At 69.3% G+C, this 230,686-nt stretch carries 165 protein-coding genes, 3 tRNA genes, 2 pseudogenes and 1 CRISPR repeat array (2 of these 171 only partly in view); of the genes and pseudogenes, 95 read left to right on the forward strand and 75 right to left on the reverse strand.

Annotated features, from left to right (window positions below):
• The 3 genes in view from kdpB to TA3x_RS09790 are tightly spaced (at most 28 nt apart) and all read left to right on the forward strand, a layout consistent with a single transcriptional unit that may run on beyond the window.
• A protein-coding gene (gene kdpB, locus TA3x_RS09780; protein WP_435020668.1) for a potassium-transporting ATPase subunit KdpB crosses the window boundary here: on the forward strand, nt 1–1,073 show its 3' portion. Its footprint begins 1,063 nt before the window's first position; 1,073 of the gene's 2,136 nt are visible here — the last part of the coding sequence; its start codon lies off the left edge, out of view; it ends in the stop codon at nt 1,071–1,073.
• Between the two features lie 28 nt (nt 1,074–1,101).
• On the forward strand, nt 1,102–1,713 hold the full coding sequence (gene kdpC / locus TA3x_RS09785; protein WP_435020670.1) for a potassium-transporting ATPase subunit KdpC: 612 nt from the start codon (nt 1,102–1,104) through the stop codon (nt 1,711–1,713).
• Nucleotides 1,710–2,840 (forward strand): universal stress protein, encoded by a 1,131-nt coding sequence (locus TA3x_RS09790; protein ID WP_435020672.1) that lies wholly within the window; start codon nt 1,710–1,712, stop codon nt 2,838–2,840. The genes kdpC and TA3x_RS09790 overlap by 4 nt, the downstream gene beginning before the upstream one ends.
• Here the strand turns inward: TA3x_RS09790 and TA3x_RS09795 are convergent.
• The 3 genes from TA3x_RS09795 to TA3x_RS09805 are packed head-to-tail and all read right to left on the reverse strand — an operon-like array spanning nt 2,837 to nt 7,971.
• Nucleotides 2,837–4,243: an ankyrin repeat domain-containing protein gene (locus TA3x_RS09795; protein WP_435020674.1), complete on the reverse strand. Its 1,407-nt coding sequence runs from the start codon at nt 4,241–4,243 to the stop codon at nt 2,837–2,839. The two genes, TA3x_RS09790 and TA3x_RS09795, sit on opposite strands and share 4 nt — an antisense overlap.
• A gap of 18 nt (nt 4,244–4,261) precedes the next feature.
• Nucleotides 4,262–5,608: a DUF1552 domain-containing protein gene (locus TA3x_RS09800; protein ID WP_435020676.1), complete on the reverse strand. Its 1,347-nt coding sequence runs from the start codon at nt 5,606–5,608 to the stop codon at nt 4,262–4,264.
• A complete protein-coding gene (locus tag TA3x_RS09805; RefSeq protein WP_435020678.1) occupies nt 5,605–7,971 on the reverse strand; it encodes a DUF1592 domain-containing protein in 2,367 nt (788 codons plus the stop codon). The genes TA3x_RS09800 and TA3x_RS09805 overlap by 4 nt, the downstream gene beginning before the upstream one ends.
• Before the next feature lie 254 nt (nt 7,972–8,225).
• On the opposite strand from TA3x_RS09805, the gene TA3x_RS09810 reads away from it, so the two are divergent.
• Nucleotides 8,226–10,850: a protein kinase domain-containing protein gene (locus TA3x_RS09810; RefSeq protein WP_435020680.1), complete on the forward strand. Its 2,625-nt coding sequence runs from the start codon at nt 8,226–8,228 to the stop codon at nt 10,848–10,850.
• On the opposite strand, the gene TA3x_RS09815 is transcribed toward TA3x_RS09810, so the two are convergent.
• From TA3x_RS09815 to TA3x_RS09845, 7 genes are all read right to left on the reverse strand, one after another.
• On the reverse strand, nt 10,823–11,275 hold the full coding sequence (locus TA3x_RS09815) for a hypothetical protein (RefSeq protein WP_435020682.1): 453 nt from the start codon (nt 11,273–11,275) through the stop codon (nt 10,823–10,825). The genes TA3x_RS09810 and TA3x_RS09815 overlap by 28 nt on opposite strands.
• Before the next feature lie 4 nt (nt 11,276–11,279).
• Nucleotides 11,280–11,912 (reverse strand): RNA polymerase sigma factor, encoded by a 633-nt coding sequence (locus TA3x_RS09820; protein ID WP_435020684.1) that lies wholly within the window; start codon nt 11,910–11,912, stop codon nt 11,280–11,282.
• A 106-nt stretch (nt 11,913–12,018) separates the two neighbouring features.
• Nucleotides 12,019–12,456, reverse strand: coding sequence for a hypothetical protein (locus tag TA3x_RS09825; protein WP_435020686.1), 438 nt, complete (start codon nt 12,454–12,456; stop codon nt 12,019–12,021).
• Between the two features lie 25 nt (nt 12,457–12,481).
• Nucleotides 12,482–13,372, reverse strand: a complete 891-nt coding sequence (locus TA3x_RS09830; protein WP_435020688.1) for a hypothetical protein — start codon at nt 13,370–13,372, stop codon at nt 12,482–12,484.
• 114 nt (nt 13,373–13,486) lie between these two features.
• The gene (locus tag TA3x_RS09835) at nt 13,487–15,352 is read right to left on the reverse strand and encodes a serine/threonine-protein kinase (RefSeq protein WP_435020690.1); all 1,866 of its coding nucleotides are present in this window, start codon (nt 15,350–15,352) and stop codon (nt 13,487–13,489) included.
• Nucleotides 15,353–15,483: 131 nt separating this feature from the next.
• A complete protein-coding gene (locus TA3x_RS09840; RefSeq protein WP_435020692.1) occupies nt 15,484–16,959 on the reverse strand; it encodes an FHA domain-containing protein in 1,476 nt (491 codons plus the stop codon).
• 205 nt (nt 16,960–17,164) lie between these two features.
• On the reverse strand, nt 17,165–17,980 hold the full coding sequence (locus TA3x_RS09845) for a hypothetical protein (RefSeq protein WP_435020694.1): 816 nt from the start codon (nt 17,978–17,980) through the stop codon (nt 17,165–17,167).
• Between the two features lie 405 nt (nt 17,981–18,385).
• Between TA3x_RS09845 and TA3x_RS09850 the strand changes: the two genes are divergently transcribed.
• Both TA3x_RS09850 and TA3x_RS09855 read left to right on the forward strand, forming a co-directional pair.
• Nucleotides 18,386–18,787 (forward strand): hypothetical protein, encoded by a 402-nt coding sequence (locus TA3x_RS09850; RefSeq protein WP_435020696.1) that lies wholly within the window; start codon nt 18,386–18,388, stop codon nt 18,785–18,787.
• Between the two features lie 35 nt (nt 18,788–18,822).
• Entirely contained in the window at nt 18,823–20,067 is a 1,245-nt protein-coding gene (locus TA3x_RS09855) for a glutathionylspermidine synthase family protein (protein WP_435020698.1), read from the forward strand.
• Between the two features lie 22 nt (nt 20,068–20,089).
• Here the strand turns inward: TA3x_RS09855 and TA3x_RS09860 are convergent, their stop codons facing one another.
• Nucleotides 20,090–20,959, reverse strand: coding sequence for a sigma-70 family RNA polymerase sigma factor (locus TA3x_RS09860; RefSeq protein ID WP_435020700.1), 870 nt, complete (start codon nt 20,957–20,959; stop codon nt 20,090–20,092).
• A gap of 637 nt (nt 20,960–21,596) precedes the next feature.
• On the opposite strand from TA3x_RS09860, the gene TA3x_RS09865 reads away from it, so the two are divergent.
• The 4 genes from TA3x_RS09865 (at nt 21,597) to TA3x_RS09880 (ending at nt 25,756) form a co-directional block, all read left to right on the forward strand.
• Nucleotides 21,597–21,917: a hypothetical protein gene (locus TA3x_RS09865; RefSeq protein ID WP_435020702.1), complete on the forward strand. Its 321-nt coding sequence runs from the start codon at nt 21,597–21,599 to the stop codon at nt 21,915–21,917.
• 290 nt (nt 21,918–22,207) lie between these two features.
• A complete protein-coding gene (locus TA3x_RS09870) occupies nt 22,208–24,157 on the forward strand; it encodes a hypothetical protein (RefSeq protein ID WP_435020704.1) in 1,950 nt (649 codons plus the stop codon).
• Nucleotides 24,158–24,264: 107 nt separating this feature from the next.
• Nucleotides 24,265–24,335 (forward strand) — tRNA-Gln (locus tag TA3x_RS09875).
• Nucleotides 24,336–24,484: 149 nt separating this feature from the next.
• On the forward strand, nt 24,485–25,756 hold the full coding sequence (locus tag TA3x_RS09880) for a tyrosine-type recombinase/integrase (RefSeq protein ID WP_435020706.1): 1,272 nt from the start codon (nt 24,485–24,487) through the stop codon (nt 25,754–25,756).
• Here TA3x_RS09880 and TA3x_RS09885 read toward each other — a convergent pair.
• Nucleotides 25,736–26,020, reverse strand: a complete 285-nt coding sequence (locus TA3x_RS09885) for a hypothetical protein (RefSeq protein ID WP_435020710.1) — start codon at nt 26,018–26,020, stop codon at nt 25,736–25,738. The genes TA3x_RS09880 and TA3x_RS09885 overlap by 21 nt on opposite strands.
• A gap of 495 nt (nt 26,021–26,515) precedes the next feature.
• A complete protein-coding gene (locus TA3x_RS09890; RefSeq protein ID WP_435020712.1) occupies nt 26,516–27,439 on the reverse strand; it encodes a hypothetical protein in 924 nt (307 codons plus the stop codon).
• Nucleotides 27,440–27,874: 435 nt separating this feature from the next.
• On the opposite strand from TA3x_RS09890, the gene TA3x_RS09895 reads away from it, so the two are divergent.
• On the forward strand, nt 27,875–28,561 hold the full coding sequence (locus TA3x_RS09895; protein ID WP_435020714.1) for a hypothetical protein: 687 nt from the start codon (nt 27,875–27,877) through the stop codon (nt 28,559–28,561).
• Nucleotides 28,562–28,626: 65 nt separating this feature from the next.
• Here TA3x_RS09895 and TA3x_RS09900 read toward each other — a convergent pair whose 3' ends face one another.
• Entirely contained in the window at nt 28,627–29,157 is a 531-nt protein-coding gene (locus TA3x_RS09900) for a hypothetical protein (RefSeq protein WP_435020716.1), read from the reverse strand.
• Nucleotides 29,158–29,383: 226 nt separating this feature from the next.
• Here TA3x_RS09900 and TA3x_RS09905 point away from each other — a divergent pair, with 226 nt between their 5' ends.
• The 10 genes from TA3x_RS09905 to TA3x_RS09950 all read left to right on the forward strand — a co-directional run bounded on the left by TA3x_RS09905 (nt 29,384) and on the right by TA3x_RS09950 (nt 40,029).
• Nucleotides 29,384–30,424 carry a DUF4365 domain-containing protein gene (locus TA3x_RS09905; RefSeq protein WP_435020718.1) on the forward strand — a complete coding sequence of 347 codons (1,041 nt, stop codon included), beginning with the start codon at nt 29,384–29,386 and terminating at the stop codon, nt 30,422–30,424.
• A gap of 45 nt (nt 30,425–30,469) precedes the next feature.
• Nucleotides 30,470–31,606 carry a hypothetical protein gene (locus TA3x_RS09910; protein WP_435020720.1) on the forward strand — a complete coding sequence of 379 codons (1,137 nt, stop codon included), beginning with the start codon at nt 30,470–30,472 and terminating at the stop codon, nt 31,604–31,606.
• A 414-nt stretch (nt 31,607–32,020) separates the two neighbouring features.
• Nucleotides 32,021–33,403 (forward strand): DNA primase family protein, encoded by a 1,383-nt coding sequence (locus tag TA3x_RS09915; protein WP_435020722.1) that lies wholly within the window; start codon nt 32,021–32,023, stop codon nt 33,401–33,403.
• Nucleotides 33,404–33,620: 217 nt separating this feature from the next.
• Nucleotides 33,621–33,788, forward strand: a complete 168-nt coding sequence (locus TA3x_RS09920) for a MerR family transcriptional regulator (protein WP_435022333.1) — start codon at nt 33,621–33,623, stop codon at nt 33,786–33,788.
• Complete coding sequence (locus TA3x_RS09925) at nt 33,769–34,098, forward strand: hypothetical protein (RefSeq protein WP_435020724.1); 330 nt, start codon at nt 33,769–33,771, stop codon at nt 34,096–34,098. The genes TA3x_RS09920 and TA3x_RS09925 overlap by 20 nt, the downstream gene beginning before the upstream one ends.
• 716 nt (nt 34,099–34,814) lie before the next feature.
• Nucleotides 34,815–35,021: a sigma factor-like helix-turn-helix DNA-binding protein gene (locus tag TA3x_RS09930; RefSeq protein ID WP_435020726.1), complete on the forward strand. Its 207-nt coding sequence runs from the start codon at nt 34,815–34,817 to the stop codon at nt 35,019–35,021.
• Between the two features lie 335 nt (nt 35,022–35,356).
• On the forward strand, nt 35,357–36,058 hold the full coding sequence (locus tag TA3x_RS09935; RefSeq protein ID WP_435020727.1) for a hypothetical protein: 702 nt from the start codon (nt 35,357–35,359) through the stop codon (nt 36,056–36,058).
• A gap of 207 nt (nt 36,059–36,265) precedes the next feature.
• Nucleotides 36,266–36,574: a hypothetical protein gene (locus TA3x_RS09940; RefSeq protein ID WP_435020729.1), complete on the forward strand. Its 309-nt coding sequence runs from the start codon at nt 36,266–36,268 to the stop codon at nt 36,572–36,574.
• A gap of 2 nt (nt 36,575–36,576) precedes the next feature.
• Nucleotides 36,577–36,879: a hypothetical protein gene (locus TA3x_RS09945; protein ID WP_435020731.1), complete on the forward strand. Its 303-nt coding sequence runs from the start codon at nt 36,577–36,579 to the stop codon at nt 36,877–36,879.
• A 249-nt stretch (nt 36,880–37,128) separates the two neighbouring features.
• Nucleotides 37,129–40,029, forward strand: a complete 2,901-nt coding sequence (locus tag TA3x_RS09950; protein ID WP_435020732.1) for a class I SAM-dependent DNA methyltransferase — start codon at nt 37,129–37,131, stop codon at nt 40,027–40,029.
• Between the two features lie 41 nt (nt 40,030–40,070).
• Here TA3x_RS09950 and TA3x_RS09955 read toward each other — a convergent pair whose 3' ends face one another.
• Together TA3x_RS09955 and TA3x_RS09960 are read right to left on the reverse strand one after the other, a co-directional pair.
• Nucleotides 40,071–40,463: a hypothetical protein gene (locus TA3x_RS09955; protein WP_435020734.1), complete on the reverse strand. Its 393-nt coding sequence runs from the start codon at nt 40,461–40,463 to the stop codon at nt 40,071–40,073.
• A gap of 41 nt (nt 40,464–40,504) precedes the next feature.
• Complete coding sequence (locus tag TA3x_RS09960) at nt 40,505–41,353, reverse strand: IS5 family transposase (RefSeq protein ID WP_435022289.1); 849 nt, start codon at nt 41,351–41,353, stop codon at nt 40,505–40,507.
• A gap of 1,049 nt (nt 41,354–42,402) precedes the next feature.
• Between TA3x_RS09960 and TA3x_RS09965 the strand changes: the two genes are divergently transcribed.
• From TA3x_RS09965 to TA3x_RS09995, 7 genes and pseudogenes are all read left to right on the forward strand, one after another.
• Nucleotides 42,403–43,602 carry a hypothetical protein gene (locus tag TA3x_RS09965; RefSeq protein ID WP_435020736.1) on the forward strand — a complete coding sequence of 400 codons (1,200 nt, stop codon included), beginning with the start codon at nt 42,403–42,405 and terminating at the stop codon, nt 43,600–43,602.
• Nucleotides 43,603–44,782: 1,180 nt separating this feature from the next.
• Nucleotides 44,783–45,043 carry a hypothetical protein gene (locus TA3x_RS09970; protein ID WP_435020738.1) on the forward strand — a complete coding sequence of 87 codons (261 nt, stop codon included), beginning with the start codon at nt 44,783–44,785 and terminating at the stop codon, nt 45,041–45,043.
• Nucleotides 45,044–45,190: 147 nt separating this feature from the next.
• Nucleotides 45,191–45,415 (forward strand): hypothetical protein, encoded by a 225-nt coding sequence (locus TA3x_RS09975; RefSeq protein WP_435020740.1) that lies wholly within the window; start codon nt 45,191–45,193, stop codon nt 45,413–45,415.
• An 87-nt stretch (nt 45,416–45,502) separates the two neighbouring features.
• A complete protein-coding gene (locus TA3x_RS09980) occupies nt 45,503–46,711 on the forward strand; it encodes a hypothetical protein (protein ID WP_435020741.1) in 1,209 nt (402 codons plus the stop codon).
• 822 nt (nt 46,712–47,533) lie between these two features.
• Nucleotides 47,534–48,219, forward strand: a pseudogene (locus TA3x_RS09985) (IS256 family transposase); the annotation flags it as partial.
• Nucleotides 48,220–48,475: 256 nt separating this feature from the next.
• The gene (locus tag TA3x_RS09990; RefSeq protein WP_435020743.1) at nt 48,476–49,354 is read left to right on the forward strand and encodes a tetratricopeptide repeat protein; all 879 of its coding nucleotides are present in this window, start codon (nt 48,476–48,478) and stop codon (nt 49,352–49,354) included.
• 384 nt (nt 49,355–49,738) lie between these two features.
• Complete coding sequence (locus TA3x_RS09995; protein ID WP_435020745.1) at nt 49,739–55,936, forward strand: Ig-like domain repeat protein; 6,198 nt, start codon at nt 49,739–49,741, stop codon at nt 55,934–55,936.
• A gap of 83 nt (nt 55,937–56,019) precedes the next feature.
• Here the strand turns inward: TA3x_RS09995 and TA3x_RS10000 are convergent, their stop codons facing one another.
• The 3 genes from TA3x_RS10000 to TA3x_RS10010 form a co-directional block, all read right to left on the reverse strand.
• Nucleotides 56,020–56,454, reverse strand: a complete 435-nt coding sequence (locus TA3x_RS10000) for a hypothetical protein (protein WP_435020747.1) — start codon at nt 56,452–56,454, stop codon at nt 56,020–56,022.
• A 112-nt stretch (nt 56,455–56,566) separates the two neighbouring features.
• Complete coding sequence (locus tag TA3x_RS10005) at nt 56,567–56,719, reverse strand: hypothetical protein (protein WP_435020749.1); 153 nt, start codon at nt 56,717–56,719, stop codon at nt 56,567–56,569.
• A gap of 383 nt (nt 56,720–57,102) precedes the next feature.
• Nucleotides 57,103–57,330, reverse strand: coding sequence for a hypothetical protein (locus TA3x_RS10010; protein WP_435020751.1), 228 nt, complete (start codon nt 57,328–57,330; stop codon nt 57,103–57,105).
• Nucleotides 57,331–57,890: 560 nt separating this feature from the next.
• Here TA3x_RS10010 and TA3x_RS10015 point away from each other — a divergent pair.
• The 7 genes from TA3x_RS10015 to cas2 all read left to right on the forward strand — a co-directional run bounded on the left by TA3x_RS10015 (nt 57,891) and on the right by cas2 (nt 66,169).
• Complete coding sequence (locus TA3x_RS10015) at nt 57,891–60,131, forward strand: CRISPR-associated endonuclease Cas3'' (RefSeq protein WP_435020753.1); 2,241 nt, start codon at nt 57,891–57,893, stop codon at nt 60,129–60,131.
• A gap of 141 nt (nt 60,132–60,272) precedes the next feature.
• Entirely contained in the window at nt 60,273–60,929 is a 657-nt protein-coding gene (gene cas5c / locus TA3x_RS10020) for a type I-C CRISPR-associated protein Cas5c (protein WP_435020755.1), read from the forward strand.
• Nucleotides 60,926–63,148 carry a type I-C CRISPR-associated protein Cas8c/Csd1 gene (gene cas8c, locus TA3x_RS10025; protein ID WP_435020757.1) on the forward strand — a complete coding sequence of 741 codons (2,223 nt, stop codon included), beginning with the start codon at nt 60,926–60,928 and terminating at the stop codon, nt 63,146–63,148. Before cas5c ends, cas8c begins: the two co-directional genes overlap by 4 nt.
• A complete protein-coding gene (cas7c, locus tag TA3x_RS10030; protein WP_435020759.1) occupies nt 63,145–64,137 on the forward strand; it encodes a type I-C CRISPR-associated protein Cas7/Csd2 in 993 nt (330 codons plus the stop codon). Before cas8c ends, cas7c begins: the two co-directional genes overlap by 4 nt.
• A 4-nt stretch (nt 64,138–64,141) precedes the next feature.
• Entirely contained in the window at nt 64,142–64,882 is a 741-nt protein-coding gene (gene cas4 / locus TA3x_RS10035; RefSeq protein ID WP_435020761.1) for a CRISPR-associated protein Cas4, read from the forward strand.
• Nucleotides 64,800–65,843 (forward strand): type I-C CRISPR-associated endonuclease Cas1c, encoded by a 1,044-nt coding sequence (gene cas1c, locus TA3x_RS10040; protein WP_435020763.1) that lies wholly within the window; start codon nt 64,800–64,802, stop codon nt 65,841–65,843. Before cas4 ends, cas1c begins: the two co-directional genes overlap by 83 nt.
• Nucleotides 65,844–65,878: 35 nt before the next feature.
• Nucleotides 65,879–66,169, forward strand: coding sequence for a CRISPR-associated endonuclease Cas2 (gene cas2, locus TA3x_RS10045; RefSeq protein ID WP_435020765.1), 291 nt, complete (start codon nt 65,879–65,881; stop codon nt 66,167–66,169).
• 178 nt (nt 66,170–66,347) lie between these two features.
• Nucleotides 66,348–71,350: a CRISPR direct-repeat array (repeat unit 32 nt; unit sequence GTCGCCCCTCACGCAGGGGCGTGGGTTGAAAC).
• 327 nt (nt 71,351–71,677) lie between these two features.
• Here cas2 and TA3x_RS10050 read toward each other — a convergent pair.
• The 8 genes from TA3x_RS10050 to TA3x_RS10085 form a co-directional block, all read right to left on the reverse strand.
• Nucleotides 71,678–72,658, reverse strand: a complete 981-nt coding sequence (locus tag TA3x_RS10050; RefSeq protein WP_435020767.1) for an alpha/beta hydrolase — start codon at nt 72,656–72,658, stop codon at nt 71,678–71,680.
• Between the two features lie 175 nt (nt 72,659–72,833).
• Nucleotides 72,834–75,011, reverse strand: a complete 2,178-nt coding sequence (locus tag TA3x_RS10055) for a glycoside hydrolase family 32 protein (protein ID WP_435020769.1) — start codon at nt 75,009–75,011, stop codon at nt 72,834–72,836.
• A gap of 127 nt (nt 75,012–75,138) precedes the next feature.
• A complete protein-coding gene (locus TA3x_RS10060) occupies nt 75,139–75,885 on the reverse strand; it encodes a hypothetical protein (protein ID WP_435020770.1) in 747 nt (248 codons plus the stop codon).
• Nucleotides 75,886–76,021: 136 nt separating this feature from the next.
• Nucleotides 76,022–77,458, reverse strand: coding sequence for an MFS transporter (locus tag TA3x_RS10065; protein WP_435020772.1), 1,437 nt, complete (start codon nt 77,456–77,458; stop codon nt 76,022–76,024).
• Nucleotides 77,458–78,579 carry a mandelate racemase/muconate lactonizing enzyme family protein gene (locus TA3x_RS10070; RefSeq protein WP_435020774.1) on the reverse strand — a complete coding sequence of 374 codons (1,122 nt, stop codon included), beginning with the start codon at nt 78,577–78,579 and terminating at the stop codon, nt 77,458–77,460. Before TA3x_RS10070 ends, TA3x_RS10065 begins: the two co-directional genes overlap by 1 nt.
• A 46-nt stretch (nt 78,580–78,625) precedes the next feature.
• Nucleotides 78,626–79,657 carry a succinylglutamate desuccinylase/aspartoacylase family protein gene (locus TA3x_RS10075; RefSeq protein WP_435020776.1) on the reverse strand — a complete coding sequence of 344 codons (1,032 nt, stop codon included), beginning with the start codon at nt 79,655–79,657 and terminating at the stop codon, nt 78,626–78,628.
• Between the two features lie 34 nt (nt 79,658–79,691).
• The gene (locus TA3x_RS10080) at nt 79,692–81,116 is read right to left on the reverse strand and encodes a DUF1501 domain-containing protein (RefSeq protein ID WP_435020778.1); all 1,425 of its coding nucleotides are present in this window, start codon (nt 81,114–81,116) and stop codon (nt 79,692–79,694) included.
• 25 nt (nt 81,117–81,141) lie between these two features.
• Nucleotides 81,142–84,432: a PSD1 and planctomycete cytochrome C domain-containing protein gene (locus tag TA3x_RS10085; RefSeq protein WP_435020780.1), complete on the reverse strand. Its 3,291-nt coding sequence runs from the start codon at nt 84,430–84,432 to the stop codon at nt 81,142–81,144.
• A gap of 411 nt (nt 84,433–84,843) precedes the next feature.
• On the opposite strand from TA3x_RS10085, the gene TA3x_RS10090 reads away from it, so the two are divergent.
• The 4 genes from TA3x_RS10090 (at nt 84,844) to TA3x_RS10105 (ending at nt 88,579) form a co-directional block, all read left to right on the forward strand.
• On the forward strand, nt 84,844–85,473 hold the full coding sequence (locus TA3x_RS10090; protein WP_435020782.1) for a GntR family transcriptional regulator: 630 nt from the start codon (nt 84,844–84,846) through the stop codon (nt 85,471–85,473).
• 248 nt (nt 85,474–85,721) lie between these two features.
• Nucleotides 85,722–86,711 (forward strand): DUF1559 domain-containing protein, encoded by a 990-nt coding sequence (locus TA3x_RS10095; RefSeq protein ID WP_435020784.1) that lies wholly within the window; start codon nt 85,722–85,724, stop codon nt 86,709–86,711.
• A gap of 103 nt (nt 86,712–86,814) precedes the next feature.
• The gene (locus TA3x_RS10100) at nt 86,815–87,381 is read left to right on the forward strand and encodes a hypothetical protein (protein WP_435020786.1); all 567 of its coding nucleotides are present in this window, start codon (nt 86,815–86,817) and stop codon (nt 87,379–87,381) included.
• Between the two features lie 886 nt (nt 87,382–88,267).
• On the forward strand, nt 88,268–88,579 hold the full coding sequence (locus TA3x_RS10105) for a YegP family protein (protein WP_435020788.1): 312 nt from the start codon (nt 88,268–88,270) through the stop codon (nt 88,577–88,579).
• A 58-nt stretch (nt 88,580–88,637) separates the two neighbouring features.
• On the opposite strand, the gene TA3x_RS10110 is transcribed toward TA3x_RS10105, so the two are convergent.
• Nucleotides 88,638–89,558, reverse strand: a complete 921-nt coding sequence (locus tag TA3x_RS10110) for a hypothetical protein (RefSeq protein WP_435020790.1) — start codon at nt 89,556–89,558, stop codon at nt 88,638–88,640.
• A gap of 235 nt (nt 89,559–89,793) precedes the next feature.
• Here TA3x_RS10110 and TA3x_RS10115 point away from each other — a divergent pair, with 235 nt between their 5' ends.
• Together TA3x_RS10115 and TA3x_RS10120 are read left to right on the forward strand one after the other, a co-directional pair.
• Entirely contained in the window at nt 89,794–90,909 is a 1,116-nt protein-coding gene (locus tag TA3x_RS10115) for a Gfo/Idh/MocA family protein (protein ID WP_435020792.1), read from the forward strand.
• Between the two features lie 73 nt (nt 90,910–90,982).
• Nucleotides 90,983–91,747: a sugar phosphate isomerase/epimerase family protein gene (locus TA3x_RS10120; RefSeq protein WP_435020794.1), complete on the forward strand. Its 765-nt coding sequence runs from the start codon at nt 90,983–90,985 to the stop codon at nt 91,745–91,747.
• On the opposite strand, the gene TA3x_RS10125 is transcribed toward TA3x_RS10120, so the two are convergent.
• From TA3x_RS10125 to TA3x_RS10135, 3 genes are all read right to left on the reverse strand, one after another.
• Nucleotides 91,748–93,127 carry a neutral/alkaline non-lysosomal ceramidase N-terminal domain-containing protein gene (locus tag TA3x_RS10125; protein WP_435020796.1) on the reverse strand — a complete coding sequence of 460 codons (1,380 nt, stop codon included), beginning with the start codon at nt 93,125–93,127 and terminating at the stop codon, nt 91,748–91,750. It abuts the gene before it with no gap.
• A gap of 286 nt (nt 93,128–93,413) precedes the next feature.
• Nucleotides 93,414–95,402: an Ig-like domain-containing protein gene (locus TA3x_RS10130; RefSeq protein WP_435020798.1), complete on the reverse strand. Its 1,989-nt coding sequence runs from the start codon at nt 95,400–95,402 to the stop codon at nt 93,414–93,416.
• A 103-nt stretch (nt 95,403–95,505) separates the two neighbouring features.
• Nucleotides 95,506–96,147 carry a hypothetical protein gene (locus TA3x_RS10135; protein WP_435020800.1) on the reverse strand — a complete coding sequence of 214 codons (642 nt, stop codon included), beginning with the start codon at nt 96,145–96,147 and terminating at the stop codon, nt 95,506–95,508.
• 458 nt (nt 96,148–96,605) lie between these two features.
• Here TA3x_RS10135 and TA3x_RS10140 point away from each other — a divergent pair, with 458 nt between their 5' ends.
• Complete coding sequence (locus TA3x_RS10140) at nt 96,606–100,433, forward strand: hypothetical protein (RefSeq protein ID WP_435020802.1); 3,828 nt, start codon at nt 96,606–96,608, stop codon at nt 100,431–100,433.
• 78 nt (nt 100,434–100,511) lie between these two features.
• Here TA3x_RS10140 and TA3x_RS10145 read toward each other — a convergent pair whose 3' ends face one another.
• The 6 genes from TA3x_RS10145 to TA3x_RS10170 all read right to left on the reverse strand — a co-directional run bounded on the left by TA3x_RS10145 (nt 100,512) and on the right by TA3x_RS10170 (nt 108,853).
• Complete coding sequence (locus tag TA3x_RS10145) at nt 100,512–102,017, reverse strand: tetratricopeptide repeat protein (RefSeq protein ID WP_435020803.1); 1,506 nt, start codon at nt 102,015–102,017, stop codon at nt 100,512–100,514.
• A gap of 477 nt (nt 102,018–102,494) precedes the next feature.
• A complete protein-coding gene (locus TA3x_RS10150) occupies nt 102,495–102,638 on the reverse strand; it encodes a hypothetical protein (RefSeq protein WP_435020805.1) in 144 nt (47 codons plus the stop codon).
• A 63-nt stretch (nt 102,639–102,701) separates the two neighbouring features.
• Nucleotides 102,702–103,493 carry a hypothetical protein gene (locus tag TA3x_RS10155; protein WP_435020807.1) on the reverse strand — a complete coding sequence of 264 codons (792 nt, stop codon included), beginning with the start codon at nt 103,491–103,493 and terminating at the stop codon, nt 102,702–102,704.
• Nucleotides 103,490–105,838, reverse strand: a complete 2,349-nt coding sequence (locus tag TA3x_RS10160; RefSeq protein ID WP_435022335.1) for a cytochrome-c peroxidase — start codon at nt 105,836–105,838, stop codon at nt 103,490–103,492. The genes TA3x_RS10155 and TA3x_RS10160 overlap by 4 nt, the downstream gene beginning before the upstream one ends.
• 52 nt (nt 105,839–105,890) lie before the next feature.
• The gene (locus tag TA3x_RS10165; protein WP_435020809.1) at nt 105,891–106,529 is read right to left on the reverse strand and encodes an SCO family protein; all 639 of its coding nucleotides are present in this window, start codon (nt 106,527–106,529) and stop codon (nt 105,891–105,893) included.
• Nucleotides 106,526–108,853, reverse strand: a complete 2,328-nt coding sequence (locus TA3x_RS10170; protein ID WP_435020811.1) for a multicopper oxidase family protein — start codon at nt 108,851–108,853, stop codon at nt 106,526–106,528. Before TA3x_RS10170 ends, TA3x_RS10165 begins: the two co-directional genes overlap by 4 nt.
• Nucleotides 108,854–109,121: 268 nt before the next feature.
• On the opposite strand from TA3x_RS10170, the gene TA3x_RS10175 reads away from it, so the two are divergent.
• A complete protein-coding gene (locus TA3x_RS10175) occupies nt 109,122–109,280 on the forward strand; it encodes a hypothetical protein (protein ID WP_435020813.1) in 159 nt (52 codons plus the stop codon).
• Nucleotides 109,281–110,021: 741 nt separating this feature from the next.
• Here TA3x_RS10175 and TA3x_RS10180 read toward each other — a convergent pair.
• A tRNA-Ser gene (locus tag TA3x_RS10180) sits at nt 110,022–110,108 on the reverse strand.
• The gene (tadA, locus tag TA3x_RS10185; RefSeq protein WP_435020815.1) at nt 110,095–110,610 is read right to left on the reverse strand and encodes a tRNA adenosine(34) deaminase TadA; all 516 of its coding nucleotides are present in this window, start codon (nt 110,608–110,610) and stop codon (nt 110,095–110,097) included. Before tadA ends, TA3x_RS10180 begins: the two co-directional genes overlap by 14 nt.
• 167 nt (nt 110,611–110,777) lie before the next feature.
• On the opposite strand from tadA, the gene TA3x_RS10190 reads away from it, so the two are divergent.
• Nucleotides 110,778–111,212, forward strand: coding sequence for a hypothetical protein (locus tag TA3x_RS10190; RefSeq protein WP_435020817.1), 435 nt, complete (start codon nt 110,778–110,780; stop codon nt 111,210–111,212).
• A 1-nt stretch (nt 111,213) separates the two neighbouring features.
• Here TA3x_RS10190 and TA3x_RS10195 read toward each other — a convergent pair whose 3' ends face one another.
• The 3 genes from TA3x_RS10195 to TA3x_RS10205 form a co-directional block, all read right to left on the reverse strand.
• Nucleotides 111,214–114,657, reverse strand: a complete 3,444-nt coding sequence (locus tag TA3x_RS10195; RefSeq protein WP_435020819.1) for a ComEC/Rec2 family competence protein — start codon at nt 114,655–114,657, stop codon at nt 111,214–111,216.
• Nucleotides 114,658–114,687: 30 nt separating this feature from the next.
• Nucleotides 114,688–115,845, reverse strand: a complete 1,158-nt coding sequence (locus TA3x_RS10200; RefSeq protein WP_435020821.1) for a glycosyltransferase — start codon at nt 115,843–115,845, stop codon at nt 114,688–114,690.
• A gap of 108 nt (nt 115,846–115,953) precedes the next feature.
• Entirely contained in the window at nt 115,954–117,291 is a 1,338-nt protein-coding gene (locus tag TA3x_RS10205; RefSeq protein WP_435020823.1) for an ArnT family glycosyltransferase, read from the reverse strand.
• A gap of 466 nt (nt 117,292–117,757) precedes the next feature.
• On the opposite strand from TA3x_RS10205, the gene TA3x_RS10210 reads away from it, so the two are divergent.
• The 6 genes from TA3x_RS10210 (at nt 117,758) to TA3x_RS10235 (ending at nt 125,926) form a co-directional block, all read left to right on the forward strand.
• On the forward strand, nt 117,758–118,285 hold the full coding sequence (locus TA3x_RS10210; protein ID WP_435020825.1) for a hypothetical protein: 528 nt from the start codon (nt 117,758–117,760) through the stop codon (nt 118,283–118,285).
• A gap of 217 nt (nt 118,286–118,502) precedes the next feature.
• Entirely contained in the window at nt 118,503–120,062 is a 1,560-nt protein-coding gene (locus TA3x_RS10215) for an efflux RND transporter periplasmic adaptor subunit (RefSeq protein ID WP_435020827.1), read from the forward strand.
• A 28-nt stretch (nt 120,063–120,090) separates the two neighbouring features.
• Nucleotides 120,091–123,165 carry an efflux RND transporter permease subunit gene (locus TA3x_RS10220; protein ID WP_435020829.1) on the forward strand — a complete coding sequence of 1,025 codons (3,075 nt, stop codon included), beginning with the start codon at nt 120,091–120,093 and terminating at the stop codon, nt 123,163–123,165.
• Between the two features lie 107 nt (nt 123,166–123,272).
• The gene (locus TA3x_RS10225) at nt 123,273–124,709 is read left to right on the forward strand and encodes a hypothetical protein (RefSeq protein ID WP_435020831.1); all 1,437 of its coding nucleotides are present in this window, start codon (nt 123,273–123,275) and stop codon (nt 124,707–124,709) included.
• A gap of 65 nt (nt 124,710–124,774) precedes the next feature.
• On the forward strand, nt 124,775–125,212 hold the full coding sequence (locus tag TA3x_RS10230; protein WP_435020833.1) for a GNAT family N-acetyltransferase: 438 nt from the start codon (nt 124,775–124,777) through the stop codon (nt 125,210–125,212).
• 90 nt (nt 125,213–125,302) lie between these two features.
• Nucleotides 125,303–125,926 (forward strand): hypothetical protein, encoded by a 624-nt coding sequence (locus TA3x_RS10235; protein ID WP_435020835.1) that lies wholly within the window; start codon nt 125,303–125,305, stop codon nt 125,924–125,926.
• 13 nt (nt 125,927–125,939) lie between these two features.
• Here TA3x_RS10235 and TA3x_RS10240 read toward each other — a convergent pair whose 3' ends face one another.
• The 4 genes from TA3x_RS10240 to TA3x_RS10255 all read right to left on the reverse strand — a co-directional run bounded on the left by TA3x_RS10240 (nt 125,940) and on the right by TA3x_RS10255 (nt 132,344).
• The gene (locus tag TA3x_RS10240) at nt 125,940–126,713 is read right to left on the reverse strand and encodes a YqjF family protein (protein WP_435020837.1); all 774 of its coding nucleotides are present in this window, start codon (nt 126,711–126,713) and stop codon (nt 125,940–125,942) included.
• Between the two features lie 19 nt (nt 126,714–126,732).
• Nucleotides 126,733–127,524, reverse strand: a complete 792-nt coding sequence (locus TA3x_RS10245; RefSeq protein ID WP_435020839.1) for a sensor histidine kinase — start codon at nt 127,522–127,524, stop codon at nt 126,733–126,735.
• A gap of 195 nt (nt 127,525–127,719) precedes the next feature.
• On the reverse strand, nt 127,720–128,484 hold the full coding sequence (locus TA3x_RS10250) for a sugar phosphate isomerase/epimerase family protein (protein ID WP_435020841.1): 765 nt from the start codon (nt 128,482–128,484) through the stop codon (nt 127,720–127,722).
• 80 nt (nt 128,485–128,564) lie between these two features.
• On the reverse strand, nt 128,565–132,344 hold the full coding sequence (locus tag TA3x_RS10255; RefSeq protein ID WP_435020842.1) for a hypothetical protein: 3,780 nt from the start codon (nt 132,342–132,344) through the stop codon (nt 128,565–128,567).
• 451 nt (nt 132,345–132,795) lie between these two features.
• Here TA3x_RS10255 and TA3x_RS10260 point away from each other — a divergent pair, with 451 nt between their 5' ends.
• From TA3x_RS10260 to TA3x_RS10285, 6 genes are all read left to right on the forward strand, one after another.
• A complete protein-coding gene (locus TA3x_RS10260) occupies nt 132,796–133,683 on the forward strand; it encodes a YiiX/YebB-like N1pC/P60 family cysteine hydrolase (protein ID WP_435020844.1) in 888 nt (295 codons plus the stop codon).
• A gap of 52 nt (nt 133,684–133,735) precedes the next feature.
• Entirely contained in the window at nt 133,736–134,875 is a 1,140-nt protein-coding gene (locus TA3x_RS10265; RefSeq protein WP_435020846.1) for an alpha/beta hydrolase, read from the forward strand.
• Nucleotides 134,876–135,060: 185 nt separating this feature from the next.
• Nucleotides 135,061–135,237, forward strand: coding sequence for a 50S ribosomal protein L33 (gene rpmG / locus TA3x_RS10270; protein WP_435020848.1), 177 nt, complete (start codon nt 135,061–135,063; stop codon nt 135,235–135,237).
• 59 nt (nt 135,238–135,296) lie between these two features.
• Nucleotides 135,297–136,535: a zinc metallochaperone GTPase ZigA gene (gene zigA, locus TA3x_RS10275; RefSeq protein ID WP_435020850.1), complete on the forward strand. Its 1,239-nt coding sequence runs from the start codon at nt 135,297–135,299 to the stop codon at nt 136,533–136,535.
• Between the two features lie 118 nt (nt 136,536–136,653).
• Nucleotides 136,654–137,229, forward strand: coding sequence for a hypothetical protein (locus tag TA3x_RS10280; protein ID WP_435020852.1), 576 nt, complete (start codon nt 136,654–136,656; stop codon nt 137,227–137,229).
• Nucleotides 137,230–137,247: 18 nt separating this feature from the next.
• Nucleotides 137,248–138,696, forward strand: coding sequence for an MATE family efflux transporter (locus TA3x_RS10285; RefSeq protein WP_435020854.1), 1,449 nt, complete (start codon nt 137,248–137,250; stop codon nt 138,694–138,696).
• Nucleotides 138,697–138,819: 123 nt separating this feature from the next.
• On the opposite strand, the pseudogene TA3x_RS10290 reads toward TA3x_RS10285, so the two are convergent.
• From TA3x_RS10290 to TA3x_RS10300, 3 genes and pseudogenes are all read right to left on the reverse strand, one after another.
• Nucleotides 138,820–139,080 (reverse strand): annotated as a pseudogene (locus TA3x_RS10290) (MazF family transcriptional regulator); the annotation flags it as partial.
• Nucleotides 139,047–139,271, reverse strand: coding sequence for a hypothetical protein (locus tag TA3x_RS10295; protein ID WP_435020856.1), 225 nt, complete (start codon nt 139,269–139,271; stop codon nt 139,047–139,049). The gene TA3x_RS10295 and the pseudogene TA3x_RS10290, both read right to left, overlap by 34 nt.
• A 222-nt stretch (nt 139,272–139,493) precedes the next feature.
• Nucleotides 139,494–140,366: a DUF4349 domain-containing protein gene (locus tag TA3x_RS10300; RefSeq protein ID WP_435020858.1), complete on the reverse strand. Its 873-nt coding sequence runs from the start codon at nt 140,364–140,366 to the stop codon at nt 139,494–139,496.
• 260 nt (nt 140,367–140,626) lie between these two features.
• Between TA3x_RS10300 and TA3x_RS10305 the strand changes: the two genes are divergently transcribed.
• The 4 genes from TA3x_RS10305 (at nt 140,627) to TA3x_RS10320 (ending at nt 146,609) form a co-directional block, all read left to right on the forward strand.
• Nucleotides 140,627–141,133 carry a hypothetical protein gene (locus tag TA3x_RS10305; RefSeq protein WP_435020860.1) on the forward strand — a complete coding sequence of 169 codons (507 nt, stop codon included), beginning with the start codon at nt 140,627–140,629 and terminating at the stop codon, nt 141,131–141,133.
• A gap of 179 nt (nt 141,134–141,312) precedes the next feature.
• A complete protein-coding gene (locus tag TA3x_RS10310; protein WP_435020861.1) occupies nt 141,313–143,625 on the forward strand; it encodes a hypothetical protein in 2,313 nt (770 codons plus the stop codon).
• Nucleotides 143,625–144,230, forward strand: coding sequence for a hypothetical protein (locus TA3x_RS10315; protein WP_435020863.1), 606 nt, complete (start codon nt 143,625–143,627; stop codon nt 144,228–144,230). Before TA3x_RS10310 ends, TA3x_RS10315 begins: the two co-directional genes overlap by 1 nt.
• A 312-nt stretch (nt 144,231–144,542) precedes the next feature.
• The gene (locus TA3x_RS10320; RefSeq protein WP_435020865.1) at nt 144,543–146,609 is read left to right on the forward strand and encodes a hypothetical protein; all 2,067 of its coding nucleotides are present in this window, start codon (nt 144,543–144,545) and stop codon (nt 146,607–146,609) included.
• A 63-nt stretch (nt 146,610–146,672) separates the two neighbouring features.
• Here TA3x_RS10320 and TA3x_RS10325 read toward each other — a convergent pair whose 3' ends face one another.
• The 4 genes from TA3x_RS10325 to TA3x_RS10340 are packed head-to-tail and all read right to left on the reverse strand — an operon-like array spanning nt 146,673 to nt 159,519.
• Nucleotides 146,673–148,013 carry a reverse transcriptase family protein gene (locus tag TA3x_RS10325; RefSeq protein WP_435020867.1) on the reverse strand — a complete coding sequence of 447 codons (1,341 nt, stop codon included), beginning with the start codon at nt 148,011–148,013 and terminating at the stop codon, nt 146,673–146,675.
• A 27-nt stretch (nt 148,014–148,040) separates the two neighbouring features.
• Nucleotides 148,041–149,921: an SWIM zinc finger family protein gene (locus TA3x_RS10330; RefSeq protein WP_435020869.1), complete on the reverse strand. Its 1,881-nt coding sequence runs from the start codon at nt 149,919–149,921 to the stop codon at nt 148,041–148,043.
• A complete protein-coding gene (locus tag TA3x_RS10335; RefSeq protein WP_435020871.1) occupies nt 149,918–156,280 on the reverse strand; it encodes a HEAT repeat domain-containing protein in 6,363 nt (2,120 codons plus the stop codon). The genes TA3x_RS10330 and TA3x_RS10335 overlap by 4 nt, the downstream gene beginning before the upstream one ends.
• The gene (locus TA3x_RS10340) at nt 156,277–159,519 is read right to left on the reverse strand and encodes a BRCT domain-containing protein (RefSeq protein WP_435020873.1); all 3,243 of its coding nucleotides are present in this window, start codon (nt 159,517–159,519) and stop codon (nt 156,277–156,279) included. The genes TA3x_RS10335 and TA3x_RS10340 overlap by 4 nt, the downstream gene beginning before the upstream one ends.
• Nucleotides 159,520–160,101: 582 nt before the next feature.
• On the opposite strand from TA3x_RS10340, the gene TA3x_RS10345 reads away from it, so the two are divergent.
• A complete protein-coding gene (locus TA3x_RS10345) occupies nt 160,102–161,022 on the forward strand; it encodes an FHA domain-containing protein (protein ID WP_435020875.1) in 921 nt (306 codons plus the stop codon).
• Between the two features lie 10 nt (nt 161,023–161,032).
• Here the strand turns inward: TA3x_RS10345 and TA3x_RS10350 are convergent, their stop codons facing one another.
• On the reverse strand, nt 161,033–163,153 hold the full coding sequence (locus TA3x_RS10350) for a protein kinase domain-containing protein (RefSeq protein WP_435020877.1): 2,121 nt from the start codon (nt 163,151–163,153) through the stop codon (nt 161,033–161,035).
• A 255-nt stretch (nt 163,154–163,408) separates the two neighbouring features.
• Here TA3x_RS10350 and TA3x_RS10355 point away from each other — a divergent pair, with 255 nt between their 5' ends.
• Entirely contained in the window at nt 163,409–164,965 is a 1,557-nt protein-coding gene (locus TA3x_RS10355; RefSeq protein WP_435020879.1) for an FHA domain-containing protein, read from the forward strand.
• Here TA3x_RS10355 and TA3x_RS10360 read toward each other — a convergent pair.
• The 9 genes from TA3x_RS10360 to TA3x_RS10400 all read right to left on the reverse strand — a co-directional run bounded on the left by TA3x_RS10360 (nt 164,907) and on the right by TA3x_RS10400 (nt 180,958).
• Nucleotides 164,907–166,040 carry a M48 family metallopeptidase gene (locus TA3x_RS10360; RefSeq protein ID WP_435020881.1) on the reverse strand — a complete coding sequence of 378 codons (1,134 nt, stop codon included), beginning with the start codon at nt 166,038–166,040 and terminating at the stop codon, nt 164,907–164,909. The genes TA3x_RS10355 and TA3x_RS10360 overlap by 59 nt on opposite strands.
• The gene (locus TA3x_RS10365; protein WP_435020883.1) at nt 166,037–167,017 is read right to left on the reverse strand and encodes a hypothetical protein; all 981 of its coding nucleotides are present in this window, start codon (nt 167,015–167,017) and stop codon (nt 166,037–166,039) included. The genes TA3x_RS10360 and TA3x_RS10365 overlap by 4 nt, the downstream gene beginning before the upstream one ends.
• Before the next feature lie 50 nt (nt 167,018–167,067).
• Entirely contained in the window at nt 167,068–167,961 is an 894-nt protein-coding gene (locus TA3x_RS10370) for an FHA domain-containing protein (protein ID WP_435020885.1), read from the reverse strand.
• A 206-nt stretch (nt 167,962–168,167) separates the two neighbouring features.
• Nucleotides 168,168–170,390 carry a protein kinase domain-containing protein gene (locus TA3x_RS10375; protein WP_435020887.1) on the reverse strand — a complete coding sequence of 741 codons (2,223 nt, stop codon included), beginning with the start codon at nt 170,388–170,390 and terminating at the stop codon, nt 168,168–168,170.
• A 130-nt stretch (nt 170,391–170,520) separates the two neighbouring features.
• Nucleotides 170,521–174,381, reverse strand: coding sequence for a family 16 glycoside hydrolase (locus TA3x_RS10380; RefSeq protein WP_435020889.1), 3,861 nt, complete (start codon nt 174,379–174,381; stop codon nt 170,521–170,523).
• A gap of 96 nt (nt 174,382–174,477) precedes the next feature.
• Nucleotides 174,478–175,062: an RNA polymerase sigma factor gene (locus tag TA3x_RS10385; RefSeq protein ID WP_435020891.1), complete on the reverse strand. Its 585-nt coding sequence runs from the start codon at nt 175,060–175,062 to the stop codon at nt 174,478–174,480.
• A 169-nt stretch (nt 175,063–175,231) separates the two neighbouring features.
• Complete coding sequence (locus TA3x_RS10390) at nt 175,232–179,386, reverse strand: M56 family metallopeptidase (RefSeq protein ID WP_435020893.1); 4,155 nt, start codon at nt 179,384–179,386, stop codon at nt 175,232–175,234.
• Nucleotides 179,383–179,778: a BlaI/MecI/CopY family transcriptional regulator gene (locus tag TA3x_RS10395; RefSeq protein WP_435020895.1), complete on the reverse strand. Its 396-nt coding sequence runs from the start codon at nt 179,776–179,778 to the stop codon at nt 179,383–179,385. Before TA3x_RS10395 ends, TA3x_RS10390 begins: the two co-directional genes overlap by 4 nt.
• Nucleotides 179,779–179,920: 142 nt before the next feature.
• Nucleotides 179,921–180,958 (reverse strand): alpha/beta hydrolase fold domain-containing protein, encoded by a 1,038-nt coding sequence (locus TA3x_RS10400; protein WP_435020897.1) that lies wholly within the window; start codon nt 180,956–180,958, stop codon nt 179,921–179,923.
• A 189-nt stretch (nt 180,959–181,147) separates the two neighbouring features.
• On the opposite strand from TA3x_RS10400, the gene TA3x_RS10405 reads away from it, so the two are divergent.
• The 11 genes from TA3x_RS10405 (at nt 181,148) to TA3x_RS10455 (ending at nt 189,920) form a co-directional block, all read left to right on the forward strand.
• On the forward strand, nt 181,148–182,473 hold the full coding sequence (locus TA3x_RS10405; RefSeq protein WP_435020899.1) for a 3-keto-disaccharide hydrolase: 1,326 nt from the start codon (nt 181,148–181,150) through the stop codon (nt 182,471–182,473).
• A gap of 9 nt (nt 182,474–182,482) precedes the next feature.
• On the forward strand, nt 182,483–184,543 hold the full coding sequence (locus tag TA3x_RS10410) for an alpha/beta hydrolase (protein ID WP_435020901.1): 2,061 nt from the start codon (nt 182,483–182,485) through the stop codon (nt 184,541–184,543).
• A gap of 45 nt (nt 184,544–184,588) precedes the next feature.
• Nucleotides 184,589–185,446: an HAD family hydrolase gene (locus TA3x_RS10415; RefSeq protein ID WP_435020903.1), complete on the forward strand. Its 858-nt coding sequence runs from the start codon at nt 184,589–184,591 to the stop codon at nt 185,444–185,446.
• A gap of 12 nt (nt 185,447–185,458) precedes the next feature.
• On the forward strand, nt 185,459–185,743 hold the full coding sequence (locus TA3x_RS10420) for a hypothetical protein (RefSeq protein WP_435020905.1): 285 nt from the start codon (nt 185,459–185,461) through the stop codon (nt 185,741–185,743).
• Between the two features lie 97 nt (nt 185,744–185,840).
• Nucleotides 185,841–186,077 (forward strand): type II toxin-antitoxin system Phd/YefM family antitoxin, encoded by a 237-nt coding sequence (locus tag TA3x_RS10425; protein WP_435020907.1) that lies wholly within the window; start codon nt 185,841–185,843, stop codon nt 186,075–186,077.
• A 187-nt stretch (nt 186,078–186,264) separates the two neighbouring features.
• Nucleotides 186,265–186,453, forward strand: coding sequence for a PIN domain-containing protein (locus tag TA3x_RS10430; protein WP_435020909.1), 189 nt, complete (start codon nt 186,265–186,267; stop codon nt 186,451–186,453).
• Nucleotides 186,454–186,533: 80 nt separating this feature from the next.
• Nucleotides 186,534–186,827, forward strand: a complete 294-nt coding sequence (locus TA3x_RS10435) for a hypothetical protein (protein WP_435020911.1) — start codon at nt 186,534–186,536, stop codon at nt 186,825–186,827.
• 81 nt (nt 186,828–186,908) lie between these two features.
• Nucleotides 186,909–187,337 carry a hypothetical protein gene (locus TA3x_RS10440; protein WP_435020913.1) on the forward strand — a complete coding sequence of 143 codons (429 nt, stop codon included), beginning with the start codon at nt 186,909–186,911 and terminating at the stop codon, nt 187,335–187,337.
• A 102-nt stretch (nt 187,338–187,439) separates the two neighbouring features.
• Nucleotides 187,440–187,751, forward strand: a complete 312-nt coding sequence (locus tag TA3x_RS10445; RefSeq protein ID WP_435020915.1) for a hypothetical protein — start codon at nt 187,440–187,442, stop codon at nt 187,749–187,751.
• A 43-nt stretch (nt 187,752–187,794) separates the two neighbouring features.
• Nucleotides 187,795–188,901 carry a hypothetical protein gene (locus TA3x_RS10450; protein WP_435020917.1) on the forward strand — a complete coding sequence of 369 codons (1,107 nt, stop codon included), beginning with the start codon at nt 187,795–187,797 and terminating at the stop codon, nt 188,899–188,901.
• Entirely contained in the window at nt 188,898–189,920 is a 1,023-nt protein-coding gene (locus TA3x_RS10455; protein WP_435020919.1) for a bifunctional heptose 7-phosphate kinase/heptose 1-phosphate adenyltransferase, read from the forward strand. The genes TA3x_RS10450 and TA3x_RS10455 overlap by 4 nt, the downstream gene beginning before the upstream one ends.
• Before the next feature lie 129 nt (nt 189,921–190,049).
• Here the strand turns inward: TA3x_RS10455 and TA3x_RS10460 are convergent, their stop codons facing one another.
• The 6 genes from TA3x_RS10460 to TA3x_RS10485 all read right to left on the reverse strand — a co-directional run bounded on the left by TA3x_RS10460 (nt 190,050) and on the right by TA3x_RS10485 (nt 197,609).
• The gene (locus TA3x_RS10460; RefSeq protein WP_435020921.1) at nt 190,050–190,586 is read right to left on the reverse strand and encodes an SMI1/KNR4 family protein; all 537 of its coding nucleotides are present in this window, start codon (nt 190,584–190,586) and stop codon (nt 190,050–190,052) included.
• A gap of 88 nt (nt 190,587–190,674) precedes the next feature.
• Complete coding sequence (locus TA3x_RS10465) at nt 190,675–192,024, reverse strand: DUF1552 domain-containing protein (protein ID WP_435020923.1); 1,350 nt, start codon at nt 192,022–192,024, stop codon at nt 190,675–190,677.
• Between the two features lie 13 nt (nt 192,025–192,037).
• Complete coding sequence (locus tag TA3x_RS10470) at nt 192,038–194,608, reverse strand: DUF1592 domain-containing protein (RefSeq protein ID WP_435020925.1); 2,571 nt, start codon at nt 194,606–194,608, stop codon at nt 192,038–192,040.
• A gap of 431 nt (nt 194,609–195,039) precedes the next feature.
• The gene (locus tag TA3x_RS10475; protein WP_435020927.1) at nt 195,040–195,978 is read right to left on the reverse strand and encodes a hypothetical protein; all 939 of its coding nucleotides are present in this window, start codon (nt 195,976–195,978) and stop codon (nt 195,040–195,042) included.
• A 155-nt stretch (nt 195,979–196,133) separates the two neighbouring features.
• The gene (locus tag TA3x_RS10480; protein ID WP_435020929.1) at nt 196,134–196,517 is read right to left on the reverse strand and encodes a hypothetical protein; all 384 of its coding nucleotides are present in this window, start codon (nt 196,515–196,517) and stop codon (nt 196,134–196,136) included.
• Between the two features lie 63 nt (nt 196,518–196,580).
• The gene (locus tag TA3x_RS10485) at nt 196,581–197,609 is read right to left on the reverse strand and encodes an acyl-ACP desaturase (protein ID WP_435020931.1); all 1,029 of its coding nucleotides are present in this window, start codon (nt 197,607–197,609) and stop codon (nt 196,581–196,583) included.
• 262 nt (nt 197,610–197,871) lie between these two features.
• Here TA3x_RS10485 and TA3x_RS10490 point away from each other — a divergent pair, with 262 nt between their 5' ends.
• From TA3x_RS10490 to TA3x_RS10505, 4 genes are all read left to right on the forward strand, one after another.
• Nucleotides 197,872–202,785: a hypothetical protein gene (locus tag TA3x_RS10490; RefSeq protein WP_435020933.1), complete on the forward strand. Its 4,914-nt coding sequence runs from the start codon at nt 197,872–197,874 to the stop codon at nt 202,783–202,785.
• Nucleotides 202,786–202,852: 67 nt separating this feature from the next.
• Nucleotides 202,853–203,650: a DUF1559 domain-containing protein gene (locus TA3x_RS10495; protein WP_435020935.1), complete on the forward strand. Its 798-nt coding sequence runs from the start codon at nt 202,853–202,855 to the stop codon at nt 203,648–203,650.
• Between the two features lie 101 nt (nt 203,651–203,751).
• The gene (locus tag TA3x_RS10500; protein ID WP_435020937.1) at nt 203,752–204,516 is read left to right on the forward strand and encodes a DUF1559 domain-containing protein; all 765 of its coding nucleotides are present in this window, start codon (nt 203,752–203,754) and stop codon (nt 204,514–204,516) included.
• A 55-nt stretch (nt 204,517–204,571) separates the two neighbouring features.
• Complete coding sequence (locus TA3x_RS10505; RefSeq protein ID WP_435020938.1) at nt 204,572–205,336, forward strand: DUF1559 domain-containing protein; 765 nt, start codon at nt 204,572–204,574, stop codon at nt 205,334–205,336.
• Here the strand turns inward: TA3x_RS10505 and TA3x_RS10510 are convergent.
• A complete protein-coding gene (locus TA3x_RS10510; RefSeq protein ID WP_435020940.1) occupies nt 205,293–205,985 on the reverse strand; it encodes a DUF2306 domain-containing protein in 693 nt (230 codons plus the stop codon). The two genes, TA3x_RS10505 and TA3x_RS10510, sit on opposite strands and share 44 nt — an antisense overlap.
• Nucleotides 205,986–206,408: 423 nt before the next feature.
• Here TA3x_RS10510 and TA3x_RS10515 point away from each other — a divergent pair, with 423 nt between their 5' ends.
• Nucleotides 206,409–206,987 (forward strand): hypothetical protein, encoded by a 579-nt coding sequence (locus tag TA3x_RS10515; RefSeq protein ID WP_435020942.1) that lies wholly within the window; start codon nt 206,409–206,411, stop codon nt 206,985–206,987.
• A gap of 27 nt (nt 206,988–207,014) precedes the next feature.
• On the opposite strand, the gene TA3x_RS10520 is transcribed toward TA3x_RS10515, so the two are convergent.
• Both TA3x_RS10520 and TA3x_RS10525 read right to left on the reverse strand, forming a co-directional pair.
• The gene (locus TA3x_RS10520) at nt 207,015–209,891 is read right to left on the reverse strand and encodes a hypothetical protein (protein WP_435020944.1); all 2,877 of its coding nucleotides are present in this window, start codon (nt 209,889–209,891) and stop codon (nt 207,015–207,017) included.
• Between the two features lie 43 nt (nt 209,892–209,934).
• Entirely contained in the window at nt 209,935–210,492 is a 558-nt protein-coding gene (locus TA3x_RS10525; RefSeq protein ID WP_435020946.1) for a hypothetical protein, read from the reverse strand.
• 418 nt (nt 210,493–210,910) lie between these two features.
• Here TA3x_RS10525 and TA3x_RS10530 point away from each other — a divergent pair, with 418 nt between their 5' ends.
• Nucleotides 210,911–212,140 carry a PcfJ domain-containing protein gene (locus TA3x_RS10530; RefSeq protein ID WP_435020948.1) on the forward strand — a complete coding sequence of 410 codons (1,230 nt, stop codon included), beginning with the start codon at nt 210,911–210,913 and terminating at the stop codon, nt 212,138–212,140.
• Between the two features lie 54 nt (nt 212,141–212,194).
• On the opposite strand, the gene TA3x_RS10535 is transcribed toward TA3x_RS10530, so the two are convergent.
• Nucleotides 212,195–213,598: a tetratricopeptide repeat protein gene (locus TA3x_RS10535; protein ID WP_435020950.1), complete on the reverse strand. Its 1,404-nt coding sequence runs from the start codon at nt 213,596–213,598 to the stop codon at nt 212,195–212,197.
• Between the two features lie 364 nt (nt 213,599–213,962).
• Here TA3x_RS10535 and TA3x_RS10540 point away from each other — a divergent pair, with 364 nt between their 5' ends.
• The 13 genes from TA3x_RS10540 to lpxB all read left to right on the forward strand — a co-directional run bounded on the left by TA3x_RS10540 (nt 213,963) and on the right by lpxB (nt 225,309).
• Nucleotides 213,963–214,622: a helix-turn-helix transcriptional regulator gene (locus tag TA3x_RS10540; RefSeq protein ID WP_435020952.1), complete on the forward strand. Its 660-nt coding sequence runs from the start codon at nt 213,963–213,965 to the stop codon at nt 214,620–214,622.
• 103 nt (nt 214,623–214,725) lie between these two features.
• Nucleotides 214,726–215,547 carry a Fe-S cluster assembly ATPase SufC gene (gene sufC, locus TA3x_RS10545; protein ID WP_435020954.1) on the forward strand — a complete coding sequence of 274 codons (822 nt, stop codon included), beginning with the start codon at nt 214,726–214,728 and terminating at the stop codon, nt 215,545–215,547.
• A gap of 141 nt (nt 215,548–215,688) precedes the next feature.
• Nucleotides 215,689–217,104, forward strand: coding sequence for a Fe-S cluster assembly protein SufB (sufB, locus tag TA3x_RS10550; RefSeq protein WP_435020956.1), 1,416 nt, complete (start codon nt 215,689–215,691; stop codon nt 217,102–217,104).
• Nucleotides 217,105–217,258: 154 nt separating this feature from the next.
• A tRNA-Ile gene (locus tag TA3x_RS10555) sits at nt 217,259–217,331 on the forward strand.
• Nucleotides 217,332–217,374: 43 nt separating this feature from the next.
• Nucleotides 217,375–217,818: a hypothetical protein gene (locus tag TA3x_RS10560; RefSeq protein WP_435020958.1), complete on the forward strand. Its 444-nt coding sequence runs from the start codon at nt 217,375–217,377 to the stop codon at nt 217,816–217,818.
• A 10-nt stretch (nt 217,819–217,828) separates the two neighbouring features.
• Nucleotides 217,829–218,101: a hypothetical protein gene (locus TA3x_RS10565; protein WP_435020960.1), complete on the forward strand. Its 273-nt coding sequence runs from the start codon at nt 217,829–217,831 to the stop codon at nt 218,099–218,101.
• Nucleotides 218,102–218,175: 74 nt separating this feature from the next.
• A complete protein-coding gene (gene sufD, locus TA3x_RS10570) occupies nt 218,176–219,507 on the forward strand; it encodes a Fe-S cluster assembly protein SufD (protein WP_435020962.1) in 1,332 nt (443 codons plus the stop codon).
• 54 nt (nt 219,508–219,561) lie between these two features.
• Nucleotides 219,562–220,416: a sulfurtransferase gene (locus tag TA3x_RS10575; protein WP_435020964.1), complete on the forward strand. Its 855-nt coding sequence runs from the start codon at nt 219,562–219,564 to the stop codon at nt 220,414–220,416.
• A 50-nt stretch (nt 220,417–220,466) separates the two neighbouring features.
• On the forward strand, nt 220,467–220,922 hold the full coding sequence (locus TA3x_RS10580) for a SufE family protein (protein WP_435020966.1): 456 nt from the start codon (nt 220,467–220,469) through the stop codon (nt 220,920–220,922).
• Nucleotides 220,923–220,992: 70 nt separating this feature from the next.
• Nucleotides 220,993–221,292 (forward strand): metal-sulfur cluster assembly factor, encoded by a 300-nt coding sequence (locus tag TA3x_RS10585; RefSeq protein WP_435020968.1) that lies wholly within the window; start codon nt 220,993–220,995, stop codon nt 221,290–221,292.
• 362 nt (nt 221,293–221,654) lie between these two features.
• Entirely contained in the window at nt 221,655–222,437 is a 783-nt protein-coding gene (locus TA3x_RS10590; RefSeq protein WP_435020970.1) for a helix-turn-helix domain-containing protein, read from the forward strand.
• A gap of 144 nt (nt 222,438–222,581) precedes the next feature.
• On the forward strand, nt 222,582–223,988 hold the full coding sequence (locus TA3x_RS10595; RefSeq protein WP_435020972.1) for a sigma 54-interacting transcriptional regulator: 1,407 nt from the start codon (nt 222,582–222,584) through the stop codon (nt 223,986–223,988).
• A gap of 100 nt (nt 223,989–224,088) precedes the next feature.
• Complete coding sequence (lpxB, locus tag TA3x_RS10600; protein WP_435020974.1) at nt 224,089–225,309, forward strand: lipid-A-disaccharide synthase; 1,221 nt, start codon at nt 224,089–224,091, stop codon at nt 225,307–225,309.
• Nucleotides 225,310–225,312: 3 nt separating this feature from the next.
• Here the strand turns inward: lpxB and TA3x_RS10605 are convergent, their stop codons facing one another.
• On the reverse strand, nt 225,313–226,218 hold the full coding sequence (locus tag TA3x_RS10605; RefSeq protein ID WP_435020976.1) for a phosphotransferase: 906 nt from the start codon (nt 226,216–226,218) through the stop codon (nt 225,313–225,315).
• 183 nt (nt 226,219–226,401) lie between these two features.
• On the opposite strand from TA3x_RS10605, the gene TA3x_RS10610 reads away from it, so the two are divergent.
• The 3 genes from TA3x_RS10610 (at nt 226,402) to TA3x_RS10620 (ending at nt 230,397) form a co-directional block, all read left to right on the forward strand.
• Nucleotides 226,402–228,483, forward strand: coding sequence for a thioredoxin domain-containing protein (locus TA3x_RS10610; RefSeq protein WP_435020978.1), 2,082 nt, complete (start codon nt 226,402–226,404; stop codon nt 228,481–228,483).
• A gap of 13 nt (nt 228,484–228,496) precedes the next feature.
• Nucleotides 228,497–228,991, forward strand: coding sequence for a hypothetical protein (locus TA3x_RS10615; protein ID WP_435020980.1), 495 nt, complete (start codon nt 228,497–228,499; stop codon nt 228,989–228,991).
• A 395-nt stretch (nt 228,992–229,386) separates the two neighbouring features.
• Nucleotides 229,387–230,397, forward strand: coding sequence for a methyltransferase (locus tag TA3x_RS10620; RefSeq protein WP_435020982.1), 1,011 nt, complete (start codon nt 229,387–229,389; stop codon nt 230,395–230,397).
• Nucleotides 230,398–230,453: 56 nt separating this feature from the next.
• Here TA3x_RS10620 and TA3x_RS10625 read toward each other — a convergent pair whose 3' ends face one another.
• A protein-coding gene (locus tag TA3x_RS10625) for a hypothetical protein (RefSeq protein ID WP_435020984.1) crosses the window boundary here: on the reverse strand, nt 230,454–230,686 show its end. The gene runs 1,774 nt beyond the window's last position; 233 of the gene's 2,007 nt are visible here — the last part of the coding sequence; its start codon lies beyond the right edge, outside the window; its stop codon occupies nt 230,454–230,456.

The raw sequence follows: 230,686 nt of genomic DNA on the forward strand, positions 1-230,686 counted from the left end.
GCGACCTCGCCCGGGTGGCCGGGCTGGCCTCGATGGCCGACTCCACCCCCGAGGGCAAGAGCATCCTCGACCTCGCCCGCCAGCAGTCCGCCCTCGACGGCGGGGCGCCGGACGGATCGACCTTCATCGACTTCACCGCCCAGACGCGGATGAGCGGCGTCGACCTGCCCGGCGGCCCCCGGCTCCGCAAGGGGGCGCCCAACACCGTGGCGAAGTACGTGGAGGAGCAGGGGGGCCAACTCCCCGACGGCTTCCAGGCGACCGTCGACGCGATCGCCTCGCAGGGGGCCACGCCGCTGGCGGTGGCCGAGGACGACCGGATCGTCGGCGTGATCCAGCTGGACGACATCCTCAAGCCCGGCATCTCCGAGCGGTTCGCCCGGCTCCGCCGGATGGGGCTGCGGGTGGTGATGGTCACCGGCGACAACCCCCTGACCGCCGCCGCGATCGCCAGGGAGGCGGGGGTCGACGACTTCATCGCCCAGGCCACCCCGGAGGCCAAGCTCGCCTACATCCGCTCCGAGCAGGAGGGCGGCAAGCTCGTGGCCATGATGGGCGACGGCACCAACGACGCCCCCGCGCTGGCCCAGGCCGACATCGGCGTGGCGATGAACTCGGGCACCCAGGCCGCCAAGGAGGCCGGCAACATGGTCGACCTCGACAGCGACCCCACCAAGCTCATCGAGGTCGTGGAGATCGGCAAGCAACTGCTGATGACTCGCGGGGCCCTGACCACGTTCTCGATCGCCAACGACCTGGCCAAGTATTTCGCCGTGATCCCGGCCATGTTCATCGCGACCCTGCCGAGTCTCAAGGTGCTGGACCTCATGGGCCTAGCCACGCGGGGCGGGGCCGAGTCCGCGATCCTGGCGGCGGTGATCTTCAATGCGATCATCATCCCCCTGCTGATCCCGATCGCCCTGAAGGGGGTGAAGTACCGGCCGGTCGGGGCGGGGGCGCTGCTCCGCCGGAACCTCCTGATCTACGGCCTCGGCGGGGTGATCGCCCCGTTCGTCGGCATCAAGCTCATCGACGTGGCCATCGACCCGCTCCTGGGGCTGGTCGGGCTCTGATCTCGCACAACGGAAGGGAAGCAGTCCGATGATCCGCGAATCCGTCCATGCGTTCCTGGCCTGCCTGGTGACCTTCGCCCTGTGCGCCGTCGCCTACCCGGCTGCGGTCTACGGGGTCGGCCACACCCTGTTCCCATCCCAGGCCGAGGGGAGCCTGATCCGGCGCGACGGCAAGGTCGTCGGCTCGATGCACATCGCCCAGCCGTTCCGCTCGGACCGCTACTTCGCCCCGCGTCCCTCGGCGGCCGGGGCCGACGGCTATGCCACCGATGCCGCGAGCGGGTCGAACCTGGCCGCGACCAACCCCGCCCTCCGCGAACGGATCGCCGCCGACGCCGCCCGGCAGGTCGCCGCGCGGGCCGAGGCCGTCGGCCATGCGGAGGCCGACAATCCCGTGCCGGTCGACCTGGTCACGGCCTCCGGCTCCGGCCTGGACCCGGACCTCAGCCCCGAGGCGGCCCGCTACCAGGCCCCCCGCGTGGCGAAGGCCCGCAACCTGCCCGTCGAGCGGATCCTGGAGCGGATCGATGCCCGCGTCGACCGCTCGGGCGCGATCTTCGGCGCTCCGCCCCGGGTCAACGTCCTGCTCCTGAACCTCGACCTCGATGCCATGCCCTCCGGATCGGCGGCCCGCCGATGACCACCGAACCCGCCCGCCCGTCGCCCGAGCAGTTCCTCCACCTGATCCGCCGCCAGGAAAGGGGGCGGCTGAAGGTGTACCTCGGCTCCAACGCCGGGGTGGGCAAGACGTACGCGATGCTCCGCGAGGGGAACCGGCTCAAGAAGCAGGGGGTCGACGTGGTGGTCGGGATCGTCGAGACCCACGGCCGCGCCGAGACCGCCGAGCAGGTCGGCGACCTGGAGATCATCCCGCCCCGCGAGATCGAGTACCGGGGCGTGACCCTCCGGGAGATGGACCTGGACGCGATCCTGGCCCGCCGCCCGACCGTCTGCCTGGTCGACGAACTGGCCCACACCAACGCCCCGGGGAGCCGGAACAGCAAGCGGCACCAGGACGCCGCCGACCTGCTCCGCGCCGGGATCCACGTGATCACCACGGTCAACGTCCAGCACCTGGAGAGCCTCTACGATCAGGTCGAGCGGATCACCGGGGTGAAGGTCAGGGAACGCCTGCCCGACTCGGTGCTGGGGGAGGCCGACCAGATCGTCAACGTCGACCTGTCGGCCGAGGACCTGCTGGAGCGGATGCGGACCGGCAAGATCTACCCCCCGGACCGGGCCGAGCGGGCGCTGGAGAATTTCTTCACCCCCGGCAACCTGACCCGGCTCCGCGAGGTCACGCTCGCGGAGATGGCCCACCTGATCGACCGCCGGGGCCGCCGCGCCGAGGCGGATAAGGCCCCGTCCTCGGCCGCCGAGCGGGTGATGGTCGGGCTGTCCAGCCGCAGCCCCAACGCCCCGGCGCTCCTGCGCAAGGCGGCGCGGCTGGCCGACCGGCTCAACTCCCCCTGGTATGCCGTCTACATCCAGACCCCGGCCGAGGACCTGACCCGGACCGACGCCGCCACCCACCGCATCCTCAACAAGAACCTGGAGCTGGCCCAGCAGCTCGGCGGCATCCCCATGACCTTCAAGGGCCGCGACGTGCCCAGCACGATCACCGCGTTCGCCCGGGAGTACGACATCCGCGTGCTGGTCATGGGCAAGAGCCGCCAGCCCTGGCACCGCCGCCTGTTCGGGACGTCGATCCTGGAGGCGATCCTCCGGGGCCTGGACGGGGTCGACGTGCTGATCGCCGACGTCTAGGGGGCCCGGGGCGGGAGCACCGCGCGGAGGGCGGCGACGGTGTCGGGCGAGGGCTTGAAGTTGCCCGGCCGATACCCCTCGGCGATCCGCAGGGGCGTCCAGCCGTGCTTGTTCGCGTGGTCCCAGGCCTCGGGCTTCGCGCCGTGGTCGGCCAGGAACCGGACGACCCGGGGGAAGTTCTTGTAGGCCGCCCCGTGCATGGCGGTCTCGCCGTTGCGGTCGACCGCGTTGGGGTCGTTGCCCAGTTCCAGCGCGAGGGCCACGGCCTCCAGCGCCTCGGGCTCGGTGCCCGCCTCCTCGCCGGGGGCCAATGACCCCAGCCCGGCGGCGGCCATCAGCGGGGTCGACCCGTCGGCGTTGGCGAGGCGGGGGTCGGCCCCGCGTTTGTGGAGGGTGCGCATCAAAGGGACGTCGGCCGTCATGCTGGCCAGCAGGAACGGCGTGGCCCCGGTCCGGTTCAGGATCTTCCGGTCCGATGGGTCCCGCGTGAGCCGGGCGTTGACGTCCGCCCCGTGGTCGAGCAGGGCCTCGGCGAACTGGAGGCTGGTCATCGTCCCCGACCCGGCGGGCGGGGGTTCGCCGTCGTCGCCATCCCCCCGGTTCGGCTTGCGGACCCAGGTCAGGGTGTGCAGGGGGGTGAAGCCCGACCTCTGGTCGTTCGGGTCGGCCCCGGCGTCCAGCAGGACGACCGCGAGGTCGAAGTGGCCGTTCTCGATGGCCAGGATCAGCGGGGTGGACCCCTTCGCGGGGGCCTTGCCGTTGGCGGGCCTGGCCTCCGTCGCCTCGTTGACGTCGGCCCCGGCCCCGATCAAGGCCCGGGCCACGTCGATCCGCCCCTCGCGGGCGGCGAAGAGCAGGGGGGTGAACCCGGACGGCAGGGGCGTCCGGAAGTCGGCCCCGGCGCGGATCAGCTCCGAGACGACCTCCGCATGCCCCTCGGCGGCGGCCCACATCAGGGCGGTCTGGCCCCGGTGCTCGCGGGCGTCGACCGTGGCCCCCCGGCCGATCAGCGCCCGGACCGGCCCGATCCGGCCGGTGCGGGCGGCGGTCATCAGCGGCGTCTCGCCGCCCCGCAGCGGCCCGTTCGGGTCGGCCCCCGCGTCGAGCAAAAGCGTGACCATCGCCCCGCCGCCGTTGGTGCAGGCCAGGGCCAGGGGCGTCACGCCGAACCGGTTGGCCCGCTTCGCGTCGGCCCCGGCCGCCAGCAAAAGCTTGGCCATCTCCGGGTCGTCGTGGCGGGCGGCCCACATCAGGGCGGTCATCCCGTCGGGCTGGGCCTGGTCCGCGTCGAGCTTCCGATCAAGCCAGGCGCGGACGGCGGCGCGGTCGGCCCGCTCCGCCGCGTCGGCCAGCGGGGCATCGGCGACCAGCGAGGCGGCGAGCAGGACCAGCAGCGCACCCATCTTGGCGGCCTCCGGGGATCAGACGGGCAACGGCTCGAACAACTCCTCGACCTTGCCCCGGCTGTCGGCGAACGAGTCGATCGGGACGCCGACCTTGCGGAGCAGGGTCAGGTGGAGGTTGGCCAAAGGCGTCGGCGTGTCGAAGCGGATGTGCCGGCCGCCCCGCATCCGGCCGGCCGCCCCGCCCGCCACCAGGATCGGCAGGTTGGTGTGGTCGTGGACGTTAGGGTTGCCCATGCCCGAGCCGTAGAGGTAGAGCGAGTGGTCCAGCAGCGTCCCGTCCCCCTCGGGCGTGGCCTGGAGTTTGGCCAGGAACTCGGCGAACAGCGAGACGTGGAACTGGTTGATCTTCGCCATCCGGGCGACCTTCTCGGGGTCGTTGCCGTGGTGGGTGAGCGGGTGGTGCGGGTCCGGGACGCCGATCTCGGGGTAGGTCCGGCCGCTGGTCTCGCGGGCGAGCTGGAAGGTGATGACCCGGGTCACGTCCCCCCGGAGGGCCAGCACCTGCAGGTCGAACATCAAACGGGCATGGTCGGCATACAGGGCCGGCACGCCGACCGGGCGGTCGAGGTCGGGCAGGGCGTTGTCGCGGGCGTCGGCCTCCGCCTTCTGGATCCGCCGCTCGACCTCGCGCACCGTCTCCAGGTAGGAGTCGACCCGGCCGCGATCCGCCGGGCCGAGCTGGTTCCGGAGCCGGGCGATCTCGCCTGTGACGGAGTCGAGCAGGCTGGCCCGCTTCCGCAGGGCGGCCCGGCGGTCGTCGGCGGTCCCCCCCTCGCCGAACAGGCGCTCGAAGACGATCCGGGGATGGGCCTCGGAGGGGAGCGGGGTCGTCGGGGACGACCACGACAGGTTGTTCTGGTAGACGCAGGCGTAGCCGTTGTCGCACTGGCCGACCGTGGAGAGCAGGTCCATCGACAGTTCCAGCGACGGCAGCTGGGTCGCCTGGCCGATCTGCCGGGCGGCGATCTGGTCGGCGGTCGTGCCCAGGTAATAGTCGGTGCTCTCGGTCAGCTTGGCCCGCGCGGCGCTGAGGAAGGCGGCGTTGGACGTGGCGTGCGTGCCGGGGTAGGCGTTCTCCAGGACGAGGTTGGAGATCGCCGTCACATGCTGGCGGACCGGGGCCAGCGAGGAGAGGATCGGCGACAGCTCGTCCAGCGTCGCGCCCGGGGGCGTCCAGCGGGCGATGTCGCAGCCCATCGGCATGTAGACGTAGCCCAGCCGCCGGAGCTTCGCCGGCGCGGCGGCGGTGTCGGCCACGGCGGTCATCGCCGGGACCATCGCGTCCAGCAACGGCAGCGCCAGCGCCGTGCCCAGCCCCCGGAGGAACGTCCGACGCGGCAATGCCTTCTGCATGACGATCATTCGGAGGTCCTCATCTGGAATGGGGTGCTGGTCGCGATCCCCGCGACGACGGCCGAGAAGCGGTCGCCCTCGGCGTGGGCGTCGCGGACGATCTTCCGGATGGCCGGGGCGTCGGCCGTCTCGACGGGCCGGCCGAGGGCGAAGGTCAGGAGCTTTTCCGCCAGGGTCGCCGCGAACAGGTCGGGGCGTTTCAGGAGGCCCGCTTCGAGCCCGGCCACGCCTTCGAACGTGCGGCCGTCGGGGAGGCCGCCCGAGGCGTCCACCGGCCGGCCTTCTTCCAGGGTCCGCCATCGGCCCACGGCGTCGTAATTCTCCAATGCAAACCCCGCCGGGTCCATCAGCTTGTGGCACCCGGCGCAGGCTTCGTTGGCGCGGTGCTCGGCGAGGCGGTCGCGGACCGACGCCGACGCGTCCACCGTGTTGTCCCGCAGGGCGGGGATGTCGGCCGGCGGCGGCGGCGGGGGCGTGCCCAGGATGTTTTCCAGGACCCACTTCCCCCGGATCACCGGCGACGTCCGGGTCGCGTACGAGGTGACGGTCAGGATGCTCCCCTGGCGGAGCAGCCCGCCCCGCGTCGCGTCGCCGGGCAGGTCGACCGGCCGGAAGTGGCTGCCGTAGACGTGCGGGATGCCGTAGTGCTTGGCCAGCCGCTCGTTCAGGTCGGCGCGGCCCGAGCGTAGGAGGTCGGCCACGTCGCGATCCTCGCGCACCACCCGCTCGAACAGCCGCTCGGTCTCGGCGCGGAACGCCCGGCGGAGGTTGTCGTCGAAGTCGGGGAACAGCCGCAGGTCCGGCGTGATCGACGCGAGGTTGCGGAGGTGGAGCCACTGGCCGGCGAAGTTGGTCGCCAGGCTCCGGGATCGGGGATCGGCCAGCATCCGCCGCGCCTGCCCCTCGATCGCCCCGGGCCGGGACAGCTCGCCCCGCTCGGCCAGCCCGAGCAACTCGTCGTCCGGGATGCTGCTCCAGAGGAAGAACGAGAGGCGGGAGGCCAGTTCCAGGTCGGAGAGGCGATAGGGAGTTCCCGAGGCCAGGCCGGGCGGGTCGGCCTCGATCCGGAACAGGAACCGGGGGTTGACCAGGATCGCGCCCAGGGCCATCTCGATCCCCGCGTCGAAGCTCCCCCCGGCCCGGGCCTCGCGATAGAGGGCCATCGGCGCCTCCAGGTCGGCGTCGTCGGGCGGCCGGCGGTAGGCGCGGCGGATCAGGGCGGCGAGGATCCGGCGGGCGGTCGCCTCCTCGTCGTCGGGCCCAGCGGGCGCGGCGATGAAGATCCGCCTCCGGCTGGGGGTGTCGCCGGGCCCCCGGTCGTCATACGGGCCGGTGATCGAGACCTGGTACAGGGCCGGCGCGGTCCGGGGGTGCCGGTGGACGTTGTAGCGGGCCTGGTAGGGCTGGCGCTTCGTTTCCAGCAGCGAGGACGGATCCTTGAGGAACGCGACCCCGAGGTCGTGCGGCCCGGCCGTCACCCGGATCCTCGTCTTCAGGTGCTGGTCGGCGGCCTGGTGGTCGCGCTCGGCCCGGGGGGGCTGGATCGCGAATGCCTGCCGGGGCTCGCGATCGACCAGGACCACCACCTCGGCCGGCCGGCGCAGGCCCTCGACCTGCTCGTTGCGGTCGCGGGCCAGGCGGAGCTGGACCTCGTACTCGCCGTCGCGGGGGAACGTGTAGGGGATCAGGGCGCCGCCCCGGGTGCCGAGCGGCAGCCCCTCGACGTGCTCCTCCTGGGTGAGATCGGCCGGGACCCGGATCGTGGCCCCGTCGGGCGACCGCCCCGCGCCGCCCACGGCGAGCCGGGCGACCTTCTGCGCCGCCGCGATGGCCCGGTCCAGGTAGGCCGGCGACAGGTCGCCCACGGTGATGTTGTCGAAGCCCCGGCTCGACTCGTCGGGCGGCAGCAGGGCCGACGCGTCGACGTCCAGCGCCAGCAGGTCGCGGATCGCGTTCTGGTACTCGATCCGGGTCAGGCGGCGGAAGGTCCCGGGCCGGCCCGGACGGGGATGCGCGGCGGCCTCGCGGTCGAGCGTGCCGGCCAGCAGGGCGACGACGGCATCAGTCTCCTTCGCGGAGGGGCGGACCTCGCCGGCCGGCGGCATCTGGCGGGCGGCCAGCCGGCGGACGACCCTCTCCCAGGCGTCCGGATGCCGGCCGATCTCCCCCGGGGCGATGGCGGTGAGGTCCAGGCCCCCCGCCTTCTCCGCGCCATCGTGGCAGGACACGCAGAACCGATCGACGAACCGGCCGACCGCCGCGCGATCATCCGGGGCATCCGGCGGGCCTTGCCCCCGCGCCGCGCCCCCGAGGAGGCCCATCAGCGCGAGGATCGACGCACCGGCGAGGACTCGCCCCCGAGGTCGTTGCATGAGGCCCGGCTCCGGTCGTGGGTTCGCGAGGGAGGGGCCCGGGGAGAGCGGCGGCCCCCGCCCCATCCTAACCGAATCCGGCCGGAGCCGCCCCCATCAAAAAAACGCGACGTGAAAGCCCTTGACGATGCGTGATGAATCGATCCGCCCCGGCCCGTGAAGGGGCTTGCCCGCGGGCGATCGGCGTACTAGATTAGGGATAAGCGAGCGGCGCCCCTCCAGGGTGGGTTCGACGCCGGACTCCGGGACCCATCATGCTCGATCACAAGGCGTCGCGTTTCTATCGGTCCGCCCTGCTCACAGGCCTGATCGACGAGGCGAGCCTGGATGCCTGCTGGGACGCCATCCCCGACGAGAAGCGCGTCGAGGAGGCGATCGACCGCCGCCTGGCACGGCAGACCATCACCCGGGGGCACCTGACCCTCTGGCAGGCCCAGCAGATCCTGGCGGGCCGCACCACCGGCTACCGGATCGACAAGTATGTCCTGCTCGACTTGATCGGCCGGGGCGGGATGGGCCGCGTCTACCTGGCGAAGGACGTCCGGCTCGACCGGCGGGTGGCGTTGAAGATCCTCTCGCAGGAGCGGATGACCAACCCCCGCGCCATCACCCGGTTCCAGCGGGAGGCCAAGGTCGGCGCCCAGCTCCAGCACGAGAACCTCGTCCGGATCTACGACGAGGGGGAATCCAACGGGGTCCGATACCTCGTGATGGAGTACATCGAGGGGAAGAACATCGGCCAGATGATCGGCGAGTCCGGGGCGATCCCCTGGCCGACCGCCGCCCGGCTGGCCCGGCAGGTGGCCCTGGGCCTGGAGCATGCCCGGCTGAAGGGGCTGATCCATCGCGACGTCAACCCGTGCAACATCCTGGTGACGACCGAGGGCGCGGCCAAGCTGACCGACCTCGGGCTGGCCATCGACCTGACCGACCAGGACAACGTGACCCGCGACGGCGCCACGGTCGGGACGTTCGACTACGTGTCGCCGGAACAGGCGCGGCACTCGCGGTCGGTGGACACCCGGGCCGACCTCTACTCGCTCGGCTGCACGATGTTCCACATGATCTCCGGCCGGGTGCCGTTCCCCGTCACCAGCCTGCCGGAGAAGCTCTACGCCCACCAGCTGCACGACCCCGAGCCGCTCAACGAGCTGGTGCCGGGCGTGCCGGAGGGGCTGGCGGCCATCGTCGCCCGGCTGATGCGGAAGAACCCGGACGAGCGCCAGCCCACGCCGCAGGTCCTGGCCCAGGAGCTGGAGCCATACGCCCTGGAAGGCGGCTCGTCCCCGTCCGGGGTCATCCCGGCCCTGATGGCCGACCATCGTGCGGCGCCGGCCGCCGGGGGATCGGCGCAGACGTCGGTCTCGCCGGCCACCGAACCGTCCGCGATCCCCGACGTGCCGGCCTCATGGGCGGCGACGCTCGGCCTGAACACGGACGGGCAGATGGTCGTGTCCCCGGAGACCGCCGGGTCGGGCTCGGCCTCGGCGACCGCGCGGACCGACTCGTTCTTCCCGCTCGACCTCGGCCCCGAGGTCCCGCTCTCGCAGGGGCTCCGCGCGACCGCGAAGGCGGCCAAGCCCGCCAGGCCCCCGAAGCCCGCCAAGACCCGGCCGGCCCCGGCCGATCCCGATGGCCCGTCCGGCCCGCGCCCGCCCTGGCGTTCGCCGATGCGGATCGCCGTGGCCGCGGGACTGCTCGTGGCGGTCGTCGGCCTGGGCGTCCTGGCCTGGACGCGATTCGCCGGCCCCGGGCGACCGACGCCCCCCCCGGGTCAGCCCGAGGACACCGCGACGGGCCCGGCGCCGATCCCGCCCGGCGAGATCCTGGTCCGCGGCAAGGACGGCCGCATGATCGCGGCGAAGACGCTGGCCGAGGCCGTCGCGCGGGCCGCCCGATCCGGCGGCGAGGTCGTGCTGACCTCGGCGACCCCGATCCGGCTCACCAACAAGGCGACCATCATCGTCCCCAGCGGCGAGCCGCTCGTCATCCGCGCCGCCGAGGGGGTCCGCCCCGTCCTGGAGGTCCAGATGGCGGGGGCCTTGCCGATGTTCGCCGCCCGTTCCACGATCTCGATCAAGGGGCTGACCGTCGTCGACCGCCGCGACAAGCCCACCGATGCCCCTCTGATCGACGCCGAGCGCGACCTGGCCCTAGAGCGGTGCGCGATCCGGGCCGAGGGGGAGACGGCCGGATCGCGGGCCATCCTGCTCCGGGGGGGGCGGGCCAGCCTCGCCGGATGCCTCCTGGTCGGCTTCGACCGTCCCCTGGACATCGAGGCCTCGCCCAGGTCGATGGTCTCGCTCAAGCAATCCATCCTCCGGTTCGAGGCGACGGACGCCGCTGCCGGCGGGGCGATCCATGTCCTCAATGCCTTCGGCCCCCGCGGGGCCGTCGACGGCACCCCCGTCCCGGCCTGCCAGCTGACCGTCGAGTCTTGCTCGATCGCGGCGGGGTCCTTCCTCGACGTCAACCAGTTCGCCGAGGCGACCCCGCTGGAGGTGAAGGTATCCCGATCGGCCTTCCGGGTCCGCTCCCTCCTGGATCTCGGCGTCGAGAAGCCGAACCCCGGCGACCTGCCCAGGATGGTCCGCTGGGACGGGAAGGACAATCGGTTCCAGGTGGACGGCCCGGGCTGGGTGACGGTCCCCGGGGTCGGCCCCATGCCCGACGGCCCGGCCGACCTGGACGCCTGGGCGAAGCTGATGCGCGAGGCCGATGGCGAGGCCCGGGCCTGGAAGGCCGCGCCGGACCCGGCCGACCCGTCGAGCCCCGCCGACCAGGCGCTGATCGGGGAGGACGGCACGGCGTGGGGGGCCGACCCGGGGCAGGTCGGCCCGAACGCATCGGCTCAGGCGTTGCCCTCGCCCAGCAAGTGACGGCTCGACTGGAGGATCCGGTGTTGCCGCGACGGGTCGGTGGTCGCGGACAGCCCGGCCCGGCCCTCCAGGTCGGCGAGGTTGGCCTGGCAGTATGGGCACTCGACCACCTCGATGTGGAACCGGAGGTAATCGGCCAGGTCGGGGTCGAGGGCGTCCAGCAGGAGGCTGCCGAGCTGCTGGCGGCTCGGGCAGGTCAGGCGGGACCGGCGCCAGATCGCCCCCAGGCTGTGGAGCCCGGCGTCGACCCGGTCCTGGCGGACGTCTTCGAGCAGGGCCCGCAGCTCGGCCGAGTCGCGCAACGCCTTCTCGACCCGGGCCAGGGTGCCGGGGGGCAACTCGTCGGCCAGGTAGGCCCGGAGCATGTCGGGATCGACCGTGACCCGGCCGTCGGGGTCGTGGACGTGGTGGAACTCGTCGGTCATCGGATCAGTCCTCGCCGCCCAGGTGATCGAGGCTCATCCCGGCGCGCCGGGCCATCTCCTTGAGCCGGCCGATCGTCTGGAACTTGTAGCTGGCCACCGCCTGCTCGGTGATCCCGAGGTATTTGGCGACGTCCTTGTTCGCCCGGCCCTTGACCAGCAGCAGCTCCAGGCAGCGGATCCGGTCGTAGTCGGACCGGGCGAGCCACTCGCGGACGAGTTGGCCCATCGCGTCGGCCAGCAGGCGTTCCTCGGCCTCGCGACGCTCCCCGCTGCGGGCGATGCTCGACGCCGGCCGCTCGCCGCCGGGCACCTCGTCGAGCGGCCGGCCGTGGTCGTCCGACCCGAACTGGTCGATCGGCCGCCGGCCCTGCTTGCGGAGGTGGTCGGTCAGCTTGTGGGCGGCGATCGAGAAGAGGTACGCCTCCAGCTCGCGCTTCTCGTCGTAGTGCGGCAGGCTGGTCAGGAAGCCGATGAAGGTCTCCTGCACGGCGTCCTCGCTCGCGGCGCGGTCGCGGAGCCGGCTGTCGACGAACGCGATCAGGCGCCCCTCGTAGCGTTCGATCAGCTGTCGCCAGGCCCCGGCATCCCCCTCGCGGACCCGTCGGATCAGCAGGGCCTCGGTGTCCGTGATCGCCATCGAACGGCTCGCCCCTCGGCCTCGGTGGGGCGGGGCGAACGCCCGCCCGTCTGACCTCATCTTAACCCCGCCGGCCAACGCTTGCCTACGCCCGAATCCCTCCGCGTCAGACCTCGGCGGCCGGCCCTTCGGCCTTGCCCACGCCCCAATGGGCCTCGCGATAGGCCCCGAACAGCCAGGCCCCGACCGGCGGGATCAGGATCAGCAGCAGCCCCCAGATCAGCTTGTCATGCCGGCCCGGGAAGGCGCCATCGTCGAGCCGCATCAGGGTCAGGAACTCCCGGCCCCAGATCCGGGCCAGCTGGATCAGGCCCAGGATGAGGGCCAGGACCAGCACGAACGGGATCACGATCGGCAGGGTGGCCGCACCCATCAGGGCCAGGGTCAAGAAGGCGCCGAACACGACGATCGGCCCGACGTCGCCGCGCGAGATCCGGTCGCCGACCCGGCGGAGCCAATCCCCGAGCCGCCCCGGCGAGAGTCCCCGGTCCACCGCCGTTTCGACCCGCCGGAGCCCGGCATGCAAGGCTTCGAAGAATCCCATGACGTCGCCCCCTCCCCGGTCAGGATTACATCAGGACCCGATAGACCGCATAGCCCGAGGCGCCCAGCCCGGCCGCTGCGGCCAGGCGGAGCCGGTTGGTGTAGAAGCCCTTGGTCGCCTCGTCGGCCCGGATATACCCGGCCAGGGCGGCCAGGGCGGCCAGGGCCAGGACCACGCCCCCGCCCAGCTTCTGGAGCCGGCCGTCGACGACCTGCCGGCGGTAGATCTCGATCAGCTTCGCCTTGCGATTCGAGGAGAAGTCGAACCGCCCGCCGGCCCGGTACAGGGTGTAGACGTCGTCCAGTACCGAGGCTTTGGCCTCCGCCACGGGCGAGGGGGATCCGGCCGTCGGCGTGACGGAGGATGCCGCGGCCTCGGTTTCGCCCGGCAGGGGCTTGAACACCTGGGCGACCGGCTGGATGTAGGAGTCGAGCGTCATCGAGGCCAGTTCGCGGGCCGGAGGCGTCCACGTCGGGGAGACGTCGGCGGCCAGCCAGTCGCGCACCTCGCGGGCCAGCCTCTCATCCAGGTCGCGGCGGGCCCGGTCCTCGGAGGCGGACAACCGGCCGATGAGGACGCGTTCGCCGGCCGATTCGTCCCGGGTCGCATCCTCTTCGCGGCCGGAGGCCGGGAACCAGGCCGGGGCCTTCGCGGCCTCGGGCCGACGACCGCGAGACGGCATATCGTCGAGCAGGGCGACCGGGGCGGTCGGGGGCTCCGGGGGGGCGGGGGGCGCGGGACGATGACGCCCCCGCCTTCCCTTCGCCAGGTCGCGTCGGGCATTGTCCTGGTCGTGCCGGATCGAGCGATCCAGGTCGCGGAGGGAACGAGTCGCGGGGGTGTCGCGATCGGGCCGATCGGACAGCATCCAGGAGGCGGCGACGGCCAGGGCGATCACGAGGGCGAGCTTTTTCATCGGTTCCCAATCCTTGCCGGAGGTCCGGCCCCGGGGCGATCCGGCGGGTCAGGGCACAAGAGGCCGGTCTATCTGGGAGTTGGTTCGCGGCCTCGGGATGGATATTGATGCGGATCAGGCCACGCCCTGGAGCCGTCCGGGGCGGGTCGCGGCGGTGTAGCGCGCCGCGACCTCGTTCCAGGGGCTGACCATCTGGACCACGGCCGAGGTCAGGACGACGATCGGCACTACGATCTGGCTGCGCTCGGGCCCGAGCAGGACCAGGGCGGGCACCAGCGACAGGGCGGTGGCCCGGACCATGGGCCCGATCCGGAACCGCGCCTTGCGGTCGCGATCGGTCATCGACCACCAGTCGATGGCCCCGAAGGCGATGGCGAAGAAGACGGCCAGGCGGACCAGGTCGGGCAGGGCCAGGGCGATCGGGCCGGAGTCGAAGTAGTCGACCAGCTGGACCATCGGCCCGCCGTGCGACGGCCCCATCAGGGTCCACCCGGCCAGGACCTGCCCGGCCACCCCCAGGGCCATGCCCAGGGCGGCCGAGGCCAGCCGGCGCGAGGCCTGGCTCGCCGTCCCCCCCTCGGCGAACTTGGCCGGCACCATGGCCGCCCAGCTCCCCAGGAGGATGGTCGTGTAGACGAACGCGACGTCCTGCGGCCTCCGCCCCAGGTCGAACTCGCCGACGATCCCGAACAGGGCCGTGGCCAGCGCCGCCCAGAAGGCCGCGCCCAGCATCGACCCGGCCAATTCGGCCACGCGGCCCCGCCCGACCGGCAGCGGGGCGGGGGGCTCCGGCGGGGGCGGGGGGGCCAGCGGGGCGGTGGCGATCAGGCGGACCTGGCGGGCGCAGCGGTCGGGCGACCGCCGCGGGGCCTGGGCCGGGCGAACCGGGCGCGACGCCTGGCGGCGGGCGAACGGGTTCAGGCCGGATCGGCCCCGGGGCGGGACCGTGTCGGGCCCGATGTACAGGACCGGCTCCTCGTCGGTGATCCGGAAGATGCCGTCGTCGGCGGGCTTCGGCTCGGCCGGGGGCGGCGCGGCCGCGCCCCCGCCCTTCCGCTCGCCGATGAACCGGACGTCGCGGGGCCGGGGGGCGTCGTCGGGGGGCAGGAGGCCCACGACCCGCTGGGGTCGCTGGCCCGGCTCCTTGGCCATGGCCTGGGCGACGATGGACTTGTACGGCTCGGGCAGGGCCCGGAGGTCGGGGCGGGTGGTCAGGTGCTTGAGCAGGACCTCGCCCACCGTCTCCCCGCCGAATGGGACGTGGCCGGTGATCATCTCATAGAGGATCACGCCGATCGCGTAGACGTCGATCGGCTTGTGATACTTGCCCGAGGCGATCTCCGGCGCCATGTAGTGGCAGGTGCCGATGCTCTCCGAGTGGTGGCTGGCCGGCTGCGACGAGATCATCTTGGACAGGCCGTAGTCGCCGATCTTGACCACGCCCTCTTCCATGAAGAGGTTGGCCGGCTTGAGGTCGCGGTGGACGATCCCGTGGTCGTGGAGGTAGGCCACGCCGTCCACCAGCCCCTTGAGCCAGGCGCGGACCTCCCCGATCGGCATCCCGTGGGGGTGCTGGGCGATCACGTGCGCCAGGCTGGGCCCGGAGACGTACTCCATGATCACAAAGGTGTCGCCGGCGTCGCTGGTCTTGATGTCGTGGATGGCCAGCAGGTTCGGGCACTTGAGGTTCATGCACTGGACCACGCCGCGACGCTCGATTTCGAGGTTGCGGGTGATGAGCTTCAGGGCGACTTCCTTGCCCGAGTCGCTGGTGGCGTAGTAGACCTCGCCGAAGCCGCCCCGGCCGACCGCCCTCTTGATCGTGTAGCCTTCCAGGGGGCGCGATCCCGATCCGAACGTGTAGCGATTGCCGGCGTTGGCGGGACCGCCCGCGGGTCGGTCGAGCCCCGCGCCGTCGGCGGGCAGGACGGCCGTCTCGTTGCTGGTGTCGGGCGTCAGGTCTCGGTCCTTCGCGCTCATCGCTGCGTGCTCCACTCTCGTGCGGGACGTCGTCCGCCTCGGGGGGTCATGGCGGGCCGTCGTGTCGAGGGGGTATTCGTCCGGGTCGATGGTTTGTTGGGCGGCCGTAGCGGCAGGAGATCCGACCGGGATCAAACCGGCGATGTTCGCGTGCCGAGCGATTCGAGGCTGAAGGAGAACCCTTCGCCCAGGACGCTCGACTGGAGGGTGACGGGGGCGCGGGCCGCGCAGGAACGGCCGTCGACCTCGAAGGGGCCCGAGGCGCGGCACCACAGGGTCGGCCCCTGGCGGTACAGGACGACCGGGCGGGCCAGCCCGGGGGCCGCGATGTGCGACTGCGGGGCCGACCCGACGATGCAGGTCTCGGCCATCAGGATCACGCCGTCGACGGCCAGGGGGAGCCGGTGCCGGCTGATCACGTCGAGGCGGGCGGTGGCGCTGACCGGGCTGGGCTGGCGGAATTCCAGCTCGACGGTCGACCCCAGCCGGATCACGTCGCCGTCGCGGAGCGGGGCCGTCTCCACCGGCCGGCCGTTGACGAACGTCGGCTTGATGGCGCGGATGGCGTAGCCCTCGCCGTCGCGGGCCAGGGTCGCGTGCTGCCGCGACAGGTCGCCTAGCAGCGGGACGTCGGCCTCGGAGTCGGCCCCGGCCCGGCCCAGGACGACCTCGTCGTTCAGGCAGACCAGGAACCCGCCCACGGCGTCGGCCCAGAGCAGGAACCGGCCGCGGGGGCCGGCGGCCCCGGCCTGGGCCAGCGCCCGGGACGGGGGGATCGGGCCCCGCAGGGGCGCCGGGGCCTCGGCGGCGGCCGGGAGGATCAGGGTGGCCATCGGGTCGGGCCCCAGGCCCGCCGACGATGCCCGCGAGCCCCGGCCGGGCAGGCTCGCCGAGCCCGGGCCGATGGCGGCGATCTGCTGCCAGGCGCGGGAGCGGGCCTGCCGGGCCGGCGGATGCTCGGGGACGAACTCGATCACCGCGTCGGCGGCCACCAGGGTCTCGGCCCATCGCCCCTTGGCCAGGGCGGCGTAGAGGGCCTCCACCCGGGGGGCGGCGGCCTTCTGGCGGGCATCCAGGTCGCGCCGGGCCGCCTCCAGGGCCTTGCAAGCCCCGTCGCCGGCCAGGCGGTCGGCGCGGTCGAGCTGCTCGTGGGCGCGGCCGAATTCGCCGCGACGGGCCTCGTCCAGGGCGGTCCGCCAGGCGTCGGCGGCCTCGCGGGCCCTCCGCAGGGCCGGGCCCCCGATCTTGTGCCGGGCCAGCTCGTCGACCCGCTCGACCACGCGGGCCGGCTCGCCGGCGTCGAGGTCGATGCGGACCTCGGCGGCGATCCGGTCGGCGAGGCTGAGGCGGGCGGCGGCCAGGGCGTCCGGCGGGGCGCCCATGCCCTCGGCGACCCGGAGGTCATCGATGGCCCCGGCCAGGTCGTCGGCCTCGGAGCGGCGGACGGCCCGGGCGATCAGCTCGCGGGCCATCCGGTCCCGGAGCCGGGCCGCGTGGCGATGGTCGGCCACGTCGGCGCGGGACGCCAGGGCCAGGGCCTCCTCGTAGCGGCCCGCCTGCGCCGCCTCCTCCGCCTGTCTCAACGCGATCCGCCATTGTCCCAGCATGGTTCGCTTACCGTCCGATGTGACCATGGGGAAAGACACCACTCCCGCCTTCATCATATCAGGGGCCGATCCTCCGCCCGCCGTCGTCCCCGCGAGCACGGCGGGCGGAAGGCCGGCCGGAGAGTTGGGCGAGGTCGGATGCGGGCGATGCGGCGGCCCGGACGCATGGCCCGGGCCGTCGCATCGTGGGTTGGCAACCGGATCCTTACAGGCTCTTGTCCTCGCCGGGGGCCGGCGCGGGGGCCTGGGGGCCGAACTCGGCGTCCATCTCGCGGAGGACGTCGCGGCCGGGCTCGGTGCCGGCCGGCAGGAGGGTGCCGGCGTACTTGCCTTCCAGCTCGGCCCGGCGGCTCAGGACTTCGGTCCGCTTCTCCAGGTCGGCCACGGCCTCCTTGGCGCGGGCCAGGGCGCCCTCGTCGAAGTTGAAGTCATTGCCCTGCTTGGTGGTCTCGATCATCTTGAGCCGGGCCTCGATCCCGTCGATCTTGCTCATCAGGGCCCGCTTGGCCGTGCCGATCTGGTCGAGATGGCGGCGGTAGGCGGACAGCTCCTTGTACTTGGCCTTGAGCGTGGCCTCCTTGCTCTCCAGGATCTCGCCGGTGTTCCGGTAGCTGTCCAGGCGGTGGCCCAGCTCTTCCTTCATCTCGGCGGGGGAGTAGGAGACATTGCCGGTCAGGCGGAGGTCGCCGGTGTCCAGCTTCGACCGCATGGCCTTGAGAGCGACCTTCCCGTTCTCGTGGTTGGAGCGGATCGCGGCGATTTCCTTGTTCAGCGTGTCGACCTCGACCGAGGTCCTCGCCAGGTTCTCGATCGTATTATGGAAATCCGGCTCCAGCCGGCGGACCTCGTCGCGAGCCCGTTCGATCTGGAACTGGTCGGGCATCGCGTCCTTGACGCCGTGGCGGAACCGCTGGGCGGCGGTCCGGAGGTAGCTCGGGGCCGAGGTCCCGAACAGTCCGTAAAGGACCCCGGCGCCCAGCGTCGCCCCGATCACGCCCTTCTTCAGCATCGAGCAAGCCATGGTCGCACTCCTCGGGAAATCGGAATTTCTTGAATCGATCGGGCTGGCGTGCTTGATTCTGCTCGCCACTGGAGGGTAATTCGAGGGGTTTCCCGAATTATTGTCCGGCGACCGGGCGGAGTGCCGTGGAAATCCCCGGCCCGATCCCGGCGGGAGGGCCCGCCCGATCCGCCGCCGGCCGGGCCATCCCGGATCGAACCGGGGGCGGCCCAAGGGCCTTGCCCGCCCCATTCCTACGAGATTCGTCCTTGCAAGTTCCGTTCATGCCTGCGATCCTGGCAGGATCTCGCGCCAGTCATCGGCAAATGTTCGCCCCGTCCGGGCGAAGAGGATGGTGAGTCAGGGGTTCGCGACCCTCAGGAAATCCTCCCGATAGGCCGCCTCCTCGATCGAAAGGCATCCCCCATGGGCCGATCCTCGAAATCGATTTCCCTGGTCCTGATCGGGCCGGCCCTGCTCGGCTCGACGATCGCGGTCACCGGCTGCGCCCCGGCGGTGGAAGAGGAAGCGGTCCAGTGGGATTGGGTCGTTGCCGAAGGGGATGAGCGGGGTGATAACTGGGGCACGCCCGAGCAGATCGCCCAGGAATCCAGCCATGCCGGCAGCACGACACATTCGGGCCACCGGGGCAACGTCGGCGGGCTGATCGGCGGTTTCCTCGGGGCTCGCGCCGCCTCCTCGGCGTCGCGGGGCGGCGTCGCGCCGGCACCGTCGCGCGGCGGCACCTCGACCCCCTCGCACGTCGGGACCCCGTCGTCCCGGGGTGGGTTCGGATCGAGCGCCGGGCACTCCAGCGCCTCCTCCTGATCGAGACCGCCCGACCGAACCGACGAGGACCGCCGATGCTCCGCGTCCCGATCTCGCCCCGCGCCGACTGGCGGAAACGCGTCGAGGCCCAGGGCCTGCTGTTCCACACGATCGACGACGAGGCGTACTGGGACGAGTCGGCCTATTACCTGTTCGAGGCCGACGAGATCGACCAGATCGAGCGGGCCACCATCGCCCTCGACGCGATGTGCCTGGAGGCGGTCGACTCCATCATCGAGGATGGCCGGCTCGAAGACCTCGGCATCCCCGCCCCGTTCCACGACTTCGTCGCCCGGAGCTGGGAGCGCGACGAGCATACGATCTACGGCCGGTTCGACCTCGCGTTCGACGGCTCCGGGCCGCCCAGGCTGCTCGAATACAACGCGGATACCCCGACGGCCCTGCTCGAAGCGGCCGTGATCCAGTGGTTCTGGGCCAGGGACATCGTCGGCCCGGCCGGCCTGGGCGGATCCGGGCCGATCGACCAGTTTAACAGCCTCCACGAGCGGCTGATCGAGGCGTGGGGCCGGGTCCGCCGCGAGCTGGGCGGCCGGGCCGTGTTCGCGGCGGTCGGCGATGCCGTCGAGGACGTGATGACGGCCACCTACCTGCGCGACACCGCCATGCAGGGCGGGATGCAGACCGAGGCGCTCGACGTCTCCCAGATCGGCTGGCATGCCGGCCGCCGCTGCTTCACCGACCTCCGCGAGCGGCCGATCGAGGTCCTGTTCAAGCTCTACCCCTGGGAGTGGATGCTCCGCGAGGCGTTCGGGCGGCACCTCCCGTTCGCCGCGACGCGCTGGCTCGAACCGCCCTGGAAAATGATCCTGAGCAGCAAGGCGATCCTGCCGATCCTGTCGGACATGTTCCCGGACAGCCCCTTCCTGCTCCGCGCCGATTTCGAGCCGATCGGCCCGACTCAGGTCATCAAGCCGATTCACTCGCGCGAGGGGGCCAACGTGCGGATCGTGGAGCAGGGGAGGGTGGTCGCCGAGACCGGGGGCGACTACGACGACGGCCCGAAGGTCTACCAGGAATACTGCCCGCTCCCCGACTTCGATGGCCGGCGCCCGGTGATCGGGAGCTGGATGGTCAACGGGCACGCCTGCGGGATGGGGATCCGCGAGGACGACGGCCCGATCACCGGCAACGCCAGCCGGTTCCTGCCGCACCTGTCCCGACGGTCGCCGGGGATCAAGCCGCCGGGCGGCAGCCCGAAGGGGGCGTCCGCCGGCGGCCCGAATACCGACCCGCTCTACGATCGCTGGATCGACCCCTGACCGGCCGCCGGCCCGCTTCCGGTCAGTTGCCGAGCTTCCCGCCCTCGCCCCGATCCGAGGAGAGGTGCGACACCAGCTTGGAGAGGGCCAGGCTTTCCAGCTGGCGGACCCGCTCGCGGGTGAGGCCGAGGTTCTCGCCGATCTCCCGGAGCGTCATCGGCGAATAGGGTTCCAGGCCGAACCGCATCCGGATCACGGCGGCCTCGCGGTCGTCGAGCTGGTCGATCCGCGAGAAGATCCGCTCCAGGTCGTCGGCCTCGCCGAGCAGGTCGTCGGGGGGGCGGATCCGTTCATCGGTCAGGACGTCGTCGATCATGAATCCGCCGTCGTCGTCGCCCCCCTCCGGGCGCTGGATGAGGTTGTTGACGCGGATGGCCTTGGTGACGATCCCGACCTTCTTCTTGGAGAGCTTCAGGGCCTTGCCCACCTCCTCGGGCGTCGGCGCGCGGCCGAGCCGGTCGGTGAGCACGGTGGTGGCCCGGCGCCACTTCGAGAGCAGGCTGACCATGTAGGCCGGCAGGCGGATCGGCTTGCCGTTGTTCATCACCGAGCGGCGGATCGACTGCTTGATCCAGTAGCTCGCATAGGTGCTGAACCGGGTCTCCATCATGCCGTCGTAGCCTTCGACGGCCCGCATCAGCCCCAGGTTCCCCTCCTCGATCAGGTCTTCGAGCGACAGCCCCTTGCCGAGGTATCCCCGCGCGATGTTGACCACCAGCCTGAGGTTCGCCTTGACCATATGCTCGCGGGCATAGGGGTCGCCCAGGGCCACGCGTTCGGCCAAATCTTTCTCCTCGACGGCCGAGAGCAATGCCGTCGAGTTGATCTCGTGGAGGTAGATCTGCAGGGGTGAATAGGACGAGTGATCACGATGAAGCCCGCGGGGGGTCATCTCCGAATTCCTCCTGGTGTGTCGTCCCCCGCCCGGTCGACACTGCAAGGCCCGGGGTCCGATTCCAATGCTGATCCCGCTCCTCGGGGGCGAATTCGGCCCGGGTTACGGGCACGACGACCCCGACATCGGGAACCTAGGACGCGATTATTAAGCTGTCAACGCGCCCCGGCCGAATTGTTTCGGACGGCCGACGAGGGGTGCCAATGAGACCTGACATCGCGGCCGGCGGGCGTGACATCAATGATTCGATTCCATCTTTTATGTGGCTCCGCTCATCGATAATGTCCCGATTTGGGCCGTTTGCATGACATCGGCCCAGCCCGCGCGGAGACACCCGCGATCCGGTCAAAATCTGGCCTGATCGGAACTCGTCGATGACAAGATAGGGGTGACTTGTCTGGTTTCGGCGGCTTTGACGCATCCTGGCAGTTGGAGTGTTCTGGGTAATTCACGTCGATAACGTTCATTCCGGGGCCGGAACCTGGCCGATGATCGTGATGTCTCGGGCGGTGCGACTCGAAAGGTCGTGGACAGGGCGATGGGCGTGGTCCTGCGGGGACGACTTCCTCGGCCTGTCCGTCCTCGGGCCGGAACGGATTCCGGTACGGTCGAGCCTTCCAGGAAAGGATCTACGATGACCCGGATGAAATGGAATTTGGTGCTGGCCGCTGCGGTCGCCTCGGGCGTGGTTGGTTGTGCCCAGTGCGATACGTGCGACGACTTCCCCGCGCCTTGCACCGGGCCGAACTGCGGCCACGAACATGCCCCGATGGGCTACGCCGCGCCGACCATGGCCTATTCGGCCCCGGCCACGGGCATCCCGGCCGGGCAGCCGGGCCTGGCCCCGGCGGCCGACGACGATGCGGCCGGCCCCGCCCCGGCGGTCCCCTCGCCCACGACCCCGCCCGCCCCCGAGACGACCAGCCCTCCCGCCCCCATGGACCCGTCCGCATAATCCCGGTTCGATCCCAAGATTCCCTCCCTCGTGCCGAATCGCGTGGGAGGGAGTCTCGCGGCAACTCCTTGGGGCGGCCCGTTTCATCGTCTCGCCGCCCCCCGGGGAAGCCCGGGCCTCGTACCCCAAGCCAGGTAATCACCTTGATTTGCGATTGACGGCCGTTGAATCCCACCGGAGAATACCCTGGGATCGATCCCGACCGAGGTTCGACGACGGCCCCCTCGCAACGTCCCACCTCCGCGTCGCCCGATCGGCCCGCCGATCGTTAACCCGGGGCCCAACCACACATGAAGCGAACGCTCGCCGCCGTCATCTTGCTGGCCGCCCTCGGCGTGTTGTTCAAGCTCGCCCTGAAAGAAGGGGCCCCGAGCGGTCCCCGGGTGCCGGCGCCGGTCGGGAAGGTCTCGCCCCGGGCGATCGACCATGAGGCGGAGCTGCTGGCCCGCTACCCCAACGATCAGGCCCTGGTCCGCCGGGTCTACGAGGCGTATCGCCAGAACGCCCTGGCCGTCGAGGCGACCGATGGCCTCCGGGGGCTCACGATGCTCGACGCCCTGGGCGTCGAGGCGATCTACCTCTACGAGAGCCACCCCAACGATTTCCGACGCCTGCGCGACGCCCTCACCGACGCCTCTGCGGCGGACATCTTGCTCCACTGGCGCGATTACTTCGGGATGAAGCGGGCCGACGACACCGACCGGAAGACGGTGATCGCCGAGATCGCCCGGCTCTCGCCTTCGCAGCGTCGGGTCGCCGCCAAATACCCCAACGCCCTCGCCCTGTTCCTGTCCGATCCGGTGGGCGTGACCGAGCTGGTCGAGCGGTGGTCGGGCGACCCCGAAGACCTGGCGGATGCACTGGCCCTCCTGTCGTTCATCAGCCTGGAGACCGGCTCGGCCGACCTCCGTGCGGCGTTGCGGACGCTCGACGAGCACGGGCCGCTCGCCCTGGACGCCTATCGGACCCAGGGGCTCGATGGCGTGGCGCTGGTCAAGCTCTACGGTTCCATCCTGGACGCCGTCGGCGATGCCCTGCCGCTGGACCAGGCCCTGATCCTGCTCCGGGTGAATGCCGACTATGTGGACGAGCTGATGCTCAGCCACCCGGTCGAGACGATCGCCGGCCACCTGCGGCACATCGCGGCCGCCGGGTTGGTGGACGAGGTCGGCGGCAACCCCGACGCCCTGCGGCTGGTCGTCGAATTCGGCGAGCGGGGCGAGCGGGCCCTGACCCAGGCCGGCCCCGACGCGGCCGATGTCGTCTTCGAGGATTTCAGCGACGCCACGCTCCGCGTCCAGGCCGTCGAGGCCCTCGCCGAGCACGGGCCGATGGCCCTGGCGATGCTCGACAAGTACGCCGCCGACTCCGGCTTCCGCGAGATCCTTCGCGCCCACGGCGCCGCGGTGATCCCGCCGATCGCACGGGCCGACTCCGCCCCCGAGGCTCTCGCCCTGCTCAAGTCGAAGCCGCGCTGGACCTGGTCGGAGCGGCTGGCCAAGCATGTGCTCGCCCTGTCGGGCGACAATGGCCAGGCGACGATCCGGCTGATCCAGAAGGACGGGCTGGCGCGGGTCGCGGAGCTGGAGTCGACCGAGGTCCAGTTCCAGCAATTCCTCCCCCTCTACGACATGGTCCACCTGGCCAACGTGGCCGCCCGCGGCCAATCCCCCACCTCGGGCGAGATGGCCTGGGCCCTGATCGACGGCTGCTTCGTGGTCCTGGACGCCCTGAGCCTGGCGGCCGTGCAGCCCGAGGGGGTCGTGGCGGCCGAGGCGGCCCGCTCCGAACTCCGATCGGTGGTCAAGCAGGCGACCCGCGCCGCCGGCCGCGAGGCGGTCGAGGACGCCACCTCGGACATCGCCAAACTCGCCGCCCGGCGTGGGGTCGCCGAGGGGGCGGAGGCCACCTCCGCCCGGCTGGCCCGGTGGTGGGCCGTCCGCGCCGCCGGGGGGACCTACACCGTCCTCCGGCAATTCCCCGAGGCCTTGCCCAAGCTCTCCATCCCCGAGATCGCCGACCTGGGCCGTGCCTTGTGCGCCAAGGCCAACCTTCGCCTGAGCACCTGGGGCCCGCTCCGCATCCTGGAACAGGCCGGCCAACTCGCCTCCTCGGTCCCTCCGGGCCGGGGCCTCAAGTACGTCGCCGTCCAGTTCGGCCAGGCCACGGTCGGGGTGATCGGCATCCGCAAGATGGAAGAACACCTCTCCAGCCGACGTCCCCAGCCCCCTCCGGGCTGACTCGGATGGTGAGCCGAAATCGAGCTTGCACCCTTCGGCCTGGGTCGCTATGATCTCAATCCTGTGACGCGTCGCTCGCAACTTGCGAGCGGCCCGGCTCGATCGACTGGGGAATGGTGTAACGGTAGCACGACTGCCTCTGGAGCAGTTAGTCTAGGTTCGAATCCTAGTTCCCCAACTACGCTAAGTCGTTCAGTGACTTAGCTTTGCCTCCTGCCATGATCCTGGTGCCCTAGATTTCTGGGGCAAATCTAGGACAACGTCGGTTTTGCGTCCTAATTTGGGTTTGTGGGATCACTCCCACGCTCGATCAGGAGGCATGACCTAATGGCTTGGCACGAACTCGATAAGGCCAGCGGTTTCTACCGCATCGGGTTCTATTTCGGCGGCAAGAAGTTCTTGCGGTCGAAGACTCTCAAGATACGGGACATCAAGCAGGCGGAAGCTAAGTGTGGCGTCGTCGAACAGACGATCCGTTACTTGGATGATGGCATGCTGGCTGTGCCGGAGGGTGTTGACCCGGGTGAGTTCATTTTGAGCGGTGGCAAGTTGACGGCTAAGGCCGTCACCATCACCCCGGTCAAGGAACTCACTCTAAAAGAGATGTTCGATTTGTACGGGGCGAGCGTTCAATCCAAGGAACGGTCAACGCTCGACACCGAACGAATTCACAGGAAGCATCTACTGCGAATCCTCGGGCCGGAAACCATCGTTAATCGGATGGTTAAGAAGGATGTCCAAGCCTACATCGATAAACGGGCCGGGGAAACGTACGAGCGTACGGGCCAGAGAACCACGCGACAGACCATTCAGAAAGAAATCGGGACATTGAGCGTGATCTGGAATTGGGCCCGGGAGTCGAGGCAGGAGGGCGAAGTCAAGACGGCACCCCCAATCCAGAAGTTGGCATTCCCCAAAGGGAACAAAAAGGACCCTTTTCGGTCATGGGACGAATGCGAACGGGAAATCCTGTTGGCCGGGCTGGCGGGGAGATCAACTAGGACATTAACGAAGCTTGAAAAGTCCACATTCGGCAGGATTTGGGAATCCTTATTTCTGTCGGAGGCCGAAATCCTCGCCGTCATCGATCAGGTCCGCGAGATGAAAGCCTTCCCCATGTTCGCGTTCGCGGCCTACACGGGGGCCCGCCGAAGTGAGATGTGCCGTTCGGAGATCAGCGATGTCAACTTCGACAGCGGAAGGATCAAAATTCGCGAGAAGAAGCGGGATACATCAGTCACGGTAAGCTACCGATTTATCCCGCTTCACGATGATTTGCGTGCAATCATGATTGCCTGGATTGCCAAGCACCCCGGTGGGAGGTTCCTCTTCACTGGTCAAGATGATCGGCCACTCACCAAAATCATGGCGAGTAAGCGATTCCGGTCCAGTCTGAACGGGAGTCGATGGCATGTCCTTCACGGATGGCACGTCTTCCGCCACTCATTCGCGTCGAACTTGGCCAGGCAGGGCGTGCCTCAGACCCACATCGATGAACTGATGGGGCATGAAACCGAGGCGATGCGGGAACGGTATCGTCATCTGTTCCCGCAAGACCTGGAACAGTCGGTTGGCAGGTTATTTTCTCGCGGGAAGTAGACCTTCCCGATCATAACGATCGGCTTCGGCGTGCGGGATGGCCCATTTCTGGGATCGTCCTTGGCCATCTCGCCGCTTAATGCCCAGCAACCGTCCCGCATTCAAGTTATCGCGGACTGTCTTTGGCTTCATACCCTTCAACTTGGCGAACTCTTCAGTCGAGTAGAAATCCTTGACAGGCTGGCGGTTCACCAAATCTTCAACATGCCCACGGATCAATCGAACTTCATTGATAAGATTCAGGATCGCGGCTTCAACGTTCATAACAATCTTGGGTTCAAAGAGTACCAAGTTTCCTACACATTAGTATGGGTCAAGCGACCTAATCCTTGAACGCTCTCATTATAGTTCGCGTTCGAGTTGACGCCAACTTTGCGAACGAATTGCGTCCAGATGATCAATATGGAATCCCATGACTCGCGATGGTCTCGCTTAATAGCATTCATGCAGCCATTGCCTTCGTCATAGAGACGAAGAACGGAGGCAGGATGAGTTGTCCACGAATAAGGAACAACCAGTCAATCGCTTTGTGATTATACATGCTGCCGTAAGGCCATGAACGTGAGGTGTGTCGGCAAATACGACTCACGTTCCCCTGTAGCTACCGCCGCATCCCATCCGCCCCTTTCGCCCCATCTCAAGCGACGACGGCCCACGGAGGCCACTAGACGCCTTCGTGCGTGGGGGGTATTGGGACGATTCTTCGGTCTTGGCGAAACGCAACCTCGTCTGATTATAATCGTGCCATACAGAGATCACTCACCGCTTTGGAATGTTTTTAGCAACAGCCTCAATGAATGACTTGTAGATATCGTTTTTTTTGACTTCCAACTCCCGCCTTACATCGCTCTCGTGATTTCCTAAGATGAAGCTGTCGTCATTATACACATTCCGTAAAATTTCTTCGAAATGAACCAGAAATGCAGAGAACCCATTTGTATCCATGATTTGTTGGACGTGACGAAATTCTTGACGCTGGCTTTCTGTTTCGCTCAATTCATCCAAAGTGTTCATCAATCGCGAAGCGGAAAAGTTTCGGGCGAACTCTTGTCGAGTTGATGGGTCTCGGTGCAGACGATACTCAATCCATTCCTCGAAAGCCCGACTTCCGTGGCGTAGTGAATTCGCAAGGCGGACTGATTCCTCGTCTTTTTTGGTAAGTTCTTCGCGGCCAGCGATGGCATCACCGAGATTTCTTCGTAAAGAGTCGAGTGCAGCTTCAGTTAGTGGCTGGATTTTAAGGGCTTTCAATCGAGGCGGAACTCCACCCTCAAGTAACAATTTGAATTCATCGAAAACGATGATGCGTAAATATTTCAAAGCCTTCTCATTTGACATGGCGACTTGAACATATTCCAGCATAGGTTTAGCCGCAGAAAGTCGCGATGCAAATTTACTTGATACGTAGCTTTCGAGTAACCGTTGAGATACAGCAAAATTCCCCGATCGGGTTGCCTCAATCGCCATATCAAACTGTTTCTCTGCAAATTGTTTCGCTCTCACTTCGTTCGCTTGTTCAAGCAATCTATGCACCACTTCCAAGGCATTAGCGGCGGATGCATCTAACCGATTTTCCCCTGCGATATCTATAGCTTTTTCGCAGTATGTGCGGGTTTCATCCCAATTGCGATTTGTTGCGGATTCGGTTGCGAGTGCGGCGGTATTCACGATGGCCTGATTCATCTCTCTTTCTTTTCGTGCCGCATTACTCATTCCGATCGAGATATAGAATACCAATATAATTAAACATGAAATACCAAAAAACATTATTAGGGCAACGTTTCCACGTCGAATTTGCTTTGGCATGACTATTCATCTCAAAACTAGAGGGCTTTGATAAGGAATGTGCTGGTTGTAGAAATCCCCAAACCGTAGCGGCCCCGTGGCAATTTCCCGGCTTTGGTGCTTGGGATGTAGCATCCCAAGGCCCGTTGCAGATGGTATCGGATGCGGAACAGTAAGGCGAGAGGCGTGCGTCCGGTAGATGATGGGAAGGATAGGCAGAGGCGGCAAGTGGGGCAAGACACAATCAATGCCCTCTGCCATTCGGGAACTCGATGGACGGGACGTGTCCTGATACGATAGGCCGTCGCCCCCCACTCTCCCGAGGAACCTCTGATGCGAACCGCGACCTTTGCCGCGATGTTACTCGTCTTCGGCGTCTGTCCCACACAGGCCCAGTTCGGCGGCGGTGGCCTGCCCGCCACCCCCCTCATCGACCCGGCCGAAGCGAAGTTGCTTCAGATCGAACAGGACACGGACGAGACTTTGTTGCGTGAGGCGTTACTGGCCCTCGGCAAGAGGGAGTTGCGGCGACCTTCCGAGAGGGGAAGCAAGGCAGAGGAACAGGCCGCTACCGATGCCCTGAATGAGTTCATCCAGGCCAAGAAAGTCGCCATCATCGAACGGGCGGCGAAGATGAATCCGAAGCCCGCCGTCGCGAAGGTGGCCAACCGCCCCGCAAACCCGGCCGACCCGGCGAAGAGTGAAGAAATTGAGAGGTTGAAGGTCCAGGTCCAGCTACTCCAAGCCCAGGTTTCTTATTCCCAGCAAGGACTCGCCGAGGCCATCGACAACCTTGCCAAAGCCGAAGTCGCGACGGACGATGAGGAAGGTCATAAAGACAAGGTTGACACCGCACGCAAGAAGTTCGAGGCAATCCAAGCGAAACATGTCGAATTTAGCAAGCGACTAAAAGATGAGTTCGGGAAGTTGACCGAATTGAACCCGCAATCGGCCTATGGGTTCGGCGGGATGGGCGGAATCGGCGGAGGTGGTATGGGGGGCATTGGCGGAATGCAATGATGGTCGCCGTGAAAGAAGAGAGGCAGGGGCGGCTATGGTGCGGCCCCCACTCCATTATCTGAGACTTAGTGCGTCGATTGCGGCACCACTGGGGGGTCTTTGGGATACGGTGGTGGGCCGGAATCCTGTGGGCCCGGGTTGGAGGGTGTGGGTGATTGGCGAAACCCCTTCGTCGATGGCCGAGTAGGTGTGGACTGCGGCAATGACAGAAGCGGGTTCGACTCGATGGGGGCTAGTTCCGGTCCTTGAGGGTCGGTCAATTCGTCGGGACTCAACTGGCCAGGACGAACCGGCCGACGTTTCGCCTCGGGATCGGACTGTGGATTAAGTTGAACGACGAGGGCTTTGGCTTCCTCGCCGTTGAGGAAGAGAGGCGGAACCCCATGAACGAAATAGACTTCCGTCCGGCCATCTCTGCTTGAGATGTAGGCGATGTGGGCCTTGTTGATAAGATGACGGCCCGCCTTGATGAAGTCGCCGGAATCCATCAACGTCTCGCGGACGATGGTTCGACCGGCGTTCTGGCCAAGCGTCGGCAACATCATACCGCCCGATAGCAAGGCGACGGTCCCAATTGCGATGGTCAACTTCTTCATATCGGCGACTCCCTCCGGTAAGCTGGGGATCAAAAGCTAAGGGCATCGTAACGGCGGCAGGTGGCCCAGTCTATTGAGAGATTAGGTCATCAGGGTGTTGTCATTAGCTAGCAACTTATTGGAGATCGGACAAACCAGAGAATCACATCAAGAACATCTATAGTTTATTAAGTTTGCAATTCCTTGTTACATTCGATTAATAACATGCGAGGTTACAGAGAATGCAATGACACCAAAAATACCACCAAACCGATCGACTGGAAGGGCCGGCGTCAACGCCGCACGTAGCTTGTTCGAGGCTTGCAACTATGTCTTCCAAGAAATAGAACTTGGAAATGATTTCGGCAAAGATGCTTACGTCGATCTGGTCAATGGGAGGGAAGTCACGGGGTTGTGCGTTGCGTTGCAAATAAAATCGGGCGAATCCTTTCGACGATCCAAAGGGTATGCTATCCCCATTGAGGGGCATTATGAAATCTGGCGTAATTCCTCGCTGCCGATTGCCGGCATTGTGTTTGACCCATCGAATGACAAGCTGTTCTGGTGCAATATATCAGAGTTTCTACAGGCTACTGTTGGTGAAAAACCGACGTCAATTCCCGTTGACGAGATAAACGTACTCAATCGCGACTCATTGGAAACAGCCTTTAAACCTAACATGCGGGAGACAGCGGGACGCCGATCGGTCGGGGCTTCACTTTTGAGACTATTTAACACTACGGATAACGAAATTGTCTCGGCCATCTCAGAGTGTTTCGCAATAGGTCGTTATGAACCCAGGGTGCTTATAGTTCTTCGTTATCTATTAAACGCCTTGAATGGGGGGCCGTTAAACTACGCAATCCATATTTTATCCCATGTCACTCCCCACCCAGACATTTTCTGGGGAAAACACAATTGGATTCCCGAAAACGTATGCAATGCCGTCTTGCCTTGTTTCAATTGGTCACACTATGAACTTTGCAGGTTATTTTCGACGGCCGAAGATCATATTTGGCAAAGAGGTAGTTTCGTCGAAAGTCTATACATGATACTCGTCCAAGACCGAAAGATTTCAGAAAAGATGGAAAAGGTAGCGTTGGCTTTTCTTGATGCTGGCAACGAAGAGTTGTCATTCAGGGCACTCTACCTGGTTGTTTATTGGGCGGATGATTGCCGCTCGAAATATGTTGAGTTAGTAGCCAAGGAACCTAGGTTTGGCGAATCGTATATGGCAGCGGAGTTAGAAATGATTTTGGATGAATACGGGGAAATCGGCCTTTTTTGAATTGTCTTCTTGAATGGGTTTGGTCATTAGTTACGGAATCTCAAAATGATGAATTACTGGCTAAATCTCTTCACAGGTAAAACCTGGCGGGAGTTTCAAGAGGCAGGAGCGACCACCAGCGGATTCCGAGAGAACAATTGGGGTCGCACAAAAGGGATTCGGCAAGGCGATATTCTCCTATGCTATTTGGTAGGCGTCAAACGTTGGGTCGGGCTTCTGGAAGTTGCAAGCGAACGACGCCGCGACGAGTCGCCAATCTTCGCCGAGGAAGTCTTTCCTGTTAGGTTCACGGTGAAGCCGCTTGCGGTCCTGAAGCCCGAGTATGGCGTCTTGATGGACTCTCTAGCGGGCAGGTTGACCTTCTTCCCTCCTAACGGTACGTCAAGGCAATGGTCGGGCATGGTGAGAGGGTCACCCACCCGGTACAAGACCGAAGATGGGGAGGCCATCGTTGCGGCAATCCGGGATGCCGTGGAAAACCCAGTTTCTCGGCCTGTAGATTCCAAGAAGCTTGAACGCCCCGCAAACCTCTATAAGTTGAAGGCCAAGGCAGGGGATGAGGAAATCGAAACAATTGTCAGCATACCTTCCAAGGAAGACGAACAACCCCCTCAAGCTGCCGCCAAAGAACCCGAGGATGAGGGGCCTTCACATACGGAGATCCAGTGGAAACTACTGAATCTCGGGTCGCAGATGGGTCTCAACGTGTGGGCACCCCGAGCGGACAGGGGCCGGATGTGGGGCACTAAGAAAGTAGGCGACATCCCGAATATGCTGGCGAACTTGCCGACACAGTTCGATGAGGGTACGACAAGGACCATCGAGAACATTGACGTGCTGTGGATGGCGGGCCAGGCCATTGCGGCGGCATTTGAAGTAGAACACTCGACGACGGTCTACTCGGGGCTGTTGCGGATGTCCGACTTGCTGACCATGCAACCTAACCTCGACATCAATCTCTACTTGGTCGGGCCCGACGAGAGGTACGCCAAATTCGCCAGAGAAGTGGCACGGCCCACCTTCGCATCTCGCCGCAAGCCGCTCCATACACTCTGCGGCTTCCTGCCCTACTCGAAGTTGTGCGAGCGAATCGAAGAGACGAAGAATGTGATTCGTTTCTTGAAGCCCGAGTTCATAGACGAAATCGCCGAATTCTATGACCCGGCCGATGACATCGATTAATTTTGTGCCACATGATAATTGTTCGGACTGCTGATCAAGTCATCGTGATGAGTGAGAACCGTTTGTTGTTGGCGTTCAAATTTCCTTTGCGACGGATTCGTCTCGTATCCGGCAAAGGCGAGATGAGTTTCAACATGCCCTCACTGTGGTTCAGATGATTTATGAAAGTTCTGTCAAATATCCCATTTGCCCGTGCCATATCAGATTATCAAGAATAGGGCAATTTAGATAATATAGGGCGTCCTGGCTACCATATAATTTATGTTGGTTTGCATCCGCAACATTTTTACGGATACAGGATTGACTTTGGGTTTGATCGTCCTAAAGATTCATCCAACGGGCAGACACATGCATATTGTGATCCTCCCCCATATTTGATTTGGCATGATCGTTTCATCTATTTGAAGGGACACCATGAGTATTGGCGTCTATAACGAGTCCACGCCCTTCGCAGTTGGTAATCTTCACGATCCCAAGAACGCTTTGGGGTTGGCACGAAGTTTTAGTTCCACTCATCAGTGGATCATCCGCCACCATGACGGGCAGTGGTGGGCTTGGGAAGGCAGGAGGTTTGTGGTGATCACGCAAGACCGGATGGTGAGCGAGGTTTATAAGTGGGTTGAGTCGTTGGGGGCGTTCCCCCCTAATGATTCGGTCGTCAAGCGGGTTGTGAAGGCCCTAGCGGCAATCACCGAATCACCGCTCGGCACCACGATGCCTTGCTGGCTAGCCCCAGGGAACAATCCCGACCCCGAGTCCATCATCCCCTTCGCCAATGGCCTCTTCGACATCGACTCGGCTAAGGCTATCCCGCATACCCCGGCATGGTTCTCGGCGAACTGCCTGCCCCACCCTTTCGACCCGTGGGCCCAATGCCCCGCCTGGGAACGTTTCGTCGATGAAGTCTTTGAGGGGGATCTGGAGCGGATCCACGCCCTCTCCGAGTGGTTCGGCTACAACCTGACCCGAGACATCCGTCAACAAACATTCGCCTTGTTGGTGGGGCCTCCCGCCTCGGGGAAAAGCACGACGCTGCGGGTGCTGGGAGACATGCTGGGCCATGAGAACGTAGCGACCCCGACCCTCACGACGCTCTGGCGGTTCTACGGGATGGAGACGATCCATACGAAGATGGCCGCAATCATCGGGGATGCCCATCTTGAAAACAGAGGCAAGGGCATCGCGATCCTTGAGAAGTTGAAGTCGGTCGTCGGCGGGGACCGCCAGAACATCGATCTCAAGGGCCGGCAGGAGATCGCCAACGTCGTGGTGCGGGCCCGGTTCACGATCGCCGTCAACGAGTTGCCCCAATTCCCCGACTCGGCGAATGCGTTGCGGCGGCGGATGCTGGTGATCCCCTTCAACAGAAGCTTCAGGGGCAGCGAGGATCGCGACCTAGGCGACCGACTCGCCGCAGAGATGCCGGGCATCGTAGCATGGTCGATGAGGGGGCTAGAGCGGCTGCGCCACTCGGGAACCTTGACTCGGCCGAAGGCGGGCAATGCCATCCTGGATGATCTGGATCATCTCGGGTCGCCCATCAAGGAATACCTCGAAGATTGCTGCGAGATCGGGCCGAACCTGATCATCCGCAGCCAAACCCTTTGGGAATCCTGGGTCGAGTGGTGCCAGGCCCACGGTTATAAAGCCGGCAACAGCGGACAATTCGGGGCGATGCTAAAAGCGGCGGAACCTGGAATCGACCGGGTACGGCATGGCAGGGATGAGCGAGGCAACCAGATTCGATGCTACCAGGGGGTGACTTTGCGGCGGCTGGTGCGTCCGACATCCGTTTGAGTCCGTGAGTCCGGTGGGGCCGATAATTTCGGTGCAAGGATCCTCGATCCCGCGTCGATTTGCCCTGACTCACCGGACTCACTCGCTTGATATGCATGCCCACTCATTGTTTTGCGGTTAAAACACCCGCCCGGTGTATTCTATGGATAGAGAACGCTCAAATTGGAGGTTGAATATGGCCAGAGTTAGATTGTTGCCGAAAGATGGGATGATGGGTATGGCGGCGGCTAGCCGCTTGCTAACTGTCAACATCTCGACGCTGAAATTTTGGTGTGACCGGAAGGAACTGAAGCCGGATGCCATCGTCGGCGGAAAGAGACGATTCCGACGCGAGACCTTGGAGAAATTAAGGGAGAGAATCGAGTATGTCGAACGCGAGACTTAAAGAAACCATCGAGGTTCACCTACCAAGGCGACTGGCGATGGTATTAGAGGAAACGGCCGAGGCCGAGGGCACAAGCAAGGGTACTATCGCCGCCCTTGTCCTGGGGAAGTGGGCCGCGATGATCGAAGCGGTCGGCCAGGTCAGTGATTGGCGTCCTGTGCCCGTCGATGACGAGACGAGCGGGGTCATCGCTGACTATGCGGCAGAACTTGGGGATGATGAGACTCTCCATCTGGGGACCGCCCTCGTCTTGTACTTTCATGAAGCAGCCTTGACGAAGAAGGCGACGGGATCTTATGGCGGAAAGTGATTGCGGATCAGGCAGGGAGGATCACCAATGAGGCCAGAATGACAATTCATAATCAGCTTGAAAAGTTGGCAATTGAATGGAGCTGAACTATAATGACAATGGATTGGACATATTGGATCGTGGGAACCATTGCGGAAGACACTCGAAGCCTTGATGATTATTCATGTACGATCTACTGGGCATGTCTCAGACCGAACTATTCGCCGCAGCCGCCCAATTCACCGAGAAGATGAACACGGTTAATGGCGATTTCGATTTAAACGACGCGGAGAGACGATGGCTTCACACCCTCGATAGCGTTTACAAGCCGTTCCGCAGGAGGATCGGTCGCTCCGAGTCTCATGGCTTGAGTTGGGCGACGATCTTGCTGGCGGTGCAGGATGATGCCAGCCGAAGCGTTGACCTGAAAGCGGCTTGCATCAAGGCCCATCGGAAAGCTTTGCGACCGCCTCGGGCCTACGAACGAGGCCACGTATCGCTCGATGACCCCAACACATCGGATCAGCCCCTCGCATCAGGGGGCCCCCCGGACATCGACGTTGATGAGGCCCTGGCATCTCTCCCCCAATCTGATGAGATGTTACTTCGGAAGCTTTACTTCGAGGGTTGGACTGTAAAGGACTTGGCATTGGAAGCATGCGTCGAACCGGCCACGATGAGACAGAGGGTGTTGCGGGCGAGAATAAAATTCAGGCGGGCATACCAAGGGAACAATGATGACGACAACTTTCCTACCAATTCTTGTAGACCTTCTCCCTAGAACCGAGAGGATCTTCCTTAATCTCTGGGCTTTTCACGGAATGTCTCAAGAAGAAATCGCTGACATCTACGACTGCACAGAAACCCATGTTGAGAGGGTGATTGAACGTGCCATCCGTCATTATGAGGCACACGAATGCCTCTGCAAGCACAGGATCTCTTAAAGTGTTGACTTGGATCGATTTATGGCAAATCTATAAAATCTAAAATTTTCCATGTCACGTTTGGCCTTTGCCGTTGGCTATATATAGAGGATCCGCAAATTGCCCCCTATAAGGCAACCGCAAGAAGGCGATAAAATCGACATACTCACTCGGAGATCAGGGGGTAGAAGGACTCCAACGTCCACATAACGATGGGAAACTCGATTAGGACCATCTCCACCCCCTGCCTTCTATTTCAACATGTCCGTTCCTCTAAATTGTTCCTCTTGGACTGATACGACCATCCTATAATCTAAAAACCCTATAATGTTATCCTGATAAGGTGTGTGGCTTCGATGTTACTCAACAACTCGTTCAATCTTCGTTATGTAGACGCCCAAAATTTTTCCCAGAACGCGTCCAGGATGCTGTTGGATGGGGGAACGGGCAAATTTGTCTCATTCCTGGATTCGCTCTCCTATCCCGTGCGGCCCGACAAGAATGATACCGGGTTCTATGGCGTCTGCCCTGTCTGCCGTTCCGCGAATGTCTTCCTCGGCACCAATGGCAAGTCTCACCTGATCTATTGGAAGTGCCTGGACAAGTCGGGTGCCTGCGAAACGAACCGGACGACATTCAAGACGCCGAAGAACCTACTCTCTTTGACCCGATTCATCCTGGGTAGCCAGGGGGCCGCTTACAAGGCGATAGCGACCTTCCTCGGTCACGGCGACAGGCCCTTTAATATCACGAACGGTAAGACCGGGACTTTGGAAGGCTACCTCTTCGTGGTCGAAAATGAGGAACTGAAGGCCCGATTCGACCGTGCGGGCTTCTTCTCCATCGTTTACGACGGGGAGGAGGAAGACTCCAAGTTGAACCGCATGGTCGTCGTCATCGTGATGGACCAGGGCGGTGACGCCCTCGCGGACATCCTTCGGGCCCGGGGTAGCGTCGTCTCGGTCCAATCGCCCCGAATCTTCGATGGTATGACAGGCGAACGCCTCGCAGATAGGGCCAGGAGTGTCATGCGGGTCGCAATGGCCCCTTCCGCCTGAATCATCGACGGCACCGCTCGTTGCGTTGCTAGTCAGCCGCCTGGCCTAAAGGGGGCGGCATGAACCGAAGGGGGCCCCCGCTTTGCGGGGTCCTTCAACGGTCCCAATCAATCAGGGGCCCGCTTCAGCCTCTTGTTTGGGTAGGGCGGGTGTTCTTCTCCGGTGCCCGCCCTGCCTTTTTTTACTTCCTACGATAAAGAGAACAACATGGCCAAGAAACAAAAGCCGACCCAGCCTCTCCGTGGGGGCCTTGAGACTCGACACGACATCGCCTCAGCCCGCTTACCGGAGTCTTCCTACATCGCGAAAACCCAAGAACCCGCCTTGGCGAGTAACCGGGCCGAGTGGGTGAAGGCCGCGTTCAAGCGGGGTGTGCCATTCCGCGACCTTATCAAAGGGTCAGGACTCAAGACCCATACCGTGATGACGCTCTGCGGCCTGAATGTGGACGAGGAACGCCGCTTGTACGACGAACTCGAAGAATTTCGCTCCAACTTGATACTACATAGGGAATAACGATGAATTGCAGCGACCTTGTAAGCCAATATTTGAGTCCAGTAACCCGGAAAGCGTACGCTGAAAGCCAGAAGCCCGACGCTTCGGAACCTCGTCACGACTCCCCTCTTCTGGACGCCGAGACACGTCACAAGCTGTACGCAGAACACGGCCCTAGCTTGTTGGCAAAAGATATCCAAACCCGCATCCACGATTTGATCTTTGGGGGCAATCTGAAGACACTGGATGAGGCGAAACAATTCCACCAGCTTCTCATCGACTCGCTAGATGCCGACCGAGACGCGGCCAAAAAAAATTCCAGGTGAGGGCGATGTTCGATTCGATCGAGAACCAATACGAGTGCTAGCAAGGGTCGGGGGCCAGATGCCTTCCGACCCTTTTTCATTGGATGGTTCAAAGCCAGCCATGTTGAGCGGGCATCCCTCGGTTAATTGCTTGGCCGCATGCTAGCCGTCATGGGTCAACCTCCTGCCTTGTCTGGTGCAACGTCACGACCCAACCGATAAGATGAGGGCCTCAACAGTAGGGCCGGGCATTATGGGGGTCGATTCCAGATGGACGCCGCGACATTTGTCTCTAAATGGAGACTGAACGAACTGACTGAGCGATCGGCCTGCCAACAGCATTTCTTGGATTTATGCGATCTCGTTGGCCATCCAAAGCCGGCCCAGGCTGATCCGAAAGGCGAGTTCTTCACCTTTGAGAGAGGCGTCACAAAGCGGACGGGCGGTAGGGGCTGGGCGGATGTTTGGAAGAAGGACTTTTTCGCAATTGAGTACAAGGGCCGGCACAAGAATCTGGACGACGCCTACGACCAACTCTTGCTTTATCGGGCCAGTCTGGAAAACCCGCCTCTACTCTCCGTCTGCGACATGGACCGCATCGTCATCCGCACTAATTTCACGGGTTCGGTTGAGAAGGTATTCGATTTCTCGCTCGAAGAATTACCCAAGTCCAAGAACCTCGATGTTCTCACCCATCTGTTCTTCGATCCCGCGAAGCTGAAGCCCGCCCTTACGCGAGAAGCGGTCACGGTCCAGGTCGCCAAGCGACTTGGTAATATCGCCCAACAGATGCGAGAACGCGGACTTCATCCCCACGGAGTTGCCCGATTTCTCGACCGCGTGGTCTTCTGCCTGTTCGCGGAAGACGTGGGGCTGCTTCCGCCTGATGTCATCAAGCGACTCATCGAAGCATCTTCCAATGAACCTAAGACCTTCTTCAAGCTATTGACCGACTTGTTCAAGGCAATGGCGAAGGGCGGCAACTTCGGATTTGAAAAGGTTCGTCATTTCAACGGGAATCTTTTCGATTCGACAGCCGTTGTTGAACCCACCGTGGATGAGATGAACCTCATCAGGGATGCGGCTGAATTGGACTGGGACCAAGTTGATCCGTCCATCTTTGGGACGCTATTTGAACGGGGCATGGACCCGGGAAAGCGTTCTCAACTCGGGGCACACTATACAAGTCGAGAGGATATCGAGACGGTCATCGACCCTGTGGTCATTCAACCCCTGCGACGGGAGTGGGCGGTTGTAAGGGAGGATGTCGAATCAAAGCTTGCGGCTGGCCCTCCGAAGAAGAAGACCAAGAAGAACGACCCTGCGAATCCGATATCCAAGTTCTTGGTTCGACTCCAAACCACGTCAATCCTCGACCCCGCTTGCGGTTCGGGGAATTTCCTCTACGTCGCATTGCAGAAATTGAAGGATTTGGAGAAGGAAGTCATCGTCTTCGCGGCCGACAAGGGCCTCGGTAGCTACTTCCCGCTCGTAGGCCCCTGGCAACTTTTTGGCATCGAGAAAAATCAGTACGCCATCGAACTGGCCCAAGTTTCCGTCTGGATCGGGCATATTCAGTGGCAGAGAGCGAACGGTTATCGAAACATCGCGGAACCCATCCTACAGAAGATGACCAACTTCGAGCGGAAGGATGCCGTACTCGATCTGACCGATCCGACCCACCCAGTCGAACCAATTTGGCCAGATGCCGAATTCATCGTTGGCAACCCACCCTTCTTGGGCGGAAAGAAACTGCGGACGGAACTCGATTCGGCCGCGTTCAAGTACGTCGATTCCCTCTTTTCGGTCTGGGACGGCCGGGTCAAGCGGGAGGCCGATCTGTGCTGCTATTGGTTTGAAAAATCCAGGCAGATGATCCATCAGGGGAAGTGCAAGAGGGCGGGCCTCATCGCCACGCAGGGTATTCGTGGTGGGGCGAATCGCGAGACGTTGAAGCGGATCAAGGCGACGGGGGATATCTTCTTCGCGGTGAGCGACCGTGATTGGATTCTGGACGGGGCTAACGTCCACGTCGCGATGGCGGGCTTCGACAAAGGCGTGGAAACCGTCAAAAGCTTGGATGGAAGCCCAGTCGCCAAAATTAACAGCAATTTGACTTCCGAAAGTGATATTACGCAGGCAACTCGTCTGTCCGAAAACCTCAACATGGCTTTTATGGGAGATACAAAAGGTGGAAGCTTTGATGTTTGCAAAGAACTCTCCCTAAGTCTCATGCAATTGCCTAATCCCAGCGGGATGCCAAGTAGTGATGTCGTCCTGCCCTGGGTGAATGGACTCGACATTACACGAAGAAATCGAGATCAATGGATCATCGACTTCGGCACACGTCGGGAGGAAGATGCTTCTCTTTACGAAGCAGCATTCGAGACTGTTAGGGACCGAGTATATAAATTCCGGCAGACCAATAACCGCGAATCTTACAAAACGAAGTGGTGGATACACGTTGAACCAAGGCAATCGATGATGGCAGCATTAGGGAATCTGAACAGATTTATTGTAACACCTAGAGTGGCTAAACATCGTGTGTTTGCTTGGGTCAAGCCACCGACCGTCCCCGATTGTCAACTCATCGCGTTTGCGAGTCAAAGCGATTACTTCTTTGGGGTCTTACATTCTCGGCCTCACGAAGTCTGGTCCTTGGCCCAAGGCACGCAGGTACGCGAACGTGAAAGCGGTTTCCGCTACACTCCAACTTCTTGTTTCGAGACATTTCCATTCCCGAATCCCTCCGATTCTCAACGCGAGATTGTATCCGCCGCAGCGAAGCGTCTTGATGAATTGCGGTGCAACTGGTTGAACCCCAGAGACTATGTAAGGACCGAGACACTAGAATTCCCTGGGTCCGAAGATGGGCCATGGGCGAATTATATCAAGGATCGGGACGAAACAACTGGCATGTTTATAGTTAGGTTTCCTCGCACCGTACCCAGGGATGAATTGACCAAAAAATTATTGGCTAAGCGAACCCTCACTAATCTCTATAACGATCGACCTACGTGGCTTGATCTCGCCCACCGCGAACTCGACAAAGCTGTGTTTGCTTCATACGGCTGGGATGTTGATATGACAGACGAGGCCATCCTAGAGGCATTACTTGCATTGAACTTCGAACGCGGGATGGCCCCGCCCGCCAGTTCCGAGGACACCTGATTGAAAATAGTAAATTGATGCGGATTCGCCTCTCTTGAACTCTAATGCCGAATTCGGAACATTGTGTTTGGAAACCCAGCATCATTGGGAGTGGCCACTATATCACCGCCGCCATGCTTGTACATTAATGATTTCATGTTTGCGGAATGCAGAAATTGCATTTCTATGTCGGTGATTGAACCTGCTTTGATTCGCCTCGATAGCTGACCGGCAAGATAGATGGTCAAGGCATCGTTTCCAGCCCCCGCCCCTCCGATTGATCTGCCCATATGATCGAAGCTATCTTGGTAACGGCGAGCGAACTCGATGGCGATCTGAAATGTCGTCATGAAGAAGTGCCCCGTGTCATGATTGGGGTGAGTCGGGGCATCCTTCAAGATGTCCCGAACAGAGTCCTCCATCCGATACAGTTCCCAGTCCGACACGTTAGCCATGCAGGAGTCCTCCAGTTGGGTTGGATACCAGAGAAATTATCCTAGGGCGTGTCTGGCAATAGTGCCTTCAGCAACCGTTCAAGCATCGCCAGCTTGACCATCGCCTCGAAGTTCTCCGCCAGCTTCTCGAACCGCGTCGCAACCCGCCGCCGATCCTTCAGCCACCCGATGCAACGCTCCACCACGTTGCGACGGCGATACGACGCCTTGTCGAACCCCCGGACCCGCCTCTCATTGGACTTGGTCGGGATCACCGAGGCGATCCCCCGGCGACGGTTGGATCGGCGGATCTTCCGCGAGCTATAGCCCTTGTCGCCGGCCAACTTCCTGGGCCGGCTCCGGGGTCGGCCCCTCCGGCCGGGCACGCGTACCCGGCCCATTACCGCCTCGAACTGGGTCGCCTCGTGCCGCTGGCCGGCGGTCACCGTCACCGCCATCGGGAGGCCCTTGCCGTCGCAGATCAGGTGGATCTTCGAACCGAAGCCGCCGCGAGAGCGGCCCAACGCGTGGTCGGCCGGCTCGGCGGCCGTCCCGTGGGTCGGCGAGGCACCGGCGGCGTCGCGGCTCGCCCGGATCGAGGAGCCGTCGATGCAGAACAGGTCCCAGTCGATCTTGCCGGCGGCGTCGAGCCGCACATGCAGGGCCTCGAGCAGCCGGGCCCAGGTCCCGTCCTTGGCCCAGCGGTTGAACCGCTCGTAGACGGTCTGCCATGGGCCGTAGGTTGGCCTGGGCAGGTCACGCCAGGGGGAGCCGGTGTGGAGGATCCAGAGGATGCCGTCGATCACCCGGCGGTGCCCCTTCCAGGGGTGGCCGGGCCGGGCGTTGGTGGGCAGGAGCGGCTCGATGGCGGCGTAATGCTCGTCGGAGAGGGCGTGTCGGAGTTGAGCCAAGGTCGTGAGGGTGCTGGTGGGGTGATCCGTCCACTCCAATCGTATGGGCCGAGGCTATTGCCAGACACGCCCTAGCAGTCGGCCCGATAAACCAGTGTATCGTGACAAATCTTTCCGCCAAACTGGGTCATATTCTCACCCTCTTGACGAGCGATAACGGCCACGTTACGCTCGGGCCGACGCTCCGCGTTGAGAGAGCGAGGGCCGACGCTCCGCGTTGAGAGAGCGAGGGCCGACGCTCCGCGTTGAGAGAGCGAGGGCCGACGCTCCGCGTTGAGAGAGCGAGGGCCGACGCTCCGCGTTGAGAGAGCGAGGGCCGACGCTCCGCGTTGAGAGAGCGAGGGCCGACGCTCCGCGTTGAGAGAGCGAGGGCCGACGCTCCGCGTTGAGAGAGCGAGGGCCGACGCTCCGCGTTGAGAGAGCGAGGGCCGACGCTCCGCGTTGAGAGAGCGAGGGCCGACGCTCCGCGTTGAGAGAGCGAGGGCCGACGCTCCGCGTTGAGAGAGCGAGGGCCGACGCTCCGCGTTGAGAGAGCGAGGGCCGACGCTCCGCGTTGAGAGAGCGAGGGCCGACGCTCCGCGTTGAGAGAGCGAGGGCCGACGCTCCGCGTTGAGAGAGCGAGGGCCGACGCTCCGCGTTGAGAGAGCGAGGGCCGACGCTCCGCGTTGAGAGAGCGAGGGCCGACGCTCCGCGTTGAGAGAGCGAGGGCCGACGCTCCGCGTTGAGAGAGCGAGGGCCGACGCTCCGCGTTGAGAGAGCGAGGGCCGACGCTCCGCGTTGAGAGAGCGAGGGCCGACGCTCCGCGTTGAGAGAGCGAGGGCCGACGCTCCGCGTTGAGAGAGCGAGGGCCGACGCTCCGCGTTGAGAGAGCGAGGGCCGACGCTCCGCGTTGAGAGAGCGAGGGCCGACGCTCCGCGTCCTTCCCCGGCCCGAAGCGGACCCGGGAAGGTTAGCTATCAATGAACGAAACTTAATGCGATGTACATTCTGGCGTCCTTGATTCGAGCGAAATCGTAACCTCGCCAATCCATCACCGCTAGGGGGAACCGATGCCTGTCACTGTCTCATGCACCTGTGGTCGGACGCTCAAAGCAAAAGATGAGGCCGCAGGCAAAACCGCGAAGTGCCCGTCATGCGGCAATCCCGTAACCTTTCCCCCGATCGAAGACCCTTTCGCCAATCCAATATGGGATAAGCCTTCTGAACAAGACACACAGCCCACAAAGGCGGGTAATAGCGATGTCCGCTTCATCGTCATAGCAGCATCGGTCGGGTTGGTCATGTTGGCTGGCGGGATACTCTTCGCCAAATCGACCATCGACGCACGGAAGAGGGCAGAGGCCAATGCCAAACTCCACGACGCCTTGGCCGAAGCTATTCAGGCCGGGAATGCCGCCATCTTGAAGAACGATTTCAACGGGGCCGCTACCGCCCTTCGGCAAGCGGTTCAACCGAGGCCCGTCATCGATCCGGGGAATGAGAACGAAAAGTTACTCACCGAGGCCGAAGCGACCTTGAAAGCCTCGGAGGTAGCCGCGACCGAGGCCAACGCTTTCGAGTATCTCGGGCCGTTCGGAGATGCCTCCCTCGCGGCTATGAGGCAGGGGCAGTCAGAGTTGACATCGCCCATCACCGACGCTGCCGTGAAGAAGACTCTCGATCAAAGGGTTGGTCGCTTCGTCGCCCAGGTGCAGGCGAAGCGGGAACGGCTTGCCCAGATGAAGCGGGAACAGGAACTTGCGGTCGATCCAATCTTTCAAAAAGCACAGTTCAAACAGTGGGCGGACAAAGAAATGGGAGTCATCCTGGCACGCGATAGGGAAATCCGTGAGGAAGTCCGTTCGATGGAGATGGAGTATCGAACCCGTTTGATTCGCGATTCGCTCACGACGGTCGGGATCGATAGGATGCTGGATGAATGGGGCGGCAAGCGAGAGAAGATGTTAGAGGCCCGTACCGAAGAGGTTGGACAGTACGCCCAAGCGTTCGCCCAGAATGCCATGAGGCACCCAGTATGGAAGGCTGGGACACAGGAAGATCAACTAAGGCAGGCGGATGAATTTGGTGAGATGCTGAAGGAACTGACGGATACCCTGGAAAAGCCCGTTGAAAATCAACTCGCTTCCTTCGAGGCAACATTCGGCGACAAACTTCAGCGAGGCATGAAAGAACTCGGTGATCTGAATAAAAAAATGAGGGACACAACAAGATCATACAGCGATATGTTTAATGGAAGATTACCTAGGTGATCTTTTGACAAGAAAACGAATAGGCCAAAAGTTCGAACACATAGCGATTTAATGTTGTTATAGGTCGTCTCTATCCACCACGGGTAGATACGACCTTTTTTTGTTTCGAAGCCACAACCTGGAGCTTTCAGGTTTAGCTGTGACACCAGGTTTAGGTAGAAATCGTACTTTTTTCGCGAGTTAGTTTTTCTTGTACCTCCCAGCCGAACGGAGTGAGGCAAGGGCCTACGGCCCCCCGCGAAAATACCCCATCGACCAACTCAGACCCCATCGGTTGGTCGCTTGAATGCCCTTGTCTATACCGGGGAACGGTTCCCCGAGACTGAAACGAGGGAATGAGAGACGCGGACGCCCGGGGTTGGCACTCAACGATACGGTCCCTGTTACATACCGTTCCTCACTATGCCTAACGAACTCCCTGATAAGCCGTCCGACTTGCAGACCCTTGGTAACGGCGAAATGCCACCACTACCGGACCGAAGCGAGATATCGATGGTGCGATGAACCGGCCTGAATCGGCCAGGACAGCGACATAAGCCCCAGAGCGGAGGGGCGAGTATGCGAGGGGAATCGGTTGGTCCACCCTCACCGCGTACCGGGCCCGTTGCCCTATCAACCGGAATGGTTCCCTCGATATGGGGCCACGCGGACGGGAGGTTTGAATCTACCTCCCGGACGATTGGACGGATTGTGATGTGACATTTATCAAGGCAGGAGGGGCGATGGAAAAGCTATCAGCGGCGGGGTTGATTGCCAACCCTCCGAAGTTACCGAAGGGGACCACGACGGCCAGGACGGGCCATGCGAGGGACATAGCATCCGAGGAATGGGCCATCCGGGACCACCCTCATTCCCTCTATCTCAAGTCATACGACGACGGTTCGGTTCGCATGGCCCGGGGTCGCGTCGTCAATCCCGAGACATCGATGTGTGCGGGTGGCACGGTCGTCAAGGGCCGGTCGCGTAAGGGCAAGTTCGTTCGGAAGTCGTTCGTCCATACCAACGGCAAATCAGACAACCGCCTTTGCACGCCCCCTGTGCGTTTCTCACAGCCCGAACCCGTCCAGTATGCCCTTCGCCATGCGGGCAGTCCCGTTAAGACCGCCAAGCACGTCCCCTTGCGGCAGAGGGGCCGATGATATTTCGCCCATCCACGACTACTTGTCAATGGAGTCCTAACTTGACCCGCAACGATGACGGCACCTTACCAAGCTGGGCTTGGCCGGGCGGCTACCCACTGTATTACCAATGCCGCGACGGCGGAACACTCTGCCCCGATTGTGCCAACGGCGGCAACGGTTCGCTCGCCTACGTCGGCAAGTCGCTCGACGGCATCGATGACGGGCAATGGGAAGTGGTCGGCCAGGACGTGAACTACGAAGATGACTCGCTCTATTGCGGGCACTGCAACACGAAAGTGGAATCGGCGTACGTCGATTAAGGCAGGGGAGTTCCCATCAAAGGGGGTCGTGACTGCCCCTCTGCCTATACGGTTGCGGCAATCGTCGCCGCGACCAATGAAGTGGGGCCGAACGGTGCGGCTAACACCATCCGGCCCCGAGTCCCCGGCTGTTAGGAAGCCAAGGGCATGGGAAATCTACGTTCGCAGGGTCGGAAGTCAAGGCAGAGACGCGGGACCGCCGCAACTTGGCCATCGTGGACCGACGACTACCGCTACTTCCCGACCCAGGAAGACGATGACCGGGTGGCATCCGAAGCCCAGTATGAGGGGCCCACGGATGAGGTTCTTGAACAGCAAGCCAACGAAGCTGCCGAACTCGACCGGCTGTCGCGTGGCGTCCGGTTCTTCTGACCTGAAGCCAACAAACCTAATTTGCAGGGCCGGCATATGAATCCGGCCCTTTCGTACCCTCACGCACCTAGATACGGGATGACTCCGATGAGTGCAAACCTGCTTGCCGCCTCGAATCAGTGGGCGACCCGCCCGGTGGATGAACGGTTCTGGGGGCTGGACGACATGGGGCGGGCCCTTCGCATGGTCCGCGACAACTCAAAGTCTGCCGAGATGCCCGTTCGGAAGGTTCGGGCTTTCTCCCATGCGGAGGCAGGGGGTGATGGGGCCGACCTTTGTTTGCGTCATACCCAGGCCCCGATAAGACTCACGCATTGGTCGCTCGGCCAACTGGCCCGGTACGCCGATGCCCCGCCCGAATACCTACGACGCCTTACGCCCGAGACGGCCGCTGCCTGTCTCAACGAGGGCCTATCGAGGTACGACGGCCAGGACGTGCAACTCCTACTCCACAATGGGGGCTTCACGGATGGGGTGCCCGACTTGAGTCTCCGATCGATGACGACGCCCCAGTATTCCCGGTTATGGAACGCAGACATAATCGACGCCTTGGCCCCTGCTTTAGACCGGGGGTGGATGGTGCCCCCCGCAAGGCCGGCGTCGGACTTCGACTCACGGTCACGACCCGCGACCCTTGCGGACATCGTTCCCGGACAGGATGGGTTCGGCCTCGCGGTCAAGCCGGGGGATATCATCAGCCCGGCCGGGTGTTATGCCAGCGACCACGACATGTTCGTCTTCATGGTACACCCGGATCGAATCATCGACCTGAACGGTTCTGGAGGGCTGATGCGAGGATTCTTCCTCTGGAACTCGGAGGTTGGGGCCGGGGCCTTCAAGATTCAGACATTTCTGCTTGAGGCGGTGTGCGGGAACCACATCGTCTGGGGAGCGTCGGACGTTCGGACTTATCGCAAGGTCCACAAGGGCCGCAACTTCGAGGATTTGGGGGACTTTCGACGCCATCTGACGGGGCATGTTGCGGCCTACGCCGATGCGGACACGTCGGCCGAGTTGCAGATGGTGAGGCGGGCCCGAGGATACGTTCTCGGCAAGGATAGGGCTGAGACGGTCAAGACCCTAGCCGGTATGCCCCAACTCGGGCTTTCCCAGCGGGTCATCGAAGCGACTTACTCTGTGGCCGAGGAATTCGAGGGGACGGCGAAGGCCCCACCCACTACGGCTTGGGGGTTTGCTGGCGGACTGACTCGCTACAGCCAGACGATGCCCTATGCGGATCAGCGTGCGGCCCTGGATGCGGCTGCGGGGAAGTTGCTGGCCCTGGCTTCAATCTGACGGCCAACGCCGTCGTAGGCAGAGGGTTGGCCTTCCGGCGAGTTCGAGTCTCGCCCTGCCTATTTACCCTATCCCATCAATCCAGGAGTGAATCGGCATGGACCCAGAGGCGTGCCTGCGTGCTGCCCTGACCGCCCTTGATGACCAAGATCACGAACTGTTCTGGGAACTCATCGATTCTTACGAGGGATGGCGTCGGGCCGGCGGTTTCGAACCAACTCTAGGGATCAGGGGCGATGTATTCCTTGTGTCTCCGAAGCTATTAGGCGATCGATTGAATCGGAACTTGTGACGCTATCGCCCTAGAATTTCTAGGACAAATCTAGGACAATGTCGGTCACGCAAACCCGACACAAGGACGATTCAAAGCATACGCCGATATCACGCAAGCTTTTGGCGTATCGTCCTTTGAGTCCAAAATCGACGCAATGCAGATGCAAGACAAACGCTGAGGAACTACCTTCGAATCCTAGTTCCCCAACTTCAGTAAGTCGATTCTCTTCGAAGACTTACTCAGGATTTCAGAAATCTCTTCTGCAATCCTTTTGCCGGGAAGGGCCGGCAATGGTCTGACGCTTCTTCTTGGATTGGAAGACGTCATGCCCTCCATCCCGATGAAGGGTGAATGCTAATTCTTCACCTACGTCGGCCGCCTCCATACCTTCACCGTCGGTCAGATTGATAAGGCCGAGGCGGTTGTCGCGCGGGTGATTTCACCTGGATGTGTTTAACCAAAGCCTCCTCACCCTCAGTGATGAGGCTGACCTCGTCGCGTTCGTCCGCCAATATGGCAAGCCGCCGGGCGCGAAGGCCGTGCCGTCACCTCCCACGGAATCGGCAGAGCTGATGCGGGACGCCCGTCAGCCGGGCGGCCAGGTCCGTTCGTGCGCCGTGCAGGTGGCCATCGGGATCGACCCCGAGGGAAAGCGGTCGGTGCTCGGGGTGGGCGTCTCGCCGTCCGAGGCGGAGGTCTATTGGCGGGACTTCCTGGCCTCGCTGGCGGCCCGGGGCCTGCACGGCGTGAAACTGGTGGTCAGAAATGCCCACGGTGGTCTGAAGCCGGCCCTGGACGCCCGGCTGACGGGGGTGGCGTGGCAGCGATGCCAGTCCCCCTGATCAAGAATGCCCTGGCGTTCGTGCCGAGGCCCGAGATGCAGGTCGAGACGGTCGCCGACCTGCGGGCGCTCTTCGACGCCGCCGACCGCCCCGAGGCCGAGCGTCGGTTGGACCTGGTGGTGAAGAAGTGTCGGGCGGGTGCCCCCAAGCTGGCCGACTGGCCGGAGGCGAACGTGCCGGAGGACCAGTCCGTCTTCGCCTTGCCCCGGTCGCATCGGCGGCGGCTGAGGACGTCGAACATGCTGGAGGGGCTCACCGAGGAGTTGAAGCGACGGACGAGGATGGCCGGACTGCTCCCCGAAGCCGCCTCGCTGCTCCGGCTGGTCAGTGCGGTATTCATGGAAGTGAACGACGACAGGGAGACGAACCGGAAATATCTGACGATGGGACCGGCCTGTCCCGCCTGGCTTCAGCCCAGGAATTCTCAGAAGAAACGGTGTTGCACGCTCCATCGGGGTGCCCTTTTGGCGTCCAGGATCGTGGAGAAGAGTGCCACGAGTCAGGAAGGAACGCGCAAATCCGGACGGGCGAGGTCACAACTCGGCCCATGGCGTCCTATGCTCATGCTCAAGCACGGATCGAACTCGGTGGCCAACCTCCGTGTTGCATGCAGTGGCTGATCCCTTTGCCGCAATGAGATGGGCGATTATGGCCGACCGGTTTTCCGTGCCTCGTAACGGGACGCATGGGCAAGTCCGCGACATCGAACATGAGTTCGAGAGGGCGACTTGCACCACCGCCGACCCGGTTCCGGCCGCGTTCAACAATCGTGGTGCCGTCCTCGCCGTCTCGGGCGACCTGGCGGGGGCGCTCGCCGACTTCGATCGGGCGATCGCGCTCGATTCGACCAACGAGAAGGCCCTGGTGAACCGCGGGACGACCCTCCGGGTCCTGGGACGGCCGATGGATGCCCTCGCCGACTACACCCAGGCCCTGCGACTCCGGCCGGGCCTGCCCCATGCGCTCGAAGGTCGGGCGTTGGCGGGGTTGGCGGCCGGCGACGCCGCCGGTGCGCTCGTCGACTTCGATGCCTGGGTCGCCGCCGCCCCGACGGCCGATGCGTACCACGGCCGAGGCGGCTGCCGGCACGCTTTGCAGGACTTCGCCGGCGCCGTGGCCGATTACGACCGCGCCCTCGCGATCGACCCGATGTTCTGCATCGCCTACGTCTCCCGCGGGAACGCACGCCACCACCTGCTCGACCCCGACGCGGTCGGCGACTTCCGGGCCGCCTACCATCTCGATCCGGCGAAGGCCGTCGCCGAGACGGTCCGAGGCGTGGCGTCCGGCCTCGTCCGAGACGGCCTGGACGCGCTGAAGGCGAGTCGGAAGCACGTCCGGATCGCCCCGAAGGATGTGGCGGCCCGGGTCCGCCTCGCGATGACCCTCGTCCTGCTCGGCCGCGGAAGCGAGGCCGACGAGGAAACTCGATGGGCGATCGCGATCCGGCCCGACTTCTACGACCACATCCGCGACCTGCTCGCGGAGGCCGCCCGCGTGCGGGCCGCGGTCCCGCCGATCGGCTGACGCGAATCGCGCCGGCCGCGACCCACGCCCGGGTGGCCCTCCCCTCGGGCGGCTCCGGCATCGTCGTTCGATTGGCATCATCCAGGCGCGAGAGAATGCTGGATTTGATCATTCCAATTCCGGAATGATCGGCTCATCGCTGCGGCTCCTCCGCGAGGACGGCGAATCGGGCCGACTTCCCCGGACATTCCGTTCGATCTCGGCGATACGCGTCCTACCTTGTGATGGATGCTCTCCAGAAATCCCGGCCCGGGCCCTCGAAGGAGAGGGCCGGTCAATCCGGTCGCCACGGGACGGTCGCGGGCGCCGCGAAGCGCGCCCCGATCGCTCCGCGCCCGTGCCCCACCCCCTCGATCCGCTGAATCACCCAGGAGCCAGACCAGAATGGCTGCATCACGCGAGGATCATCGTCGTCGAAACCGTCGCCGTGCCCGCCGGAACGTGGTCCTCGGGGAGCAGCTCGGCCCGATCGAGGGGCTCGAGCAGAGGATGCTCATGGCCAGCAAGGTCTGGGATGGTTCGTTCAGCGCGAACTGGACCGACGGCGCCAACTGGGATGACGACACGGCGCCGGTGGCGGGGGACAGCCTGGTCTTCCCCTCGGGCGCCTCCAACCTGGCGAACACGAACGACTTCGCCGCCAACACGAACTTCGCGGGCATCACGATCGAAGGGGCCGGGTACAGCCTGGCCGGCAACGCCATCAACCTGACCGGCGACCTGTTCGCCACCAACACCACCGGCACGTCCACCATCTCCGCCGGCCTCAGATTGGTCACGAGCCGCACCGCCTCTGTCGCCGCCGGCGGCACCCTCAACTTATCCGGCCAGATCACGAGCACCGACTATAGCCAGGATCTCACCAAGACCGGCCTGGGCACGCTGCGGTTCTCGGGATCGGTCAACAACCAATTCGACGACGTCTTCGCCAACGAGGGCACCGTCTCCCTGGCGATGACCAACGGCTCCAACCTCAACAGCAGCGACCTCATCGTCGGCGACAACACCAGCACGGCCACCGTCGTCTTCGAGGCCGACCGGCAGCTTTGGGCCGGGGCGAACGTCTCGGTCAACGAGGGCTCGACGCTCGATCTCGGCATTTACGACGCCGACATCAGCAACCTGTATCTCCAGGGGGCCACCGTCCAGATCGACGCCGGCGGCCTGATGAAAATCTTCATCGGCGTCTTCTCCACGGTCACCACGAACAACGTCACCTCCTCCATCACCGGCGGCGGCTCGCTCGGCCAGTCGGGCTCGCAGTTCGCCTTCAACGTCGAGGACGACGCCGACGTGGACGTCGACCTCAGCGTCGGCGTCGCGGTGACCGGCTCCATCGCGATCGAGAAGGACGGCACGGGGACTCTCGAACTCTCCGGCGCGAACACCTTCGTCAATGCGTTGAACATCAACGCCGGCGTCCTCCTGGCCACCAGCGACGGCTCCCTCGGCGTCTTCTCGACCAGCAGCACCTACGTCGACTCCGGGGCCGCGCTCTACTTCAGCGGCTCGAACCTGACCGTCAGCGAGCAGGTCTACATCGCGGGCACGGGCATCGGCGGCACCGGCGCCTTGCGGGTCGTATCGGGCACGACCAACCTCGCGAGCGGCGGCAACCTCGCCATCTATGTCCTCTCCGCCGCGACGATCGGCGCCGATAGCGGCACCACCCTGAACATCACCGGCGGGCTCCAGACGGGCTTCGGCTCGGCCACACCCCTGACCATCACCAACGGGGCGACCGGCCGCACGATCCTCGCCGCGAACAATAATGACTTCGGCGGGAGCCTCACGCTCACCGAAGGCTACCTGCGGGCCACGCAGGACAACTCCTTCGGCAGCAGCAGCGCGAGCTCGACCGTCACGATCGAGGACGGCGGCACGCTGGAGCTTTCCGGAGGGATCACGATGCCGGACACCAAGTCGTTCGTGCTCGGCGGGGCACCGGTGGCCGGCTCGGCGAAGATCGTCAACCTCGATGGCGACAACACCCTCTCGGGCAACATCACCTACACCGACGAGCAGACCTTCGCGATCGCCGACGGGACCAGCCTCACGCTGGCCGGCGTCATCAGCAACGGCGGCACGGGCGACGACCTCAATTTCGACGGTAATTCTACCGGCCGCGCCATCCTGTCGAACGCCAACACCTACGGCGGCGACACGAATGTCCTCGGCGGCTACCTCCGGGCGACCAACGACTCGGCCTTCGGTGATCCGGGATCCAGCCTGAATGTCACGGCCGCGAGCGGCGCTTCGATCGAACTCTCCGGCGGCGTGAGGATCCCGGACAGCAAGCGATTCGTGCTCGACGGCCTGCCCGTGGCCGGCAGCTCGAAGCTGATCAGCCTTGCCGGCTACAACCAGATCGACGGGGACATCGCCCTCTCGTCCAACAACCAATCGATCTCGGTCGATTCCGAGTCGTTCTTGTTCGTGAACGGCGGGATCAGCGGGTCGGTCGACCTCGACAAGAACGGCACCGGCCCCTTGTTCCTGACGGGCACCAGTCCTTTCGCCGGCCGGTTCAACGTTTACGACGGCCCCGTTTATCTCAACGGTTCGCTCGGCTCCGCCGGCCAGGTGTTCGTCGATGGCATCCTCGGCGGCATCGGCGTCGCCTCGAACATCTGGGTGAGCGGCATCGGCACGCTGGCGCCGGGCGATCCCGAGGGCAATATCGGCTCCCTCGCGACCACGGATCTCACATTCGAGCCGGGCTCCACTTTCGCCGTCCAGCTCGACGGCACCGACGACTACGACCAGGTCGTCGCCTCGGGCGCGATCAATCTCGCCGGCTCGACCCTGCTCGTGAGCCTCTTCTCCGTGCCCGCCATCGGCGATCAATACACGATCATCGTCAACGACGCCAACGCCTTGCCCGTCGTCGGCACGTTCAATGGCCTTGCCGAAGGCTCGATCCTCACGCTGGGTGCGGTCACCTTCGCGATCAGTTACGTTGGCGGCGACGGCAACGACGTCGTCCTGACCGCGATCGATGTCGTCTATACCTGGGATGGCGGCGGCGAGAGCAACAGCTGGGCCGAAGGCTTCAACTGGGTCGGCGATGTCGCCCCCACCCCCGGCTCCCGCCTCGTCTTCCCGAGCGGAGCGGCCCGGCTCAGCAACGTCAACGACTTCGGCGCCGGCTTCGAGGCCTACGCGATCGAGATCAACGGCGCCGGCTACGACATCTCCGGCGGCCCCATCCGCGTCGGCCAGCGCATCAAGGCCACTTATACCGGCAGCAGCATGATCACCGCCGAGCTGACCCTCGGCGGCGAGGCCGGCTTCGGAGCCAATGTCACCGACTCCGCCACGCTCATCCTCGGCGGCAGCGTCTCCGGCAGCGTCGGGTTCGAGAAGACCGGCGCCGGGCGACTGGTCGCCGGGGGTGGATTCACGTTCCCCGTCTACCAGGTCCTCGGCGGCACCTTGATCGTCAACGGCTCGGCGAGCGGCGGCGGCAACGTCTCGGTCGACGGCACGCTGGGAGGTTCCGGATCCGTCCGCTTCGTCGCAGTGAACGCCGGGGGCACCCTGAACCCGGGCGACGCCGACGCCCCCGCCACCCTGATCAGCGCGGGCACCTCCTTCAACGCCGAGGCAACGTTCGCCGTCGACCTCGACGGGATCGGAAGCTACGACAAGCTCCTCTCCTTCGGCGGGGTCGATCTCAACAACGCCACCCTCGCCATCACCCTCGACGCCGCCCCGAGCCCCGGCGATGTTTACACGATCATCGACGTCTTCGCCGGCTTCGGGAGCGTGACCGGCACCTTCGCCGGGCTCGCCGAGGGAGCCACCCTCACCCTCGGCAACGTCGTCTTCACGATCAGCTACGTCGGCGGCGACGGCAACGACGTGGTCCTCACCTCGGTCGCGATCGTGGCCCAGCCCGCCACGCTCGTCACCCCCACCGCGGGCAGTTCGTACAGCCAGCAGGTCACCGCCAGCGGCGGGTCGGGCTCGGGCTATGTCTTCACGGCCACGGGGCTCCCCGACGGCCTGAGCATGGGCCTCGGCGGCCTGATCACCGGGACGCCGACGACCGCCAACGCGAGCCCCGTCGAGGTCCTGATCACGATCGTGGATAGCCTGGGGGCGTCCGCCACGGCGACCTACCTCGTCTCGGTCAACGCGGCCATCGTCGCCTCGCCGGCCGCGCTGCCCTCGCCGACGGCGGGCAGCCCGTACAGCCAGCAGGTCACCGCCAGCGGCGGGTCGGGCAGCGGCTACACCTACTCGGCCACCGGGCTGCCGACGGGACTCTCGATCGACGCGAACGGCCTGATCACGGGGACGCCGACCAGCACCTCGCCGGCCACCGTCCAGGTGACGATCACCGACGGCGACGGCGCCTCGGTCGTCAAGACCTACAACCTCACGGCGGACCGGGCCGCGACCTCGACGGGCGTGAGCACGAGCCCGGGCACGACCATCTTCGGCGAGGCGGTCACGCTGACCGCGACCCTGACCTCGGACGCCTCGGGAATCGGCCTGCCGACGGGCAGCGTCCGGTTCTTCAGCGGCGAGACCCTGCTCGGGACCGGCACGCTCGACGCCCAGGGTGTGGCGACGTTCACGACGACCGCCCTGAATGCCGGGTCGAACGCGATCACCGCCGTGTACCTCGGCGACTCCAACTTCGCCGCCAGCACGTCGGCCCCGGCGTCCCAATCGGTCGCGAAGGCCGCCTCCTCGACGAGCCTGGCCTCCTCGACCACCACGCCCGATCTCAACCAGCCGGTGACGCTGACGGCGACCATCGTCGGACCGATGGGCGGGAGTGCCGGCGGGACGGTCTCGTTCTTCGACGGGGCCACGCTGCTCGGCACCGCCGTGGTCGACGGCCAGGGGATCGCTACCTTCGTGGTCGCCGGCCTCGGCATGGGCGCTCACGAGATCACCGCCTCGTACGGCGGCGACTCGAACCTGCTCGCCAGCAGCTCGCCGGCGGTGGCGGTGACGATCACGCGGTCGCAGACGGAAGCCGGCAGCGTCACCTCGTCCGACCCGCAGGTCTTCTTCGGCGAGACCGTGGTCCTGACCGCGACCTTCTCCGCGACGACGACCAACGGTGAGCCGATGACCGGCACCGTCTCATTCTTCGACGGCGATACCCTGCTGGGGACGGTCGACCTGGCCGGCCTGGGTTCGAGCAACATCCGCGTCGCCGCCCTGTCCATGCCGGGCACGGTCTCCGGCCAGGCGACATTGGCCACGACCGCCCTGGGCGTCGGCGACCATGTGATCCGCGCCGTCTACTCGGGCGATGTGAACTACTCGTCGGCCACCTCCGAGACCCCCGTCTCGGTCCGGGTCGACCCCACCATCACGAGCACCACCCTGACCGCCTCGACGACGCCGCAGGGAATGATCCTCACGGCCGTCGTCGTGGTCACCTCGCCGGGCGACCCGACGGTGGAGGGGACGGTCTCGTTCTTCGACGGCACCACGCTGCTGGGGACCGTGCCGATCGTCGGCGGTTCGGCCTCCCTGAATATCGGGACGCCCCCGCCCGGCACTCATGCCTACAGCGCCATCTTCGTCGGCGGGGCCAACTCCTCGGCCGGCGACTCGATGGGGACCCTGACTCCCGCCTCCGCGACGTCGGGCGTTGTCTTCCTGGACATCAACGCCAACGGCGTGCAGGATGCCGGAGAGCCCGGCCTGGCCGGCCGCGTGGTCTTCATCGACCAGAACGGCGACCGCACCCTGAACCCCGGCGAGCCGACCGCCACCACCTCGTCCGATGGGTCGTTTGCCTTCCCCGGCATCGCCCAGGGCTCGGCGCCGGTGGTCGAGGCCACCGGCCTCGACACATCCCTTCGTTATGTCGTGGACCAGACCCGGACCCTGTCCGACGGCTCGGTGACGCTGGGCGTCGTGCCGTTCTCGCCCATCGCGGCGGTGCCGGTCGTCCCCAACCCGTTCGTCGCCAGCCCGCCGGCCGACGCCAACGCCGCGTTCGTCCAGTCGCTCTACCGGGCCGTCCTGGGCCGGGAGGGAGACGGCTGGGAAGTGCAAACCTGGCTGGACCGCATCGCCGGGGGGATGGATCGCGCCGGGGTGACCCAGGGCTTCGTCAACTCGGTCGAGCATCGGCAGCAGCAGGTCGAAGGCTTCTACCAGAGCTTCCTGGGCCGATCCACCGATCCAGGCTCCGTATTCTGGGTCAACGCCCTGCTGGCCGGGGCCTCCGAGGAATCGGTCGCCGAGGCGATCCTCAACTCCGACGAGTATCAGTCCAACCACCAGGACCCGGCCTTGCTGGTCCGCGACCTGTACCTGGACGTCCTGGGCCGGGAGGGTGAAGGGTCGAGCGTGGCCGTCTACCAGGCCCAGTTGGCATCGGGTGCAAGCCGTGCGTCGATCGTCACCCAGTTTGTCCAGTCGCTCGAGGCGGTCGACCAGATCCTGGACGGTTTCTACTCCTCCTACCTGCGACGCGGCCGCGACTCATTCTCGGGCCGCTGGGTTGACGAGTTGGACTCGCCGACCGGCTCGGCGACATCGGTGGCGGTCGGCATCCTGGCCAGCGACGAGTTCTTCGCCTCGTCGACTCGCGGAGGGCGTTGAGCTCGACGGCCGGGCCGCCTCGACGCCGCACCCGGATGGCCCGGGCCGGATGCGAGATCTCCCCGCATCCGGCCCGTTCGTGGTCATCCCCGATTCGCCCCGATCGCCAAAGAAATCCGAAGACCGGCCCCGGCCGAAACCGGGGCCGGGGATCGCATCAAGGGGCTGTCGGCTTGCGTTCGCATCAGGTCGGACGAGATGCGATCGGACGCCCGCATTGCACGGGCCCAACGGAATCCACCGGGGATTCCTCGGTAGGTGGGTACATGGATAGCTACGCGCCTCAACGGTGCTCGACACTCCTCCAGATCAGGTTTGTAGACGTCGCGGGCGGCGTCGAAGCCGGTGGCGCCGCGGAGCAGGCCGTCGCCGTCGTCGACCAGGATCGCGTTGCCGCGGCGGAGCATGTCCTCGATGGGCCGCCTGGCCTTCTCGACCTCGACGGGGTCGCCCGAGTCGGCGCGGAACTCGACTTGGCCGAGCGCGATGTTGAGGATGGAAAGAGGACCGGATGTCATCTTGCGTCTCCTGGAGAACGAAGGGTCCGGCAGGGCCGGGCACGAGCCCGGCCCTCGGATGATCACGTCCAGGTGGCGGACCCGTTGGCCCATGGTCACCGGCAATCCGGCTTCAAGCCGGGCAGCCGTTGTCGACGAAGTGGCCCTCGCCGACCAGGATCCCGCTGGCGACAAAGTTGCCCGCCCCGGCGACCCGCAGGTGATAGGTCAGGCAGTCCTCGGGGGGCGCAGGCACGTATCGACGCGTCGACTTGATGGTGGTCACCGCGCGGGGATTCGCCGTGGCAGATCGCCAGCCCGCCGTGGCGGTCGGCGGCCCTGCCGCCGGAATGGCCGTCGCCGAGCAGCGAGCCGACGACCCGCTCCTGCCAGCCCTCCAGGCGGGTGCCGATGGTGAAGATCGGGGCGCCCGGCCGGAGGTCGCCCGCCCGGCGGGACCCCGCGGGGTGAGGATCGGCTGGCCGCGGGCGACGCGGGTCGCCCGGCGGGCGCCGCGTTCGCGCCGGGCCCCGCCGCGGGCGAAGGCCTCCGGCAGGACCAGGTCCCGCGGGTCGGCGAGGCGGCAGTCCCAGGAGGTGGCCGGTCAGGACAGGCGGACGGGCAATCGCTTGCGGACGACCCGGGAGATCTCCAGCCAGGCGGACTCGGTCAGGACGTCGACCGAGCCGATGAAGCCCCGGGGTTGCGGGGCGGACGGCTCGGCGGGTGCGGAACCGGGTAGAGCCAGCCGGGCAAGAGGACGAGCAGGCCGGCGGCCTGGCCCTCGAACGGCGTGGCGGTGCCGAGGGCGGGCTCGGGGTGGCCGAGGCGCAAGCAAGCGGCGTGGACGGCGTCGGGGTCGCGGACCTGGGTAGCGACGGTGACGATGAGGCTCACGGCGGCGATCTCCTGGGATCAACGCGGCGGAAGGGATACCCGGCGGCTCTTGGCCGCCAACAGATCGAACGGGGCCCTTGTCAGGAAGGGGGGGTAGGGGCGGCAAGTCATTGTGGCGCGTTTTTGCGTCGATTTTATCGACTTCGGCAGGCCCCAAAGCGTCGAGCTTCAAAGTGGCACGAGCCGGTTAGCCAGGATCAGGTCATCGCCTGATTTGTTGTGGTGGCCGAGCACCCGGACCGGGCACCGACGCCGTTCGGGTTGGGCGGTAAGCGTGTGGAGCGGGAGCGTCGGCAGCGAGAGCGACGACATCGGTTGAGCGGATCCGGGGGCCGCTTCGTCGCTCGAGGCCTTCTATGGCCATGCTCGCCCCGAAAGACCCGTCGGAACGGCCGGCAGAAAGATCCGGTGAACGCCTTGCAACCAGGATACGGATGGATATCATGTGCGGGTCTCCTACCCATGAATGATTCGGATATTCATTCCAACACTCGGGTGCTCCCATTCCTCCTCCTTTCGCCCACACGCGTCGCGGCCATCCTCCATCCGAGTGGCACGGGTTGTCGGATCACCTCCGGTCGACCAGCCGCCTGGCCGGGGAATTCGCGGCATCATCCGGCGCGGAGGGTATGGGCCGCCTGGCCGGGCTCTGGCATGACCTCGGCAAGTACAGCGCGGCCTTCCAGGACTATTTGCGGGAATGCTCCGATTGGGATGAAGATGTTCCCGGTGCCAGGACCCGAGGGCGAATCGATCATTCGACGGCGGGGGCGAAGCACGCGGCGACTCACGGCGGGATCGGCCGGCTGATCGCATACTGCATCGCGGGCCATCACGCCGGCCTGCCCGACGACGAAGGCGAAGCATCCTCGCTCCGGGAACGGCTCCTGAAGTCGATCGAGCCGATCGATGCGGCCCCACCCGAGATCCTGTCGCCGCCGGGGTTGCTGCCCTCGGACAAGCCCGCGAGTCCCCGGCTCGCCTCCACGAGCGAGCCCGGGTTCTCGTTGGGTTTCCTCACCCGGATGCTGTTCTCCGCGCTGGTCGACGCCGACTACCTGGACACGGAACGGGCCCTGGATGAGGAGAAGGCGAATCTCCGCCAGGGAGATCCGGTCTCGTGCCGGACGCTCCTCGAACGATTGGACGACCACCTGGGAAGGATGCAGAGTCAGGCTCCGGATACCGCGGTGAATCGGCGGCGGGCCGAGGTCCTCGACTCATGCCGGCTCAAGGCGGGACTTAACCCGGGGTTCTTCTCCCTGGACGTCCCCACCGGCGGGGGCAAGACCCTCGCCTCGCTGGCCTTCGCGCTGACGCACGCCGATCAACACGCCGATCGAAGGGGGTTGCGGCGTGTGATCTACGCCATCCCCTTCACGAGCATCATCGAGCAGACGGCCGACACGTTCCGGGAGGCGCTCGGCGATCTGGGCGGCGTCGTGCTGGAGCACCACGGCAACCTCGACGCGGACGACCCCGCCCGGCAAACGCCACGCCTGAAACTCGCCGCCGAGAACTTCGACGCCCCGCTCGTCGTCACGACGAACGTCCAGTTGTTCGAGTCGCTCTTCGCCTACCGTCCGTCGCGCTGCCGCAAGCTCCATCGGCTGGCGAGGAGCGTGATCATCCTCGACGAGGCCCAGGCCCTCCCGCCTCGCCTGCTGGCGCCGACCCTCGCGGCGCTCCGGGAACTGGTGGCCAACCACGGGGCGACCGTCGTCCTCTGCACGGCCACGCAGCCGGCCGTCGAGCGGCGCGACGGGTTCGGCATCGGCCTCGAAGGGATCCGCCCGATCATCGACGACCCGCTGTCGCTCCACCGTGCAATGAGGCGGACGGTGGTCGAACAACTGGGCCGGTTGGAGGACGAGGAACTCGCCGGGCGACTGCGGGCGGGGAGCCAGGTGCTCTGCGTGGTCAATTCGCGACGGCACGCGTCGGACCTCTTCCAGCGCCTGGGCGGCCCGGATGCATTCCACCTCAGCGCCTCGATGTGTGCCGACCACCGATCCCGGGTCGTCGATGAGATCAAACTTCGCCTCAAGGCGGGGAAGCCGTGCCGAGTGATTTCGAGCCAAGTCATCGAAGCCGGCGTGGATGTGGATTTCCCGGTCGTGTATCGCGCGGCGGCCGGGCTCGACTCGATCGCGCAGGCCGCCGGGCGATGCAATAGAGAAGGCGTCCTCACGGACGAGGCCGGCCGGCCCAGCCCGGGCCGGGTCATCGTGTTCGACTACGATGCGAAGAAATATCCGACGGATCCGCTGATCGCGCAGGCCGCCGCCCGCTTCCGCGAGGTGGCCTTCGATCATGAGGACGACCTACTCTCGCCCGGTGCGATCGCGGATTACTTCCGGCTCCACTACTGGCAACAGGGGGGCGACGACGGCAGGGGGTGGGATCGCGGCGTCGAAGGGCAAAGCATCATGGACTGCTTCCGCCCCGACAAAACGGACCTGCTCCATGCCCAGTTCCGCGAGGCGGGCGATGCCTACCGATTGATCGATGATGCGCAGGCCCCGATCCTGGTCCCCTACGGCGAGAAAGGTGAGGCTCTGATCGGCGAGTTGGAAGGCTTCCCCGATGAAGTCGAGCCGGGACGCCTCCGGGCCTTCGATCGCGCCGCCCAGCGATACGTCGTCGGGATCTACCAGAACGGCCTGGCACGCCTGCACGGCAACGGCGCGCTCCTGGAGCGGCACGGCCGATTCTATCTTGGAAATCGGGACGCCTACGACGGCACGGTCGGGCTTCGCTCCGACGTGCTGGGGCTCGACCTGGACCGGCTTCTGATTTGATCGTGCAACACGAGTCGCAAGGTCATTCTCGATTGGTCGATCATGGCCCGTCGGAAGTGGCCCCGGCGCGGGCTGGGCGGGGATTCCACCCTTCGCAAAGGCCCACTTCGTCATCCACCCGGCAGGAGAAGATTCCATCCCATGAGCGTACGCATCCATGCCTGGGGCGACCTGGCCTGCTTCACGAGGCCGGAGATGTCCGCGGAACGGACGAGCTTCGACGTCATCACGCCATCGGCGGCCCGGGGGGTCGTCGAGGCGATCTACTGGAAGCCGGAGATCCGCTGGCACATCGACCGCATCCATGTGCTGAGGCCGATCCGGTTCACGTCGATCCGTCGGAACGAGGTCGGGAGCAAGATCCCCGCCGGGGCGGTCACGGCGGCCATGAAGTCCGGCCGGGGACGCCTCGGATTGAACATCGAGGAGGACCGGCAGCAGCGGGCGGCGCTGGTCCTCCGCGACGTGGGGTACGTCATCGAGGCCCACTTCCGGATCGTCGGCGGCGAGGCCAACCCGGCCAAGCACCTCGACCAGTTCAACCGCCGGGCCAGGGTCGGCGGATGTTACGCCAGGCCATTCCTCGGCTGCCGCGAGTTTCTGGCCGAATTCGCCCTGATCGAGGACGGCGAGCCTTTGCCCGAGGTCGATCCCGAACTCCAGGGCACCCGCGACCTCGGCTTCCTGCTCCATGACATCGACTTCGAGGACGGGATGAAGCCGCATTTCTTCCATGCGGTCCTGCATGACGGGGTTTTGGACGTGCCGCGATGGCCGGGCCGGAGGGATCGGCCATGAGTCATCCGACCGGCTCCCCGCTCCGGGCTTTGGTCGACTACTACGAACGCCTGGCCTCTGATCCCAATCAAGCCGTCGCCGAGCCCGGCTTCTCGGTCCAGAAGGTCCATTTCCAGGTCGTGCTGGAGCGGGACGGGCGGCTCCACGGCTTCGAGGACATCCGCGAGCGCGACCCGCGCGGCAAGGTCATCCCCCGGTCCTTGCTGGTTCCCGACGCGGGCGGCCGATCCGGGACCGGGTTGAAGCCTTCCTTCTGCTGGGACAACTCCGGCTATGCCCTGGGCCGCGACAACAAGGGGAACCCGGCCCGGGCGGCCGAGATGTTCGCCGCGTTCCGCGACCTCCACCGATCGTTCCGCGAGGAACTGGGCGGGGACGAAGGGTTCGCCGCGCTGTGCCGGTTCCTGGAAGACTGGGACCCCGCCCGGGCCGAGCAGCTGCCGAATTGGGAGGAGGCCGCGGGCCTGAACCTGGTGTTCAAGGTCCGGGGCCGCCCCCGGTACGTCCACCAGGGCGAGGCGGTCCGCGAGGCGTGGTCGCGACGCGCGGCGATCCCGGACGGGCCGGGCGTGCTCGGGTTCTCCCTGCTCACCGGCGAGGAGGAGGAGATCGCGCGGCTGCACCCGCTGATCAAGGGGGTGGCCGGCGCCAACACGACCGGCGCGGCGATCGTCTCGTTCAACAACAACGCCTTCGAAAGCTACGGCAAGACCCAGGGCTACAACGCCCCGGTCGGCCTCCGGGACGTCCATCGCTACACCACCGCCCTCAACCGCCTCCTCGCCGACCGGTCCCGGCGGACCCGGATCGGCGACGCGACGGTCGTGTTCTGGGCAGGCCGGGAGGAGGGGGCCGGCGCCGAGCCGATCTTCCACGACCTCTTCGATGGCGGCTTCGTCGACGAATCGGCCGAGCACCTCCGGACGGTCCATCGCGTCCGCCATTTCCTCGACGCCGCGCGCGAGGGGAAGCTCCGCGACCAGATCCAGGACCCCGACACCCCCTTCTACATCCTCGGGCTTTCGCCCAACGTCGCCCGGCTCAGCGTCGGCTTCTGGCTGACCGGGACCGTCGCGAGCTTCGCTGGGCGGTTGGCTCGACATGCGGACTCGCTCCAGATCGGAGGTCAGCCCAGGAACGGGCCGAGCCTGTCGATTCGAGACATCGTCGCCGAATCGGTCCGAAAGAAGGACCCATCCTCCCGGGGGGATGATCCCTTTTCGACCCGGCTGGCGGCCGACATCATCCGGTCGATCCTCGGAGGACTCCCTTCGTTTCCGGAGACCTTGCTCCAGGCGATCCTCCGCCGCATCCAGGCGGATGGCACGGTCTCATGGAGAAGGGCCTCGATCATCAAGGCATTTTTGCTGAAAGAATCCCAATATTCAGAAGGGAGCAATGATGTGGATCTTTATCTGAACAAGGAGCGTCCGGCGAAGTCCTACCACTGCGGAAGGCAACTCGCAGTGCTGGCATTCGCTCAGAAGGAGGCGCTCGGCGACCTCAACACCGGCGTCGTCCGGCGCAATATGGGAAGCGTTATGGCGATGCCAGGTCTCACCCTAGGCCGCCTCGTGAAGAACGCGGAAATCGGCCATATTCCCAAGCTCGACGGCGATCTCCCCGAATTCATCCGCGATGAACTCAAATCGATCAGCACTCGCATTCAGGACGACTATCCCAAATATCTCCCACCCAGGGAGCAGGGTCGATTTGCCCTCGGCTTCTACCACGAAGTCCAGTTCCTCGACTTCGTCGGCGAGCAGATCAAGGCAAAGAAGGGCCTGAGCCGGAGGCGTTACCGGACGGCACAGGGAGAGTGGGTGCGTTCGATCCTGGAAAAGAAGGTCGCTGATTCTCTCCACCGATTCAAGCTGCCCTACCTCTACGAGCCTCGCGCCCTCCTCGGAGGGACCGAGCGGTGGCCGGACTTCGTGGTCAGGCGCGGGGTCGGCCGAGACCTGTTCGTCGAAGTCCTTGGAATGAACACGCCGGAATACAACGAAAGCTGGCTGCGAAAGCAAGCCGCCTACGAGCAAGCCGGGATCACCGTCGAAGGTGGCGTCAATGGCCGCCTCATCATCCTCGATTTCCGCACCGATCCATCAGAAGCCCAAAAGTTCAAGTACGACGAACGTGCCACCTTCGAGGCGCTGCGCCCTTACCTCGCTGACCAGGATATCGAACCCGTCACCGAGAAATCGGAGTCTGAATCATGAGTGATTCAATCAATAGCCGCTACGACTTCGTTTATTTCTTCGACATCACCGATGGCAACCCCAACGGCGATCCCGACGCGGGGAACCTGCCCCGGATCGACCCGGAGACCGGCCAGGGGTTGGTTACCGACGTCTGCCTCAAGCGCAAGATCCGCAACTTCGTCGGCCTGGCCCACGGCGAGCAGCCTCCTTACGAGATCTACGTCAAGGAGAAGGCGGTCCTGAATCAGCAGCATGAACGAGCCTATCAGGCTTTGAACATCCCCCTCAAGGCGGACAAGCCGGCCAAATCCGACGACGAAGCCCCGGCGAAGGATGCCAAGGGGAAGGGAGTCAAGGGGAAGGACCGGGCCGAGCAGGGCCGCAACCTGGCGCGATGGATGTGCGGCAACTTCTTCGACATCCGCGCCTTCGGCGCGGTCATGACGACCGACGTGAATTGCGGGCAGGTGCGGGGACCCGTCCAGTTCGGCTTCGCCCGGTCCCTCCACCCGGTCGTCAGCGCCGAGTTCGCGGTGACGCGTTGTGCCGTCACCACCGTGGCCGAATCCGCCAGGCAAGATGGCGGCAACCGCACGATGGGCCGCAAGTTCGCCGTCCCTTACGGTCTCTACCGCGTCCACGGCTACATCAACCCGAACCTCGCGGGCGGCAGCAACGGGACCGGCTTCTCCCAGGAGGATCTTGAGTTGCTCAAGCGTGCCCTCGACCAGATGTTCGAGTGCGACAGGTCGGCGGCCCGGGCCAACATGAAGCCGGTGGCGTGCGTCGCCTTCCGGCACGAGAGCCCGATGGGCAACGCCCGGGCCGATCGCCTCTTCGGCCGCGTCCGCTGCCGGCCGAGGCCCGGCGTGCAGCCGCTCCCCGGCGACGAGTCCGGCGCCGACGAAGGGCGTCCGCCCCGCTCGTTCGACGACTACGAACTGACCGTCGACGAGGCCGGCCTCCCGGCCGGGGTGACCATCGAACGCTGGGTCGACTGGTCCTGAAACCATGGCCTACTGGGAATCCGAACTCCTCCCCATCTCCGCCCTCCAGCACCTGCTCTACTGCGATCGGCAATGCGCGCTGATCCACGTGGAGCGGCTCTGGGCGGAGAATCGCCTGACGGCGGAGGGAAGTCTCCTCCACAAGAAGGCCCACGGCGGGCGGCGTGAGAAGCGGCCCTCGGGCCTCACCACCCGCTCGCTCCCCGTCCGGAGCCTGGCCCTCGGGCTGTTCGGCATCACCGACGTGATCCGCTGGTGCCCGGGCCTGGACGGGGCCGTCGTCCCCGTCGAGTACAAGCGCGGCCGGCCCAAGGCCAACGACTGCGACCGCGTCCAACTCGCCGCGCAGGCACTGTGCCTGGAGGAGATGCTCGGCCGGTCCGTCGAGTCCGGCGAGATCTTCTACGGCAAGCTCCGACGCCGCACGCCGGTCGAGTTCACGTCGGAGTTGCGCCGGACGACCATCGATGCCGCGGCCCGGCTCCACGAGCTGATCCGGTCCGGCCGGACGCCTCCCGCCGAACCCGGGCGCAAGTGCGACCGGTGCTCGCTGCGCGAGTTGTGCCTCCCCAAGCTGGCGAGCAAGCTCCGGATCGCCCCGGACTTCCAGCGAGCGGTCGACGCCCTGCTCGCGCCCCCCGAGGAACGACCCCAACACCCCCATGAAGACCCACCTGAACACCCTCTACGTGATGACCCAGGGGACCTACCTCGGGAAGAAGGGGGAGACCGTCCAGGTCCGTGACCGGGGCAAGGTCCTCGCCCAATTGCCGCTGAACAACCTGGAAGGCATCGTCTGCTTCGGGCGAGTGGCGTGTTCGCCGTCGCTGCTCGGCGCCTGCGCCGAGCGTGGGGTCGCGGTCTCGCTCCTGACGGAGCGGGGCCGTTTCCTGGCCAGCGTCCGCGGATTCTCCCACGGCAACGTCCTCCTGAGGCGTCAGCAGTATCGGCTGGCCGACCGGCCGGAGTCGGCCATCGACGTGTCCCGCAGGATCGCGACCGCCAAGGTCACCAATTCTCGATCCGTCCTGCTCCGGGGCGCCCGGGACTCCGGCGGGGATGCGAGCCGGACCGAAGTCCTCGATCGCGCCGCCGGCCGGTTGGCGGCCTCGGTCCAGGGGCTGCGGGACGCCTCCGCGATCGACCAGATCCGAGGCCTGGAAGGGGAGGCGGCCACCCATTACTTCGGCGCGTTCAACGCCCTGCTCAGCCCTTCGGCATCCGCCGAGGCATTCCAGTTCCAAGGGCGCTCACGACGTCCCCCGCTCGATCGGATCAACGCCCTGCTGTCGTTCCTCTACACGCTCCTGTTGCACGACGCCCGGGCGGCCTGCGAGTCCGTGGGCCTCGACTCCTGCGTCGGCTTCCTCCACGCCGACCGATCCGGGAAGCCTAGCCTGGCCCTCGACCTGATGGAGGAGTTTCGCGCCCCGATCGCCGATCGGCTCGCCTTCTCGATGATCAATCGCCGCCAGATCGACGCCGGCGGATTCAAGGTCCAGGAGAACGGGGCCGTCGAGATGAACGACGCCACGAGGAAGGCGATCCTCGCCGCCTACCAGCAGCGAAAACGCGAGGCCTTGACACATCCCGTCCTGGGCGAGCCCACGACCATCGGGCTGCTCCTCCACCTCCAGGCCCTGCTGATGGCGCGCTGGATCCGGGGAGACGTCGAATCCTACTATCCGTTCCTCTGGAAAGGCTGATTCAACGCCCGGATCCCGGACGCGGAGGCTAACCGATGCGTGTGCTCGTCACCTACGACATCCGGACCACGACCCCGGGCGGCCAGCGCCGACTCCGACGGGTCGCCCAGGCCTGCGAAGATTATGGCCGACGGGTCCAGTATTCAGTCTTCGAATTGAAGGTCGATCCGGCCCAGTGGGAGACCTGCCGGGCTCGCCTGCTCGAGATCATCGACCTCAAGACGGACAATGTGCGATTCTACTTCCTCGGCACCCGCTGGGAACACCGAGTCGAGCATCATGGAGTGGACCCGGGCTTCGATCCCGACGACCCCCTGATCGTCTGACGCGAACCGCCAGCGGACATTGCAAACCCAGGAGGTTCGCGATTTTTCCAACCCTCTTTGGCAATTCGATTTCGGTTCTTCATGGCCCGGACCACCCTTGCCAGGGCAATTCACACGGAGCCGGTTCGCGAAATGTGCTGTCTATCTCTCCGCCCATTTTCGAGTTAGGATCCCGGGGTTCGCCCCTCACGCAGGGGCGTGGGTTGAACCGTCGGGGAGCTGGTCGTCGCCCAGGATCGAGCCGGTTCGCCCCTCACGCAGGGGCGTGGGTTGAACCCCCTAGTCCCGGACCCTCGGACGCCCCTCCCGGCGTTCGCCCCTCACGCAGGGGCGTGGGTTGAACCCAAAAATCGCGATCGACCGCCGTCGTCTCGTCGAGTTCGCCCCTCACGCAGGGGCGTGGGTTGAACCAGGGGGATCCGGCGGGGCGTCGGCGTCGATCCGGTTCGCCCCTCACGCAGGGGCGTGGGTTGAAACCGAGAACAACGTCCCGGTGAAGTGGTACGCATCGAGTTCGCCCCTCACGCAGGGGCGTGGGTTGAAACTCGCGCAGCTCGGCAAGTTCATCGAATACAAGGCCAGTCGCCCCTCACGCAGGGGCGTGGGTTGAAACTTCGTCTCCTTGACCCACTTGAGCGGGGCCGTCGTCGCCCCTCACGCAGGGGCGTGGGTTGAAACATCAAGCTCCGCTCCAGCGCGAGCACCAGCTTCGGTCGCCCCTCACGCAGGGGCGTGGGTTGAAACAACGAGTATGACGATGAGGCCGAGCCGGGCCTGGGTCGCCCCTCACGCAGGGGCGTGGGTTGAAACCGCCTGATCCCGCGCTGGTCGCACACGTCGCGGATGTCGCCCCTCACGCAGGGGCGTGGGTTGAAACCGTTGCGACGGGCGTCAGATCCGCGACCTGGCCGTCGCCCCTCACGCAGGGGCGTGGGTTGAAACGTGCCCTGCTACTCCCATCTGTCGGATTATTGCGTCGCCCCTCACGCAGGGGCGTGGGTTGAAACCACCGGGCACCAACCATCTCCCACTAAAAACCAAAAGTCGCCCCTCACGCAGGGGCGTGGGTTGAAACCACTCCCGGACGGACAGCCGGCCCGTGACGATCGTCGCCCCTCACGCAGGGGCGTGGGTTGAAACGATCTCGGCGTCGCGGTCCATCTCTCGCTGGGACGTCGCCCCTCACGCAGGGGCGTGGGTTGAAACTTCGCGCCCTTCGTTCGGCCCATGATCCTCGCGGTCCGTCGCCCCTCACGCAGGGGCGTGGGTTGAAACATGCTGGACGCGACGCGTCGGGTCACGCCCGACGTCGCCCCTCACGCAGGGGCGTGGGTTGAAACTGCATCCCGCATTTGGCGGATGACGATTATGTGCGTCGCCCCTCACGCAGGGGCGTGGGTTGAAACCCATGCCGGTTGCGGCCGTCGGGCCCGAGGGCACGTCGCCCCTCACGCAGGGGCGTGGGTTGAAACGGGCCCACCTTCGCCATCCCGGTCAGGTCGCTATGTCGCCCCTCACGCAGGGGCGTGGGTTGAAACATGGCGACATGATCGAGGCCATCCAGGTCGGGCCCCGTCGCCCCTCACGCAGGGGCGTGGGTTGAAACTTTGGTGCGATGAAGGCGGCGAGTTCGTATCCGAGTCGCCCCTCACGCAGGGGCGTGGGTTGAAACGCCGTGGGGTGGCTGATGCAGCGGCAGCCGATGGAGTCGCCCCTCACGCAGGGGCGTGGGTTGAAACGGGGCAGGTCTCGGCGATCATCAACGTCAACACGTCGCCCCTCACGCAGGGGCGTGGGTTGAAACCGATTGGAAGATCGGGGAGTTGACCACCGGCACGTCGCCCCTCACGCAGGGGCGTGGGTTGAAACCCGCCGTGGTCGCCGCGCTGGGCGGAACGGATGCCCGTCGCCCCTCACGCAGGGGCGTGGGTTGAAACATCTGGTCGGCCACGCCCCAGGCCGGCACGCAGCGTCGCCCCTCACGCAGGGGCGTGGGTTGAAACGCCTCCCTCCTGTCGATCGCCCCCTCCGAGGATTGTCGCCCCTCACGCAGGGGCGTGGGTTGAAACATTCCCCGCTCCGCCGCGATCCATGCCGCCCCCATTGATCGCCCCTCACGCAGGGGCGTGGGTTGAAACTGGGCGGTCAGCGACTCCAGGGCCTTGGCGTTGGCGTCGCCCCTCACGCAGGGGCGTGGGTTGAAACCGCATCTCGGCCCGGATGAAGTCGAGTCGGCAGTCGCCCCTCACGCAGGGGCGTGGGTTGAAACAGCTCCAAAGCCTCGGCGTCGGCGTCCCGCCTGCGTCGCCCCTCACGCAGGGGCGTGGGTTGAAACCGCATCTCGGCCCGGATGAAGTCGAGTCGGCAGTCGCCCCTCACGCAGGGGCGTGGGTTGAAACAGCTCCAAAGCCTTCGGATAGTTGGTCCCCCGTCGCCCCTCACGCAGGGGCGTGGGTTGAAACCCGACCGGTGCGAGGACGGCTTGGCCGAACGACTCGTCGCCCCTCACGCAGGGGCGTGGGTTGAAACCCCTGCCCGCCGGCCGTGATCGACCGGCACCCGGTCGCCCCTCACGCAGGGGCGTGGGTTGAAACGAGATGCCATGAAACGCCGAACGATCGTCAATCCGGTCGCCCCTCACGCAGGGGCGTGGGTTGAAACCCGACCCGGGCGATGTCGAGCGGAGCCAGCGAGAGTCGCCCCTCACGCAGGGGCGTGGGTTGAAACCGTATCAGGAACGGGTAAAAGCGCCGCCCTTCCGTCGCCCCTCACGCAGGGGCGTGGGTTGAAACGTTGCTATGCTTGAGCCAGTTGCGGCTGTCCTCGGTCGCCCCTCACGCAGGGGCGTGGGTTGAAACGACGGGTTGCCGTCCAGGCTCGGCCCGGAGTTGAGTCGCCCCTCACGCAGGGGCGTGGGTTGAAACATCCAGTACGCCCCACGCCAGGGCGTCGACATGGAGTCGCCCCTCACGCAGGGGCGTGGGTTGAAACCCGAACCCCCGCGATCCGGCCAATCCGCTCCGGGGATCGCCCCTCACGCAGGGGCGTGGGTTGAAACGGCCTGTCGGTCTCCCCCGGCCAGGAGGAGGGCCGTCGCCCCTCACGCAGGGGCGTGGGTTGAAACCTCTATCGAAGCTGCGCCCCGCCCCCGGGTGGGTGTCGCCCCTCACGCAGGGGCGTGGGTTGAAACAAGTTCTCGACCTCGATTCCGCCCGGGACGCCTCGTCGCCCCTCACGCAGGGGCGTGGGTTGAAACCGGTTATGACGCTGGCAGTCATCAGCGGTGATCCTGTCGCCCCTCACGCAGGGGCGTGGGTTGAAACCTGGTCACCGGCCCGGACCATGACGAGAAGATGGGTCGCCCCTCACGCAGGGGCGTGGGTTGAAACCTACAGGTCGGACGTGGAAGCCAAGTTCGCTCTGGTCGCCCCTCACGCAGGGGCGTGGGTTGAAACTACGTCCGGGCCCAGGAATGGAACCGCGACGAGCAGTCGCCCCTCACGCAGGGGCGTGGGTTGAAACTTGCGGACGCCCTGGTCCAGGACCTTGGTCGTCGTCGCCCCTCACGCAGGGGCGTGGGTTGAAACGGGTCGTGTTCCACGCGCCAACCCTCCCATCCCGTCGCCCCTCACGCAGGGGCGTGGGTTGAAACATGTTGGACAGGACGCGGCGGGTCACGCCCGACGTGTCGCCCCTCACGCAGGGGCGTGGGTTGAAACGAGGGCAGCCTGTGGTCGGGGCCCTCGCCCGCCTGTCGCCCCTCACGCAGGGGCGTGGGTTGAAACGAGGATTGGAGCGACATCGTCCGGGGGGCCGTCTGTCGCCCCTCACGCAGGGGCGTGGGTTGAAACCCCGGGAATGAGGCCCGACGATGAACCCCACCGCGGTCGCCCCTCACGCAGGGGCGTGGGTTGAAACATCCGGGGCGGCTTCGCGGCGACCCGGGACCAGGTGTCGCCCCTCACGCAGGGGCGTGGGTTGAAACGACTCGACCTTGCCGATGGTGGTCTTGGGGGCGCCGTCGCCCCTCACGCAGGGGCGTGGGTTGAAACCTCTCCGCATGCCCCAGGAGGCCGAGCCGTGGGGTCGCCCCTCACGCAGGGGCGTGGGTTGAAACGACTCCCGCCCCCGGCAATGCCCGCCGCCCGATCAGTCGCCCCTCACGCAGGGGCGTGGGTTGAAACGGTCCCGACTATGACCCGAGCGAGGATGCCGAGCTGGTCGCCCCTCACGCAGGGGCGTGGGTTGAAACCTCAAGGACAACGTGATCGAAGCCGCGTCCCTCAGTCGCCCCTCACGCAGGGGCGTGGGTTGAAACGCCCAGGAGTGTCACCACCTCGTACCCGTCGTCGAACGTCGCCCCTCACGCAGGGGCGTGGGTTGAAACATGCACATGGTCATCGAGAAGATGCCCTACGTCGGTCGCCCCTCACGCAGGGGCGTGGGTTGAAGCGGTGGGCCATCCGGGGATGAAGGAATCGCCGTAGTCGCCCCTCACGCAGGGGCGTGGGTTGAAACCTGTGTGCCCAGCGCGGCTGGTGCGATAACGGCGTCGCCCCTCACGCAGGGGCGTGGGTTGAAACTCGCCCGGCGTGACCACCACGGCCTTGCGGATGTCTTGTCGCCCCTCACGCAGGGGCGTGGGTTGAAACACCTTGCCCATCTCGATCGTCGCGATGATCTGGGTCGCCCCTCACGCAGGGGCGTGGGTTGAAACTCGATGAGCGGCATGAGGACCAGCCACATCAGGGGCGTCGCCCCTCACGCAGGGGCGTGGGTTGAAACAGACGACGGTCGCCCCGGCCAGGGCGGGGTGGGCGTCGCCCCTCACGCAGGGGCGTGGGTTGAAACCAGGATTGGCAGGATGGGGCTGGCCCGCCCTCCCGTCGCCCCTCACGCAGGGGCGTGGGTTGAAACTTCACGCGATCCGGGGAGATCCCGGCCTCCTCGGTCGCCCCTCACGCAGGGGCGTGGGTTGAAACGACCGAGACCAGGGGCGGGCGGGGGAGATGGATCGTCGCCCCTCACGCAGGGGCGTGGGTTGAAACCGACGAATCGGCCCGGGTGTACTCCTCGGTCAGAGTCGCCCCTCACGCAGGGGCGTGGGTTGAAACGTCTTGTGGTCGTTGAAGCAGGCCAACTCGGGGTCGTCGCCCCTCACGCAGGGGCGTGGGTTGAAACGCCCCGGTTCGGCGGACTTGGATCAGTCCACGCGTCGTGGCATCTTTGTTGATCCCTGTGTCCGACGGGGCGGGTACCTCAATAGCACCTCTGTGTTGCACGATGCGATGCCAGATGATCGCATCATGACGCCGCATCGGCGTTGGTCGCCAGTCTGGGGTGGGAGATGGCCTGTTGGTGAAAATCGTTTATTGGAAACAGGTTAAGTCGGGATTGGAAGGCGGATTCGAATCCTGGTTTCCCGACTTCAAGAAGGCCCGCCTCGACTTTTGGTCGTGGCGGGCCCTTTTCGTTGCCCGGCCGGGATGCCGCGAGCCTATCCCATCCTCAGGATTGGGCGGCAGCAGGTCGGCAGACGGCCCAGGCGTAGGGGGCGATCCAGGTCGCGACGACCGGGTTGGCCGTCGCCCCGCCGAACGTGTGCTTCGCCCCGATCAGGGACCCGATGCCCCGCTCGCGGTATCGCGACGCCATCGGCCCGAGCCGCTCCGTTTGGCTTCGGCCCAGGCCGGTCTTGCCCAGGGCACGATGGTGGTCGGAATACTTGCCGAAGGGGTGGACGACCAGCACCGGGTCGAGCTTGTTGTAGAGGCACAGCACGCCCTCGACTGCGGGCAAGGCATGGCCGAGCCGTTCGCCCGGGTCGAGCCACTGGCGATCGCAGGCGGGCTCGATGACGACCGCGCGAAGCCGGAGGGCCGGGGGGCATTCCGGCAGCACGGAGGGGCGGCACGGGTCGCACCCGTCATCCAGGGATCCGCCGCCCAGCAGGTGCAGGGCCGAGAGCACGGCGTATCCGCCGTGGCTCTGCCCGATCAGGGAGACCCGGCCGCCGGTCGGGAACGCCTGGAGGAACCGGGCCAGGTGATAGCCCGCGACGGCGGCCCGCCTGGCCTTCTCGTTGGCGTCCTTGATCAGATTGGGATAGATGCGCTGGCTCGGCCAGTCGAAGGCGACGACCACCGCGTCGGGCGCGAGGGCTCCGTAGGTCGCGAGATCGCCGCGGATGCGATCTCCTTCGGCGACGGCCTGGTCGGCGTTGTAGTAGCTGCCGTGGACGAGGATGACGACGGGCCGGGTTCCTGCCAGGCCCAGGAGTTCGGACGGATCCCGCCTCGCCATGCATCCCCCGGCTTCGAGCCGCGAGGCACGCAGCGTCGGCCAGGGGTCGGTCCCCATCACCTGCGGGCAGGCCCGGGTCTGGACGTGCCAGAATTCCCGGCCGCTCGCCGGCCGGGCGAGCAGAAAGGCCGTCGCCAGGAACAGGGCGAGCCGGGCGGTCCCGGCGCGGGTCCCGAGGATGGGCATGGGGCGCATTGCTTGTTCAGGGTGTGGATCCGTCTTGGGTGCAGGTGAAGGGTATCCTCATATTCGGCTTTGAGGGCCGATTCGGCACAATTCGGCGGGCCGGCCATCCCGACATCCCCGACCATCGGGAAGGGCGGCCGGGATGCCCGGCGTCCCCCAATCGGAGGACTCGCCGTCATCTCCCGGGTTCCCACGCCGAGCGCAACGGATAGGCGGTCAGCTCCGCGAATTCGACCGGGCCGCCGACCGCCGAGACGACGACCGACGTGTCCTCCGCCTTCGGGATCACCGGCAGGGGCACGTAGGCCAGGCCGCCGGCCGCGAACACCTCGAAGGCGGTCCGGTCGGCCAGGATCCGGAGGTCCACCCGCCCGTCGCGGGGCGGGGCCGGGGCCCGGACGCCGTTGACGACCAGTTCCCCCTTCGCCGCGTCGTAGGCCACGGGCACCCCGCGCACGGTGAAGATCACCTCGCGGGCCGACCCCGGCTCGAAGGTCGCGACGATGTCGAGGGCATCCCCCTTCGCGGACGCCAGCGGGTTCGGGCCGCCGGGTTCGAGCGTCGCCGGCCCGGCCGATACGCCCGCCTCGCGGAGCGTCTCCAACTCCTTGACCGGGGCCCGGACCAGCCGGGGGCCGTCGGGCGTGCCCGCCAGCTTCAACTCGTGGGGCACGCTCATCGCCTGGTTGAACGGCATGCCGGGGCTCGGGGCCTGGAGCCACCCGACCTGGATCCGCCGGCCGTCCGAGTCCGGGATGTCGCTGAAGGTCTGCGCCGCGTAGAACCCCCGGCCATGATGCCCCGGGAGCTTCGGCGTCTCGGGCTTGAAGGTCCGGCTGTCGAAGGTGCCGACGGAATACTCGCCGCTCGCCGCGGTCAGGACCCACCTCGCCCGCGCCGGGTCGCCGTCCACCGGCAGTTCGAACAGGTCCGGGCACTCGAAATAGCCGCTCACTTTCCCGGTGACTTCCCAGTGCTTGAGGTCGGGCGACGCGAGGAAGTGGATGGTGTGGTCGGTCGTCGCCTTGCCGTCCTTCGGCGGGCCGGGCAGGCCGACGTAGAGGGCCATCACCCAACGGCCGGTCGGGGCGTGCCAGATCACCTTGGGGTCGCGGTTCCCGTCGGTGATCTGGCCGACGACCGGGTTGCCGGCGAACTTCGCGAACGTCCGCCCGCCGTCGGTGCTCGATGCCAGCCCCTGCACGGTCGGGTTGCCGGCGGCGGTGTAGAGCAGCACCAGCGGGGGCTTGCCGTCCCGGCCGAGTCCGCTGGTGTTCGCCCGATCGACGACGGCCGAGCCGGAGAACATCGTCCCCATCGCGTCCGGGTAAAGGGCTTCGCCGCGCTCCTCCCAGTGGACGAGGTCGGTGCTGACGGCGTGGCCCCAGTGCATGTTGCCCCAGGCCCAGCCATACGGGTTGTGCTGGAAGAACAGGTGGTAGACGCCGTCGGCGAACACCAGTCCGTTCGGGTCGTTCAGCCAGCCCCGCCGGGCGCTGAAGTGGATCAGCGGCCGGAGCGGCTCGCGGTACAGGTCCTCGGCCCCCTTGAGGTCGTCGCCCTGATCGATCGAGGCCAGCCCGGTCGAACCGGCCGGGAGCTTCCCCGCGCGGATGGTCGCGGCTTTCCCCTTCCAGGCGGACACGTCGAGCGGGGCCCACCAGTCGGCCCCGGCGTCGGCCAGCTCGATGTCGAACGACCGCTCCACGCGGCCGTCGACGGCGACGGTCACCTTGCGCTTCGGACCGCCGGTCTTGACCGGGAAGTGGAGGAAGCGGCCGGAGAGCACGACCTCCCGCGCCGCGTCCGACGCGACCTGCGGCCTCGCGTCGGTGAAGACGATGTGGTCGACGTTGATGTGGCCCCAGCCGCCGGTCGCGTCGTCCACGATCTGGAGCCGGGCCGTCCTGCCCGCGAACTCGGCCACGTCCCAGGCCCCGGGCTCCAGCCCCTCATCGCCGCCGGGCTCGGTGTTCGGCCCGGTCGCGGTGCGGGCCACCTTGCCGTCGATGAGGAGGTTGAGGCAGGTCTTGCCGGGGAAGCCCCCGCCGCCGATCAGGAACGCGACGTGGTTCCGATCGATGCGGAACTCCGGCGAGGTGAGCGTCCCGGTCGCCCGATCCCCGCCCCGGAACGTATTGACGAGGCCGTCGCCCCGGAATCCGGAGACGCGCATCTGACCGGGCTGCGTGCCCCGCGCCGGGCCGTCTCCGAACGCCGTGCCGGCCGCCTTCCAATCGCCGTAGGTTTCGCCCTCGAAGTCGGCGAAGACCACGTCCGGACGGCCGTCGTCGGCCGTCGCTGCGGGCGGGATCGCGAGCGTCATCGCGCACATCATCAGCGTCATCATCATCAGTCACCCCCGACGGCCCGTGATCAACCGCCGGGGCCGGCGCAGATTGGACCATGCCGTGCGCGCGGTTTCCAGGGGGAGGCCGGATCCGGACGCCCCATCCCCGAGATCGGGTCGCGACCGCCGGTCAGCGGGCCCGGCCGATCGCCATCGGGATGTCGCAACGGGCGGCGGTGTCGGATTCCAGGCCCAGGAAGGTCGAGGTCAGGGCGAAGGCCCGGTGCAGGGCGGGGGCCGGCACCGGTTCCGGGCCGTCCTCGACGGTCGCGGGCGCCGCCGGGAAAAACGAACCCGATTTCCGAGACGGGGCCGACGCTTCGGTGGGCGTCTTCGCGACGGCGGCCGGGGCCAGGGCCGTCGCGACGGCGGTGCGCTCGGCCTCGGCCCGCATCCGCCGCAACTCATTGAGGGCACGGTGGAAGGCCCGTTCCGACGCGGCCTCGTACTTCCGCGCCAGGGTCGCCTCCTTCGACGCGTCGAACAACGCCCGGTTGGCCGCCTCGTTGCGGAGCGTCCGCGCGTTGTCGGCGTAGCGGTCCGACGACGCCATGAAGGTTTCCTTGGCCTCCCGGACGTGGGTGGACAGGGCGGCGGATTCCTGCACGACCGCGCGGTCCATCCGGACGACGTGCACGGCCATCCGGCGGACCAGGGCCGCGCCCACCTCCCCCTCGGGCTTCAACTCGGCGCGGAAGGCGTCGGTGAGGCGCTCGACCTCGGCGGCGTCCTCCTTGGGGAGCACGATCCCGGCGCCGGTCATGCCGTGCTTCAGCGCGTTGGCCCGCGAGCGGGCCTTCCCCTCCTCCGTCACCGGCCCGGTGCTCTTGAGGGCGTTCTTGCGGTTGGCCTCGATCTGCGCGGGGGTGGCGGGCATCGGCGTCGTCCTCGATCGGTGCCTGTCGGTCGGGTGGGGTCTCCGACCGATATATTCAGGATCGAGGGGGCGGCTTCAGCACAGTTTCTCCCCGAATCGGCAAAATTTGTCCCGGAAACCGGATCGGCCCCGGGATTCAGGCATCCGCGGGGTCGGGGGGCGGAAGTTCCCCCGAGGCGATCGGCCGGGACGGATCGATGAGGGCCCAGCAGAGGGCGGCCAGGAGGAAGGCGGCGATGTAGGTGGCGAAGGCCGACTCGTATCCCGAGAGCACGGCCAGACGCCGCCCGGCGGCGGAGATCGTCCCTTCGGAGATCGCGCGGGCGGCCAGGGAGCGTTCGACCAGGGAGCCGGTCAGCCAGCCGGCGAGGGCGGTCCCCAGGGTGCCGATCGTGTTCATGCAGGCGGCCGTCACCGCGGCGTGCTCGCGGCCGAGGTCCTGGCAGGTGGCCCAGGCCGAGCCGAGGGTGAGGTCGATCCCGAAGGCGGCCAGCGAGATCAGGAGGCAGAAGGTGTGGACGTCCGTGGCGTGCAGGGCCCCCCACCAGCAGAGCGCCCCGGTGCCCAGCGTGGTGATGGCCAGCGTCCGCCGGGCGCGACGGCGATCCCCCAGGAGCCGGGCCAGGCCGTTGACGCAGAGGCCGCCCAGGAAGCAGCCGGCGGCGCCGACCCACAGGGGCGCCCCCTTGTAGATGGCGCCGACCTTGTCGCCCGGGGCGATCGCGAACCGTTCCTGGAGGTAGGTGGGCAGGTAGGTCAGGTTGAAGGCCCAGGCGTAGTTGACCAGGAAGTACATCAGGCAGAGCGCCCACAGGCTGCGGCTGCGGAGCAACGCCCGCCAGGGGACGCCCGACGCATGGCCGTGCGAGCCCTTGCCCTCGGAGCCGATCAGCTTGCGCTCGGCCGGGTTGACCCCGGGGTGATCCTCGGGCCGGTCGCGAAAGAAGGCGGCGAAGGCGACGGTCCAGGCCAGGCCGATCAGCCCGAACAGGACGAACGCCGTCCGCCAGCCCATGAGCGGGGCGGAGGTGGCCGTCCCGCCGACCAGGATGGCCCAGACCAGCGGGGTGAGCCCCCCCATCAACCGGCCCGACATGAAGACCAGGCCCTGGGACATCTCCCAGTCCCGGGCCGGGATCCAGTTGTAGAGTGCCCGGGTGATGTTGGGATAGGCCCCCGCCTCGCCGGCCCCGAACAGGAACCGGAGCACGATCAGGGCGCCCAGCCCGCCCACCAGCGTCCCGCCCACGCGGAGGCCGACCAGGGCGGTCAGGGCCGTGCAGACCGACCACCAGGCCACGATCCGGATCAGCATCCGGCGCGGGCCGAGGCGGTCGCCCAGGGCCCCGGCCGGGATCTCGAAGGCCGCGTAGGCGATCGCGAAGCAGGTGATCGCCCACTTGAGCTGCGAGACGTCCGCCAGGCCCAGGTCGCTCGCGATCGACGGGGCCGCCGCGCCGAAGCAGGCACGGTCGAGATACGTGATCATCGACAGGGTGCAGGCGAAGCCCAGCACCCGGTAGCGGACCCGCGTCGGCGCCCCGGCCCCGAACTCCGCGTCGGCGACGCCCATCAGCGCGACTCGTCGATGAGGACCGACGCGACGAAGTCCTCGTCGAGCGTGACCCCGAGCCCGGGGCGGTCGGGCACGGCGATCCAGCCGTCGATGGCCTGGATCTTCTCCACGGTCAGGTCGTGGCGGAGCGGCGAATCTTCCACGCAATCCTCGAACAGGAAGGCATCCTTGCAGGTGCTCAGCCAGTGGAGGCTGGCGGCGGCCGTGACCGGGCTGGTGTAGCAGTGGTTGCAGAGCCGGGCGCCGATCTCCTCGACCCTCTGGCGGATGTAGGCCGAGTCCGTGAACCCGTTGCGCGAGAGGTCGACCTGGTAGACGTCCAGGCAGCGGCCGTCGATCAGGGGGCGGAACGACTGCCGGCCGCATTCCTCCTCGCCCGAGGCGATCGGCACCGGCGAGCGGTCGCGGAGCCAGCGGTAGCCCTCGTAGTCGTCGGGGCCGAGCGGTTCTTCGAGCCAGCCGATCCGGGAGTCGGCGAACGACTTGGCCCGGTCCAGCGCGGTGCGGGCATCCCACACGCAGCCGGCGTCGATCAGCAGGGTGGCGTCGTCGCCCAGCCCCTTGCGGGCGCCCCGGACGAGGTCGAGGTCGACCGCTTCGCTCTGGCCCATCGGCTCCCAGCCGAACTTCACGGCGCGGTAGCCGGCCTCGCGCCAGCGGCGGCCGATGTCGGCGGTCTCGGCCCCGTCGCGGCCGAACAGGATCGACGCATAGGCCGGGAAGCGGTCGTGGAGCTTGCCGCCGAGCAGGCGGTGGATCGGCTCGCCGAAGTGCTTCCCCTTGAGGTCCCACAGGGCCATGTCGATGGCCGCCATCGCGGTGATGGTGGTCGACCTCCGGCCGCAGTACATCGTCCGCCGGTACATCTTCTGCCAGAGGCGCTCGGTCTCCAGCGGGTTCTCCCCGACCAGGATGGACCGGAGGCCGGCGGCGATGTTGTGGCTGAACGGGGCGTCGATGACCGCCTTGACCATCTCCGGGGAGGAGTCGGCCTCGCCGATCCCTTCCAGGCCGGTGTCGGTCCGGACGCGGATCAGGACCGAGTCCTGGCTGCTGGCCGTCTTGGCCTCGACGTTCTTGATGCGGAGGATCTGGCAGACGATCTCGGTGATTTTCATGCGGGCTTCCAGGGCGGTTGGCGGTCCGTGCCGGGGGGCCACCGGGTCAGGAGGGGAGGACGCGGCCGACCACGACGATGTGCTGGCCGCGCGGGACCGGGGCGGCCCACGCCTGCGCGAGGACCACCCCGTCGACGCCGGCGACGACGGGCCAGGGGTCCATGTCGATGTGGTCGAAGTCGTGCAGCAGGCCGACGGCCTCGCCGCGCCGGACGGCCGCGCCGCATTCTAGCAGGGGCTCATAGTGGCCGTCGAAGGGGGCCACCGTGAAACAGTCGCGATCGACCATCTCCAGGGTGCGCTGGGTACCGTCGCGGTGGTGGCCGATCGGCTCGATCTCCCCGCGGAGCTGCCCCTGGTGGATCGCCGCCGCGAGGACGCCGTGCCGGCCGAACCGGACGCCGTCGACGTTCACGGCCCGTCCCCAGCCGAGTTCCGTCCCGACGGTGATCTTGCCCAAACGCTCGGCCTCGCTGGGCAGGAGGCCGGGCGTGGCGTTCTGGTAGACCATCAGGCAGGGCGTCCCGAACCAGCGGGCGGTCTCCTCGACCTGCCGGGATTGCTCGGGGTCGTCGAGCGGGTGATAGCTGGCGCAGAGGGCGAACCGGGCCACGTCGCCCCCGGAGTGGAGGTCCAGCACCGTGTGGACCCGGGGCCAGATGTGCGACCGGACGAATGCGGCGATCCGGTGGGTGATGCCGCCCAGCGCCGGGGTGACGCCGGCCCCGTCCACGAACGCCCGGTTGAGGTTCACCCCGTCGTCGTCGCGGCTCTCGCGGGTGCCCGAGCGGAAGGCGGGGGCGTTGAGCACGGGGATCAGGATGATCCGGCCCCGGACGTCCTCCGTCTTGATCTCGCGGATCAGGTGCTTGAGGGCGACCGGCCCCTCGTACTCGTTGCCGTGGTTCGACCCGAAGGCGACGAGCCCCCGGCCGGGCTCGGCCTCGGGGCCGACCCAGACGGTGAGCGGGATCAGGTGGTCGCCCCAGATGCTGTCGTGTTCCAGGGCGACCCAGTAGTCGCGGCGGCCGGGGGAGTCGAGGTCGAGCCGATCGGGGCGGACGACGGATCGTGTCATGCGGGGCGGATTCCCGAGGGGATGCGACGAGGGTTCAGGCCACGATCGATCGGACGACCTGCCCGTGGACGTCGGTGAGGCGGAAGTCGCGGCCGGCGTAGCGGTAGGTCAGCCGCTCGTGGTCGAAGCCGAGCAGGTGGAGGATCGTGGCGTGGAAGTCGTGGACGGTGACCGGGTCCTGCACGGCCTTGAAGCCGAAGTCGTCGGTGGCGCCGTGGATCGTGCCGCCCTTCACGCCGCCGCCGGCCATCCAGACGCTGAACCCGTAGTGGTTGTGGTCGCGGCCGAGGGCGGCCTTGCCGTTGCCGTCGAGTTCCACGGTGGGGGTGCGGCCGAACTCTCCGCCCCAGATCACCAGGGTGTCTTCGAGCATCCCCCTTTGCTTGAGGTCGGTCAGCAGGGCGGCGATCGGCGTGTCGATCTGGGCGGCCAGAGCGCGGTGGTTCTGCTCGATCTGGGCGTGGTTGTCCCAGGGCTGCCCGGCGCCGTGCCAGAGCTGGACGTAGCGGACGCCGCGTTCCAGGAGCCGGCGGGCGATCAGGGTCTGCCGGCCGTGGACGCCGTCGCCGTACAGATCCCGGATCGCCTGGGGCTCGCGGTTGATGTCGAAGGCGTCGGCGGCCTCCATCTGCATCCGGAAGGCCATCTCGAACGACTGGATCCGGGCGTCGAGCCGGGCATCGGCGCGGGGCTCGCGGTGCCTGGCGTTGAAGGCTTGCAGGAGATCGAGCTGCTTCCGCTGGACGGCCTTCGACGCGTGCGGGCTGCGGATGTTCTCGATGAGCTTGTCGATCTCCGTGTTCTGGGGATCGATGAACGTGCCCTGGAACGCCCCCGGCAGGAAGCCGGACTGCCAGTTGTCGGAATCCTTGATCGGCATCCCGCCGGGGCACATCGCCACGAAGCCGGGGAGGTTCTGGTTCTCCGTGCCCAGCCCGTACATGACCCACGAGCCCACGCTGGGCCGGGACAGCACCGAGTCCCCGCAGTTCATGAGCATCAGCGACGGCTCATGGTTGGGCACCTGGGCGACCATCGAGCGGATCACCGCGATGTCGTCGATGTGCTGCGCCGTCTTGGCGAACAGCTCGCTCACCTCGATGCCGCTCTGCCCATATTTCTGGAACTTGAACGGGGAGGGGAACGCGGCGCCGGTCTTGCGCTCGGTGGTCAGGCTCTCCGGGGCGGGCTGGCCGGCGTACTTCAGGAGGGCCGGCTTCGGGTCGAACGTATCGACCTGGCTGGGGCCGCCGTTCAGGAAGAAGTGGATGACCCGTTTGGCCTTGCCCGGGAAGTGGGGCGGCCTCGGGGCCAGGGCATCACCCGACGGGATCCCCGAAGGCGTGGACGCGAGCGCCCCCTCGCGGCCGAACAGGTCGCCGAGGCCGAGCGCCCCCAGGCCCAAGGCCGAGCGTTGCAGCAGGGCCCTGCGGTTGATCATCGACGGGTCGTGCGGCATGGTCGCTCCCTCCCTCCCGGTCGGATCAGTCGACGAACATCAATTCATTCGCCATCAGGACCACCTGGGCCAGTTGCTCCCAGGGTTCGAGCTGGCGGCGGGGCGGCCCGGAGAAGTCGCGGGCCGAATCCCAGGTGGTCGGGGCGGCGTGGTCGCCGAGTTCGCGGACCGTCGCGGTCCAGGTGTGCTGGTCGCTGTTCAGGCCGTCGCGGATGTCCACGACGAAGTCGATCGTATCGCCGGGCTCGACCGCGATCGAGTCGGCGTTGAAGTCTTCCCGTCCGTTGTGGACCGGGGCCGACTTGAGGACGCCCTGCCGGCTCGAAACGAGCCAGCCCCGGACGCCGTCTCCGGTCGCCTCGGCATGGACCAGGGTCGAATGGACCTCCACCCGGCCGGCCTTCGGGGCGACCCAGCGGCGGATCGTGGCGTGCTTGTGGTCGTCGCCGGGGTGGCCCCCCTGCGCGGTGATCTGGACCCAGCCGAGCTTGGGGTCGGGCCAGCGTTCCCCGCCGCCCCAGGCCGAGCCGTTGAAGTGGGGCAGGCGGAGGAACTCGCCGGCCGGCCCCTTCGCCGGGTCGACCGCGCCATAGCCGTACTGCCAGGCCAGGGTCTCGGGCCGGACGGGCTCGGCCGACTCGTCCGCGGGCTGGGCCAGGAAGTCGAGCGCGGCCCGACGCTCCACGTCGGTCGGATCCCGCTGGTAGGCCGCCTGGAAGAGGTCCCGGATGGCCCGGTCGGGATCGTCGGCGGGCAGCCGTTTCGCCAGGGCCCGGGCGCGGTCGGCGACGAACGGGTGGTTCATCGCGAACAGCGCCTGCTGGGGGACGGTCGTCTCGCTCCGCGCCGGGATGTGGAGGTCCGGGTTGGCGAAGTCGAAGGCGCGGAAGACGCTGGGCAGGAACTGGCGGTCCACCGTCCCGTAGAGCGAGCGGCGGGGGTTGGTGCCGGTGGCGGGGAACAGCTCCGACGGCCGCCCGCCGAGGCGGAGGTCGATCTCCCCGGTGACGGCCAGGAGGGTGTCCCGGGCCTCCTCGAACGTCAGGCGATGCGGATTCATCCGCCAGAGGAGCCGGTTCTCCGGGTCGACCTTCGACGCCCGCTCGCGGATCGCGGCGTCTTCGGGCAGGCTCGACTGTTGCTGGTAGGCGGCCGAGAGGAGGATCAGGCGGTGGATCGCCTTGGTGCTCCAACCGCCATCCACCAGGCGGCGGGCGAGCCAGTCGAGGAGTTCGGGGTGGCTGGGCGCCTCGGCGCGGATGCCGAAGTCGCTCGGGGTCCGGACCAGACCCGCGCCGAAGTGGTGCATCCAGATCCGGTTGACCCAGACCCGCGCCGTCAGCGGGTTGGACGGGTCGACGATCGCGCGGGCCAGTTCCAGGCGTCCGCTCCCCTGGGCGAACGGCTTCCGGTCCGGCCCGGCGATGGCCTGGAGGAACCGGCGGGGCACCTCGTCGCCGCGATTGGCCGGGCTGCCGCGCTTGAAGATGCGAGCCTCGCGGATCTCGTCGCGATCGACCAGGGCCACCCCGTAGGGCGGGGCCTTCGGGGACTGGATCAACCAGCGGTCGACTTCCCCCTGGAGCTTCCACATCGCGACCACGGTGCCCGAATCGAAGAACCACTCGGTCGTCACGATGGGTTCGTCCGGGACGACGCACGGGCCCCGGTCCGCGTACAGGACCTGCCGGAGCGCCTCGGCATCGGGGTCGGGCAGGCTCTCGGGCCGATCGACCTCCGCGAACAGCTTGCCGTAGCGGTCGGCGACCTCCTGGAGCGATGCGGGCGGGGTCGCGAATGCCTCGGCGACCTTCCGGTTGAGGGGTGGCGCATCGGCCCGGGTCAGGGCCTCGGTTTCCGGCTTCGCCCGGTCGGCGAACTCGGCGGCGGGCAGGGCCGAGAAGCGTCGCCAGGGGCGGAAGATCGGGTCGTCTTCCTTCGCGGCCCGGGCGAGATGGGCCTGCCAGCGCCGGACGAAGGCGGGATTCAGGTCGTCCGGGCCCAGGACGGTGTCGAACCCTTCCTGGGGGATCTTCGAGAGGTCCATCTGCGCCATCAGGTAGGCCGGGATCCGGGCCCGGACCCGCTTCGAGGCCTCGGCCCGGCTCGCTTCCATCCCCTTCCGCATGGCCTCGCGGCGCTTGTCCAGTTCCTTCTCGAAGGCTGCATAGGCCTCGTCCTGCGTCTCGGGCGCGGCGACCGGGACCAGCCGCTCGGTGCAGTTCTGGAAGACGCCGTAGAGGGAGTAGTAATCGGCCGTGGGGATCGGGTCGTACTTGTGGTCGTGGCAGCGGGCGCAGGCGACGGTCATCCCCATCGTGCCCCGGGTGAGGACGTCGATCCGGTCGTCGAGGATGTCGTGGGTCACTCCCAGGAACCGCCGCCCGACGGTCAGGAAGCCCATCGCCGCCTGCGCCGCCGGATTCTCGGGCTCGGCCTGGTCGGCGGCGATCTGATCGAGGAGGAAGCGGTCGTAGGGGAGGTCGGCGTTGAACGCATCCACGACCCAGTCGCGATAGGCCGGGGCCTGGACCAAAAACCGTTCCTCGCGGCCGTAGACGTAGCCCTTGGTGTCCGCGTACCGGGCCACGTCCAGCCAGTGCCGGGCCCATTGCTCGCCGTAATGCTTCGAGGCCAGGAGCCGATCGACCAACTTCTCGTAGGCGTCCGGGGACTCGTCCGCGACGAACGCCCGGACCTCCTCGGGGGTCGGCGGCAGGCCGGTCAGGTCGTAGGTGACGCGGCGGATCAGGCGGGCCCGATCCAGCGGCGGGGACGGGTCCAGCCCCTTCGCCTCCAGCCCTTGCTTGATGAAGGCGTCGACCGGGGTGCGACACCACGACGCGTCCCGGGGCAGGGGGGGCCGGGGGTCGGCGACCGGCCGGAACGCCCAGTGGTTCGCCCAGGCTTCTTTCCGGCGATCGACGGCCGGCGCGGGGTCGGCGGGCCAGGGGGCCCCGGCCGCGACCCAGCGTTCCAGGGCGGCGATCTGATCGGGGGAGAGCTTGCGGTCCGGGGGCATCTTGAGGTCGCCGTCCTGGCGGACCGCCTCGATCAGCAGGCTCTCGCCGGGCTTGCCCGCGACGACCGCGGGGCCGGAATCCCCGCCGTCCAGCATGGACTGCCGGGAGTCGACCCGGAATCCCGCCTTCTGCTTCTCGGCGCCGTGGCACTTCGCGCACTGCTCGATCAGGAGGGGGCGGACCTCCTTCTCGAACGCCTCGAAGTCCGCCGCCGGCTGCGCCGGGAGGGGGCCCGGCATCAGGGCGACGAGGGCCGCCGCCAGGAACGCGAAACGGGTCCGGTCGTGGGGCATGGTGAATCTCGCTCGAACGCCGGTGGGCCGGGAGTCGATCGTTTCGGTCGAGGAGGGCGGCCGGGGAGGCCCGACGCCGGCCGATTGTAGACAATCGGGTTTTCCGTGTCGACAATGAAATTGCCGTCCGAGCCGAGTTTGCGGCCTTCGCAGGCCGCCGGCGATCGCGGGCGATGCCGCAACTCGCTGCCTTGCGGTGGGTTGGGGCGAGATCCAAAAATTGATGCCAGTGCCAATTTAAGATTGTAGACAATCCCTGGCGGATTGGATACATTCGGTCGACACTCTCAAGGGCCGATGGCGCGAATCCGCCGCCGATCGATCCGACGCCTTGCGAAGCCATTCTCCATTCCCTTCCGGATCGGGGAGCGACGACCCTCGTCCTCCCCCAGGCCCCGGGGCCCAACACCGATGTCAGCGATCGAAGCGGCACCCGACCTACCGGGACCGGGCCGGATCACCAATCAACTGCGCGAGGATATCCTCACCGGTCGGCTGGAGGCGGGCTCGCGGCTGACCGAGGCCGAGATCTCGAAGCGGTTCGGAGTGGGCCGGGGGATCGTCCGGGAGGCGGTCCAGAGCCTGTCGCTCCAGGGCCTGCTCATCAGCCGGCCGAATCGAGGTGCGGTCGTGGCCCCCGAGGCGCCCCGCGAGATCCGCAGCCTGATCGTCCCGATCCGCCGGACCGTCGAGGTGTACGCCCTCCAGCTCATCTTCGACGAGCTGGAGGCCGCGGATTTCGCCCGCTGGGAGGAGATCCTCGACCGCATGCGGGATGCCTGCGAGCGCCGCGACTTCCACGCGATCGCCGAGGCCGACATCGCGTTCCACCGGGCCCTGCTGGAACGGGCCGGCCAGCCGGACCTGTTCCTGATCTGGGAGACCCTGGTCGGCCGCATCCGCTCCCACTTCCGGCGCACCCAGCGCCGCCGGTGCGAGGATGCGATGGAGATCTACGAGGAACACCGCACCATCCTGGAATCGTTCCGGGGCAAAGACCTCGCGGCCGCCAAGCGGCTCTTGAAGGAGAAGATCGGCTAGACCGCCGGCACGCCGGCCTCGATCAGCCCGCCCGTATCCGCCCCGGTCGCCCGATCGGCCGGGCGGACCGCGTCGTCCCGGTGCGCCCCGAGCGCGCCCCCGTCGGCGGTGCGCCTTCGGGCCACCCTTGTCCGTGCGCCATCTCCCCATCTCGCCGCCTCCGTCGACCTCTTCATCTCCATCGCAGACGGGTCCGGCCATGTGACGTCCGTGTCGCCTTCCCCCACCCCTTTCCGGAGAGTCCTGCCATGCGCCGTCGAGGGTTCACCCTGATCGAACTGCTGGTCGTGATCGCCATCATCGCCGTGCTGATCGCCCTGCTCCTGCCCGCCGTCCAGGCGGCGCGCGAGGCCGCCCGCCGCAGCCAGTGCGTCAACAATCTCAAGCAGATCGGCCTGGCGTTGCACAACTATCACGACACGGTGGGGAGCTTCCCGCCGGGGTCGATGGTGAATGTCGGGTGGGGCGGATCGTGGTGGTCGTGGGCGACGTTCGTCCTGCCCCAGGTGGAACAGGCGAATCTGTATAATTCGATCAATTTTTCCATGGGCAACGGGGCGAACGCGAGCCCGGAGCACAAGACCGTCTACACGGCGATGGTCGCCACGTTCCTCTGCCCGACGGACGACTCGAATCGCCTGTTCAACGACCGGAAATGGACCAACATCAACGACCTCGGCACATCCTACACCGCGGCCCCCATCAATTATGTCGCCAGCTGGGGCGACCAGAAGACGGGCAACCCGATCTTCGACATCTATTCCACCGAAGGGGCGGGTCGGAGCTGGGGGTGTAACAACACCTTCTCCGGGATGTTCGGCGATTGCAGCTCCGGGGCGGTGACCACGATCGCCAGCTGCACCGATGGGACCAGCAATACGTTCCTGGTGGGCGAGAATTCGCCGCACTACAACGGCCAGCTGATGTGGACCAACGGCCACGGGGCCTACGGGGGGTCGATCATCCCGCTGAACTGGAAGACGAGCCTCAAGGACGGCGAGACCGACCCGACCGACGGCACGGTGTGCGGCACGACCTACATCACCGCCATCGAGGCGACCCACTGCTATCGCAACCAGGTCTACAACTTCGCCTTCAAGAGCAAGCACCCCGGCGGGGCCAATTTCTGCTTCACCGACGGCTCGATCCGCTTCATCAAGCAGACCATCAACCCGCGGGTCTACGCCGGCCTGAGCACGCGGGCCCGGTCCGAGGTGATCTCCGCCGACGCCTACTGAAGCCGCGCCGATCGGTCCGCGCACCCACGGCCCGCCCTGCCGCGCCCGGAGGCCCGGCAGGGCGGACCTCCCCCCTTATCGAATCGACACGACGAGGAAAGCCATGCATCTCGGGGTGATGAAGACCTGCCTCTTCGCGGCGGCGCTGGCGGTGGCTTCCGGTTGCGGGTCGGGCAACGGCCTCCACCTCGCCAAGGTCCGCGGCACCGTGACCTACAAGGGGGAGCCGATCCCCTACGGCACGATCCTGTTCGAGCCCGACGCGGAGTCGGGGACGGCCGGGCCGTCGGCCATGGGCTCGATCGCCGGAGATGGCTCGTTCACCCTATCGACCGAGGAGTCGGGCGATGGCGCCATCGTCGGCACCCATCGCCTGGCGGTGGTCGGGCTCGAACCGATGCCCGATGCCCCGGCCGCGGCCCTCCCCGACCCCGAGACCTCGCCCCGGGAGTTCATGATCGCCAAGACCCAGGCGGGCACCCGCAAGGCCCGGTCGAAGAAGGCCGAAGTCCCCACCTTCACCGACAAGAACGGCAAGGTCTTCCGGATCACCGTCCCGACCAAGCTGGGCAACCCGAGCACCTCCGGCCTCAAGGTCGACGTGGGCCGGGGATCGAACCGGATCGATATCGCCATCGCGGAAGACGGCACGGCCCGCGTCTCCCAGTGAATTCCCGGTAGGACCGGCGAGGCGAAGGCGGCCCCGTCGCGCCTCCTCCGGCCGGGGGCGGTGGCGATGATGGAGCGAGTGACCCTCCACCGCACGGACGCGCACGCCGTCCATCTGGCGAAACGCAACGTCCAGAAAGTCGTCCAAAGAGGATGTGCGTTTTTTGGGCGGAGGATGCTTGGTTAACGGGCTTCGCCCATTGGGTTTTCAGCCCAATCCAACGGCGGCCCATCTGATCCTCGTTTTTTGTCGAGACGTATCCTGGGGATTTCCAGAAGTTTGCGGTGATGCGTGGCGATCTTTGCTTGTTCGGTTTGCGGTTTGGCACTGGCCTTGCTTTTAGATCTCTCAACGAAGGCCGAAGACGATCGAGGCGAAAGCCGATCGGCCGGCCCGCGAAAACACGGAGAATCAAGAGAGACCAACCCCACGGCGACGGCCACTCCGGTTTCGATCGGAGCGGCCCACCGCCAAGGGGAGAGCGGGTAGCCTCGCACGACCCACCCGCTCTCCCTTCCCACACAGAAGTCACCGGCGCGGTCGAGGCGATCGCGTCGGGCTTCAGGGCTAACCGGCCAGTGTTGCGGCAACCGGACGACGATGGGAGAGGTCGTCGTCCGGGAAACGTCGCTGGCCGGTTTCTTTCGTTTCGAACGCGGGGCTTTCCGGCGATGTTGCCGGATTGCCCCGCGTGCGGACGTCCTGCCATCCCGGTCGCGGGCCGTGCCGGATCATCCCCGCCGCGCACGCGGGATTCGCCCGGCCCATTGCATCGCGATCCCGCCCGGGTCAGAATCAGGCCTGACCGACCCCGAGCCGCCACGCTTGACGGGAGGCAGAGATGGCCGCCAGATTCGTGCTCAAGAAGTCTTAGGACGGGCAGTTCATGTTCGTCCTGAAGGCGGGCAACAACGAAGTCATCCTGACCAGCGAACTCTACACGCAGAAACACAACGCCGAGTCCGGCATCGAGTCGGTGCGGGCGAATGCCGCGGACGATGCTCGATTCGAGCGCAGGACCTCGGTGGCCGACCAGCCGTACTTCGTGCTCAAGGCGGGCAACGGCGAGATCATCGGGACCAGCGAGATGTACGCTTCCAATTCATCCAGGGAGCGCGGGATCGCCTCGGTGAAGCGGAATTCCCAGTTCACGCCCGTCGACGATCAGACGTCGACCCGGGTGGCCGCCAGGGCCTGAACCAAGCCGGGCGGTCGGATGGTCCGATCGAGATGGTCGGCGGCGAGGCCATGCCGGTTCACCGTGGGCGGAGGCGTGCCGAGTAGGCGGCCCAGAGCCGGCAGGCCTGTTCGAGGGCCCGACCGATCCGGGCCGATCGGACTTCGTCCGGCGATGCGGCGACGGGGAGGTAGAGCATCGCGTCTTCCCGGCGGGCGAGCACCCGCTCGGCGAGGACGGCCCGGAGCAGCCACACGGCCTCCTCCTCGTCCTCCGCCTGGACGCCCGCCCATCCGACGTATCGGCCGGTCGATGCCGGCCGGCCCGCCGCCTGCACCGCCCGGAGCACCTGATCCAGGGACTCGTCGTAGTCGGGGCGGTTCGCGGCCGCCTCGGCCGGGGAGGCCGGCTCCCAGGCATCCTCCCCGGCCAGGGCCTGCTGGGATTCGGTCAGGTGGCCTTCCCAGTAGTGGCAGGCCTTGGCCAGCGCGACGACGACGTTCTTGATCTCCTTCTCGGCCCGGAACCCGGGGCCGGCCGGGAGCAGGAGCACGGCCCCGCGGCGGCGGGCGGAGACGTTCTCGGCGGTGACGGCGAACTGGAGCCAGGCGGCCTCCGCCGGGGATCGGCACGGCACGCCGACCCAACCCGGCGCCTCCTCGACCGTGGCGAGGCCGGTCGTCAGGCCGATGGCCCGGCCGATCTCCGCGACGACCTCCGCGTATCGATCGGGCTCGGCCGCCGCCTCCGCCCCGGTGGGCGGCTCCAGGAGCTTGCCCCGGTGCGGCGGGCCGCCGGCCAGGGCCAGGTCGCAGAACGTCGTCCAGATCCGGTCCCAGGCGACCTTGCCATCCGGCCCGTAGACCAGCCCGGCCGACCCCATCGACGTGGGCGACACCTCGCTGTAGCAGTGCTGATACCGGGGCGGGAGGAGGTCGTTGACCTTCGCATCGAGGGCCGACAGCTCCGCGGCCACCTGCTTGTAGTACGCCAGATCCATCGAGGATGTCCGTCCGCTGAGCCTGCCGGGCACGTGGGCGGGGGGCCCCGACCTCCCGCTACCTTAACAGATCGACCGGCCGCCCCGCCGCATCTCTCCGCGCCGCGATGGGCCGCACGAGCCCCTTGCATCCGGGTCATGCATCGATTCGACTGGGGCGGCCGCGCCGGCGACGTGGAGGATGTCCCGCTCTCCGGGGCATCGCGTCGCCGCCCTTGGCCTGGAGGATCCGCGGATGACCAGCCTGCCGAGACGAACCTTCCTGGGCGCGACCGCCGGGGCCATCGCCGCCTCGCCCCTGATGGCCGCGGTCCGGGGCCCCAACGACACGCTGGGCGTGGGGATGATCGGCGTGGGGAGCCGCGGCTCCGCCTTGCTCAAGAACATCCTGCAAGTCCCGGGCGTCGAGGTCCGCGCGATCTGCGACGTCGACCCGGCCCGCCTGGAGGCCGCGGCGAAGGCGGTGGAGGCGGCCGGGCAGAAGCGGCCGAAGCTGTTGACCACCGACGGATCCTGGAAGGAGATCCTCAAGGCCGACGGCATCGACGCCATCGTCAGCGCCATCCCGTGCGACCTGCACGCCCGGTGCTATCTCGACGCCATCGCGGCCGGGAAGGACCTCTACGGCGAGAAGCCGATGTGCCTGACCCGGGCCGACCTCGACGCCGTGGTGGCGGCGACCCGGGCCAGCAAGCAGATCGTCCAGATCGGCCACCAGAGGCGGGCCGATACCCACTTCATCGAGCCGATCGGCGCCGTGCATCGGGGCGAGATCGGCCCGCTGGTCGAGGGCCGGATCCTCTGGTCGAACTCCTGGGGCCCGCTCTACGGCTGGTTCGGCCAGAAGAAACGGTCGGGCGACTGGATCGTCGAGCAGGCGGTCCACAACTGGGACGTCCTGAACTGGGCGGTGAACGCCGCCCCGGTCCGGGCCATGGCGATGGGCCGCGACGACCTGTTCCGCGACAAGCAGCCCGACCGCGACGTCCACGACTACTACTCCGGCGTGGTCGAGTATCCCGGCAACGTCTTCGTGAACATCATCCACAGCTGGGTGGCCCCGACCAAATTCAACGAGGAATACACCCGGCTGATCGGGGCCAGGGGGGGCGTCGACTTCAACACCGGCACGTTCTCCTACCGCCCCGAGCTGAAGAAGGCCGACCAGCAACTGGGCGGGCCGGTGACGAACAACACGCTGCTGTCGCTCCAGTCGTTCGTCAACTCGGTGCGCAACCGCAGCGAGCCGGTCTGCACCGTGGAGCACGGCCGCGCGGCGGTCCTCGCCTGCCTGCTGGTCCGCGCCTCGGTCGATGCGAAGGCCGCGATCACCATGGACCAGGTTTCCTGAAGTCGCCCCGTCGGCCGGGCCGTGGTGCCCGGCCGACGGACGCAATGAGATCGAGTCGCCGAGGGCCATCGCCGTGGAGCGTCCCGACCCCATCGCCTTGCAACTCTGGACGATCCGGGAGGCGCTCGCGGCGGACCCGGATCGGGCGCTGGCCCGGGTGAGGTCGGTCGGCTTCTCGGCCATCGAGATCGCCCCGCCGCCCGAGGGGTTGTCCACGGGCCGCATCCTCGAAGCACTCGCGGACCACGGCCTGTCCGTCGTCTCGATCCACGGGGACCTGCCGACCCCCGAGAACATCGGCCGGTGGGCGGAGGTCGCCCGCGCGTGCCGGTGCCCGAAGATCATCTGGCACGGGTGGCCGCGCGATCCTCGGTTCGATTCGCCCGAGGGGGTCGGCGACCTGATCTCGGCCTACAATGCGGCCGGGGCCCTCGCGCGCGACCACGGGCTGCAATTCGGCATCCACAACCACTGGTGGGAATTCGAGCCGGTCGGCGGGGTGCGGCCGATCCGTCGCCTGGATGCGGAGCTGCACCCCGGCATCTTCTTCCAGCTGGATGTGTACTGGGCCCAGGCGGCCGGCTTCGACCCGGCCGGGGTGCTGCTCGACCTGATGCCGCGGGTCCGATCCCTCCACCTAAAGGATGGGCCGGCCGTCCACGGCGAGCCGATGACAGCGCCGGGGACGGGGGCGGTCGACTTCCGGCGGATCCTCGGGGCCCTGCAACGACCCGTCGACTGGATCATCGAACTCGACGAGTGCGCCTCCGACCCCCTGGACGCCGCGAGGCAGGGCCTCATCTATCTCGAAGGGCTGCAGGACGAGACGCGGCCGTGATCACCGGCCCAGGCGAGCGTCGAGTTCGTGGACCTTCGCGATGATCTTCTCCTCCAGCGTGGGGGACCAGGGGCCGGGGTGGATCCGGCTGTAGCGCATCGCCTCGGTCGCCTCGTAGCCGCCCTCCTCGCGGACGCGGCGGCTGGGGACGTAGCCCATCACGTCGTTGCTGTAGCCGGCGACCCAGACGGCGGCCCCGCCCGCGAGCTCTCGCTTGAGCCGGAGCGAATAGTCCACGCACGTCTCGCCGCCGAGGGCGGCCAGCACGAGGTCGTCGCCGAGGCGGACGACCTGCACGGGGCAGGGATAGCTCGTCGGCAGCGTCTCCCCGGCATCGAGCCGGGCGAGGAACCGCCTGGCGTGGCCGGCCTCGGCCGGGTTCGGCGAGTCGAGCCGCCTGCGGAACTCGTCCCGCGTCGGAACCGGGTCATAGTCGATGTCCACCTCGCCGTAAGCGGCCCGCAAGGGGCCGGACACGGCGCGGGGGGCGACCGAGAGGGCGGTCTCGACGGCGTTGGACAGGGCCCGCCCGTGCTGCTGCGCCATCTCGACCGTCTTGCGCGGGTAGGGATTCTGGTCCCCGCCGCACCCCATCAGGAACAGGGCGACGGCGCCCGGATGCTCGGCCTGCACGAACTCCTGCGCGTAGCCGGCGTAGTCGGCGTTCCACTGGTAAAGGGCGAGCGACGTGTTGTGGCACGCGTAGCCGAACAGCACGGCGCGGAGCGCACCGCCCTCGCCCTCGATGCGCAAGACCGGCACGGACTGGTCCACCGGGCCGTCGGGGTTCGGGCTGTTCTGATAGCCCTTGGGCGTGGGCAGGCGGCGGTTCATCGAGAAGCCGGCCCGCGCGTGGGTGTATCCGAGCCGGGCCGGTGCCATCCCGCCCAAAGCCTCTCCGATCAGGGCGAAAAGCTGCCCCTCCAGGCGTGCGCCATAGGCCTCGCCGTCCTGGGTCGGCCGGGTGTCGGCATCGTCTCCGGCCGAGTGGCCGAGCCGGAACTCGGGCCCGCTGTGGGTGTGCGAGGCGTTGAGCAGCAGCCCTTCCGGCGGCAGTTGGAACGCCTCGCCGCAGCGCCGTTCCAGGTTCTTGCGGAGCACGCGCGGCACGCCGATGAGGTCGAGCGTGACGATGACCAGGCGCGTCCCCTTCGCGTCCTCGATGGCGAGCGCCTTGCCGTACAACTCGGTCTCCTTGCCCTCGGCCGGCCTGGTCCGCGCCGCATAGCCGGCCATCCAGAGCGGCTTCTCCGGCGTGATGGCCACGCGGGCCACCCCGGCCTTCCAGGGCAGGGGATCGGGCGCGGCGGATCGGCCCTCGGTCGGGAGTCCCGCCAGGGAGGCGATGGCCAGCAGCCAGCCGGGGAGGAGGTGATTCATCGGGTCGTCTCGCCCAGGGGTGGGGATGATCCGGCATCGCCGGGCCGCGCCGGCGACCCGCGCCGGACGGCCAGGATAGCCGAGCGGCGACGCGCGGGGTAGGAGCCCGCCCCGGCGTCGGGATGCTCCTAACTTATGCCCTCGACTGTGGGAGGGGCGAGGCGGATGATACGCCTTGCCGGAGGGATCTGGGTGTCCCTCCGGCAAGGCCGCCCGCCGAAAATCCCGGGCCGCTCGGATTCGCGTCGTCCGGGCCGATCACGCGGAAGGATGGATGGGACCCCGGTCAGTCGACCCTGGGGGTGATGATGGGTCGGCGGGCCATGGATGAGACGCGGACCGGCAACGTCTTCTGGGCCAAGGCGTTGCCCGCCCGATCGATCAGCCCCCCCGCCGCCACCCGCAGCACATGCTTGCCCTTGCGATGGCCCGGGGCGACGCGGAAGGTCACGATCACCGTCCTGGAGTCGGCCGATGGGGTCGAGACGACCGGCGTCCCTTTCAACTTCGATGGGCCCCGCGGTCCTGCCAGGCTGAAAACCCTCCCGACGTCCAGGCGTGCCGGGTCGATCCCGCTCCGGTCGTCGCGGAAAGTGGCGGTCGCGATCCCGGTCTTCGGATTGTAGGCGACCCCGAGGGCCCGGGGGGCGACCGTGTCGATCCGGACCGTCGTGATCGCGGCCTCCGGATAGGGTGATCCGGCGGTCGGGAGGACGACCCCGGTGATCGCGTAGGTCCCGTCGTCCAGCGGGGGGGACGTCAGGGCCCACCGGCCGTCGCTCCCGGCGATGGTCTCGCCGATCGGGAATGGCGACGACGCGTCGGCCCGGCGGGCGAACAGGCGCACCAAGGCCAGCGGCTCGACCGTGCCCAGGAATCGCGGCTGGTGATCGCCCGTGATGCCGTCCGAGTTCGACGACCCGAGGTCGGTCAGCGGGTCGAGGCCCCCGGCGAATGCATAGGCAGTCGCCGTCGTGTCCAGCGCATAATCCGTGCCCGAGTCCTTGCGGACGACGGTGACGCGCACCCCGAAGACCCCCGGCGTGGCGAAGGTCTTCGATCCGAACACCAGGAATTTCCTGGCGGTCGAGTCGTAGGCGACCGTGGCCGGCGTGGTGGTGCCGTCGCCCCAGGAGATCGCCGCCGAGAACACGCCCGGGTCCTGATTGCTCGCGGAGGCCGGGTCGGCGAACGAGGCCAGCGGCCCCGAGAAGGGCTGGCCGGCCGTGGTGGTGATCGGAAAGCCGGACCCGAGCAGGGGGGCGACCACGTCCGCGACCGGCTGGACGATCGCCGCGGTGGTCGCCGTGACGACCTGGCCCGTCAGGCGTCGGGTGATGGTCACGGTGACCTGCTGCGTCCCGGCGGCGGAATAGGTGAACGAGCCGCGGACGATGAACTGGCCGGCGGACCCGGCGACGGCTTCGATCGTCCCGACGGTCGTCGGCAGCCCGGGCCCCCAGGCGACCGTGGCGAAATAGTCGGCGCCGGTCGTGCCGGCGTCGAGGTCCGAGAACGACGCGACCGGCACTCCGGAGATCAAGGCCCCGGCCGACGCGGCGATCACCGTCCCGGACGCATTCAGGGCCGAGGACACGATGGTACCCTGGCTGACGGCGTCGGCGACCTGCCCGGTGGAGATGCGGACGATGGAGACGGTGGCGTCCTCGGCCCCCGGGTCGCGGTACGTGTACGTGCCGCCCACCGCGAAGCCCCCATTGGCCCCGGCCGTGACGGTCGCGGGCGTCGTCGCCTCCCCCTCGCCCCATCGGATCGTCGCCCGGTAATCGTCGGCCGTCCCGCCGAAATCCTGGAAGGTGGCGAGCGTCCCGTTGAAGGCCCGGCCGGTGATGGCCGTGAAGGGCGTCGCGACCAGAGACAGGTCGGCCTCGGTCACGCTGGCTTCCCCCTGGGCGGAGGTCCGCGTCTTGTCCGCGTCCGACCCGACCAGGGTCACGGTGACCTGATAGCGACTGGGGCGTCCGTAGGTCTTGATGCCGATGACGTCGAAGCCGCCCGTCCCGTTCGCGGCGATGCTGCCGGGCGTGGTCGTGCCGTCGCCCCAGGCGATCGTCGCGGCCGATGCCTCCGAACCGGCCACGTCGGACGCGGCGAAAGTCGCGACCTTGCCCTGGAACGACTGGTCCTCGACGGCGAGGACCGGGCCGACGACGAATGCCATCAGGTCCCGGGCCTCCAGCCGTTCGATCGGCCCGGGCGACGGCCTCCGCACCCCGCCCCTCACACGATCCGCTCTCGAAGGACGCTTCCGCATGCATGCACTCCCGGACGAGGTTGGGGGGACCCGAGGAGGCCTGGCGTGCTCGGGCGGAGTCGGGACGGCCCAGGGCCGGGGCTCGCCGATCGGTCGGCCTCGATCAGTGTTTCTTGGTCGAGTTGTGCTTGAACGTATTGATGCCGTTGATGATGGCGACCCGGGCCGCCTCGATCGCATTGTCCTGCGCCAGCGAGTTCAGGGCGATGGCGGTGGGGCTCGCGGTCGGGCTCGGGGTCGCCTGGAAGAGCGCCCTGCCGAGGGTCCCCTTGTCGAAGGGGATCTTGCCGTTGGCGTTCGTCGAGGCGTTGATCTTCTTGGTGATGATGGCCATCGGGTCGGAAGGGTTGTCCCGATCCTTCTTCCCGTAGATGGGCGACTGCTGGAAGTTGTTGCGCAGCTGCTGGGCGAGCAGGTCGACCCGCTGCTGGGTGTACTGATTGATCGCCGCGAGATCGCCCGCCGGGTCGCCCGTGATGGGGTTCGTCGAGGTGGCGCCGATCGGGGCGGTCCGCGCCTGGATCGAGGAGAGATAGACCGCTCGCGTGGCGCCATACTCGCGGATGAAGGCGGAGAACGACGCATTCACCATGGCCACGACCGAGCTGGATTGTCCCCTGGCACCCCGGTCGGACGGGCGGTGGAGCGCCGCGGTCGTCGCGACACCCCCTCCGGCCCCGCTCAGCACCTTGCGTTCCTCCAGCGCCTCCACGAATCCGGGTTGGAAATTCCGGCGAGCTCTCATCGTTCATGACCTCCGTGCGACGTGGGCGAGATGGGGCTCCTCAACTCCTTCAGATCGAGTTGAATCACGCAACCGAATGCGTTGAGGGTGCCCCGGGACGCGACAACTTTATCATGCAGCTTGGAGGCCTCGCCCGATTCTTCGGGTCAAGTCCGCGTCCCCGGATGCCGACGGCGCCGACTCGCGCCGGGGCGGTGGCCGGGGCCCCCGGCCGGGCGTGGAATCACTCGGATTCGCCGCTTTCAAAGGGGGTTTTCGCCGTCCAATTAAGCGTCAAATCATGATATGGCAGTCTAAACGACCTGGTCGGTTGTGAATCTGCCCGCGGCCCTCACCCGGAAGGCCCTCATTCTCGTCATATTCGATAATACCTGGAGAATCGTCGCGAGGGGGCCGATCCTGAATCCCATGTCGTTCGTGGCGGATGACGTGGTCTGTCCATGTGAGGGTCTGGTGTGATGATGAAACGGATCGGGATGACCCTGGCGATTTCCGGGGTATTGGTCGGGCTGTCGCGGATGCCCGCCGATGGCGGGGACATCCTCGGCCACATGCGCGGCGAGCCGGCCCCGCCGACGCTCAGCCAGGTCGCCCGGATGATCGACGAGATCCAGTCCAACATCCTCGACCAGGGCACCGTCGTCGTGAAGCAGCCCGACGTCTGGAGCCAGGCCCGGATGACCAAGTTCCGCCGGGAGTTCGAGGACACCATGAGTCCCGAACTGACGACCTTCACCCGCTACATCTCGGGGAGGATCGCCCGGAGCGACTCGGCATCGCTGAGCAGCCAGACCGCGCTGGGGGCCGCCCTGACGCCGTTCGCCCCGGGATTCACGCCGCAAATCAGCACGCAGGAACAACTCAACTCCGAGCGGACGACGGTGATGGGCCTGGTCACCAAGGATGGCGAGATCGCGACCCCCCCCATCCCGGACGCCTCGAAGGCCCCGGAGGCGACGTTCACCCTGCTGAACCAGGTCGTCAAGGGGACCAAGGACCCGTCCGTGCTGGCCTCCAGCACCGAATTCGGCCTGGAGCCCAACGTCTTCCTCGACCAGAAGGCCGACTATCTGACCCACCTCCAGCGCATCCGCCGGATCAACCTGGGCGACGACAACTCCGACTCCGCCGGTTATGGCCTGTACCTGATGCGAGTGCCCGTCTCGATCCAGCCCGGGGACAAGACTAAGAAAGGGTTTGGCGCCGTCGTCAACATGACCATGCGTCACGACTTCGGGCCGAGATTCCTCCCGGCGACCTACCGCAACCTGGTCATCAATGACGTGATCGATCAGCTCGCCCCGGTCGTCACCGAATCGATCCGGACCGGGACGGCCTACGATTACTGGAACGCGAGGAGGGCCTATCTGGATTTGAAGGGGAAGCTCGCCTCGGCATCGGCCACGCTCGCCCCCGGCACGCCCACGGAATTCGCCGGCATCGAGGCGGAGAGGGAATATCTGGACCGCCTGGCGCCCAGCCGGGAGCGGGAGGAGGCGGGACTCAAGCTGACCGACCTGCTGGAAGCGATGAGGAAGATCAGCAACGTGGCCCAGTCCCTCCCGACCAGCAGGACCGGCTCCCGGACCTACTCCATCGCCCCGAGCGACATCAAGCGGGTCTTCATCGCCCAGAACATCCTGAACCTCGCCTACGACACGCAGCAAGCCCTGGACATGAACTTCCTCGCGTGGCCGGCCACCGCCAAGGTGAAGAGTTCCGACGTCCGCTCGTACCTTCGCCATGAGCTGGAATCGGCCTACGACCTGGTCGAGGGGCGGTGCAAGGATCAGCCCCCGCTGCTCGAGGACGTCGAATATATCGAGGATCTGGCCAACCAGGTCGCCTGCCGCAAGTTCGAGGGGCCGAAGGGGGTCGCCAAGGATTCGGCCGAGGAGCGGAACGAATTCGCCACCCTCTACGAGAGCTTCACGCACCGCCTGCCGGGCAACTTGCGATACCGCTCGATCGGCGTCCTGTCGTGGGCCATCGTCATCGAGGCCGGCCTGCTCAATCGCCAGCTCCGCGAGGACATGAGGCAGACCAAGGGCGTGGACGGCTACGCCTGCCCCGCCGACCTCGACGTGTTCCATTTCTATGTGCCGACCCCGCTGCCCGATGCGGAGGTCGCCTTCCAGGAATACATCAAGGCCCGGTGGCCCATGATCACTTTCTCGCTGGAACCGGTCACCGACCAGCAGAATATCGAGGACGCCTTCACTCGCCGCCGCGACCTCCAGCTGGCCGTGGCCTTCGCCCTCTCGTCGGGCCGGATCAGCTTCCGCCAGGCGATCCAATTCACCCGGCAACTGCAGTACGAGGCCCAGACGATCGCCCTGAACCAGACCGTAGCGGCCTTCGCCCACGGCACCGACACGTTCGGCTGGAGGTTCACCCCCCGATTCCAGACCCCTCCCGAGGAGGGCAACGGTCGGGCGGTCGCCAACCTGCTGCTCCGGGGCGGGCCCGGGCCGAACTACCAGCTCAAGAACAGCAAGATCGAGCCCGGGATGCGCGAGCTGACCGCCGTGGTCGTCATGCCCTCGTTCGTCCGGGGGATGAGGCTGGACGTCGACGGGAACTGGTTCCACCTCCACGACCCCGACGATCGCAAGGTCGACACGAAGCGGACGATCGAGCTGGGACGGCGGATCAACGTGGCCCGACACACCCTGGACGCCGCCTGCATCGACGGCCATTATCGCCCCGACGATGCGGAGCGGCTGAGGAACAAGCTCCATCAGCTCGAAGTGATGCTGCCGATGCAGACCCAGTTCGTGAAGGTCCCCTACGAGAACACGCTCGGGGGCTTCGCCCTGTTCACCCAGGGGGTCTCCGCGCTGGTCCCCGAACTCTCGGGCTTCGAGGGGGTCGAGTTCCTCGACACGACCAGGGCCAACGAGGTCATCGTCTACGGCAAGGATTTCAGCATCTACGAGACGGCCGTCGTGGTCGGAGGCAAGGCCTTGCCCCGCGAGGGGCAGGGCAGGGCCTTCACCACGGACAAGGACAATAACCCGGTGCTGGTCGGCACGGCGCTGAGCCCGCTGAGGACCGCCGACGGCCAGCAAATCCTCCTGACATCCAACGGCGGCCAGATCAACATCCAGGACGAAGGGAGCTACGACATCCTGAGCCGCGAGGTGATGCGGGTCCGCATCCCGCCGAAGGTGGCCAAGGCCGCCCGAAGCGACCGAACCGAGGTGGTCGAGATGTACGTGGCCACGCCCAACGGCATCTCGAATCGGCTGGCCTTCCCGGTGGCGAAGCCGGACGATCCCGCCCCCGCCCCCGCCCCGGTATTCGGCCCCGTCCAGTCGACCGCCTCCTTCGCGTTCATCAACCCGGAAGTCGCCGTCGGGCTGTCGGCCCATCGTGGAGAGAAGACGCTCCTGGTCGATGCGGTCAGGAAATTTCAGACCGGTGCCACGCTCCGCCTCCAGCCCACGGATCCCCAGGCACCCCTCCCCGAATCGGTCAATCTCCGGTTCACCTTTCCGCTGACCGGGAAGACCATCCTGCCGCCGATCGAGGTCGCCAAGGTGCCGCTTCGCGACGGGTCCTACCAGATCGACTCCGACGGGCTGGACGCCCTCGTCAACAAGCTTGTGGGCCTTTATAAAGACGCGGGCGAGTTGATCCCCGGCGAGGTGAAGGCCAGGCAGGTCCAGGTCCAGCCGGTCGTGGGGGGGGACGCCGAACTCTCGGCCGGATCGATGGCCCTGAACGTCCCGGTGTTCGCTTTCGAGTTCGTCATCGGCGCCGCCCCGCCTCCCCCGAGCGAGCCGATCGGGGAGGCCGCGCCCCCCGCCTCGGCGAAGCCTGCCACCCCGACGGCGACCGCCACGGCGACGGCGACCGCCAGCAGGAATCAGGGCACCCCGGGTGCCAACCTCGCCGCCCCGGCCGGCGACCCCCTGGTTCGCAGGGCCTCGACGGCGGCCCCGAGGGAGATCGACCCCGAAGTCCGGCCGGCACAGGTCCCGCCCGTCGACGACCTGGCGCTCCCGCCGCTGCCGGCCGATGGCACGGGCCCGGCCACGCCGGCCCCCGCCATCGCCCCGACGGCGGCCCAGGCCGCACCCGCCGCGGCCCAGAAGCCGGCGACCGCCCAGACCATGATCGTGGTCCCCTCCGGCGGGACCCCCTCGGTCAACGTCTCGGTCCCGATCCGGAACGAACCCGCCACGACGGCCAGGAAGCACCACGGGCTGTTCCGCCGACAGCCCGCCGGCCCCGCCCCGGCGAAGGGGCCGCTCCTGGAACGGATCATGGGCCGGCCATGATTTTGCCCAGGCGTGGGCGGGGAACGATCAACCCGCCCACGCCCCCTGGTCGCAGGTCGCCCCGGACGTCGTCCGGCGTCATCTGGCCCTGGCACTGCTCGCGCGGAAGTCCGCCTGCGGGGGCGTGAGGGTTTCGTAGAGTTGACGCTTGGCAAGCAACTCGGAGTCTTTCGACCCGGGCAGCAAGGTGGCAACTGGTGCGGAATCGGTGGACATGGACATGTCGGACAGATACCCGGTGATCGGATAATAATTTTTGAGGCTGTTTCCGAGATTCTGCGCCAGGAGCTGAATTTTACCCGGGGTGGGGGAACCGGCGAGGTCCGCCGCCTCCACGCGGGCGTCTCGCTGGAACGGGTCGAGACGCAACACGACCTGGAAATCCGCGAGTGCCTTCTCCCGTTGTCCCTGAAGCTGCCGGGCGCGGGCCCGACCCAGGAAAGCTTCGGCGTCACGAGGGTTGATCGCAATCAACGTGTCATAGTCGGCGATGGCCTGGGAATATTTGACCAGGGCCATCGAGGCCCTGGCGTGATTCTTCAGGGCCTGGGCATCACGAGGATTGCCTTTGATCAATTCGACGAAGTCCGCCGCAGCATCGGCGTACTCTTTCCGCTCGAAGTAGAGTTGCGCACGGGCGCGGCGGGCGGTGACGTCTTCGGGATGCCGTTTCAAGACCTCGCTGTAATCACGGATCGCGCCGGCGATGTCCTGTTTCGCAACAAGGAGGGGGGCGCGACCGGCATGGGCCCGGGCCAGGATCTCGGGATGGACACGGCCCGCGCGTGATGCGGAGAGCAGTACGGCGTCGTGCTCCGCCGGCTCAAGGCTCAGGGCGGCGATCTCCGGGCTCTCCTGGGCCTCGACCGAGGCAGGGACGATCACGGCATCGTATTGGGCCAATGCCCCTTCCTGGTCGGGGACAGGCTGGTTCGTCAGGACGACGGCGAGATCCAACCGGGCCAGGTGCAGGCGGTCGCGATGCTCACTCCGACCAGGCTCGGTGTCCGGGATCGCATCGGGTTGGGCCATGAGTTCGATGGCGGTGCGGTAATCGGCCGCCGCCTCGGCATAGCGGGTCCCGTTCGCGTCCAGTCGGGTCCGTGCTCGGCCGAGGAGGACGGTCGCGGTCTTCTGCCCGGACCGGATGACTTCGTCGTAATCCCGGATCGCCCGCGCGAACTCATTCATCTTGAAGTAGGTCACGGCCCGCTCGACGAGGATGTCCTTGCTCTCCGGGAGGAGTTCCATGGCGGTCGTATAATCCGCGGTCGCCCGGGGGAAATACCTGAGCCTGGCGGCCGCCCGCGCCCGCTCGCGGTAGAATTCGCCCCGCGTCGGGTCGAGGCGGATCGCCTCGGTGAGGTCGCCGAATGCCCTCTGATCCTGGGCGACCCTGGACAGGGCCAGCGGTTGATCGCTGCTGGTCTCCCCCTGCTCCTGTGAAAGCCCGCCATAGGCGAGGGCCCGCGCGAAATAGGCCTCGGCGTCGCGGGGATTCTGGCTCAGCACGGCATCGAGATCGGCGATCGCGTCGGATTCCCGACGGTTCGACACCTCGATCAGCGCCCGCGCCCGGCGCAACGAAAGGTCGTAAGGCCTCGATCCCAGCCATTCGCCGAGGGTCCGCAGGGCCTCGTCGCCCGGTAGCACGTCGGATGGTCGCACCTGGATCCGAGCGGGCCCTTCGAGTTGGACCCAGTCGGAAGCGACGTCATTCGGAGACCCGACGCGGTACAGCATCGGCAACGAAGCCGCTGGTGCGAGACCCGAGCCGACCAGGAGAGTCGCCCCCTCCCGGATCGCGACCCATTCGCCGGGGGCCAGCGGCCTGGTTTGCTCCTTCGAGGTGGGTTGGATCGGCGTCTCGATCGCGGGCTGACGGGGGACCGGATCGGCGGCCACGGCCGGGCCGACGGCCGTGAGGATTGGCAGGAGGGCGAGAGTCGCGAGGCGGAAGGTCATGACCGTGCCCATGAAGAGGATGTCTTGCCCGCCGCCCTGTCTCCGAGGGGCCGGCCGGGTTGGTAAATTCGACCCTCCGTGGGTGGCATTCTCTCGTCAATCCGGCTGCCAGCAGGCGAGGACGGCGTCCCACATCAATTCCGACCCTTCGATCCCCAGGGCGCGGGTGGCCGGGGACCATGCGCCGTCGCCGAGGAAAAAGTCTTCAGGTTCCAGGCCCGGGTTGCACCGGACGAACATGAGGATATCACCGTCGGTTTCCGTGTGGAATGGGTCGAGGGCCCTCGCCATGGACGAGTGGACCTACCGGGCGATCTGCCGGGCGTGGAAGTCGGGGAGCCAGCGGTCGATGACGACCAGGCTCAGGGTCGTGTTGCCCCGGGCGGGCGGCGTCCCGCCCGATTCTCGGCGGAGGATTTCCGAGGCGCGGAGCCGGCCGCCGTCGGCGGCCAGGTGCCCCCGGACCACCGCGCCCGAGCGGTCGACGATCCCGCCGACCGCATTGACCACGGTGCAGGCCAGGAACCGGATCGACAGGTCGGGGTCGACCCGGACCATCGCGAAGGCGGCCCCCTGTCCGCCCCCCTCCCGGGTCGCGATCGAGGGTTCGGAGGGCGGATCCGCCTCGCCCAACTTGCCGACGGTCGCCGATCGTCCGGCGCCCACCGGGCCGAGCGGGATCATCCCGCCGATCGCGTGCGTCAGGGCGAAGGCGCCAAGCGCCTGGTCCGGCGCGATCGCGTTGGCTCTCGCCCCGAAATCGTAGATCGCCGCGCCCCGGACGATGGGGATCGAGGCCAGCCCGGTCGGCCTCCCCTCGCCCACGCCATCGGCGATCGCGGCGGTCACCCCGGAGACGGCCTCCAGGCCGTAGAGGGAGCCCCCGGCGAAGCAGATGGCGTTCACCTCGCCGTCGAGCCCCATCACCGTGGCCGGGGCGCCGCCCCGGATATCCACGGTGACGAGCGAGCGGGCGGGCAGGCGGACCACCGTGCAACCGGTCGGGCCGTCGTCGTACTCGGCGCACCCGACGAGGACCCCCGGGAAGTCGAAGGCCATCGGACGCCGCGCGGTCGGGGTGGTCGGCCGGCTCATCGCGACACCTCCGAGGCGATGGCGACGCCGGGCGCGGGGCCGTCCGCCGTCGCCGCCTTCATCGGTGCCCGCCCGTCTCGGCCGACCGCCGGTATCGTGGGTTGCTCCGGGCGGGGGAATGGCAGTTCGGGATGGTCGAACGGGGCCTGCTCCTTCGCGACCCGGGGGTCGGTCAGGGTCCGGAGGAATGCGATGATATCGGCACGATCGGCCGGGCTCATCCCCTCGCGGGTACCCTGATTGGCGCCGAGTTCCCGCATGGCGGGGTTCAGGTGAGGATTGACGGTCTCATCGAAATCGCCGCCCCTCGCATAGAATTCGAGCACGCCTTCCAGGGTCCGATAGGCCCCGTTGTGCATGTAGGGGGCCGTCAGTTCGATGTTGCGGAGGGTCTGGGTGCGGAACGAGGCGTCGGCGACCGCCTTGGCCCCGAAACGCCTCTTGGAGATCGAAAAGCTGAATTTGAGCGGCCCCGGCTCGCGCCCCTGGCCATCGGCCCCCGGCGCGGGGCGGGCATGGGCCTGGAGCTTGGCATTCGGCAGGGCATAGGGGCCTTGCTGGACGGCATCCTTCCCCGTCGGCGACTTCTCCTTGGTGTAGCTCTGCACCAGGGGCAGGATGTTCTCGCGTCGGGGAGAGTCGGGGACGAAGAGTCGGACGCCGCCCGCGACCCCGAAATCGTCGTAGCGGGGCTCATCCGGGGCGGTGTTCTCCCCGAGCAGGCCGATGTTGTAGTAGCCGTTGTCGTAGGGCTCGGTGCGGTTGTTGCGGACGAAGGGGTTGCGCTTCATCCACTCGACGAGTTCGAGCCCCTGGGGGTCGGGGATCTCGTCGGGGGAGTCTTCGGTCTCGGGCTCGATCTCGCGGAAGTCGCCGCGTACCTCCTCGGAGGTCCCCCCGGCGAAGGTGGGCGAGCCGTGGCAGTCGATGCACCCGAACGTGCGGAACTTCTCGAATCCGCGCCAGGCATTCCTCGGATCCTGGGGAGTCCTGGGATCCCTGGTGACGATCGCCGACGCATCGCCTCGGGTGAACCGGTCGAATGGAGCATCGTCGGAAATCAGGGTGCTCTCGTAGAGCATGATCGCCAGGCCGAAGAACAGGCTGAAGTTCGCCTCGATGACCGGGACGTCGGGGATCACGCGATAGCCGGGCTCGAGGGTCGGATCCTGGATCCGCACCGCAACCTTCACGGGCGTGTCCCACCACTCGGGGTCGAATGCCTGGCGGATCAATTCGCGATAGGTCGGACGCAGCCCGGGGCCGTCCCGGTCCGCGTAGGCGGCGAGGGCGGAGTCGTCCGGGGCGACGCGCTGGAGTTCGAGCGCCCGGCGATCCAGGAGTTTCCGGGCGACGTCGACCATGGTGCGGCCGATAGACGCCATCTCGAATTCGTTCTGGATCGGGCCGAGGGCCTGCGACGCCAGCGACGCCCCCTCGATCCGCAGGTATGGGAGCAGGACCGGCTTCCCGCCGAAAACGCGATACCGCCCCAGGGTGTTGAGGGAGTCATCTCCATGCTCCCCGAACGGGTCGTACCCATTGAAGAGGTAGGCGGCGCGGCCGTCGAGGAACTGGCGGTCGAGGAATGCCGCGTTGATCACCGTGGGGGCGTTGCGGGCCGTGACCTGTCGCAAGTCCTCGCCGAACAGGTTGAGCGGCCGCTGCAAGGCGGCCCGATGCTCGGGCGTCAGGGGGGCGGACCTCTCGGTCCCATCGGCGTTCAGTCCGTCGAACCGCCGGAGCATGATCCCCTCCGAACCGACCGACCAGCGCCTTTCCCTGGGGAAGGTGCGGCCGGTCTCGGCGATCTCCGGCTGGTGCTCGCGGGTGATGTCGGCGAGTTGCCTGTCGCGTTCGGGGAACTCGGGGGCAGGGCCCAGGTCGGGCAGCCGTTCGAACGAGTACAGGACGTTGCGGGTCCGCGCATCGGCGCCGGCCCGGAAGTGGCAGGTGGCGCAGGCCGTCCGGTCGTCGCTGCCGAGGCGGACGTCCCAGAACAAGGCCTTGCCCAGCGCGATCGCGGCGGACCGGTCGCGGACGAACTCGCGAAGATTCTCGGCCAGGCGCGGGCCGGACGAGCGGGAGTTGTTCGATCGCCGCTGGTCGCGGAGCGCCTCATGGGCCTCCGCCTTGCGTTTCGCCAGGGCGCTGGTCTTCAACGGGGCGGTGAGGCACTCCTCATCCCCGGGGTCGCCATGGCCGGCCGGACCTGGCGAGCCGGTCGCATCCGGCTGTGGTCCGGTCTCGGCGGCCTGTCGGGGATGATCGGCGGCGATCAGGCCGAGGGCGACCGCGGCGGTCACCGCGACCGACCACGCCGCGACGGCGCGAGGACGATGCACGTTCAAGGGTGGGGGTCCCATCGAGATTGGGGTACGTCCGGGGCCGCTCGTGTCAGGCAGTTCGTCCGGGGCCGCGCAGGATGCGGGCGATCGACCGGATCATCTGGCGTTCGGGGATCCCCACGGGCATCGTCGCCCAGCGGTCGAGCCGATCGTTGCCGAAGGTCAGCATGGCGGCGTGCTGCGAGCGGTCGGCGTCGACCCTGGGATTGGGGTCCCAGTAGCCGAGGGCCCGCCGGAGCGAATCGACATCCCCGGGCTTCCCGGTCAGGAATCGCCATTCGCACAGGCCGGGCTCTTCGGGGGCATTCGCCCGGGCATAGTCGGCGAGGATGCGAGGCGTGTCGTGCGCCGGGTCGAGCGTCACCGAGAGGATCCGGACCTCGGCGCCGGCGACCCGGGTGATCTCGGGGCGGAGCCGGCGCAGCAGCCCGACCGTGGCCGGGCACGAGCCCTGGCATCGGGCATACATGAAGTTGATCAGCACGGGCCGATCCGCCACGAGGTCGGAGTAGAACCGGGCCGCGCGGCCGTCGTGGCCGACCAGGGGCGTGTCGGGCAGTCGGTCCGTCATCCGGGGCTCGGGCGCCTCGCCGGCCTCGCCCCGCGAGGAGCAACCGGCAAGGCCGAGCGCGGTCGGCAGGGCGGCCAACGACAGGGCCGCCCGGCGGGAGAATCGCGGCTCCGTCATGCCTTGCCCCCTTCCTCGGCGCAGGGTTCGGTCCCCAGCGGCTCGCCGAACCATTGCTCGGGCCGGATGGGCAGGGGGCTCTGGCTCCCCTCGTGCCTCGGGTCGATCGTCGCCATCATCCGCATGTCTTCGTGATTCAGGTTGTGGCAATGGAAGACGAACGGGCCGTAGAAGGTGCGGAACCGCATCAGCATCTCGACCGTGAGATTCGGGCCGAGCACGGTGGTGTCGTGCTTGAACCGATCCTCGGGCGGGATCGACCGGACGTCGACCTTGACCACGCCGTCCTCGCCGCCCCGGCTGTGATACTGGCGGATGTGCTGGTGCGACTCCAGGTGGAGGTGGATCGGGTGCCACCAGCCCCCGCTGCGGTTCCTCAAGATCCAACGCTCCAGGCCCCCGTCGGGGCCGTCCAGGCTCGGCACGGCGTCCGCGACCTCCTCGTCGAAGAATCGGTGATTGATCTGCCAGGCCCCTTTGCGCCGCTCGAAGTCGAATTCGCGCACGGGCAGGGCGTCGATCTCCTCGTCGGTCATCTGGCGAGACAGGCGGAAGCGGAGGTCCTCATGCCGGCGCATCTCGATCGTCGGGTCGAACCGGCACGGGTCGTCGACCACGCCGGGCTTGACCTCGATGCGGATCAGTCGGACCACCGCGTAGTCATCCAGGTCATCCTTGCCGCTCCCGTGATCGGGGCCCACTTCGCCGGCCCCGGGCCCGCCGGAGGTCCGCCGCTTCATCAAGGGCGGGTGATCATTGTCGCCGCGGGGATTGGTGCCGTCCTCCTCGTTGTCCCCGTGGCCCGGGCCCCGGCCGTCACGCTGTTCGAGGGTGTTGACGAGGTAGAGCGTCTGCCCGGCGTACTCCTTGAAATCGACGACGATGTCGGCGCGATTGGCCATCCCGAGGAAGATCGAGCGTTGGTCGGGCAGGGGGTTGGGGTAGAGCCAGCTATCCTTGCCGATCCGGCAGAAGGGGATCGCCCGGTCGGGGTCTTCGGGGTCGAGGTGGCTGATCGGTCTCGTGCGATCCGGCTTCGGCGCCTGCCGATCGCCCTCGCCGCGGGCCTCGGATGTGAGGTCGGACTCCCTGCGGAACTCCAGCCGGTACATCCGCGCGAGGGAGGCGTCGAGGAAGCGGAACCGATACTTGCGAGGCTCGACTTCGAGCTTGGGGAACGCGACGCCGTTGCACAGGACGAAGTTGCCCAGGTAGCCGTTGTGATCGAACGGGTCGAAGTGGAGCCGGCCATCCTGGCAGAAGCAGCGATCGGCGAGGGCGATCGGGATGTCCTGGTCGGGGCCGGGCAGCAGCGGGGGAGCCTTGACCGTGCCGTCGGACTCCTTCTCGCCGTGGACCAACCGCTTCTCCAACTCGTCGCTGATGAGCCAGAAGCCGGCGAGCCCCATCAGCGCGTTGTGCGCGGTGATGTCGTTGGCATGGTCGTGATACCACATCGTCGAGGGGGCTTCGGTCATGTCCCACTCGCCCCGGCCCATCGGGTCGGCGCCGGCCCGCTTGGGGACGCCGACCGGATAGTAATAATCGCGGGCCTGCCCCGGGCAGATCAGGAACGCCGGGTGCCCATCCGAATGCGATGGGGTGTGGGCCCCATGCAGGTGGACCGAGAGTTCGGCGTGGAGCCGCTCCGGGTCCTTCTCGTCGTGCAGATCGTCGTGGAATCGCACGACGACCGGGCGGAGCGAGTCGGTGACGAAGGTCGGCCCGGGCACCTGGGCGTCATAGCCCCAGAGGGTCGTCTTGAGGTCACGCTTGGCCCCGCCGATCTTCACGGGGGGGAGGACCTGGGCCCGAAACTCCCGGACGTGGACCTCATAAAATGGGATCGTCGCGTGCACCTCCCAGAATTCTTCGGGGGAGAAATTGCCGACCCGGCCCCAGAACTCCGGGGCGATCCCATGCTCGACCATCCCGACGGGCGGGTCCAGCGGCATCGGAACCCCGCTCCCGTCGGGGTTCGGGCGGAGCGTGTCCACCCTGGGATATCCCTGCTCGCCCAGGGCATGGATCCACACGCGGATGTCCGTCGTGTCGATCCCCTCCGCCTCGACGCGTGCCCTGGCCTTGGCGACGGCCCTCCGGATGTCATCCCGATGGATATATCCGCGAGGCTTGATCCGGTACATCGGCGCCGTCCCGGGGGCCGGCTTGTCGGTGGCGGATCCTCCGACGTCCCCGGGCAATGGCAGGAAACGCTTCCAACGGTCCTCCTCATCGACCTGCCAGGGCTGGATGAATTCGCGAGCCTCGCAGCGGGCGCGATTGCCGCCTTCGGCCCGTGCCGGGTCCGTCGTGCCGGCCATCGTCGCCAAGGCCCCGGCCAATCCTCCCTTCAGGACCGATCGCCGCGATGATCTCGCGTCGGTCGACCTGTCGTGGGCTCGGCCTTGGGACGGATCATTCGTTGCTGATTTCATGGCCTACCGTGTTCGAGTGCGGGGGAACTCGCCAGAATGGCCGGATCCCATGCCGGTTGGAAGATCATGCCGGATCCAAGGGTCAAATGTATCTAAAATATCCCGGTTGATCTCTTGTTGTGTCGGGAAAATTTCGGATTTGATGCGATCTCTCATGCGTTGGCCCGATTTCCGACCCCGGCATCGCGAACGGGACGGGTGTGGCGGCCGGATCGTGATCGCGGCGTGCCGGATGAATGAGGCCAGCAGCTTCGGGCTCCGCCGCAGGCTCGCCAACCCCGCCGTCGCCGCCGCAGGCAACCCCGAAGGGTAAGACTGGCAGGCTAGCGGAGACATCGACGCACTGCCGAGCATCATCGACGGCAGGAGCGACTCGGAGGGGGAAGCTCAATTCCGAAAGCAGGAGTCGGCGGACGATGATCTGGATGAAGGATTGGAAGGCCCGGTCGATGGTGCGACCTCGATGATCCGGCCTAGACTATGGCCCGTGGATCCTCACACCCTCGACTGATGGGCAGCGGGAGGACTTCGAGGCGGCCTCTCCCGGAAGGCCGCACGCCGACACTGGGCCGCCGAATGTGGCCACGTCGTCCCTCGGCGTCTCGGGTCTCGGGGGCCGTCGGGTGCGGCCGGCTTCGCTGGGAGCGAGGCGCGGAGAGCGTCGAGGACTTCCCCGAGGTCGGGAAGCTTTCCCAGTCGGCCCGCGGCACTCCACCCCGCCTCCGGCATGGCGAAGGACGCGGCTCGCAGGCCGCGACGATGCTCCCGCCTCGGCTGCGAATGACGACGGCCGAGAGCAGGGCTGTTCGTGCCCGAGGCCGTCCGCCGGCCCCGGATTGTGATGTGGAATCACCCGGCTAGGGGTGCCCCGGGTGCCGGCGGAGCATACGCCTTCCCAGAGACCTACCGTGCAGCCTGCATGGGTCCGCATGGGGTGCCATGCGACAATCGGGGGCCGATGGATGCCGGTTTCGCCCCTGCCGTGGAAATGCCGCGAGCCGCGTCGGGGACGCGGCTCGCGGGGCAATCGGCTTGTTTCAAGGCACTTGGGAAGCGGAGGAGGTGGGATTCGAACCCACGGTGAGCTTGCACCCACACCGGTTTTCGAGACCGGCCCTTTCGGCCACTCAGGCACCCCTCCGAGGCGGATCGACGTCGGGATTGCGACGATCCTGGAAGAACCGGGACAGCAGGTCTCCGCATTCTTCCGCGAGCAAGCCGTCCGACACCGACACGCGATGATTCATGCGAGGATCATCGGCGAGGCGATAGAGGCTCCGGCACGCTCCCGCTTTCCAGTCCGGGGCGCCATAGACGAGCCGGGTGATCCGGCCCAGGACGATGGCGCCCGCACACATGGAGCACGGCTCGAGTGTAACATACATCGTGCAGCCGTCAAGACGCCAGGATCCCAGGATTTGCCCGGCCCGGGCGAGGGCCAGGCGTTCGGCGTGGGCCGTGGGGTCGTGGAGGGTTTCGCGGAGGTTGTGGGCCTCGGCCACGACCCGGCCCCCGGAGGCGATCACGGCGCCGACGGGCACCTCGCCGAGCCTGGCGGCCTCGGCGGCCTGGGCCAGGGCGCGGCGCATCATCAGGAGGTCGGTGGCCTCGTCCTGGGGGGCTCGGGGCGGGGTCGGTGCCATGCGGGGGGGATCGCTCGGGACGGAGGGTTACGACTCGGGGGGCTCGTCCGGTATAAGGGAAGCGATGCGGGGCGGGCAAGGCCGGGCCGGCGGGGTGGGCCCGGATCCGGCCCGATCGGGCCTCGGGGCCGGGCCTGGGGCATCGTTTGTCGGGGGGATGATCGGGGATGCCGTACTACGAAGATCGGGGAATTCGCTTCGCCTATCCGGCCGACTGGCAGACGGAAGTCGCCGAGGATGGGCCGAGGACGACGATCACGGTCCAGTCGCCCGGGGGCCTGGCCTTCGCCCTGGTCACGATCGACGAGACCGGGGCGGAGCCGGAGGAACTGATCGCCGAGGCCATGGACGCCCTGCGCGAGGAGTATCCGACCCTGGACGAATCCCCGGCGGCCGACACCCTGGCCGGGCATCGGGCGATCGGCCGGGACATCGAGTTCATCAGCCTGGACCTGACCAACGCCTGCCTGATCCGGGGCGTCCGCACCCCGCGTCGGACCCTGTTCCTGCTCGGCCAGTGGGCGGAGATCGACGCCGAGGAGGACCCGGAGGCGATCATCGACGACCTGTTCCGGTCGATCGAGGAGACCGACGACGATTGATTCAGGAAGGAGTCGGCCCGATCGCCGATTCCAGGAAGGCCCCGACCTCGTCCAGCAGGGCCGGCCCGCCCATCGTGACGGCGTCGCCGTGGCCGGCCCCCGGGACGATCAGGATCCGGGCGGGGTTGGGGAAGGCCGACGCCAGCCGGCGGGCCTCGGACTCCGGGACCAGCCGATCGGCTGACCCGTGGATGATCAGGACCGGCACGCCGACGCCCGGTGCGAGGTCGATCGGCCGGGGCCGATCCAGCCGGACCCCGGCCAGCATCCGGGCGCGGAGCAGGAGAAGGGGGGCCAGGACGCCGGGCACCCTGAGCCGGCGCAAGGTGATCCGCACGGCCGAGGCGAGGTCGCGGTAGGGGGCCTCCAGGACCAGGGCGGCGATCCGGGGGTCGGTGGCCGCGGCCTTCAGGGCGGTGGCGGCCCCCATCGATCGGCCCCACGCGGCGAACCGGGGCGACGGCCCCGACAGGGGCGTGAGGGCGTCGATCCAGGCGCGGAGGTCGTCGGCCTCGCGGCCCCCGAACGAGATCCGCGTGCCCCCGCTCGCCCCCGAGGCGCGGGCGTCCAGGACGGCCACGTTCCAGCCCAGCCGGACCATCTCGTCCACCCGGCCGAGCAGGGACGCCCGGCTCTCGGCGAGCCCGTGCAGGAGCAGGGCGGTGCGGCCCCGGGCCTCGGGATCGGGGAACCACCCCCCGGCCAGCCGGACGCCGTCCGGCGCCGTGGCTTCGATCGGGATCGCCTCGGGGAGGCCGCCGGGGGCGGGCGGGGCCGGGGCGCCCAGGCGGCGGCCGGGCATGACCAGGGACCAGGCCCCCCACTCGACCGCCGTCACGATGAGGAACAGGGCCAGGCCCAGGGCGATCCCCGGGATGACTGTGATCGCCGCGTTGAGCATGGATGCGCGGATCCGCGAGGAAAAGGTCGGGTCGATTGAGGAGGCGGGAGGATCGAGGAAGCCGCGGGCCACCAGGCCGCCCGGTTCCCACCGGAGCCGGATCGCTCCCCGCTCCCAGGTGCGGAGCAGGGGGAACCGTCCGGCCTCGGCGATCGGCGCGAGCGGGTCGCGGGTGCCGGCGGCCGGGGGCCTTTGGCTGACGACCACCAGCCCGGGATCGGCCCAGGCGTAGAGCGTCGGTGGGTTGGCGGTCCGCCCTCCGTGGTGGGGGGCGAGCAGGGCGTCGAGCGGCGCGATCGGGCGGGCCATCAGGTCGGAGAGGCCGTCGCGTTCCAGGTCGCCGGTCAGGAGGAGGCGCCGGCCCAGCGATTCGACCTCCAGGACGACGCTGCGGGCGTTGTCGGTCGAGTCGTCCCGGGCCTCGCGGGGCGGGTGGAGGACGCCGATGCGGAGGCCGCCCCGGTCGAGCCGGTTGCCCGCGACGACCTCCCCCAGCGGCACGCCCCGGAGGCGGACATCGTCCAGCAGGCGTTTCGCCCCGGGGTTCTTTGGCCCTTCGAAGCCGGGCGGGACGAGCACCTCGGCCACGGGGAAGCGGTCGAGCAGGTCGGGCAGGCCGTTGTAGTGGTCGGCATCGGGATGGGTCAGGACGATCGCGTCGAGCGAGCGGACGCCCCGGGACCAAAGGGCGGGGGCGATGATCCTCCGGCCGGCGTGGGGGTCGCCCATCTTGCCGCAGTCGTAGAGGATGGCCCGGCCTTCGGCCGATCGGACCAGCACCGACAGGCCATGTCCGACCGCGAAGACCTCGGCCTCGGCGGCCCCGGGCCGGGCCGGGATCAGCGGCGCGAACGCCAGGGCGGCGCCCCAGGTCAGGGCGGCGCCCCAGGCCCACCGGGCCCGGCGTCCCCCGAACGTCCCGGCCGCCACGGCCAGGCCTAGCAACCCATAGAACACGGCCACCGACGCCCAGCCGGGCCCCGGCACGAAGGCATGCCCCCACGGGACGCCCATGCCCCAGCGGACGATCCGCTCGGTCAGGCGGAGCGAGAGGCCGCAGAGCCAGGCGGAGGGGATGGCCAGCGGGGCCCAGATTGCCGCCAACGCCAGGGTGAGCCCGGCCAGCAGCAGCGCCAGCGAGGTCAGGGGGATCAGGGGGATATTGATCGGGATCCCGATCGGCGCGATCAGGTGGAACCGCAGGGCGACCAGGGGCCAGGCGGCCAGCCAGACCGCCGCCGAGAGCCGGACCCCGGCGCGGAGCCCCACCCAGCCGGTCCGCCCGAGCATCCGCCACCACGGTTCCAACTGGCGTTCGAGCGAGTCGAGGGGGCTCAGCACGGGCCGGTCCCAGGCCAGGATGCCGGGCACGCACCAGAGGATGGCCGCGACCGCCAGGAACGAGAGCTGGCAGCCGACGTCGAACAGGTTGGCCGGGTTCAGCAGCAGGGTGGCCAGCAGGGCGCCGGCCAGGAGGTTCGCCGGGCGGGTGCGGCGGTCGCACCAGCCGGCCAGGCAGACGCCGACGGTCATCGCCGCCGACCGGGCGACCGAGGGGGCCGGGCCGACCAGGATCGCATAGGCGACCGTCCCCAGCGCCACCGTGGCGAAGGCCCCCCGGCGGCCCATCCCCAGCAGCCGGACCCCGATGGCCAGCACGGCGGCCAGAACCTGGAGGTGGAGCCCGGAGATCGCCAGCAGGTGCGTGGTCCCGGTCCGGGCGAAGGCGTCGTTGACGTCCGGGTCCACCGCCTCGCGGCGGCCGAGCAGGAGGGCCGAGGCCAGCGGGGCCACGCCCGGGTCGAGCCGATCGGAGAGGGTCCGGGCGCTCCATGACCGAACGGCGTTGAGCCGGCGCGTCGTCGGCCAGGGCTCGCCCCGGGGGTCGTCCCAGATCGCCCCCGGCTCGTCGACCGCGAGGCGGAGCCGGATGCCCCGGGCCCGGAGCATCGGGCGTGGGTCGAACTCGCCCGGGTTGGGCGGCCCCTGGATCGCGCCCAGGGTGCCTGCCGCCTCGACCGGCCGTCCCGCCTCCAGGTCGGAGCGGTCGCCGGCGATCCAGGCCTGGACCCGGCCCGAGGCCGGATGCCAGCCCCGGCCATCGTTCCAGCCGGTGACCGCGATCACGGCCCGGGTGGAGCCCCGATCGTCGGGCCGGTCGCCGCCGCCCGGCCGATAGGCGGCCGGCTCGTCCAGCACGCCGCGGATCCAGGCCGGCCTCCGATCGTCGGCCGTCCAGACGCCCCGGGCCAGGTCGTCGGGCTCCAGGTCGGTCCAGCATCGGTGGTGCCAGGAGCCCCCCAGAGCGACGAAGGCGGCCGCGATCGCCCAGGACGACGCCCGGGGCCGGCGCCAGGCCGCCCCGGCGAGTGCCGCCCCGGCCAGGGCCAGCGCGGCCCAGGCGGCCGTCGCCCAGGGGTCCAGGAAGCGGTCGATGACGATCCCCGCGGACATCGCCGCCGCGATCGGGGCCAACGGGGCCACCCGGACCCTGCGGGGCGGGCGGGACTTGGCGTCGTCCTGGGTCTCGGACTCGATCGGCATCGGGGCCCCGTTCCCGCGCGACGGCCCGGGTCAGGGCCACATGCGACGGCGGAAGACGACGAATTGAGTGGCCAGGTAGTTGAAGGACATGCCGGCGGCGACCCCGATCGTCGCGGCGACCTGGATGGGCGGGGCCCAGCGGGATCGCGCGACCAGCGAGGTCACGGCGAAGTTCACCACGGCCCCGAAGAACGAGGCCAGGGCGAAGCTGCCGAATTGCCGGAAGAACGGGCCGCTGCGGGGGTAGGCGAAGGAGAAGCGGCGATGGAGCAGGAAATTGGTCACCAGGCTGATGGTGATCCCGCACGCCACGGCGGCGTTGTTGCCGAAGCCCATCGCCACCATCAGGGTGATGACCGACAGGTTCACGATCAGGCCGCTCAGCCCCACCGCCGCGAACTGGGCCGCCGTGCTGGCGGACGAGAACTTGTAGGCGTAGAGCCGCAGGAGGTGCTGGAGGTAGCGGATCTGCTCCTTCAACGACAGCTTGCTCTGGCCGAACCGGCGGTCGATGAACTGGATCGGCACCTCGCCCACGTTCTCCAGCCCGCACTTGACGATCAGTTCCAGCCCGATCTTGTAGCCGATCGGGTTGAGGTAGGGGGCCTTCTCCAGCTCGGCGCGGCGGAAGGCGAAGAAGCCGGCCATCGGGTCGCGGGCCGCGGTCAGGGGCCGGGCCAGCAGGGTGGCCACCTGGCTGTTGAGCCAGCGGAAGAAGCCCCACTCGTCGTCGGTGCTGCCCCCAGGGACGTAGCGCGACCCGATCACGAATTGCTGGCCGGAGGCCAGGGCCAGGATCATGTCGGGGATCTTCTCGGGCGGGTGGCTCAGGTCGGCGTCCATGACCACGACCACCGGATGCCGGGCCAGGCGGAGGCCGTCGATGACCGCCGGGCTGAGGCCGCGCGGGCCGTCCCGGACGACGATCCGGGCCCAGTCGTGGCCGGAGTCCCGGATGAGTTCGACGCTGCCGTCGTTGCTCTGGTCGTCCATCACGATCAGCTCGAGGTCGAGCCCGTACCGATCGCGGAGCCGGGCGACCCGCTCCAGCAGGTAGGGGAGGCTCTCGGCTTCCTTGTAGGTCGGCACGACGATCGAGACCGGCGTCAGGACCCGGATCTCGGCGAGATGCTCGGTCGATTCGAGAGGGGCCCCGATCGTCCCGTTGGCTGCGTGATCATCGGACATGATGGGAAGTACCGGGTCCAGGCAAGACCTCGGCGGAGGGGGGGCGGCGTCGTGGCCGCCCTTCCGCCGAGATCGGGTCGGGCTGCGGGTCGGGGGCAGGGGCCGGGATCATGGGGCGAGCGACTCGCCCGCGCCCGGAGTCGGCGGGGTCGGGGCCGACCAGGTCTCCGCGAGGAATCGTTCCACGTCGCGGGCCCAGGGCAACGCGGCGGCGAGCGCGAAGAGGCCGAGGTCGCCCGGTTCGCGGAACCTCCAACTCCCCCAGCTGACCAGGGTCACGGCGCTCACGAACAGGGGCAGGATCCAGAAGATGGCCGTCCCCCGGTACTGGCGGCGGAGCCGGAACACGGACACGCACGCCAGGATCAAAAGCCCGATCAGCGGGAGGTTCCCCAGAAGGGTCTGCGACCACCCGTTCCAGAACGGATAGATCCCCCACATGTAGGTCAGCTTGCGGAAGGAGATGTAGAGGGTCGCCCCGGGATTGCTGAGCATCCAGGCCTGGGCCCGCTCGGCGAGCAGCCTCGTCTGCAGGGTGTAGGGGAGCTTCGTCTCCTCGGGGGTGAGGTAGCCCGTCTCGGAGACCGTCACCCACTTCCCCGGGTGGACCGAGACCACCCGGCCGCTCGGGGAGACGGAGTCCATATCATTCTCTCGCTCCTTCCGGAGCAACTCGGGATTGAAGCCCCCGGCCAGGGTCTCGCCCCCGATGTTGCTCAGCAACACGGGCGAATGTTCCCTCAGCGAGATGAGGATCGACCAGGGCAGCACGATCAGCAGGCACCCGGCGGCCAGGGTCGCCGCCGAGAGCAGCCCGGCCTTGCCCCCGCGGGCTCGCCAGTATGCCAGGAGGGCCCCGAACGGGGCGAAGAGCAGGTACATGGGGCGGACATGCATGCAGAAGGCGAGCATGATCCCCGACCAGAACCACCGCCAGGCCCGCTTCCGCCCGGTGACGGTGGGGCCCGGGAAGATGAGCAGCGTCGTCGCGAAGATCGGCAGGGCGAACGTCTCGCTGTAGAGCGTGGCGCCGTAGCGGATGAAGGTGGGCCAGGTCATCACCCCCAGGCCGGCCAGCAGGGCGGCCCCCCGGCTGCCGAACTCCCGCCGGACCAGGAGGTAGGTCAGCGGGGTGGTGAGGCTGAACAGGAACGAGACGGCCAGCTGGAGCGGCAGGAGCTGGTCGCCCAGCACCCACCGGAACCCCGCGAGCACGATGAAGTATCCGGCCACGCGACGCGCGTTGAAATCGTAGCGGCCCTGGAGGAACTCGCCGGCAAAGTCGTAGTATTCCAGCTCGTCGACATCGAGCATGGCGGGCGTGAAATGCGTCCGGGTGGCGAAGACCAGGCCCCAGGTCAGGAGCAGCGAGCCGAGGAACAAGGCCAGGGAGATATAGAGGGCATTCGATCCGGTTGATTTAACGGGGCCTGGCTCGGATGTCATCGCAAAATCTCGACGAGGGGTGAACGGGGGGGGGACCGGAGAGGCGCAACGAAGAGATTTTGACGGCAGAATCTAACGCGGATTCAAGGCGCCCGTCAAGGAACCGTCCGGCAGGCCGGAGTGCCGTCCCGACGTGGATCGATGGCCCGACGCCCGATGGCGGAGGCATCGGCCTCGATCGGCGAGGCATCGCTCGGCCGGACCTCCGCCCGATCGGTGGGCGATCGTGGGGAACTCCTTTTTGGGGAGATTTCCCGGATCAGCTCGTGTCGTCCCGAGGGGGGAAGAAGGGCCGATCCCGATGGCCGGGTGGCCCGCGATCCGCGGAGGCCGAGGCTCGGGGCCGGAGGGGCCGACGCCCCTCCATCGCCGGCTTGACGGCGGAGGGGCGGGACGCATAATAGGGTGACGGGCCCTCCGCCCGCCCCGCCTGGTTTCGAATAGCGCTCACGAATCGGATGGCACCATGTCGCGTCGGTGGTTCGCCCGATGGCACCGCGTCCGCGTGCTGGGGATCAGCTTGCTGATCCTGGGGCTCGCGCACACGCCGATGCCGCAGGCGGACTTCCACAACGTGCGGCATCACGACGACCCCGGCCAGGTGTGCGTGCTGCACGACCACCTGCTGCGGTGGCACCCGGACGCCGGGATGGCCGATGACGTGGCCGTGCTGCACTGGCACTGGCTGATGCCGACCGCCGGCCCGGACGATGGGGCCAAGCTGGGCCAGGATGCTCCCCGGATCCACGCCCACGTCGATGACTGGCAGGGGATCACCGTCGACGACGCCACGCAGTTCGTCGCCGATTCCGGGTCGCGGATGATCGACCCGCCCTCGGCCTCGCCGATTTCGGCCTTCGACCTCGCGGCGATCGCCTCGCCGCCCGACGATCGAGGGCTCCGCGCCGGGCCGATGCCGCCGCTGCGCGCCTACGGATCGACCCTGACGGCCCATGCGCCGTTGTCGTGCTGGCTGGCACGCTGGTCCTGCTGAATCCCGCCCCCTTCTCCGCGATCGCCCCGAGCGTCGCCCGGCCCCGCTGCGCGGCCGGTTCCGCACGCCCGGGCCCGTCATCCCGCGTCCCCGCATCGTCCCCATCCCGACCGGGTTCCGCCCGGCCCTGGCCCGCCGCCGTCGCGAAGCGCCCCGCTTGAAGGGGGCCGATCGCGCCGGGGTCGCCCGGGCCGTCGGCGGCGTGGAGGCCCCGCCCATGAGGTTGGCCCTGGCTGCTGCTCGTCCCTCGTCCGCGATCCCCTCGTCCCGGTGGATCGTGGCCTTCGCCGTCGGCGCCGTGGCGCTGGCGGCGGCGTCCCACCTGGCCCACGACCGCCTGTTCCACGAGCACGCTTCGGCCGGGGCGGGCGCGAAGGCCGGCGAGGAGCCCGCGTCGGCCGTCGCCGAGGCCCCGGCGCACGACCCGGCTGCCACGGTCACGCTGCCCGAGGGGAAGTTCAAGCTGGCCGACATCCGGGTCGAGCCGGCCTCCGCCGTGGCCCTGCCGTCCGAGGTGTCGGTGGCAGGGCGGATCGACGCCGACCCGTACCACCGCGTCGACGTCCGGCCGAAGGCGGCGGGCGTGGTCCGGACCCTGGCCGCCCGGCCGGGGCAGAAGGTCAAGGCGGGTGATGTCCTGGTCGTGCTGGACAGCCCCGACGTCGGCACCGCGCGGCTGGCCGTCCGGGCCCGCCAGCGCGAGCTGGCCACGGTCCGCGTCGAGGCCGACTGGAAGGCCCGGGTCGCGGACAACGTCGCCTCGCTGATCGACCGGCTCCGGAAGGGGGCCCCCGCCGACGAGATGTCCCGCGAGTTCGCCGACAAGCCGCTGGGCAACTCGCGGGGGATCCTGCTGGCCGCCTACTCGGAGATGGAGATCGCCTCGCACGAGGCCGGCAAGTTGGCCGACCTGAACAAGAAGAAGGTCGTCGGCGAGCACCCGGTCTTCGTCGCCCAGCACACGTTCGAGGGGGCCCAGGCGAAGTTCGCGGCGGCGATGGAGCAGGTCCGCTTCGACGTGTCCCAGCAGGACCGCGTCGCCAAGCAGGCGGTCCGCACCGCCGAGGAGGCCGTGGTGGACGCCGCCCAGAGGCTCCGGATCCTCGGCGTCGAGGAGGACCTGGCCGACCTGCTCGCCCACCCCGAGCGTGCCTCGGCGCTGCCCAGCGGGACCGAGGACGTGACCGCCTACCCGGTCGTCGCCCCGTTCGACGGCACCGTCGTCACGACCTCGACGGTGGTCAGCCAACACGTCGGGCCGGCCGATATCCTCTGCCTGGTGGCCGACCTCTCGACCGTCCTGGCCGTGGCCAACGTCCCCGAGTCGTACTTCCCGCTCCTGCCCAGCCTGGGGCAGGGGACGGTCCGGCTCACCGCCGAGGCCTATCCGGGGCGGGACTTCGAGGCCAAGGTCCTCTACGTCGGCTCGGAGGTCGACCCGAACACCCGCACGGTCCGCCTGGTGGCCGAGACCAAAAACCCCGACGACCTGCTCAAGCTCGGGATGTTCGCCACCATCGTCCTGGATTCCGCCGCGTCGGAGCCCTCGGTCACGGTCCCCGCCGCCTCGGTCATCGAGATCGACGAGAAGCCCGCCGTGTTCGTCCCCGCCAAGGGGGAGCGATCGTTCCAACTCCATCCGGTTACGCTCGGCCGCGAGGCGAACGGCCTCCGCGTGGTGGCCTCCGGCCTCAAGGCCGGCGACCCGGTGGTGACCTCCGGCGCCTTCCTGATCAAGAGCGAGCTGATCCTCCAGAACGAGTCCGAAGAAGACTGACCCCGCCCCGGGTCCCCGAGGTCCCTCCATGCTCAATGCCCTGATCGAGATGGCGCTGCGGAATCGGTTCATGGTGATCGCGGGCACGCTGCTGATGGCGGCCCTGGGGGTCTACTCCGCGCTGAACCTCCCCATCGACGCCGTGCCGGACATGACCAACGTCCAGGTCCAGGTGATCACCGAGGCCCCGGCGCTCAGCCCGACCGAGGTCGAGACCCTGCTCTCGTTCCCGGTCGAGGGGGCGATGAGCGGCCTGCCGGATGTGGAGCAGATCCGCTCGATCAGCAAGTTCGGCGTGTCGGTGGTGACCATCGTGTTCCGCGAGGGGACCGACATCTACCGCGCCCGGCAGCTGGTGGGCGAGCGTCTCCAGCGGGCCGCCGAGGCGATCCCGCCGGGCTACGGCACGCCGTCCCTGGGTCCGATCTCGACGGCGCTGGGGGAGATCTTCCAGTTCCAGGTGAAGGGCAAGGGGGTCAGCCCCATGGAACTGCGGACCACGCTCGACTGGTTCATCTCCTACCAGCTGCGCGGGGTGCCGGGGGTGACCGAGATCAACGCCCAGGGCGGGGAGATGAAGACCTACCAGGTCGAGGTCGACCCGGACAGGCTGGCCGAATACCGCCTGTCGATGACCCGGCTGTTCGACGCCCTGAGGATGAACAACGCCAACGTCGGCGGCGGCTACCTGGTCCGCGACGGGGAGGCTCGCTACATCCGGGGCGAGAGCCAGACCCATAATGTGGCCGACATCGCCGCGATCGTGATCGACGAGCGCGAGGGCGTGCCGGTGCGGGTCTCCGACGTCGCCACGGTCCACCCCGCCCCGATGATCCGCGCGGGGCTGGTCACCCGCGACGGCGAGGGGGAGATCGTCCTGGGCATCGTCATGATGCTGATCGGCGAGAACTCGCGCCTCGTGACCGAGCGGGTCAAGGCGGAGATCGAGAAGATCCAGTCGAGCCTGCCCCCGGGCATCACCATCGAGCCGCTCTACGACCGGACCCACCTGATCGACCAGACGCTGGAGACGGTGCTCCACAACCTGGCCGAGGGCGGGGCCCTGGTGGTGGTGATCCTCCTTTTGCTGCTGGGCAACATCCGGGGCGGGCTGATCGTGGCCCTGGCCATCCCGTTGTCGATGCTGTTCGCCTCCAGCGTGATGGCCGCCACCGGCGTGACCGCCAGCCTGATGAGCCTGGGGGCCATCGACTTCGGGATGATCGTCGACTCCAGCGTGATCATGGTCGAGAACTGCGTCCGCCGCCTGGGGCACGAGGGGGGCACCCGGCCCAAGATCGAGATCATCCGCGACGCGGCCGTGGAGGTCCGCAAGCCGACCATGTTCGGCGAGCTGATCATCGCCATCGTCTACCTGCCGATCCTGGCCCTCCAGGGCACCGAGGGGAAGCTGTTCCGCCCCATGGCCCTGACCGTGATCTTCGCCCTGGCCGGCTCGATGGTCCTGTCGCTCACCCTGATGCCGGTGCTGGCCTCGCTGGCCCTGGGAGACAAGGTGGTCGAGAAGGAGATCTGGCTGGTCCGCCTCATCAAGCGCATCTATGAGCCGATGCTCGACGCCTTCATCCGCCGCCCGGTGCTGGCCACCCTGGTGTCGATCGGCCTGATCGGCCTGAGCGTGCCGGTGGCCCTGAACCTGGGCGCCGAGTTCATGCCCAAGCTCAACGAGGGGGACCTGCTGATCGAGGCGGTCCGGATCCCGTCGGCCTCTTTGGAAGGGGCCGTGGAGGCGTCCACCCAGATCGAGAAGATCCTCAAGACCTTCCCCGAGGTCCGCATGGTCTACTGCAAGACCGGCCGGCCCGAGATCGCCAACGACGTGATGGGCGTGCACCAGACCGACGTCTGGACCATGCTCAAGCCGCAGGACGAGTGGCGGGACGGGCTGACCCGCGACGCCCTGATCGAGGAGATGAACAACAAGCTCACGGCCAACGTCCCGGGCGTCAAATTCGGCTTCAGCCAGCCGATCGAGATGCGGGTCAACGAGCTGGTGGCGGGCGTCAAGAGCGACGTGGCCGCGCTGATCTACGGGCCGGACCTCGACGTCCTCCGCCGCAAGGCCGGCGAGGTGGAGCGCGTCCTGGCGAAGATCCCCGGGGCCCAGGACGTGAAGTCCCCCAGCGAGGGGCGGCTGCCGATGCTCCGGGTCTCGGTCCGCCGCGATCAGCTGGCGCGATACGGGATCAAGGCCAGCGACGTGCTGGACGCCGTGGCCGCGCTGGGCGGGACGACCGTCGGCACGGTGTTCGAGGGCCAGATCCGCCACCCGATCCGGGTCCGCCTGCCCGAGTCGTGGCGCAACGACCCGGCCAAGATCGGCTCGATCCGGGTCGTCGACCCGATGGGCCGGGCGATCCCCCTGCGCGACCTGGCCGACATCGCCGCCGAGGAGGGGCCGTATGAGGTGGAGCGAGAGAACGTCCAAAGGCGGGCGGTGGTCGGCGTCAACGTCCGGGGCCGCGACCTCGCCGGGTTCGTCGCCGAGGCCCAGGCCGCCATCGAGCGAGACGTCCCCAACACGCCCGGCTACCTGATCCGCTGGGGCGGCCAGTTCGAGCACCTCCAGACCGCCACCCGCCGCTTGCTGATCGTGGTGCCGATCGCCCTAGTGCTGATCTTCCTCCTGCTCTACACGTCGTTCGGCTCGCTGAGCCTGTCGGCCCTGATCTACCTGGCCGTCCCCACGGCCGCCACCGGGGGCGTGCTGGCCCTGGCGGCGCGCGGGCTGCCGTTCTCAATCTCGGCGGGCGTCGGCTTCATCGCCCTGTTCGGCGTGGCGGTGCTCAACGGCCTGGTCTGGGTCTCCGCCGTGGAACACCTCCGCCAGGACGGGATGGAGCCCCACGCCGCCGCCCGCGAGGCGTCCCTGGTCCGCCTCCGGCCGATCCTCATGACCGCCCTGGTCGCCGGCTTCGGCTTCATCCCCATGGCCCTGGCCACCACCCCCGGCGCCGAGATCCAACGCCCCCTGGCCACCGTGGTCATCGGCGGCCTGGTGACTTCCACCATCCTCACCGCCCTGGTCCTGCCCGCGATCTACCCGTGGTTCGCCCGGGGGACACCGCAGGAGGCCCGGTAGGGACGCCGCCCTTCAGGGGCGAGCTGCTACGCCATCCGGGCCGGGGCGGGTATTCTGGTCGGGCCGGCCGTCCTGCCTGACCCTTCCTCCCGTGCGATGCAACGCCCATGCTTTCGATCCTGACCGCCCTGGCTCTGTCGTTCCCCGCCTTCGCTGATGGCCCGAAGGGCGACGGCCCGTTCGTCCAAAGGGGCTACTACATCACGTTCATGCGGATGCCGACCTACGACCTCGCCGACTGGAAGCGGGTCGTCGACGGCATCCGCGAGGACGGCGGCAATACCTTGCTGCTCTGGGTGGGCGGGGCGTTCCGGTCGGAGAAATACCCGATCACCTGGGCGTATAACGCCGAGCACGAGAACGTCCGCAAGGACTTCGTCCGCGAGCTGATCGAGTACTCTCACGGCCGGGGTATCAAGGTGCTGCTCGGCTTCACGCCGTTCGGCTATGACGGGGTGAACCGATACGCGCTGGAGCATCCCGAACTGAAGGCGGTCGGGAAGGACGGCCAGCCCACCGCCCCCTTCGGCATCGGCTGCTGGGGATACAACCTTTGCCCGTCGCGGCCCGAGTCCCGGCGGTTCATGCTGGAATATGCCCGGGAGATGGCCTTCGATTTCTACCCGGAGGCCGACGGGCTGCTGATCGAGTCGTCGGATTACGCCATCTGCCACTGCAAGGGCTGCGGCGAACGCTTCTTCGAGAAGGAGTTCGACTTCGTGAGGCAGATCTCTGAGGAGGTCTGGGCGCGGAAGCCCGGGGCGACGGTCGTGGTCTTCCCGCACTACTTCTCCGGGGCCGACGTGCCGGGCTTCGGCGTGAAGGCGGCCCGGCTCCCCTTCGACCCCCGCTGGTCGCTCGTGTTCACGCCCCACAGCGCCAACCCCGAGCCCGACCTCATCCGGCAGGCGAGGGGCAGCCTGTGGTGGGACGACTCGCCCGCCCTGCGCAGTCCCCGGGAGATCCGCGCCGGCGCCGGGCGGGCGAGGGATTTGGGCGTGACGGGCTACGTCCCCTCGCTGGAGGCGTTCACCTTCGTCGCCACCGAGCCCGAGGAGGGCCAGGCCTGGCTCAAGGGCCGGCGGCAGGTGCCCCTGGGGTTCGGCTGGCTGGAGCCGGGCGACCCGCCCTACGACGAGTTGCCGGCGCGGGTCAATCGGATCGCCTACCGGGAATTCGCCCGCGACCCCGACCTCGCGTTCGAAGACTACAAGAAGATCCTGGGTCGCGACCTCTTCGGGCCGTCCGCCACCCCCGAGGCCGTCGACGATGCCCTGGAACTCCAGGCCGCCCTGAACTTCGAACGGACCTGGTGCCAGCCCTCGCCGCTGGCGAGCCCCGAGCGGCTCCGGGCGATGAAGGGCCGGGGCGAACTGACGCGGGAGAAGCGGGCCGAGTATCGGGCCGCGCTGGACCGGCTCCGGGGCATCGAGGCGCGGCATCGCGAGCCGAGGCCGGACGGCGAGCGGGAGCTTCATCGCATCGCCGGGTGGGTGCTCGGCCGGTGGGGCGATCAGGAACGGACGCTCCTGGCTGACGACTGAGCCAGTGCCCGACCCCCGTCCGAACCACGGTAACGAGGCCGGCAACCTCCCGCGAGCCGAAATCCATGACCACGATCGAGGCCATTTCCGATCCCACGCCCGTCGACCTCGCGGCGATCCTCGCCCCGCTCGATGCCGCCAGCCGGGCGTCGGGGTACGCCTACACGCCCGAGGCGTTGACGCTGGTGCTCCGCGACGAGGGCGGGCGGATCGTCGGCGGGGCGATCGGCGAGACGTACTGGGGCTGGCTCCACGTCCGCATCCTGGCCGTGGCCGAGGAACTCCGGGGGCAGGGGGCGGGGCGGAGGCTCATGGAGGAGATGGAACGCCTGGCGGCGGGACGGGGTTGCCGCCATGCCTGGGTGGATACCTTCAGCTTCCAGGCGCGGCCGTTCTATGAACGCCTGGGCTATCGCATCTTCGGCACCCTGCCGCACTATCCCGACGACCAGTACCGCTACTTCCTGGCCAAGGCGATCGGCCCGCCCGGCACGGCCGGCTGACGCGGTGCGGGAGGGAAACTGATCGAAATTTATGGTCGACACCGATACGATGGTCCGGGTTTGGTCCGGGTCTTCACGTCGGAGGATGCGATGTTCCATGCGATGGGATCTGTTCTGGCCGCGGCCGCGATCGGCCTCGGCGCCCCGCCCGAGGACGCCCCGTTGCCCTCCGCGAAGCCCGACCGGCCGGCCGACGCCAAGGCGAGCGACCTGGGGTTCCTCCAGGTCGGCCGAGCTTACTTGATTCGGTTTCCCGAGGAGCGCCACCCGGCCCTCAAGCGGGAGACCGAGACCGCGGCGGCGACGACCAAGGAGACCGACGTCAAGACCGGCGAGGTCCGGACGCGGTCGGTACAGCCCATCACCTGGAACATGAAGTTCCAGATCGACGTCTTCGTCGTCCGGGAGCTGGGCGGCGGCCCGTGGGTGTTGCTGGAGTACCCGGCCGATCCTAAGGTGGCCTTGCAGGCCGGGATGGCACGCCACACCCTCGCGGATTCGAAGAGGGTGGCCGAGATGGAGAAAACCGAGGAAGGCCGGGAAGCCCTGGCCAGCGTTCGGGAGTCCGCTGACCGCAAGCTGGAGACGACCCGGACCTGGGTCAACATGAATTATGCCGTCTCGATCGCCGACCCGCCCAAGGATGGGGCGTTCGACTGGACGCCCCAAATCCGGGTCGAGATGCGTCAGGCCAGCCCGCCCGCGAGCCCCTGAAACCGGCCCACGCTCACCGGGCCGGCGACGCCGCCGGCCCGAGCGGGAAGACTTCCACATCCACCCGGCGGGCGTAGTGGGCCAGCGGGGCGGCATCGGGCCGGGCGATGCCCGCCGCGGCCAGCAAGGTCTCTTCGATGGATTCGACCTCGGCCACCCGGAGCGGATAGGGCGTGTGGTTGACCCGTCCGAGCTTCAGGGGTGTGCCCGTAGACGAGTAGAGGACGTAACGCTCGGCCAGGAAGTGCTCCAAGCTGCCGGGCACGGCCGGGGCGACCGGCGAACGGACGGTGGCGACGATCCGGGAGGTCGCGGGACGGGGGCCGGGGTAGATCCGGCGGGACTTGTAGGCCAGCCGCGTCCCGCCGGGGATCTCGGACGCGTCCAGGGCCATCCGCGCGAAGAAGTAAGGCAGGCGGAACCAGGCCCGGCCCAGGGCCGCGCCGACGACGTTGGCGGCATCGAGGCTGAAGAACCAGACGCCGGGATCCCGGCCTCCGGCATGGACATAGGTCCGGACGTTGGTCTCGTGGAAGTTCGACAGGCCCCGGACGGCGGGCAGGCCGGCCGGGCGGACGCCGCTCATGGTGAACGGGACCAGCCCGACGAACGCACGGCCCTGGAACGTGTCGAGTTCCAGCCCCGGGGGCAGCAACGCCCGGAGCGACTGGGCCGGGATTTCCCAGTGGAGGAACAGGAGGTGTTCCCAGGACTGCCGCATCACCGCGCGGCCCGGCGGCCGGCGGGTCGGCGTGATCCGGTCGATGGCGTCGGGGTCGGCGGTCATGGCCCCTCCCGGATGGGGATCAGGCCGCCCCCTGGCGGGCGGGGGCCGCAGCCGGCGCGGGGCAGGCGGGGAGGCGGAGGGTGAAGGTCGTCCCCCGGCCCAGCTTGCTCTCGGCCCGGAGCCGCCCGCGATGGCTCTCGACGATCTCGCGGCAGACGGAAAGCCCCAGGCCGGTGCCGCCCAGCCCGGAGGCGTCGGGGCCGGTCTTGGTGGTGAAGAAGGGCTCGAAGATGCGCCGCAGGTCGGCCGGGGCGATCCCCTTGCCGGTGTCGGACACGCTGACCTCGGCGAGCTTGCCGCTGGGGTCCTGGCCGACCCGGACCCGGACCGTGCCGCCGTCGGGCATGGCCTGGCGGGCGTTGATCACCAGGTTCAGGAGCACCTGCTGGATCTGGGCCGGGTTGACCCGGGCATGGGGCCGGGATTCGGCGATGAAGTCGAGGTGGACGCGGTAGTTGGCCAGGTCCTTGGCGGTCAGCAGCGTGACCTCCTCGGCGAGCCGGGCGACGTCGGCCGCCGACCTCTGGTCGTGCCGGGGGCGGGCCAGGCCCAGCACCCCGCCGGTGATCACGGCGGCCCGCTCGGCCCCCTCCTGGATCTTCTCGAACGCCCGGCGGCGGAACTCGGGGTCCGGGTTGCGGAGTCCGAGCTTGGCGTAGTTCAGGATCGGCGTGAGCGCATTGTTCAACTCGTGGCAGATGCTGCCCGCCAGCACGCCCAGACTGCTGACGCGCTGGAGTTCGACCACCTGGCGGCGGAGGGCGTCCCATTCCTCTCGCGTCGGCGGCGTCTCATCTGGTGACGATGCCATCGGTCCCTCGCATCGTGCCCGGTTCCTATCGGCCGCCGGATCGGCCCATCCCCTCCTCGGGACGGCCCGAACCGACCGGGCCCATCTCGATCGGCCCATCCCTCGTATCGGCGATCCGGGCCCCAGGGATGAGACCCCGGGGCCCGAGAAGTGCCATCCGCCGCCGGCGCCGGGAGGCCGGGCGAGGCGGGGGGATTAGATGAGGCTTTCGAGCAGGAGCTTGAGCTTGCGGACCTCGATCTCGACCTCGAACGGGCTGTCCAGCGAGTCGAGGATCGACACGGTGAGGCCCCGGTTGTAGCCGTTCCGCTCCAGGAGGTTGACGATCCGGCCGTACTCGATGTCCCCCTGGCCGACGCGGACCTGGAACTCGCCCGGCTTCTTGCCGGTGTCGCGCAGCAGGACGTTCTGGACGAACGGGAAGACCTCGTCGTAGTTGCCGCCGGCCAAAGGCCCCTGGATGTAGTGGCTGGGGTCGAGCGTCAGGCTCAGCCCCGGCACGGCGCGGCACAGGGCGGCGGCGGCAGAGGGGTCCGACGTGAGCGTCGCCGAGTCGGTCATCAGGGCCACGACCAGGCCCTGGCGGGTGGCGTGGGACACCAGGCCGGTGAGCCGCTTGACCTCGTCGTCGAAGTCCGAGCCGATCGGCGCGGCCGGGATGGTCAGCACCGCGACGGTCAGCGCCTTGGCCATCCGGCAGATGGCCTCGAACCGGCGGCGGACCTCCGGGGCCTCGGCGTCGCCGAAGTCGATCCCGAAGGCGGACGGCGTGATGTTCGGCCCCTCGCGGAGCCGGCCCAGGGCGCCTTCCAGGTTGTCGGCGACCTCGGACGGGTGGAGGTGATCCCCCGGCTCGACGATCGCCAGGTCGATCTTGCGGAACTCCAAATCGGCGATCTGGCGCAGGGCCGCCTTCAGGGGCTTCCGCGAGAAACAAGACGTGTTGCAGGCAACGAACACCCGGACCCCCTCCATCCGTGAAGGACGCGGGACCCGGCCTCGACCTCGGCCGATGAGCCCCCATCCCGACTCGGAGGAGTTTAACGAAGCTGGCGGTTGGGCGGAAGGGCGGAAGCGTTGCCGGTGCGGATCGGGGCGGGCTGATCGGCCACGATCGCCGGGGGGTCGGGGGCGAGATGCCGGGTCCAGTGCGACCCCGCCTTGCGGGCGAAGTCGGCGTAGCGGCCGTCGCGATAGGCCAGCAGCGCGGCCATCAGGTCGCGGCGGGCGTTCAGCCGTTCGGACTCGGTGGGGGCGTCGCCGGTCACGGACACGTCGTCCACCCAGAGCCGGCCGGGGCCGGCCAGGTCGAACCGGAGGCGGGCCGAGTCGAGGCCCCCGGCCGGCAGCTTCGCGACGTGGAAGGTGGCCTCGGCCCACTCGCCCCGCGCCCTGATCTCGGCCTGGGAGGAGAACGGACGGCCGCCCGCCTGGCCGTCCAGGCGGATCGTGGACCGGGCGTCCGGGCGATCGGCCCGGAGCCAGGCGCGGACGGTGAGGGCGGTGCGCCCGGCCGGCCGGAACGGGGCGCTCTGGGCCGACGCCCCCGCGGCGGACGCGTCGAGGCGGAGGCTGCCCCGGCCCGATCGGGGGCGATCGCGGTCGATCTCGATGGTCCCGCCGGAGGCCTCCCAGCCCGAGACGACCGGCACCGGGCGCGAGGCGGCCAGCTGCACGGTCTCGGGCTCGAACCCGGCGTTGGCCGGCCCCGGGCCGCGCTCCGGCCTGGCGGTCTCCCCCTGGAGCCGGATCAGGCGGGCGGACAGGTCGTCGTACTGGGCCTTGATCCCGTCCAGGGCGGCGGGGTCGGGGTGGGGGCGGGCCGAGGCGATCCGGACGTCGGGCGAGGCGACGCGGGCCGCAGCGATCCCGAACGGGGGGAGGTCGAGCACCAGGCGGGCGCCATTCGGGCCACGCTCGGGCTCCAGCCGGAGGCCCCGCCCGAGGTCGTCCACGATGGCCGTCGCCGGGGCGACCACCTCGGCTTCCAGGAGGATCGGGTACGGGGTGTCGTTGGCCAGGGCCAGCACCGTGTCCGGGCCCGACTGTAGGGCGCGGGCCACGGCCCCGGAGGCGAGCCGGGGGGCGGGCTGGCCCGGCGGGGAGTCGGGCAGGGCGGCGAACGGCCGGGCGAACCGGCGGAGCCGATCTTCCTGGCCCGCGGCCGAGGTCGCCGCCACGATCACCCGGGTGGCGTCCAGGGCGGCCACGGCGTGCCCCATCGCCTCGTCGCCGGCCGATCCCCCGGCCATCGGGATCGCGAACAGGCGCGGGCCGGCCGCCCGGCCCGCCTCGATCGACTCGACCCCGAGCAACGCCCCGCGCCCCGGCCGGGCCGCGACCGGCTCGTCGAGTTCGGGGCTGGTGGCCAGGTCGTGGGCCAGGTCGTCGGTGGTCAGGCCCACGGAGCGGAGCACGATCGGGGCCGTTTCGTCGGCCGGCCAGCTCGACAAATCGAAGCCAACCCCGCGCCAGGCCTGGGCCGGGGTGAGGCCGGCCAGGTCGACCCGCCGCGCCTCGTCGCCGGCCGGGCCGGGCTCCAGCCCGGGGCTCGCCACGGCCAGCACGGCGCCCGGCGCGGATCGGCGTGCCGCCTCGGCCAGGCCGACATAGAGAGACGCGACTTCCGACGCCCGCCAGGACAGCCAGGGCCGCTGGCCCTTGCCCTCGACGAACCGGGCGCGGGCCTCGAACCGGCCGGGGTCGCCGGCCGCCCGGCCGGGGATGGTCGCGGCCATCGACCCGTCGAAGGCGGCCCGGGTGAAGCGGGCGAACGAGGCGTCATCCAGCCCGGCATCGGGGCCGCCCGGCAGCGTGGAGCCCGGCCCGAGCCGGACCAGGACGCCGGCCAGGGCGGGGGTCGCCCGGCGTGCGGCGACCGCCTCGGCCACCTTCTTCGCCATGGCCTCGCGGACCCGGGGGTGGAGCGGCTGGTAGGCCAGTCCATCGGGGAGGCCCCGGCGGTCGAGCCGGGCCAGCCCCTCGGCGACGGCCTCGGGCGAGTCCGGGGCGGGCAGGCCGGGCAGGGGCCCCTCGAACGCGACATCAACCCAGGCCGTGACGCCCTTGCGGCCGAGCATCCGGAGCAGGACGTCGAGCCGGTCGGGGCCGGTCGCGTCCTCGTCCGCCTGGCCGTCCAGGCCGGCCCTCCGGGGGCGATCGGCCAGGCCATCGGGCAGGACCACCGAGGTGGCCCCGCAGTAGGCCAGGTAGGTCGCCAGGTTCTTGCCCAGGGCCAGCGGGTCGGCGCGACCGGTCGCGACCCCGGACAGGCCGCCGAAGCGGTCGAGGTCGCGGGGGCCGGCCAGGTGCAGGCCCAGGGATCGGGCGGCGTCCCGGGGAACGGGGGTCGTCGGGGAGAAGTCGGGCAACTCTTCGAGGGCCACCGAGCCCAGCATGACCGGCGACCGGGGGTCCCGGTTGACCAGGACCAGGATCGGGGCGGGGTCGTCGGGCCAGACCGGCCAGGAGAACGAGGCGGGCGGGTCTCCCTCGTGGGCCGGGGGGGCCGAGGCGCAGGCATCCAGCACCACCCGGACGCGTTCCCCGGGCCCGCCCGGGCCGGCCAGCAGGGCCACCCCCAGGGCGGCCGGCCGCCCGGCCGAGACCGACAGGTTCAGCCGGTGGGGCCGGTCGGGGTGCGGGACGCGGAGCGGGATCGCCGTCCAGGCCATCCCGGAGGCGTCGGCCGCCGCCAGGGTGGCGGGCTCGGCCCCGCCCCGGTTGATCCAGCCCCGGACCCGGTCGCGGAACGCCGGCTCGATCAGGGCCGCCTCGGGCACCGCCCACCCCGGGCGGCCCCCGGTCCCGGCCATGGCCCGGCCTGTCACCGAGAGGCGATGCCCCCAGGATCGGCCCAGGTCGATCGCGTCGACCTCCACCCCCGCGCCGTCGGTCCGGGAGGGGGGCGGCGGGGTCGTCACCCGGTTCGGCGGGCCCAGGACGGCCAGCGTCGTCCGCCGGACGGCCGTGCTCGCCGCCTCCCGGGCCCTGCGCCGGCGCACCAGCCGGCCGATCCGGGTGTCGGCCGGCCCGGCCAGCGGCTCCCACGAGGCCCGGATCTCCAGGGAGTAGGACCCCTCGGCGGGGGGGGCGGCCAGGCTCAGGGTCTTGGTTCGGTCGGTCGCCGGGGCGGCCGGGGCGTTCGGGGAGACGACCTCCTGCCAGTCCTGCCTCCACACCGGGTCGCCGCCGTGGATGGGGCGGAGTTCCGCCGAGGCGCGGACCGCGACGTCGCCGGGCTCCAGGGTCCGGATGTCGAAGCCGACCCGGACCGGCACCGTCGCTCCCGGGGTCGTCGTGCCGTCGGCGGCCCCGGGGCCGAGTTCGACCCGGATGGAATCCCAGGCCGGGCGCTCGGCCCCGACCTCGACCCCCGCGCCGGCGGCGATCCGCTGCGGGCCTTCGAGCAGCGAGGGCAGGGGGATGCGGGCCTCCTGCCCGGCGACGCGGACGGACAGGCTCGCGCCGGGGGGGGCCTCGACCCGGGCCCGGATGCGGCCCCGGGCGACGGGCCCGATCTCCCAGGAATCGCCGGCCAGGGGGCGCGGCCGTGGGGCCTCGGCGGAGGTGGCGGTCGCCTCCACGACCCGGCCGCCGGCCACCGATAGCTCGGCGTCGGCCGGCCGTGGCCCCGGGGCGGCAGGGGCCGACCAGTCGACCTCGACGGTGATCCGGCAGGGGGGCTCGCCGGCCTGGGGGGCCGGGGGGAGGTCCCGCCCCGGGGCCGGGCCCGGCCCGGTGATCGCTGCCAGCGCCAGCGCCCCGAACAGGGTCGCCGCCCGGCCGATCGAGTGGAAGTCGCGCCGTCCTGTGCGCATGCGAATCATCGCGTCTCCGGGTGACCGCGTCGCGTCGCCCCCCCCTCCGCGTCCATGCGGGTCGGGGGCTCGTCGGCGGCCCCAGTCATCTGGGCTGCCATCCTGCGGGGATTGAATCCCTCATCGGAAGCGGCCCCGCCGCGACTTGAGACGAATCTCGGGGACTTGCGGAAAGTTCCGAGCGCGTCGGTCGCGAGGGGGCTCGGCCCATCGGACGCTTTCCATCTTGCCGATTTCCGGGAAATCCGCAAGAACAGGTGTGTTGGGCGGATTCGGGGGGTATAATAGTTTGCCCCGAAGATTCCGCGCATGCCCATCGAGGAGGGGCCGTCCCGGCCTCGACGGTGGGCTCTCGCCTCGGACGACGATCGTCCGGGGCCCACGGGCCGTCCCCGGGCCACCCGATGGCCCCCTCTCCCCGGACGCCCTCCCCTGATCCAAGGATTTCCCCATGAGGGTTCTGTTCTGGCTCTTGCTGGCGATCAACGGTGGCGGCAGCGGTCATGACGGCCTGGAGGCGACCGACCGGCTCATCCCTCCGGGCTGGCAGGGGAACCCCTGGGGGCCCGCCGCCAACCTCGCCCGCAAGGAAGGCCGCCTGCCGACGATCTCCGACACCCCGCTGATGACCCAGTGGGACCAGTGGGGCCGCAAGGTCCTGAAGGAAGGGGATATCGTCTTCCGCCGCGGCGACGCGCGGATCCTCGGCGGCTGGTTCCCGTTCAGCCGGTTCATCGCTAACATCAGCGGCAGCCAGTATTCGCACGTCGGCACCGTCGCCATCGAGGATGGCGAGCCCTATGTCTACGACACCACCAAGGCCAGCGTCCGCCGCCAGCCGTTCAAGGTGTGGGTCCTGGACAACACCGGACCGTTCGGGGTCAAGCGGCTCAAGCCCGAGCATCGCGGCAAGATCCCCAAGGTCATGGAATATCTCCACCAGGTCTACGAGCAGCAGGTGCCGTTCGACTACGAGCTGTCGCTCGACGACCGCGCCCTGTACTGCGTGGAGATGGCCGAGAAGGCGTTCCGCCACGCCGGGCTGAAGCTGTCCGAGCCGGTCATCCTGGCCAACATGGAGAACATCAACCAGTTCCCCATCTGCGTGTTCGGGTTCACGTCGCTGACCAACCTGACGCTGGACATGGCCGTGTACTTCCCCGGCAACGAGCGGCACGGGATCTGGGGCTCGCCGTTGCTGGAGCAGGTCTACCCGCCGGCCCCGACGGCGGCGCGGCCCGCCCCGCCGTCGGCGAAGCCCGCCGCGCCGGCCGCCAGCTCGGTCGCACGGCGATCGGCGGCCCCCTCGGCGGCCGCGCCGAGCCCGCCCCGCGAATAGAATCATCCGATCGAACGCCCCCTCTGAATCTTCACTAGGCAAGGATGCCGCCATGGACCGACCCAGCCTCCCCAGGAATCGCGGGCGCCGACCCCGGATGGTCGCCGCCCTGGCCACGGCCTTCGCCCTCATGGGCACGGGCCAGTCGTCGCGGGGTGCCGAGCCCGCCATCCTGGCGCCGGCGGCGGAGGTCCAAAGCTACCCCCACAAGGCGGTCCGCCGCACCGTGATGGGCGAGGGGCCGCGATCCTACTGGCTGTTCGAGCCCGCCGAGCCCGCCCCCGAGAAGGCGCCCGTGGTGGTCTTCAACCACGGCTGGTTCGCGGTCAATCCCGGCGTCTATGGCGCCTGGATCGAGCACCTGGCCCGGTCGGGCAAGATCGTGATCGCCCCGCGCTACCAGCGCGACTGGTCGACCCCGCCCAAACACTTTTTGCCCAACGCCCTGATCGCGGTCCGGGATGCGCTGGACGTCCTCTCGACCTCGCCGTCGCACGTCCGGCCCGACCGACATCGGTTCGCGATCATCGGCCACTCGGCGGGCGGGAACCTCGCGGCCCAGATGGCCGCCGTCTCCGACGAGGCCGACCTGCCCCGCCCCAAGGCGGTGATCGCGGTCCTCCCGGGCGAGGTCCTGCCGTCGCGCCACCCCGACCTGGCCCGGATCCACGAGTCGACCCTGCTGGTCGTGCTCGCGGCGCAGCAGGACGTGGTCGTCGGCGACGAGAAGGCGCGGGAGATCTTCGCCGCCACCACGGCGATCCCCAAGGAGCGGAAGAAGTTCGTCCTGTACCGGACCGATCTCCGGGGCTATCCCCACTTCCGCGCCGATCATGCCGCCCCCACGGCGGCCCGGACGGAATACGACACGGGGGACGGCCTGCTGAACGGGACCCAGATGGCCACGGCCGAGCTGAATGCCCTGGACCGCGCCGGGTTCTGGAGGATCGCCGACCTCACCATCGACGCCGCCTTCGCCGGCCGGACGCTCGACGAGGCGACCGACCAGGGGAACCTGTTCCGCCAGCTCGGCTACTGGAGCGACGGCCGCCCGGTGCTCCCCCCGATCGTGGGGGATGACCTGGCCCTGATCCCCCGCGTGATGGTCCCCAACGGCCTCAAGCTCATCTCCTGGCCCCGCCGCACGGTCGATACCGCCGTGGTCAAGGCCGAGGGAGTCGAGCGCCGCTGAGCGATCGGCCCGGCGATCGGGGAACCTGCGCCACTCGGGCGGCACTGATCGGGTGAGGGCCGGACGGCCCGAGGGCCCTGGCGTGGCATGGCGACCACCCGGCCGTTTCCCCGATGCAACATGGGTCCGTGCCCGAACCGGCCGCATGCCGGGCCGGGCCGTCGCGCACCCGCCGAGGCACCCCGATGGCCAAATCCCAGGGCCGCGAATACGTCTGGCTCCAGTGCACCGAGACCGGCGACCTGAACTATCGCGTCTCGGTCAACACCCGGGGCGGCATCCCCGAATCGTTGAGCGTCGGGCTCCGGAAGTATTGCCCCCGGCTCCGCCGCCACACCGCGCACAAGATCAAGCGGAAGTGATCGTTGCGGCCCGGCCGCCGCGTCGCGTCGTCGCATCAATCACCAGCGAGATCGCACCCATGAGCCTGCTCCCCGTGACCGTCCTGTCCGGCTTCCTCGGCGCCGGCAAGACGACCTTGCTCAACCACGTGCTACACAACCGCCAGGGCCTGCGGGTGGCGGTGATCGTCAACGACATGAGCGAGGTCAACGTCGATGCTCGCCTGATCCGCGACGGCGGCGCGGCGTTGCGGCGGACCGACGAGACGCTGGTCGAGATGACCAACGGCTGCATCTGCTGCACGCTGCGGGAGGACCTGCTGGTGGAGATCGCGGCGCTGGCGAAGGAGGGCCGGTTCGACTACCTCCTGATCGAGTCGTCGGGCATCTCCGAGCCCCTGCCGGTGGCCGAGACGTTCACCTTCGAGGACGAGGACGGCCACGCCCTGTCGGAAGTCGCCCGGCTGGACACGATGGTCACGGTGGTCGATGCGGCGTCGTTCCTCCGCGAGTACCTCGACGCCGACGACCTCCAGGAACGCGGGATCGCCGCCGGCGCCGAGGATGACCGCACCGTGGTCGACCTCCTGATCGAGCAGGTCGAGTTCTGCGACGTCCTGGTCCTCAACAAGGTCGACCGCGTCGAGCCCGAGGAACTGGATCGGCTGGAGCAGATCCTCGGCCGGCTCAACCTCGGTGCCGAGATCATCCGGTCCGAGTTCGGCCGGGTCCACCCGTCGCGCCTCCTGGCCACCGGCCGGTTCGACCTCGAACGGGCGGCTCAGGCCCCGGGGTGGCTGAAAGAACTTCGCGGCGAGCATGTCCCGGAGTCCGAGGAATACGGCATCGGCAGTTTGGTCTTCCGGGATCGCCGGCCGTTCCACCCCGAACGCTTCTACCGATTCCTGGGCGACTTCTGGCCCGGCCTGCTCCGTGCCAAGGGATCGTTCTGGCTCGCGACCCGCCCGGATCACATGGGGATGCTCTCCCTGGCCGGGGGCTCCTTGCGCACCGAGCCGGTGGGCACCTGGCTGGCCGCGACCCCGAAGGTGGAATGGCCCGACGACCCCGAACTGGTCCAGGAAACGCTGGACGGCTGGGACGACCGATTCGGCGACCGCCAGCAAGAGCTGGCCTGCATCGGCCTGGAACTCGACCGCGACGCCCTGGCCGCCGCGCTCCGATCCTGTCTGCTGACCGAGGACGAGTTGGCCCTCGGCAGGGACGCCTGGGCCGGCTTGCCCGATCCCTTCTCCGGCTGGGATGCGGCGGCCGAGGCCGAGGACGCCGCTCGGATCGGCGCCGATGCGTCGATTTGAAGGGTCGACATGAATCCCCCTCGTGATGACAATGGCGGCCGATGATGGATCGATCGCGGCCCCGGCGCCTCGGCCGGCCGATCCGTCGCAGCCCGCCTCCATCCCCGGGGTCCCGACGATGCCGTCCCACGATCGGACCTTCCTGTTGATCCTGTCCATCGCCGTGCCCCTTGGGCTGATCGCCACCGGCTCGCGGCGATCGCGATGGCTTTCGACCGGCCCGTTCGTGGCAGGCGGGGAGGACTTCGTCCTGGCCAGGTCGAGCCGGATGGCCCGGGTCCTGATGCTCGGGTCGTCATCGCGGTTCGTCCTGGCCGATCGCCGGGAGAAGGCGATTTTGATCCGGTCGCGAACCTTCTGGTGCGTCCGACGGTCCAGGAGGATACCGTTCGGCCAGGTGCGGCAGGTCCTCTACGACCTCACCGACCTGAATCCTCATACGGCCCTGGGCCTGTGCGGCGATAGTGTCGAATCGTTCACGGTGGGGCTTCGGCTGGTCGATGATGAGGTTGTACGCCTGTTCCGCTTCGTCGGCGATGGGACGTACCGGCAGGGTTGGGACCTGCCCCGATGGCTGGCCTGGGCCACCTTCCTGGAACGCTTGCTGGATGTGAGCGGCACCCAGGAGGAGGACTCGAAGGACTTCTTGGGCCGGCTGGCCCGGTTGCTCCAGGTCGAGATCGCCCGATTCTGACCCCCCAGGATGGATCCGATGAGCCTTTCCACGATCATGGAAGACGAACTCGACCTGGCACCGGATGCGGACGAACCGGCGGGCCCGGCCCCGGGCGGCAGCCGCGAGCTTTTGACGCTGGCCCTGCCCCTGGTGGTGAGCCAGAGCTTCATGACCGTGCAGGTCTTCATCGACGCGATCCTGCTGGCGCGGCACAACGAGCTGGAACTGGCCGCGTCGTTCCCGGCGATGATGTGGTTCTGGCTCCCGTTCGGGCTGCTTCAGGTGAGCGCCGGGTATGTGTCGACATTCGTGGCCCAGTACACCGGGGCGGGTCGGCCGGAGCGGGTCGGGCCGGCGGTCTGGCAGGGGATCTACTTCGCGATCGCCGCCGGGCTGCTGTTCCTGGTGATGGTCCCGGCGTCGCCCCACCTGATCGCGCTGGGCGGGCACACGCCCAAGCTCCAGGCGCTGGAGGTGATCTACCACCGATGCCTCTGCTTCGCGGCCCTGCCGATGCTGATCATGGCGGCGGTCAACGGCTTCTTCTCGGGCCGGGGCCAGACCTGGACCGTGCTGGGGATCGAGGTCGCCGGCACCGCCGCCAACGTCGGCCTGGCCATGCTCCTGGTCTTCGGCACCCTGGGCGCCCCGGAGATGGGCATCGCCGGCGCGGGCTGGGCGACGGTGGCCGGGTCGTGGGTGTCGGCCCTCACGGCGCTCGGCCTGCTTCTGAGGAGGCGCTATGCGGTCGAGTTCGCCACCCGGAGCGGCTGGCGGCCGGAGCGCGAGCTGTTCGGCCGCCTGCTCAAGTATGGCCTGCCGGCCGGGGCCCAGGTGTTCTCGGACGTCCTGGTCTTCCACGTCTTCACCCAGCTGGTGGGGCGGCTGGGCGAGGCCCAGGCGGTGGCCACGGCGCTCACCGTCCGGCTCAACATGGTGGCGTTCCTCCCCATGCAGGGGATGGCCCAGGCGGTGTCGATCATGGTGGGCCAGAGGCTCGGCGGCGACCGCCCCGACCTGGCCGAGCGGTCGACCTACACCGGCCTGCGCTGGACCTTCGGCTACATGTGCCTGGTGGCCTCCGCCTACCTGTTCCTGCCCCGGACGCTGGTCTCGGTCTTCGCCGGGGACGGCACCGACCCGGCCCGCTTCGCCGAGATCGTGGCCATCGTCCCCCCTTTGCTGGCCTGTGCCGCCGTCTATTCGCTGGCCGACGCCGTGAACGTCACCTTCTCGTTCGCCCTACGCGGGGCCGGCGACACCCGGTTCGTCTCGATCCTCACGTTCGTCCTGGCCTGGCCGCTCATGGTCATCCCCACCTTCTTGCTGGTCCGAGCCGGGGGCAACCTCCCCTGGGCCTGGGGCTTCGCCACCATCTATTTGCTGGCCATGTCGGCCTGCTTCACCCTCCGGTTCCGCTCCGGCGTGTGGAAGGGGATGCGGGTGATCGAGGGCAAGGCCCAGCCCGAGTTGTCGAAACTCTGATTCCTCTCGATCGGCCGGCTGGTCCGATTGTATCGAGGGGCTGTGCGTCCCCGCTGGATCGATCAGTGCGATGACCGCTGCCCGTATCTTGTCCAGAGTCGGAGGGGATAGGAACCCGACAGACCCGACGATCAGTCCGGCATTGGCGGTGAACAGCTTGCCCGGGCGGGCATAGCTGGTCATCCGCAACCCGCCCGAGGCGAAGTCCCCCGTTTCCAACCTCACCACCCGGGGGTCGCCATAGGGCCGGCTGGTCACCTGGCACATGATCCAGTCGTCTCGGCCGACCGCGGCCAGGCAGATCGCCGGCCGCAATTTCGACTGCGAGAGGTCGGAGAAGGGGAACGGTATCAGGACGACTTCTCCGGCTGAAGGTACGACCATGCCTCCTCCTCCTCCGGCCTCGACCAATCCTCCGCCAGGGCCGGTTCGGCCAGCAAGGCCGCCTCGCCCGGCGCGGCGGCCGGTTCATCCAGGATCGTGACCAACGCCCGACGCGGGTTGTCCACGGTCACGGGCCCGAGGAGGCGGACCTGTCCCTTGGCGTCGATGATCGCCTCAACTGTCTGGATCATGCCTTGCCTCCGCAATCGTGATGTCGGGCTGTCGTGCGATTGTTCGCCGCCGTCCCCCGGATGGCAAGCATGCTCGATATTCACCCCTGGAGTTGAGAAGGGCGAAATCGATGGGATTCAACCAGGTCGATCGATCGGTCGGTGATCCCTGGGACGGCAATCTCCCGCGTCATCGATCGGCGAGTCACCCGAACGAGCCGGACAGTGCGGGTTTTCGGACGATCATCGGGCCAGGGTGGCGCGGATGCGGTTGCGGGCCAGCAAAAGCAGGATGGCCAGGGCCAGGATGACCGGGATCCAGGGGGTGATCGCCGCCGCGGCCAGGGCGAGCCATTCGCCGCAGGCGAGGAGGGTGTCGGCCGAGTCGTGGAACGAGCGGGCCATGCGGGTGGAGAAGGTCGGGGACTCGGGGGGGACGTAGCCCTGGCGTTCGTGGATCGTGATGTTCACGGTGGTCAGCGCCGTGAGGTTGGCCAGCACCTGCTTGCGGCCCTGCATCCGCTCGATCTCCTCGCGGACCCGGGACAGCTCGCGCTCGACCTGGAGGATCTCTTCGAGCTTGCCTGTCGAGACATCCAGGTGGCGGATCAGGCGGGCCTCCTCGGCCGTCTTGTTCTTGATCCGGGCCTCCAGGTCGAAGTACTCGTCGGAGACGTCCTCGGAATTGGTCCGGCGGTTGACCAACTCGCCCAGCGTGGCGATCCCGTCGACGAAGGCGTCGAAATGGTCGACCGGGACGCGGGCCTTCCAGTGGCCCGAGCGGTGCGCACCCGGCGAGCCGGTGACATTGGACTCCGCCAGGTAGCCCCCCTGGGCCGCGACCAGCCTGGTCATCGCCGCCTCGGCCCGGGCGAAGTCCTCGACCGTCACCGCGACGTCGGCGGTGAAGATGATCTTGCGGGCCGCCCCGGCCTTCAACGCCTGGTCCGCCGCGCCCGGGGCCGCCGGTGCGATCGGGCTCTCTGCGGGCGTCTCGAACCCGGCGTCGGCCCGCGCCGTGGATTCGGCCACGGCGCGGCGGGCCGCCGACTTGGCTTCGCAGCCCGATCCCCAAATCACGAGGAAAGCGAGCCAGATCAAGTGCGAAGGGCGCATGGGGGGCGGTCCTTGTCGGTGGGGACGGTCGAGCGACGGATGGGTCGCATCCAGGATAATCACGACGAGGCCGGGGACCAACCCGCCGGCATCCCCGTCCCTGGTTCCCACGATCGACAGGCCGACGCCTTGGGGGGAAAATCACCCGGGCGGGGGATGATGTGGACCGGCGAGGGTGGACGCGCCGATAAAACACTCGGTAGTCTGGGGCGACTGCGCCCCGCCGGATGGGACTCGATCGCGACCCGCAAGGCTCGAACATGACACCGACCACCCCGAACCGCCCGACCCTATTCCCCGCCCTGGCCGCGCTGGGGCTGCTGGCCGTCGCCTCCTGGGGCATGGATGAAGGCGTCGGCGCCGAGCCCCATCCGGTGGTGCTCAAGGGGGTGGTCCAGGCCAGGGGTTCGATGGGGCCGTTCCGCTACACGGTGGAGGGGACCGGCCCGCTGCTGCCGGACTCGCCCGGGTTCAAGCTCTCGACCTCGGTGCCGGTCACGCACCTGGCCTCGGCCAAGCCGGTGGTCGTGCTGGAATCGCCCCGGGGCAAGATCACGATCAAGATCACGCAAGAGATCTCGATGAAGGAGAAGACGGTCGTCCCGTTCATCGTGATCGGCGGCACGGACGCCTATGCCCGGGCCTCGGGCGCCGGGCGGATCAAGATCGAACTCCTGGAACGGTCGGGCTTCAGCGGGACGGTCAAGCTCACGTTCCTCCGCCCGGCGCCCGCCTCGGCCCCCGACGCCGACGAAATCTCCGGATAATCCGGGGACGCGGCGAATCGACGCAGCCCGCCCACGTCGGCCATCCGCCCCCGGGGAGGTGGTACTCGGGGTCGGTCGCGATCGGTACAATCGGTGCCGACGGCGTCCCTGACGGGGCGATACCCCGGGGCGGCCCGCCCCGGGGCGCGACGCCGAGGGGATGACGAGGATCTGCATCGATGACGTTTCACCTGCCGGGCGGCCGGTCGCTGGTGCTGGCCGGGGGGGACCGGGCCGGGCTCTGGCTGGCGGCGGGGGGGATCGCCCTGGCCTTGCTGCTGATCCTCTATCGCGAGGAGCGGCGGCTGGTGTCGCGGCGGGCCGGGCTGGGGCTGATCGCGCTCCGCGTCCTGGCGGCCCTGGCATTGGTGGCGGCCCTGTTCGAGCCGATCGCGGCCCGGAGCATCTCCGAGACGGTCCGGGGCCGGGTGATCGTCGCCGTCGACGCCTCGGCCAGCATGGAGACCGCCGACGCCTCCCGCTCCGCCGACCTCCCCCGCCGCGAGGTGGCCCGCCGCTTGATCGAGGGCCAGGACGCGGCGTTGGGTTCGTTCGGGGCGGACCACGACGTCCGGGCCGCGACCTTCGGCCGAGGGGTCATCGCCTCCGGCCCGTTGGCCGACGTCGCCGCGACGCTCCGCACCCCGGCCCGCCCCGACGACCCGGCCCGCCTGGCGACCGACTGGACCGCCGCGCTGGCCCCGGCCCTGGAGGGGACCGAATCGGCGCCGGTGGTGGGCGTGGTCCTCGTGACCGACGGCCGGGCCAACGCCGGAGACCCGGCCGACGACCTGGCCGCCCGTCTCAAGGCCAAGGGCGTCCCGGTCTATCCGGTCCTGGTCGGCTCGGCATCGCCCCCGAAGGATGTGGCCATCGCGACGGTTCGGGCCCCGGAAACCGTGCAGGTCGGGGATTCGGCCTCGGTCGCGGTCTCGGTCAAGGCCGACGGCCTGCCCACCGGGTCCGAGGTCGGCGTCGTCCTGACCCGCCCCGGCGGCGAGCCGATCCGGCAGTCCGTCCGCGTCCCGGGCGACGGCTCGTGCCCCGTGGCTTCGTTCCAGCTCCCGTTCCCGAAGGCCGGCGTGTTCCCGCTGACCGTCGCCATCGATCCCGCCGCACCCGGCGATGCCCGGACGGACAACGACCGCCGCACCGTCGCGGTCCGGGTGGCCGACGACCCGGCGCGGGTCCTGCTGGTGGACGGCGAGGCCCGTTGGGAGTTCCGCTACCTCCGCGACGCCCTGGGCCGCGACCCTCGGATCAAGGTCGACGCCATCGTCTTCCGACAGCCCGGCGACCCGGCCGATCCGACCCGATGGCCCGACCTCGGCCCCGACGCGGCCGACACCCTGGCGCGGTTCGACCTGATCGTCCTCGGCGACATCGCCCCGGCCGACGTCGATCCCGACACCTGGGCCCGGCTCGACCACTTCGTGGCCGCCCGGGGCGGGACCCTGGCGATCCTGCCGGGCCCCCGATCACTGGATGCCTGGTCCGGCGACGCCCGGGGACGGGCCCTCCTGCCGGTGCTCGACCCCCGGCCCCTGGACGTCCCCGCCGACGCGACCGACCCGGCGCGGCCGATCCTGCCCCCCGGGCTGGCCGTGATCCCGTCCCCCTCGGCCCTGGCCGACCGCGACGGCTGGCCGATGCTCCAGATTGGCGACCCGCCCGAGTCGGCCTGGGCCGCGCTGCCCCGGCTCCCCTGGGTCGCCGCCGGTTCGATCAAGCCGACCGCTACCACGCTGGCGACCGCCGCCGGGTCCGACGCCGCCGCGATCGCCGCACAGCCTTATGGGCTGGGCAAGGTGTTATGGGTGGGAACCGATGCCACCTGGCGATGGCGGTTCCGGGTCGGCGACGCGACCCACGCCCGGTTCTGGGGCCAGGTCGTCCGCTGGGCCGGCCCGGGCGGGCTGGCCGTCGGGAACACGGTCGTCCGCCACGGCCCGGCCCGGCCCCGGTCGACCTCGGGCGTGCCGATCGCCTTGCGGGCGCGGCTCGCCGACGACGTGCCCGACCTGCCTGCCAGCCCGATGCTGGTCGCCCGGATCGTCCCCCGCGACGCCCCGCCCGGTGCCGAGGGGCTGGCCCTGGTCCCTCTGCGATCGACCCCCGGCCGCCCCGGACTGTTCGAGGCCGACGCCCCGAGCCTGCCGCCCGGCGCCTACGCGGTCCGGCTCGACGCCCCCCAGCTCGCCCGGTTCAGGCCGATCCCCGAGGCCCCGCTCGACGTCGTGGCCGCCGAGACCTCGGAGACGGTCGAACTGGCCGCCGACCGCGCCCCGCTCGACCTCCTGGCCCGGGGCACCGGGGGCCGGGTCTTCCCGGAACACGAGGCGGGCCAGATCCCGCCCCTGCTCCGCTCGACGGTCCGCACCGTGAGCCGCACCGTCGAAACGCCGCTCTGGGACCACCCGGCGTCGCTCGCCCTGTTCTTCGCCCTGCTGACCGCCGAATGGGCCTTGCGCAAGAAGGTAGGATTGCCCTGATGGAAGCCCATGCCCCCGGATCGAACGGCGTCCACCGCCCCGCGCCGACCCCGCCCCGGTTCGGCGTCCCCGAGGCGGCCCTCATCATCCTGGCAACCCTGCTGGGCCTCGCCCTGGACTGGGCCTTCCGCCTGCGCGGCGTGGCGGGCCACTTCGCCGACCTCGCCCGGCTCCCCAACGACCCGACGCCCGGCCTCCGCGCGGCCCACATCCTCCACAACGCCGCCCTGGCCCTCGCCCCCCTGGCGGCGGCCTGGACCCTGGCGACCCTGGCCTCGATCGACGGGGCGCTCCGCCCCTGGAAGCGGCTGTTCCACCGGCCCGGCCTGACCCCCGGCCTGGCGATCGTCCCGGCCCTGCTCGTCGCGGCCGGCTTCGCCTGGCCCGACCGCCACGCGGGCTGGCCCGCGATCGCGACCGGCTTCCGCCTCCACGCCATCAACGCGATGGCCGCCCTCATCGCCTTCTGGTGGATGGTCCTCCTCCGGGGCCGCCGCTGGCACCCCGAAACCACCTGGGCCGACCGCCTCGGCCTTTTCCTCGGCATCTACTGGATCGCCGCCTTCGCCGCGATCCAGGGCTTCAAGATGATCTCGTCGCGGTAAAACTCCCGACCTCATCGTTTCCGGACCTGACTCGATTGGTATGGTGATGAGGAAGGTTCGATCGATCAAGGACTGAGGCTCTACCGGCCGGAAGCCGAAAGGTTCGCCAGTCGGCGACGAGCCCGACTGTGGAAGGCGAGGGATTTTCGATCCCGGAACTTGGGCCATGACCGCAGATTCGCCCCAGGCCCCCACCGCCCGATGGCACGGGCCATCCGCACCGGTTATGCTCTCCCGGCTCGCCAGTGAGCCCGCGCCACCGGCCGGGGGTCTCGCCATCGGGCCGGGTTGGACTCGACGGGGGATCATCGAATGGGCCGGCTGTCAGCGGGTTGGCGTCTCTTCACCTTTTCCTTCGTGGCGTTGTTCCTCGAACTCCTCCTGATCCGCTGGGCCCCGTCGGTGGTGCGCCTGGTGGCCTACTACGCCAACCTCCTGCTCATCAGTTCCTTCCTCGGGCTGGGCTGGGGGGCCCTGGCGGGGGCCCGGGGGCGCAAGCTCTTCGGGTGGTTCTCGTGGCTGCTGGCCGCCGACATCGGGTTCCTCCTGCTGTGCCGATCCGTGGCGCTGCCGGGCAGCGGCGCCGAGATGCGGTTCTATGCGGGAGGGGGCCGTCTGCTCGGCTACGGCATCCTGGTCGGGATCTTCGCCGCCAACACCCTCCTGTTCGTCCCTTTGGGGGGGCAGATCGGCCGCCTGTTCGGCCAGTTGCCGGCGACCCGGGCGTACGCCTGGGACCTGGCGGGGAGCCTGTGCGGGACGGTGGCTTTCGCCCTGTTCTCGTTCGTCCACTTCGATCCGTTGGCCGGGCTGGCCCTCGTCGCCTTGCTGGCGCTGGGGCTGGCCGAGGCCCGCCGGGATCGCCTTGTGGGGCTCCCGGCGTATGCGATCGCCCTGGCCGCGATGGCCTGGGCCAGCCCGCCGGGGGCGATCTGGTCCCCCTACTATTTCATCACGATCCGGGACCTCCAGCACCCCGACCGAGTGCCGACCCCGCCCCAGGACCTGCTCACCAGGAAGGACCCGCCGATCTATTCGGTGAGCGTCAACCAGGACTTCTACCAACTGCACGGCACGATCGACGCGGCCCGATACACCCGCGGGACCCCCCTGGCGCTCCAGGTCGGGGCGCTACGCGACCAGTATCTCCTGCCTTACGCCCTGTCGTCGGGGCGAGGCCGGGTCGCGGTGCTAGGGGCCGGCGGCGGCATGGACGTCGAGGCGGCCCTGCTCTCGGGGGCGCGTCGCGTCGACGCCGTGGACATCGAGCCCCGCCTGATCGGGCTGGCCCGCCGATACAACGCCGCGGGCGTCTACGACGACCCGAGAGTGTCGGTCGTGAACGACGACGCCCGCGCCTTTATCCGCCGGGCCAGGCCGGGCTATGACCTGATCGTCTTCGGGTTCCTCGACTCGCAGGCATTGTTCTCGTCGATGAGCAACCTGAGGCTGGACAGCTTCACCTACACCGTCGAGAGCCTCAGGGCCGCCGACCTCCTGCTGGCCCCCGACGGGATGTTGAGCCTCTCCTTCGCCGCAGGCCAGCCGTGGCTGGCGCGGAAGATCGTCGCGATGGTCGAGGAGGCCACCGGGCGGGCCCCGATCGTCTATGCCGACATGGTCCAGGTTGTCGTCTGCGCCCCGAAAAATGCCCGGGCCGTGCCCCCCCCGGCCCGTTTCGGCCGCTTCGCCCGGGTCCTGGCGGGCCACCCGCGCCCGGCGGATCCGCCGCTAGCCACGGACGACTGGCCCTTCCTGTATCTCTCCTCGCGGACGATCCCCGGGGACTACCTGGTCGTCATCGGCGCGATCCTGGTCATCGCGCTGCCCGCCTTGCGGAGCGTCCGGCGGGGGGCCTGGCCGCTCATGGACTGGCACGCCTTCTTCCTGGGCCTGGGCTTCCTGCTCCTGGAGACCAAGAGTATCAGCGACTGCTCGCTGTACTTCGGCTCGACGTGGCTCGTGACCACGATCGTGGTGGCCGGCATCCTGATCATGGTCCTCCTGGCCAACTCGCTGGCCAGGAGGGCTCGGCCGTCGGCCCTCTGGTACGCGCCCCTCTTCGGCACCCTGCTCGCCGTGGCCCTGATCCCGCACCAGTGGGTCCTCGGCCTCGACTTCGGGCTCCGCCTCCTGTGGGCCCTGGTCGTGGTCCCGGCGCCGATCTTCTTCGCCGGGATCCTCTTCTCCGCCGGCCTGAGGCAGGTCCCCGAGCCAGGGAGCTTTTTCGGGGCCAATCTCGTGGGGGCGATGGTCGGCGGCTTCTGCGAATACCTGGGCATGGCGACCGGGAACTCGGCATTGATGGTCCTGGTCTTCGCGGCCTACCTCGCCAGCGCCTCCTGCCGTCGCCTCGTCGCGGCCACCCCGGCCGCCTGATCGACGGCCGGCGATCGCGCCCCTTAAGCCCGGCGGCCTGTTTCCGGTTCTTTGGCGATCCGGTCACGCATCGGCGGGCGGCCCGGAACCCGGGGCGACGGCCCGCGCCTCGTCCAGGCGGGCGAGGTCGGCGAGGTATTTGGCCCCTTCTTCCGGGTCGGCCATGTGGACGTAGGAGGCCCAGCCGATCAGCGTGGAGAGGGATTCCCCCTCGGAAATGGGCTTGCCGCGGAGGCGGTTGTGGATCGCGGCGCGGAGGCGGCGGCGGAAGTCGCGGGGGACGCGCGGGGGGGCGGAGCCGTTGACCACCAGGCCGGTGATCCTTTGCCGGCCGCCGGAGCGCGAGACGGCGGTCTTGTCCGGGTGGACGCGGAACCCCTCGGACCGGACGATCCGGCCGATCGAGCCGAGCAGCAGTCCCACGCGCGGCGGGCCGGCGTGGCCGTCGGGCAGGCTGAAGGTGAGGTCGTCGGCATAGCGGGTGTAGCGCCAGCCGAGCTTCGCCGCCAGGCCGGACAGGCGGCGGTCGAGCCGCAGGGCCAGGGTGTTGGTCAGCCCGGGGCTGGTGGGCGCCCCCTGGGGCAGGCAGCGCGGGCCGAGCGCGACATACAGGGGTTTGCCCTCGTGCTCGACGATCTCGCGGGGGGACTCGGTGCAGAGCAGGGCCAGCAGGGTGGCGACCTCCTCGCGGTAGCCGGCCTTGCGGAACACCCCCTTGACCCGGGGGAAGGTCACCGTCGGGAAGAAGTCCTTGAGGTCCACCTTCACCACCAAATCCGACCCCGGGTGGGCGGCGGCGTTGGTCAGCGTGGAGCGGCCGGGCAGGAAGCCGTGCACCGAACCGTGAACCAGCAGCTTCTCCACGATGTTCCGCAAGACCCAGCGCTGGGCCTCCTTGAGCCGGGGCATCGGCGCCCAGATCGCCCGCTCGGTGCCGTCGCGCTTGGGGATCGTGAACCTTTGGTAGTGGACCGACGTGGCCACGTCGCGGTGGTAGGTGAGCCATCGCAGTTCGGGGATGGTCAGGCCCAGGGCCTCGGCCAGTTGCCTGGGGGAGTCGAGCGGGGGCAGCTCGTTCTCGGCGGCGCGGGACTCGGCGTCGGGCAGGTCCCACTTGTCGGGGCCCCGGCCCTCGGCCCAGAAGACCCCCTCGCCGAGGTGGCCGATGTGGGTGGCGCGATGGGCATCCCACGCCTTGCGGGCCAGGGCCCGGCGCTCGGCGGCCTCGGCCTTGAGCGACTTCTTGTAGGCGTCCTTCTCGCGGTCGGACATCTTGTCGGTCGGCCGCCGCTCGACCACGAAGCCCCGCGCCGCGAGCTGGGCATCGACGTAGGGCCGGACCCCGCCGGCCTGCTCGATGGATCGCCAGAGGTCGATGAGATCCGATTGCCTCGCCCGCGCCATGGTCGCCGCCCCCGCCGAAATCGTCGATCAGCCCGCCGTCGCGTCCAGGAACCCGCGCGATTCGAGGTCGGCCACCCGCGACCGGAACGCCGCCCCGGCCGCCTCCTCGCTGTCGAAGGCCAGCGCCTGGAGCCGGGGCGGCTGGCCGTCCAGGCCCCACCGGACCTTGAGCCGCCGCCGCTCCAAGGAGACCAGGTAGACCTCCTCTCCCTTCGGCCCCCGGCGGGAGAAGCTCCGGGTCTCGACCGAGGCCGGCCGCCCGGAGTCGTCCCCCTTCATCCGGCGGGCGACCTGGGCCGCATACGCCAGCCGCAGGGCGATCAGGTGGACGCAGGGGCCGGCCTTGATCCCCTGCTTGCGGAACGCCGCGCAGGTGCATTCCGCCTTCGCCGCCATCCCCTCGTCGGACAGGAGCAGTTGCGGGCGATACTCCCGCTTGTCCTCGGCCACGGTCACCTGCCCGGTCAGCTCCAGCCCGGCGCCGGGGATCCGGTTCTCCGCGACGATCTGGACCGCACCCCGCCGGGCCAGGAGGTCGAAGGCGGTCCTTTCGCGGCGGTCGCGGAATTCGAGCCGGGCCGGGTCGATCGGCGTGTCGGTCAGGGGGCGAAAGCGGTAGACGTCGCCGGCCAGGTCGTACATCAACCGCCCCTGCTGGCAGCCCAGTTGGAGCGCCTCGGTCAAGGCCGGCCAGGCCAGGCCAGTCGCCTTGGCGAGTTCCCCGGCGCCCGCCGACCAGCGCTCGCGGAGGAGGGCGAGCACCGCGTCGAGCGGCTTCGTCGTCGCCTCGGCCTTGCGGGGCAGGAGCAGGTCGAAGTTCAGCGCCTGCGACCAGTTCGCGGCCGTGAACCCGGTCAGCCCCAGGGTCAGCGACATCCCCGGGGCCCGCAGGACCCAGAAGCTCGGCAGGCCGCTGCCCAGGACGTGGACCTCGGCCTCGTCGGCGAACGGGAGGAACCGGGCCAGCAGCGCCAGCCGCCTCCGCCCCCAGAGCCGGACCACCCGCGCCGCCTTGCCGCGATACGGGCCGGCCGTCGTGGGGATCACCTCGTTCCAGGGCTCCAGCACCAACCGGGGGGCCTCGCCCGGCACCAGCTCGATCCGCAGCCCGCGCCGCTGGCCCTTGCGGTCGGCGTGCATCCGGAGGTGGCGGAGGGCGTTGTAGACGTCGATCGGGGCCAGGGCGAACCGCTCGCGGGGCAGGGCCGCCGACGACTGGACCTGGAGGAAGCCCCGGAGCCACGAATCCGGCACGCGGACCTGCTTTTCCAGCACCTCGCCGGCCGCCGTGGTGGCGAACCGCACCCCCTCCGAGCCGATCGCCAACCGGGTCTCGCGATAGCCCCGCATCTGCTGGAGGCCCCGGAACAGGGCCGGGCTGAAGTCGATGTGGGTGGTGCCGTACTCGGTCGGCCCGGCGTTTTCGAAGGCGTCCCGGTCCACGCCGAGCTTGGCATACGCCCCCTCGTCCTTGCTGAACACCTCGAACAGCACCTGGTCCGGATGGACCGTGATCACCGGGTCCAGGACCACGAAGGCGAGCGGGTCGTTGCGGAGCAGCCACGAGAAATACTCGCGCTGGGCCTGCCAGGCGTTGAGGTTGGACGACTCCCGACGCATCCGCTGATAGGCGAGGTACGCGGTCCGGTCCCTGGGCCGGTAGCGGAAGTCGCCCGAGACCACCGCGTGGATCGCCGCCATCGCCTCGCGGAACCGCAACGGGTCCTTGATCGCCGCGTCGAACCGCACCGGCGGCCGGCCGAGGTCGGTGGCCAGGGCCAGCCGGCTCGACCCCTCGGCCGTCTCCAGGCTGCTGACGCCAGCGTAGGACAGGCGGATCTCGGTCGCCTCGGGCGGGGACTGATCCGGGGCGGAATCGTCGCCCGGGGGGATCGGTTCGGTGCTCATGGGGTCGCCTCCGCCCTGGTCTTGTCGGCCTTGGCCCGGGCCCTTTTCGACCGCGACAGGCACCGCCAGGCGGCCTTGCGCAGGTCTTCATCCTCGGCCTCGTTCGTGCCGACCCGGCGGATGACCTCCTCGGCCGGCTCGCGGGCGATGGCGGCCAGCCCTTCCAGGGCCCCCAGCCGGGTGGCGTCGGGCAGGTCCCGATCCTCGGCCACGGCGGCCAGGGCCTCGACCTCGCCCCGGTCGATCAGCCCCGGCAGGACGATCCCCTGGTAATGGACCTGCCGCGACGCCGCCCGGATTGCCGTGGCCATCTCGCCCGCCCCGTCCAGGGCGAGCCGGCGGAAGCCGACCGCGTCGGCCATCAGCCGTTCGGCCAGCCCTTCCGTCCGGGCCGGCGCCAGCCGGGCGACCGCCTGGGCGGCGATGGCCCGGACCTCCGGGTCGCCCGCCAGGGCCGCCGCCTCCAGGGCGGAGAGGGCCTCCGGGCTCGCCGGGCCGGCGGCCAGCGCCAGCGCGGCCTCGCGGCGGATCGGCCGATAGGCCGGGTCGTCGGGCCGGGCCATCAGCATCTCGGCCAATTCGCCGGCCGCCCCGCCGAGCCGGCCGGCCGCCCAGGCCAGGTCGCGGACGCCCTCGGTAATCGGGTCGAACGTGTCCGAATCGTCGGGGTCGAAGCCCGGCCGCTTCGCCTCCCAGGCCCGCCGCCAGCGGCCCAGGGCCTCGGCCACGGCCGCCCCGGCCCCGCTTGCCCCGCCGCCGGCGCGGCCCAGGATGCGGGCGGCCAGCCCCGCGACCGACGGGTCGGGGCTGTCGAGGGCGGCACGGGCCTCGGCGATGGGAGGTTCCTCGCGGTCGAGGAGGGCGGATCGGAGCGCCTCCCGGGCCTCGTCGTCGGAGCATGCGGGCAGGAGGGCGAAGATCCGGCCCGGCTCGCCCCGCTCGCGGACCCGTCCGAGGATCTCCGCGAATCCGTCCAGCGAGGAGGCTTCCTCGTTCCGGAGCACGGCGTAGTCGGGCTCCAACGATTCCGGGCCGAACGACCGCCGGGCTGCCTCCAGGGCCACGTCCCGGAGTTCGCCGTCCGACCAGTCGTCGAGGGTGGCGAGCAGGCGGAGCAGGAGGTCGCGGCCGGCCGGGTCGGGGTCGTACCCCAGCAGGTCGATGGCGAACTCGCGGATCTCGCTGCCCGGGTCGGCCGCCCGCTCGCGGATCGCCCGCCAGGCGGCCGGGGTGCCGAGCCAGCGGAGGCCGTGGACCGCCGCGAACGCCAGGCCGGATTCCCCCCGGGACTGCCGTTCCAGGAGCCGGAAAATCTCGTCGGCCCGGGGCGATTGGCCCAGGTGGCCGATCGCCTCGGCCGCCGCTTCCTGGAGGGCGTGCCCCTCCTCGCCGGCCAGCTTCAGCAGGATCTCGAACGCCCGCTCGTCGGCCAGTTCTCCCAGGGCCCGGACCGCCCGCCGCCTCTGGCCCAGGTCGTCCACGAAGTCGAGGCTCGCCAGCAGGACGTTCAGCCCGTCGGGCCGCCCGGCGCGGGCCAGCCCCTCGGCCGCCGCGAACTGGGTGAGCGGGTCGGGGTGGCCCAGGGCCTTCCGCAGCGGCTCGGCGTCGCCATCCCGCTTGCGGAGCCGCCAGCCCAGCGCCTCCACGGCCGCCCGTCGCACCGTTTCGTCGCCGTGGCCGATCAGCCGGCCCAGCGGGGCATCGACCGCCTTGCCACGCGCCCACCGGGCCCCCGGGATCAGCCGGGCCAGGAGCTTCGCATCCCCCGGGGCGGAGAGCCGGTCGAGCATCCGGGCCAGGAGGTCGTCGTGTCGGGGGTGCTGCTCCGCCTCCCACTTCGGGTCGGCCCGCTCGTCCTCGGGATCGTCGATCGATTGATCGTAGCCGGCGACGGCGAGCAGGGCGTCGAAGGCGACCTCACGCCGCTTCGGGTCCTTCTCGATCAGGGCGAACAGGCGGTCGGCGACCTCGGGGCGGCGGGCCCGCCCCACGGCGCGGATCAGTTCCGCGGCCGGGGCCGTGCCGGCGGGGTCGTCGGCCACGCGGTCGAGCAGGGCGTCGGGGGTCCGGGGATCGCCGAGCGATTCCAGGGCCATGATGATCCCCGTCAGGATGTTCGATCGGCGGAGCTGCGAAGGGGCCTGGTCGGCTTCCCGCAGGAGAGCGACCAGGACCTCGAACGCGGCCGGGTCCTTGTGGGAGGCCAGCTTGAAGGCGGCGTCCTCGCGGACGGCAGAATACCGCGACCGGAGGGCCTGGCGGAGCGCATCGCGCGAGGCCGGGTCCTTGTCGTACTCGGCGGACAGCCACAGGACCGCCTGGCGGCGGACGGCCGGGTTGGCCGCCCCCAGGGCCTTGGCCCCGACGGCGACCGGGCCGAGCCGGGCGATCAGGAGCTTGGCCGCCTCGGAGGCGAGGTCGTCGGTGCGGGCGAGCATCGCCTGCTCCAGCACCGCCCGGCCCGCCTCCTCGGAGGCCCCCCCGGTCAGAAGCTCCAGCCCCCGGACGCCGAGGTCCACGTGCCCCGAGGCCAGCGCCTCGCCGGCCAACCCCGATGCCGGCATCCCCAGGGCCAACGCCTGGTCGAACGCCTGCGACCGCACCGGCTGGGCCGGGTCGCCCAGCGCCTGGACGAACACGGGCAGGGCCGCGCGGGCGTGGCGGGCGTCGAGCCGGGCCAGTTCCAGGAGCCGGGCCAGGGCCGTCTGCCGGACGGCGTCCGGCCTCGACCCCTTGCCCTCGCCCTTCTGCTCGCGGGCCAGGCCGACGTAGGCCCCGAACGCCAGGTCCTGGAGCCGATCCGGGTCCGCCTTCGATTGGGGCGGGCGGCGCTTCGCGGCCCGGCGGGCCAGGTCGGCGATCTCGGCGGCGAACCTGGCTTCGAACGCCTTCCAGGCCAGCAGGAAGGCGTCCGGTTCCTCGGCATCCAGGAGGGGCAGCAGCCGGGCGGCGCGGGACCGGGGCTGGGGGCTACCGTGGACCAGGATCTCGGCCAGGGCGTCGACGGTCCGCCCGGGGATCTTGCCGGCCGGCTTTTCGCCCCGGTCGTTGAGCCGCTCGGCCACGAACGCCGCGAACGCGGCCGGGTCGGCCAGGGCCTCGATGGCGCGGGCGGCCAGCAGGCGGAGCCGGGGCTCGCGGGCCGCCAGCGCGGCCAGGCAGCGGGCCGGCGTCTCGCGCGGGTCCTTCCACTCCCGCATCAGGAGCAGGAGCAGGGCCCGCGACCGGATCGATTCGTCGGCGTGGTCCAGCAGGACCGCCAGCCGCCCTTCGCCGGGGTCGCCCAGGGCCAGGGCCGCGATGAGCTGATCGCCGGCGGTGATGACCTTGCCCGCCGCATCCGAGAAGACCAAAGAGGCCACTGAGGCGTCGCCGATGCAGGCCAGGCCGAGGGCGACGGCGTACTTCACCTCCGGGTCGGAGTGCGAGAGCGCCTGTCGGAGGGCATCGGCCGACTCGGGCCCGGCGATCCGAGCCAATGCCCGGGCCGCGTGCTTGCGGATCGGGGCGTGGGGGCTGTCCAGCAGGGGGATCAGGTGTGAGAGCGCCGCCGGATCGCCCAACTCTCCCAGGCCGTCCAGGGCCGACTCGACCAGGGCCAGCCAGACGGCCCGGCGCTCGCGCTCGTCGGGCTCGGAGGCCGTGGCCAGGGCGAGCAGGGGGGGGAAGGCCCGGGGGTCGCCGTGGCGGGCCAGGGCCTTCGCGGCGCGGAGCCGGACGTCGGGGTGAGCGTTGTCCAGGGCCTTCGCCAGCGCGGGCACGGCGTCGGCGTCGACCAGGGCGTCAAGGCAGGCCTTGCGGACCGTCGCTTCTTCATCGTCGAGGGCCCGGGCCAGAAGGGTTTGGGCGGGGGCCGTCCCCTTCTTCACCAGCCCTTCGATGGCCCTGAGCCGGAGGTCGGAGTACCGCGACCCGAGCGCCGCCTCGAGGAATTCGAGCCCGCGGGTCTTCCTGGTCGCGAAGGCGAAAGAGTCGCCCCGGAGCGTGGGGTCGGGGTCGTTGAAGAATTCCAGGAGCAGGTCCAGGCCCCACGACTCGCCGGACTGGGCCATCGCCTCGGTCAGCACCTCGCGGCGGACGTCGGCGTGGAGGCTCCGCGAGGCGAACCGGAGCGGCCCCGCGCCGGCCCCGCCGACCTTCAGCGCCAGGGCCGCCTTGAACGCCTCGGACCGGACGGCCGGGGCGGCGTCGTTGAGGGCCCGGGCCAAAAGCTGTCGGGCCGGCTCGGCGAGCGTCCCGGCGCGGGCCTGGGCGACCAGCACCTGGAGCCCCCGGCGGCGGACGTCCTCGTGCGACGCGTCCAGGCCCGATGCGGCGGCCAGGAGCGGGTCCCCCTGGTGGATCCGGGCCAGGGCGGTGAAGGCGGCGTCGCGGACCTCGGCCTCCTTGTCGTGGAGCAGGGACCGGAGCCGCTCGATCGCCCGGGGGTCGTCCAGGGTGCCCAGCGCCCGGCAGACCTCGGCTCGGGCCGTTTTCTCGTCCTCGCGGCTCAACTGGAGCAGGAGGCCGAAGGCCCGGGGGTCGCCCAGGACCGCCAGGCCCCACGCCCCCCGCAGGGACGTGTCCAGCGGCCGGCCGGCCGCGGCCTGGAGCAGCGGCTCGCGGTCGGCGTCATCCAGGCCGGAGGCGTCCGGAGCTGTCGGCTGGGCTTTACCTTTGCGGGACGGTTTCTCCTTCTCCTTGACCGCTTCCTTGGCCGGGGCGCCATCCAGCTCGGCGAGCTGCCGGTCCAGCTCGGGGTCGCGGGCGCGGAGGGCCGCCAGCAGGCGTTCTCGGGTGTGGAGGGCCAGCAGGAAGGCGATCCGGCGGACCTCGGGGTCGGCGTCGTTGGCCGATCGCCGGAGGGCCGACTGGGCGGCCGGGTCGGCCACCATCCCACGGCGGAACAGGCGGATCAGTGCGGCCCGGCGGAGGTCGGCGTGCTTCGACCCCAGGGCGATCAGGCTCGCTTCGGGGGAGGTCGGGTCGTGGGCCGCCTCCAGCGCGAGCAGGGCCGCCTGGCGGACCTCGGCCGTCGGGTGGTCGATCGCGGCGACAAGGCGGGACAGGGCCCGGTCGTCCTGGGCCGCCAGCCCTCCCAGGGCCGAGATGGCCAGCGTGCCGATGTCGGCCTTGTTCGCCTTCAGGGCCAGGTCGATCGGCCCGAGGTCGTCGGCGGGCCGGTGGCGGCGGAGGCCGTGGAACGAGGCGACCCGGACCGCCTCGTCGGCGTGGCCGAGCAGGGCTTCGAGCTGCTTCGCGGCCTTCGGATGGGCCGAGGCCCCGAGCATCTCGGCGGCCATGAGGCGGAGGGCGTGGTCGGCGTCGGTCGCGGCCTGCGCGGCGATCAGGTCGACCGAGCGGGCATCGCCGAACCCGGCGAGGTCGCGGAGCGCCGCCTCGCGGCGGGGTGCGTCGGCGTCCGCCAGCTCCTGCCGGGCGGCCGCGTAGGCATCGGCCATCCGGTGCGACAGGTCGCCGATCTTGCCGGACGGGTCGACCGGGAAGGCCCGGAGCGTGTTGTCGCCGCAGGCGGCGACCAGCCGGGGCTTGCCGTGCACCGTCGCCACGGCCAGGGCGATGACCGGGCCGACGCCGTCGCGGGTCGTGTTCGGCTTGATCGCCCCGGCGCGGGGCCACGACTTGATCGTGCCGTCCCGGCCGCCGGTGTAGAGCCGCTCCCCGGGCCCCCAGATCATCGACGCGACGATGTCCGCGTGGTTGTTGCCGCGCCCCTTGTCCTCCGGCTCCAGCCGCCCCCGGGCGTGGGTCGAGAGCAGCTTGAGGTCGGCCCCGGCCGAGAAGAACCGGAGGTCGTCGGGCTCGAACAGGAGCGCCGTGACGGCCCCGTCGTGGAGCCGGCCCGAGCCCCCGGCGGCGAACTCGACCTTCCCGTCGGACTCGAAGACCGCCACGGTCCCGCCGGACGTGCCGGCCGCCAGCCACCGGCCGGTCGGGTCGGCGGCCAGGCAGGAGGCCGTCTCGGGCAGGTCGAGCGTCTGGAGGGGCTTGCCCTTCTTCCCATCGAGGATGACGACCCGGGCGCCGACCGCGACGGCCAGCCGGCCCTCGACGAGCGGGGCGATCGCCACCGCCGGGGCGTCGAGGGCCGGGCCGATCGGCTTCGGCGGGCCGCCATCGGCGGGGGCCGTGGCGATCTGCCCCCGGCCATCGCCCAGCCAGAACGAGTCGCCCCCGGCGGCGATCGCCGTGCCGCCGCCGGGCAGGGGGGCGGCGGCCAGGGCCAGGGTGTCGAGGTCGAGCCGATAGAAGCCGCCGGGGTGGCCTTCGGGGTGGGTCGTGACGAAGGCCACGATGCCCCCGGAGGCGGCGATGCCCCGGATCTCGCCGCGATATGGCAGGGATTTCTCGACGATCATGCTCCACCCTCCTCGGTCGCGAGGGCCAGGCCGGGGTGGCGGTGGCGGAGCCGGGCGACGGCCACCAGGCAGGCGTCGCGCTCGCTCCGGCCGCGCGAGTTCATGAACGCTGCCAGCAGGGGGAGGACGCCCCGGGCGAACGCGGCATCCTCCAGCGCGAGGTCGCGCAGGGTCTCGATCAGGGCGAGCTTCGCCCGGCGGGCGGGCAGGGGCCGGATCCGCTCGGCGGGCCCCTCGGCTGCGTCGGCCCGCTTCTCCGGCCGGGGCGGGGGGAGCTCGAACAGGGTCCGGCGGAGGAAGTCCCACAGCTCCTTCGGGCTCGCCGGGGGCCGGTCGGGCCGGGCCGGGGGGCCGGTGCCCAGGACCTCGGCCCGCTCGGCGGCCTTCTTGATGGCGGCCGCGCCCACGGTCGGTGCCGGTGGGATGGCGGGGGCCCAGCCCTCGGTGATGCCCCGGTCGCGATACAGGGACCAGAGGGTCCGGATCACCGAGGCCCGGACCCGGCGGTCGGGGCTTTCGGTCAGGCGGAACAGTTCCTCGGGGCGGCGGAACCGGGGGGAGCGGTCGATCAACCGCAGGCCCAGGGCCCGGGTCGACTCGTCGGCCGACTCGCAGAACCGGAACACGGCGGCGGGGGTGAGCGATTCGAGGTCGACCCGCGACCGGCGGTTCTCGGGCGAGGGGTCGGCCAGGAGGGCGTCGGCCACGAACCGGCGGACATCCTCGTGAGGATTCTCGGCCAGCGTGACGAGTTCGTCGGAGGGCGGGGCCCAGCGGGCGAACTCCCACCGGGCCAGGTCCAGGGCCAGGTCGCGGAGCGGCTTCCGGGTCTCGCGGAACCAGGGCTCGACCCGCTCGAAGGTGAGGAACTCGGCCGGGATCTCCGAGCCGGGGTCGACCGGGCGGTCGGTCTCGGCCAGGGCGATGTCGGGGTGGTGGCGGCGGATGTAGCGGATCGCGAACCGGGCCAGCGGGGCATCGCCGGGGCCGGCGGCGCCGGCCATCTCCCAGAGCCGCAGGGCGCCGTCCAGGGCCGACCCCGCCGAGGCGGTCGCCACCTGCCCGGCCAGCATCTTCAGGAAGGCGGTCTCGGAGATGATCTTGATGTTGGCCCCGGCCGCGTTCAACTCCTCCCCCTTGACCTGCTTCGACCCCTTCTTGCCGTGGCCGTAGAGCGACGACCCCTCGTCGCCGATCACCAGGTAGTGGAGCTTGGGCGTGACCCCGGACGCCACCACGCCGCCGGACGTCTTGACGTTGCTCTCGGCATCCTTCCGCTGCATCGTGGCCATCTTGCCGGTGAACAGGAACGACGCCCCGCCCAGGTCGACGGGGCCTGCGGCCGCGGCGGGCGTCGATGCGTCGTCGGCCCGCGGGGCGAAGTCGGCGGGCGTGAATCCCTTGATCATCGTGTCCACGGCGAAGTCGTGGTACCGCTTCTCGCCCCTCCCGGCCAGCTTCAACAGCCATTCGAACCCAAGGTCGGCCGGGGCGAACCGGCGGACATCCCGGAGCCAGCCCAGCACCTGCTCCGACAGGGTTTCATCGAAGCCCAACTCGCGGGCCCAATCCGGCCCGTCGCGGCGGAGCGCGGACAGCCAGGGGTCGGACTCCCAGTCGGGGTGGTACGCCAGGGCCCGGAGGAAATCGAGACCGAGGGCGTGGGGCTTGAGCCGCCCCTCGTCGATCCATCGGGTCACGTAGGGCCGGGTCTGCGGGCGGAGCATGAGCCGGCGGAGGGAGTCGCGGTCGAGGGCGTTGGGGTCGTCCTTGGCCAGCTGTTCGAGGGCGAAGCGGGCGACGTCCCCCGTCCGGGCGTCCTCGCGACCGTCGGCCGCCTCGACCAGCCCGAGGAAGTAGACCGGCCCCAGGGTCTTGGCGGGGTGGACCTGGAGCAAGGCCGTGGCGGCGAAGGTGAAGGCCTGGTGGTCGGCGGTCATCAGGCGGTCGCGGAACCAGTCGGGGGTCAGCCCGCGGGCCCCGAAGTGCTTGCGCAGGACCGTCGCGGCGAGCGCGTGGCCGTGGCGGGTCTCCAGCAATCGGCCCCAGGCATCGAGGCCGACCTCGGCGCGGGGGTCGCGGGCCTGGAGCAGGTCGCCGGCCAGGGCGCGGACCGGGGGGTGGTCGTTGTTGGCCAGGCGGATCAGCGTGTCCACCGGCAGGTCGCGGGCGTGGGTCCGGGCGTAGTCGGCGGCGTAGGAGCGAGCCTCTCGGGATGGCGAGTCGAACAGGGCGAGCACCGGCTCGTGGAGCCCCAGGTCCCGGAACCCGGCCTGCTCGAATCGGGGGACGTTGGCCAGGATCCAGACCACGAAGGCGTCGACCGCCTCGCTCCGCGCCCCGACCAGGCGGGCGACCCAGGACGGCTCGACCTCGCGGAGCGAGGCCCGGAAGTCGGCCTTGAGCGACTCGGCGGCGAATTCCCGGACCTGCTCGCTCCTCGCCCGCTCCAGGAGGCCGAACAACGGCCGGGGGCTCCGCTTCCACAGGTCGGCGAAGGCCCGGCCCTTGAGCATCTGGGCCGCATTCCGGGACCCCTTCAGGCGGAAGGTCGACCGGTCGTAGTCGCCGACCTCGTGGAAGAGGATGTGGTTCGCGACCAGGGTTTGTTGCCAGAACGTCCCGTCGTCGTAGCGGGCCAGGACGTCGGCCGCGGCGTCGGCGTAGCAGGCCGGGCGGGCCTGGGCGGTGCGGCGGAGGTAACGCCAGGCCCGGCGGCGGAGGTAGGACAGCGTGGGCGACCCGACCTCGGGCGTCGGATAGGACCGGCCGTAATCGGCGTCGATCCGGGCGGCCAGGGCGCCGAAGACCTCGGTGTCGTCGCGGGCCTCGGCCTCCTTGAAGATCCGCTTCAGGGCCCGCCATGGGCCGTAGCGGAGCGGGACCTCGGCGACGATCCCGAGCAGGCAGGACCGGGCGTAGGGCCCGTTGTCCTCCCACAGGGCCAGGACGACCTCGTGGAGCCGGAGCCGGTCGGGCAGGGGGACCTCGGCGTCCGGGGCCTCCAGCGCCTTGATCTTGGCGATGCGATCGTGCCGCCGCTCCTCGGCCGTCTTCTTGCCGAAAGCCCGGCTGCGGATCTCGGCCAGGAAGCGGTCGAAGGTCGCCGCCCCTTCGCGGATCGGCGTGGCGGGTGCCTCGTCGTCCTGCCCGGCCAGGGCGGAGACGAGCCCGACCAGGTCCGGGTCGCGGGCCTCCCAGGCGCGTCGGACGTCGTCCAGGCGAAGGCGGGTCGACACGTCGGTTGCCTCGCGACGGGGCCGATCGATGCGGGTGTTCGGTTCGGGTCGAGAGAAAGGAGGCGGGCCGCACGCGGGTTGCCCGTGCGGCCCGCCCCGAGCGTCCCCGGGAGGGGTATCTACCACAAGACCTGGGACATCGAAGGCTCTCCGGACCGCCCCCGGGGGACGACCTAGTTGTCGCCCGGAACCCCGATCGACGGGGTTGGTCCAGGACCGGGCGACAACTAGGTCGTCCCCCGGGGACCAGCGGTCCTGAAACAGCCTTCGTTGTGATGCATGAGAAGCCGGACGCTCGGGCGGCGCAACGCCGCCCCGGTGCAGAGCACCGAGCTAGACCTGTCCTCCCGAAGGATGCTTTGATGCGGTGAACGGATGTCTTTTACCTCAGGGCCGGGGCCTCCGCAAGAACCTGGCGAGATTTTTTCGGAGGGCCCGCCCGCCGTTGCCCGAGGGCATCATCCCGCCCGTCGCCCGGGCCCGATTTCGCGGGGCCGGCCCCTCTCGCCCCCCGGCCGGCCCTGGTATAGTCCACGGATCGTTCCCGATCCCCGGCCTCGATCCGATGGGGAGATGACGCGGATGACGACGTCAGGCGATCCCACCGACCGCGGCGAGCCCCCCCGCCGGCCCATCCCCACCCTGATCGAGGCCCCGGAGGGGACGTTCCGCGACGTGCTGGACGAGGCCCGGTCGCAGGCGATGGCCCGGCCCACGCTCCGGGAAGGGGACCCGTTCGTCCTCCCGGCGACCATGGTCGAGCCCCGGCCGGCCGCGCCGGCGGCGTCGCCCCCGGCCGATGAGGGGGACACCGCCCCCTACCGCCCGACGGCGCGGGCCCCGATGGCGGTGCTGGTGGCCGTGGACGACGGGGCCGAGTCGGGCGAGGCGGTCCGGATCCGGGCCCCCCGGTTCGTGATCGGCCGCGTGACCGGGGACCTGGTCATCCCCCACGACGATGCGATCTCCGGCCAGCATGCCGAGATCGTCCGGCGCCAGGACGGCGACCGATGGACCTGGCACCTGGCCGACCTCCGGAGCGCCAACGGCACGTTCTTCCGGGCGTCGAAGATCCCGCTGTCCCCGAACATGGAGATCCTGCTCGGCGGCCTCCGCTACCGGTTCGACCTGCCCGCGAGGCCCGCCGCGGGCGGGCCCTCCGACGTTCCGGCGACGACCCGGAAATGGCTGGTCGGCGGGCAGGGGCCGGCCCCTTCGCCGTTCCGCCCGGCCCTGGTCGAGCAGGTGACCGGCCGTCGTTTCGAGATCGCCGCGGATGACCTCTGGATCGGCCGCGACCCCGCCCGGTGCTCGATCGCGATCGACGACCCGATGCTCGGCCCCCGCCACGCCCGGATCTACCGCGACGAGGGGGGCCGTTGGGTCCTGGCCGAGAACCCGCCGACCCGCAACCGGATCTGGTTCCGGGTCAACGAGGCCCCGCTGGGCCGCGAGGCCCAGTTCCAGTGCGGCGAGCAACGGTTCCGGTTCAAGGTCCTGTGATCGGGGCCGGTCACCGGCTCCGGGCCCGCACCTCGTCGGCGATCTGCCGCAGCTCGGCGATGCATTCGTCCATGACGGGGTCGGGCGCGGCGTTCTTCTTGAGGCCGTCGAGGATCCGGACGACGGCGCCGTAGGATCCGGTGCTCTTCACGCCGATGGTGGCGAACTCCAGGCTCTTGCGGGCCTCCGGGTCCGGGACCGTGGCGATCTTGGCGGCGACCTTCTCGATCCGGTCGTCCCAGATCGTCCTGGGGCCGACGCGGGCGGGGGGCGGGGCGGCCTTCCTGCTCGCGGGCTCGCGGGCGGGGGGCTTCGCGGGCCCCGGCCCGACCGGGGGGCGGGCCGCGACGGCCGGCGTGCGCGACGGGTCTTCCTCGACCCGGATCACGAATCGGACCCGGCCGGCCCGCGCGGGACGGCCCGCGGATCGCGCCTCGACCTCGACCTCGTAGTCGCCCGGTTCCTGGTCCTTCCCGGTCACCCAGACGAAATTCCCGCTCGACTGGACGACGTGCATCCCGGGGGGCCGGTCGCCGACCAGGCGGTATTCCAGCCGCGGCGTCGCGATCTCCCGCGGGCCGGGCGACACCAGGACGTTGATGGCCTGGCCCTGGATCACCACCTTCGGCGGGATCGCGGCCAACTCGATCGGCGTCGCGACCTCGGGCTCCGGCTGCCGCTGCGGCGGTGGCGCGGGGAGCGACGGCTTCGGCGGGGCCACGATCCGTGCGATCGGCGAGGATGGCGGCGCGGCGGGCCGGGGGGGCGGAGGCGGGATCGCCTCCCGCTTCGTTGCTCGGGGTGGGGGTTGGGGCGTTGGGGAATTGCTTGGAGCGAGCAGGAACGCCAGCCCGGCCACGCATCCCAGCGTCGCGGCCACGCCCGCCCCGATCCAGAGGGGGAGGCGGTTCGCGGGGGGCGTCGGGGGCTCGCCGGCGGGGGCGGCCTCGGTGGCCGATGGCCGCGGCTTCCTGGCGGTCGGGTGCCGCGGCGGGGCGGCCGGGTTGAAGGCGACCCGCGGGGCCTCGGCGACCGTCGTGCCGGGGCGGGGGGCGTCGAGCAGTTCCAGGGCGGTCAGGTCCTCGGCGATGCGGAGACGGGCCTGGCAGTGGAGGCAGCGGCCCGTCCTGCCGCCCATCGCCCCGGTGATGGCCATCGCGGCGCCGCAGTTCGGGCAGGCCAGGGGGATCGGCCCGCCGTCCGGTGGGTGGGCGGGGCCCGGGGCGGTCGCGGTGGCGGGGACCGGCGGGGCCGCGGCGATCTCGGCGAGGACGGCCGAGGCGAACGCGGCGCAGGACGGGTAGCGACGGTCCCGGTCCGGGTGCAGGGCCCGGTGGACGGCCCGCGACAGGGCGGACGGCACCGGGGCGATGTCGTGGAGGGCGGGGGCCTCCTCGCCCCGGCCGATCCGGACGAGCAGCGCGGTCTTATGCTCCAGGAACGGCCGGCGGCCGGCCAGCACCTCGTAGACGGTCACGGCCAGGGCATACTGGTCGGCCCGGCCGTCGTAGGGCTGGTCCATCACCAGCTCGTAGGCCATGTATTCGAGGGTCCCCACCAGGCCCCCGGCCGCGGTCATCGTGGTCGCCCGGCTGGGGTCCGGGGCCGCCGCCGCGGTGATCGCCTTGACGATGCCGAAGTCGCTCAGGAAGGCGTAGCCCGACTCGTCGAACAGGATGTTGCCCGGCTTGATGTCGCGGTGGATGTAGCCCCGGTCATGGACGAAGTCGAGGGCCCTGGCGACGTCGGGCAGCCAATCGGCCAGGCTTCCCGGCGGGTGCGGCACCATCCGGCCGTCGGCCCCGATCTCGATCCGGTCATCCAGGCTCCCGCCCGGCAGATATTGCATGATTGCGAACGGGAGGCCGTCGTGCTCGCCGGCGTCGCTGATCTTGACGATGTGCGGGTGGGACAGCTTGACGAGGGCCTGGATCTCCTTGCGGAACCGGAACGCGAAGTCGGAATCCCGGAGCATCTCCGGGCGAGGGACCTTGATGACGACGTCCGCGTCGATGTTCGCGTCCCGGGCCCGATAGACGAACCCCATCCCCCCGGCGCCTAGGAGCGACTCGACGCGATAGCGGCCGTGGGCCAGTGTCAGGCCGTCCCAGGCTCCCCGTTGCTTGGCCATGGGCTGTCACATCCGGGAACGGGGCGGGGGGCACGCTGCCGGCCCCTCACGCATCGAGGCCGATCGAATCCAGGGACTATTATCCACGCCGATCCATGCCATCTGCAAGTCATTGCCCATCGGGACCCGGGCCGAAATGCCGGAGGCCCGACGGCCCCCCGTCGACGCCGGCCGGCCCGGGGATTAACCTGCAACCTCCGATCCGGCCCGTCGGCCGGCGTCCCCCCCATCGAGCCCGACCTCGGGGCCCTGCCCATGGCGACTTCCTGGACGATCGGCGCCTCCCCGGACTGCGACATCATCGCGGCCCTTCCCAGCGTCTCGGGCCGGCACTGCCGGCTGCGGTTCGACGGCCGGGGCTACACCCTGGAAGACCTCGGGTCCACGAACGGGACCTATGTCAATGGGAGTCGGATCGCCGGCCCGGTCGCGGTCACGCGGGCCGACGCCATCACCCTGGGGCTGGCCGCCCCGATGCCCTGGCCGCCCGAGCCCGCCGGGTCGTCGGCGGCCACCGTCCGGATCGGCCGCGACCCGGCCAACGACATCGTCGTCGACCTGCCGACGGTCTCCGGGGCCCATGCCCTGGTGACCTGGGACGGGACGCGGGGCGGGGCCGTGATCGAGGACCTGGGCTCGGCCAACGGCACCGCGATCGGGTCGCCCGACCGCAAGATCACCCGGGCGCCCCTGGCCGCGACGGACACGATCTACCTGGGCAGCCACGCCCTGGCCGCGATCCACGCCCTGGCGAGGCTCGACCCCTCGCTGGTCCCGGCCCTGCCGTTCCGCGGGGATGAGGTCGTGATCGGCCGCGACCCCTCCTGCCATCTCCCGCTCGACCTGCCGATGATCTCCGGCCGCCATGCCCGCCTGTTGCGCGCGGGCGATCGGATCCTGATCGAGGACCTGGGGTCGGCCAACGGGACGTTCGTCAACGCCCATCGCATCGCCGGCCCGACGCCGGTCCGGGCCGGGGACCTGATCGGACTGGGCAGCCACACGGTCCGCCTGGTGGTCGCCCCGGCCCCCGTCCCGGCCGCCGCCCCGGCCCAGGAGTGGAGCTTTTCGGACTCGGGGCCTGCGCTCGGCTCGCCGATCCTCGACGAGCCGGCGGGGCCGGTCCTCGATGCCACGCCGGCCGGTTCGACGCTGCTCGACCGGCCCGCCCTGATCGGCGGCCTGGCGGCCCAGGCTCCGGCGCTGGGGTTGGCGATCGGTGCCCTGTCCGGCGGGGCGCCCGACGCGGCGGCGCTGGGCCTGTCCCTGGCGGCGACCTGGTTCGGGCTGGGCAACGCGATCTGGGTGGGCCGGTTCGGCCGACTCCGGGAGTGGTCGGCCCGACTGCTGGCCGCCGCGGGGCTGGGCGTGGTGCAGGTCGTCGTGGCCTGGGCGATCGTCGCGAAGCTCGCGGGGCTGCACGGGGCGGGGGGGCCGTCGTTGCTCCTGCTGGCCCTGGCCTCGGCGGCCGGGCTGGCGCTCGGGCTCCTCCTCGTCGCGCTGGCCCCCCGGCCCGCGTTCGCCTGGGGGGCGGCGGTGGCCGCGATGGTGCCGGCGTGGCTGCTGGCCACGCGGACCGGCCCGATCGCGGGCCTCCTGCCGTCGCGATGGGCCTTCGAGGGGCTGCTCCTGCAGGAGTCGCCCGGGCTGGCCGAGCGCTATTTCCCGGCCGAGACCCTCCGGATGGGCGGGACGGCCGACCTGATGGCGATCGGCTTCCTGCTGGTCGGGCTGTCGGCCTCCGCCGCCTACGTCATCTGGGCTTCGGGGCCGGCGTCGGCGGCGGGTTCACGAACGGTTCCAGGGCCTTGAGCCGGGCGCGGGGGATGACGTGGGCCCGGAGGTGGTTGTCGATCGGGTCGACGGCCGGCTCCTCGTCGGGCGTCATCGGGGCGTTGCCGAACGGCTGGTCGAGCGAGCGGGCCTGCCACTTGCGGAGGAAGCTGAGCGTCTGGTGCCTGGACCGCCCGGCCCGGTTCATCATCTGCCAGGCCCAGCGGTCGGCGGCATACTCCTGCTCGTCGGCGTAGTCCTGGGGCAGGAGGATCGAGCAGATCAGCGGCGAGGTGCCGATCTTGAGGTCTTTCCAGAGCGGGTCCTGGAGCGCGGCGAGCATGTGCATCCCGTCCACATGCGCGATCTCGTGCCCGACGATGAACTCCAGGGCGGCGTCCTCGTCCTCGGCGAACAGCCCGAACAGCCCCTTGCAGACGTAGACGTAGCCCCCGGGATGGGAGAAGGCGTTGGTCTCCGGGCAATCGAGGACCGTGAACGTGTAGCTCAGCGCGGGCCGCGAGCGGGCCTTGAGGAACACCTCGGCCGCCTTCTCCAGCCGGGCGGGCTCCGGGCCGACCTTGAGCGGCGGGTGGAGCTTGAGGATCGCCCGGTTCACCGCCCGGCCCAGCTCGCGCTCGTCGTCGAGCGAGAATGGCTTCATGTCCCAGAACTTCTGCTGGTCGGGCTCCTTCCAGAACGGGTCAGGGGCGGGCGGTGGGGCCGGTGCGGCGGCCACGGCCGTCGCACCGGGGGCGGCCGGCTCGGGCCGGGAGGAGTCGGCCGCGGAGGCCATGTCCCTCCGCCGGCCCTTCTTGGCGGCCGGCTCGTCCGGCAGGCGGCGCCGCGCTTTGAGTGCCGGGCCGCCGACGCCCTTCCTGCGGGCCTTGGACGCGGGCTCCTGGGCCTCCGGGCCCTCCTCGGGCATCCCCGGCCCCGACGCGATCTCGATGGCGTCGGGGTCCGCGGGCCCGGGTCGGGCGGTGGCGGCCAGGGCGTCCCGATGGCGACGGCCTTCGGAGCCGACGATCCAGGCGGCGAAGGCCCCGTAGAGCCCGAGCAGGGCGATGGCGGCGAGGTGGGTGCCGGCGGAGGGCCGGATCGCCGGGCTCACTTGCCTTCCCCCTGGGAACGATCCAGGACGACCTCGCGGACCGCCACCAGCGCCTCGTAGAGCCTGGGGTACAACTCCCGCTCGTCGCGGGAGGAGGCCGAGGCGAACCGGAGCGAATGGCGTTGCATGAACAGGCGGAGGTCGTTGACCGTGGTCCCGCCGTAGGAGTCGAGTTCCGCCAGGGCCGGCTGGAGGTCGCTGGACTTGAGCAGCTCCGCCGACTTCGCCATCTCCCTGAGGCGGGTCTTGGCCTCGTTGTAGTGCAGCTCGCGGGAGTTGGGCCCGAACTTCTGGTCGAGCTTCGCCGACAGCCCCTCGATCGACGAGACGTAGGTCTTGATGACCTCGTCGGGCATCTTCCGGTCGACCATGTGTTCGAGGGCGTCGTCCAGCGCGGCCTCGTAGCGCTTGCGCTCGGCGGCGTAGAAGTCATCCTGGAGGGCGACCGGCCACTTCCCCTTGCCCCGGAACGAGAGCCGTTGCATCGAGAAGACGATGTTCCGGTCGCCGCGGTGGAACGGGATCCGGCGGATATCCTCGATCGAGATCGGCACCGGGGTGAGGCGGAAGGCCGAGGAAGAAAGGTCCGGCGCATTCAACTGCTCGATGATCGCGTTGAGGGCGTCCCCCTTCAGCATGTCGCCTTCCATCGGGTTCTCCCGGATCCTCTGGCGGGCCGCGTTGTAGCCCGCCTTGAGCCGGTCCATGACCTGCCGCCGGTACTTGGCATAGCGGATCCGGCCGGCGATCATGACCTCGCCGATGTAGCGGTCCAGGCGGATCTCGCTGTCGAGGTGGATCGACTCGGCCATCGCGGTCTTGAGGTTGTACGACCCGAACCCGTCGGCGGCGATCCCCATGCCCCGGAGGTAGTCCCCGGCGGGGGTGGAGCCGGGCCCGATGTAGTTGACGAATTGGGCCTCGGCCGGCAGGCTCGCCAGGGCCGCGCAGGCCGCGATCAGGAAGAGGCTTCGCATCGTCGATCCTCGCCGGGACGGCGTCCCGATTGGGGGGTGATCGGCCACCATCATTGGACCTTGAGCCGGAACCGCTGCTCGCCGACCTGGAACTGGATGGTCGCGTCGACGGTGATCTGGGGCATCCGCAGCCAGAGGCCGTTCTGGGTCTTGTTGTGCTCGGCCACCCATCCCCCCTTGCTGCTCCGGGCCAGGCGGACGTGCCGGGGCTCGCAGAACGGGTCGTCGCTCCGATGGATGGTGCAGGAGGGGTCGGATCCGATCCAGTACTCTCCCTTGACCAGGAGGATCCGGTTGCCGATCTCTCGGCCGAGCAGCTCGGTCAGGGCGGGGGGGCGGAACGGGCCGGGCTCGTCGGCCCAGCCCTGGGTCGAGCCGTGGCCGGCCGGCCCGGGGACGAGGTCGGCGGTCATGCCGGTGTCGGGCTGGTTGCCGTCGAAGCGATACCGGCCGTTGCCGACCAGGATCTCCGCCTTGTCGGCCAGGACCGTCCTGGTGACCCGGACGAACAGCCCGTGGGTGCTCTGGAGGTCGGTGACGACCCAGCGGTTCAGCCCGCCGACCACCTGGTGGGTGATCTCGACGTGCCGCGACGACATCCGGCCGTCGAGCGGGAACCGGAGATGCCCCTCGGACCGGCCGATCGTGAACTTCGGCTCGCGGATCCGGATCACCTCGCCGTCGGCCTTGCCGTCGTCGAAGACGGTCAGGATCGGCACCGGCGGCCGGATCGTGGGCCGATAGGCGCTGGCCCCCCGGGCGGGCTCCGCCGCCGGCTCGACCGCCGTCCGGGCCGCGGCGGCCGGCGAGATCGGGGCGGCGGCCTGCGGCTGCCCCATGAGCCCGGAGATCAGGGCCTGGCGGATGTCCTCGTCGGTCTCCACGACGGTGCCCGAACGCTCGGGATACGATCGCGGCCGGTCATGGTCGGCGGGTTGGCTCATCTGTCCGTCTTCCCTCGCGAAGGATCCCGGTCGGATCGAAATCATGCCCCGCCCCTCATGTGTGCCACCCCGGAATCTACCATCCCGGATCCCCGGACGCCCCTCTCAAATCCGGGCATCGTAAGGGAAAGGCCGGATCGGATGCCGACCTGCCGCGAATCGCCCCGATCGGCCCGGATTTCCCGCGCCGGGGCGTTGCCCGCCGTTCAGGGGGCCGCGTCGGCGGGGCGGGCGGGGGCCCCCATGCCGCCGTCGCCGTCGAGTTCCTTGATCTCCAGCTTGCGGATGTAGATCTCCTGGCCGGGGCCGCAGCCCAGCACGATCGGCCCGGGCGGGCGGAGACGGCGGGGGGCGTTGACGACGAGCGCCTCCTGCCCGTTGATCGAGATGGTGACCTTGCTCCGCTCATCGACGATGTCGAGCGCGAACCACTCGCGGCGCCCCACCCGGATCATGCTCGCCTTCTGCCAGTTCGGCTGCCCCCCGGGCATCCTCTTGCCGGCGAACGAGCCGATCGGGAGTGCGTTCTGGGGATCGCCGAAGGAGACCACGTCGGCGTTCCTGGCGTGGGGCTCGGCGGAGCGGAAGCCCAGGACCCCCTTGCGGGGGGCGTGGTTCCAGATCTCGGCCCGGATGTGGGCGTTGCCATAGTCGCGATCGGTGACGAACGCGGCCCCCTCCTTGGTCCCGCCCCGGACGACCAGGGACCCGGCCTCGACCGCGATCGTCCCCCCCTGGCCGAGCGCGGACTCTTTCCACCCGGCCGTGTTCCGGCCGTTGAACAGGGGGACGAACCCCGGGGAGGGGTCCGCATCCCGCCTCGGGCGGCCCATCATGCCCCCGTTCGCCTTCGCGTCGGCCCGTCGTCCCAGGCGGACGGTCATCTCGGCCGTGCCGCCGGCCTTGACGGTGACGGTCTCGCCGAAGGTCCGCGCGCCGCCCGCCTCGACCTCGACCTTGTGCTCGCCCGGCACCGCGCGGATCTCCACCGGCTTGCCGTCGGGTGAACGGGTGAAGACGACCGTGCGGCCGTCGACCCGGATCGCGGCACCCTCCGGGACGTCCTCCAGCAGGATCACGCCGTCCCTCGTCCGGACCTTGATCCAGATCCCCAGCAGGACGACCCCGGCCAGCGATGCCGCCGCGACGGCCAACGGCCACGCCCGGCGCGGCCGGTCGGGCGGGGCCGGTGCCGTCGGGGCCGGATCGGACGCCCCTCGCGCCGGGTCGGCCACCGTCTCGGGCAGCCGGGCGGATGGCCTGGCCTGGGCCGGGGCCGAGGCCGAGGTCGGGGGGGCGGGCAGGGTCGGCGCGGGCCTGGCGACCGGTTCCGCGGTCTCGGACCTGGCCCGCGAGACCTCCGCAGCGATGCCGGCCGAGGGCTTGAAGAACGGGGTCAGCGCCTTGGCGACCTCGGCCGGCGTCTGGAACCGGCGATCCGGCTCCTTGGCCATCATCTTGGCCACCAGCGCCGCCAACTCGGCGGGCACCTCCGGCCGGACCAGGTTCAACGGGTCGGCGTCGCGGGAGATGTGGGCCTGGTAGATGTCATAGAGCGAGTTGGCCTGGAACGGCGGACGTCCGGTCAGGAGGTAGTAGAGCGTCCCGCCCAGGCTGTAGATGTCGGCCCGGATGTCCACGCTGGCGGCGTTGAGGATCTGCTCCGGGGCGATGTAGTCGGGCGTGCCCAGCGCCTGACCCTCGACGGTCAGCCCGCCGTCCACCTTCTGTTCCCGCGTGACCTTGGCCAGCCCGAAGTCGAGGACCTTGACGACGCGGGCCTTGCCGTCGTGGGTGAGCATCAGGTTGTGCGGCTTGATGTCGCGGTGGACCATGCCCCGCTCGTGGGCGTGCTGGAGGCCCAGGGCCGCCTGGTGGATGAAGTAGGCGGCGTGGGCCACGGCGAGCGGGCCCTTGGTGCGGACCAGCTTCGCCAGGTCCAGCCCCTCCACGTACTCCATGGCGAAGGCGAGGCCCCCTTCGAGCCGGAAGGCGGTGTAGGCGGCGACGATGTTGGGGTGGCGGAGCTTGGCCACGGCCCGGATCTCGTCCTGGAACCGGCGGAGGATGGCGGGGTTCTCGACGATGTTGCGGCCGATGACCTTGAGGACCTCGTCGCGGCCCATCATGGTGTTGTGGGCCAGGTAGACCACCCCCATCCCGCCCCGGCCCAGCTCGTGCTTGACCCGGTAGTCGGGGTGGTCGGCCAGGCCGGCCGGCAGCGTCTCGGCGTCCGGGACGGCCGGGGCCTGGGCCCCGCAGAGGCGGTCCAGGAACGAGTCGGGCGCGACGCGGGCGACCCGGGCGTGGCATTCCTCGCAGTCCCGGAGGTGGTCGTCGATGGTGCGGGCCATCGCGTCGTCGAGCTTGCCCAGGCCATAGTCCCGGAGCGCCTGGTCGGTGGGGTGGGTGCTGGGCTGGGTCTCCATCGGCTCGGTCTCCGGTTCCTGGTCGAGTTCTTCGCCGCGTCGCGTCCCGGGAGAGAAAGGTCGGGGCGGCCCGAAACCTGCCTTGAAATTCGCGAAGTCGGAGTTGCCCGGGTCGATCGGCCCTGCGGATTCAGTCCCACTCGCAGATGTAGCCGGGTTGTTCCGGGAGGCCGTCGTCGGGCTGGTCGCACCAGGAGCCGTCGAAGCGACAGAGGAGCGCCGCGTAGTGCTCGATGCCCCCCTTGTTGTTGGGCTGCAGGGCGGAGGATTCCCAGTTCGCATAGGTCATGGGCGACCCATCGACCCAGGTCCATCGGCCCTCCGCCTTCTCGTCGGTCGCCCCGAGCCAGGCCGCGTCGAGCTGCCTGTTCCTCGCCAGATCGGCCACGAAGCGGTTCTCCTCCTCGCTTTCGATGATCGCGAGATGCCCCCCCATCGACCGGCATCGGTCCTGGGCCGCGTGCCATGAGATTTGCTGGGGGAACGCCTTGTAGTGATGGCCCTGAAAGCTCGCCGCGCCGGGCGGGTAGGCCGCCGAGGCTGTCGTCTCGGCGGCATTGAGTTCCTTGATCTCGATCGAGGCGAACTCGATGACGGCCTGCGGCCGGGACAAGAGCAGGGCGATGTGGCCGGTGGCGGCCGTCTCGGAGGGGCGCAGGGTGTGGTCGACGAGCGTCGCGCCGTCGACCTTGACGACGACCTTTCGCCCCTCCGCGATCATCTCCAGGGTCATCCACCGCCCGGCGGGGGCGGGCGACTCGGGGATGCACTTCACGAGCGGGCCGGACGGGCCGGACGGGCCGTACAGGGAACCTGTCCGGTTCGGGTTGGGGCCCGCCGTCGCGTTGATGCCGGCCACGTAGCCGTCGCAGAACCTCGGGGCATTCGCGGGGTTGCGGGCCCCGAAGCTGCTCCGGACGTACAGGCCGCCGGCCCCCCCGTCGTTGATGCGGACCCGGGCCCGGACGTGGACATCCTTGAAGTCGGACCGCTCGGTGTAGAGGTGGCTGGTCGCCGCCCCCCGACCGGTCAGGATCCCGTCGATGACCCGCCAACCGCCGGGCTGCCCGGGATGGGTCTTCCAGCCGGCCAGGTCCTTGCCGTTGAACAGGGGAGTGAATCCTCGGCTTGAAGCGGCGTCCTGCGCCGTCGAGTTGATCTCAGCCACCGCCAGCTTGCGGACCTGGACGTGGCTGGATGCGTCGTGGCACCGGATCGCGAAGAAGCCCGAGGTGTAGGTCGAGGCGGGGTCGGTCCAGTCGACCTGGAGCTTGCCATCCACCCAGATCCGGATGTGGTTGCCCACCGCTTCGGCCTCCAGGACGAACCAGGTGTCCGGGTGCACGGTGCCGGGCGTGATTTGGTAGGGGGGCAGGGGGTTGCGATCCGGCGACCCGGCCCGGTTCGGGTCGGTGCCGTTGCTGCCGATCCGGGCCTCATAGCCGTCGGGGAATCCGGCCTTCCTGGATGCCCGGAAGAACAGGCCGGAGTTCCCGCCGTCGTTGATCCTGACCTCGGCCCGGACGCGGAAGTCCCGGTAATCCCCCCGGGGGCTGAACAGGTGGGACCTGAGGCCGGACCCGTGCAGGACCCCGCCCTTCACCGACCAGACCGCCTCGGTGCCCGCCCCGTTCATCGGCCCATCGTCGCCCCAGGCCGACCAGTCGGCGATGTCCTTCCCGTTGAACACGGACGGGCCGTCGCCCGCGGATACTCCGGCGATGCTCAACCAGGGGGGGTACATGATGCGGGGCAGCCCCTCCAGCATGACCTTGCCGTCCGGGGAGATCACCCTGATGTTGCGGAACCGGGCCGCCGACTTCCACATGAACAGCGAGAGTCGCCCGTTCCGGAGCGGCAGGTCGTCGACGTCGAACATCAATTCGTCGTCATAGAACGTCCGGATGCGGGCCGACCGGACCTCGATCCGGACGCGATGCCACTCGCCTCGGCTGATGCTCTTCGAACGGTGGTTGTCCCGGATCCGGGACCAATTGCCGTTGATGTTGTGGAAGACGTCGAAGCCGCGATTGCCGTAGGCCCCGTAATTGATGCCGATCCCGTTGTGGTCGGAGGCGCTGTGGATCCCCACGCCGAACCCATCGGGGCCGCCGGTGGATTTGGCCTCCAGGGTGAGGTCATAGTCCGACCAGCCCCGATCGCCGAAGCAGATGGCATAGTTCGGGCCCAGCCCGGCGGGCGGTTCCATCCTGGACTGGACCAGCTCATCGCCCTCCAGCGACCAGTCTCCATCGCCGACCTCCGCCACGAAGGAGCCTCGCGGCGAGAGGGGGGCCGCCCCGGCGGGGCTCGGGCGCGGCCTGTAGGACAGCCGGACCGCCTGGCCCCCGACCTTGACCGTCGCCTCCTCGGCCCAGACCTCGGCGCCGCCGACGACGACCTTGATGCGGTGGCCCCGGCCGGCCGGGACCTCGGAGATGGTCGCCGTGTCCCCGGCGCGGGCGATGGCGAGGGTCGAGCCCTCGACCAGGACGTCGGCATCGGCCGGGACGCCCTCCACCACGATCGTCCCGTTCGGGGTGCGGGCCTTGAAGACCCCCGAGGCGGCCGCGGCCATGATCCCGGCGATCAGCAGCAGGACGCCCGCCGCGGCGATCTTGATCCAGGGGGGCCGGCCCCCGGCCGACGATGGGGCCGGCGGGTCGGGGCGTATCGCGGGCGGGGCCTCCGACGGGCCGAAGTCGATCAGGGATTGCCATTCGGCCCCGGGCGCACCCGCCGCGAGGGGGGGCGGGGCGGCCTGGCTCGGAAGCCTCGGGAGCGGCCTCGGTTGGGTCGGCGGTTCCGGGGGCGTGGGCCGGGCTGCCCGGGTCGGCTCGGCGGCCGGAGGAGCGGCCGGCCGGGGGATCGCCTTGCCCGGCTTGAAGAAGGGGGCCAACGCCCGGGCCACCTCGTCGGGCGTCTGGAACCGGCGATTGGGGTCCTTGGCCATCATCTTGGCCACTAGCGCGGCCAGTTCGGCGGGCACCTCCGGCCGGACCAGGTTCAGCGGGTCGGCATCCCGGGACATGTGGGCCTGGTAGATGTCGTACAGCGAGTTGGCCTGGAACGGCGGGCGTCCGGCCAGCAGGTAGTAGAGCGTCCCGCCCAGGCTGTAGATGTCGGCCCGGATGTCCACGTCCGGGGCGTTGAGGATCTGCTCCGGGGCGATGTAATCCGGCGTGCCCAGCGCCTGGCCCTGGGAGGTGAGGCCGGCGTCGAGCTTGTCCTCGCGGGTCGCCTTGGCCAGTCCGAAGTCGAGCACCTTGACGACGCGGGCCTTGCCGTCGTGGGTGAGCATCAGGTTGTGCGGCTTGATGTCGCGGTGGACCAGGCCGTGCTTGTGGGCCTCCTGGAGGCCCAGGGCCGCCTGGTGGGCGAAGTAGGCGGCGTGGGCCACGGCCAGCGGCCCCTTGGTGCGGACCAGCTTCGCCAGGTCCAGCCCCTCGACATACTCCAGGGCCAGCGCCAGCCCGCCGTCGAACCGGACCGTGGCATAGGCGGCGACGACGTTGGGGTGGCGGAGCCTGGCCACGGCCCGGATCTCGCGGAGGAAGCGATCCAGGATGCCGGGGCGCTCCAGGATGTGGTGGCCGATGACCTTGAGGACCTCGTCGCGGCCCATCATGGTGTTGTGGGCCAGGTAGACCACCCCCATCCCGCCCCGGCCCAGCTCCTTGGTGATCCGGTAGTCCGGGTGGGCGGCGAGCCCCGGCGGGATGGTGTCGGCGGCGGGCGTGCCGGCCGGGAGCCCCTGCGGGGTGAAGCTGAGGGTGCCGCCGGCCATCGAGGCGGACCCTAGGCCGGGCCGGGCCTCGCGGAGCCGGCCCAGGAACGAGTCGGGCGCGGCGTCCGCAACCCGGGCGCGGCAGGCGAGGCAGCCTTCCAGGTGCTCGTCGACGGCGCGGGCCCCCGCGTCATCGAGCTTGCCGAGGCCGTAGGCGTGGAGCGTCTCGTCGGTCGGGTGGGTCGCGAGGGGGGGAACTGCCATCGGCCCGGTCTCCGTCTCATGGTCGGGGTCGGCGGTGCGTCGTCGCATCCACCAGAGAGAAAGGCCGGGGCGAGGCCGGACCTGCCGCGAATCCGATCAAGAACCGAGCAGATCCCCCGCCTCGCCGCGCAACCGCTTGAGGATGCGGGACTTGGCCTGGACCACTGCGTTCTCGGTCAGCCCCAGTTCCTCGGCGACCCGGGCCGCGGGGACGCCGTCGAGTGCGAATCTCTGGAACGCCTCCCAGGTGACCGGGGCGAAATCCGGCCGGACGATCGCGAGGAGCTTGCCGAAGACGTGGCGGTCGTGGTCCAGGTCCCACTCCCGGGCCAGCTCCCCGTCCGGGGCCGCGAGTTGATCCAGGAAGCCCGCGGCCGGGTCGAGCCCGACGATCGGGCGGCGGTGGCGGACCTTGCGATGCGACCTCACCCGGTTGACCGTGACCTGCCGGAGCCAGGCGCGGAACGACCCCTCGCGACGCCGCTCGAACCGGGGGATCTCCCGGATCAGGACGAACAGGACCTCCTGGGCCAGGTCGGCGGCCTCGTCGGCGAGGCCGGGGACGCGGCCGATCCAGCGGTGGATCAGGGGTGTGTAGATCTCGTGCAGCCGCAGCCAGTCCGGGTGGTCGGGCCCCGCGTCCCGCAGTCGATCGAGCAGGCTGACGGAGGTCGGCGTCACGGGGGATCACCTGTCGAGGAGCCGGGCGGAATCCCGGGCCCCATGAACATACACCGACCCCGGCCCCGCGAGCCAACCAAATCGGGGAATCCTCCCGCAATGCCGCGCGGCCGCGTCCCCGCCCGGAGGCCGGCCCGCGACCGCGTGGGTTCCAGGATCGATGGGCCGGTCAGCGCAGGGGGTCGATGGTCACCTCGATACCTTCCCGCGTCTCCCCCTCGGCCAGGGTGATGGAGGCGGTATCTCGGCCCATCCCGATCGAGAATTCGTGCTTGCCCGCGGTGATGCAGCGGATCGCGAACCGGCCTTCCTCATCGGTCCGGGCGGACGGGCTGAAGCGGCGGTTCTTCCGGAGGTCGTCGGGGATGGCGAAGATCTGCCGACCAGCAACGGGGCTGCCTCCCCTCTCGACCACCCGGCCCCGAACCGTGGCCGGGCGGGTGAGGCGGATCGTCATGCCCTCGATCACCTGGCCGGGCTCGGTCCGGAAGGGGGGCACGAGGCCGTCGGCCCAATCCCGCGACTCGTTGAACTTGCCGTCGTGGGCGACCAGGTGATAGGCGAACGTCTTGCCGGCCGGCAACGCCATCGCGAAGCGGCCGTCCCGGTCGGTCACGGATCGGAACCGGTCGTCGCCGAGCAGCGTGTCGCCGGTGCCGGCCAGCGTCGGGGCGACGGTGGCGCCGGCCACGGGCTTGCCGTCGGGGTCGAGCACCCGGCCCCGGATCGTCGCCGGCCGCTCGACCCGGATCGTGACCGGGCCCATGCCCGGCCGGACCTCGAAGTTGAGGCCGTCCAGGTTGCGCTGGAAGGCGACCGGGCCCGGGACGTGGAATCGGCTCAAGGCGTCGGCGCCTTCGTCGGACCAGAACCGGGCGTAGCGGTCCGACCGGATCGGCCAGAACGAGAGGGGCCCGGGGATCAGGTCGGCGATGCGGATCAGGCCGGCGGCGTCGGACGTCCCCGCGACGCCGCCACTCTGCCGGTCGGGGAGGACGAACCCGGCCACCGGCTCCCCGGTCTGGTCGTCCACGACGCGGGCCCGGAAGTCCACGCCCGGGATGAGCCGGAGGTCGAGCGACCGGGCCTCATCGGAGGAGATCGCCTGGCCGGGCACCCGGGCCACGCCCCGGCCCGGGACGCGAAGCTCGAACTCGTACACCCCCGGCTCGACGTACAGGCGATACCGGCCGTCCGGCCCCGATCGGCCGACCGTCCAGCAGTTGGACAGGCGGCCCCCGCCCGCCATCCGGCGTTCCCCACCGTCGGCGCGGATCGGGGCATCGGCGACCGGCGATCCGTCGGGGGCGAGGACGATTCCCTCAAAGTAGGTCGAGTTCCCCATCGCCACGACCCAGCCCTTCCGTCCGGTCGGCTGGTCGATGAACTCGCGGGGCTCGTAGCCGTCCTTGGTCAGGCGGATCTCGGTCTTGCCCCGGACCGGCACCTTGATCCGGAACAGGCCGTCGCTGCCGGTGCGGGCCTCATGGCCCGGTGCCCAGCTATAGGCATCGGCCAGGACCCCCTCGATGGGCCGGCCCTGGGGGTCGATCACCACGCCGGCCAGTTCGTCGGGGCCGACCGCCTCGGGCCCCATTGTCGCGGCATCGCGGAGGGTAGGCAGCTTGATCGTGGCCTCGTCCCGCCCGTTCGGCACCGCCCAGGTTTCGAACTCCTGGCCGCCGTCGGCGCGGATTCTGATCATGATCGGCTGATGGAGCGGGATGCTCCAGGTCACCTCGGGAGGCAGCGTGAACCGGCCCTGGGCGTCGGCCATCGCGGACGCCTGCATCGGCCCGTGGTTCTCGGCGATTCGGATGCTCACCACCTCGGCCCGACCCATCGGCACGCCCGCCGCGTCGACGATGCGTCCCCGGATCGGGCCGGCGGCCCGGGCCATCCGGATCGTTTCGAGGGCGAAGGTCGCCACCCCCTCAGGGACGATGGTCGATGGGCCCGGCTGGTGATCGACCGGGTCCGTGAAGCCGATAAGCCCGCCCGCCCAGGATGCGGAGACCAGGCCCGGGGCGAGGCGGATGCGATACGTCCCGGTGGCGTCGGTCTTGAGCATGATCGGCTGGGCCATCGGCTCCGGGTTCCTCGAACCCCTCACCGCGATCATGGCGTCGGCGATCGGCTGGCCATCGGTCGTGACGGCCCGGCCCGTGACCTCGACGCTCTTGCCGATCCGGAGCGCCGGCTCGGCGGTCTGGCCGGGGGTCAAGTGGACGGCGGCGGCGTCGAAGGTCCAGGGGGCGTCGATCGGCACGTCCTCGATCACCAGGAGGGCGTCGCCATCGTTCAGGCCCCGGAACTCGAACCGCCCCCCGGCGTCGGTCGTCGCCTGGCGGTTCAGGGTGGAGCTGACCCCGCTGAAGGGTGACCATTGGATGGTCACGACCCGGTTGGCGACCGACACCCCCGGCACATCGGAGATGACCCGGCCGGCCACGCGGGCCTCCGGGGCCAGGACCAGCCGGGCGGGATCCTCGGCCGTACCGGCGACGTAGGGTCGGTCGGCCCTTGATGCGGTGGTGGCCTTCGCCCTCCCCTCGGCCGAGGCCGACACGACCGCCTCGCTGCCGACGGGCAGCCCCTCGAAGCGGAAGGTGCCGTCGGGGCTCGTCCGCGTGGCGAGCCGGGCCGCGAGCGACGTCTTTCGCGTGAAGGGTTCGAGGATCGGGAAATGGTCGCGGCGCCCTTTGACGCCGCCCCGGATCGTCTCGATCCGGACCTCTGCCCCCGCGACCGGCCGACCCGCCTCGTCCACCACCGAGCCGACCAACGGACGCGGGCGGACCAGCGTGAGCGGGATCGAATCGGAGCCCTCGGCCTTCTCCAGGTCGAAGCAGGTGAGGGCCAGGCCTTCCTTGAACGCCACCAGGAGGACCCCGGACTTCGGCTCGCGGTCGAATCGGGCCACGCCATCGGCCCCGGTCCGTACCTCGTCGTGGAATTGTGATTCGGCGACGGTAAAGTTCGGGACGACGGAGGTGACACCGAAGGCCATGAAGCCTTCACCCTCGGGATCGACCTGGGGCATTCCCCGGGGGAAGGGGACTTCCTGGGGGATGGGGATCGCGGAGTCCAGGGCAGGGTGTTGGTCGAGGGTCGCCGCGACGACGGTCGCCCCCTCGACGGGCCGGCCCTGGTCGTCCCGGACGATCGCCGAGAACGATCGGGGGGCCGGCTTCGGCCTGGGCTCGGGGTTGGTCGCCGGCGCCGGCGCGGGTTGTTGGGGCCGGGGCTCGATGGCGCGGGCGCCGGCGCCGCCGATCAGCAGGGCGAGCAGGGCCAACGAGGCGGCCAGGGCGAAGGCTTTGGGCTTCGACGGGGCGAGGGGGGATCGGGCCATGTCGTCCTCCAGGAGCCGGTGGATGCGGGCGGCGACCGTGCCGCGGTCGAAGAACCGGGGGGCGAGGCCGGCCGGGTCGAGCCGGGCCGGCCGGCGGGCGAAGGCGAGGAGGAGTTCGGCGAGGTCGCGCGGGGCGACGCCCCGGCCCACGGCCGCCTCGTCGCAGGCGAGTTCGGCCTCGCGGTCGAGCCGGGCCAGGAGCCAGGCGACCGCCGGGTGGAACCAGAACGGGGCCCGGATCAACTCGCCGGCCAGCTTCGCCAGGTCGTCCTGGCGCTCCAGGTGGGCGATCTCGTGGAGCAGGCAGGCCCGCCGCGACGCCTCGGGCATCGCGGCCCAGCCCTCGGGGACCAGGATCGTCGGCCGACGCCCGCCCAGGACGATCGGCGAGCCGACCGCCGGGTGGGTCGCCACCGCCACGCCTCGGGTTGTCGGGGTGGGATCCTCGATGGTGAAAGGCTCCGCCGAGGCGCGGAGCCGGGCCAGGACCCGCCACCCGACGGCCAGTCGGATCAGGGCGATGGCCGTCCCCACCAGCCACGCCACGCCCAGGGCGAGCCGGGCCCATCGCCCGAACCCGATTGGCGCCGCCACGACATCGGGCTTCGGCCGGATCGGCGGCACGGCCGCAATCGGCATCGGCGTGATGACCGAGGGCCGGGCGTCCGGCATCATCGGTCGCGGGGGCGCGGGCCGGCCGGGGTCGAGGATTGCCGGGCGGTCCGGGGGAGGGGTTCGGACCTCATCCATCGCCGATCGGGGCCATGGGACCGCCCAGCGCGGGGCCAGGGGCAGGATCAGCCCCGCCGCCAGGGCGGTCAGGCACAGGGAATGGCGCACGGCCGCCGACCGGGGCGGGCAGGCCCGGAGCCACGCCGCCAGGGCCAGGATCACCAGGCCCCATCGGATCGACCAGCCGGCCAGGAGCGCGAGGAACGGGTCGAGGGTGCCGTCGATGAACCGGATCATGGGGCGTCCTCCTGCTTCGGGGCCTCGGCCAGCTTCGCCTCGATCGCCTTGAGGGTCGCCGGGTCGAGTTCGTGGGCGTCCACTAGGCCCAGCACCAGCCGCTCGGCCGAGCCGTGGAAGAACCGGCCCAGGAAGTCGGAGAGGAGCGTCCTGGTCGCCTCCTGCTCGGTCAGCGTGGGGCGGTAGCGGTGCGTCTGGGCCTCCTTGTCGTGGGCCACCAGCCCGGCCTTCTCCATGCTTTGCATGAGCCCGAGGACCGTCGTGTAAGGCAGGCGGTCCCCCTGCGGCAGGTGCTCCATCAGCTCGCGGACCGTCAGCGGCCCGTTCGCCCAGAGCACCCGGAGCACCGCGAACTGGCGATCCGTGATCGCGATCGACTTCTTCCCCGCCATCTTCGGGCCTCCCTGGGTTGTCCGACGCGATATTGCATACGGATCATTGCGTAGGCGGCGGCGGAGGTCAACCGGGCCGGGAAAGAAAACGGCCAGGACGGATGGTCCTGGCCGTGCCGGGGGATGTTCGGGCGGGGCGTGGTCAGGGCTTGGAGGCGGGGGCCTTGAGCTTGGCGATCAGGAAGGCGGTGGTGCTGGCGTACTCGGGATCCTTGTGGCCGGGGTAGGCCAGGTGGGCCTCGACGCCGGCCGCCTTGAGCTTGTCCACCAGGGGCAGGGCCATCACGGCGGAGTGGGTGGGGTCCTTCTGCTCCTCGCCCAGCACGGGGGGCTTGTCCTGCTGCGGGTAGTCCAGGAACACCGGGGGGTCGCCGGCGCCGGCGTGCTCCATGGGGGAGTATTCCTTGATCCAGGGGAGAACCTCATCCCGGTGGTCGTAGAGGATCTGGAACGCGGAGTCGCGGCCGTTGGGCCCCTTGAAGCCGAAGGCGTGGCCGCCGTAGCGGTAGTTGGGGATCCACTCGCGGAGCGGCTTGGGGTCGAGCGTCGTCTGGGCCCCGCCGACCGCCGCGCAGGCGAGGCGGGAGGACTCGCGGGCGATGGGGTCGGGCGAATCGGGCTTCGCCACGTCGTCGTGGAACGCCAGCCAGAGCGACGAGCAGGCCCCGGCCGACCCGCCCGTGGCGCCGATCCTGGTCTTGTCGATGTTCCACTCGCCCGCCTTGGAGCGGAGGAACTGGATGGCGCGGACGGCGTCCTCGATGGGCCACTTGACCGGCGGCTTGATGCCGGCCTCGTCAGCCTGGGTGGTGTAGCGGTAGTTGATCGCCGCCACCGAGATCCCCTCGGCCTGCAGCGCCTTGATCGTCCCGGCCCCGAGGCCGTATTTGTCGCCGTTGACCCAGCCGCCGCCGTGGATGAAGACCACCAGCGGGGTCGGCTCCTTGGACTCGGCCTTGTAGAAGTCGAGCACCTGGCGGGGGTGGTCGCCGTAGGGGACGTTCCCGGCCGTCGGGGGGAGCGGCGGCTTGGTCGGGGCGGGCTTCGGGGTCGCCTTGGCCTTGGCCTTGGGCTCGTCCTTGGTCGCCTGGCCGTGGGCCGGGGCCTGGGTCGCCGCGACCAGGGCCAGCAGGGCCGCCGCCAGCGACAGGGGATGGGAGATGGTCCGGGATCCGGCCATGAGATGCTCCGATGGGGATGGGACGGGTTGTTTAACCTCGCACCCGGGAGAGCTTACCCGGCGCCGGGGCCGATCGCCATGAGCCGGGATCATTGCCGCCGATCCGCGACAAACCCTGGAATTCCGCGGCCGGGACGGGTATTGATGGGGGTCGCTGACCGTCCCACCCTCCTCCTCCGGATCGATTCCATGCGACTTCGTCCCTTCCCCATCGCCGCCGGCCTCGTCGTGGCCCTCGGCCTCGCCTCCCTCTCGACCGCCGCCGAGCCGAACCAGCCCCCCTCCGGCTTCACCGCCCTGTTCAACGGCAAGGACATGGCCGGCTGGCACGGCCGCCAGCGCGACCTCGACCCCCGCAAGTTCGCCGCGATGCCCGAGGACGTCCGGGCCAAGAAGCTGGCCGAGTGGGACGAGGATGCCCGCAAGCACTGGTCCGTCGAGAACGGCGAGCTGGTCAACGACGGCAACGGCACCTACCTGACGACCGACAAGGAATACGGCGACATCGAGCTGCTGATCGACTACAAGACCGTGGCCAAGGCCGACAGCGGCATCTACCTCCGCGGCACCCCCCAGGTCCAGATCTGGGACACGACCCCGGCCGGCGGAAAGAACAACCTGGGCGCCGAGAAGGGCTCGGGCGGCCTGTTCAATAACGCCAACGGCGCCCCGGGCCGCGACCCGCTGGTCCTGGCCGACAAGCCGTTCGGCGAGTGGAACCACCTCCGCATCATCCAGGTCGGCGCCCGGACGACGGTCTACCTCAACGACAAGCTCGTCGTCGACGACGCCCCGATGGCCAACTACTGGGACCGCAAGATCCCCCTGTATGCCCGCGGCGTGATCCAGCTCCAGACCCACGGCGGCGAGATCCGCTGGAAGGGCATCTTCGCCCGCGAGATCCCCGCCGATGAGGCGAACCAGATCCTCGCCAAGAAGGATGCCAAGGCCTTCACCCCGCTGTTCGACGGCAAGACCCTGGCCGGCTGGGCCGGGCCGGTCGAGAACTACGAGGTCGTCGACGGGACGATCCAGTGCAAGACGGGCAAGGGCGGAGTCCTCTACTACAACAAGGAATACAGCGACTTCGTGGCCCGCGTCGAGTTCAAGGTCCCGCCCGGCGGCAACAACGGCCTGGCGATCCGCTACCCCGGCACCGGCGACACCGCCTACAACGGGATGTGCGAGCTGCAGATCCTCGACGACACGGCCGAGAAGTACGCCAAGCTCGACCCTCGCCAGTATTGCGGGTCGGTCTACGGCGTCGTCGCCGCCCATCGCGGCTACACCCGGGCGCCCGGCGAGTGGAACTTCATGGAAGTGACGGTCAAGGGGCCGAAGATCACCGTCGAGCTGAACGGCACGGCGATCGTCGACGCCGACGTCAGCCAGGTCAGCGAGTTCATGGGCGGCAAGGCCCACCCCGGCCTGAATCGCACCTCCGGCTTCTTCGGCTTCGCCGGCCACAATGACCCGGTCCAGCTCCGCAACGTCTCGATCAAGCCCCTCGACTGAGGCCCCTCGATGAAGACCCCGAACCGGCCGCGCGGCCCGCGTCCCCTGTCGCTGGCCGTCGCGTGCCTCGGCATGCTGGCGGCCGGATCGGATCTTTCTCGCGCCGCCGACCCTCCGAACAACGCCTACCTGGCGTATGTCCGCGACCAGGCCCTGATGCACCGGGCCGGCGACCCGATCACCGCGACCCCGGCCGAACGCGACGCGCGGGCGGCCTCGACGCGGCGAGGGTTGGCCGCCGCCTGGGGCGAGATCCCCGCCGATCCCAGCCCGCCCCCGGCGCGGGTCCTGGGCACGCTCGACCGCGACGGCTATCGGGTCGAGCGGCTGGTGATCCCGACCTTCCCCGGCGTCCTGATGACGGCCAACGCCTATGTCCCGAAGGCCGAAGGCCGAAGGCCGGCGATCCTGATGGTCCACGGCCACTGGAAGGGGGCCAAGCAGGATCCCACGGTGCAGGCCCGCTGCATCGGCGCGGCGAAGCTCGGCTTCTTCGTCCTGGCCGTGGACGCCTTCGGCGCCGGAGAGCGCGGCGTGGGCAAGCCGTTGGGCGAATACCACGGCGCCGCGACGGCCGCCGCGCTCCTGCCGATCGGCCTCCCCCTGGCGGGGCTCCAGGTCGCGGAGAACCGGATCGCCGTGGACTACCTCCTCACCCGCCCCGAGGTGGACCCGGACCGCATCGGCGTGACCGGGGCCAGCGGCGGCGGGAACCAGTCGATGTATGCCGGGGCGACCGACGACCGGCTCAAGGCGGTGGTCCCGGTCTGCTCGGTCGGCAGCTACCAGGCCTACCTGGGCGCGGCCTGCTGCCTGTGCGAGGTCGTGCCCGGGGCCCTGCGGCTCGCCGAGGAATCCGACGTGCTGGGCCTGGTCGCCCCGCGCGGGCTGATGGTCATCAACGCCACCCGCGACGCCCCCCAGTTCTCGGTCGCCGAGGCGTCCAAAACCCTCTCCCGCGTCGCGCCGATCTTCGGCCTGGCCGGCCGCCCGGCCGCGCTCCGGCACACCACCTTCGAGTCGGGCCACGACTACAGCCGCCCGATGCGCGAGGCCATGTACGGCTGGATGACGCTCCACCTGGCGGGGCAGGGGGACGGCTCCCCGATCGCTGAGCCCGCCTTCGAGCCCGAAGACCCCGAGATCCTCCGTTGCTTCCCCGGCGACAGCCGGCCCGACGACTGGATGACGATCCCCCGCTTCGCCGCCGACCGGGCCCGCGCCCTGCTCGCCGCCCGCCCCGCCCCGGCCGACGCCTCCGCCTGGCCCGCCGCCCGCGATGCCTTGACGGCGACCCTGATCAACCGCGTCCTCGGCGGCCTGCCCGCCGCCCCCCGGATCGAACTCATCGCGGGGAACCACGGGGGTCGCATCCGGTTCGAGCCCGAGCCGGGCCTCACGCTCTCGGCCCAGGTCGAGCCCGGGTCCGGTCCGCCGGTGATCCTGCTGGATCTCGACGGGGCGGCCCACGCCGAGGCCGGCCCTTTGGCCGCCGAGATCCGCCGCGCCGGCCGACCTTTTGTCACGCTCGATCTGCGGGCGACCGGGTCCCTGGCCGTGCCGTCGGACAGGGTCGGCGACCTGCCCGACCACAACTCGGCCGAGTGGGGCCTGTGGATCGGCCGGCCTTTGCTGGGCCAGTGGGTGGCCGACGTCCGCCGCCTGATCGATGCCCTGGGGCAGCCCGAGGTCACGCTGATCGGCGACGGGCCGGCCGGGCTGGTCGCCCTGAGCGTCGCCGCCATCGATCCCCGCGTCGGCCGGGTCGCCACGGTCGGCACCCTGGCCAGCTTCGTCGCGGATCGTCCCTACCAGGGGCAAAGGCTCGGCGTCCTGGCCCCGGGCATCGTCCGCGAGATCGGGGATGTCGCCCACCTCGCCGCCCTCATGGCCCCGCGCCGGCTGGTCGTGGCCGGGGGCGTCGGGTCCGACGGCAAGCCGGTCGCCGCCGAGGCCGTGCATGCCGCCTTCCGCCCGGCGTCGGCCACCTGGGGACTGCTCGGCGAGCCGAAGAATCTGACCCTGCTCCCGGCGACCGGGGCCGCGGCCGTGGTCGAGGCCCTGCGCTGATCGAGATCCTGCCGCGTTGGACATCATTCCCCCCGAGACCCCGCGATGACCTTGCCCGCCGCCCCGCCCCGGACCGACGATCGCTGGCCGAGCGTCGAACTGCCCGCCTCCCTGGAGCCCCGGCCCGAGATCGGCCACGTCCTGTTCGACTTCGACGGCACCCTGTCGACGATCCGCCAGGGCTGGCCCGAGGTCATGGTGCCGATGTTCGTGGAGGCCGTGCCCCGGCGGCCGGATGAGAGCGAGGAGTCGATCCGCCGGCTGGTCCTCGACGACATCATGCGGCTCAACGGCAAGCAGACGATCTACCAGATGATCCAGCTGGCCGACCGCGTCCGCGAGCGCGGGGGCGAGCCGCGCGAGCCGCTCTGGTACAAGCACGAATACCTCCGCCGCCTGGACGCCCACATCGCGGCCCGCACCTCGGGCCTGGCCGACGGCACCGTCCCGGCCGCCGCCTTCCTGGTCCACGGCGCCCTGCCGTTCCTGGACCACCTCCGATCTCGCGGCCTCCGCCTCTACCTGGCCAGCGGCACCGACGAGCCGGCCGTGAAGCGCGAGGCGGCCCTGCTCGGCCTGTCCCCCTACTTCGGCGACCACATCTACGGCGCCCTGGACGACTACAAGAACTTCTCCAAGAAGATCATCATCGACCGCATCCTCTCCGAGAACCGGATCACCGGCCGCCACCTCCTCGCCTTCGGCGACGGCTACGTCGAGGTCGAGAACACCAAGCAGGTCGGCGGCCTCGCCATCGCCGTCGCCAGCGACGAGGCGAACAACGGCTCCGGCCGCGTCGATCCCTGGAAGCGCGAACGCCTCCTCGGCGTCGGCGCCGACGCCGTCATCCCCGACTACCGCGACGCCATCGGGCTCGTTGATGCCCTGCTCGGGGCGGACTGAGGAGGATGGGCGGTGGCCGACCTGGAACCATCATTGCTGCTCGACGTGCTGATGCGACTGGACCGGGAATCGCTCATCGGCCGGTTCCGTTTCGAGGACGGCGAGAGCTACAATCTCCGGATCTCCTCGCTCGGGCACCTGGAGGCGGGCGATGACGTCGTCGCCGAGGTTGTCGAAGTCGTCTCATCGACATCGGACTTAGGCTTCATTAGTGGGTCATTGATCAACTTCAAGTCGGCTGAGGTGACGCAAGTCTTGCTCGATGGAAGGATCGCATTCTCCAGGGAGTCGTCGTAGGCTGGGTCGAGACCCAGCACCAGAGCGTTTGCTGGGTCTCGACCCAGCCTACCTTGGCTAGCTTCGCTGATCTGTATTCGACCTGAGGAGGCCTCCGATGGAGATCGCCGGAATCCCCGAGGCCCAGTCCAGGCTCCCCGAGTTGGTCGAGAGGGCGATGGGCGGCGAGGAGGTCATCATCGCCCGCGAGGGGTTGCCCGCGGTGCGACTCGTCCCGATCCGCGCCGATGACTCGCCCCGCGTGGGCGGGCAGTGGAAAGGCCGGGTTCGCATCGCCGAGGACTTCGATGACTTGCCCGCCGACCTCGCCTCCGCCTTCGGGGGCGATTCGTGAGGACCTTGCTCCTGGATACCCACGTCTTCCTCTGGTGGCTCGACGATCCTGGCCAACTCTCACCGGAAGCCTCTGCGGCCATCGGCGACGGCAAGAATACCGTCCTGATTTCCGCTGCCGTGGCCTGGGAGATTTGCATAAGAAGGCCGTTGGCAAGCTGGGCGCTCCCGACGACCTGGAGTCGGCGATGGCCGCCAATCGCTTCCTCCCCCTGCCGATCACCATCGCCCATGCCCTGGCCATGCGGAGCCTGCCCGATCACCATCGCGACCCATTCGACCGGATGCCGATCGCCCAGGCGAGATTCGAAGGTTTTGTCCTGGTGAGCCGAGACCGATTCGTTCCGTTTTATGACGTCGCGCGGATCCTGGCGTAGACGTAGGCCGGATTTTGATCCGACTTGAAGGCGTTTGCTGCGACCCGACCCGTCCTGCAATCGATTGGGAAAGGCGATTTGTGAAGGACGCTCCCGAATCCCTCAATGGCGCAAGGGTCATCCTGTTCACGCCAATCGACCGACGGCACCGGCATACCGGCAATTGCCGCCAGATCGTGGCGGGCGTCCTGCAGGGCCCGGCGGCCGGGCTCGCGATCTGCCTGCACGAGGGGGAAGTCGGCTTTTACCTGTTCGGCTGCGACGCATCGTGGAGCGGCGTCAGCGACACTTGGCATATGACGGTCGAGGAGGCCATGGGTCAGGCCGAGTTCGAATACGAAGGAGTCACGGGAACCTGGCAACGTCACTCCTGAGATGTCGAATGGGCAACTCTTGAATGCGATCGAGGCTGATATGTGTTCCTGCTTCCTCGGGGCGGCCGAGAGGAGAAGGCCATGAAGTTCCGCCGGAAGGCTCTCATCCTCATGGCCGGCTGCTTCGCAGGCTCGTTGCTGGCGGGCGTGGGGGTGGGCTATCAACTTTTCTCGCCCCACTCGTCCCGCAACCGAGCGTCCGCGATCCGGCGCACGTTGGAGTGGGGCCGGCTGGAACCGTTCCCGGCGTCGGCCCGGGATCTAAAAATCGTGACCGAGGGATCGATGTTCACGCGCAGTTTCCGGACCTCGTTCGTCGCCCCCGTCGCCGACGTCGAGCGTTGGCTCCGGCAATCCCCCGGGACACGCGATGACGCCCGGGCGTCGACGGGGACGGGCTTCCGTCGCTTCCAGATCCAACCCGGCGGCGGGGCCAATCATGCCGAGTTGACGGTGGTCCCCGACAATGATGCGGAGCAACGGGTTTCGATCTACGTCTCCTGGAGTTGATCCGGAGCTCGGAGCCGTGCGAGTCGCGATCGGCGGGCGAGTCTATCCGATGTCGCTATACTCATTCGACGAGCACCTCGGGCTTGCCGCAGGATCCTAGCCATGCAAGATTGCCCGGAGGCACTCGGGAGAGCGTTCCTGGATCTGTTGACCTGGACTTTGCTGCAGATCCGCGGCAACTCCCAAAAGGCCGAACTCTGCTTGGCCCTGTCCGATCACATGCATAACATCCCGGCCCTGCTGGCCGAGTTCACCCCCGAACGCCTGCGCTATTACTGGGAAGTCGAACGCCCCTGCTTCCTCCGGGCATTGCAACGGATCGAGGAGCAGTCTCACGGCGCGTACCCCGAGTCCTGGGCGATCGTCGAGGCCGAGTATCGTCGCATCTGCAATCCACCCTCCGATACCGTCTGATTCGTGAATGACCGGCCATCGGCCGCATCAGGGGAATGATCCCGTGACCGTTAAACCGCTCGACCTCTCCCGCCTCAAGGTCTTCCCGCTCGCCGAGAGGCGGAGCCTGACGCGGGGGGAAGACATCCTGCTAGACCCCGAGGCCGAGCCCGCGCCGGTCGCGCCGGGGGTGGAGGCGCAGGTCGAGGGGTGTGCCGCAAGGATCCGCGAGGCCCGGGGGCGGGGGGCCTCGGTGATGCTGATCTACGGGGCGCACCTGCTGCGGAACGGGACGGCCCGCATCCTGGATCGGATGATGACCCGGGGGTGGCTGACCCACCTGGCGACCAACGGGGCGGGGACGATCCACGACTGGGAGTATGCCTGGTTCGGGGCCTCGACCGAGAGCGTCGAGCGGGGCGTGGCCGAGGGGAATTTCGGGACCTGGGACGAGACCGCGACGAACATCCATCGGGCCCTCATGGGCGGGGCGTTGGAGGGGTTGGGGTACGGGGCGGCGCTGGGGAAGTACATCCACGAGGATGGGGTGAGTTTGCCAACCGTCGAGGAACTGGCCGAGGCGATCCGGGACGAGCCGGGGCACCCGCTGACCGGGGCCCGCGCCGACCTGATGCGGGCGATGACCTCGCGGGGATGGGCCGGGGGGAGGGTGGACATTGCTCACCAACATAAAGAGGCGTCGATCCTGGCGGGGGCGCACAAACATGGGGTGGCGATGACCGTGCATCCGGGGATCGGATATGACATCATCACCAATCACCCGGTGTTCAGCGGGTCGGCGATCGGCCGGGCGGCGGAGGCCGACTTCCGGCTGTTCGCCGGGTCGGTGGACGGGCTCGACGGGGGCGTGGTGATGTCCGTGGGGTCGGCGATCATGGGGCCTCAGGTGTTCGAGAAGGCGATCAGCTGCGCCAACAACCTCCGGCTCAAGGACGGCCGGCCCGTCGTGCGGGACCACTCGATCTATGTGGTCGACCTCCAGGACGGCGGCGGCTGGGACTGGACCCGGGGGGAGCCGCCCAAGACGAACCCGGCCTATTACCTCCGGTTCTGCAAGAGCTACTCGCGGATGGGCGGGGCCATGCACTACGTCCAGGCCGACAACGCCGCGTTCATCCACCACCTCTATCACCGGCTGTCCCAGTCATGACGCCCGATCGCTTCGCCAGCATCACCGGGCGTTATGCCGGGCTCCGCGTCGCGGTGGTCGGGGACTTCTTCCTCGACCGCTACCTGGAGATCGACCCGGCGCGGGGCGAGGTCTCGATCGAGACCGGCCTGCCGGTGCACAACGTCGTCAATGTCCGCAGCCAGCCCGGGGCGGCCGGGACGATCCTCAACAACCTCGTGGCGCTGGGCGTCGGCACGATCCACGCGGTCGGCTTCTCGGGCGACGACGGCGAGGGTTTCGAACTCCGCCGCGCCCTGGCCGCGCGGCCCGGCGTGGTCCTGGACGACTTCCTCACCGCCCCCGACCGCCGCACCCCGGTCTACTGCAAGCCCCTGGTCCTGGAGCCGAACCAGCCCCCGCGCGAGCTGAACCGGTTCGACTCCAAGAACTGGACGCCGACCCCGGCCGCCTTGCAAGATGACCTCGCCGCCCGCGTGGCCGGACTGGCGGGGCGGGTCGATGCGTTGCTGCTCATGGACCAGGTCGACCGGCCCGAGACCGGCGTGGTGACCCGGCCCGTCCTCCAGTGCTCGGTCGCGGCCCTGCGTGCCGGGTCCGTGCCGGTGGTCCTGGCCGACAGCCGCCGGGGCCTGGCCGATTTCCCCCCGCTCACTTTCAAGATGAACGCCGCCGAGCTGGCCCGCATGACCGGCGACGACGAATCCAATGCTGACCCCGAGACGGTAGCCCGGCTCGCCTCGCGGATGGCCGACCGCAACGGCCAGCCCGTCTTCGTCACCCTGGCCGAGCGCGGCATCATCGGCGCGGCCCCCGGCCGCCCCGCCGTGCACGCCCCATCCCACCCGGTCCGGGGCCCGATCGACGTGGTGGGCGCCGGGGACTCGGTCACGGCCAACCTCGTCGCCGCCCTCGCCGCCGGCGCCGACCCGGCCGAGGCGATGGCCCTGGCCATGGCCGCCGCCTCGATCGTCGTCCACCAACTCGGCACGACGGGAACGGCCTCGGTGCCCGAGATCGCCGACCGCCTGTTCGCGTGACTATCCCCGATGGAGCCCGGTAGGCTGGGCCGGGACCCAGCTTACGATGACGCCCGCTAAAGGTATGTCACACCGATCAACTCATGCCGAAGCTGGGTCCAGACCCAGCCTACGGTTGCTGGATCCAGCTCACGGTCGTTCATTGGCTACCCACGGAAGGGGAGCACTCCTCACCCCGGCGAATTCCGGATCGGCCGCGAGCACGTAGGCCCGATCGAACGGCCAGCCGCGTTCTCCCAACTCGTGGCGGAACATGAAGCGAAGGAACTGCCAGAACCCCGATGCGACCGCATACGTCGGAGTATCATAGCCCGAGGCGTATGGGTCGATGAAGTAGACGGGCCGCAGCGGCTTATCTATTGAATCGAGGGCCAGCACATAATAGTCGCCGCACCCGTCGGTCCCGAGAGGCAACCAATTTCTCTCTTTGAAGCCCGGATGGATCTCGTAGGTCTCCTTGAAATCCCTCAGGCCATAGACGCCACCAAACCCGATGCGAGGCCCATCGGTGAAGAGGAGCCAGCTCTCGACTTCGGGCGGGATTTCCACCCCATGGAGGAGGGAGAACGCCGCGATCTGACCATATCTGGCCCCATGGGGCAGGGATGTCCCGGGCTCGCGGGGGACGATTCCCGCGAGCCGAATCACCTCGTCATCGATATCCATCGCCGCCGCTCCCCTCTGCATCGCCCGGCCTCGGTCCCTCGGCATCGGCTGGGGCCAGACCCAGCCTGAGGTTGCCGGTCCTGGCCGATCAGGCGAGGTCGAGCCCCCGCATGGTGCCGGTGGAGGAGGCGAAGCGGTCGACCTCCAGGCCGAAGCGCTGGAGCATCGAGACGAACAGGTTGGGCAGGGGGTAGTTGTTGTGGGTGTCGAAGGCGAGGTGCTGGCCGTGGCGGAAGCCGCCGCCGGCGAACAGGGTGGGGAGGTTGGTGGTGACGTGGGTGTTGGCGTTGCCCAGGTTGGATCCATAAAGGATCATGGTGCGGTCGAGCAGGGTCTCGCCGCCTTCCTGGACCGCATCGAGTTCGGTGAACAGGTTGGCCAATAGCTTCATGTGCCATTCGTCGATGGTCTTGAGCTGGGCCAGCTTCTTCTCCGACTTGCCGTGGTGCGACAGGTTGTGGTAGGCGTCGGCCGCCTTCTGGTCGCCCAGCTCGATGGCCGGCGAGTTGACGCTGTCCAGCAGGAGGGTGACGGAGCGGGTCGAGTCGGTCTCGAAGGCGAGCCGGGCCATGTCGTACATGAGCTTGACCTTGGCCATGTACTCGGCGGGGCCGGCCGGGTCGGTCGGCATGGTGGCGGAGACCTTGGGCTTGGGCTTCCTTTCCCAGTCCTGCGACATCTGCATCCGGTGTTCCAGCTCGCGGACGCTGGTGAAGTACTGGTCGAGGCGGTCGCGGTCGCGGGGGCCGACGGTGCGGCGGAGTTGCCCGGCCTGGTCGGCCACGGCGTCGAGGATGCTCTCGCCCAGCTGGAGCTTGTTGACCTGCGCGTCGACCTCGGCCTGCGTCCCCTGGACGAACATCCGGCGGAAGACGTCGGACGCCTTCTCCTCGCACGGGATCAGCACGCCGGAGCCGGTCCAGGAGAGGCTGCGCTGGCCGCGCTGGACGTTCACGCCCAGGGTCAGCGACGGGAACCGGGTGAGGTGGCCGATCCGCTCGGCGAGGAACTGGTCGAGCGAGATCGTGTTGCGGAACCCGCCGCTGCCCGGGTGCGGTGCGGCGGTCAGGAAGCAGTTATCCGCCGGGTGGCCGCCGTCGACGTCCGGATGCCACACGCCGCTGAAGACGGTGAAGTCGTCGCGGTGCCTGGCCAGGTGCTCCAGATACGGCGAGGCGACGTAATCCCGGCCGGCCCCGGTGGGGAAGAAGTACTCGGGGACGAGGCCGAGGTTGTTGCAGATGGCCAGCATCCGCCGGGGCGTGGCGCCGGGGTCGGTGGGGGAGGTCGAGGCCGCCGCGCGGGCGAACGCGGGCGTCATGGCGTCGAGCATCGGCAGCGACAACGCGATGCCGGCGCCCCGGAGGAAGCCGCGGCGCGACAGGGCCCGGCGGGTCGAGGCGAACGGGGCGTCGGCGGATTGCGGGTCGCGGTTCATGTCCGATATCCCCTCACTTGTTCCGGAACAGGTCGGCCTGGATGATTTCATGGATCAGGCTGCGGACACCATAACCCTTGTCTCGGGCGCGGGCCAGGATGCGCTCGACCTCCGGGCGGTCGGCGAACCCGACCGGCGTCCCGGTGGCGTAGACGACGAACTGGCCGGCGAGGTTGCGTGCCAGTTGTTCTTCGTCGTCGGCGAGCTTCTGCTTGAGCTCGCGGATGTCGCGGAACGACCGGCCGTCGGGCAGCACGCCCCCGGCCTCGACCGGGCTGGCGTCGCGGAAGGCGAACGGCTGGCCGTTCTTGCCCCGGCCCTTCTCGGCCGGCTTGTCGGCCAGGGCCCGGTAGCGGTCGCGCCAGCCGCCCATCACGTCGAAGCTCTCCAGCGCGAACCCGGCCGGGTCGATCCGGCGGTGGCACCCCGCGCACGACTCGACGTTGCGGTGCTTGTCCAGCTGCTCGCGGATCGTGGTCGCCCCCCGGATGTCGGGCTCCACGGCCGGGATGCCCGGCGGGGGCGGCGGCAGCGGCTGGCCCAGGATCCGCTCCATCACCCACACCCCCCGCAGGACCGGCGAGGTCGTCGTGCCGTTGGCCGTCACCATCAGGACGCTGGCCTGGGTCATCAATCCCCCGCGCGGGCTGTCCGGCGGCAGGTTGACCTTGCGGATCGCCACACCGTCGACCGGGGGCAGGCCATAGTGGGCCGCCAGCCGCTCGTTGACCATGGCGAAGTCGGACGCGACCACGTTGCGGGCGGGCAGGTCCTCGCGGATCAGCTCGCCGAAGAACCGCCGGGTCTCCTCCAGGGCCGACTCGGTGAGCAGGTCGTCCAGGTAGTAGTCGGCGTAGAGCAGCTCGTCGGCCGCGATGCCGGGGACCTTGCGGAGGTCGATCCAGTAGTCCAGGAAGGCCTCCACGAACCGCCGCGACTTCGGGTCGTCCAGGAGCCGCTCGGCCTGGGCGCGGAGGACTTCGGGACGGCCCAGCTCGCCGCGATCGGCCAGGGCCCGCAGCTCGGCGTCGGGCTCCGAGTTGTGGAGGAAGAACGACAGGCGGGCGGCCAGGGCGTGGTCGTCGAGCCGCCCCGGCTTCTCCTCCAGGCAGACGAACTCGGGCGAGCAGAGGACCGCCGTGTATCCGGCGATCATCGCGTCGGCGAACGGCCGTCTCGACCGCAACGCCTGCTCGACGATCGGCAGGAACCGGACCTCCTCGGCCTCAGGCACCGGGCGGCGGTAGGCGCGGCGGGCGAACCGGCGGAGCAGGCGTTCGGCCTCCTTCATCGGCTCGGCCGGGACGACCTCGACCCCGTCGCCGGACTTCCGCAGCGGCAGGTCGCCGAACAGGAGCTGGTGGCCGGGGGTCGGCCACGACTCCAGGATCGGCCCCTCGACCTCCATCCAGCGGAAGGTCACGCCGGGGCAGCCGTCCTTCTCGGCGAGCGGGTTGATCCAGGCGGGCGGGCGCGAGCGGAACAGGCGGGCGGCGTCGGGCCGGATCGTCTCGCCCTGGAGCAGGTCGACTTCGAGTTCGTGCACGCCGGGCTCGGGGGCGGCGTCGAAGGTGCCCAGGCGCCGCAGGAGCCCGGGCGGGATCTCGCTGTAGATCGTGATCGGCTCGGGCCGGCGTCCGGCCGAGACGTTGTCCAGGTCCGGGATGTACCACCGCTTCGGGTCCAGCCCGGGGCCGACCCAGACCGACTGGGCGTTGAACCGGAGCCGGTAGCGGCCGGCTCGGGGCGCCCTGAACTCGTTGAACTTGATCTCCAGCGGCTCGTAGGTGCTGGCCACCACGCCCACGCCTTCGAGTTCGCGCGTCTCCGGGTCGTCCTTGCCGACGGTCATCGGGGCGGTGCCCGCCCGCACGTCGGGCTGGGGGGCCGAGCCCAGGGTCGGGAAGGTGGCGCGCTCGGCCCTCTGGTTGAAGACCGAGAACTTCATCTTGCCGGTGAACGACCGCTGCTGGCGGGCATAGTAGCGGACCGTGCGGGTGGCGGGCCGCTCGACCTGATCGGCCATCACCCGCCGGAGGGCGTCGTCGGCCACGCCAAGGTAGCGGGCCATCTGGACATGGGAGACGTCCAGGGCATCGCCCGACTTGTTGAACCGGTGGGCCTCGCCGTCCTCGGGCAACGCATCCTTGATCTGGAGCCAGGGGGTGCCGAGCAGGTCGCGGAGGGCGTTCTCGTACTCGTACCGGTTGAGCCTCCGCCGCGTGGCCCGCCCCTCCTTCTCGGCCCGCTCCCGGGCCGACGCCGCGAGCGCATCGCCCAGCGACCGGGCGAAGGCGTCGATCTCGGCGTCGTGGGGCCGGCTCGACTTCTTCGGGGGCATCTCCCCCCTGGCGACGCGGTCGTGGACGGTCACCCAGCGGGCGAACGAGCCGGGGGCCGCCAGGTCGAACGCCAGGCCGGTCAGGTCGAGCCCGCCCTTCCGGGTCGCGTCGTCGTGGCACACGGCGCAGTGCTTGTCCAGGAAGTCCCGGACCACCGCGATCTCCTCGCCGCCGGCGCGCGGGCCGGCCAGGGCGAAGGCCGCCACGGCTGCGAACAGGCCACGGGCGTTGATGGTCTTCATCAAGCGGGGCGCTCCCGGCGAGGTCGGATTCGGTGGACCGATGCATCGAGGCGGGGCAGGGCAGGCGGGGACGGCCGGAGGCCGATCGGCTCGATCGTAGCCGGGCCCGCCGGCATCTTTCAAGCATTTCCTCCTCGGAATCCGGCGAATCCATCCCCCCGGGATCCCCATCGGATCGGTGCGGGATCGGCCGGATGGCCCGGCCCTTCGGCGCAGCCGGGCCCGGGGGGCCGGGGGTTCGGGGCCGTGGCGAGGGTGTCCGGGCGCATCGCCCGGCCGGTTTCGCGTCGAGCGAGGGTCATTTCACGGCCGAGGGTGCGCCGCCGGGCGGTCCCGGCCCGCCGGAGGCCTCCGTTGCGGACCGGCCGTTGGGTTCGTTTTGACCGGCGTCGAGGCGGGCCTCGCCGAGGCCGCCACGGCCCGCGCCGGGCTCAGGGGGGGGGCGCCTCGGCCCGGGGGAGGGGCCGAGTTGCGGGCGTGGTCGCCTCGGCGGCGGCTCGCTTTTCGGCCTCGTGGAATTCGCGGAGGGCGCGGAACAGCCCGCGCTCGGCGGCCGCCTCGTACCGCCGGGCGAGTTGGGCCTCCCTGGACGGGTCGAACAGGGCGCGATCCGCCGCCTCGGCCCGGTCGGCCGCCTCGGCCTCGTCGTCGATCAGGGGGCGAAGCTCGCGGAGGGCCTGGACCTCGTCGTCGATCAGCGCGGCCAGCTGCTCGCGGGCCCACCGCTTGCGGGCGTTGCGGTTCAGGCCGGCGCCCTGGTCATCGCGCAGGCCGGCGAAGTGGCCCCGCAGGGCGCGGAGGATCGGGTCGAACTGGGTCGGCGGGTGCATGCCGGCGTGGCGGCCGAGCAGGTGGTCGACGTGCCGGTCGTCGTGCTCGTTCCAGGCGAGTTTGCCGGGTCGGGCTAGCTTGCCCCGGAGGACTTGCCACGCCTCGATCAGCCCGTCGATCCCCTCGGGCGTCTCCAGCAGGCGGGCGACCGCCCGGTCGGGGTCGAGTTCCAGGATGGCGGCGTGTTCATTGACCTCGGCGCGGCGAGCGGCGTCCCGGTCCTTCAAGGCGTCGCGGACCCGGCGTGCCGTCATCGCCGCATCGTTGCGGCCGCACTTGTCGAGCCGGGCCGACATCACGGCGATCCGCCGGATCAGGATCCGGCCCATCTCGCCGGAAGGCTTCATCTCCGCCGCGAGCCGCGAGGACAGGGCGTCGACCTCGGCGGCCTCGTCGGGCGGGAGGACCGCGCCCTCGCCGGTCATCCCGTGCTTGTAAGCATTCCGGGAGGAGATCCGCCGGCCTTCGGGGCTGGTCGGCCCGGTGCTTTTCAGGGCGTTGGCCCGGTTCGCGGCGAGTCGGGCGGGGCTGCAAGTCATCGGTGTGGGTCCCAAGGCGGCCGTTCGATTCGGCGGGGCGCGATGGCGCGACGTCTCCTACATATTCAGGATTTCGGGGCCATTTCCGCACACTACTTTGACGATCCGCCGGATTTGGCGGGATTCGGCCGGTCGGCCCCTCGGCGAGGGCCGGTTCAGCGGCCGGCAACCCGCATCTTGCGGAACCGATGGAGATTCTTGCGCCGGCGGTTCGCGGGGCGGATGGCGTTGAGCAGGAGGACCGCCCCGACCAGGCCGACGCCCAGGGCGATCCGGCGGACGTGCGGGAACCCCCCGAGGTCGGAGATCGCCCAGAGGGCATTCATCCACATCCAGGCGTTCAGCGCCAGGTCGTCGTTCATCCGCTGGCCGGCCCGGCGATCCAGGGCCAGCAGGGTGGCCCCGGTCAGCAGGGTCAGCCCGGTCGCGACGTAGGCCGGCCAGGCCAGCTCGGCGAGCCAGAGCCCGTCCATGGCGAACCAGGCGACCGAGTTGACGGGGTCGACGACCCTCCGGGAGAACCGCGCGGCCTGCTTCATGATCGCTCCGATGCCTGGGCCGGGGGCCGCGACGGGCCCCCGGGTTTCGCCTTCGTCCCGGGATCAGGCCGCGCTGGCGCCTCGCCCCCTGGACCCGCCGATCGGGCCGAGGGTGGGGCGGCGGAGCCAGGCGAACTCGGCGGCCGGCTGGCGGGTGAGGTTCGCGGCGATCTCGTCGGCGTGGAGTTCGTAGCGGGCCGCCTGCTGGCAGAGGTAATCCTGGGCCCGCGCCGCCTTGCCCGAGACCGACAGGTCGGCGATCCGCCAGGTTTTGGTCAGGTGGCCGATGATCCGGGCGTAGTCGTGCACGGTGTAGGCGCCCAGGCGCTGGGAGACGGCGGCGAACTGGTCGTAGAGGTCGGGGGTGCGGCCGTCGGCCATGTTCTGGCCGGGCATGGTGATCACGCCCCGGAGCAGCGAGCGGAAGGCGAGCAGGCCGCCTTCGGGATCCTGCTCCATGACCTGCCCGACCACCTTGGTGTAGAACGACTCGTGGCGGGACTCGTCGCCGGCGATCCGTCGGCAGATCCGCGACAGGGCGTCGTCCCCCTGGGAGGCCGCGAGCTTCGCCACGTTGGTGTGGCTGATCCGGGTGGCCCTCTCCTGGAACGAGGCGTACATCAGGCCGGCGTAGGCGTCGGATTCGCTGTGGGGATCGAAACCGCCCCGGATCGGGTTGAAGCCGTTCTTGATCAGGTGGTGGATCGTCTGCTCGATGCTCCGCATGTCGACGCGGCCGGTCAGGCGGAGGTAGGCGTTGAGGAGGTCGCCGTGGCGATTCTCCTCGGCCGTCCAGCCCCGGAGCCAGCGGTTCCAGGGGGCGTCGCCGGTCCCGGTCGAGTCCTTGACGATCTGGTTGAGCGAGATCGCGTAGTTGGGCAGGGCTTCCTCGGTGACCATGTTGCCGACCAGGACCACCAGCACGTCGTCGGAGAGCATGGCGGACGACTCGCGGAACCCTGCGACCCGCTCGGCCCAGTCCCCGGCCGAGAGGTCGGGCAGGAAGTCGGTCGGTTGCCAGGCCTTGTCCGCGTCGGCCAGGAGGCCGAGGTTCTCGCCCACGAATCCCGACAGGCCCTTGATCACGTCCATGATGGCGATTCCTCACCCGCTGCGTTGAGACGTCCCTACTTTGGATTGCACGCCGTCGATCATTCCGGGTCGCGTCGACCCGCAACTCCACCAGGGATCGTCGGGACGGCCCGGGGGCTTGAGCGGGGGCCAGTCCGTCCCCGCGGATTGCCCGGCCGGGTGCCGGTCGTGCCGGATGCGAGGCCGCGGGCCTTGAAGTGCGGCCGGGGAATGCCGACGATGGCGGCGAAGCACGCCCAGCCAGCCCCGCGGAGGATCGCCGATGAGCCGCCCGACAACCCTGCCCGTCCCCCGGGCCGTGGACCGCGCCCTGGCGCGGCTCGACCGCCGCTTGCGCCTCGCCGAGGTCCTGCGCGGGGCGGGTGTCGTCGCCGCGGCGGCGGCCGGGCTGCTCGCGGCGATGATGGCCGGGGACTGGGCCGCGGACTGGCCGCTGGCGGCGCGGTGGGGGTTGGGCGTGGCCTGGTGGCTGGCCGTCGCGGCACTGGCCTGGCGGAAGGCCATCCGTCCCCTGTTCCGGAGGCGCGGGGCGTTCGGCCTGGCGGCGCTGGCGGAGCGGGCCGACCCCCGGCTGGGGGGGAGCCTGGCGGGGGCCGTGGACCTGCTCCGGCCGGCGCCGGGGCGGGATGCGCACGGATCGCCGGGGCTGATCGCGGCCCTGGCCGGGCAGGCGGCGGATCGGGCCGGGCGGTTCGACCCGCGCCGGGCGGTCGGCCTGGGCGGTGCGGGGCGTTGGCTCGCGGCGGGGGGGCTGGCCGTGGCGCTGGTCGCGGCCCTCTGCCTGGCCCGGCCCGACCCCTGGGGCGTGCTGGCGCGGCGGACGCTCGCCCCGTGGTCGGGCGGCGACCGCGTCCTGCTGCGGGTCGAGCCCGGGGATGCGGTCGTGCGGCGGGGCGTCGGCCCGAAGATCGTGGCCACGGCGCGGGCCCGGTTCGGACGGCCCCCGGGCGCGGACTCCGCCCGGGTCGAGTGGGCCGACGATCGGGGCGACCACGCGACGCGCATGGCGCCCGAAGGGGCCGAAGGTCCGGACGGCCGGGGCTATGCGGCGACCTTGCCCGGGCTGGAGAAATCGGCCTCCTACCGGGTGGTGGTCGGGTCGACGCGGAGCCCCGCGTACCGGGTCGAGGTGGCCGAGCCGCCCCGCGTGGCGAGCCTGGAGGCCCGGGTCGAGCCCCCCGCCTACACCGGCCTGCCGGCCGCGACCGCCGCCGACCCCCGGAGGATCGACGCCGTGGCCGGCAGCCGGGTCACGCTCCGGGTCGCGGCCGACCGCCCGGTGGCGTCGATCCGGGTCGCCTGGCCCGGCCCGGACCCCAATGCGCCCGAGGTCCATCGCTCGACGTTGGCCCGGGACGCCCGGGAGGCGAGCTTCGCACTGACGGCCGGGGCGGGCGGCCCGTTCGAGATCGCCCCGATCGGCGACCGTCGCGGGATGGACGGCGACCCCGACGGGGGCCGCCTGCGGGTCCGGCCCGACCTGCCGCCGACGCTCGCCGTGGACGGGCCCCCCGCGCAGGCCGAGGCGGGGCCCGCGGACGTGCTCCGGGTGCGGGTGGCCGCCCGCGACGACTTCGGGGTGGCCGGGGCGGAGTTGCACCACGAGGTCCGCCGCGACGGCGCGGTCTCGACGATCGGCCAATCGACGCTGCCCGTGTCCGGGCGCGACGCCCGGGGCGTGGGGATGCTGGCCCTGGGCCCGCTGGGGCTGCGGCCCGGCGACGCGGTGGCCTGGCGGGTCCGCGTGATCGACAACCGGCCGGGGGCGCTGGGCGGGCCGAACGAGGCGTGGTCGGCGTGGTCCGCCGTCCAGGTCGTCGCCCAGGCCGAGCCGATGCAGGCGAAGGGGGACCGGCTCCGCAAGGAGGCGATCGCCGACCGGCTCGAAGGGATCAAGCAGGCCGCCCAGGCGATCCGCCGCGAGGTCGAGCCGATCCGCCAGGCCGCCGAGCAGGCCCGGGGCAACCCCGCCGCCTGGGACGCCGCCGACCAGGCCGACCTGGTGGCCCGAGAGCAGGAGGCCGCGAAGCTCGGGGACCGGATCCGCGACCTTGCTCTCGACCTGGAGGACGACCCCGACTTCGCCCCTCTGGCCGGCCCCGCCCGCCAGCTCGCCGAGGTCGAGGCCGAGGCCGCCCGGGCCCAGCTGGCCGACGCCGGGCAGGCCCCCGGCCCCGCCGCCCGGGCCGACAAGCTCCGCGCCGCGCCCGCCCGGCTCGACGCCGCCCGCGACAAGGTGGACGGCCTCCGGCGCCGGCTCGACGCCCTGGCGAAGCTGGCCGACGACCGCCGCAAGCTCGGCGACCTCGCCGCCCGCGAGGACGGGCTGGCCGCCCGCGCCGCCGAGCCCGGGTCCGATGCCGCCCGGCTCCGCGAGGATCAGGAGCAGGTCCGGCGCCAACTCGACGACCTCCTGACCAGGGCCCCCGCGCTCCGGGCGGGGCTGCTCCAGGCCCAGGCCGGCGAGGCCGCCCAACTGGCCGAACAGGCCCGCCAGCTCGCCGACCGCCAGCGCGCCGAGGCCCGCCGGGGCGCGGAGGCCGACCCCGCCGACGCCCGGCTCGTCGCGTTGGCCGAGGCCCAACGGGCCATCGAGGAGGACGCCCGCCGCCTGGCCGCCGAGGTCGACGAGCCGCTCGCCGAGAACGCCCGCCCCCGGCTCGACGCCGAGGCGGTCCGCCGACCCGCCGAGCCGCTCGCCCGGGGCGACGTGGACGGGGGCCGGAAGGCGATCGACGAGGCCGAGTCCGCCCTCCGCCGCCTGGCCCGCGACCTCGGCGACCTCCCCGCCGACCCCCGCGCCCTGGCCCGCCGGCTCGCCCGCCGCCAGGAGGCCGTGGCCAACGAGGTGGCCGCCGCCACCGCCGAGGCCCGCCGGAAGCCCGGCGACCCCGACCCCGCCGCCCGCGCCGAGCTGGCGGCCCGGCTCGCCCCGCTGGCCGAGCGGCAGGAGGCCATCGCCCGCCTGGCCGCCGCGATCCCCGCCGACGGCCCCAAGGCCGACGCCGCCCGCGAGGCCCGCGACGCCGCCGCGAAGGCCGTGGCCAACCTCCGCGACCCCCGCCCGCGCGAGGCCGAGTTGGTCCAGTCGGCCGCGAAGCGGGCCCTGCAACGCCTGGCCGACATCCTGGACGACCCCAACCGCCGCCGGGATGAGTCGCGCCAGCGGGTCGAGGAGGCCCGGCGCCGCCAGGAGGACATCGCCCGCGACCTGGAACGCCAGTTGGCCGACTCCGCCCCCCGGGCCGACCGCCCCGCCGATCGCGCCGCGAGGGAGCTCGCCGACCGCCTCGAACCGCTCGCCCGCCGCCAGGAGGAGGCCGCGAAGCTCCTGGCCGCGCTCGATGTCGAGCCCGCCGCCCGCCCCCGCCGCGACCTGGCCGCCGCCCGCGCCCGAGATCTATCCGAGGCGATCCGCCGGGCCCGCGAGGTCGCCCCGGCGAAGCCGAGCCCGCCCGAGCCCCGGCCCCCGGCCGCCTGGCACGTCGTCGGCCCCTATCCGAAATCGGCCGTCCCGCCGATCCCGGTCGGCGTCAACTGGCCGGTCGGCCTGGACGTGCCGGTGCCCGGCCCGGACGGCCAGACGCTGCCCTGGAAGCCCGCCCCGATGGCCGGCGACGACGGCCGGGTCGACCTCGCCCGGATCTTCGGATACCACGATGATCGGTCGGCGTTCGCCCTGGCCACGATCAGCAGCCCGACGAAGCGGCGGGCGACCCTGGCGATCGGGTCCGACGACACCGTGGTCGTCTGGCTCAACGGCGTCCGGGTCTTCGAGCGGTACGACACCCGGCCCTACGCGGCGGGGCAGGACCGGGTCGAGGTCGAGTTCGTCGAGGGGGCCAACCGCCTCCTGGTCCGGGTCGGCAACGTGTCGGGCGAGTGGCAGTTCTCGGTCAATGCGACCCCGCCCCCGCCCGACGGCTTCGACCCCGCCCGCGCCCTGGCCGCGCGATCGGCGTTGGGCCGGGCCGGCGTCGATGCGTCGGCCGCCGCCGATCGGCTGGTCCAGGAGGCCCGGGGGCAGCAGGCCGCCGACGAGCTGGCCCGGGAACTGGCCGCCGAGCAACGGGCCCTGGCCGATCGGCCCGAGCCCGCATCGACCGCCCCCGACCGGGCGCGGATCGCCGCCGCCCTGCGGAACCTGCCCGCCCCCGACGCCCCCGCCGAGAAGGCCGAGGCCCTCCGCCGGGCCGAGGCCCTGGCCCGCGACCCCGCCCCGACCGCCGACGCGATCCGGTCGGCGGCCGACGCCACCGGGGCTTTGGCGCTTCGGCTGTCGGGCCCGGCCGCGGCGGAACCGAAGCCCGCCCCGCCCGACGATCCCGACCTCCCCCTCCGGCCCGACCACCGGGCCCGGGCCGAGGAGCTGGCGCGGCGGCAGCGGCACGTCCTCGAGGGGCTCCAGGCCCTGGGGGCGGAGCGGGCCGGGCCGCAGGAAGCGATCCGCGAGGACACGCTGGCGCTGGGCCGGTCGTTGAAGGATCTCCAGGACCGGGCCCGCGAGGCCCGCGCCCAGAGCGAGCACCACGCCCGGGCCGCCGCCGAACTCGCCGCCGACCAGGCCCCCCGGGCCATGACCCAGGCCGCCGAGCAGATGGCCCAGGGCCGCGCCGACGCCGCCCGCGACGCCCGCCGCCAGGCCGCCGACCTCGCCGAACGGGCCGCCCGCCACTCAGAGGATCTGGCCGCCGGCCTCCGCGCCGAGGCCGCCTCGGCCGCCCGCCCCAACCCGGGCGACCCCGGCCCGCCGCCCCCTTCCGGCCTGGCCGAGGCCACCGCCGCCCTCCGCGAGGCCGCCGCCGGGCTCGACCCAGCCCAGCCCGGCCCCCCGGCCGCCCCCGCCATGCGCCGGGCCGCCGACGCGATGCGGACCGCCTCCCAGCCCCCGGGCCCGTCGCCCGGCCCCACCGGCACCGGCCCCGGCATGGCCGCCGGCCCGTCCGGCGACACCAACCCCCAATCCGGCCCGGCCGGCTCCGCCGCCCCCGACACGTCGATGCTCCCCGACCTCGCCCGGGGCCAGCCCGGCCGCGCCTGGGGCGAACTCCCGCCCCACCTCCGCGCCGAGATCCTCCAGCAGGCCCAGGGCCGCCCCCGGCCCGAGTACGCCCGGATCATCGAACTCTACTTCCGCGAGATCGCCGCCGAATCCCCCCGCGATAAGCCGCGATGAGGATCGGCGTGCTTTCGGCCGATGGCTAGTTCCCATCGATGCGTCGGGCTATGCTGATGATGTCCCCATGCTTCCCGTCCGGAGCCAAGAAACAGGGTTGTCGCCCATGTTCGCCCATCACCATCATTCGGGGTTCGCCCCGTCGAAACCGATGGCAAAGCGAGGTTTCACGCTCATCGAACTGATGGTGGTCGTGGCCGTCGTCGCGCTCGTGTGTGCGGCCCTGATGCCGGCCGTCTGTTCGGCACACAGAAAATCCGCCCGCATCCAGTGCATCAATTATTGCAAGTTGATCGGCCTGGCCCTCCACAATTATCAGCAAGCCTATGATTCTCTTCCGCCCGCCTACACGGTCGATGCGAACGGCCGCCCGCTGCACAGCTGGAGGACGCTGATCCTGCCCTACTTGGAGCAGGAGAAGCTTTATCAATCCATCGACCTCGCGAAGCCGTGGGACGACCCGGCGAACGCCGCCGCGCTGGCGACGGCCGTCCCCGCCTATCACTGCCCGAGCGCGCCCGGGCCGAGTACCCTGTGCAGCTATCTCGGGGTCGCCACCCCCGGTGGCTGCTTCCCGCCCGGAGAGCCTCGGAAGCTGGAGGAGATCACCGACGGCCCGTCATCGACCCTCATGGTCATCGAGGCCGGTTCCGAGTACGCCGCCCCCTGGATGGCCCCGGTCGATGCGGACGAACGCCTGATCCTGGGCCTCGGCCCGACCGCAAAGCTTAACCATGCGGGTGGCGTGAATGCCGGCATGGCCGATGGCAGCGTGCGGTTCCTGAAGGATTCCGTCCCGGCCGAGGTCCGGAGCGCGATGATCTCGGTGGCCGGCGGCGAGAAGCGATCGAACGACCCGTATTGAAGCGTCGGACCCTGGCCACCTTGTTCACCCCCCCTCACCGAGCCACCCCGATGAAGATGCCCTCTCGACCGGACCGGCACCGCGATTCGAGGGTGCGGCCCATGCGCACCGGGTTCGATCACACCGGGCCGACGATGGGTCCGTCGCGGCCGGGGGCCAGGCGTGGCCTCACGCTGGTCGAATTGCTGGTGATCGTGGCCATCCTCGCCCTCCTGATCGCCTTCCTGCTGCCGTCCGTCCGGACCGCGGGGGAGGCGGCCCGCCGCAGCCAGTGCGTCAATCATCTCAAGCAGATCGGGGTGGGGGTTTTCAATTATGAATACGCCTTCCACTGCTTGCCGCCGGCCTCGACGGCGGATGAGGAGGGCAGGCCATTGCACGGTTGGCGGACGCTGACCCTGGCCTACGTGGAACAGGATACGGTCTATCAGACCATCAATCTGGCGAGATCCTGGGACGACGCGACGAACACGACCGCGTCGGGGATCGCCGTCCCCATCTACCACTGCCCGAGTTCGCCGGCCCCGGCCGCGACGACGACCTATCTCGGGATCGCCACCCCCGATGGCTGCTTCCCGCCCGGCCGGCTTCGCACGATGGAGGAGATCACCGATGGGACGGGATCGACCCTCATGGTCATCGAGGCCGGCGAGGAGCACGCGGCCCCCTGGCCGGCCCCGGTCGACGCGGGGGAGCGGCTGATCCTGGGCCTCGGGTCGGACGCGAAGCTCCGCCACCCGGGCGGTTCGAACGCCTTATTCGCCGACGGCAGCGTGCGGTTCCTCAAGGCCACCGTCCCGACCGAGGTCCGACGGGCCTGGATCTCGGTGGCCGGCGGCGAGAAGATTCCCGACGATCAATATTGATGCGTTCGCGTCGCGACCTTTGGCGTCCCAGCACCTCGACCCAGGACCATCGCCCATGATTGCCCGATTCGATCCTCTTGGCCCCGACGCCGGCCCGTCGCGATCGCCGGCGCGGCGGGGTGTGACGCTGGTCGAGTGCCTGGTCATCGCGGGGATCGTCGCCCTGTTGATCGGGCTCCTGCTGCCGGCCCGACGTACGGCGTCTCGTGCCGCACGCCGGATGCAGTGCGCCAGCAACATGCACAACATCGGTCTGGGATTGTTCGGCTACGAGCAGTCCCACCATGCCCTGCCCATCGGCCGTACGGAAGACGCCGACGGCCGGCCGTTGCACGATTGGCGGACGCTGATCCTGCCGTATATGGACCATGAAGCGCTCTACAACAGCCTCAACCTGTCGAAGTCGTGGGATGATCCGGCGAACGCCGAAGCGATGGCCACCGAGATCGGCGTCTTCCACTGCCCGGAACTGCCCAACCCGAAGAACATGACGACCTACCTGGGGATCGCCACCCCCGATGGGTGCTTCCCGCCCGGCCGACCGTTGAAGTCGGAGGAGTTCACCGATGGCCGATCGACGACGCTCATGGTCATCGAGGGCGGCGCGGAGCATGCGGCCCCCTGGATGGCCCCGGTCGATGCCGACGAGCGCCTGATCCTGGGCCTTGGCCCGTCCACGAAATCCAACCATCGGGGGGGCATGAACGCCCTCTTCGCCGATGGTGCCGACCGGTTCCTCAGCGACCAGATCGCACCCGAAATCCGTCGCATCATGATCACGGTATCCGGCCACGATCAGATACCGCAGGACCTGTACTGATGCGGTCGCGCATCGGGCCTCGCCCCGCCCGCTCCCTCCACTCGAAGATCGCGAGCGGGCCGAGCCAGCAGGCCCAGGTGGCCAGGGGGTCGAACCAGGGGGCGGACCAGCCCGCGACCGTGGCCAGCCCGCCCATCATCCGCAGGACGACGGCCGAGGCCAGCAGGAGATAGCACCGCCACATCCAGCGGCGATGATCGGCGAACCGGCGGCGGATCGCCGCCCGGGTGCCCGCGACGGCACAGGTCGCCGTGGCGATCGCCAGCGCCGCCAGGCCGACCGCCGCGACCGGCCCCGCCGCGGCATACGGGGCCATCATCAGACCGCTGGGGGCGACGAAGAGGACGACGATGGCGACCTGCACCCGGCCGAGCCATCGATGCCACCTCGGGGATCGGGCCCGGAACCGGTCGCCGACCAGGAACAGGCCCAGGACCAGCGTGATCGGGCCGGCCAGGATGTGCGTGAGGAAGGCCCAGCGGTAGGGGCCGAAGAAGTAGCCTTCGCGGCCGTGGAGGAAGTCGGACGAGAAGTCGGGCGGGATGTAGCGGCCGTATTGCGAGACGACGGCGGCCGTCACCTTGAGCACCAGTGCCCCCGCGACGAGCGTCAGGATGCGGCCCGGCGATGGTCGAGCGGCTGGGGGCATGATGCGATCGGCATGGGGGCCGTTGTCGATGAAGAGCGGAAACCGTCAAAGGTTCGGTTGGGAAATCGGACGGATCTGGACATTCTGATCGAGATCGCTTCCATTCGCAACGTGCGCCGCTCGCGGAAAGGAGATTCGGGTGTGCCCTTTGATTTAGGCATGTGGCTCGGCGGTCCTTGGTGGCTGTGGTTGGCTTGCCAACCACGGCGCCGGCGCCTCGATCGCGGTGTGCTGACCATCGCGGCACCGGGCCGAGGATCCTCGACGCCGGCCATCGATCGCCGGGCGGGCTCGTCGGCGCCGTGGTTGGCAAGCCAACCACAGCCACCCGGAAATCCGAACGCCAAAAGCAAAAGGCACACCCGGAGATTACATCCCCTACCTCGCGATGCACGCCCCGTGTCCCGGCCTTCGAGCGTGAGCATGAATCGAATCGGCCCGATGGTCCGACGTTTGGTATCTCGCCGGCAATGGCGATGGGGATTGGCCTATCTTCTGGTCGTCGTCGGCATCGTGCCCCTCATGCTGGGGCCGATCGATCCGCCGATCCCCACCACTCCTCCCGACGAAATCCACCGCGTTCGCCACCCTCGCGGTTATTCGATGATCGTGCCGCCGAAGTGGGGCGTTCGCCTCAGCGACCCCAACGACTTGCCCGAGCAGGAGGATCTGTGGACGGGGATCTGCGCGACCCCACGGTACGGTCATGTTCCGAGCCGCAGATTTCGGGGGTTCGTTGTCCATGAGTTCAGGATCAAGGAAGAGGATCCGTCCCCGGGATTTCATCCCGTCGAATTTCAGGGGTTACCCGCGAGCGAGAAGGAAGGGATCGAGGAGACGAGCAGGGAGCTGGATCCGTCCTTCGTCTACCGACTGATCTTCGAGCGTGGCGGACGCCGGTATCTGATCCGGTACGACCATCCGGGCCAGATCGAGACGCTGCCGGAGATGGTCCGGCGCTATCTGCTGACCTTCCGGGTCGAGGGGGCGGAGCCCGGATGAGCCCGGCCCGCCTCGACCCGGACGGGGTCACTCGTCGACGCGGTGGAGGCGGGCGTCGGCGAGGGGTCGGGGGCCGGGGGTGGCGGTGGCGGAGGTGATCGGGAGCTTCCAGGATTCGATCGGGGTGCCCTTGAGGTCGAGGCGCGAGATCATGTGGTGGAGGCGGCGGGTCGAGGGGCCGTCGGGGGCGGTCTCGAACAGGTTGCGGAGGAAGTAGGGGGGCAGGGCCTGGTAGTAGAGCGTGGCGCGGACGATCAGCCGCGACGGGTCGACGTCGGCGGGGAGGTCGATGCGGTAGGCCACCTCGTCGGAGCCGCTGCCGTCGCCGTAGCGGGGGTCGGCGGCCACGTCCGGGCTGGGGTGGGTGGCCTTGAGGTAGCGGCCGGTCAGGACGGGCTTGGCGCCGGGGCCGTCGGGCTTCCAACCCCGGGGGAGGAGGCGGTTGTCCTTGGCGACCTCGCACCCGTGGATGAAGCTGGTGGTGAACCGCCCCTTGGCGTCGCGGAGCAGCGACTCGTAGACCTGCGCCTGGTCGGGCGAGGTGATGACGTCATGGTGCGGCTGGTAGCTCTGATGGCCGTCGGCGGGGGCGGCGGCGAAGGATTCGGACGGGAGCGGGCGGCCGTTGGCGCCGAGGATCTGGCCCAACCCGTCGGTGCGGCCCGACGACCAGACGATCCGCTCGGGGCCGGTCCGGGGGCCGGCGGCCTGGATCACGGACAATTCCAGGAAGGCGCGGCGGAAGCCGACGCCCGAGGGGAAGCGGTGGCCCACCTTGTTGCGGACGGTCACCCGGGCGTTCAGCCGGTGCGAGCCCTGCCAGGAGGCGTCGAGGTCGAGCGAGGCCACGTCGTTGCGGGCGGTCCGGGCCATGTCCTGGACGGCCTGCGCCAGGCCCTCCCTGGAGCCGGTCATGGTGTCGGCCTTGCGGACGCCGAGGACGTCGTCGAACTGGTCGAACAGGGTCAGGAGGAAGGCGTTGAGCCCGGCGAAGCTGTGGCGGCGGTAGCCTTCCTCGTCGCGGATCCGGACCCGGAGCTGGTCGCCGGGGGCGAGGTTCTCGGCGTCGGGGTAGGTGGTGTCCTGGATCGTGGCGATGCGCGTTTTGAGCCGGGGGATGGCGATGCCGTGGGCCTCGTCGGTGACGCCCCGGGGCATGTGGCAATCCTGGCACGACCGGGCACGGGGGTTGGCGGGGTCGACCTCGTTCTCGTACTCGCTGTTGAGCCACTCCAGGTAGGTGGCCTGCTCGACGTGGTGGTGGAACTTGCGGAACAGGGGGACCGTCTCCGACCGGGTCAGCTCGTCGGGCTTCCATTCCTGCGAGCCGTCGCCGAATGGGCGGTCGACGTTGGGCAGGGCCACGGTGTGGCAGGTGCCGCACATCTGCGACGACTGGAGGAAGGCCCCGTGCTTCGGCTTCCAGCCGGTGGCGTGCTCCATCGCGTAGGGGGCGATGGCGTCGTCGCGGTAGGGGCCGAAGAGGTCGCCCTTGGGGCCGAGGTGGAAGTTGCCGGTGGTCGAGGTTTCCAGGAAGTGCTGGATCGGCGAGCGGCTGTCGTCTGCGGCCTGGGGGCGGGGCTGCATCCGGTGGCAGACCATGCAGCCGACGCCGTCGCGGGCCAGGGCCCCGTACCTGGCGTGGGGCCCCTCGACGCCGTGGGCGAGGTCGAGCGAGAACCGGTCGGGCCGGCCGGCGTGGTCGATCTGGTGCTGGCGCTGGCCCATCGCGCCGTGGCAGCGGAGGCAGGTGTCGGCCAGGGTCGATTCGAGCTCGGCGGCGAGCTTCGGGTCGGCGCGGAACTCCTTGCGGATCGTGGCGACCTCGCTCTCGACCTGCGCCAGGAAGACCGGGTCGCGTCCGGCGAGGCCCATCGGCGTCCAGCGCCACTCTCCGTGCGGCGAGACGTCGCGGCCGGGCCCGCCGAACTCCGCCTTCGCGTCGAACGGGACGTACATCGACGGACCGAACGGGGCGACCAGCCCGGCATGGCAGCTCATGCACTGGTTGGACGTGACGAACTCGCGCGACGGGTCGCGGGTCGTCACCGCCCAGTCGTGCGTGACCGGCGGCAGGAGCTTGATCGCGGCGAGTTCCGTCTTCGGGATCGTGGTGTACGAGAGGAGGAACCGGGGGTCGGGCTCGCGGCAGGGGCGGTCGGCGGTGCCGGTGCGGGGGCACTGGGGATGGGATTCGCTCGTTGTTTCGGCGACGGCCGCTTTGGGCTTCGGCTCGCGCCAGGAATCATCGACGCGGAACCGGATCGGCTCGCCCGGATAGCCGGCGACGTTCCGCAACGAGACGAAGGTGAACTCGTTGGCCTTGCTGGATGCGGCCTCGCCGGGGGTTTGCGGGGCGGCGTGGCAGCGGACGCAGTACTGGCCGAACCCGGAGATCGGCTCGGGGAAGGGGTCGCGGTGGTTGTCGACGACCTTCTGGCCCTTGCCGGGGTTGCTCCAGAACCAGCCGTCTTGCGAGCCCGACGCATCCTTGACCATCACGGTCCAGGCTTCCAGCGACTCGCGGAGTTCCGCCTCGGTCTTGCCGTCGTGGCGGGCGGCCGGGGCGGCATACTGCTCCTTGATGATCATCTCGCCGTCGGGGATCGCGCCGGCCCGGCCGTTCTCCAGCCAGCGGATCACGCCCGGGGAATAGAAGACCCGCACGGCCGGGTGGGTGCCGTAGTACTTGCCGTCGATGTACGGCCCGGTGTCGCGCACGCCCTTGTCGCGGACCCAGCCCAGCGCCTCGTACTGGCGATCGTTGAGGAACGGGAACAGCTTCGCCTCGAACTCGGCGACCGGCATCGAGCCGGGCAGGGGGAGGCCGCTGGGGCGCCCCGCGTCGGCCGCCGGGGCGGTCCCGCAACAGGCGACCAGCATCAGGATTGCACACGCTCGCATTCGGATCGTCCCGTCCATGACGCCGGTCTCCCTGGGGTCGATCTCAGCGGATCGCCGAATCCTGCACGTTTTCGAGCGCGTACCAGAGCGGCTCGCGCCCGGGGGCGCGATGGGCCCGCGACGGCTTCCTCCGCTTGAGGAACCGCCAGAACCGCCGGGTGACGAGGTTGAAGATCTCGTCGCGGGTCAGGTGGCTGAAGGCGAGGTCGCGGAGCACCCGCTCGTCGCTGTCCAGCGGCTGGTGGCTGGCCGCCTGCACGTCGTCGAGCCGCCCCGCCCCGCGCGTCGAGGCGCAGGTCAGCAGGGTCAGCAGCTCCTCGCGCGACAGGGCGCGGAAGTTCGCCTCGCCCACCCGGGCCTGCTCGCGGGTCAGCCGCATCCGCCGCCGATCCATCAGCAACCGATGGATCTGATAGGCGTTGATCGCCAGGAAGACGAGGTGCCAGGCGGTCGGCCCGTACATCGGCGTCTTCTGACAGCTGAAGAACACCACGCCCAGCAGCAGCCCGACGCACGTCAGCGCCCGGAGCATGAGCATGTCCCGCCCCACGAACGAGGCGAGGTAGAACAGGTTGGCGACGTGGATGCACAGCTCGACCACGACGTGACCCCCGCTCCCGATCCCGAGGCGTTCCCTCCCCTGTCCTTCGACCAATCTAGAACGCCGGGATCAGCCCCGACGGGGCAGAACGGAGGGACCTCGACGGCCCATTCGTCGCAATCGGGAGGATTGATGCGATCGTCGTCATCCGGATTTCCGGACCCGGGGCGAACCGGGCCGCCGAAGGCCGTGTCCCTGCTGATCGTCGCGGATCCGACGCTCCCGAAGGAGGTTCCTATGCTCATCCAACGCCGCCCAATTGTTCCGCGCCGAACAGCCCAGATGCTTCGATGCGTCGCCCGGCCGGCCCCCTGAAGGGGTGATCCGCACCCCGGCGGGGCCGCCCGACCATGACCGGCGACGCGGCGCGTCGTCCTTCATCGCGTTGCGCACCCACGGCCCCGCCGGGAGATCCCCCATGTCCCTGCCCCATGCTCGCAGAGAGTTCGCGAAATCGCTGATTGATCGGTCGATCCGATCCGCCCTGGCCGCGTCGGTCGCGGGCAAGCCGCGTCGGGCGTTCGCCGACCTGCTGTGGCGGGTCCAGTCCCGGTCCGCCCTGCTGAGGCCGGCGTGCCACGTCGGGCAGGCGGACGCCGCCCCGTTCGAAGGGATCCTCAACGGCCTGCTCGCTCTCAGCGAGGAGCGGCGCTCCTGGGTGCGGCCGATCGACGCGTGGGAGCCGGTCGGCGTGGGGCCCTTGCCCCTGTTCTCGTCGCTGGCCCATCACCTGTTTGCCGAGTACCCGGTCCCGCCGGTCCTCCTGTCGGCCTGGACCGGCGGGACGGGCTATCCCGCCAAGCGGCGGCAGGGCTGGTTCCGCCACGTCGGGCGGGGCGGGAGCCTCCGCACGGCGCGTTTCCCGATCCACCTGACGAAGCGGATGGCCCACGAGTTCGCCCACGCCCCGGCCACGTTCCCGATCGAGTTCGCCCTCCGCTGGGCGCAGGTCCGGGGGCTGGGCGGGTCCGACCGGCTGGCCCGGGCCATCGCCGCATCGCGATTGGGGGTCGACCTGCGGAACGAGGATTTCTGGCTCCCCGTGATCCACCTGTTCCTGAACACGCCCCGGCTGGCGTTGGAGGAGGTGGGGGCGATCATCGACTACCTCCACGACCGGAAGTTCCGGTATCGGCCGGCGATCATCGGCGAGGGGACCGAGATCGAGCTGGACCCGCCCGAGCCCGACCTGTCGATCAAGGGACGCACCGTCGCGTCGCTGATGCGGCGGGTGGTCGCCTGGCGGGCGGAAGCCCGGCCGGCCCGGCCCGAGAAGATCCTGATCCGCTGGGAGGGGCTGGGCCTCCATCCCTATCACCGCGACGACGGGGCGGGGGGCGCCTGGACGATCCGCGAGCTGCTGGACAGCGATGCGTTGGCCGCGGAGGGGGAGGCGATGCACCACTGCGTCGCCACCTACACCGCGATCTGCTCCAAACGACGGTCGTCGATCTGGTCGCTGGGCGTGGAGCGTCCCGACGGCCGCGACCGCCTCATGACCATCGAGGTCGACCCGGCGACGAGGCAGGTCATCCAGGCGAAGCGGAAGTGCAACCGGGAGCCCGACGCCGCCTGCCTGGCGATCCTCCGCGACTGGGCCGGCCGTGAGGGGCTGAACCTGGACGCCCTCGACGATGGCGAGGCCTGATCGGCCGTCGGATCGGGGGGAGGAGTCCACGCCCCGATCCCCCCGGCCGGGCGGTCAGTCCTCGGGCTCTTCCTTCTTGGACAGGTTGCGGAGCCGCTCGGCGACATCCTTGTACGAGTAGTCGTTGGCGGCGACCTCGTTGAAGTGCTCTTCCGCGATCGCCAGGTTGCCCTGGGCCTGCGCGAGGCAGCCGAGGTTGTAGTGCAACTCGTTGATCGTGGGGATGTCTTCGACGGCGGCCAGCCGGAGCGCCTCCTGGAGGTTGCGTTCGGCGAGCCGCAGCGAGCCGTTGGCCTGGAACGACAGCCCCGCCTGGAGCAAGGCGTGGACCTTCAGCTCCGGGCTGTTGCGGGCCTGCTGGAACTCGGCGATCGCCTCGTCGTGGCGCCCGCCCCTGGCCAGGAGCTTGCCCAGCTCGAACCGGAGGTTGGCGTCGTCGGCCTGGAGTCCGATCTTGCGCTTCAGCTCCTTGACCTCGTAGTTGTAGAGGGCGGTCTGGAACTGTTCGAGCTTCTCCTTCTTGTCGGAGTCGGTCGGGTCCTTGGCGACCTTCTGGGTCATCACCTCGACGGCGTGCCTCAGGCGTGCGATCTGGACCTCGGCGTACGCCGATCGGATATAAGGATTGTCGGGGACCGCCTTGAGCCCGCGGGCCAGGATCTTCTCCGCATCTTCGAGCCGATTCTCGTTGCGGTAGTCCTCGGCGAGCGAGAGGTAGGAGCCGATCCGCTCGGGGTTCTCCTGGATCTCGGCGAGGTAGCGCTGCTCGGGGGTGACGGAGTTGCGGCGGATCTCGTCGGGGTCGGGCGGGGCGTCCTTCTCCGGGCCGGAGACGGCGGCGTGCTTGCCCAGCGACTGGTCGAGCCCCGAGCGTTGGATCGCGGCGCGGGCCGTGATGTCGTTGATCCGGCGCCGGGCGTCCTCGTCGTGGGGCAGGATGGCCTTGACCTTCTCCCAGCAGATGATCGCCTTCTTCCAGTCCTCGGCCAGCTCCTCGATGTGGGCGGCGAACCGGAGGAACTTGTGATCCTTCTCCCCCTGGGCGAAGACCGACTCGACGAAGTACTGGGCGACCTTCTTGAGGCCGAGGTTCTCGGCCGCCTCGGCGGCGTCCATCGCGATCGAGGTGTCCCACGGGCTGGCCAGGAACGCCTCCTCGCACAGCTCGATCGCCTCGGCCCACTTCCCCTTCTTCTTGAGCGAGCCGATCTTCATCTTGGTCGTCTGGAGCGACAGGCCGACCATCCGCCCGACCTTGCTCGGGTCGTTGTTGAACTTCTTGCGGGCGACCCCACGCAGCGACTGGCGGTAGGGCAGCTCCTCCGGGTCGAGCTTGCACGCATCCCGGTACATCTGGGCCGCGTACTCGTAGTTCCCCTTCGTGGCGGCGTCGTTGCCGCGCTGGAAGAGGTCCCTGGCCTGCTTCTTACGAGCGGTTGAATCCGGCCCCGTGGACATCGGTACGAACCCCTTCCGATCCCGAGGGGGGTCCCCCGGGAGCAAGCACGACCGGTGGGCGGGATGCCCCTCGGTTTCCCGCCCGCAAGCCTCATCGACCTTTCCCGTCCAGACTAACAGAAACGGTCGGTCCGTCAACCGGCCGCAACAGATGGCGGGTGAAGGGGGGATGGATGGGCGAAGGGCGGGGCCATCCCGGGTTTTTCGCAACGAATCTTGCGAAAATTGGTCGGGCGGGGGCCCGCTTCATGGACGATCGCCGTCGGATCCCCTACAATGGGCCCGTGTGGTCGCGGATCGGGTCGGGACGGATCGGCCTCGCGGACCTGGGTCCGCCGGGCGGCGAGGCGGGGGGATTGACGCGATGTCCGACACCTCCGACCGCAGGCTCCTGGACCTGATCCGCCGCCAGGGCCCCCTGACCGTCGCGGCGATGGCCGAGCACCTCGGCGTCACGCCGACGGCGATCCGCAACCGCCTGACCCGGCTGGTCGCCTCGGGCCTGGTCGAGCGCCGGGCCGAGCCCGGCGGCCGCGGCCGTCCGAAGCACACCTACCGCGCCAGCGAGGCGGCCCAGCAGGCGCTGGGGCAGAACTATGCCGACCTGGCCGTGGCGCTCTGGGAAGAGTTGATGCGGGACATCGAAGACCCCAAGCTCCGCCGCTTCCTGTTCGGCCGCGTCACCGATCGGCTCGCCGATCTTTATGGGTCGCAGGTCCAGGGGGAGGCGTGGCAGGGCCGGATGGTCCAGCTCGGCGAGCTGCTGCACGGCCGCGGGATCGAGGCCGAGGTGGCCGACGAGGGCGGGCTGTCGCCGGTCCTCCGCCAGCACTCGTGCCCCTACCATGCCCTGGCCGAGCTCGACCGCACGATCTGCGCCCTGGAACGCAAGATGTTTGAAAAGGTCCTCGGCCACGGCCTCCGGCTGAGTCAGTGCCGCCTGGATGGCCACCGCTCCTGCGACTTCGAGGCCAAGCCCCTGGCGGGCCCGTCCCCGACGTCCAACCCGACCTCGGCCGCCTAGCCCGGCCCACCGATCAATCGTTTCCCCTGGTTTCCGAGCCTCGCGCCGGTCCGTCTCGGCGAGCCTCACGCATCCCTTCCGCTGGAGTGAACGGGCGAGATCCATGAGCAAGGTCCTGAAGATCGAGAATCTGCGGGTGGGCATCGCGGGCAAGGAGATCCTCAAGGGGGTCAACCTCACGATCCGCGAGGGGGAAGTCCACGCCCTGATGGGCCCCAACGGGTCGGGCAAGAGCACCCTGAGCTACGCCCTGGCCGGCCATCCGAATTACGAGATCCTGGGCGGCACCGCCACCCTGGACGGGCAGGACATTCTGGAGATGGAAGCCGACGAGCGGGCCAAGGCGGGCCTGTTCCTCGCCTTCCAGTATCCGACGGTGATCCCCGGCGTCACGGTGGCCAACTTCCTCCGCCACGCCGTCTCCAACGTCCGCAACCCCGACCGCAAGGAAGGGGAAGACCTGATCTCGATGCGCGACTTCCGCAAGGAGATCCGCAAGGAGATGGACGACCTGGGCATGGACCCGGATTTCGCCCGCCGCTACCTCAACGAAGGGTTCTCCGGCGGCGAGAAGAAGCGGGCCGAGGTGCTCCAGCTGGCCATGCTCCGGCCGTCGTTCGCGATCCTCGACGAGACCGATAGCGGCCTGGACATCGACGCCGTCCGCGTCGTCTCCGAGGGCGTGAACCGGGTCGCCCAGCGGATCGGCACCGGCGTGCTGGTCATCACCCACTACGAGCGCATCCTCACCTACATCAAGCCCCAGTTCGTCCACATCCTCTTCGGCGGCAAGATCGTCGAGGACGGCGGCCCCGAGCTGGTCACCCGGCTGGAGGCCGAGGGCTACGACTGGATCCGCGAGAAGTACCCCGAGGCCGCCCGCGAGGAAGAGGCCCTGGAAGAGGCCAACCCGAGCCACTCCTGATCGGGGCGGTCGCCGGGCCATCCGGCATGGAATTCCCCATCGAGGGCGATCGTCCGCCGCGGGTGAACGATCCCGGCCCTGCGTCATCCGTCCTCCGCGACACGACCCGACCCTCGATTCATCGATAAAGGCAGGCATGACATGGCGACCGACCTGAACGCCCAGGTGCAGGGGATCAAGGAAGAGTACAAGTACGGCTTCCGCGATTCCGTCGACAACTACTCGTTCCAGAGCGGCAAGGGGCTGACCAAGGACACGGTCCACCAGATCTCCGACATGAAGAACGAGCCGCAGTGGATGCGCGACATCCGCCTGCACGCGCTCGACGTCTTCTGGTCCAAGCCCAACCCGATCTGGGGCGGCGCCCTGGACGAGCTGAACTACAACGACATCCGCTACTTCATGCGGGCCGCCGACCGCCAGGGCAAGACCTGGGACGACGTGCCGGCCGAGATCAAGAACACGTTCGACAAGCTCGGCATCCCCGAGGCCGAGCGCAAGTTCCTGGCCGGCGTCGGCGCCCAGTACGACTCGGAGGTGGTCTACCACAGCCTCCGCGAAGACCTGGCCAAGAAGGGCGTGATCTTCACCGACACGGACACCGCCCTCCGCGAGCACCCGGACCTCGTCCGCGAGTACTTCGGCAAGATCATCCCGACCGCCGACAACAAGTTCGCCGCGCTGAACACGGCGGTGTGGTCGGGCGGGTCGTTCGTGTACGTCCCCGCCGGCGTGAAGGTGGACATCCCGCTCCAGGCCTACTTCCGGATCAACGCCGAGAACATGGGCCAGTTCGAGCGGACGATGATCATCGTCGAGGAAGGGGCCCAGGTCCACTACGTCGAGGGCTGCACCGCCCCGATCTACACGACCGAGAGCCTCCACTCGGCAGTCGTCGAGGTCCTGGTCAAGAAGGGCGCCCGCTGCCGCTACACGACCATCCAGAACTGGGCGAACAACATCTACAACCTCGTCACCAAGCGTGCCGAGGCCCAGGAAGACGCCCTGATGGAGTGGGTCGACGGCAACCTCGGCAGCCGGCTCACGATGAAGTACCCGGCCGTTCACATGACCGGCAAGGGGGCCCGCGGCGAGATCCTCTCGATCGCCTTCGCCGGCAAGGGGCAGCACCAGGACGCGGGCGGCAAGGTGGTCCACTCGGCCCCCCACACCAGCTCGCGGATCATCAGCAAGAGCATCAGCAAGAACGGCGGCCGCGCCAGCTATCGCGGCCTGCTCAAGATCGACCCGGGCGCCAAGGGCTCCAAGTCCAACGTCGTCTGCGACGCCCTGATCCTCGACCCGTTGAGCCGGTCGGATACCTATCCGTACATCGAGATCGACGAGGATGACGTCAAGATCGGCCACGAGGCCAGCGTCTCCAAGATCGGCGAGGAGCAGCTGTTCTACCTCATGAGCCGCGGCCTGTCCGAGGCCGAGGCCGCGACCATGATCGTCAGCGGATTCATCGAGCCCCTGGTCAAGGAGCTGCCGATGGAATACGCCGTCGAGATGAACAAGCTGATCCAGCTCCAGATGGAAGGCTCGGTCGGCTGAGGCCGTCGCGATCGTTGGGTTCGTTCAACGCCAGGGGTTCGAGCGATGTCGAGAAGCGCTTTCCTCATATCCCGGTCCCTTCCCCGAAGGGGTCGCGGCGTGATGGACGCTCCTCGCCCGCTCGAAGACGGGGGTTCGACTCCCCCCGGCCCCCTGGCGCGTCGCTCAACGGTCAGAGCGGTCTCCTGATCAGAGACTGACGAGGGGTTCGACTCCCCCCTCGCCGACAATCGCATTCCCCCCGAGGTCTCACGCCCTGGAAAGTCGAAGATGGCTCGGGATGATCACCACGGGATCAACGACCAGTTCAAGGCGAGCCAGCATCGGAGGGATGATGCCCAGGTCCTTTTCCATGGTGCCCGCTGGCGGGCCTCGATGTATCTGGGAGGTTACGCCGTCGAGTGCTTGTTGAAAGCGCGGTTGATGAAGAGGTACGGCGTGCGGACTCTTGCGGATCTGGACCAGGACCTGAAATCCCGGGGACTGATCGCTGGAGAGGCCACGGTCTACTCGCACGAGATCGAGTGGTTGTTCCGAATCACGGGGGATCAGGCCCGCATCCGATCCGATCGCGACGCCTGGAAAGCTTATGTGACCGTGAATCGATGGGGGCCGGAGTGGCGATACGATCCCGACCTCTCGGGCCGGGAGGAAGCTGAAGACTTCCTGGATGCGTTGGACAGGGTCCTGTCCTGGTTGCGGGCCCATCCCTGAGGAGGAAGCCATGCCGGCCGATGAATGCTTGAAGCAGCGGATCGTCGATGTCCTCAAGCAGCACTACTTCCGCGATCCGGCCGACCTGGTTGATGTCTCCGATGGGTACGATGATAACGTCCATGTCGTGATCGTGAGCCGCAAATTCGACGGGAAAAGAATCAAAGAAAAGAATGATCTGATCTGGGACATCCTGTCCGGCCACCTGCCCCCCGACGACTGGGGGCATGTCACCCTCTCGATCGGGGTCAGCCCGGAAGACCTCAAGAAAGTCATGATCTGATATCGCCCCCATCTGGGGAGAGTATCGACCCTCATTCACCACCGCAGAGATGCGAATAGGAAGAGTTCTCCGAGATGAGCAGCGCGACCGTTAGTCCCACCGCGACCGGCGGGTTTTCCGAGGCGAGCTTCGAGGCGTTCCTGAAGGGCCGGGATGAGCCCTCGTGGCTGCTGGAACGGCGGCGCAAGGCGTTCCAGGCCTTCGCGTCGATGCCGATGCCGACCCTGCGCGACGAGGAGTGGCGACGGACCGACATCCGCGGCCTCAAGCTCGGCTCGTTCGCCCTGCCCGCGCCCGGCGAGGCGTCGGCCCACGCCCGGGGCTGCATGGTCACCTCGTGGGAGGCGCTCAGCGGCCACTATGCCACCGGCATCGAGCACCTGAACGCCGCCCCGACCCGGAAGGCCGACCCGGCGAAGCTGGGCGGGGCGATCCTGGTCGACCTGGCGACCGCCGCGAAGGAGCACGGCGAGATCCTCGAACGGCACATGCTGACCGAGGCCGTCGACCCGATGGCCGACGCCTTCTCGGCCCTGCATGCAGCCTTCTGGACCGGCGGGACGCTGCTCTACGTCCCCAAAGGGGTCAAGGTCGAGGCCCCCCTGTTCAGCCTGGTCGGGATGGCCGGCGAGGGGGCGGTCGACCTCGACCACACCCTGATCGTCCTGGAAGAAGGGGCCGAGGCCACCCTGATCCGCGAGCTGGCCGGCCAGGGCCGGTCCTCGGCCCCCGGCCTCCACGTCGGGGCGGTCGAGCTGATCGTCCGCGACGGGGCGAAGCTCCAGTTCGTCAACATCCAGGACTGGGACGACGCCACCTGGCACTTCAGCCGGGAGCGGGCCCTGGTCGGAGCCGGCGGGTCGATCCAGTGGACCGTGGGCGGGCTCGGGTCGCGGCTGTCCAAGGTCAATCAGGAAGTCGCCCTGATGGGCCCGAAGGCCGACGCCCAGGTCAACGGCGTGATGTTCACGACCGGCAAGCAGCACCTGGCCTACTTCACCCGCCAGGACCACGTCGCCCCGGACACCCACAGCGACCTGCTCTACAAGTCGGGGCTCAAGGACAAGTCCCGGATCGTCTGGAAGGGGATGATCAAGGTCGAGAAGGATGCCCAGAAGACCGACGCCTACCAGAAGAACGACAACCTGATCCTGTCGGACGCCGCCCGCGCCGACTCGATCCCGGGGCTGGAGATCGAGGCCAACGACGTCCGCTGCACCCACGGCGCCACCGCCGGCGAGGTGGACGAGGAGATGGTCTTCTATCTCATGGCCCGCGGCATCGACCGCGAGACCGCCGTCCGCCTGATCGTCGAGGGCTTCTTCGCCAACGTCTACGACCGGATCGGCCTGGAATCGGTCCGCGAGTCGCTCCGCCAGGCCGTGGCCTCGAAGCTCGAACTCTGATCCCGACCCCGACCCTTTCCTCCAGCGACCTGCACCGCAACGGGAGCCCGTCCGATGTCCGAATCCTATGCCCACCCCGAAGTCCTCGTCTCCGCCGACTGGGTCCAGGAGCACCTGAACGACCCCAAGGTCCGGATCGTCGAGAGCGACGAGGATGTCCTGCTCTATGACATGGGCCACATCCCCGGCGCGGTGAAGATCGACTGGCAGGGCGACCTGCAGGACCAGCTGGTCCGCGACTACATCGACGCCGAGAAGTTCGCCTCGATCTGCGCCCGGGCCGGGATCACCGACTCCACCACCGTCGTCTTCTACGGCGACAAGTCGAATTGGTGGGCCTGCTACGCCTTCTGGGCGTTCAAGCTGTTCGGCCACAAGGACTGCCGCGTGATGAACGGCGGCCGCAAGCTGTGGATGGACGAGAAGCGTCCCACGACCACCGAGGTCCCCAACTACCCGCCCACCATCTACAACGTCGGCGCCAGCGCCGAGGCGACCATCCGCGCGTTCCGCGACGACGCCCTGGCCCACTCCAAGGGCGGCCTGCCCCTGCTGGACGTCCGCAGCCCCAAGGAGTTCACCGGCGAGCGGACCCACATGGAGGAGTACCCCCAGGAAGGCACCCTCCGCGGCGGCCACATCCCGGGCGCCGTCAGCGTCCCCTGGGCCCGCGCCGTGAACGAGGACGGCACCTTCAAGACCGCCGGGGAACTCAAGGCGATCTACCAGGGCGAGGTGGGCCTGAACCCCTCCGACGACATCATCGCCTATTGCCGGATCGGCGAGCGGTCCAGCCTGACCTGGTTCGTCCTGACCTACCTGCTGGGCTACGAGAAGGTCCGCAACTACGACGGTTCGTGGTGCGAGTGGGGCAACCTGGTCCGCGCCCCGATCGCCAAGGGGGCCTGAGCCCCCGCAGAGTCCGCCCTGGTCGCCCATCCCCCGCGAGGAACTCGCCCGTGGCCGCCGCGCTCGACGAAATCGTCTCGGAACTCAGCGAAGCCGACCGTCAGGAACGGATCGAGATGCTGATCGACTTCGCCAAGAACCTGCCCCCGCTGCCCGACCGGCTCGCGGCGCTCAAGGATGCCGAGCATCGCGTCGAGGAGTGCCAGTCGCCGGTCTTCCTGTTCGTCGAGGCCAACGGGGACCGGGTCGAGATCCACGCCGATGCCCCGATCGAGGCCCCCACGGTCCGCGGGTTCGTGGCCATCCTGGTCGAAGGCCTGAGCGGGGCGACCGTCGAGGACGTCCTCGGCCTCAAGTCCGACCTGGTCGAGCGGATCGGCCTGACGGAGATCCTCGGGATGCTCCGGGTCCGGGGCCTGACCGGGGTCCTGAACCGCCTCAAGAAGGAAGTGACCAAGGCCGCGATGGCCCGGCCCTCCGGCGACGCCGGCCCGGCCGCCCCCTGAGAAGCCCGCGGCGGCCGCCTCCCCGGCCGCCCTCATCCCCGCCCGGCCCCTCCCCTGGAATCGCCCCACCATGACCGATCAAGAGACCGTGGTCGATGCCCTTCGCACCGTGATCGACCCCGAGTTGAACGTCAACATCGTCGACCTCGGGCTGGTCTACACGGTCCAGACCCGCGAGGAAGAGGTCGACGTCGAGATGACGCTGACCACCCCCGCTTGCCCGGCCGGCCCGGAGATCCTCCGCAACGCAGTCGCCGCGATCGAAAAGGTCGAAGGGGTCGCCAAGGCCAACGTGAAGCTGGTGATGACCCCGCCCTGGTCCCCCGACCGGATGAGCGACGACGCCCGCGACCAGTTGGGCATTTTTTGACCGAACGATGACGGCCGAACCCATCCCCTCCGGCCCCGGGCGGACCCCCGCCGAGGGGCGGGGCGGGGCCGGTTTTATGCTTGAATTGTGGCGTGGAAGCGACATCCATGATCGTTTCTTAAACATCCCTATCAAACCCGCGAATGCTGGCGCATAATCGGCCTCGGGATCGACGGGGAGGGTCGGCCATTCAAGAAAAATCCGGCCTCGTGCTTGGGCTGGAGGCTTGACGGGCGAGGCCGGGTTTACTAAGACTCCGATCGTTCGCGTCCCAAGGGTTGATTCGATTCCGAATGGACCGAAAGGGACTCCCGTCAGCGGGATGATACGCCGTGGCCCGAAAAAAAACGTCCAAAGTCCGCGTGAATGTCAAAGCATCGATCTCGAGGCGGCTCCGCGAAGTCCGCCAGGAATTGTTCGGCGATCATGGCGGACCCGAGCTGGCTCGTCGCCTCAACCTCCCCGCCCGGACCTGGTACAACTACGAGACCGGCGTGACGGTCCCGGCGGAAGTGCTGCTGTCGTTCATCGATCAGACGGGGGCCAACCCGGTCTGGCTCCTGTCCGGCGAGGGGGAGCGGCTGACCCGCGGCGGCGACGATTTCTCCCTCTCCGACATGTCGCCGATCGAGTTGATCCGCAAGGGATTGGAGAAGCTGGAGCAGCGGCCGGAGGGGGTGGTGGTCGTGCCTCCGGACCAGCCCCCCGGGGACGTCTCCTCGGATTTCGTCGCGGTGAGCCTGATCTCCCTGGCCGACCTGGGGGCCAAGGCCCCGGTCGCCGACCGGATCGAGGGGCACATCCTCGCCTATCGCGATTGGCTGCCCCACCCGAAAGAGACCGTGGCCGTGCGGCTGGACGACGAGGCGATGTTCCCGATCCTGCCGGCGGGCTCCGTCGTCGCCGTCGACCGTTCCCTGGCCGACCCCCGGCGGTTGCAGGGCAAGATGGTCGCCGCCGTGATCGATGGCGTCGCCATGATCCGCTGGCTCGAGATCAGCGGACGCCACCTGATCCTCCGGCCCAACCAGCCGAGCCGCGAACATCCCCTCATGCCGGTGGAGATGGATGACGAGGGAGAATCCCCGGTGATCGGGCAGGTGGTCTGGTCCTGGAGTTGTTTCTCCCAGGAATGCGCCAACTGAACCGCACCATCGGGCCGACCGATGGTGAGGCAGGAATCCGCTTACCTCGCCGGACCGATCAGGCTACCTTGGGGATGGCTTCGGGTCGCTCTCCCCGACCCGGGCGCTTTTCCCTCCCTTCGTCCCGGACGCCCCACCCCGGCCATGCCGCCACACCGAGCCTCGGGCGCCCGGCTGGACGCCCTCGTTCAGAACGCTTGCGAGCCGATGTTCTGGCTCGGCCCGGACCATCGCATCCTCTCGGTGAATCGGGCCTGGGAGGAACTGACCGGGCACGCCGCCGAGGAGGTGGCCGGCCTGGAGTGCCGGCCCCACGGGCCGACCCGCCCGAATGACCTGGCCGGCCTGGGGGGCAGCTTCTGCCCGCCGCCCGAGGCGATGTCCGGCCATCCCGCCGGATCGACGACGCTGATCCTCCGCTCGGACGGGGAGAGGCTCCGGCGTCGGGTCGAGTTCTGGCCGTTCCACGACGCCCAGGGGGGCCTGATCGGCGTCATGGGGATGGTCCGCCCGGCCGACGAGGCCCCGCACGCCCCCGACTCCGAGGCCCACAAGCTCCGCGCCGAGCTGATGGAGGCCCGCGACCGGCTCCACCGGCGGCACGGGGTCGAGTCGATGGTCGGCCGGGGCCCCGCGCACCGGCGGCTGCTCGATCAGGTCGCGGCGGCCTCCGCGACCGCCGTCCCGGTCCTGATCGTGGGGGAGGGGGGGACGGGCAAGCGGCTGGCCGCCCAGACGATCCACCATCGCGGCCCGCGTCGCCAGGCCCCGCTGCTGGCCTACGACTGCAAGGCGCTGCCGCCGGAGGTGCTGGAGCGCGAGCTGTTCGGCGGGGCGGACGGCGAGGGGCCGGGCCTGACCGTGCCGGACGGCGCGACGGTCCTGATCGGCGACATCCTGGACCTGCCCCGCGACCTCCAAGCCCGGCTCGCCGCCGGGCTGGACGGCCGCGCCCGGCTGGTGGCGACCACCTCCGGCGACCCCGACGCGGCGCTCGGGGCCGAGCGGCTCCGGCCCGACCTGTATTATGCCCTGACGACGCTGGTCCTCCGGCTCCGCCCGCTCCGCGAGCGGGTCGACGAACTGCCGCTGCTGGCCCAGCACCTGCTGGAGCGGGCCAACCTCCGCGGCGAACGCCGCCGCGAGGGGTTCCGCCCCGAGGCCCTGGCCGCGCTGGCCGCCTACGACTGGCCCGGCAACCTCCGCGAGCTGGCCCGGGTGATCGAGGAGGCCCACGCCCGGGGGGCCGGGCCGCTCATCGGCGTCGAGGACATCCCGCCGACGATCCGGGGTCATCGCGGGGGGGCCTACCAGCCGCCCCCCGCGCCCCCGCCGGCCTCGCTCAAGGACCTGCTCGTCCAGGTCGAGCGCGAGGCGATCGAGAAGGCCCTGGGGCGATCCCGGCAGAACAAGTCGCGGGCCGCCAAGCTGCTCGGCGTCAACCGCCCGTTCCTGTACCGGCGGATCAAGGAACTGGGCATTGCCGACGAGCCCGGCCCCGAGGAGGCCGATCCCGACGAGACGGGCGAAGGGCCATCCGACGAGGCGTGATCCCCGAGACGGGCCTCGGCTTCCCGGAATGGCCGCGAACTGCTAAGGTCGGCGGCGGTGGGATGGACCCGACCCCAGGCATGGACGCGAGCCACTTCCGATGCGCATCTTCCTGTCAGCCGGCGAGCCCAGCGGCGATCTCCACGGCGCCAACCTGATCCACTCGATCCGGCGGCTCCGGCCCGACGTCGAGTTCGTCGGCTTCGGCGGCCCGAAGATGGAGGAGGCCGGGGCGACCCTGCTGTTCCCCCTGGTCGAGCTGGCCGTGATGTGGTTCCTCCGCGTCCTGATCAAGCTCCCCAAGTTCTTCGCCCTGATCGACCAGGCCGAGGAAGAATTCCGCACCAACCGGCCCGACGCGCTGGTGGTGATCGACTATCCCGGGTTCCACTGGGTCCTGGCCAAAAGGGCCAAGAAGTACGGCATCCCGGTGATCTACTTCGTCCCGCCGCAGATCTGGGCCTGGGCCGGGTGGCGGGTCAAGAAGGTCCGGCGGTCGATCGACCACGTCCTCTGCACCCTCCCGTTCGAGCCGGCCTGGTATCACGCCCGGGGCGTGCCCGGGGCGGTCCACGTCGGGCATCCCTACTTCGACGAGCTGACCGAGCGCCATCTCGACGCCGAGTTCCTCGCCGTGATGGGGCGCGAGAAGGGTCCTCTGGTGGCGATCTTGCCCGGGTCCCGGACCCAGGAGGTCACCCGCAACCTCCCGACCATGCTCCGCGCCGCCGCCAAGCTAGCCAAGCAACGCCCCGACGCCCGATTCGCCATCGCCTGCCTCCACGACCGCCATCGCGCCCTGGCGACCGAGATCATCGAGAAGACCAACGCCGAGGTCGACGTGGAGATCCACGCCGCCCGCACCCCCGAGCTGATCCGCCTGGCCGACGTGGCCTGGGCCGTGTCGGGCTCGGTGGGGCTGGAGTTGATGGTCGAGGCCCTGCCGACCGTCGTCCTCTACCGGATCAAGCGGTTCGACCTCTGGGTCGCCCGCAAGTTCATCAAGAGCAAGTACATCGCCCTGGTGAACCTCCTGGCCGACGCCGAGGTCATGCCCGAGTACCTCACCTCGCGCGACGTGTCGGACGAGATGGCCGCGCACGCCCTCACCTGGCTCAACGACCCCGCCGAAAGGGCCCGCGCCTCGAAGACCCTGGCCGATCTGCGCGACCGGGTCGCCATCCCGGGCGCCTCGGACCGCGCCGCCGAGCGGATCGTGGCGGCCCTGGCCCCGCCCACCCCCGGCCACCCGCTCCATCGCGGGCCGCATGGCCGGGACGCCGTGGCCCCCGGGCATCGTCCCGGGTCGAACCGCCCCTGAGGTTCAAAGGAGCGGGCCGCGGGCCGCGACGAAGCGGCCCAGATGGTCCTCGGCATAGTCCAGATAGAACTCCGGCCCGTGGACCTGCGAGATGGCCGACTGGAGATAGCCCCACGTCGCTTCACGCAGGCACGAGGCCAGCCGCATGAGCCGGATGCGGCGCAGGTCGGCCGGGCGAACCTCGCCGAAATAGACCTCGGCCAGCGTGCGTTCCTGGGCCTCGTCCAGGTCGCCATTGGCGGCGAAGCAGCCCAGGTCGAAGAAGCGGTCCCCCTGGCCGGCGTACTCCCAGTCGATGATCCAGGCCCGCCGGCCGTCGTCGATCAGGTTCGCTGGCAGCAGGTCGTTGTGGCAGAGGCAGGGCGGCTCCCCCGTCCCGAGTTCCGCCTCCAGCCGATCCAGGACCCCGGCGGGCCGGTCCAACTCCGCCGGCATGGCGACGCCCGCTTCCTCGGCCAGCTCCCGGTTGTGGCGGATCGTGGCGAACACCGAGAAGCGGGTGACCCCGGCCGGTACCGGGAGGTCGTGGCCCCGCCGGATCGCCCCGGCCACGCGGCCGAGGATGCCCGGGTCGCGGAGATCGTCCGCCCCGAGCGTCCGCCCCGCCAGGTGGCGGGTGAGGATCGCCTCGTGTTCGGGCAGGTAGGCGATGACCTCCGGGCCGACGCCGCCCGCCGCGGCCGCCCGCAGGCAGGCCACCTCCTGATCGCGATCGATGCCGAGCGCGGCGGTGTCCGCGCCGGCGATCCGGAGGGCGTAGGATTCGCCGCCCGCATCGACGCGGTAATTGTGGTTGGTCATCCCGCCGCCCAGCGGGCGGATCGCCCACCGCCGGTCCGGGAGCGATGGGACGAGGGCCAGCAGTCGTCGGAGGTGGGCGTCTTCCTCGCGTCCCAGGTCGTTCGGCATCGGTGTTCCTCCTTCCTGGATTCGAGATTCGTCGGCCCGGACGATCCGAGCGGCGATGGATCGGGGCCTGATGGAACGCCGGCCGCGTCGGTGCAGGCTCGTCAGTTGCAAGCCATCCTTTACAATGGGAGGGCTTCCCCGTCCCGCACCATCACGACCGACACCCGACGAGCCGAGTGACCGATGTCCGACCAACCCCGCCCGCATCCCGCCAACCGGCTCGCCGGAGAGACCAGCCCGTACCTGCTCCAGCACGCCCACAACCCGGTCGACTGGTACCCCTGGGGGCCGGAGGCGCTGGCGAAGGCGAAGGCCGAGGACAAGCCGATCTTCCTGTCGATCGGCTATTCGGCGTGCCACTGGTGCCACGTCATGGAGCGGGAGAGCTTCGAGAACGCCGAGATCGCGGCGATCATGAACCAGAGGTTCGTGAACATCAAGGTCGACCGCGAGGAACGTCCCGACCTGGACAACATCTACATGGCCGCCGTCCAGGCCCTGACCGGGCACGGCGGCTGGCCGATGTCGGTGTTCCTCACGCCCGACCTCAAGCCGTTCTTCGGCGGGACGTACTACCCGCCCGCCGATCGCCAGGGGATTCCCGGCTTCCCCCGGGTCCTGCTGAGCGTGGAACGGGCCTGGAAGGAGCGCCGGGGCGAGATCGCCAACGCCGCCGCCGAGATGACCGAGCAACTTCGCGTCGCGGGGGAGATCCCGAAGGGGGAAGGGGACCTCGACGCGAGCCTGCTGGACGGGGCGGTCAAGGCCCTGGGGCGGTCGTTCGAGCCGATCCACGGCGGGTTCGGCCACTCGCCCAAGTTCCCGCACCCGATGGACCTCCGCCTCCTGCTCCGCCAGCACGCCCGCACCGGCGACACCCACGCCCTCCACATGGTCACGCACACGCTCGACAAGATGGGCCGGGGCGGAATTTACGACCACCTCGGGGGCGGGTTCGCCCGCTACTCGACCGACGAGCGGTGGCTGGTCCCGCACTTCGAGAAGATGCTCTATGACAACGCCCTGCTGACCACGACCTACCTCGAAGCCTTCCAGGCGACCCGCGACCCCGAGTATGCCCGAATCGCCCGCGAGACGATGGATTACGTCCTGGGACGCATGACGGCCGCCGACGGCGGCTTCCACGCCACCGAGGACGCCGACAGCGAGGGCGTCGAGGGGAGGTTTTACGTCTGGACCCTCCCCCAGATCCGCGAGATCCTGGGCGACGAGCGGGCCGCCGTCTTCGCCGAAGCGTATGACGTCACCGAGGCGGGCAACTGGGAGCACGCCAACATCCTGAACCTGCCCCGGCCGCTCGCCGAGGTCGCCAAGAAGCTGGGCCGGGATGAGGCCGGGCTCCGCGCCGACCTCGCGGCCGACCGGTCGAAGCTGCTGGCCAGCCGGGATCACCGGATCCATCCCCACATGGATACCAAGATCCTCACGTCCTGGAACGGCCTCATGATCGCCGCCTTGGCCGAGGGGGCGTCGATCCTCGACGAGCCCCGCTATGCCGAGGCCGCCGCGCGGGCGTCCGCCTTCGTCCTGGACAAGCTCCGCGGGCCCGACGGCCGCCTGCTCCGCACCTTCAAGGACGGGCAGGGGAAGCTCAACGCCTATCTCGACGACTACGCCAACTTCATCGACGGCCTGACCCGCCTGTTCGAGGCGACCGGAACCGCCCGCTGGATCGAGGCGGCGGCGGACCTGGCCCGGATCATGATCGCCGAGTTCCACGACGCGAAGGATGGGGGTTTCTTCTACGTCGGCCAGAGCCACGAGTCGCTGATCGTCCGCCAGAAGGACGCCTACGACAACGCCACCCCGTCGGGCAACGCCATGGCCGCCACGGCCTTGGCCCGCCTGGCCGCCCTCACCGGCCGGGCCGACTTCGCGGACCTCGCGAAGTCCACCCTCCGCTCGGTCCGCCTCGTGCTCGAAAAGGCCCCGGCCGCCGCCGGCCAGAGCCTCGTCGCGCTCGACTTCCTCCTGGCCCCGACCCGCGAGTTCGCCGTGATCGCCGGGAACGACCCCGCCGAGCTGCGACAGGCCCTCGCCGCCATCGGCGCCCGGTTCCTGCCCCACTCGGTCGTCGCCCCGGCCCCCGGCCCGGTGCCGCCGGCCCTGGCCACCCTGGTCCCGCTCCTGGCCGATCGCCCGGCCCAGAAAGGCCAGGTCACCACCTACATCTGCGAGCACTTCACCTGCCAGGCGCCGGTGGTCGGCGTGGAAGACCTGCGGGCGGCCGTCGCCAAATTGTGAGCGGGGTCGAAGCATGAGCGGCGGACGCCGGCGCCTCACCATCGGCAGGCTGATGGGGCTTGTCCTCGGCTGCAGCGTCGTGTTCGCCGCGATTCACGCCTCGTCCGGAATGGTGGTTGTCATCCTGGCCAACGGGCTGGTCGCGTTGGTCACGGCCCGAATCCTGCTCTGTCTGGCGGAGGTCCCATCGACAAGGCTGAGGGTGGCCCGACTCGCGGCCGGTTTGCTGGCCTCGACTCTCTCCGGCGTCGTCGCCATCATGCTCTTCATGGGATGGGGTGAGCCCATCCTCTGGGGTCGCATGGCGTATTTCCTGGGGCATCCGGACGCGTGGATCTACCTGTTGGGTTTTTCCTTCTGGTCCATTTTCTTGATTCACTCGGCCGCGCTGATCGTTGCACCCATCATGGGTGCCGTCCGGTGGAGGAGGCTGCGGCGGGCGGCGAGATCTGCGGATTCGACCCACGATCAACCAACCTCGATCGGATTCTCCGCCGGTCGGCGGTGATGCTCCGTCAGGTTAGGCTGGGTCGAGACCCAGCTTCATGGCGGTTGCTGGGCCTCGACCCAGCCTACTCTTGCAAAGGACCGAGGTCGTCCTGGAGTGTTATCCATGGCCGGATTTGTGAGCACTTCGCCTGCCCGGCGCCGGCGGCCGGCAGGAAGGATCTGTGTGCGGCCGTCGCCCGATTGTGAGCGTGGCTGGACCAGGGGAGGGGGACGTCGGCAGGCCGGGTTGGTCCGTCGGTGGGTCTGTTTTTCCTCGCGGGCGGACTCGGCTGCCGGCCCGATCGGTGGGTCTGTTTTTCCTCGCGGTCGGACTCGGCGAGCGGTCCGCGTCACCGGGCGGGCCGTGCCGCGTAGTTCGGGGCGATCTTTGTTTCCCCGAAAGGAGTCAGTGCTGTGCCGGATTCCGCCCCGCCCGCCGAGATGTTGGTTCTGCAGAATCTGATCATGGGCAAGTGGCTGTCCCAGGCCGTGAGCGTCGCGGCCAAGCTGGGGATCGCCGACTTGCTGAAGGATGGCCCCAGGCCGTGCGATGAACTGGCCCGATCCAACCAGGTCGATGAGGGGGCGCTGTATCGGGTGCTCCGCGCCCTGGCCAGCGTCGGCGTGTTCGTCGAGGAGGGGGACCGGCACTTCGCCCTGACGCCGGCCGCCGGGTTCCTCCGGTCCGACGTGCCCGGCTCGCTGCGGGCCGTTGCCCAGATGGCGGGCGAGGATTTCACCTGGCGGCCGTGGGGCGACCTGTATCGCTGCGTGAAGACCGGCGAGCCGGCGTTCGAAACCGCCTTCGGGGTGCCGGCCTTCGACTACCTGGCCAAAAATCCCGCCGCCGCGTCGGTCTTCGACGAGGCCATGACCGGCTGGTCGATGCAGAACTCGCACGCGGTCGCCGACGCCTACGACTTCTCGGGGATCGGCACGCTGATGGATGTCGGCGGCGGGCACGGCTACCTGCTCGCGACGATCCTCCGGGCCAACCCGGGGCTGCGGGGCATCCTTTATGAGACGCCGGAGGTGATCGCGGGGGCGAAGGACAAGCTGGACGGACTCGATTGCCAGCTCATGGCGGGCGACTTCTTCGCCTCCGTGCCGGGCGGTGCGGACGCCTGCATCCTCAAGAGCGTGATCCACGACTGGGAGGACGGACGGGCCACGACGATCCTCCGGAACTGCCGCGAGGCCCTCAAGCCGGGAGGGCGGGTCTTGCTGGCGGAGATGGTGATCCCCCCCGGCAACGACCCCCACCCCGGCAAGCTGCTGGACCTGGAGATGCTGGTCATGGTCGGCGGGCACGAGCGGACCGAGGCCCAGTTCCGCGACCTCCTCGCCGAGGCCGGGTTCCGGATGACCCGGATCGTGCCGACCGCCTCGCCGACCTGCGTGATCGAGGGCGTGGTGGAAGGCTGACCGCCCGATGGCGATGATCCCGGGGCGGGCATCACCCCGGGATCATCGTCGGTGGTTCAGGCCCGCGGGATCAGGGTGATCCGGTAGGCCAGGGCGGACGCGGTGGAGTTGCCGAAGTTGGGCTGCTGGGCGAAGATCCCGCCGAACATGATGCCCAGGTCGGTCGGCGACTTGAGCCTGTCCAGCCGGACCACGCCGCCGGCCAGCGTGGGCAGGTCGGGGTTGGCGAAGAAGGCCGCCCCGGCGCCGAGGAGGAACGGGAGCTGGGTCGGGAAGGCGTATTCCTGGG

The sequence above is a fragment of the Tundrisphaera macrotermitis genome (assembly GCF_051175315.1).
GTDB lineage: Bacteria > Planctomycetota > Planctomycetia > Isosphaerales > Isosphaeraceae > Tundrisphaera.

Coding starts and splice junctions, on each gene's coding strand:
- kdpC (WP_435020670.1), top strand. CDS start 1,102: ATGATCCGCGAATCCGTCCATGCGTTCCTGGCCTGCCTGGTGACCTTC.
- TA3x_RS09790 (WP_435020672.1), top strand. CDS start 1,710: ATGACCACCGAACCCGCCCGCCCGTCGCCCGAGCAGTTCCTCCACCTG.
- TA3x_RS09795 (WP_435020674.1), bottom strand. CDS start 4,243: ATGGGTGCGCTGCTGGTCCTGCTCGCCGCCTCGCTGGTCGCCGATGCC.
- TA3x_RS09800 (WP_435020676.1), bottom strand. CDS start 5,608: ATGATCGTCATGCAGAAGGCATTGCCGCGTCGGACGTTCCTCCGGGGG.
- TA3x_RS09805 (WP_435020678.1), bottom strand. CDS start 7,971: ATGCAACGACCTCGGGGGCGAGTCCTCGCCGGTGCGTCGATCCTCGCG.
- TA3x_RS09810 (WP_435020680.1), top strand. CDS start 8,226: ATGCTCGATCACAAGGCGTCGCGTTTCTATCGGTCCGCCCTGCTCACA.
- TA3x_RS09815 (WP_435020682.1), bottom strand. CDS start 11,275: ATGACCGACGAGTTCCACCACGTCCACGACCCCGACGGCCGGGTCACG.
- TA3x_RS09820 (WP_435020684.1), bottom strand. CDS start 11,912: ATGGCGATCACGGACACCGAGGCCCTGCTGATCCGACGGGTCCGCGAG.
- TA3x_RS09825 (WP_435020686.1), bottom strand. CDS start 12,456: ATGGGATTCTTCGAAGCCTTGCATGCCGGGCTCCGGCGGGTCGAAACG.
- TA3x_RS09830 (WP_435020688.1), bottom strand. CDS start 13,372: ATGAAAAAGCTCGCCCTCGTGATCGCCCTGGCCGTCGCCGCCTCCTGG.
- TA3x_RS09835 (WP_435020690.1), bottom strand. CDS start 15,352: ATGAGCGCGAAGGACCGAGACCTGACGCCCGACACCAGCAACGAGACG.
- TA3x_RS09840 (WP_435020692.1), bottom strand. CDS start 16,959: ATGCTGGGACAATGGCGGATCGCGTTGAGACAGGCGGAGGAGGCGGCG.
- TA3x_RS09845 (WP_435020694.1), bottom strand. CDS start 17,980: ATGGCTTGCTCGATGCTGAAGAAGGGCGTGATCGGGGCGACGCTGGGC.
- TA3x_RS09850 (WP_435020696.1), top strand. CDS start 18,386: ATGGGCCGATCCTCGAAATCGATTTCCCTGGTCCTGATCGGGCCGGCC.
- TA3x_RS09855 (WP_435020698.1), top strand. CDS start 18,823: ATGCTCCGCGTCCCGATCTCGCCCCGCGCCGACTGGCGGAAACGCGTC.
- TA3x_RS09860 (WP_435020700.1), bottom strand. CDS start 20,959: ATGACCCCCCGCGGGCTTCATCGTGATCACTCGTCCTATTCACCCCTG.
- TA3x_RS09865 (WP_435020702.1), top strand. CDS start 21,597: ATGACCCGGATGAAATGGAATTTGGTGCTGGCCGCTGCGGTCGCCTCG.
- TA3x_RS09870 (WP_435020704.1), top strand. CDS start 22,208: ATGAAGCGAACGCTCGCCGCCGTCATCTTGCTGGCCGCCCTCGGCGTG.
- TA3x_RS09880 (WP_435020706.1), top strand. CDS start 24,485: ATGGCTTGGCACGAACTCGATAAGGCCAGCGGTTTCTACCGCATCGGG.
- TA3x_RS09885 (WP_435020710.1), bottom strand. CDS start 26,020: ATGAACGTTGAAGCCGCGATCCTGAATCTTATCAATGAAGTTCGATTG.
- TA3x_RS09890 (WP_435020712.1), bottom strand. CDS start 27,439: ATGAATCAGGCCATCGTGAATACCGCCGCACTCGCAACCGAATCCGCA.
- TA3x_RS09895 (WP_435020714.1), top strand. CDS start 27,875: ATGCGAACCGCGACCTTTGCCGCGATGTTACTCGTCTTCGGCGTCTGT.
- TA3x_RS09900 (WP_435020716.1), bottom strand. CDS start 29,157: ATGAAGAAGTTGACCATCGCAATTGGGACCGTCGCCTTGCTATCGGGC.
- TA3x_RS09905 (WP_435020718.1), top strand. CDS start 29,384: ATGACACCAAAAATACCACCAAACCGATCGACTGGAAGGGCCGGCGTC.
- TA3x_RS09910 (WP_435020720.1), top strand. CDS start 30,470: ATGATGAATTACTGGCTAAATCTCTTCACAGGTAAAACCTGGCGGGAG.
- TA3x_RS09915 (WP_435020722.1), top strand. CDS start 32,021: ATGAGTATTGGCGTCTATAACGAGTCCACGCCCTTCGCAGTTGGTAAT.
- TA3x_RS09920 (WP_435022333.1), top strand. CDS start 33,621: ATGGCGGCGGCTAGCCGCTTGCTAACTGTCAACATCTCGACGCTGAAA.
- TA3x_RS09925 (WP_435020724.1), top strand. CDS start 33,769: ATGTCGAACGCGAGACTTAAAGAAACCATCGAGGTTCACCTACCAAGG.
- TA3x_RS09930 (WP_435020726.1), top strand. CDS start 34,815: ATGACGACAACTTTCCTACCAATTCTTGTAGACCTTCTCCCTAGAACC.
- TA3x_RS09935 (WP_435020727.1), top strand. CDS start 35,357: ATGTTACTCAACAACTCGTTCAATCTTCGTTATGTAGACGCCCAAAAT.
- TA3x_RS09940 (WP_435020729.1), top strand. CDS start 36,266: ATGGCCAAGAAACAAAAGCCGACCCAGCCTCTCCGTGGGGGCCTTGAG.
- TA3x_RS09945 (WP_435020731.1), top strand. CDS start 36,577: ATGAATTGCAGCGACCTTGTAAGCCAATATTTGAGTCCAGTAACCCGG.
- TA3x_RS09950 (WP_435020732.1), top strand. CDS start 37,129: ATGGACGCCGCGACATTTGTCTCTAAATGGAGACTGAACGAACTGACT.
- TA3x_RS09955 (WP_435020734.1), bottom strand. CDS start 40,463: ATGGCTAACGTGTCGGACTGGGAACTGTATCGGATGGAGGACTCTGTT.
- TA3x_RS09965 (WP_435020736.1), top strand. CDS start 42,403: ATGCCTGTCACTGTCTCATGCACCTGTGGTCGGACGCTCAAAGCAAAA.
- TA3x_RS09975 (WP_435020740.1), top strand. CDS start 45,191: ATGGGAAATCTACGTTCGCAGGGTCGGAAGTCAAGGCAGAGACGCGGG.
- TA3x_RS09980 (WP_435020741.1), top strand. CDS start 45,503: ATGAGTGCAAACCTGCTTGCCGCCTCGAATCAGTGGGCGACCCGCCCG.
- TA3x_RS09990 (WP_435020743.1), top strand. CDS start 48,476: ATGGCCGACCGGTTTTCCGTGCCTCGTAACGGGACGCATGGGCAAGTC.
- TA3x_RS09995 (WP_435020745.1), top strand. CDS start 49,739: ATGGCTGCATCACGCGAGGATCATCGTCGTCGAAACCGTCGCCGTGCC.
- TA3x_RS10000 (WP_435020747.1), bottom strand. CDS start 56,454: ATGACATCCGGTCCTCTTTCCATCCTCAACATCGCGCTCGGCCAAGTC.
- cas5c (WP_435020755.1), top strand. CDS start 60,273: ATGAGCGTACGCATCCATGCCTGGGGCGACCTGGCCTGCTTCACGAGG.
- cas8c (WP_435020757.1), top strand. CDS start 60,926: ATGAGTCATCCGACCGGCTCCCCGCTCCGGGCTTTGGTCGACTACTAC.
- cas7c (WP_435020759.1), top strand. CDS start 63,145: ATGAGTGATTCAATCAATAGCCGCTACGACTTCGTTTATTTCTTCGAC.
- cas4 (WP_435020761.1), top strand. CDS start 64,142: ATGGCCTACTGGGAATCCGAACTCCTCCCCATCTCCGCCCTCCAGCAC.
- cas1c (WP_435020763.1), top strand. CDS start 64,800: ATGAAGACCCACCTGAACACCCTCTACGTGATGACCCAGGGGACCTAC.
- cas2 (WP_435020765.1), top strand. CDS start 65,879: ATGCGTGTGCTCGTCACCTACGACATCCGGACCACGACCCCGGGCGGC.
- TA3x_RS10050 (WP_435020767.1), bottom strand. CDS start 72,658: ATGCCCATCCTCGGGACCCGCGCCGGGACCGCCCGGCTCGCCCTGTTC.
- TA3x_RS10055 (WP_435020769.1), bottom strand. CDS start 75,011: ATGATGATGACGCTGATGATGTGCGCGATGACGCTCGCGATCCCGCCC.
- TA3x_RS10060 (WP_435020770.1), bottom strand. CDS start 75,885: ATGCCCGCCACCCCCGCGCAGATCGAGGCCAACCGCAAGAACGCCCTC.
- TA3x_RS10065 (WP_435020772.1), bottom strand. CDS start 77,458: ATGGGCGTCGCCGACGCGGAGTTCGGGGCCGGGGCGCCGACGCGGGTC.
- TA3x_RS10070 (WP_435020774.1), bottom strand. CDS start 78,579: ATGAAAATCACCGAGATCGTCTGCCAGATCCTCCGCATCAAGAACGTC.
- TA3x_RS10075 (WP_435020776.1), bottom strand. CDS start 79,657: ATGACACGATCCGTCGTCCGCCCCGATCGGCTCGACCTCGACTCCCCC.
- TA3x_RS10080 (WP_435020778.1), bottom strand. CDS start 81,116: ATGCCGCACGACCCGTCGATGATCAACCGCAGGGCCCTGCTGCAACGC.
- TA3x_RS10085 (WP_435020780.1), bottom strand. CDS start 84,432: ATGCCCCACGACCGGACCCGTTTCGCGTTCCTGGCGGCGGCCCTCGTC.
- TA3x_RS10090 (WP_435020782.1), top strand. CDS start 84,844: ATGTCAGCGATCGAAGCGGCACCCGACCTACCGGGACCGGGCCGGATC.
- TA3x_RS10095 (WP_435020784.1), top strand. CDS start 85,722: ATGCGCCGTCGAGGGTTCACCCTGATCGAACTGCTGGTCGTGATCGCC.
- TA3x_RS10100 (WP_435020786.1), top strand. CDS start 86,815: ATGCATCTCGGGGTGATGAAGACCTGCCTCTTCGCGGCGGCGCTGGCG.
- TA3x_RS10105 (WP_435020788.1), top strand. CDS start 88,268: ATGTTCGTCCTGAAGGCGGGCAACAACGAAGTCATCCTGACCAGCGAA.
- TA3x_RS10110 (WP_435020790.1), bottom strand. CDS start 89,558: ATGGATCTGGCGTACTACAAGCAGGTGGCCGCGGAGCTGTCGGCCCTC.
- TA3x_RS10115 (WP_435020792.1), top strand. CDS start 89,794: ATGACCAGCCTGCCGAGACGAACCTTCCTGGGCGCGACCGCCGGGGCC.
- TA3x_RS10125 (WP_435020796.1), bottom strand. CDS start 93,127: ATGAATCACCTCCTCCCCGGCTGGCTGCTGGCCATCGCCTCCCTGGCG.
- TA3x_RS10130 (WP_435020798.1), bottom strand. CDS start 95,402: ATGCGGAAGCGTCCTTCGAGAGCGGATCGTGTGAGGGGCGGGGTGCGG.
- TA3x_RS10135 (WP_435020800.1), bottom strand. CDS start 96,147: ATGAGAGCTCGCCGGAATTTCCAACCCGGATTCGTGGAGGCGCTGGAG.
- TA3x_RS10140 (WP_435020802.1), top strand. CDS start 96,606: ATGATGAAACGGATCGGGATGACCCTGGCGATTTCCGGGGTATTGGTC.
- TA3x_RS10150 (WP_435020805.1), bottom strand. CDS start 102,638: ATGTTCGTCCGGTGCAACCCGGGCCTGGAACCTGAAGACTTTTTCCTC.
- TA3x_RS10155 (WP_435020807.1), bottom strand. CDS start 103,493: ATGAGCCGGCCGACCACCCCGACCGCGCGGCGTCCGATGGCCTTCGAC.
- TA3x_RS10165 (WP_435020809.1), bottom strand. CDS start 106,529: ATGACGGAGCCGCGATTCTCCCGCCGGGCGGCCCTGTCGTTGGCCGCC.
- TA3x_RS10170 (WP_435020811.1), bottom strand. CDS start 108,853: ATGGCCGGCACGACGGACCCGGCACGGGCCGAAGGCGGCAATCGCGCC.
- TA3x_RS10175 (WP_435020813.1), top strand. CDS start 109,122: ATGCGTTGGCCCGATTTCCGACCCCGGCATCGCGAACGGGACGGGTGT.
- tadA (WP_435020815.1), bottom strand. CDS start 110,610: ATGGCACCGACCCCGCCCCGAGCCCCCCAGGACGAGGCCACCGACCTC.
- TA3x_RS10190 (WP_435020817.1), top strand. CDS start 110,778: ATGCCGTACTACGAAGATCGGGGAATTCGCTTCGCCTATCCGGCCGAC.
- TA3x_RS10195 (WP_435020819.1), bottom strand. CDS start 114,657: ATGCCGATCGAGTCCGAGACCCAGGACGACGCCAAGTCCCGCCCGCCC.
- TA3x_RS10200 (WP_435020821.1), bottom strand. CDS start 115,845: ATGTCCGATGATCACGCAGCCAACGGGACGATCGGGGCCCCTCTCGAA.
- TA3x_RS10205 (WP_435020823.1), bottom strand. CDS start 117,291: ATGACATCCGAGCCAGGCCCCGTTAAATCAACCGGATCGAATGCCCTC.
- TA3x_RS10210 (WP_435020825.1), top strand. CDS start 117,758: ATGTCGCGTCGGTGGTTCGCCCGATGGCACCGCGTCCGCGTGCTGGGG.
- TA3x_RS10215 (WP_435020827.1), top strand. CDS start 118,503: ATGAGGTTGGCCCTGGCTGCTGCTCGTCCCTCGTCCGCGATCCCCTCG.
- TA3x_RS10220 (WP_435020829.1), top strand. CDS start 120,091: ATGCTCAATGCCCTGATCGAGATGGCGCTGCGGAATCGGTTCATGGTG.
- TA3x_RS10225 (WP_435020831.1), top strand. CDS start 123,273: ATGCTTTCGATCCTGACCGCCCTGGCTCTGTCGTTCCCCGCCTTCGCT.
- TA3x_RS10230 (WP_435020833.1), top strand. CDS start 124,775: ATGACCACGATCGAGGCCATTTCCGATCCCACGCCCGTCGACCTCGCG.
- TA3x_RS10235 (WP_435020835.1), top strand. CDS start 125,303: ATGTTCCATGCGATGGGATCTGTTCTGGCCGCGGCCGCGATCGGCCTC.
- TA3x_RS10240 (WP_435020837.1), bottom strand. CDS start 126,713: ATGACCGCCGACCCCGACGCCATCGACCGGATCACGCCGACCCGCCGG.
- TA3x_RS10245 (WP_435020839.1), bottom strand. CDS start 127,524: ATGGCATCGTCACCAGATGAGACGCCGCCGACGCGAGAGGAATGGGAC.
- TA3x_RS10255 (WP_435020842.1), bottom strand. CDS start 132,344: ATGCGCACAGGACGGCGCGACTTCCACTCGATCGGCCGGGCGGCGACC.
- TA3x_RS10260 (WP_435020844.1), top strand. CDS start 132,796: ATGAGGGTTCTGTTCTGGCTCTTGCTGGCGATCAACGGTGGCGGCAGC.
- TA3x_RS10265 (WP_435020846.1), top strand. CDS start 133,736: ATGGACCGACCCAGCCTCCCCAGGAATCGCGGGCGCCGACCCCGGATG.
- rpmG (WP_435020848.1), top strand. CDS start 135,061: ATGGCCAAATCCCAGGGCCGCGAATACGTCTGGCTCCAGTGCACCGAG.
- zigA (WP_435020850.1), top strand. CDS start 135,297: ATGAGCCTGCTCCCCGTGACCGTCCTGTCCGGCTTCCTCGGCGCCGGC.
- TA3x_RS10280 (WP_435020852.1), top strand. CDS start 136,654: ATGCCGTCCCACGATCGGACCTTCCTGTTGATCCTGTCCATCGCCGTG.
- TA3x_RS10285 (WP_435020854.1), top strand. CDS start 137,248: ATGAGCCTTTCCACGATCATGGAAGACGAACTCGACCTGGCACCGGAT.
- TA3x_RS10295 (WP_435020856.1), bottom strand. CDS start 139,271: ATGATCCAGACAGTTGAGGCGATCATCGACGCCAAGGGACAGGTCCGC.
- TA3x_RS10300 (WP_435020858.1), bottom strand. CDS start 140,366: ATGCGCCCTTCGCACTTGATCTGGCTCGCTTTCCTCGTGATTTGGGGA.
- TA3x_RS10305 (WP_435020860.1), top strand. CDS start 140,627: ATGACACCGACCACCCCGAACCGCCCGACCCTATTCCCCGCCCTGGCC.
- TA3x_RS10310 (WP_435020861.1), top strand. CDS start 141,313: ATGACGTTTCACCTGCCGGGCGGCCGGTCGCTGGTGCTGGCCGGGGGG.
- TA3x_RS10315 (WP_435020863.1), top strand. CDS start 143,625: ATGGAAGCCCATGCCCCCGGATCGAACGGCGTCCACCGCCCCGCGCCG.
- TA3x_RS10320 (WP_435020865.1), top strand. CDS start 144,543: ATGGGCCGGCTGTCAGCGGGTTGGCGTCTCTTCACCTTTTCCTTCGTG.
- TA3x_RS10325 (WP_435020867.1), bottom strand. CDS start 148,013: ATGGCGCGGGCGAGGCAATCGGATCTCATCGACCTCTGGCGATCCATC.
- TA3x_RS10330 (WP_435020869.1), bottom strand. CDS start 149,921: ATGAGCACCGAACCGATCCCCCCGGGCGACGATTCCGCCCCGGATCAG.
- TA3x_RS10335 (WP_435020871.1), bottom strand. CDS start 156,280: ATGATCGTCGAGAAATCCCTGCCATATCGCGGCGAGATCCGGGGCATC.
- TA3x_RS10345 (WP_435020875.1), top strand. CDS start 160,102: ATGACGACGTCAGGCGATCCCACCGACCGCGGCGAGCCCCCCCGCCGG.
- TA3x_RS10350 (WP_435020877.1), bottom strand. CDS start 163,153: ATGGCCAAGCAACGGGGAGCCTGGGACGGCCTGACACTGGCCCACGGC.
- TA3x_RS10355 (WP_435020879.1), top strand. CDS start 163,409: ATGGCGACTTCCTGGACGATCGGCGCCTCCCCGGACTGCGACATCATC.
- TA3x_RS10365 (WP_435020883.1), bottom strand. CDS start 167,017: ATGCGAAGCCTCTTCCTGATCGCGGCCTGCGCGGCCCTGGCGAGCCTG.
- TA3x_RS10370 (WP_435020885.1), bottom strand. CDS start 167,961: ATGAGCCAACCCGCCGACCATGACCGGCCGCGATCGTATCCCGAGCGT.
- TA3x_RS10375 (WP_435020887.1), bottom strand. CDS start 170,390: ATGGAGACCCAGCCCAGCACCCACCCCACCGACCAGGCGCTCCGGGAC.
- TA3x_RS10380 (WP_435020889.1), bottom strand. CDS start 174,381: ATGGCAGTTCCCCCCCTCGCGACCCACCCGACCGACGAGACGCTCCAC.
- TA3x_RS10390 (WP_435020893.1), bottom strand. CDS start 179,386: ATGATCCGGTTCATCGACGGCACCCTCGACCCGTTCCTCGCGCTCCTG.
- TA3x_RS10395 (WP_435020895.1), bottom strand. CDS start 179,778: ATGGCGGGGAAGAAGTCGATCGCGATCACGGATCGCCAGTTCGCGGTG.
- TA3x_RS10400 (WP_435020897.1), bottom strand. CDS start 180,958: ATGGCCGGATCCCGGACCATCTCCCATCCCCTGTCGCTGGCGGCGGCC.
- TA3x_RS10405 (WP_435020899.1), top strand. CDS start 181,148: ATGCGACTTCGTCCCTTCCCCATCGCCGCCGGCCTCGTCGTGGCCCTC.
- TA3x_RS10410 (WP_435020901.1), top strand. CDS start 182,483: ATGAAGACCCCGAACCGGCCGCGCGGCCCGCGTCCCCTGTCGCTGGCC.
- TA3x_RS10415 (WP_435020903.1), top strand. CDS start 184,589: ATGACCTTGCCCGCCGCCCCGCCCCGGACCGACGATCGCTGGCCGAGC.
- TA3x_RS10425 (WP_435020907.1), top strand. CDS start 185,841: ATGGAGATCGCCGGAATCCCCGAGGCCCAGTCCAGGCTCCCCGAGTTG.
- TA3x_RS10430 (WP_435020909.1), top strand. CDS start 186,265: ATGGCCGCCAATCGCTTCCTCCCCCTGCCGATCACCATCGCCCATGCC.
- TA3x_RS10440 (WP_435020913.1), top strand. CDS start 186,909: ATGAAGTTCCGCCGGAAGGCTCTCATCCTCATGGCCGGCTGCTTCGCA.
- TA3x_RS10445 (WP_435020915.1), top strand. CDS start 187,440: ATGCAAGATTGCCCGGAGGCACTCGGGAGAGCGTTCCTGGATCTGTTG.
- TA3x_RS10455 (WP_435020919.1), top strand. CDS start 188,898: ATGACGCCCGATCGCTTCGCCAGCATCACCGGGCGTTATGCCGGGCTC.
- TA3x_RS10460 (WP_435020921.1), bottom strand. CDS start 190,586: ATGGATATCGATGACGAGGTGATTCGGCTCGCGGGAATCGTCCCCCGC.
- TA3x_RS10465 (WP_435020923.1), bottom strand. CDS start 192,024: ATGAACCGCGACCCGCAATCCGCCGACGCCCCGTTCGCCTCGACCCGC.
- TA3x_RS10470 (WP_435020925.1), bottom strand. CDS start 194,608: ATGAAGACCATCAACGCCCGTGGCCTGTTCGCAGCCGTGGCGGCCTTC.
- TA3x_RS10475 (WP_435020927.1), bottom strand. CDS start 195,978: ATGACTTGCAGCCCCGCCCGACTCGCCGCGAACCGGGCCAACGCCCTG.
- TA3x_RS10480 (WP_435020929.1), bottom strand. CDS start 196,517: ATGAAGCAGGCCGCGCGGTTCTCCCGGAGGGTCGTCGACCCCGTCAAC.
- TA3x_RS10485 (WP_435020931.1), bottom strand. CDS start 197,609: ATGGACGTGATCAAGGGCCTGTCGGGATTCGTGGGCGAGAACCTCGGC.
- TA3x_RS10490 (WP_435020933.1), top strand. CDS start 197,872: ATGAGCCGCCCGACAACCCTGCCCGTCCCCCGGGCCGTGGACCGCGCC.
- TA3x_RS10495 (WP_435020935.1), top strand. CDS start 202,853: ATGCTTCCCGTCCGGAGCCAAGAAACAGGGTTGTCGCCCATGTTCGCC.
- TA3x_RS10500 (WP_435020937.1), top strand. CDS start 203,752: ATGCGCACCGGGTTCGATCACACCGGGCCGACGATGGGTCCGTCGCGG.
- TA3x_RS10505 (WP_435020938.1), top strand. CDS start 204,572: ATGATTGCCCGATTCGATCCTCTTGGCCCCGACGCCGGCCCGTCGCGA.
- TA3x_RS10510 (WP_435020940.1), bottom strand. CDS start 205,985: ATGCCCCCAGCCGCTCGACCATCGCCGGGCCGCATCCTGACGCTCGTC.
- TA3x_RS10515 (WP_435020942.1), top strand. CDS start 206,409: ATGAATCGAATCGGCCCGATGGTCCGACGTTTGGTATCTCGCCGGCAA.
- TA3x_RS10520 (WP_435020944.1), bottom strand. CDS start 209,891: ATGCGAGCGTGTGCAATCCTGATGCTGGTCGCCTGTTGCGGGACCGCC.
- TA3x_RS10530 (WP_435020948.1), top strand. CDS start 210,911: ATGTCCCTGCCCCATGCTCGCAGAGAGTTCGCGAAATCGCTGATTGAT.
- TA3x_RS10535 (WP_435020950.1), bottom strand. CDS start 213,598: ATGTCCACGGGGCCGGATTCAACCGCTCGTAAGAAGCAGGCCAGGGAC.
- TA3x_RS10540 (WP_435020952.1), top strand. CDS start 213,963: ATGTCCGACACCTCCGACCGCAGGCTCCTGGACCTGATCCGCCGCCAG.
- sufC (WP_435020954.1), top strand. CDS start 214,726: ATGAGCAAGGTCCTGAAGATCGAGAATCTGCGGGTGGGCATCGCGGGC.
- sufB (WP_435020956.1), top strand. CDS start 215,689: ATGGCGACCGACCTGAACGCCCAGGTGCAGGGGATCAAGGAAGAGTAC.
- TA3x_RS10560 (WP_435020958.1), top strand. CDS start 217,375: ATGGCTCGGGATGATCACCACGGGATCAACGACCAGTTCAAGGCGAGC.
- TA3x_RS10565 (WP_435020960.1), top strand. CDS start 217,829: ATGCCGGCCGATGAATGCTTGAAGCAGCGGATCGTCGATGTCCTCAAG.
- sufD (WP_435020962.1), top strand. CDS start 218,176: ATGAGCAGCGCGACCGTTAGTCCCACCGCGACCGGCGGGTTTTCCGAG.
- TA3x_RS10575 (WP_435020964.1), top strand. CDS start 219,562: ATGTCCGAATCCTATGCCCACCCCGAAGTCCTCGTCTCCGCCGACTGG.
- TA3x_RS10585 (WP_435020968.1), top strand. CDS start 220,993: ATGACCGATCAAGAGACCGTGGTCGATGCCCTTCGCACCGTGATCGAC.
- TA3x_RS10595 (WP_435020972.1), top strand. CDS start 222,582: ATGCCGCCACACCGAGCCTCGGGCGCCCGGCTGGACGCCCTCGTTCAG.
- lpxB (WP_435020974.1), top strand. CDS start 224,089: ATGCGCATCTTCCTGTCAGCCGGCGAGCCCAGCGGCGATCTCCACGGC.
- TA3x_RS10605 (WP_435020976.1), bottom strand. CDS start 226,218: ATGCCGAACGACCTGGGACGCGAGGAAGACGCCCACCTCCGACGACTG.
- TA3x_RS10610 (WP_435020978.1), top strand. CDS start 226,402: ATGTCCGACCAACCCCGCCCGCATCCCGCCAACCGGCTCGCCGGAGAG.
- TA3x_RS10615 (WP_435020980.1), top strand. CDS start 228,497: ATGAGCGGCGGACGCCGGCGCCTCACCATCGGCAGGCTGATGGGGCTT.